169 protein-coding genes, 1 pseudogene and 3 riboswitches are annotated in these 198,204 nt (G+C 35.2%); of the genes and pseudogenes, 66 read left to right on the top strand and 104 right to left on the bottom strand.

Annotation, left to right across the window (positions count from 1 at the left end):
- Positions 1-450 precede the first annotated feature (450 nt).
- From BW926_RS01795 to BW926_RS01700, 21 genes are all read right to left on the bottom strand, one after another.
- Entirely contained in the window at positions 451-1,137 is a 687-nt protein-coding gene (locus BW926_RS01795; protein ID WP_076443678.1) for a hypothetical protein, read from the bottom strand.
- Between the two features lie 8 nt (positions 1,138-1,145).
- A complete protein-coding gene (gene rfbD, locus BW926_RS01790) occupies positions 1,146-2,006 on the bottom strand; it encodes a dTDP-4-dehydrorhamnose reductase (RefSeq protein ID WP_076443677.1) in 861 nt (286 codons plus the stop codon).
- Entirely contained in the window at positions 2,006-2,491 is a 486-nt protein-coding gene (locus BW926_RS01785; RefSeq protein WP_076443676.1) for an acyl-CoA thioesterase, read from the bottom strand. The genes rfbD and BW926_RS01785 overlap by 1 nt, the downstream gene beginning before the upstream one ends.
- A gap of 70 nt (positions 2,492-2,561) precedes the next feature.
- Entirely contained in the window at positions 2,562-3,065 is a 504-nt protein-coding gene (locus BW926_RS01780; RefSeq protein ID WP_076443675.1) for an OmpH/Skp family outer membrane protein, read from the bottom strand.
- A 64-nt stretch (positions 3,066-3,129) separates the two neighbouring features.
- On the bottom strand, positions 3,130-3,675 hold the full coding sequence (locus BW926_RS01775) for an OmpH/Skp family outer membrane protein (protein WP_076443692.1): 546 nt from the start codon (positions 3,673-3,675) through the stop codon (positions 3,130-3,132).
- A gap of 8 nt (positions 3,676-3,683) precedes the next feature.
- Positions 3,684-6,236 (bottom strand): outer membrane protein assembly factor BamA, encoded by a 2,553-nt coding sequence (gene bamA, locus BW926_RS01770; RefSeq protein ID WP_076443674.1) that lies wholly within the window; start codon positions 6,234-6,236, stop codon positions 3,684-3,686.
- Positions 6,237-6,264: 28 nt separating this feature from the next.
- On the bottom strand, positions 6,265-7,014 hold the full coding sequence (locus BW926_RS01765; RefSeq protein ID WP_076443673.1) for an isoprenyl transferase: 750 nt from the start codon (positions 7,012-7,014) through the stop codon (positions 6,265-6,267).
- 1 nt (position 7,015) lies between these two features.
- Complete coding sequence (locus BW926_RS01760; RefSeq protein ID WP_083672232.1) at positions 7,016-7,909, bottom strand: DUF6089 family protein; 894 nt, start codon at positions 7,907-7,909, stop codon at positions 7,016-7,018.
- A 213-nt stretch (positions 7,910-8,122) separates the two neighbouring features.
- Positions 8,123-10,612 (bottom strand): exopolysaccharide transport family protein, encoded by a 2,490-nt coding sequence (locus BW926_RS01755; protein ID WP_076443671.1) that lies wholly within the window; start codon positions 10,610-10,612, stop codon positions 8,123-8,125.
- Between the two features lie 2 nt (positions 10,613-10,614).
- Positions 10,615-11,481, bottom strand: coding sequence for a polysaccharide biosynthesis/export family protein (locus BW926_RS01750; protein WP_076443691.1), 867 nt, complete (start codon positions 11,479-11,481; stop codon positions 10,615-10,617).
- 32 nt (positions 11,482-11,513) lie between these two features.
- On the bottom strand, positions 11,514-12,641 hold the full coding sequence (locus BW926_RS01745; RefSeq protein WP_076443670.1) for a glycosyltransferase family 4 protein: 1,128 nt from the start codon (positions 12,639-12,641) through the stop codon (positions 11,514-11,516).
- 99 nt (positions 12,642-12,740) lie between these two features.
- Positions 12,741-13,742, bottom strand: a complete 1,002-nt coding sequence (locus tag BW926_RS01740) for a glycosyltransferase family 2 protein (RefSeq protein WP_076443669.1) — start codon at positions 13,740-13,742, stop codon at positions 12,741-12,743.
- Positions 13,743-13,746: 4 nt separating this feature from the next.
- The gene (locus BW926_RS01735; RefSeq protein ID WP_076443668.1) at positions 13,747-14,817 is read right to left on the bottom strand and encodes a formimidoylglutamase; all 1,071 of its coding nucleotides are present in this window, start codon (positions 14,815-14,817) and stop codon (positions 13,747-13,749) included.
- Positions 14,818-14,882: 65 nt separating this feature from the next.
- On the bottom strand, positions 14,883-15,053 hold the full coding sequence (locus tag BW926_RS14310; protein WP_179077971.1) for a hypothetical protein: 171 nt from the start codon (positions 15,051-15,053) through the stop codon (positions 14,883-14,885).
- A gap of 37 nt (positions 15,054-15,090) precedes the next feature.
- On the bottom strand, positions 15,091-17,631 hold the full coding sequence (gene topA / locus BW926_RS01730; RefSeq protein ID WP_076443667.1) for a type I DNA topoisomerase: 2,541 nt from the start codon (positions 17,629-17,631) through the stop codon (positions 15,091-15,093).
- Positions 17,632-17,683: 52 nt separating this feature from the next.
- Positions 17,684-18,832 carry a hypothetical protein gene (locus BW926_RS01725; protein WP_076443666.1) on the bottom strand — a complete coding sequence of 383 codons (1,149 nt, stop codon included), beginning with the start codon at positions 18,830-18,832 and terminating at the stop codon, positions 17,684-17,686.
- A gap of 131 nt (positions 18,833-18,963) precedes the next feature.
- Entirely contained in the window at positions 18,964-22,437 is a 3,474-nt protein-coding gene (locus BW926_RS01720) for a T9SS type A sorting domain-containing protein (protein ID WP_083672231.1), read from the bottom strand.
- A gap of 313 nt (positions 22,438-22,750) precedes the next feature.
- The gene (locus BW926_RS01715; protein WP_143756484.1) at positions 22,751-27,454 is read right to left on the bottom strand and encodes a T9SS type A sorting domain-containing protein; all 4,704 of its coding nucleotides are present in this window, start codon (positions 27,452-27,454) and stop codon (positions 22,751-22,753) included.
- Between the two features lie 215 nt (positions 27,455-27,669).
- Entirely contained in the window at positions 27,670-28,719 is a 1,050-nt protein-coding gene (locus BW926_RS01710) for an acyltransferase family protein (protein ID WP_076443665.1), read from the bottom strand.
- Between the two features lie 11 nt (positions 28,720-28,730).
- On the bottom strand, positions 28,731-29,870 hold the full coding sequence (locus tag BW926_RS01705; RefSeq protein WP_076443664.1) for an EpsG family protein: 1,140 nt from the start codon (positions 29,868-29,870) through the stop codon (positions 28,731-28,733).
- Positions 29,871-29,872: 2 nt separating this feature from the next.
- Entirely contained in the window at positions 29,873-30,874 is a 1,002-nt protein-coding gene (locus BW926_RS01700) for a hypothetical protein (protein ID WP_076443663.1), read from the bottom strand.
- A 192-nt stretch (positions 30,875-31,066) separates the two neighbouring features.
- On the opposite strand from BW926_RS01700, the gene BW926_RS01695 reads away from it, so the two are divergent.
- The 21 genes from BW926_RS01695 to BW926_RS01595 all read left to right on the top strand — a co-directional run bounded on the left by BW926_RS01695 (position 31,067) and on the right by BW926_RS01595 (position 50,436).
- The gene (locus tag BW926_RS01695; RefSeq protein ID WP_076443662.1) at positions 31,067-34,717 is read left to right on the top strand and encodes an MMPL family transporter; all 3,651 of its coding nucleotides are present in this window, start codon (positions 31,067-31,069) and stop codon (positions 34,715-34,717) included.
- Positions 34,718-34,759: 42 nt separating this feature from the next.
- On the top strand, positions 34,760-35,674 hold the full coding sequence (locus BW926_RS01690; protein WP_076443661.1) for a hypothetical protein: 915 nt from the start codon (positions 34,760-34,762) through the stop codon (positions 35,672-35,674).
- Position 35,675: 1 nt separating this feature from the next.
- Complete coding sequence (locus BW926_RS01685; RefSeq protein WP_076443660.1) at positions 35,676-36,815, top strand: dialkylresorcinol biosynthesis protein DarB; 1,140 nt, start codon at positions 35,676-35,678, stop codon at positions 36,813-36,815.
- Positions 36,815-37,246 (top strand): hotdog family protein, encoded by a 432-nt coding sequence (locus tag BW926_RS01680; protein ID WP_076443659.1) that lies wholly within the window; start codon positions 36,815-36,817, stop codon positions 37,244-37,246. The genes BW926_RS01685 and BW926_RS01680 overlap by 1 nt, the downstream gene beginning before the upstream one ends.
- Before the next feature lie 66 nt (positions 37,247-37,312).
- A complete protein-coding gene (locus tag BW926_RS01675; protein WP_076443688.1) occupies positions 37,313-37,756 on the top strand; it encodes a hotdog family protein in 444 nt (147 codons plus the stop codon).
- 6 nt (positions 37,757-37,762) lie between these two features.
- Positions 37,763-38,167, top strand: coding sequence for a flexirubin biosynthesis protein DarG (locus BW926_RS01670; RefSeq protein ID WP_076443658.1), 405 nt, complete (start codon positions 37,763-37,765; stop codon positions 38,165-38,167).
- A gap of 71 nt (positions 38,168-38,238) precedes the next feature.
- Positions 38,239-39,234: a BtrH-related acyltransferase DarH gene (locus BW926_RS01665; RefSeq protein WP_076443657.1), complete on the top strand. Its 996-nt coding sequence runs from the start codon at positions 38,239-38,241 to the stop codon at positions 39,232-39,234.
- Positions 39,235-39,990 (top strand): ABC transporter ATP-binding protein, encoded by a 756-nt coding sequence (locus BW926_RS01660; protein ID WP_076443656.1) that lies wholly within the window; start codon positions 39,235-39,237, stop codon positions 39,988-39,990. It abuts the gene before it with no gap.
- Positions 39,977-41,245, top strand: a complete 1,269-nt coding sequence (locus tag BW926_RS01655; RefSeq protein ID WP_076443655.1) for an ABC transporter permease — start codon at positions 39,977-39,979, stop codon at positions 41,243-41,245. Before BW926_RS01660 ends, BW926_RS01655 begins: the two co-directional genes overlap by 14 nt.
- A 211-nt stretch (positions 41,246-41,456) precedes the next feature.
- Positions 41,457-41,885 carry an acyl-CoA thioesterase gene (locus tag BW926_RS01650; RefSeq protein ID WP_076443654.1) on the top strand — a complete coding sequence of 143 codons (429 nt, stop codon included), beginning with the start codon at positions 41,457-41,459 and terminating at the stop codon, positions 41,883-41,885.
- Positions 41,882-43,015 carry a beta-ketoacyl synthase N-terminal-like domain-containing protein gene (locus BW926_RS01645; RefSeq protein WP_076443653.1) on the top strand — a complete coding sequence of 378 codons (1,134 nt, stop codon included), beginning with the start codon at positions 41,882-41,884 and terminating at the stop codon, positions 43,013-43,015. Before BW926_RS01650 ends, BW926_RS01645 begins: the two co-directional genes overlap by 4 nt.
- An 11-nt stretch (positions 43,016-43,026) precedes the next feature.
- Complete coding sequence (locus tag BW926_RS01640; RefSeq protein ID WP_143756483.1) at positions 43,027-43,566, top strand: 3-oxoacyl-ACP synthase; 540 nt, start codon at positions 43,027-43,029, stop codon at positions 43,564-43,566.
- 105 nt (positions 43,567-43,671) lie between these two features.
- On the top strand, positions 43,672-43,929 hold the full coding sequence (locus BW926_RS01635) for a phosphopantetheine-binding protein (RefSeq protein ID WP_076443651.1): 258 nt from the start codon (positions 43,672-43,674) through the stop codon (positions 43,927-43,929).
- Between the two features lie 84 nt (positions 43,930-44,013).
- Positions 44,014-45,213 (top strand): beta-ketoacyl-[acyl-carrier-protein] synthase family protein, encoded by a 1,200-nt coding sequence (locus BW926_RS01630; RefSeq protein WP_076443650.1) that lies wholly within the window; start codon positions 44,014-44,016, stop codon positions 45,211-45,213.
- Positions 45,210-46,271 (top strand): beta-ketoacyl synthase N-terminal-like domain-containing protein, encoded by a 1,062-nt coding sequence (locus tag BW926_RS01625; RefSeq protein ID WP_076443649.1) that lies wholly within the window; start codon positions 45,210-45,212, stop codon positions 46,269-46,271. The genes BW926_RS01630 and BW926_RS01625 overlap by 4 nt, the downstream gene beginning before the upstream one ends.
- A gap of 160 nt (positions 46,272-46,431) precedes the next feature.
- Positions 46,432-47,184 carry a polysaccharide deacetylase family protein gene (locus BW926_RS01620; RefSeq protein WP_076443648.1) on the top strand — a complete coding sequence of 251 codons (753 nt, stop codon included), beginning with the start codon at positions 46,432-46,434 and terminating at the stop codon, positions 47,182-47,184.
- Positions 47,177-47,803: a flexirubin biosynthesis/transport protein LolA2 gene (locus tag BW926_RS01615; protein WP_076443647.1), complete on the top strand. Its 627-nt coding sequence runs from the start codon at positions 47,177-47,179 to the stop codon at positions 47,801-47,803. The genes BW926_RS01620 and BW926_RS01615 overlap by 8 nt, the downstream gene beginning before the upstream one ends.
- 76 nt (positions 47,804-47,879) lie before the next feature.
- Positions 47,880-48,404 carry a flexirubin biosynthesis protein LolB2 gene (locus BW926_RS01610; protein WP_228403374.1) on the top strand — a complete coding sequence of 175 codons (525 nt, stop codon included), beginning with the start codon at positions 47,880-47,882 and terminating at the stop codon, positions 48,402-48,404.
- A gap of 1 nt (position 48,405) precedes the next feature.
- Positions 48,406-48,786, top strand: coding sequence for an ApeI family dehydratase (locus BW926_RS01605; RefSeq protein WP_143756482.1), 381 nt, complete (start codon positions 48,406-48,408; stop codon positions 48,784-48,786).
- A complete protein-coding gene (locus tag BW926_RS01600) occupies positions 48,783-49,259 on the top strand; it encodes a hypothetical protein (protein WP_076443646.1) in 477 nt (158 codons plus the stop codon). Before BW926_RS01605 ends, BW926_RS01600 begins: the two co-directional genes overlap by 4 nt.
- A gap of 4 nt (positions 49,260-49,263) precedes the next feature.
- Positions 49,264-50,436 (top strand): DUF2062 domain-containing protein, encoded by a 1,173-nt coding sequence (locus tag BW926_RS01595; RefSeq protein ID WP_076443645.1) that lies wholly within the window; start codon positions 49,264-49,266, stop codon positions 50,434-50,436.
- A 136-nt stretch (positions 50,437-50,572) separates the two neighbouring features.
- On the opposite strand, the gene BW926_RS01590 is transcribed toward BW926_RS01595, so the two are convergent.
- The 7 genes from BW926_RS01590 to hutH all read right to left on the bottom strand — a co-directional run bounded on the left by BW926_RS01590 (position 50,573) and on the right by hutH (position 59,034).
- Positions 50,573-52,351, bottom strand: coding sequence for a C45 family autoproteolytic acyltransferase/hydolase (locus BW926_RS01590; RefSeq protein ID WP_228403373.1), 1,779 nt, complete (start codon positions 52,349-52,351; stop codon positions 50,573-50,575).
- On the bottom strand, positions 52,341-53,876 hold the full coding sequence (locus tag BW926_RS01585) for a phytoene desaturase family protein (protein WP_076443644.1): 1,536 nt from the start codon (positions 53,874-53,876) through the stop codon (positions 52,341-52,343). Before BW926_RS01585 ends, BW926_RS01590 begins: the two co-directional genes overlap by 11 nt.
- Before the next feature lie 220 nt (positions 53,877-54,096).
- Complete coding sequence (locus BW926_RS01580) at positions 54,097-54,981, bottom strand: LpxL/LpxP family acyltransferase (RefSeq protein ID WP_076443643.1); 885 nt, start codon at positions 54,979-54,981, stop codon at positions 54,097-54,099.
- Positions 54,982-55,099: 118 nt separating this feature from the next.
- A complete protein-coding gene (locus tag BW926_RS01575) occupies positions 55,100-55,354 on the bottom strand; it encodes an acyl carrier protein (protein ID WP_076443684.1) in 255 nt (84 codons plus the stop codon).
- Between the two features lie 4 nt (positions 55,355-55,358).
- Positions 55,359-56,579: a beta-ketoacyl-[acyl-carrier-protein] synthase family protein gene (locus BW926_RS01570; RefSeq protein WP_076443642.1), complete on the bottom strand. Its 1,221-nt coding sequence runs from the start codon at positions 56,577-56,579 to the stop codon at positions 55,359-55,361.
- A 112-nt stretch (positions 56,580-56,691) separates the two neighbouring features.
- Positions 56,692-57,423, bottom strand: a complete 732-nt coding sequence (fabG, locus tag BW926_RS01565) for a flexirubin biosynthesis SDR family reductase FlxB (protein ID WP_076443641.1) — start codon at positions 57,421-57,423, stop codon at positions 56,692-56,694.
- Between the two features lie 93 nt (positions 57,424-57,516).
- On the bottom strand, positions 57,517-59,034 hold the full coding sequence (hutH, locus tag BW926_RS01560) for a flexirubin biosynthesis tyrosine ammonia-lyase FlxA (protein WP_076443640.1): 1,518 nt from the start codon (positions 59,032-59,034) through the stop codon (positions 57,517-57,519).
- A gap of 98 nt (positions 59,035-59,132) precedes the next feature.
- On the opposite strand from hutH, the gene BW926_RS01555 reads away from it, so the two are divergent.
- Positions 59,133-60,380 carry an NAD(P)/FAD-dependent oxidoreductase gene (locus BW926_RS01555; RefSeq protein WP_076443639.1) on the top strand — a complete coding sequence of 416 codons (1,248 nt, stop codon included), beginning with the start codon at positions 59,133-59,135 and terminating at the stop codon, positions 60,378-60,380.
- A gap of 57 nt (positions 60,381-60,437) precedes the next feature.
- On the opposite strand, the gene BW926_RS01550 is transcribed toward BW926_RS01555, so the two are convergent.
- Both BW926_RS01550 and BW926_RS01545 read right to left on the bottom strand, forming a co-directional pair.
- Positions 60,438-61,730: a flexirubin biosynthesis putative acyl-CoA ligase FlxY gene (locus BW926_RS01550; RefSeq protein ID WP_076443638.1), complete on the bottom strand. Its 1,293-nt coding sequence runs from the start codon at positions 61,728-61,730 to the stop codon at positions 60,438-60,440.
- Positions 61,731-61,878: 148 nt separating this feature from the next.
- A complete protein-coding gene (locus tag BW926_RS01545) occupies positions 61,879-63,552 on the bottom strand; it encodes a M23 family metallopeptidase (RefSeq protein ID WP_076443637.1) in 1,674 nt (557 codons plus the stop codon).
- A gap of 408 nt (positions 63,553-63,960) precedes the next feature.
- On the opposite strand from BW926_RS01545, the gene ileS reads away from it, so the two are divergent.
- The 7 genes from ileS (at position 63,961) to trpS (ending at position 70,883) form a co-directional block, all read left to right on the top strand.
- Complete coding sequence (gene ileS, locus BW926_RS01535) at positions 63,961-67,416, top strand: isoleucine--tRNA ligase (RefSeq protein ID WP_076443635.1); 3,456 nt, start codon at positions 63,961-63,963, stop codon at positions 67,414-67,416.
- A 59-nt stretch (positions 67,417-67,475) separates the two neighbouring features.
- Positions 67,476-67,856, top strand: coding sequence for a TraR/DksA family transcriptional regulator (locus BW926_RS01530; protein WP_076443634.1), 381 nt, complete (start codon positions 67,476-67,478; stop codon positions 67,854-67,856).
- A gap of 78 nt (positions 67,857-67,934) precedes the next feature.
- A complete protein-coding gene (locus BW926_RS01525; RefSeq protein WP_228403372.1) occupies positions 67,935-68,249 on the top strand; it encodes a DUF6576 domain-containing protein in 315 nt (104 codons plus the stop codon).
- Positions 68,198-68,389 carry a DUF2683 family protein gene (locus BW926_RS14705; protein WP_076443633.1) on the top strand — a complete coding sequence of 64 codons (192 nt, stop codon included), beginning with the start codon at positions 68,198-68,200 and terminating at the stop codon, positions 68,387-68,389. Before BW926_RS01525 ends, BW926_RS14705 begins: the two co-directional genes overlap by 52 nt.
- Positions 68,389-69,027, top strand: a complete 639-nt coding sequence (locus tag BW926_RS01515; protein ID WP_076443632.1) for a lipoprotein signal peptidase — start codon at positions 68,389-68,391, stop codon at positions 69,025-69,027. Before BW926_RS14705 ends, BW926_RS01515 begins: the two co-directional genes overlap by 1 nt.
- 16 nt (positions 69,028-69,043) lie before the next feature.
- Positions 69,044-69,688, top strand: a complete 645-nt coding sequence (locus tag BW926_RS01510; protein WP_076443631.1) for a SanA/YdcF family protein — start codon at positions 69,044-69,046, stop codon at positions 69,686-69,688.
- 226 nt (positions 69,689-69,914) lie between these two features.
- A complete protein-coding gene (gene trpS / locus BW926_RS01505; RefSeq protein ID WP_076443630.1) occupies positions 69,915-70,883 on the top strand; it encodes a tryptophan--tRNA ligase in 969 nt (322 codons plus the stop codon).
- Here the strand turns inward: trpS and BW926_RS01500 are convergent, their stop codons facing one another.
- From BW926_RS01500 to BW926_RS01460, 8 genes are all read right to left on the bottom strand, one after another.
- Positions 70,884-72,206, bottom strand: coding sequence for a sensor histidine kinase (locus BW926_RS01500; RefSeq protein WP_076443629.1), 1,323 nt, complete (start codon positions 72,204-72,206; stop codon positions 70,884-70,886).
- The gene (locus tag BW926_RS01495) at positions 72,207-72,878 is read right to left on the bottom strand and encodes a response regulator transcription factor (protein WP_076443628.1); all 672 of its coding nucleotides are present in this window, start codon (positions 72,876-72,878) and stop codon (positions 72,207-72,209) included.
- A gap of 77 nt (positions 72,879-72,955) precedes the next feature.
- Positions 72,956-73,165 carry a PepSY-like domain-containing protein gene (locus BW926_RS01490; RefSeq protein ID WP_179077970.1) on the bottom strand — a complete coding sequence of 70 codons (210 nt, stop codon included), beginning with the start codon at positions 73,163-73,165 and terminating at the stop codon, positions 72,956-72,958.
- Positions 73,166-73,653: 488 nt separating this feature from the next.
- On the bottom strand, positions 73,654-74,349 hold the full coding sequence (locus BW926_RS01480; RefSeq protein WP_076443625.1) for a YjjG family noncanonical pyrimidine nucleotidase: 696 nt from the start codon (positions 74,347-74,349) through the stop codon (positions 73,654-73,656).
- A 203-nt stretch (positions 74,350-74,552) separates the two neighbouring features.
- Positions 74,553-75,143: an RNA polymerase sigma factor gene (locus BW926_RS01475; RefSeq protein WP_076443624.1), complete on the bottom strand. Its 591-nt coding sequence runs from the start codon at positions 75,141-75,143 to the stop codon at positions 74,553-74,555.
- A gap of 195 nt (positions 75,144-75,338) precedes the next feature.
- Positions 75,339-75,830, bottom strand: a complete 492-nt coding sequence (locus BW926_RS01470) for a hypothetical protein (protein WP_076443623.1) — start codon at positions 75,828-75,830, stop codon at positions 75,339-75,341.
- A 258-nt stretch (positions 75,831-76,088) separates the two neighbouring features.
- A complete protein-coding gene (metK, locus tag BW926_RS01465) occupies positions 76,089-77,369 on the bottom strand; it encodes a methionine adenosyltransferase (RefSeq protein ID WP_076443622.1) in 1,281 nt (426 codons plus the stop codon).
- A 234-nt stretch (positions 77,370-77,603) separates the two neighbouring features.
- Positions 77,604-78,554 (bottom strand): LysR substrate-binding domain-containing protein, encoded by a 951-nt coding sequence (locus tag BW926_RS01460; RefSeq protein ID WP_076443621.1) that lies wholly within the window; start codon positions 78,552-78,554, stop codon positions 77,604-77,606.
- Positions 78,555-79,114: 560 nt separating this feature from the next.
- Between BW926_RS01460 and BW926_RS01455 the strand changes: the two genes are divergently transcribed.
- The 5 genes from BW926_RS01455 (at position 79,115) to BW926_RS01435 (ending at position 83,380) form a co-directional block, all read left to right on the top strand.
- A complete protein-coding gene (locus BW926_RS01455) occupies positions 79,115-80,602 on the top strand; it encodes a catalase (protein ID WP_076443620.1) in 1,488 nt (495 codons plus the stop codon).
- A 106-nt stretch (positions 80,603-80,708) separates the two neighbouring features.
- Positions 80,709-81,476 (top strand): enoyl-CoA hydratase-related protein, encoded by a 768-nt coding sequence (locus BW926_RS01450; protein ID WP_076443619.1) that lies wholly within the window; start codon positions 80,709-80,711, stop codon positions 81,474-81,476.
- 46 nt (positions 81,477-81,522) lie between these two features.
- Entirely contained in the window at positions 81,523-81,945 is a 423-nt protein-coding gene (locus BW926_RS01445; RefSeq protein ID WP_076443618.1) for a deoxycytidylate deaminase, read from the top strand.
- Positions 81,946-81,953: 8 nt separating this feature from the next.
- Entirely contained in the window at positions 81,954-82,868 is a 915-nt protein-coding gene (gene xerD / locus BW926_RS01440) for a site-specific tyrosine recombinase XerD (RefSeq protein ID WP_076443617.1), read from the top strand.
- The gene (locus BW926_RS01435) at positions 82,865-83,380 is read left to right on the top strand and encodes an NUDIX hydrolase (RefSeq protein ID WP_076443616.1); all 516 of its coding nucleotides are present in this window, start codon (positions 82,865-82,867) and stop codon (positions 83,378-83,380) included. Before xerD ends, BW926_RS01435 begins: the two co-directional genes overlap by 4 nt.
- A 67-nt stretch (positions 83,381-83,447) precedes the next feature.
- Here BW926_RS01435 and BW926_RS01430 read toward each other — a convergent pair whose 3' ends face one another.
- The 8 genes from BW926_RS01430 to BW926_RS01395 form a co-directional block, all read right to left on the bottom strand.
- Positions 83,448-83,906, bottom strand: coding sequence for a heme-binding domain-containing protein (locus BW926_RS01430; protein ID WP_076443615.1), 459 nt, complete (start codon positions 83,904-83,906; stop codon positions 83,448-83,450).
- 8 nt (positions 83,907-83,914) lie between these two features.
- Positions 83,915-85,651: an Ig-like domain-containing domain gene (locus BW926_RS01425; RefSeq protein WP_076443683.1), complete on the bottom strand. Its 1,737-nt coding sequence runs from the start codon at positions 85,649-85,651 to the stop codon at positions 83,915-83,917.
- A gap of 25 nt (positions 85,652-85,676) precedes the next feature.
- Positions 85,677-86,939: a serine hydrolase domain-containing protein gene (locus BW926_RS01420; RefSeq protein ID WP_076443614.1), complete on the bottom strand. Its 1,263-nt coding sequence runs from the start codon at positions 86,937-86,939 to the stop codon at positions 85,677-85,679.
- A 170-nt stretch (positions 86,940-87,109) separates the two neighbouring features.
- Complete coding sequence (locus BW926_RS01415) at positions 87,110-88,039, bottom strand: 2-hydroxyacid dehydrogenase (RefSeq protein WP_076443613.1); 930 nt, start codon at positions 88,037-88,039, stop codon at positions 87,110-87,112.
- Between the two features lie 115 nt (positions 88,040-88,154).
- A complete protein-coding gene (locus BW926_RS01410) occupies positions 88,155-88,697 on the bottom strand; it encodes an acyl-CoA thioesterase (RefSeq protein WP_076443612.1) in 543 nt (180 codons plus the stop codon).
- Complete coding sequence (locus BW926_RS01405) at positions 88,685-89,449, bottom strand: hypothetical protein (protein WP_076443611.1); 765 nt, start codon at positions 89,447-89,449, stop codon at positions 88,685-88,687. Before BW926_RS01405 ends, BW926_RS01410 begins: the two co-directional genes overlap by 13 nt.
- A gap of 182 nt (positions 89,450-89,631) precedes the next feature.
- Positions 89,632-91,737 (bottom strand): TonB-dependent receptor, encoded by a 2,106-nt coding sequence (locus BW926_RS01400; RefSeq protein ID WP_076443610.1) that lies wholly within the window; start codon positions 91,735-91,737, stop codon positions 89,632-89,634.
- Between the two features lie 96 nt (positions 91,738-91,833).
- Positions 91,834-91,922, bottom strand: a riboswitch (TPP riboswitch).
- Between the two features lie 199 nt (positions 91,923-92,121).
- On the bottom strand, positions 92,122-92,886 hold the full coding sequence (locus tag BW926_RS01395; RefSeq protein ID WP_076443609.1) for a WG repeat-containing protein: 765 nt from the start codon (positions 92,884-92,886) through the stop codon (positions 92,122-92,124).
- 153 nt (positions 92,887-93,039) lie between these two features.
- Here BW926_RS01395 and BW926_RS01390 point away from each other — a divergent pair, with 153 nt between their 5' ends.
- The 4 genes from BW926_RS01390 (at position 93,040) to BW926_RS01380 (ending at position 100,881) form a co-directional block, all read left to right on the top strand.
- The gene (locus BW926_RS01390) at positions 93,040-95,310 is read left to right on the top strand and encodes an aconitate hydratase (protein ID WP_076443608.1); all 2,271 of its coding nucleotides are present in this window, start codon (positions 93,040-93,042) and stop codon (positions 95,308-95,310) included.
- A 96-nt stretch (positions 95,311-95,406) separates the two neighbouring features.
- On the top strand, positions 95,407-95,832 hold the full coding sequence (locus tag BW926_RS14490; protein ID WP_228403371.1) for a hypothetical protein: 426 nt from the start codon (positions 95,407-95,409) through the stop codon (positions 95,830-95,832).
- Complete coding sequence (locus tag BW926_RS01385) at positions 95,813-98,596, top strand: Eco57I restriction-modification methylase domain-containing protein (protein WP_228403370.1); 2,784 nt, start codon at positions 95,813-95,815, stop codon at positions 98,594-98,596. Before BW926_RS14490 ends, BW926_RS01385 begins: the two co-directional genes overlap by 20 nt.
- A gap of 65 nt (positions 98,597-98,661) precedes the next feature.
- Positions 98,662-100,881, top strand: coding sequence for an outer membrane beta-barrel protein (locus BW926_RS01380; RefSeq protein ID WP_076443607.1), 2,220 nt, complete (start codon positions 98,662-98,664; stop codon positions 100,879-100,881).
- A gap of 165 nt (positions 100,882-101,046) precedes the next feature.
- Here the strand turns inward: BW926_RS01380 and BW926_RS01375 are convergent, their stop codons facing one another.
- The 12 genes from BW926_RS01375 to BW926_RS01320 all read right to left on the bottom strand — a co-directional run bounded on the left by BW926_RS01375 (position 101,047) and on the right by BW926_RS01320 (position 110,706).
- Complete coding sequence (locus tag BW926_RS01375; protein ID WP_076443606.1) at positions 101,047-101,757, bottom strand: HesA/MoeB/ThiF family protein; 711 nt, start codon at positions 101,755-101,757, stop codon at positions 101,047-101,049.
- Positions 101,758-101,879: 122 nt separating this feature from the next.
- The gene (gene thiH / locus BW926_RS01370) at positions 101,880-102,998 is read right to left on the bottom strand and encodes a 2-iminoacetate synthase ThiH (RefSeq protein ID WP_076443605.1); all 1,119 of its coding nucleotides are present in this window, start codon (positions 102,996-102,998) and stop codon (positions 101,880-101,882) included.
- 11 nt (positions 102,999-103,009) lie between these two features.
- Positions 103,010-103,786 (bottom strand): thiazole synthase, encoded by a 777-nt coding sequence (locus BW926_RS01365; RefSeq protein ID WP_076443604.1) that lies wholly within the window; start codon positions 103,784-103,786, stop codon positions 103,010-103,012.
- Positions 103,783-104,397 carry a thiamine phosphate synthase gene (locus BW926_RS01360; RefSeq protein WP_076443682.1) on the bottom strand — a complete coding sequence of 205 codons (615 nt, stop codon included), beginning with the start codon at positions 104,395-104,397 and terminating at the stop codon, positions 103,783-103,785. The genes BW926_RS01365 and BW926_RS01360 overlap by 4 nt, the downstream gene beginning before the upstream one ends.
- A 97-nt stretch (positions 104,398-104,494) precedes the next feature.
- Entirely contained in the window at positions 104,495-105,238 is a 744-nt protein-coding gene (locus BW926_RS01355) for a hydroxymethylpyrimidine/phosphomethylpyrimidine kinase (RefSeq protein WP_076443603.1), read from the bottom strand.
- Positions 105,214-105,798: a thiamine phosphate synthase gene (locus BW926_RS01350; RefSeq protein ID WP_076443602.1), complete on the bottom strand. Its 585-nt coding sequence runs from the start codon at positions 105,796-105,798 to the stop codon at positions 105,214-105,216. Before BW926_RS01350 ends, BW926_RS01355 begins: the two co-directional genes overlap by 25 nt.
- On the bottom strand, positions 105,795-107,606 hold the full coding sequence (gene thiC / locus BW926_RS01345; protein ID WP_076443601.1) for a phosphomethylpyrimidine synthase ThiC: 1,812 nt from the start codon (positions 107,604-107,606) through the stop codon (positions 105,795-105,797). The genes BW926_RS01350 and thiC overlap by 4 nt, the downstream gene beginning before the upstream one ends.
- A 24-nt stretch (positions 107,607-107,630) precedes the next feature.
- On the bottom strand, positions 107,631-107,837 hold the full coding sequence (thiS, locus tag BW926_RS01340) for a sulfur carrier protein ThiS (protein ID WP_076443600.1): 207 nt from the start codon (positions 107,835-107,837) through the stop codon (positions 107,631-107,633).
- 59 nt (positions 107,838-107,896) lie between these two features.
- Positions 107,897-107,997: riboswitch (TPP riboswitch) on the bottom strand.
- Between the two features lie 110 nt (positions 107,998-108,107).
- Positions 108,108-108,785, bottom strand: a complete 678-nt coding sequence (locus tag BW926_RS01335; protein ID WP_410493236.1) for an RluA family pseudouridine synthase — start codon at positions 108,783-108,785, stop codon at positions 108,108-108,110.
- Between the two features lie 3 nt (positions 108,786-108,788).
- Positions 108,789-109,112, bottom strand: a complete 324-nt coding sequence (locus BW926_RS01330) for a hypothetical protein (RefSeq protein ID WP_076443598.1) — start codon at positions 109,110-109,112, stop codon at positions 108,789-108,791.
- A 3-nt stretch (positions 109,113-109,115) separates the two neighbouring features.
- Complete coding sequence (gene panB / locus BW926_RS01325) at positions 109,116-109,931, bottom strand: 3-methyl-2-oxobutanoate hydroxymethyltransferase (RefSeq protein ID WP_076443597.1); 816 nt, start codon at positions 109,929-109,931, stop codon at positions 109,116-109,118.
- A 61-nt stretch (positions 109,932-109,992) separates the two neighbouring features.
- Positions 109,993-110,706 carry a Crp/Fnr family transcriptional regulator gene (locus BW926_RS01320; protein WP_076443596.1) on the bottom strand — a complete coding sequence of 238 codons (714 nt, stop codon included), beginning with the start codon at positions 110,704-110,706 and terminating at the stop codon, positions 109,993-109,995.
- Between the two features lie 89 nt (positions 110,707-110,795).
- On the opposite strand from BW926_RS01320, the gene BW926_RS01315 reads away from it, so the two are divergent.
- From BW926_RS01315 to BW926_RS01280, 8 genes are all read left to right on the top strand, one after another.
- A complete protein-coding gene (locus BW926_RS01315; protein WP_179077969.1) occupies positions 110,796-113,171 on the top strand; it encodes a heavy metal translocating P-type ATPase in 2,376 nt (791 codons plus the stop codon).
- A gap of 109 nt (positions 113,172-113,280) precedes the next feature.
- Entirely contained in the window at positions 113,281-113,505 is a 225-nt protein-coding gene (gene ccoS, locus BW926_RS01310) for a cbb3-type cytochrome oxidase assembly protein CcoS (RefSeq protein ID WP_076443594.1), read from the top strand.
- Positions 113,506-113,510: 5 nt separating this feature from the next.
- On the top strand, positions 113,511-115,769 hold the full coding sequence (gene ccoN, locus BW926_RS01305; RefSeq protein ID WP_076443593.1) for a cytochrome-c oxidase, cbb3-type subunit I: 2,259 nt from the start codon (positions 113,511-113,513) through the stop codon (positions 115,767-115,769).
- A gap of 19 nt (positions 115,770-115,788) precedes the next feature.
- On the top strand, positions 115,789-115,989 hold the full coding sequence (locus BW926_RS01300; RefSeq protein WP_076443592.1) for a CcoQ/FixQ family Cbb3-type cytochrome c oxidase assembly chaperone: 201 nt from the start codon (positions 115,789-115,791) through the stop codon (positions 115,987-115,989).
- A 9-nt stretch (positions 115,990-115,998) separates the two neighbouring features.
- Positions 115,999-116,880 (top strand): cbb3-type cytochrome c oxidase N-terminal domain-containing protein, encoded by an 882-nt coding sequence (locus BW926_RS01295; RefSeq protein ID WP_076443591.1) that lies wholly within the window; start codon positions 115,999-116,001, stop codon positions 116,878-116,880.
- 99 nt (positions 116,881-116,979) lie between these two features.
- Positions 116,980-118,434 carry a cytochrome c oxidase accessory protein CcoG gene (gene ccoG, locus BW926_RS01290; protein WP_076443590.1) on the top strand — a complete coding sequence of 485 codons (1,455 nt, stop codon included), beginning with the start codon at positions 116,980-116,982 and terminating at the stop codon, positions 118,432-118,434.
- 10 nt (positions 118,435-118,444) lie between these two features.
- Positions 118,445-118,897, top strand: a complete 453-nt coding sequence (locus tag BW926_RS01285) for a FixH family protein (RefSeq protein WP_076443589.1) — start codon at positions 118,445-118,447, stop codon at positions 118,895-118,897.
- Positions 118,888-119,655 (top strand): sulfite exporter TauE/SafE family protein, encoded by a 768-nt coding sequence (locus tag BW926_RS01280; RefSeq protein ID WP_076443588.1) that lies wholly within the window; start codon positions 118,888-118,890, stop codon positions 119,653-119,655. The genes BW926_RS01285 and BW926_RS01280 overlap by 10 nt, the downstream gene beginning before the upstream one ends.
- Before the next feature lie 138 nt (positions 119,656-119,793).
- Here the strand turns inward: BW926_RS01280 and serS are convergent, their stop codons facing one another.
- The 9 genes from serS to BW926_RS01235 all read right to left on the bottom strand — a co-directional run bounded on the left by serS (position 119,794) and on the right by BW926_RS01235 (position 130,498).
- Complete coding sequence (gene serS / locus BW926_RS01275) at positions 119,794-121,062, bottom strand: serine--tRNA ligase (protein WP_076443587.1); 1,269 nt, start codon at positions 121,060-121,062, stop codon at positions 119,794-119,796.
- A gap of 66 nt (positions 121,063-121,128) precedes the next feature.
- Entirely contained in the window at positions 121,129-121,632 is a 504-nt protein-coding gene (locus BW926_RS01270; protein ID WP_076443586.1) for a hypothetical protein, read from the bottom strand.
- A gap of 70 nt (positions 121,633-121,702) precedes the next feature.
- Complete coding sequence (locus BW926_RS01265) at positions 121,703-122,908, bottom strand: MATE family efflux transporter (RefSeq protein WP_228403369.1); 1,206 nt, start codon at positions 122,906-122,908, stop codon at positions 121,703-121,705.
- Between the two features lie 54 nt (positions 122,909-122,962).
- Positions 122,963-124,087, bottom strand: a complete 1,125-nt coding sequence (locus tag BW926_RS01260; RefSeq protein ID WP_076443681.1) for a glycosyltransferase — start codon at positions 124,085-124,087, stop codon at positions 122,963-122,965.
- Between the two features lie 117 nt (positions 124,088-124,204).
- A complete protein-coding gene (locus tag BW926_RS01255; protein ID WP_076443584.1) occupies positions 124,205-124,693 on the bottom strand; it encodes a hypothetical protein in 489 nt (162 codons plus the stop codon).
- A gap of 362 nt (positions 124,694-125,055) precedes the next feature.
- The gene (locus BW926_RS01250) at positions 125,056-125,841 is read right to left on the bottom strand and encodes a (Fe-S)-binding protein (RefSeq protein WP_076443583.1); all 786 of its coding nucleotides are present in this window, start codon (positions 125,839-125,841) and stop codon (positions 125,056-125,058) included.
- 84 nt (positions 125,842-125,925) lie between these two features.
- Positions 125,926-127,266, bottom strand: coding sequence for a 4Fe-4S dicluster domain-containing protein (locus BW926_RS01245; protein WP_076443582.1), 1,341 nt, complete (start codon positions 127,264-127,266; stop codon positions 125,926-125,928).
- A 9-nt stretch (positions 127,267-127,275) separates the two neighbouring features.
- Complete coding sequence (locus BW926_RS01240) at positions 127,276-128,226, bottom strand: MlaD family protein (RefSeq protein ID WP_076443581.1); 951 nt, start codon at positions 128,224-128,226, stop codon at positions 127,276-127,278.
- Positions 128,227-128,350: 124 nt separating this feature from the next.
- Positions 128,351-130,498, bottom strand: coding sequence for a peptidylprolyl isomerase (locus tag BW926_RS01235; RefSeq protein ID WP_076443580.1), 2,148 nt, complete (start codon positions 130,496-130,498; stop codon positions 128,351-128,353).
- A gap of 261 nt (positions 130,499-130,759) precedes the next feature.
- On the opposite strand from BW926_RS01235, the gene lon reads away from it, so the two are divergent.
- From lon to BW926_RS01220, 3 genes are all read left to right on the top strand, one after another.
- On the top strand, positions 130,760-133,165 hold the full coding sequence (lon, locus tag BW926_RS01230) for an endopeptidase La (protein ID WP_076443579.1): 2,406 nt from the start codon (positions 130,760-130,762) through the stop codon (positions 133,163-133,165).
- A gap of 156 nt (positions 133,166-133,321) precedes the next feature.
- Positions 133,322-134,434: an AI-2E family transporter gene (locus BW926_RS01225; protein WP_076443578.1), complete on the top strand. Its 1,113-nt coding sequence runs from the start codon at positions 133,322-133,324 to the stop codon at positions 134,432-134,434.
- A 118-nt stretch (positions 134,435-134,552) separates the two neighbouring features.
- A complete protein-coding gene (locus BW926_RS01220; protein WP_076443577.1) occupies positions 134,553-134,930 on the top strand; it encodes a DoxX family protein in 378 nt (125 codons plus the stop codon).
- 38 nt (positions 134,931-134,968) lie between these two features.
- On the opposite strand, the pseudogene BW926_RS01215 reads toward BW926_RS01220, so the two are convergent.
- Positions 134,969-136,286, bottom strand: a pseudogene (locus tag BW926_RS01215) (acyl-CoA dehydrogenase family protein).
- A 206-nt stretch (positions 136,287-136,492) separates the two neighbouring features.
- Here BW926_RS01215 and BW926_RS01210 point away from each other — a divergent pair.
- Entirely contained in the window at positions 136,493-137,401 is a 909-nt protein-coding gene (locus tag BW926_RS01210; RefSeq protein ID WP_076443576.1) for a DUF4349 domain-containing protein, read from the top strand.
- A 226-nt stretch (positions 137,402-137,627) separates the two neighbouring features.
- Here BW926_RS01210 and BW926_RS01205 read toward each other — a convergent pair whose 3' ends face one another.
- Positions 137,628-139,058 carry a glycoside hydrolase family 125 protein gene (locus BW926_RS01205; RefSeq protein ID WP_076443575.1) on the bottom strand — a complete coding sequence of 477 codons (1,431 nt, stop codon included), beginning with the start codon at positions 139,056-139,058 and terminating at the stop codon, positions 137,628-137,630.
- Between the two features lie 186 nt (positions 139,059-139,244).
- Between BW926_RS01205 and pgi the strand changes: the two genes are divergently transcribed.
- The 8 genes from pgi (at position 139,245) to BW926_RS01165 (ending at position 146,833) form a co-directional block, all read left to right on the top strand.
- Positions 139,245-140,894 (top strand): glucose-6-phosphate isomerase, encoded by a 1,650-nt coding sequence (gene pgi / locus BW926_RS01200; RefSeq protein ID WP_076443574.1) that lies wholly within the window; start codon positions 139,245-139,247, stop codon positions 140,892-140,894.
- Positions 140,887-141,615 (top strand): FkbM family methyltransferase, encoded by a 729-nt coding sequence (locus BW926_RS01195; protein WP_076443573.1) that lies wholly within the window; start codon positions 140,887-140,889, stop codon positions 141,613-141,615. The genes pgi and BW926_RS01195 overlap by 8 nt, the downstream gene beginning before the upstream one ends.
- A gap of 1 nt (position 141,616) precedes the next feature.
- Positions 141,617-142,501 carry a bifunctional 5,10-methylenetetrahydrofolate dehydrogenase/5,10-methenyltetrahydrofolate cyclohydrolase gene (locus BW926_RS01190; RefSeq protein WP_076443572.1) on the top strand — a complete coding sequence of 295 codons (885 nt, stop codon included), beginning with the start codon at positions 141,617-141,619 and terminating at the stop codon, positions 142,499-142,501.
- A gap of 7 nt (positions 142,502-142,508) precedes the next feature.
- On the top strand, positions 142,509-143,138 hold the full coding sequence (locus BW926_RS01185; RefSeq protein WP_076443571.1) for a 7-carboxy-7-deazaguanine synthase QueE: 630 nt from the start codon (positions 142,509-142,511) through the stop codon (positions 143,136-143,138).
- 38 nt (positions 143,139-143,176) lie between these two features.
- Positions 143,177-144,547, top strand: a complete 1,371-nt coding sequence (locus tag BW926_RS01180) for an exopolysaccharide biosynthesis polyprenyl glycosylphosphotransferase (protein ID WP_076443570.1) — start codon at positions 143,177-143,179, stop codon at positions 144,545-144,547.
- A gap of 123 nt (positions 144,548-144,670) precedes the next feature.
- Positions 144,671-145,423, top strand: a complete 753-nt coding sequence (locus BW926_RS01175; RefSeq protein ID WP_076443569.1) for an MlaE family ABC transporter permease — start codon at positions 144,671-144,673, stop codon at positions 145,421-145,423.
- Positions 145,423-146,238 carry an ABC transporter ATP-binding protein gene (locus BW926_RS01170; RefSeq protein WP_076443568.1) on the top strand — a complete coding sequence of 272 codons (816 nt, stop codon included), beginning with the start codon at positions 145,423-145,425 and terminating at the stop codon, positions 146,236-146,238. The genes BW926_RS01175 and BW926_RS01170 overlap by 1 nt, the downstream gene beginning before the upstream one ends.
- Positions 146,222-146,833 (top strand): outer membrane beta-barrel protein, encoded by a 612-nt coding sequence (locus BW926_RS01165; RefSeq protein ID WP_076443567.1) that lies wholly within the window; start codon positions 146,222-146,224, stop codon positions 146,831-146,833. Before BW926_RS01170 ends, BW926_RS01165 begins: the two co-directional genes overlap by 17 nt.
- Before the next feature lie 41 nt (positions 146,834-146,874).
- Here BW926_RS01165 and BW926_RS01160 read toward each other — a convergent pair whose 3' ends face one another.
- Both BW926_RS01160 and BW926_RS01155 read right to left on the bottom strand, forming a co-directional pair.
- Positions 146,875-147,189, bottom strand: coding sequence for a hypothetical protein (locus BW926_RS01160; RefSeq protein WP_076443566.1), 315 nt, complete (start codon positions 147,187-147,189; stop codon positions 146,875-146,877).
- A 92-nt stretch (positions 147,190-147,281) separates the two neighbouring features.
- Complete coding sequence (locus BW926_RS01155) at positions 147,282-148,088, bottom strand: M48 family metallopeptidase (RefSeq protein WP_076443565.1); 807 nt, start codon at positions 148,086-148,088, stop codon at positions 147,282-147,284.
- A 109-nt stretch (positions 148,089-148,197) separates the two neighbouring features.
- Between BW926_RS01155 and BW926_RS01150 the strand changes: the two genes are divergently transcribed.
- A complete protein-coding gene (locus tag BW926_RS01150; protein ID WP_076443564.1) occupies positions 148,198-148,740 on the top strand; it encodes a DUF4251 domain-containing protein in 543 nt (180 codons plus the stop codon).
- Here BW926_RS01150 and meaB read toward each other — a convergent pair.
- Positions 148,737-149,720 carry a methylmalonyl Co-A mutase-associated GTPase MeaB gene (gene meaB / locus BW926_RS01145; RefSeq protein WP_076443563.1) on the bottom strand — a complete coding sequence of 328 codons (984 nt, stop codon included), beginning with the start codon at positions 149,718-149,720 and terminating at the stop codon, positions 148,737-148,739. The genes BW926_RS01150 and meaB overlap by 4 nt on opposite strands.
- 442 nt (positions 149,721-150,162) lie before the next feature.
- Here meaB and BW926_RS01140 point away from each other — a divergent pair, with 442 nt between their 5' ends.
- Together BW926_RS01140 and BW926_RS01135 are read left to right on the top strand one after the other, a co-directional pair.
- Positions 150,163-150,453, top strand: coding sequence for a c-type cytochrome (locus BW926_RS01140; protein WP_076443562.1), 291 nt, complete (start codon positions 150,163-150,165; stop codon positions 150,451-150,453).
- Positions 150,454-150,476: 23 nt separating this feature from the next.
- The gene (locus tag BW926_RS01135) at positions 150,477-150,767 is read left to right on the top strand and encodes a cytochrome C (RefSeq protein ID WP_076443561.1); all 291 of its coding nucleotides are present in this window, start codon (positions 150,477-150,479) and stop codon (positions 150,765-150,767) included.
- 207 nt (positions 150,768-150,974) lie between these two features.
- Here the strand turns inward: BW926_RS01135 and BW926_RS01130 are convergent, their stop codons facing one another.
- From BW926_RS01130 to BW926_RS01070, 14 genes are all read right to left on the bottom strand, one after another.
- Complete coding sequence (locus tag BW926_RS01130; RefSeq protein ID WP_076443560.1) at positions 150,975-151,967, bottom strand: enolase C-terminal domain-like protein; 993 nt, start codon at positions 151,965-151,967, stop codon at positions 150,975-150,977.
- Between the two features lie 64 nt (positions 151,968-152,031).
- Positions 152,032-154,599: a T9SS-dependent M36 family metallopeptidase gene (locus tag BW926_RS01125; RefSeq protein ID WP_076443559.1), complete on the bottom strand. Its 2,568-nt coding sequence runs from the start codon at positions 154,597-154,599 to the stop codon at positions 152,032-152,034.
- A 277-nt stretch (positions 154,600-154,876) separates the two neighbouring features.
- Positions 154,877-155,065 carry a tetratricopeptide repeat protein gene (locus BW926_RS14485; RefSeq protein WP_228403368.1) on the bottom strand — a complete coding sequence of 63 codons (189 nt, stop codon included), beginning with the start codon at positions 155,063-155,065 and terminating at the stop codon, positions 154,877-154,879.
- Positions 155,065-155,196: a hypothetical protein gene (locus BW926_RS14600; protein WP_262484477.1), complete on the bottom strand. Its 132-nt coding sequence runs from the start codon at positions 155,194-155,196 to the stop codon at positions 155,065-155,067. Before BW926_RS14600 ends, BW926_RS14485 begins: the two co-directional genes overlap by 1 nt.
- The gene (gene prfH, locus BW926_RS01115; protein ID WP_076443558.1) at positions 155,183-155,881 is read right to left on the bottom strand and encodes a peptide chain release factor H; all 699 of its coding nucleotides are present in this window, start codon (positions 155,879-155,881) and stop codon (positions 155,183-155,185) included. The genes BW926_RS14600 and prfH overlap by 14 nt, the downstream gene beginning before the upstream one ends.
- Before the next feature lie 52 nt (positions 155,882-155,933).
- Positions 155,934-157,325, bottom strand: a complete 1,392-nt coding sequence (locus BW926_RS01110; protein WP_076443680.1) for an RtcB family protein — start codon at positions 157,323-157,325, stop codon at positions 155,934-155,936.
- Between the two features lie 533 nt (positions 157,326-157,858).
- A complete protein-coding gene (gene scpA, locus BW926_RS01105) occupies positions 157,859-159,979 on the bottom strand; it encodes a methylmalonyl-CoA mutase (RefSeq protein ID WP_076443557.1) in 2,121 nt (706 codons plus the stop codon).
- Between the two features lie 216 nt (positions 159,980-160,195).
- The gene (locus tag BW926_RS01100) at positions 160,196-162,241 is read right to left on the bottom strand and encodes a prolyl oligopeptidase family serine peptidase (RefSeq protein WP_410493237.1); all 2,046 of its coding nucleotides are present in this window, start codon (positions 162,239-162,241) and stop codon (positions 160,196-160,198) included.
- Between the two features lie 458 nt (positions 162,242-162,699).
- Positions 162,700-163,785: a peptide chain release factor 1 gene (prfA, locus tag BW926_RS01095; protein WP_076443555.1), complete on the bottom strand. Its 1,086-nt coding sequence runs from the start codon at positions 163,783-163,785 to the stop codon at positions 162,700-162,702.
- A 395-nt stretch (positions 163,786-164,180) separates the two neighbouring features.
- The gene (locus BW926_RS01090; RefSeq protein ID WP_076443554.1) at positions 164,181-165,473 is read right to left on the bottom strand and encodes an APC family permease; all 1,293 of its coding nucleotides are present in this window, start codon (positions 165,471-165,473) and stop codon (positions 164,181-164,183) included.
- A gap of 4 nt (positions 165,474-165,477) precedes the next feature.
- Complete coding sequence (locus BW926_RS01085; protein ID WP_076443553.1) at positions 165,478-167,862, bottom strand: TonB-dependent receptor plug domain-containing protein; 2,385 nt, start codon at positions 167,860-167,862, stop codon at positions 165,478-165,480.
- 94 nt (positions 167,863-167,956) lie between these two features.
- A riboswitch (SAM riboswitch) is annotated at positions 167,957-168,061 on the bottom strand.
- 148 nt (positions 168,062-168,209) lie between these two features.
- On the bottom strand, positions 168,210-171,050 hold the full coding sequence (locus BW926_RS01080) for an alpha-amylase family glycosyl hydrolase (RefSeq protein ID WP_076443552.1): 2,841 nt from the start codon (positions 171,048-171,050) through the stop codon (positions 168,210-168,212).
- A gap of 299 nt (positions 171,051-171,349) precedes the next feature.
- A complete protein-coding gene (locus tag BW926_RS01075) occupies positions 171,350-171,640 on the bottom strand; it encodes a hypothetical protein (protein ID WP_179077968.1) in 291 nt (96 codons plus the stop codon).
- A gap of 95 nt (positions 171,641-171,735) precedes the next feature.
- Positions 171,736-173,343 (bottom strand): fumarate hydratase, encoded by a 1,608-nt coding sequence (locus BW926_RS01070; protein ID WP_076443551.1) that lies wholly within the window; start codon positions 173,341-173,343, stop codon positions 171,736-171,738.
- A 322-nt stretch (positions 173,344-173,665) separates the two neighbouring features.
- Between BW926_RS01070 and fumC the strand changes: the two genes are divergently transcribed.
- Complete coding sequence (gene fumC, locus BW926_RS01065) at positions 173,666-175,060, top strand: class II fumarate hydratase (RefSeq protein ID WP_076443550.1); 1,395 nt, start codon at positions 173,666-173,668, stop codon at positions 175,058-175,060.
- Between the two features lie 102 nt (positions 175,061-175,162).
- Here the strand turns inward: fumC and BW926_RS01060 are convergent, their stop codons facing one another.
- The 8 genes from BW926_RS01060 to BW926_RS01025 form a co-directional block, all read right to left on the bottom strand.
- A complete protein-coding gene (locus BW926_RS01060) occupies positions 175,163-175,903 on the bottom strand; it encodes an ABC transporter ATP-binding protein (protein ID WP_076443549.1) in 741 nt (246 codons plus the stop codon).
- Position 175,904: 1 nt separating this feature from the next.
- Complete coding sequence (locus BW926_RS01055) at positions 175,905-177,371, bottom strand: DUF5687 family protein (RefSeq protein ID WP_076443548.1); 1,467 nt, start codon at positions 177,369-177,371, stop codon at positions 175,905-175,907.
- Between the two features lie 131 nt (positions 177,372-177,502).
- A complete protein-coding gene (locus BW926_RS01050) occupies positions 177,503-179,152 on the bottom strand; it encodes a DNA repair protein RecN (RefSeq protein ID WP_076443547.1) in 1,650 nt (549 codons plus the stop codon).
- Between the two features lie 65 nt (positions 179,153-179,217).
- Positions 179,218-180,126 (bottom strand): type IX secretion system protein PorD, encoded by a 909-nt coding sequence (locus tag BW926_RS01045; protein WP_076443546.1) that lies wholly within the window; start codon positions 180,124-180,126, stop codon positions 179,218-179,220.
- Between the two features lie 36 nt (positions 180,127-180,162).
- Complete coding sequence (gene coaBC / locus BW926_RS01040; RefSeq protein WP_076443545.1) at positions 180,163-181,365, bottom strand: bifunctional phosphopantothenoylcysteine decarboxylase/phosphopantothenate--cysteine ligase CoaBC; 1,203 nt, start codon at positions 181,363-181,365, stop codon at positions 180,163-180,165.
- Between the two features lie 123 nt (positions 181,366-181,488).
- Entirely contained in the window at positions 181,489-181,812 is a 324-nt protein-coding gene (locus BW926_RS01035) for a DNA-directed RNA polymerase subunit omega (protein ID WP_027378789.1), read from the bottom strand.
- Positions 181,813-181,853: 41 nt separating this feature from the next.
- Positions 181,854-182,849: an outer membrane protein assembly factor BamD gene (locus tag BW926_RS01030; protein WP_076443544.1), complete on the bottom strand. Its 996-nt coding sequence runs from the start codon at positions 182,847-182,849 to the stop codon at positions 181,854-181,856.
- A 103-nt stretch (positions 182,850-182,952) separates the two neighbouring features.
- Positions 182,953-183,582 carry a TetR/AcrR family transcriptional regulator gene (locus BW926_RS01025; RefSeq protein ID WP_076443543.1) on the bottom strand — a complete coding sequence of 210 codons (630 nt, stop codon included), beginning with the start codon at positions 183,580-183,582 and terminating at the stop codon, positions 182,953-182,955.
- A gap of 97 nt (positions 183,583-183,679) precedes the next feature.
- On the opposite strand from BW926_RS01025, the gene BW926_RS01020 reads away from it, so the two are divergent.
- The 4 genes from BW926_RS01020 to BW926_RS01005 all read left to right on the top strand — a co-directional run bounded on the left by BW926_RS01020 (position 183,680) and on the right by BW926_RS01005 (position 186,335).
- On the top strand, positions 183,680-184,306 hold the full coding sequence (locus BW926_RS01020) for a TatD family hydrolase (protein WP_076443542.1): 627 nt from the start codon (positions 183,680-183,682) through the stop codon (positions 184,304-184,306).
- Positions 184,299-185,024 (top strand): tRNA threonylcarbamoyladenosine dehydratase, encoded by a 726-nt coding sequence (locus BW926_RS01015; RefSeq protein ID WP_076443541.1) that lies wholly within the window; start codon positions 184,299-184,301, stop codon positions 185,022-185,024. Before BW926_RS01020 ends, BW926_RS01015 begins: the two co-directional genes overlap by 8 nt.
- A 154-nt stretch (positions 185,025-185,178) precedes the next feature.
- Positions 185,179-185,553 carry a ribonuclease P protein component gene (gene rnpA, locus BW926_RS01010; protein ID WP_076443540.1) on the top strand — a complete coding sequence of 125 codons (375 nt, stop codon included), beginning with the start codon at positions 185,179-185,181 and terminating at the stop codon, positions 185,551-185,553.
- A 173-nt stretch (positions 185,554-185,726) separates the two neighbouring features.
- Positions 185,727-186,335, top strand: coding sequence for a DUF4126 domain-containing protein (locus tag BW926_RS01005; RefSeq protein WP_076443539.1), 609 nt, complete (start codon positions 185,727-185,729; stop codon positions 186,333-186,335).
- Between the two features lie 214 nt (positions 186,336-186,549).
- Here BW926_RS01005 and BW926_RS01000 read toward each other — a convergent pair whose 3' ends face one another.
- The 10 genes from BW926_RS01000 to BW926_RS00955 form a co-directional block, all read right to left on the bottom strand.
- Positions 186,550-188,472 carry a hypothetical protein gene (locus BW926_RS01000; RefSeq protein ID WP_076443538.1) on the bottom strand — a complete coding sequence of 641 codons (1,923 nt, stop codon included), beginning with the start codon at positions 188,470-188,472 and terminating at the stop codon, positions 186,550-186,552.
- Position 188,473: 1 nt separating this feature from the next.
- Positions 188,474-188,995 carry an LptE family protein gene (locus tag BW926_RS00995; protein ID WP_076443537.1) on the bottom strand — a complete coding sequence of 174 codons (522 nt, stop codon included), beginning with the start codon at positions 188,993-188,995 and terminating at the stop codon, positions 188,474-188,476.
- Positions 188,992-189,681, bottom strand: a complete 690-nt coding sequence (locus BW926_RS00990) for a DUF4013 domain-containing protein (RefSeq protein ID WP_076443536.1) — start codon at positions 189,679-189,681, stop codon at positions 188,992-188,994. Before BW926_RS00990 ends, BW926_RS00995 begins: the two co-directional genes overlap by 4 nt.
- Positions 189,682-189,690: 9 nt before the next feature.
- Positions 189,691-190,980, bottom strand: a complete 1,290-nt coding sequence (locus BW926_RS00985) for a sigma-54 interaction domain-containing protein (RefSeq protein ID WP_076443535.1) — start codon at positions 190,978-190,980, stop codon at positions 189,691-189,693.
- 83 nt (positions 190,981-191,063) lie between these two features.
- Positions 191,064-191,495: a hypothetical protein gene (locus BW926_RS00980; RefSeq protein ID WP_076443534.1), complete on the bottom strand. Its 432-nt coding sequence runs from the start codon at positions 191,493-191,495 to the stop codon at positions 191,064-191,066.
- Positions 191,496-191,551: 56 nt separating this feature from the next.
- Positions 191,552-192,994, bottom strand: coding sequence for a tRNA (N6-isopentenyl adenosine(37)-C2)-methylthiotransferase MiaB (miaB, locus tag BW926_RS00975; RefSeq protein WP_076443533.1), 1,443 nt, complete (start codon positions 192,992-192,994; stop codon positions 191,552-191,554).
- Positions 192,995-193,141: 147 nt separating this feature from the next.
- Entirely contained in the window at positions 193,142-193,627 is a 486-nt protein-coding gene (locus BW926_RS00970) for a hypothetical protein (RefSeq protein WP_076443532.1), read from the bottom strand.
- 76 nt (positions 193,628-193,703) lie between these two features.
- On the bottom strand, positions 193,704-194,903 hold the full coding sequence (lysA, locus tag BW926_RS00965; protein ID WP_179077967.1) for a diaminopimelate decarboxylase: 1,200 nt from the start codon (positions 194,901-194,903) through the stop codon (positions 193,704-193,706).
- 240 nt (positions 194,904-195,143) lie between these two features.
- Positions 195,144-196,367, bottom strand: a complete 1,224-nt coding sequence (locus tag BW926_RS00960) for a 3'-5' exonuclease (protein ID WP_076443530.1) — start codon at positions 196,365-196,367, stop codon at positions 195,144-195,146.
- 162 nt (positions 196,368-196,529) lie between these two features.
- Complete coding sequence (locus tag BW926_RS00955; protein WP_076443529.1) at positions 196,530-198,056, bottom strand: helicase HerA-like domain-containing protein; 1,527 nt, start codon at positions 198,054-198,056, stop codon at positions 196,530-196,532.
- Positions 198,057-198,204 lie beyond the last annotated feature (148 nt).

The raw sequence follows: 198,204 nt of genomic DNA, 5'->3' as shown, positions 1-198,204 counted from the left end.
ATATCTTATAAAGTGTTTCTAAATTAATTGGCCTTAAAAGCCGATCCTGCGCTACCTACTTCCTTCCGTTTTCAGTGGGGCAAAGATAGAAACTTATTCACCTATTATCCAAATCAACCTAACATAAATTTTACTTTTTCGCAATATTTGAAGCTAAGCTGCTGGAAACTAGAGAGAATAATTTAACACTTTTTAAACTCATGTTTGATAGATGAAGGATTTGTTAGTGAACTGGTGAGTGAGTTGGGCGATTGAGCGTTGGCGAGTCTGCGACTGGAGGGTGGCAAATTTCTAAATCTTCAAGGTTTGAACGAGGATCGCTTCTAAATGCAGCATGGGTGCTCAGCATAGGTTTGATATGCTTATCGGAATAGCTTTTCTTTAAACTTTGGAATGTTTAGTTTATTGATGAATTTAAATTAAAGCCATGATGTAAATAAAAAACAGAGCTTAGTTGCTCTGTTGTTCTTTTTTATAAATAATGCTTAAAAATTCAGCGTAAGATTTTTCAAGACCTATGATGTCACCGCTTTTTAAATTGAGGCCCCCAACTCCGGTTTCGTCGGATTTGATTTTTGTAGCCGAAATCTGAAAATATTGATTGGAACTGTTTTCTTTGGGCTGGATTTTTATGGTTGATCCCAAAAGTTTTTTTGTTGAGATGGTATAAACTTCACCAGGAACCGTCTTTAATACTAAATATGACCTTGGTGAGATCGTATAATCTTTCTTATTTATTGCAATTTTTTGATCTTTCTCTGAAGATGCAAATAAGTATAGAGCCCCGATTTGATTTAACAATTTTTCTTTTGGTAAAAAATATAAACATAATCTGTAATTTGCCGGATTAAAATTTTGTGGCGAACGATCAATGTTTTCAAAGGGTTTCCATGAAAATGTGTTTGCTCCTATTTCCTTAGCTTTCTTATATATTAATGAAAAAACTCCGGCATCATTTTTAGAAAAACCCTGTACTTCGATTTCTCCTAAATATTCAGCGTCTTTTATTTCTTCATTTATTCTATATAAGTACTTGTCTGAATTTTCATGTGTTTTTTCAACTTTGGTTAAATACACGTTCTGCGCATTAAAAAATTGAATCAAAAAGACGAAAACAGCAATTATAATTTTTTTCATTCTTTATTTTATTGTGTAAGAATTTGTACGCAGTCTTCAAGACTGTTCTCCCAATGTTTAGGTTCAATTTTATAAACTTCTTCTATTTTATCCAAGCACATGGTACTTCTTTTCGGTCTTTTTGCCGGTGTTGGGTATTGCTCGGTTGTTAATTGATTCAGCTTAATTTTTGATTTTGAAAACTCAGCAATTTTTTGTGCAAATTCAAACCAGGTTGTTTCCGGGTAGTTTGAAAAATGGAAAACTCCATATGTTTTTTGTGGAGTTTCGATGATATCCATGATGGCTTCTGCCAGATCATCTGCATTGGTAGGCTGCCCGTACTGATCCCCTACAATTCCTAATTCTTCTTTTTGAGAGAATAGGTTTAACATGGTTTTCACAAAATTTTTATTAAACTCAGAATACAACCATGAGGTTCTGAGAATAATTGTTTTAGGATTAATATCTAGAGCCAGCTCTTCTCCTTTAAGCTTTGATTCTCCGTAAACTCCGATTGGGTTTGTAAAATCATCTTCAGAATAACACAAATTGGTATCCCCATCGAAAACGTAATCTGTAGAAATATGAATCAGGGTTGCTTTATGACTCAGACAAGCCTGGGCAAGATGAGCAACTCCGTAGGCATTAACCGCGAAAGCTTTTGCTTTTTCTGTTTCCGCAAGATCAACCGCTGTATAAGCCGATGCGTTGATGCAGAAATCCGGTTTGTTGTCATAAAAAAAGCTGTTGACCAGGTTTTCATCTGTAATATCCAGCATTTGAGAATCTGTAAAAATGAATTCATAATCCAACTCAAAATCAGGAGCAATTTTTTTTATACAGTTTCCCAGCTGCCCGTTTCCACCTATAACTACTATTTTTTTCATTATGAATTTTTTGCGTTTTGTGATCTTAAAAATTTAACTCTTGACTGAAATTCTTTCTGTTCCAAATCTACATAGAATTTCCCGAAAGTTTCTTTAATGTTTTCAGGGTGTACTTCTGACTTTCTTGTTTTAACGTTAAAGTATATCACGGTAACCCATAAAACAGCGTAGATTGTTTTTTCGTCTAAGCTTTTCATTAAGATTTCAACCTTTGCTGTCCTGTTCTGAACATCTATGGTTTTGCTGCTGATCACCACCGAGGTATTGTATTTTACTTCCTTTAAGTAGGCTATTTCGTTTTGAATTGCAATCCATGTGCAGCCAGTCTGTTTGGTATATTCTTCGTATGTAAATCCGTAAAAAGTTTCTACATGATCTTCTCTGGCATTGAACATATAGTCCAGATATTTTACATTATTCAAATGGCCAATCGGATCACAGTCACTAAACCTTATTTTTACCGTGGTTGATACTTCTTTATTCATTCTGCAAAAATAAAAAAACCACCTCTATGAGAGATGGTAAGTTTTATAAATGTTTGTTAATTTCTAAAAATTATTGAACACCTAGCTCTTTCTTAACAGCCGGAGTAGCATCTGGTCCTCCCTTATATACAAAAGCGGAAGAGTTTGCATCCATGATATAGTCATAACCATTTGCTTTAGCAACTTTAGTTACAGCATCGTTCAGTTTTTTCTCGATTGGCTCGTAAGCAGCATCTTGTTTAGCAACAAAATCTTTTTGAGCTTTATCGTTCATCTGCTGGATTTCTTCCTGCATTTTTGCTAATTCAGCTTCTCTTGCTTTGTTTTCGTCAGCAGTTTTCTTAGAAGCTTCTTCAGAATATTGCTTTAATTTAGTTTGTCCGGCATCAGCTTTCTTTTTGATTTCAGCTTGCTTAGTATCTAAGTACGCTTTAAGATCAGCATCTGCTTTTTTCTTTTCAGGCATTGCGTTAAGAACACCTATCACATCTAAAGTAGCAATTTTTTGAGCTTTTGCCATACCTACCGATACAACCATCATTACTGCTGCAAATAATACACTTAATTTTTTCATAATTGGTAAATAAATAATTTAATTTGTTTTAGATCTTTAAATTTAATAAAAGTTAATTTAAACTTTATTTTTTGTTATTAGTTTTCTCTTTTTTATCATTTCCTTTTAATAATATATCCAATACTTTATCTGAATAATCAAATCTTTTCTGTAGGAAAAGTACATTGTTACTCGTCTTATCAAGAACTGTGCCTAATCCGTTTTTTTCGGCCATCGTTTTGACAGCGTTCCAGATCTGATCCTGAAAAGGGACAATCAAACTTGTTCTTAATTTAGCAATTTCTCCGTTATTACCAAAACGTAAGCTTGTTGTTGTTTTGATATTTTTTTCCAGATCCATTACTTCTTTTTCTCTTAGTTTCAGCTGATCTCCAATTAAAAGTACTTTTTCACTTTCAAAAGCCGATCTTTTACGCTCATACTCTGATTGTAAATTCTGAAGCTCTGACTGCCAGGTATCGATCTGTGCATTTAATCTTGCTTCGGCTTCCTGATATTGAGGCATTTTACTCAATATATATTCTGTATCCACAACTCCCACTTTTTGTGCGTTGCTTAGACCGAAAAGCAAGAATAATACAAATGAGAAAACAATTTTAAAATTTTTCATATTGTGAATTATAATGACTGATTCATTAAGAAGTGTGTCTTCCATCCGGATGGATTTGATGATCCGATAGGCTTATCAAATCCATAAGCGAAATCAAATCCGATCAAACCAAATGCTCCCATATAAACTCTTACCCCAACACCTACTGATCTTTTCAGCTGGAAAGGATTATAGCTTCCCCAAGAATTCCACACGTTACCTCCTTCAGCAAACGTCAATGCATAAATCTTTGCAGTCTGGTTTAATGAAATCGGGTATCTTAATTCTAATGTAAATCTGTTATAAATAGTACCTCCGCCTTTTGGAGTAATATCAGTAATATCACCCCGAGCTGGATCTGCCCCATTAAGAGAAGCATTTTCGTAACCTCTTAACGGAATTAATTCCCTACCGTCATATCTACCTCCATATAAACCTGTACCTCCAACATAGAATCTTTCAAACGGTGGTGCACCTAATTGTTTATTATATCCATCCATAAATCCCATTTCGGCAGAAGATCTTAACACTAACTTTCCAACAATCTCGTTGTACACATCAGCTTTGAACTTCACCTTATAGAATTCCATCCATCTGTATTTATCAACCGGAGCCATTGTAGAATAATCTTTGTTATTAAACAATGAATATGGCAAAGTGAACTTTACAGAGAAATCGATGTTTGAACCTGTAGTAGGGAAAATCGGATCGATACCTGCAGAGTTTCTGCTTAAACCTACATTGAAACTTAAGTTGTTGGCACTTCCGTAAAGTTCTGTTGTTCCTCCAAAATCAAAAGGATAATTTTTAAAATCATACTTCTGATACTGAACTCCTGTGTATAACGAGAAATAATCATCTGGCCATTTCAATAATCTGTTCAGTCCTACTGAAGCTGAGAAAATATTTAATTTCTGGGCATCTCCATAGGCATCAGAATATTTTACCCTTGAATTATTTAAACTTACAGAAAGTGCGGTTGGTCTTGTTCCAAATAACCAAGGCTCAGTAAATGAAACACCATAGTTTTGGAAATATTGCCCTGCCTGTGCCTGAATGGATAATGTTTGGCCATCACCTTGAGGAACCGGCCTAAAGTCTTTAAACTTAAGGAAATTTCTCAATGAGAAATTGTTGAATGTCAACCCTAAAGTCCCGATGAAACTCTTACCCCCATAGCCTGCCTGCAGCTGAACCTGAGAAGAGCCTTTCTCTACCAATTTCCAATTAATATCTACTGTGTTATCCTGCTGATTCGGCTGAATGTCCTGCCCGATCTGTTGAGGATCAAAGAATGACATTCCTGCTAAATCAAAGTATGTTCTTTTAATATCGCTTTTAGCAAAGAGGTTTCCTGGCTTTGTTCTTAAAGCTCTAAGAATTACATGGTCATGGGTGGTGGTATTCCCCTCCCATGTTACTCTGTTCCAAGTTGCTTTTTCACCTTCATTGATACGGATTTCAAGGTTGATCTTGTCTCCATTTACAGATTTTTCAACAGGAGTTACGTTTGAAAAAAGATAACCGTTGTTCATGTAAACCGACTTGATATCAGAATCATCTTCCTTACCACCGTCTTCACCTACTTTTTTGTTGAAACCTACTGCATCATAGATATCCCCTTTTTTATATCCTAAAAGTCTTTGTAAATAATCTGTAGAGTAAACCGTATTCCCAGTAAATGTAACATCACCGATATAGTATTGCTTACCTTCGTTAAGCTTTACATTAATCTCGTAGTTATTTTTTGGGTTTCTCCATACAGAGTCAGAAACGATAGCTGCATCTCTGTACCCTAAAGAGTTATAATAATTCAGAAGATTTTGTTTGTCTTCCTGGTATTTTTCCTCTATAAATTTTGAAGACTTTAAGATCCCACCGATACCGAATCTTTTTTGTTTAGTTTCTTTAAAGGCTTTATTTCTAAGCTTGCTATCGGTAACCGCTTTATTTCCTTCAAATTCGATGTGATCGATTTTTATTCTTTTACCTTTATCAACATTGATCGTCCAGTCTACCAAATTAGGGTCACCTGCATTTACCTTGTCCTGAATAGTAATTTTAGCATCTGCAAATCCTTTTTTGATATAATCTTTAGGAATGTTTGTTTTAAGACTTGAAACTAAGTTTTGCGTAATTTTAGTTCCAGGTTTAAGGTTATTATCTTTTGCTAATTTTTCGCCTTTAGATTTTCCGATACCTTTTCCTGTGAATTTTACTTCGCCGAGATCTTTCAGATCCTGCAGATAAAATCTTAAAACAATAGTTTCGCCTTCAATACTCTGAACGTATACTTCCACCTCAGAGAAAGATTGTGTATCCCAAAGTTTTTTTACGGCATTACTGATTTTTTGCCCTGGAATGTCTACAGCTTCACCTTTTGCTAAACCTGTAAATCTCAAGATCTGAGCCGGTGTATATTTTTTCACCCCATCTACAACGATGTCTTTCAATGTATACGTTCCTGCTTGATTTTCTGCGTGTACAGAATTGCTCACCTTTGTGCTATCCTGTGGAGTTACCTGTCCATAAAAATGTGCAGAAGCAACAAACATAATGATGGGTAATAGTCTAAACTTCATTTTATCGTAGTCTTTCTTTTCTTAAATTTTACTGGATTTTTATTTGTTCGCCGGTCATCCCGAATCTTCTTTCCTTGTTTTGATAATCCACAATGCACTGGAAGAAAATATCTTTGGTAAAATCCGGCCAAAGAACATTTAAAAACTGCAGCTCCGCATAAGCGATTTGCCAAAGGAGGAAATTACTGATTCTGATTTCGCCACTGGTTCTGATTAATAAATCTACGGGCGGAAAATCTTTTGTATACAGATAACTTTCGAATAATTTTTCGTTAATGTCTTCTGTGTCTATCTTTCCCTCTTTTACATCCTGACTAATGTTTTTTACGGCATTCAGTATTTCGTTTTGCGAGCCATAGCTGATCGCCAGTACCAAATTCCCTTTTGTGTTTTCTTTTGTGAGCTCCACCACCTGATGAAGCTGATCTCTTACAAGCGGCGGCAATTTTTCCAGATTTCCAATCACATGCATTCTTAATCCTTTACTGAAAATTTCTTCCGCTTCCAGCAATAAAGTTTCCACGAGTAAATTCATTAAAGTATTTACTTCTTCTGCGGGACGATTCCAGTTTTCCGAAGAAAAGGTATAAAGCGTTAAATATGGAATATGAATTTCATTACATGCATTAATGGCATTTCTTACTGCATTAATGGCATTCTTATGACCGAAAGTTCTTTCTTCGCCACGGGATTTTGCCCATCTTCCATTACCATCCATTATAATAGCCACATGTTGTGGTAAATTCTCAGGATCTATTTTATCTTTTATCAACGACATATTAATCACAATAACATGGAGGTCTTCCGAACGAATATGTCAACCCTAAACTAAAGGTATTCATCCAATCTTTAGACTTAAGATCTCCAATATTTCTTTCGTCTAAAAACTTTGCCTCTCTCTCTTTAGATACTACATAATAGGCATCTGTCTGAAGCAGAGATCCTCCTGTGACAGGACTCAAGATATCTCCGTTATAAGTAGACATCACATCTTTGCTCAGAATTTTGTTGTAATCCAGCTGATCTGTCATTGTGTATCTAAATGTTGCTTCTGCGAAAATCGCCCAATTATAGTTAAATTTATATTTCAAACCTACTCCAAAAGGAATATGCATAGTTGTTTTTGTTCCTGTAGAATACACCGGCGTCGTTGTAAAGTCAAGCTCGTTGGTCGGAGCCTGCGCAACACCATCTGCATCTCTTCTAAAATCATTTACCAAGGTAGCCTTAGGAGCATCAAACATCAAAGCACCCACCCCACCGAAAATATATGGGCTCACCATACTTTTCTGCTCATTATTAACAGGGAAGAAATTATATTCGAAAACCAAACTTGCTTCATATACATTGTTTTTTCCGAACGAATTTCTATTTTTTCTGTATTCTTCCTTAGCAAACTTATCATTAAACTGAATCTGGTTGTATCCAAGATCTAATCTTACGGTCTGATGTGGATTAAAATTAAATCTATATAATAACCCTCCATAAAATGGGATACCCCAGTCCGACGCTTTATTTAAATCCAATGGCTTCTGTAAAATATAATTCGTTCTCCCTATATCACCCACTAGGTTACTCATACCTAGACGAACTCCCAATTCGTTTCTTTGAGCTTTTACACTTATCATAGTCCCTAGAGCGGCAAGGAAGCTAAACAATAATTTTCTATTCATAAAAAGAATATGGATTTATGGTTATTTTAAAATTTAATTTTTGCAAATATAAAACATTTTTATATTAATGATAATCTTAATGTTTAGTTAAAAATAAACAAAAAAACATAATTTGTTATAAAGTAAACGACAAACTCGTGAAAATATTCTTTTTTTAATAGATTCAAAATCGTCTTACAAAACAAACCCCCATTAAATGAGGGCTTAAATGTATTATTTTTTATTGAATATTGCCTGAAATTTATTTCGAATTCTTATTAACAATGGCTCTTTGTAGTTTTTATCTTCATCAAAATAACCATAGCCGTAGCCGTAACCATAGCCATAACCGTAACCATAACCCTGCTTAGTATTGTAGTCATTATAAACAAGTCCAAGGTGATCAATTTCTTTGTTATGATATTTCTCAGTAATCATTTTCAGCATATATTTTTCTGTGTATTCGTGGCGAACTACATAAATATTTGCATCTGAATATTTCATCAATTCGTAAGAATCAGCAACCAAACCTACTGGCGGCGAGTCTATAATGATAAAATCATATCTCTCTTTAAGATCTTCAAGGAATTTTACATTCCTCTCACTCATCAATAGCTCAGATGGGTTTGGAGGAATTGGGCCTGAAGTAGCCACATCAAGATTTGGAATCCTTGTTTTATTGATAATCTGGTCTATACCCACTTCACCGGTAAGATAATTTGAGATACCATATTTGTTATCAATTTTAAAATCTCCGAAGATTTTAGGTTTTCTTAAATCCATTCCTAAAAGGATAGTCTTCTTGTCACTTAATCCAAGTACTGAAGCGAGGTTGATAGAGACATAAGTCTTTCCTTCTCCACCAATGGAAGATGTTACCAAAATAATCTTACTGCTTCCATTTTCCCCGGATAAGAATCTTACATTTGCCCTGATACCCCTGAACGCCTCCGAAACGGAAGATTTTGGCTGATCAAGTACTGTAAGCATATTTTCATTGCTGTTGTTTCCAATAACACCAAGTAACGGAATTCTTGTAGCATTAAGTAATTCCTTAATATTTCTGATTTTATTATCAAGCAATTCCCCAACAAGAATGAACAATAACGGAAGTACAAGTAGCCCTCCGATAATACCGGCTTTTGTAGCTTTTACATTAGGACCTATCGGCGGCTGGCCAACATTCTTTGCAGGGTCAATCACACTGATGTCCGACTGATTGACCGCCATTCTCATCTGTGTATCATTCTGTCTTCCCAATAAACTGTTATAGGTAGCCTCAATCATATTATATCCTCTTTCAGCATCCAGATATTTTCTTTGTTTTTCAGGATAAGAAGAAAGATCTGCATTGGCATTGGAAACTTCATGGTCAATTTTGCCGATTTCTGTATAATAAGTATTGTAATAGTTCCTTAGAGATCCCGAAGAGGTTGTTTTGGCTTCATCAATAAGCCTGTTTATTTCCTTCATGGGCTCTGAATTCGGAGTATAGATCAAAGCCATTTCCCTTCTTTTCATATACAAAGCCTTAAGCTCAGAAACAGAAGCTGTAAACATACCGTCCTGAAACCCTGCTGCATTGGTGCTGATCATTTTATCAAAATTCTGGCTTTCAAGGGACTGCCTGATTTGATTCAGGGACGCTACCTTACTTTCAAGATCAGCCTTTTTGGATTCAAGTTCCTTGATTCTTGTCAAAGATTTTTCATCTCTGTCTTTGATATCATACAGCTTTTCAGTTGTTTTCATATAATTCAGCACATTTGCGCTGGAATCAAGCTTTTTTCTGATGTTAGTAAGGTTTTCGTGAAGATAATTATCTGTATTTTTATCCACCTGAATTTTATCTGCCAGTCTTTTTTTCTGTAACTGGCTTACTGATCTGTTCAGAAAATTTACTGTGCTGTTAAGATTATACCCATTTTTGGTAATAATCATAATCGTGTTGATTTCTTTATCGAACTCTACGCCAATCGTTGAAACAATGTCGCTAACAGATTGATTTACAGTATTTAAACTGACAATAATATTATTTAGCTTAATTTTTACCGGTGTAGGGTTGGTAAGCAGCCTAAATTTCAAATTTGGTGTTTCATACCACTCTCCTACTTTTATAATTTTATTGCCAGGTTTTTCATATGCACTGATCGAATGAAATCCTTCTGATGTATAGCTATACAAGCTTGTAGATTCTCCTTCCTCAGGTAAGACCACCTCATACGTATTCCCGCTTTTAGGAACCAAAGTAATAGGATAATTGACCTGCTGAAGGTGCTTTTTATCAATCTGCAGAAAAACAGGAGAATCATCTTTATCCAAATAAGTTGATTTTATGACTCCTTTCGTAGAATAGTTTACGAAAAGATCTAGTTCTTTTACCAAAAATTCGTTGTGCGTCCTTGAAAGAAGCATTTTCTTTAGATAAACTCCATCCTGATTCCCTCCCTGGCCCCAGATGAAGTTGATAGACTGGCTTGGAGTGAAATAGCTGGACGTATTATTGGAAATACTTAATGACAGGCTGGATGCATATACATTCTGTGCATAATATTTACTATATATCCAAGATAGCATATAGCCTATAAAAAGCATTAGTATAAACCAATACCAATTTTTTAAAATCCTTCTAAAAAAATGCTCAATATCGAATAATGAGAAAGAGCCAAATTTTTCTTTTTGAGAATCATTTTTCTCTACAGTAGCGTCTTTTCCTGGAATCATGATTAAAGATTTTTAAGAAGTAGATAAATTGATAACGCTGTAGTAATCACGGAAACTCCCGTTGTAAGGGTCTGGATAGGATCTTTTCCGAATCCGTTCAAACTTTTCGCTCTTGTATTGAAATAGATTTCATCACCATTTTGAACATAATAATACGGTGAATTCATCACATCTTCACGGGTAAGGTCAATTCTGGCTATCTTGATTCCTTCAGGCAATTTTCTGTGGATAACAATATTCTTTCTGTCGATAGTTCTGTTTAAACCTCCGTTGATTGCTAATGCTTCGGTAATGGTAAGTGTATTTTTATGGGCTACCTTTTCTCCGGTCACCCCTGTAGTTTCCACGTCACCAAGTATATAATAGGTTATACCGTCTGTATTCAGTCTAACTTCAGATTTCCCCTCTTGGAAATTTTCATTTACTTTTTGCTGGATTTCCTGAGAGACTTCCTCTATTGTCCTTCCTTCAGCTTTGATATAACCAATTCCGAAAACATTGATATCCCCTTTAGAGTCAACTTTTAATCCATTAAAATAGAAAACCGCATTTCCTCCAACTCCTGAACCGGAAACGGTTCCACGACCACCTGTAGCTGTAGCATTTGTGGTTGGGGCAACTGAAGATCCAGATGTGTTAAGAGCTGAATAAAACTGTGCAGCATCTCCTTTTGGAGTTGTAACAATATTAAGATTTAGAATATCATTTTTAGTAATTCTATAAACAGGAACATTGTAGGGAACCAGACCTTCTTCGTTAATTACTAGATTTTCATTAGGCTGCATGTATCGCACATCCTTTGTTGTGATACAAGAGGTAATAATTAGAAAGGGTAATAATAGCAGTAATAAATACTTATAATTCTTCATCATATTTTTCAAATTGTTTGCAAAAATAAAGATTAATTGTTTGTCTTTTTATTATTTTTCAAAATATAAATAAAATCTGGTATATAAGCTCCTAAAAAACCGAGAAAAATAATAATTCCCAGTAACAGATTTACGTTTATATGTCTGAAATAATAAGCTACACTCACTACAAAAAGGTAATATACAATGATATAAAAACTTGATCGTCTGTGTGTAAGATTGAGTTTTAATAACTTATGATGTATATGGTTTTTGTCTGCATCAAAGGGTGATTTTTTATTAGCCAGCCTTATGATAATCACATTCAGGGTATCTACAATAGGAAGTATGAGAATAGCAACAGCCACTACCGGGGCTGACTGAAGATGATACTTCGGAACATTCGGAAGTTCCTTGTCAATAAAAATATCAATAAAACATATGGAAGTAAAAGCCAGTAAAAAGCCTAAAAGCATAGAACCGGTATCTCCCATGAAGATTTTATTAGTTCTGTAATTAGACAAATTATAATACAAAAAGGCTAAAACAGCTCCTATTATTATAACAGAAAGAACTACCAAAGGATAATTATACTCACCTAATCTGTAATAGCTTATCCCGAAAAGTGCGCTACAGATCATAGAATATCCTCCAGCAAGCCCGTCAATCCCATCGATAAGATTAAAGGCATTAATAAGAATAATAAAAGTAGTAATACTAAACAATATACTAATGAGATATTCCATTTCATAAATTCCGAAAATGCCAAATAAACTTCTGATCCTGATATCCGAACCTATTACAATTAAAGACGAAACCACGATCTGTGCAACAAGCTTCTTATAAGCTCTCATCACCACAATATCATCCATTACACCTATGTAAAGCAGAATTACCAGGGAAGCGAATAAAAATTTGTATAAATCAAAAAGTTCATAGGCAAAAATAGATGCACTGATCCCTATAGAATAAAAAATAGCAATTCCTCCGAGATTTGGGATCTTTCGGAGATGAGAACTTCTCACGCCGGGCTCATCCATTAGGTTTTTCCTCCTGGAAATCTTAATAATGGTAGGAACTGAGGAAAACGTGATTAGGAATGAAAATAAAAAACCCAATCCTATCTTTACATAAAAAATAGGAACGCCCGATTGAGTTAAGAACAATTCAAAATTCTTCATTTTTTTCTATTCAGCACTTAATGTTTTTCAAAGAAAGCTCTTATCGACATATAAAAACCATTTCATCCTTAGTTTTACAAATAGCACTTACACTTGCGTTTAAACTAATTTCCTTATCAATTTATTCTGACCTGCAAAAAACAACAGATAAAAAATCTTTTTTTTCAGTGGCAAAGATAATAGATAATTTTTATCAAAACGACTATACATTAATATATCTTTAATTTTTATATTGCGTTCGTTCATAAAAGCTTCTAATCTTGCCGACATACTATAAAAGACTTCTTCATCCTTCACAAAAGCCAAATAAGCTAAAAAAGAATAAATTCCCTCAAAAATCTGGAAATTCTTCAGTTCTTTCAATTTTTTTGAATATTGAGAGCTCCTAAAAACGATTTCTACATCTTCCACTGCCTTCAAAATATCAAGCCCCTTTTCTGTGTGGGTTTTGGTGATAGAATCCGTACGCTCAAGATATTGATAATGAAAATTCTGTGTCTGTGCAATAATATCACACTCCAGTAAAAGCTGAGGAATCAATTGAATATCTTCAAAGTGGGCGCCTTTTTTAAATCTTTTTTCATTAAAAAGATCTTTCCTGAACAATTTATTGCATGCAAAATAACTTAAATCAGAAAAAACAGAAAAATTCGAATCAAGATCAATCTTTTCCAGCATATTCGGAATTTGTGTCAATTTTTGAGTGACATTTCCATTTTGATCTACTTTTTGAATGTTACAGATCACCATTTTCGCTTGATATTTTTCCGCTAGATTTGTCATTTCTTCAAACATAGTTGGTGTTACATAATCGTCGCTATCTACAAAGCCTATGTAATCACCTGATGCTATGTCAATTCCAAAATTCCTGGCATCACTCAAACCTCCGTTTTCTTTAATGAAAGGCTTAATTTTCTCGGGAAACTTTTGAGCATATTCTTGAATAATCCGCTCTGATTTGTCTTTGCTTCCATCGTTTACCACCAGAATTTCAATATTCTGATGTGTCTGATTAACCAAAGAATCAAGACATTTAGCCAAATAGTTTTCGACATTATAAACCGGAACAATAATGGAAACTTTTGAGGGGACGTATGTCATTACATTAAATTTTTGTCAGTCGTGCGTTCAGCCAGCCTTTTTTGGCTTCATCAAAATCTTTTCGTGTACAGGGAATACAATTTTCTATATTTTCATCATCGCCGAAATACCAGAGATTGCTGAAAGTATCACGCTTGAAAGCATATTGCCTTTCATCAATCAGTACATAAAATATTTCGTAATGTCTTTCTTTAGGGTGAGATTTTTGGATATTAATTCCTTCGATCAGATACCAGAGCATTTGTGCGAGAAGCTGGTGGTTCAGTTGATTTTCAGAATAAATATTATAATTAAAAAGCCCTACAGATTTCAGGTTTTTACTCAGCCCTATTTCTTTCATATAGGCACAGATTTCTCTTCGATTCAAACCATTCACCTGTGGATTTATTGAAAATGGTTCACTGAAGCTTTCAATGGCATCACAATTTACTGTTACCATATCCGATTCTCGGAAAAATGGCTCAGTTTTTTCAGTAGAATTCATCATTTCTGCCAGACGGACGATATCAAACTCTACTTCTTTAATCAATCTCACTGAATCAGCTTCATTTAAATGCTTTTGATAACCCAAATGATGATAATTTTTAAGGGAGAAATTCTTAGCTCCGAAAATTTTACTTAAAAAAGTATGTTCATTAATTACCTCCCCTTGCTTAAGTGAGATAATATTGCTGATTTGAGTATAACTAATATTTTTTGTATGGAAATTTAATGCGGAGAAAAGTGAAAAAGCAAAATCATTCGAACCCCCGATAATCACGGGAATTGCCCTTTTGTAATGGCAAGCCGACAATACTTCCTGCAAAATATAATGAGAGTCCTGAACTGATTTTCCTGAAACCAAATCACCCAGATCCACAATCGGGGTTTCAAAATCAAGCTGTGATAATTTGTAAAACTCTTTCCTTATTCCTGTAAAATCCTGAACCTCTGCAGCTCCATTCGCACCTCTGTAATCCGAAACGAAAAGAAGAACAATACTGTCTTCCTTTATATCTTTCGTGATTCGGTTTCCGATCTGCCAGCTTTCAGTTTTGAAATTTCTTGGTGAAATGATAAAATCTTCAAAATTCATTGACTACATTATTTCCGCAAACATACAAAAAACCTCACCAACTTAGACTTATGCCATATTTTTTGTTAATAAAAAATATCAAAAACAAACGTTGTAGATGTTTCAAATTCCCCATCCTGAGTACCGCCAAGCAAAAAACTTGGGATTCCTTCATTTTTATCCAATAAAATCATTGAACGTTTCAACCTTCTGAATCTATTTAAATTTTGGGGAAAAGCAGGTTCTATAGTATACATTTAAATAAACTGTCCTACCTTTATAAATATTTATAAATTATTTTTTTTTAGCAACTGTTTTCTTAGCTGTCACTTTCTTCGCCGTAGGTTTCTTTTTCTCAGCAAAGGCTTTAGAATCCTGATCGGTAATCCATTTTTTAACCTCATCAAGAGAAATTTCTTTCAACTCTTCGCTTTCATATTTTGTATCGTTGGCTTTTTTCGGAATTTTAAACATTGTTTTTCCGAATTTGATAAAAGGTCCCCATCTTCCGTTTTCAATGGAGATTTTTTCTTTTTCCCATTGTTGGATATATCTGTTGGCTTCTTTTTCCAGTTTAGCATCAATCAATTCGTTGATATCACTTTGAGAAAGATTTTCAAAATCGTATTTTTTCGGAACGTTTACGAAAATATCTTTATATTTAATGAAAGGCCCAAATCTTCCTGTTCCTTTTGTTACAGGCTCACCTTTGTACGTAGCAATCGGAGCATCGGCAATTTTCTTTTCATTGATGATTTCTTCCGCCCTTTTTTGATCTACTGAAAGCGGATCTTCACCTTTCGGAATACTGATAAACGTTTCTCCCCATTTCACATAAGGACCAAATCTTCCAACCCCAACAGAAACAGGTTGTCCGTCAACTGCATTTAAATCAAAAGGAAGTTTAAATAATTCCAATGCCTCTTCAAAAGTGATGGTTGCAATATTCTGTCCTTTCATTAATGATGCAAAAATTGGTTTTTCTTCATCATCCGTTTCACCAATCTGGATCATAGCCCCGAACCTTCCGATTCTGGCGTGAACATTTTTACCGGTTTTCGGATCAACACCCAGAAGTCTGTCTCCGGTAGCCCTTTCAGCATTTTCTTCTACATCTTCAATTCTTGGATGGAATTTTGAGTAGAAATCCGTCATCATTTGCTTCCATTTTTGGTCACCATTTGCAATTTCGTCGAAGCTTTCTTCAACTCTTGCCGTAAAACCGTAATCTAAGATTTCTTTAAAATTATCAGTTAAGAAGTCACTTACAACCTCGCCAGTATCCGTTGGAACGAATTTATTTTTATCCCCTCCGAATTTCTCATCAAGGACTTCTTTTTTAATTTTATCTTTTACCAGAGACATTTTCATGATCTCACGAGTTTGTGGATCAATCTCTCTTTTATCAACATATTCACGATTCTGGATGGTCTGAATTGTCGGTGCATAAGTTGATGGACGGCCAATTCCCAATTCTTCGAGCTTTCTTACCAAACCTGCTTCTGTATATCTCGCGCTTGGCCTTGTGAATTTTTCTGTTGCTGTGATTTTTTTATAGTCTAAAACTTCACCTACACTTACTTTCGGAAGTAATTTTTCGTTATTTTCCTCATCATCTTCTTCCGTTTTTACGATTCCGTAAGCTTTTAAGAAACCATCAAAAATGATAACCTCTCCTTGCGCTTCAAAATGCTGAGGAAGTTTTGCATTACCGATTTCAATGACTGTCTTCTCAATTTTAGCATTTGCCATCTGAGAAGCCAATGTTCTTCTATAAATTAACTGATATAATCTGTTTAATTGAGCATCTCCGATACTCGTCACTGCAAAATCCGTAGGACGGATCGCTTCGTGAGCTTCTTGTGCAGATGCAGATTTTGTGGTATAATTTCTTGGTGCAGAATATTCTGCTCCGTATTCTGAGGTGATTTGTTTTTTTGCGCCTTCAATAGCTTCCTGAGAAAGGTTTACCGAGTCGGTTCTCATGTAAGTAATGTATCCTTCTTCGTACAATCTTTGTGCAAGACGCATGGTGTTAGTTACATTATATCCTAATCTTGAAGAAGCTTCCTGCTGCAACGTAGACGTTGTAAAAGGAGCAGATGCGGAACGTGTTCCCGGCTTTGTTTCAACATTTAAAACTTTGAACTCAGTTGTTCTCGCTTGTTCTAAGAATTTTTCTGCGTCTTCTTCCTTGTCGAAATCTTTTTTAAGTTTTGCTGAAATTTCCTGTTCAGCTTTATTCAAGAAAATTCCGTCTAGTTTGAAACTTGCTTTTGGTGTAAACTCACGGATTTCTTTTTCTCTTTCAACGATCAGTCTTACTGCAACAGATTGTACTCTTCCTGCAGATAATCCCGGTTTTACTTTTTTCCACAGAACAGGAGACATTTCGAAACCTACGATTCTGTCTAAAACTCTTCTTGCCTGTTGAGCATTCACTAAATTTTGATCTATATCTCTGGGGTTTTCGATAGATTTTAGAATAGCATTTTTAGTAATCTCGTGGAAAACGATTCTTTTTCTATTTTCCGGCTTTAATTTCAATTCTTCTGCTAAGTGCCATGCAATAGCCTCTCCCTCGCGATCTTCATCGGAAGCCAGCCAAACCATATCTGCTTTTTTTACAGCAGCTTTCAGTTCTGTTACTAATTTCTTTTTGTCTGCAGAAACTTCGTAATCCGGACTGAAGGTAGCCAAATCAATCCCCATTCCTTTTTTAGGCAAATCTCGGATATGCCCGAAACTGGATTTCACTTCGAAATCCTTACCTAAATACTTCTGAATAGTTTTTGCTTTTGCCGGTGACTCGACGATTACTAAATTTTTCGACATTCTAAAATTTTTTTGCAAAAGTAAAGTTTTTTTATTAGATAGATTTTTCTTATTACATTTTATTTAATAATTCGAGCGGTGCAATGAATACTCTATACAAGATTCCTTCAAATGTAAAGCCTTTCCCGGACATTTCCACTCTATATATTAAAGAAAAAAATATAATAAATAACGTAATATAAAACTTTTTGCCAATAACTACAGGTTCAAATATGTAAACTGATTTTTCTTTTTTTAACAATAAAGCTAAAAGTACGATGATCAGTATCATATGAATATACATCCATCTTCCCCAATCGATCGCCAGATAAAAAAGTGGTAAAGAAAACAAGAAAGCACCAATTAATAAAATAGATAATAACTTTCTGTCTTTTAGAAATTTTACATAATATGCTATATGAGCAATACTGAAAGCTAGACTTATAAAATATAGAAGATACTCATTAATATGGTTTTTAATATAATCTCTTTCATTGATATTCCAGAAAAAAATCCCGTAAGTAGGATGAACACCTCTTTCTGCCAGAATTTGAAGAGACATTCCTTCGTTAACATTTTTCCCAAATTTTAGAATCAAAAGAGTCGGAATAGCCACTGAGATAAAATATTTAATATATCTTTTAAATTCAAATTTCCCGGTTTTTAGATATAATGCAATAGCAAAATAAGGAACATAAAATAACACAACTTCATGCAAAAAAGTTGTTATACACAGCGCAATACAAAAAATATACTCCTTGTTTCTCGAAAGCCTTTCATTGTCTAAAAGATATACAAACCAAGCAAAGAGAAGAAAAACTATAAATTCTTTCTTTCCGACATAAGTTACTGTATTTAAAAGCCCTATAAAGCCTATTGAAGATAATAGAAGTGATAAGTAAAGAAAATCTGTGATTTTATACCGAATGAGCTTTGTATACAGCCAGAAAAACCCGGAAATAATTACAAACTGAAAAAAATATACAAGGTAATTCAGCCTTAAATGAGTCATATCCTGTAAAAAGAAAAAGAAACTTCCCGAAAGGCCCCTTCTTTTGAAGCCGCCGTCCTGATAATTGATCAGCCAGTCTGCCAAAATATATCCATCGTCTTTCAGATTATATATATAGGTAAATACAAGGGTATAAACAGCGGTAACCGCAATAATAAAATATATAAGAATCTTAATATTAAAGTATTGTACAACCTTTTCTAGCTTCATAGTGTGTTTTATAATTGGAAAAAAGAGAAACAAAACAGTTATTAGTTTGCAATCCTCATTTAGCATGTCAAAAATAATGATTTTAAATGTAACAGCTGCTGTATTTCTCTTTATGAAACAAATCTTTTTAATTATTCTTTAATAATCTTCACCACCTCTTTTGAATCATTGATTCTGAGTAAGTAAGTTCCTGAAATAAGAGACGAAAGATCTGTTGTTCCATCTTCGAATTTCCCAGACTTCACAAGCTGCCCTGACAAGGAATATATCTGATAATAATAACCGTCTTCATTATCCGGTGCCTGGATATGCAGCTCATTTTTCACAGGATTCGGATAGATTGATATTTTCTCTTTAAAAATATTCTGGATCTCTACCGCGTTCAGCACTGGTCCTGGACTTGCTACCGTGAAAGTCGGAATCTGAAGACCAGGAATAGGACCTTCTTCATTTCCGTTGCTGTCATATTTAATTTTTACACAGCGACAGCTCATTCCAAAATAAGGGTCGTTATTATCATGGAAAACGATCATCCTGTTAGCTGTAGCCGCAGCATCAAATAATACATTAATTGCCCTTCCTATATAGTTAGTATTGAGTGCCGCCGTCCAAACTCCCGGATACTGGAAATTGATGAAATTATAAGTTCCGGCAGGGCTTTGATTGGTCATTACACTTCTGATTCCGCGAGAACCCGAATTAGGATAATTACCTATAGTATATTCTGATGCGTTAAAAGTATAACCAATGGTGTAACTGTAGGTAGCGCTTCTCCTTACCCTCAATCCATAATAATCTGAAATGATACTATATGAGGTAGCAACATTTTTATCCTTCTTATACCACGGAGTCAATCCAAAATCCTTATTTGATTCAATTGCTACTCCTGTAAGGTCAGGAATTCTCCAGCCTGCAGGGCAAGGATCAAAAGGAGACTTTCTGCCGCCCCTTCCCCATCTGTCAAGGGCGAGATTAGGTTCATTTGAAAGCCAGTCTGTCCCGTTAGTATAGGCCGGAATCGTGCTGTTATATGGTGCAAAAGTACTAGGGATCAAATATTGTAAAGGATTTTTTACTGTATATGATAATACTTTTGTAATTTTATCAGAAACTTTATCCGCAGCCTGTACATTTGCATTTGCAGCATTTGTATAAGTATTGAAAGGAACAATGTAAGTGCCTGCCATATCATTATATGCAGCTGCAGTGAGCGGTGTATAAGTTATAGTACCACTTGCGGCAACAGACCCAAGATAAATCTGATAGCTTGTCCTATCATCTGCATACTGGAAAACAGGAAGGGGATCTTTTCTTCCCCATTGATAATGCAGTCCGGTGGAAGCTTTAATCTTTGCCAGCTCAGCTACTGTAGGAGTAAGCGGATTTGCCACTACTGGAAATGCATCTATTGCACCAAGATTTCTATCCATAAACTCTGTACGGAAAACATTATCTGCTTTATTGACATAATTAATATAGTTAGGCGCAGATGCTATAGGGGTTTCTGTGGTATAGGTATAAGATCCGACCGCAGTATCCGTAATCCAGATATGCCATGACCAGTAGACAGGATTAGCCACACTTCCGTTATGTAAAGTAATTACTGCATTTCCGTTTTGATTTGGATTAATCGTTACAGAAATTTTTGAGTTTGGAATTTCAGCCAATGAGGAAGGGGATGGATTAATTATGCTAATTCCATTTATTAAATTCTGGTTTGTAGTCCAAAGAACGTTTGCTTTCAAATCATTATAGCTGGAAGGATCTAAAATATTATTATTATTAAGAATCTGATTCTGTACGGAAAATGCTTTACTTACCGGGATATCAATATTAAAAGCTGATGTAGATTTTACCATCTGATAAGTGTTCGGATTTTCAAGCCCTTCACGGAATTCTGTAGGAGGCACAAGATATTCTGTCGGGAAATTATAATCATTCATAATATACAATGGATCCTTTACACATCTACACGCGTTGGCATCAGAAGTATTGCTGGAAGCCAATGGAAAATACCAATATCTGCCCTGAACATTTGGCTGATTGGGATCAGGAATATCCGGCTGCCCCTTGTCCGGAATCATAAAAAGAGCCCTTGCACCCACCGCTGGAGTTGCATCAAAAAATCTGGGCATTGTGGCAGTCCATAAAGCAACATGATGCTGATCTGTATATTGCCCCTGGTGTGCCGAAATAGATATTCCTCCTGTTCCTGGGTACAACCCCATATTCAACCCTCCGACATTTGACATATTAAAGCCTATGTTTGGATAAAGCTTAAACCCAAGCATAAAATTGGGAACGCCGGTATTTGATGATTTTATGATATGATAATTATTAACCTCAAAAGTATTTTTACCCATATTAGTCCTTACTCCATACGGTGAAAAATCGACTCTTATATCATCTATATAACTTGTGGAAGCCAAATTAGCCACTAAAACCGAAGGAAGCCTCCACCCGTTCGGACAAGGATCATAAGGAGATTTGTCTCTGTATGGCTGAGCTGCGTCATCTGTATTGTAATTTGCATTGATTTTTCCCTGGGAATTATCAGACCAGAGATTAAGCTCCGGCAGCTGACTATCGCTCAGACCGGTCATTTTTCCAAACCAGTTGACCATTAGATTGGTATTGTTATTATAATAAGCAATTCCCGAATTGTCATCTTTATTCACATAGATCAGGCTTAAAGGATTCTTCACAGAAAGCCTTATATTATCCTGAACATTAGCCTGAGATAACAAGACAAATTTTCTTAAATTATCAAAATTCACGGCTCCTGTAAAGTTTTTCGCTCCCCTATGCCGTACTCTTCCTATAGATCCTGAAACTTCATAGAAATCATTACCTCTGTAAACCAATGGTGGAATGGGATCTTTCCTACCCCATTGATAAAGTAGCCCTCCGTTCCTGTTCCAGTCATCTGATGTAACTGATCCGCTTACCGATCCAAGATTTCTGTCCATCCAGCCCCAATCGTTGTAAGGAATAGATTCTATAAGTCCGTTTGCTCTTTGTCTTTTCAGGTTGGGAAAGCTTTTGTATTTGGATCCGTTGGCAGGATCATCCGTTACCCAAACATGCCAGGACCAGAAAATTTCCCCATCTATCTTGAAAGCAATTACTGCATTTCCTTCCTTAGCCTTATTAATGGGAACCTTGATCTTTGCATCCTGCCCGGAATCGATAATTTCCAGAGTGTAATCTGCGTCGGATTTTATAAGCCCGTGGACATCTTCCCATAAAACATCGGCCGTAACTTTTCCTGCAGGCACAGGATCTCCTCCTATATACTTGTCCTGCTCCCAGATGACATATGCTTTTTTTACAGGTATGTACAGGCCGTCAGCATCGAGGCTGGGATCAAATATATAGCTATTTGGTGCTTTCGTCCAGTCCGGCAGCAAAACTTTTGAAGACTTTTTGAAAGCATTTTTTTTTACATTTCCGGAATTTTTCACCAATGAATCTGACTTTATGTAAAGACGGTTCATTTTTTCCGAAAGTTTAATTACATTCATTCCTAATGGTGCATTTGCATAAACACCACTCATGGGCAGGCAACATAATGCTGCCCCCCAACATTTAAGTGATTTTTTCATATCCTTGATTTTGTGTTATATTCAAAATGCAATATTTACACCTTTGTTAATTAATATCAATTTATTTTATAAATAATAGTTAAATATTTAAAATATCTAATTAAAAAAATAAAATTACTAAATTATAAGTGATAAAATTTCAATTGCCAACTTGTGAATTTCGAAAATAAAGGATTTTTTAGATTATTTTTATGCCATTATTAAATATTAAATAAATTTTATTATCAGATTATATATAGATAATTTAAATAATACAGTCCAATAAAAAAGGCAGCATTAAAAAATGCTGCCTTCAGTTGTTTATAAATTCTTATTATTCTTTAATAATTTTTACAATAGTTTCAGAATTGTTAATTCTTATCAGATAAGCACCGGTAGTTAAACCTGATAGATCAGTTTGTTCGTTTTCAAACTTTCCTGACTTTACAAGCTGACCAGACATATTGTAAACCTGGTAATAATAGTCTTTTACTTTATCATTTCCTTTGATATACAATACGCTTTTCACCGGATTCGGGAAGAATTCAAGCTTATTTTGTACCACTTTTTCTTCTATTGTTGTTTTTGCTAAAATATTTGTTGCTTTAGCAGTGGAAGTTGTTGTTACCTGTAATCTTGGGATTGGTCCTGCCTCGTACGCTCCATCAGTTTTTACTTTTACGCAACGACAGCTTGCCCCGAAATATGGATCATTATTGTCATGGAAAGCTTGAATGAAGTTTTGAGTAACAAAATTTGGCACATTACTACTATCAAACTTTTTAAACATTAAATTAATTGGTCTTCCATTAAAGTTTGAGCTTAGACCAGCCGTCCAAAATCCTGTATAAAGACTACCATTTTTATCTCCTTCTGATGATGCATAATTAGGAATTGAATTAGTAGAAACACTTCTATAGCCTCTCATTCCCGTAAATATTGCATAGTTACCAATTTTATAGTCATTATTATTAAACATAAAACCCGCAAATCTCTTTTTTCCAACTCTTACCTGAGTACCAAAGTTATCTGTTATGATTCTATAAGCACTTGCGGCTCTATAACCTTTTCTATACCATGGGGAAAGTCCATAATCTTCTACTGCTATGGGATTGTCTTTAGTTGAAGCCAAAACAGCCACTCCCGTTACATCAGGAATTCTCCAACCAGCAGGACAAGGATCAAAAGGCGATTTTTTATCGCCTCTTCCCCAACGATCAGCTGCCAGGTTTGGTTCAGTCGAAAGCCAATCTGAACCAGTTCTTCCGTCACTATATAATGTACTTGGCACCATAAATGCAAGTGGATTTTTTACTGAATATGACAATACTTTTGCAATTTTTTCTGATGGTTTATCTGTTGCTAAAACATTTGCATTAGTAGAATTACTGTATGTATTATATTGTTTTATATAATTAGTATTATAGCTCTCTTCAGTTAATAATGTATAAGATATTGTTCCATTAGCAGCTACAGTTCCAGAATAATATTGGACTGCATTAGATTTGTAAGGATATATCACCACACCATTTTTATCTCGGAAATCTTCATCCGACGCCGGTCTATATGTAGGAATAGGATCTTTTCTGCCCCATTGATAATGAAGTCCACCAGACAATACTATTTTATCAGGAGATCCAGGCAAAGCCGTCTCAGGATTCAAATTATCTCCAGGAATCGTTGGAAAAGCTTCTATTGCTCCTAAATTTCTATCCATTATTTCCGTATCCAAGACCTCGCTTTTCTTTACGAAATTTATATAGTTTGCAGCATTTGCATCCGGTTGGTCAGTAGTATAAGGTGTAGAACCAATTGGTGTATTTGTCACCCAGATATGCCAGCTCCAGTAAACAGGATTAGTGATACTTCCGTTATGTAAAGTAACTACCGCATTCCCACTTTTATTAGCATTTACAGTAATCTTTATCTTTGAAGTACTAATTGCTGATAAAGATCCCGGCTGATCTACAGAGATTGTTTTAATTAAACCAGTATCTGTAGTCCACAATACATTTGTTTTTAAAGCATCAAAACTTGATGTGTTTAAAATTCCCGGATTGTTTAATAATTGACTTTGAACCGAGAACGCTTTACTTATTGGAATCTCAATAACAGATTCCGATGTAGATTTTACTATTGTATAGGTATTAGGATTATTCATCCCTTCCATATACTGTCCTTCCGTAAAGAACTCAGTAGGGAAATTATAATCATTCACTACATATAATGGATCTTTTGCACATCTACATCCATTAGCGCCGGAAGTTTCTCCCATAGATAACGGCTCATAGAAATATCTACCATTAATATTCGGGAAATTCGGATCGGGAACATCAGGCTGCTCTTTATCGGGAACTAAGAATAGGGCTCTTGCAACCATAGATGGAGAAGCATCAAAATGTCTTACCATTGTTGCTGTCCATAATGCAGTGTGATGCTGGTCAGAATATTGACCTAAATGTCTGTTTATTAGCAATTGCCCTGTTCCCGGAAATTTACCCATATTTAAGCCATTGACATTTGAAAGGTCATAACCTAGATTAGTATAAAGCTTGAAGCCTTTCATAAAGCTAGGTGTATTGGCGTCAGTAGGTTTTATTATTTGATATTTATTTGCTTCAAAGTCATTTTTTCCCATGTTTGTTCTTACACCAAATGGAGAGAAGTCGATTCTAATATCATCAATATAATTTGTTGATGCTTCATTCGCAGTTAAAACCGAGGGCACTCTCCAGCCATTAGGGCATGGGTCATAAGAAGATTTATTTTTATAAGGCTGTGCATCGCTATCATTTTTGTAACTATCTCTATAAAATCCTTCAGAGTTATCAGACCATAAATTAAGTTCAGAAAGACGGTTATCTGTAAGTTCCGGTGACTTTCCGAACCAGTTTAACATAAATTTTTTATTAGCGTCGTAATAAGCAAGGTCTAAACTGCTATTTCCAACATAAATAAGACTTAAAGGGTTTTTAATTGAAAATGAGATGTTATTTCTAACATTTGCATTCGCTAATGGAATATACCTTCTAAGGGTATCAATCTTTTTTGAATCAGCAGTAAATTGTGCATTTCTATGCCTTATTCTTCCTATAGAACCAGAAACTTCATAAGAGTCATTTCCTTTCGTTGTTAAAGGAGGTATAGGGTCTTTTCTACCCCATTGATAAAGCAATCCTCCATTTTTAGTCCAGTTACCGGAAGTTAAGGAGCTGCTCATTGCTCCTAAATTTCTGTCCATCCAACCCCAATCGGAATCAGGAATTAGCTCAACGGTTCCATCATTTTTCTGTCTTCTTAGTGCATCAAAACTTTTATACTTTGCCCCGTTTGTTGGATCATCGGTTACCCAAACATGCCAAGACCAATAAACCTCACCACCAATTTTCAATGCAATAACGGCATTACCTTTTTTAGCTTTGTTTACCGGAATTTTAATTTTAGCATTTTCACCTGAGCCTACAACTTCCAAGCTGTAATTATTGCCTGATTTGATAAGCCCATGTGTATCTTCCCATAAGACATCGGCTGTCATTACACCTGTAGGAACACCGTTACCTCCAATATATTTATCGTTTTTCCACATTGCGAAAGCTTTCTTTATGGGAATAAATAAACCATCGTTTGCACCGTTAGGGTCGAAAACATAGCTGTTTGGTGCTTTCGTCCAATCTAATACCTTATTATCCGGTTGAGCTCCTGCTTTTAAAGTATAACAAACATTTGAGCATTCTCCTGTATCCAATGCTGTATTGAAAATGCCCACATAATTAATGAATTTAGCGATCTCACTTTGAATGTCCGGTAAAGATCTTACTGACTGAGAAGTTGTAGTGGCATCATTTCTTAATGCCCCCATACCATATAATGTCATTTCCGGAGTGTTTGAAACAATGAAGTTTTCTGAACCCGGACCTCTTCTTGCTCCTCCCTGATCATTTCCGTACCCAAAAAATGCTGCGCCGTAATTGCTATCCGCCGTTAAGGCGATGAATGTGCCATTGCTTTTGTATACCCTTAAACCTGTAGCCTGACTGGAAACAATAACAATTGGCTCCTGATCATTCATAAATTCAGAAAGTTTTTCATGAATAGAATTATACAGATTGAAGTATCGGCTTTGCAGTTGGCCTGGATTTTTGAAATCATGATAACCAGGGCCATTAGAATCTTCAGGCCATTGACTGAATTTCATCATTAATCCGTTTATCGAAAACTTACCTGCTATCATGTAAACAGGATCATTGTAAGTATATAAATACGGTGTTGGGTGGCCTGCTCCTGCATTATAAATGAATTCAGGAGTAGAACCTAAAACACTTGTAGCTAAACCGGAATTCGTTATTTTGACAGATTTAGCACCATTGGTATCAATAGTAAGAAGACTCGGGTTTGCTGGTGAAAACACTACATCATCTTTTTTGTTGTTCATCAGAACATTTCCCAGTTTGTTCCAGAAATGTGCAGAAGTTACCCTGTCTTTTACACCTGTTACTTTACCTGTTGCATCAGTAAGAAGCGTCCCGTCTTTTTTAGGAGTCAGAAGAATAGTATATTCATTTTCATCCAAATCACAATTTGCTGCTGAATAATCTCCAAATTTGTAGTGATTAATAGATTTTTCCCAAACCACACTACTAAAATTTGACAGATTAGTATTAGAGCTCAGTTCAATTTTTACGTTATAAGAAGATTGTGTAGATGCAGGTAATTCAAAGCTGGCCTTAATGCTCTCATTATACTGATTGTAAGAATAAAGATTCTTGCACCATGCAGTAAGCCATTCACCTTGAGCATTTTGATATTTGATTGATAATTTCACGTGATCACTGGTAAAAGGCTTTGTAAGCTTACCAACAATGACTACCAATCCCTTCTCATTCACGTTTTGCTGAACAGTAAATCCAGCATCAAGATTATAAACATAGGGGGTTACCAGTTTTTTTAGAACTGTTTTTGGTTTTGCATGTTCAGGAAACGGATTCCGAACGGCTGCATGTGTCGAGACGACCATAAGAGTCGTAGCAAAAATCGACAAAAAGGATTTTTTTTCATAAGTTAAGTTAAACGTTTGTGCTTTATATTTATATACAATTATCCACCAAAGAAAATTGGCAGTACAGCAAAAAAATCAAAAATGAATAGGTGTAGTATGTAAAAAATTCAGAGTACTCTGAAAAAGGATTGTAGTTTTCATAATTTGTGTTTTAAAATTTCGAGGTAAAGATATACTTTTTTTGAAAAAAATATAAATTAAATAATTTTTTTTAATCTTTTTTGAAAAAAAGGCTCTAAAAAACGAGCAACAATATATGCAATAAACATTATAAATAAAGAAGAAATTACAGGAAGTAAAAAATAGGGAATGTGAGGAAAATATTTATTAATTTTTATAATCAATGAAACAAGCATATTTTCATGTAATAAGTATAATGGATAACTTATAAAACCTACAAATTTAAAAACCTTTGTAGAAAAAATAACCCCAAATCTTTTCCAGAACAAAGCAAGAAAGAAAATAATACAAAGTACTACCAAATACACCAGCATTATAAAATCCTGAAATTTGTATACGTAAAACAAAGAACAGATAGTAGCTAAAACCATCATCCAAAGATATTTCTTTTCTCGGTTATAAAAATATACATAACTGAGCGCTCCCGCCACAAACCATCCGAAGTGAATAAAGGAACCAATATAAATTTTCATCCATGAAGCTTCCTGAAGAATACTGCTAAAGCACAAAAGCTGTAAAAAAAGAGCAGAAAGATAAATTATAAATATACCTGCTAATGCAATATTTCTTTTAAATAAAAAATAAAAGGCTCCAAAAATGATATAAAATTTTACTTCAACAAATAATGACCAAAATGACAATTCCAAAACAGGAAAATCTGTTTTAAAAATTTTTTCCAAGATACTGTTATTAATAAAAGTGATACCTGGCAAAAGAGATTTCAGCTTCGGGATTCCGAAAGGTCTTTCATAGAAGAAATAAGCTGTAGAATAAATTATTAAACTACATATGAGCATACTCGGAAAAAGACGCACCCATCTGTTTTTTAAAAATTTCCAAAAATTAGTTGTTCTTTCTACAGACATTAAAATAACGAAACCGGAAATAAGAAAAAACAATTGAACCCCTAAACTACCATATTTAAATAAAATACAATCACTGTAAAGTTTTTTATATGGATAATAATCAAACCAAATATAATATCCATGAAAAAGCAGTACAAGTAAAATGGCAAGTCCTCGTAACCCGTCAAGCACTAAAATTCTTTCTTTTTTCTCTTTACTCATGAATAAATTAATTAGGGTAGAACATGGTTTTTATACAAGTCAATCGTAAATCTTCCAGAGGTAATATTTTTAAAACTGGAAAATACCACAAAATTAAATATCACAAAACACAAGATAAAAAGATGAATCATCTTCTTACCATTATTAGAAACCACATACATGGAATTAGGTATGATAATATAACCGAAACCTACAAAAGTACCTGCAAGCCTGGAAGCAAAGATTGGATTATTTCTAAAAATAAAGAACAGACATATCCCCATCACCGCATATACTCTATGATATTCGTAATAAGGATACTTTTCAACCATTTTTGAATCAAAAACAAACAGGAAAAAAGTAAGAATTGCCATCATACCTTCAGGAATACCAAATCCCCCGTTAAGCCTTTCAACACTTTCATCAACATATCCATTAAAGCCTATTGACAAAGTATTATCCGCTGCTATATTATTTAAAAAACTTCCGAATGACCTATAGACCTCAAAAGGGGATAAAAATATTGAAGTGATAATTAATAGAAACATTACTGCTTTGTTTAAAGGAATACGAGCAAGCCAATACATGGGTAAGAAAAGATAACAGACACTATGGATACCCCCCGCAAGATAAATGCATAATAAATAAGACCAAAACCTTCTTTCTTTTATATATCTTATTGCAAAATAAACAATAAAAGAACCCAAATTCTGCCTGATCTGCCCACTCTCTCCTATAAAAAATCCGGGAATAAAAAGCATTGCCATAATAGTAAATGGATAAAAAGTATTCTCCTCAATGTACTTTAGTTTAAAAAAAATGGCAAGCGCTGCAATTACAAGTGTCAGCATAAAAAAGGGAGCATTGAAAATATTAATCAAAACCTTATTGATAAGTACGAATAACCATTCAACCTCCATTGGCTGTGGAGGATCCAGATGAAGAGCAGTAAACAGGAAAGTAATATATTCTTTTGTATCAGAATAAACATATATGCTCCGATAACTTCCATAATCAGGCCCTACACTATCTCTAAGTCCAGCAATTATTATCAGATAAACTCCCAAGCCCCACAGATACCTATTATCAACTTTTTTCCCGTACACCTCCTGAAAGCTAAAAAAAAGCATAACAACCAGGGCAATAATATAATATGGATGTAATAAATGCATTGCTAAATATGATATTTTTTAAACTGATAAGACGCCGTCACAATTCCCGTAAGAATCAAAGGCATAAATAATCTGGTTTCCCAGAATAGCCCCACCAAAGTAATCATTATAATATAAGGAGAAGCAAAAAAAAGATATTTTTTGATCATTATTTTTCCTGTCTCATCACAAAAATGATAACTTAAATAAACACTCAAAAACCCAAACAGCAATCCCATCAGGTTATAAGGACTCGTGAAATTTTTCACCAAATAAATCCCTTCTACAAAAGAAGCCTGCTGATGAATAATTAATCTCAACCCAATATATGGCAGCACAAAAGCAATAATCAGGAAAATAGTTTCTTTTACAAAAGCAAAATTTCTCTCTTTTATATTATTAAAATCAATAAAAACCGTCGCAAAAAAAGCAATATTAAGACAGGCCGTCTCTCTTATAAATGTTGAAATAAAAATAATAACACTAAGACCAATGAGGTCTGAAGGCTTTCTATTTTGAAGATATTTTAAGGTAAAAAACATACCCCATACATAGAAAAACATTGCTATACAATCGCAATTCGTAGGGACATACTGCATAATGACCACAAAAAAAACAGCAATCAGGTGCATCATCCTACTGACATTACCATTTAATAAAAATTCAACCGGCTTTAACTTCAATATTAAATCTAAAACAACCGAAGTAAGGACAAAAAAGAAAACATTAATAAGAAATGTTGTATGATAAAATATTGATCCTTGCTTCAAAAGAAAATTTTTCGCGAAAGGAAGATAATAATCAATAATAAAACCCAGTATCTCTGTCCCGCGTACGCTCAGGTAATTCGGGATTACACGATAGGCATACACCGATGAAAACATAAAATCCGGAGCTTTTTCCCATGACTTGATACCCACCACATAGGAAGTTTCAAATCCGTAATAGGAAATAAAGAACAATAAAAATGGGAAAATTATAACAAATAAAAATCCATTTATTTTTTCATCAATTATTTTAAACATGCTCAATCTAAGCCTTATTACTCAGTAATTTTTTTGTTTTAAAATGTATTTCATCATCGGGAACTTTTGCAAAAGTATATTTTTTTTTCATTTTAGCTAAATATTTTATTGATTTTCAATGAAAACTTATTGTTAAAACTTTTTAAACTAATAATGAAAAATTTAAATTTGCAGACTTGATTTTACAATATCATGCATCGCTTCTTTATATTTTTATATTATCTGATCTCTAAAAACAAGATTTTCTCTGTCTTTTTTGCAGTCGGAATTGCTGTTTTATGCGGATTTTTTGCTTCAAAAATTAATTTTGAAGAAGATATCAATCAGATCATTCCTAAAAATGAAAAATCAGATCTTACGGCAAAAGTCTTGAAGCAGCTTAACTTTTCTGATAAAATCATTGTCATTATTGAAAACAAATCCAAAGAAGAAAATTTTCAATTATCAGAATCTGCCGATACTTTTTTAACCAAAATTGAACCTTTGCAAAAATATATCAGTTCGATACAAGGAAAAGTAAATGATAATGAAATTTCAGAAACTTTTGATTTTGTCAATAAAAACTTGCCCCTATTTTTAAGTGAAAGCGATTACAAAGAAATCGAGAGAAAACTTCAGAAAGACAGCATCGCCAAACAAGTAGAAAATAATTATGTCTCTCTGGTTTCACCTACAAGCCTCGTTACCAAAGAATTCATCAAAAAAGACCCCCTTGGCATCACATTTTTAGGCATAAAAAAACTCAACGCGCTGAATATCAGCAAAGATTTTAAGCTAGAAGATAATTACATTGTGACTAAAGACGGAAAAAATCTTCTTCTTTTTATTGACCCAAAAAACAAAAGCAACGATACTAAAAATAATGAAACATTTGTCAATCAATTAAATGAAATAAAAGACAGTCTTAATAAACAATTCAAAGGAAAAACAGAGATAAGCTATTTCGGCTCACCTGTGATTGCAGTAGCCAATGCCCAACAGATCAAAAAAGACATCCAGAGCACCGTAATGATATCAATTATAATGCTTTTGATACTTTTAATGTACTATTTCAGAAACTTTTTCACTCCTATTATTGTATTTCTACCCACCATTTTTTCGGTTTTACTCGCTTTATTAATTTTATATTGTATTAAAGATAAAATTTCCGCCATTTCACTGAGTGTCGGCGCCATCCTGATCGGAATTACGATTGATTATGCCCTGCATATTTTAACACATTACAAGCATAACAACAATATTGAAGAGCTTTACAAGGAAATCACCCAGCCCATTATCTTAAGCAGTGCAACAACGGCTGTCTCTTTTCTTTGCCTGGTTTTCGTACGTTCAGAAGCTTTGAAAGATCTTGGCCTTTTTGCGGCGATTACAGTGATTTTGTCTTCCGTAACGGCCTTAATCATTGTCCCTCAATTATATAAGCCAAAAAACAAGGAAAATCTCAATACCAATTTTATAGACAAAATCGGTTCGTATGCTTATGAGAAAAACAAACCCTTGATTATCATCTGTTCGGTGATCATTCTTGCCTGTCTGTTCGGTTTCAGGCATGTCGGCTTCAATGAAGACATTAGCGACCTGAATTATATTCCGAAAGAGTTAAAAATCAGCGAGGCCAAACTGCAGAAGCTTTCAGACATCACCTCAAAATCTATTTACACCATTTCTTACGGAAACTCTGAAGAAGAAACTTTGGCAAGAAATTCCAGGCTGGGGAATTTTTTAGAAAAAGAAAAGCAGGAAGGGAAGATTTTGAGCTACAATTCTCTCGGAAATGTTGTTTTATCTAAAAAAGATCAACAGAAAAAGATTAAAGAGTGGAAAAAATTCTGGGACACCAACAAGAAAAACCAAACAATATCCGAATTAATTAAAAACGGTAATCAATTTGGTTTCAATAGTTCAGCTTTTGATCAGCTCAATGAAAATTTAAATAAAAATTATTCTATTTTAAGTTTAAAAGATTACAAGAAAATAAAAGCTTTACAGATTTCAGAATTCTTAAGTCAGGAAAATGGTTTTTATACCGTTTCCAACGTTGTAAAAGTTGATGATAAAAAAAGAGACACTTTCATAAAAGATGTAGAAAAAAATCATGATGTACTCGCCATTGACCGCCAGCAGATGAATGAAAATTTTTTAGGATTATTAAAAAGAGACTTTAATACATTAATTAATTATTCTCTTTTAGCGATTGTTTTAACGATCATTGTTTTCTTCAGGAATTTTGAGCTTACCGTTCTCACGATGTTCCCGATTGTTTTAACGGGAGTCGTTACAGCGGGAATCCTGTACTTTCTTGGTTTGGAACTCAATATTTTCAGTACGGTAGTTTGCACATTGGTTTTTGGTGTCGGTGATGATTTCAGCATTTTCCTTACGCAGGCCATGCAAAAGGAGCATACCACCGGCAAAAACGAGCTACCTACTTATAGAATTTCCATTATACTGGCGGTTTTCACCACCATCCTTTCCATAGGATCATTGATATTCGCAAAGCATCCGGCATTGCATTCATTGGCTCTCGTAGCGCTGATCGGGATGTTTTCCGTGATCATTATCACCTCCACCCTGTATCCGTTCTGGTTCAGATTATTAATTACAAACAGGGCTAAAAAAGGACTTTCACCTATTACTTTCAGATTATTTCTTAACTCAGTTATATCATTTCTGTATTACGGTTTAGGAGGATTGTTATTTTCCGCAGTTGGAAGCATTTTTGTAAAAAATTCTAAAGGCAAAACATTAAATTTAATTAAATTAATCTTAGCTAAATTTTTAACTTCTGTATTATACTCCAATCCATTTGTAAAGAAGAAGGTCATTAAAAACTCGAAAGAAGATTTCAGTACACCTGCCGTAATCATTGCCAACCATACCTCATTTCTTGATACGTTGGCTCTGGCGATGAGCAGTCACAAAATCATTTATCTGGTGAATGACTGGGTGTACAACTCTCCCATTTTCGGAAAGCTGGTGAGGGCTTTAGGTTTCTATCCGGTTTCCCAGGGAATCGAAAACGGCATGGAAAAACTGAAAGAAAAAGTGGAGCAGGGCTACTCTTTGGTCGTTTTTCCGGAAGCAGAGCGTTCTTATACAAATGAGGTAAAGAGATTCCACAAGGGTGCTTTTTATATTGCAGAGGAATTCGGGCTGGATGTTGTTCCGGTATACATCCATGGAAATTCTGAGGTGCTTCCGAAGGGAGATTTTATCATTTATGACGGAGCAATTACTGTAAAAGTCGGAGACAGAATAAAAAAAGATGATCTGACTTTTGGGAAAAATTATTCCGAGAGAACGAAAAAAATCAATGCTTATTTCCGAGAAAAATTTGCAGTATTAAGAAGCGAGCTTGAAGATGAGAATTATTTTAAGAAAAAATTATTTTTAAGCTTTTTATATAAAGATAGTGAAATTGTAAAAGCGGTAAAAGCGGATTTCAACCACAATAAATCCGTTTATTTTGAACTGAACAAACATATTCCGAAAGATGTCAATATCCTGCATGTTGCAGATGATTTCGGACAAAAAGATGTTTTGATGACATTCCAGGAAGCCGGCAGGCGGATTTTCAGCCGGATTAAAAATGACGAAAAAAGAACCGTTGCCCAACAGAATTATATGGTAAAAAGAAGAAAAATTAATTATATAAAGGATCTTTCGGAAATCAATAAAAGCATAGACGTTCTGTTGGTCTCGGATAAAAATTTCAATAGCAGCGAAATAACAAAATTACCTGAAACGATAATTTTTATGAATATTAATCATCCTTCTTTCGATAATGCTAATTATAAATTAAAATTTTGCTCAGAATCGTTAAAAATATTTAAAATCGGATAATAAATTGGAAAAGCATATTTTTGTAAACCATAAAAAGTATTAATGAGAAAAAATATACTGATTATATATTATTCGCAGACTGGCCAGCTGGAAGATATTGTGAAAAACGTTGCCCACCCTTTTGAGGAGAAAAAGGAGGAATATGATGTTACTTATTACAATATCCAGCTGAAGAAAGATTTTCCTTTCCCGTGGTCCAGCGATATTTTCTTCAATACATTCCCTGAATCTTACCTGCAGATTCCCAGTGAAATCCTGCCTCCGCCGGAAGAGGTTTTGAATAAGAAATTTGATTTAATCATTTTTGGTTATCAGGTTTGGTATTTAACGCCTTCTATCCCGATTATATCTTTCCTGAAAAGCGGTTTTGCAGAAAATATCCTAAAAGATATGCCTGTCGTTACCATTTCCGGAACACGAAATATGTGGATGCTTTCGCAGGAAAAACTGAAAGTTTATTTAAAAAATCTGAAAGCAAAACTCGTAGGGAATATTGCTTTGGTAGACCGTCACGATAATTATACAAGCGTCCTGACCATCCTCCGTTGGATGACCACCGGAAAAAAAGAAAAATCGGGATTGCTTCCCGCAGCCGGAGTTTCTGATGAAGAAATTAACGGATCCGGAAAATATGGCAGAATTATTGAAGCACATTTCCGCAATAATGATCTGGATACCTTGCAGACCGACCTGGTAAAAAACAACGCTGTAGAAATCCGGGCATTTTTAGTAAGAGTAGAAAAAGTAGGCAATAAGATATTCACTATATGGTCTAATCTCATCATCAAGAAAAAAGAAAAGCGACCATTGCTTATTAAATTCTTTAAGGTATATTTGATGGCCGCGATCTGGATTATCTCTCCTATCGTATTGGTTTTACACTTATTAACAACACCTATCTTTTGGTTTAAAAGAAAAAAACAAAGACAATATTTACAAGGAATTAATTTAAAATAGGATGAACGACGTATTCATAACAAAAGCATTTACATATTTACCCAATGAGCCGGTTTCTAATGACGAAATGGAAACGTATCTTGGTTATATAAACGGCGCTCCTTCAAAAGCAAAATCTATTATTTTAAGAAATAACAAGATTACTACGAGGTATTATGCGTTAGACAAAGAAGGAAACCCTACACACACCAATGCTCAGATTGCTGCCAATGCAGTAAAAGGTCTGTTTGATGACAAATTCACAAAAGAAGACATGGAACTTCTTTCTGTGGGGACTTCCTCTCCGGATCAGATCCAGCCTTCCCACGCTTCTATGGTGCATGGAGAGCTTGAAATGCATAAATCTATAGCTATCAATACTGCATCCGGTCTTTGTAATTCTGGGATGAATGCTTTAAACTATGGCTTCCTTTCTGTAAAAGCAGGAGTTCACAAAAATGCAGTCTGTGTAGGTTCCGAAAGAATGTCTGCGTGGATGACTGCTGATAAATTCAATCATGAAGCTGAAAATTTAATTCTTTTGGAAGAAAGACCGATCATTGCTTTCAAAAGAGAGTTTTTAAGATGGATGCTTTCTGACGGAGCAGGAGCTTTCTTATTAGAAGGGCAGCCGCGAGAAAATGAAGTTTCATTAAAGATAGAATTCATTGATTTCTATTCTTATGCTCACGAAATTGAAGCCTGCATGTATGCCGGAACCGAAAAGCAGGAAGACGGAAGCCTGAAATCATGGGCAGATTACCCTTCTGATGAGTGGTTGAAGCAATCTATTTTTGCATTAAAACAGGATACTAAAATTTTAGATAAATATATTTTGGTAAAAGGAGCTGAAAGTTTGAAATCATCTTTTGACAAGCACAATCTTGATCCCGCATCTATCGATCACGTTTTGGCGCATATTTCTTCAGGTTATTTTAAAGAAGGTTTAAAAGATGAATTTGCAAAAGTAGGCCTGGATTTCCCATGGAAAAAATGGTTCTATAACCTTTCTGAGGTTGGAAACATCGGGGCAGGTTCTATTTTCATCGCTTTGGAACAATTAATGAATTCCGGGAACTTGAAAAAAGGCGAAAAAGTGCTTCTTTGTGTTCCTGAAAGCGGAAGATTTGCTTATTCTTGTGCTTTATTAACGGTTTGCTAATGAAAAACAAGTTACCAACATCTGATCAGAATTTTGTGGAAAGCTTAATTCCACAAAGATTTCCTTTTGTTATGGTAAACAGCATCACTGAATATTCTGAAAATCATTTAGTTTCAGGATTTGAAATAAAAGAAGAAAATATTTTTGTTCAGGACGGGATTTTTCAGGCTTCAGGTTTGGTAGAACATCAGGCTCAAAGCGTGGCTTTACATACAGGGTACAAGTTCTATCTTCTGGGAAAGGAAGCTCCGACAGGTTATATTGGTGCCATTAAAACCTTTGAGGCAAAAGCTTTACCCAAGTTAGGAGACCAGCTGACCTCTGAAATTTCTATTATCAATGAAATGTTGGGCGTGACGTTGGTAGATGTCATAACGAAGCTTAATGATGAGGTAATTGCAAAATCTCAGATGAAAACTGTAGTAATGTAATTATACATTAATAAACCTCATAGGTTTTTGAAACCTATGAGGTTTGTCAAAATAAAATTGGAATTAATGGAAATCAAGGAAGAAAACATCATCAACATCCACAATTTTCTGCCACATCGCGAGCCGATGCTGATGGCAGATTATATCCTGGAACTTACCAAAGAAAAAGTGATTACTTCCTTTGAAATAAAAGAAGACAACGTTTTTGTTCATAATATTGAATTCGTTGAAGCGGGTTTAATTGAAAATTTAGCCCAAACCTGTTCATCAATTCTCGGACAAAGCTTCTTCGAAAATCCAGAAACAGATACGAAAGTGATTGGTTTCATTACCAATATCAAGAAAATTGAAGTTTTCGCCTTACCGAAAGTTGGTGATACAATCATTTCAAAAGCATCATTGATTTCTCAGTTTGAAAACATCTGCAATATCTTTTGTGAAACTTTTCTTAATGATGAATTATTGATAAGGGCTGAAATTAATTTGTTTATCCAAGAAGTAAAACACTAATAATCAATGAAAAAACAAGACCTACCTCAAGACGAGAGCAATCTGAAATCAGCCAACATGACTGAGGTTTTGTATGTGACTGATGAAAACAACAACTATACAACAGCAAACAGTATTGGTTGGGACGTGAAAAAAGCAGCTTTAGATGAATCTTTAGCCTTAATTAACGAAAGAATTGAAGAAGCAAGACAAAATGTTGCGAATAATATCGCGAGTCCAATTGTTTATTTCATGGAACTGAATAAAATGGATCTTCAGGTTCTTGCAGCATACGTAGGAATGTGGCAGTGGCGAGTAAAAAGACACGCAAAACCAAAAATTTTTAAAACACTAAGCGAATCCGTACTGAAAAAATATGCCGATGCTTTCGGAATTTCAGTGGATGAATTGAAAAACTTCAACGGTAAATAAATCAAACCTCATAGGTTTTAAAAACCTATGAGGTTTAGTAAAGTTATCCGAGATAAAAAGATAAAACTTAAATGAAACTTAATTTTGAACACCATCAAACCGCACATTGCGAAAACGGTGTTGCCTCTAATTTATTATTAAACAAAGGGTTAAAACTCAGCGAACCCATGATTTTCGGAATCGGTTCCGGATTGTTCTTTGTGTATTTACCTTTTTTGAAAGTAAATTTTGCTCCCGGATTCAGTTATCGTCCGATGCCAGGTGCTATTTTCAGCAAGGCGGCAAAAAGACTGGGAATTAAAATTAAAAGAGAAAAATTTTCAAATCCTGCCGATGCACAAAAAGCATTGGAAAGAAATTTGAATCAAAATATACCAACAGGATTACAGGTGGGAGTTTTCAACCTTACATATTTTCCTGAAGAATATAAATTCCATTTCAATGCTCACAATTTAGTGGTTTACGGAAAAGAAAACGGCAGATTTTTAATCAGCGATCCTGTGATGGATTACGTTACTACCCTTTCCGAAGCCGAACTGGAAAAAGTAAGATATGCCAAAGGTGCACTGCCACCAAAGGGTCACATGTACTACCCGACTTACATCCCTGAACAGGTAAATCTTGAAGAAGCCATCAAAAAAGGCATCAAAGATACTTGTAAAAATATGTTGGCTCCCGTTCCGGTCATAGGAGTAAAAGCCATGCGTTGGGTTGCGAAAAGCATACCGAAATGGGCAGCCAAAAAGGGAACTAAAACGACCAATCATTATTTGGGACAATTGATCAGAATGCAGGAAGAAATCGGTACTGGTGGCGGTGGCTTCAGATTTATTTATGGTGCATTTTTGCAAGAAGCAGCAGTTATTCTTAAGAACAATCAATTAAAGGAATTATCGAAAGAAATTACAACAATTGGTGACCTTTGGAGAGATTTTGCAGTAGATATTGCACGAGTTTATAAAAACAGAAATTCAAAAAGCGATATTTATAATCAACTTTCGAAAACCATGCTTCACATTGCAGATCTGGAAGAAGCCTTCTATAAAAAATTGAGAAAAGCGATCTAAATGGAGAACTTTATTGAGATTAAAAATTTATATAAAAAATATAAAAATGCAGAAGAATTTTCTGTAAATGACATCTCGTTGAATATTGAAAAAGATGAAATCTATGGAATTCTGGGGCCAAACGGAGCCGGAAAAACAACTTTGATTTCCATGCTTTCGGGGTTAATAAAACCTACATCAGGAAGCTTTAAGATCGATGGGTTGTCACCACAGAAAGATGGATATAAATTAAGACAGATTATCGGAATTGTTCCTCAGGAATACGCTTTGTATCCAACTTTGACCGCTAAAGAGAATCTAATGTTCTTTGGAAGCCTTTACGGTTTAAGCCATAAAAAATTAAGAAATGCTATTGGTGAATCTTTGGAAATCATGGGTTTATCAAAATTCGCCGATAAAAAAGTAGAACAGTTTTCCGGAGGGATGAAACGCCGTTGCAATCTGATTGCCGGAACTCTTCACAATCCGAAAGTTTTATTTCTGGACGAACCAACCGTTGGTGTTGATGTTCAGTCTAAAAAAGCTATCATCGACCATCTTTTGGATTTAAATAAAAAAGGGACTTGTATCATTTATACATCGCATCACCTTTCGGAAGCGGAGGAATTCTGTACAAAAATTGCCATCATCGATCACGGAAAAATCCATGCAGTTGGAACTCCTGAAGAATTGGTGAACAGAGTAACAAATGCCGAAAACTTAGAAGATGTTTTCATTTCATTAACCGGAAAAGAATTAAGAGATGTTGTTGTATAAATTGTGGAGAAGCTTCATTAAGGAAATCCTTTTGCTGAAAAGAGATATCGGAGGAATCGTCATTATTTTCGTGATGCCACTATTGCTGATTATCACGATTACCTTGATTCAGGATTCTACTTTTAAAAATCTGGAAGGCTCAAAAATTCCGATTATTTTCATTGATAATGACAAGTCAGAAGTTTCGAAAAACATAAAACAGGAGCTCGAAAGCAGCAAAACATTCGAATTGCTGACCAATTTTACTGAAAAATCTGCGCAGGATGCTGTTTTCGGTGGAGATTATCAAATGGCGATTGTTATTCCTAAGAATTTAACGAAAGATATTAATTTAAATATTGATTCTAAAGTTCAGACCATCGTCAGTTCATTTGGTTTGGAAACAGATTCTTCCGCCGTAAAGAAAACGGTTTCAAAAGCGAAAAATATTCATCTGTATTTCGATCCGGCAACCAATATCGGCTTCAAAAACAATGTGATGAACGCCGTTAACAAAATGGTTTTCGAAATCGAAAATAAAAAGATTTACAAAGCTTTCCAGGATCAATTGGGAACAACCGAAAATCTGGAAGAAAATAAAAATTTAATCAGTTTTAAAGAAATCACGCCTAAAAAAGGAGCAATGGAAGTTATTCCGAATTCCGTTCAACACAACGTTCCGGCTTGGGCTTTGTTTGCGATTTTCTTTATTGTTGTGCCATTGTCTATTAATTTAGTTAAAGAAAAAAGTCAGGGAACGAGCGTGAGAGCGAGAATCAGTCCGACTCCCTATTTTATTCATATTTTAGGAAAAACATTTACGTATCTTATCATTTGTGTCATCCAGTTTTTATTGATGGTTGCTGTAGGAATTTACCTTTTCCCATATATGGATTTACCACAATTCGACGTTACAGGGAAGATGTTCCAGCTAATAATTGTAACTTTATTTGCAGGTTTGGCCGCGATAGGATTTGGTGTTTTATTGGGAACTGTTGCCGACACACAGGAACAGTCTGCGCCTTTTGGAGCAACTTCAGTTGTCGTTTTAGCGGCTGTCGGAGGAATCTGGGTTCCGGTATTTTTAATGCCTGAATTTATGCAGACGATCGCCAAATTCTCTCCTATGAATTGGGGATTAAATGCTTATTACGACATCATTTTAAGAAACAGCGGAATAGGCGGAATTGCTAAAGAAATCACTTTCTTATTTTTATTTTATGTAGCCATGGTCGCTATTTCATTATTTTATGAAAGAAAACAAAATGCAGTGTAAATACTGACATTAATTATATAATAAAAGATGTTTTTAATCTTAATTTTCTTAAACTAAATAAACTTTGTTTATTTCTAAATAATTTTAACCATTAAGAAGATTTAAGAATTTAAACAATAAATTAAGAAATCAATATATTGATTTTATATAAGAACATTAAGCTTAAATCACTTAATTTCTTAAATAAAATCTTAATGTTTCAAATAGAAAAATGGCTAAAAGTCAAAATATATTAAGCTGTACAGAGGAAGTCCGCGTAAGGTTCAACGAAACAGACCCATTGGGGATTGTATGGCATGGACATTATATAGTGTATTTTGAAGACGGCAGAGAGGCTTTCGGAAGACAGCATGGTTTAACGTATCTTGATGTCCAAAAAGCAGGTTATGTGACACCCATCGTAAAAAGTACTTGTGAACATTTTCTTCCATTAAAATATGGGGAGACATTTAAAATTGTAACGACTTTCGTAAATTCCACTTCAGCGAAATTGATTTACAGATACGAGCTTTTTAACGAAGACAATAAATTGGTCTGTTCGGGAGAAACCATTCAGGTTTTCCTGGATTCTGACAATAATTTATGTTTGTATAATCCTGAGTTTTTTCAGGCCTGGAAAGATAAAATGGGATTATCATGAGGAAGGAAATTTACATTACAGATTACAGCTGCGTCACACCTTTAGGTTTTGATGTTTCTTCGAACTGGAATGCCCTTTTGGAAGGAAAATCCGGCGTAGCTTTACATAAAATCATAGAAAATCAGGATCCTTTTTATGCTTCGATGGTTGATTCTGAAAAGTTAAATGAAGAATTCAATAAAAACTTCGACAATCAGAATTTTACAAGGCTTGAAAAAATGTTTTTACTAAGCTTAAAACTTTTAGTCGAAAAACATCAGATTTCAGATGAAACCGCTTTTATTTTATCAACCACAAAAGGAAATATCAGTTTATTAAAAAACCAGGAAACTTTACCGGAAGGCATTTTTCTTTCGAGCTTAGCTCAAAAAATAGCTGACTTTTTCGGATTTAAAACAAAACCCATTGTTGTTTCTAATGCCTGTGTTTCCGGAGTAATGGCGATTGCTGTTGCCAAAAATATGATTCAGGCAGGAAAATATAAAGATGCTTTTGTCATTGCCGGAGACGAAATTTCAGAATTTGTGATTTCGGGTTTCAACTCTTTTCAAGCAATAGGAACAGAAATTTGCAAACCCTACGACAAAAACCGTGACGGAATTAACATAGGTGAAGCAACTGCAGCAGTTTATATAACTTCTGAATTCAAACAAAACGAAAAATTTAGTTTTAAAATTTTAGGAGATTCAGCCATCAATGATGCAAATCATATTTCAGGACCTTCAAGAACTGGTGACGGATTGTTTGCAAGCATTAAAAATGCAATGATTGAAGCCAAAATCCCAACAGGAAAAATTGATTTTATTTCTGCCCACGGAACGGCAACCATATACAACGACGAAATGGAAGCCATCGCTTTCAACCGAATGGAATTACAGAATATTCCGTTGAACAGTATGAAAGGCTATTACGGACATTGTTTAGGAGCTTCAGGATTGTTAGAAAGTATCATTTCAATGGAATCTGCTTTGAATAATACTTTAATTCCATCCAAAAACTTTGAAGAAACGGGAACTTCCCAACCTTTGAATATTATTAAAGAAAATCAACCTGCAGAAATCAAGTATATTTTGAAGACAGCTTCAGGTTTTGGCGGATGTAATGCGGCAATCGTTTTGGAAAAATGTTAAAAATGAAAACGATGAAGAAAATAGACATTTGCACCATAGAAAATTCAAAAATCATTCTTAACAACGGCATTATTTTTGAAACCCCAACTGAAAATTTTTCAGATTTTGCTAAAGAAGCTTATAAAAGTTTAGACTTAAATTATCCTAAATTTCATAAAATGGATAATCTCAGCAAACTCGCTTTTCTTGCTTCTGAAATGATTTTAAAAGATGAAGATCACAGCAGAACAGCTCTGGTCTTTGCCAACAGATCATCAAGTTTGGACACTGATTTTAAATATCAGGAAAGCATCAATTCTCAAGAAAATTATTTTCCAAGTCCTGCCGTTTTTGTGTATACTTTGCCTAATATTTGTGTGGGTGAAATCAGTATTAAACATAAAATGCAAACAGAGAATGCTTTTTTTGTTTTGGATGAATTTGATGAACAATTTTTAAACGAGTATTCAGAACATATCTTACAGTCGGGTAAGGCTGATAAAGTATTGTGCGGCTGGGTAGAACTCTATCAGGAAAGTTATAAAGCTTTTGTATATTTGCTTACTTTGTAATTTAACAATATAAAAGTGTACCAGTTTACCAATCTTAAAATAATTTTATAATTATTGTTACATTGTTAAACTTTTACATTGGTACATTATAAATGAAATTTATTTATGGAAAACTTAAAGGAAGAATTAAAGCACAAAATTATCGAAGTTCTTAATTTAGAAGACGTCGCAGTAGAAGAAATCAAAGATACAGATCCGTTATTTGGAGGAGGTCTTGGGTTAGATTCCATCGACGCATTGGAATTGATCGTGCTCTTGGATAAAGAATATGGAATAAAATTAGCCGATCCGAAAAAAGGAAAGGAAATTTTCTCTTCGATCAATACAATGGCAAAATTTATTGAAGAAAACAGAACGAAGTAATTCAATCTAGCAATGTATCAATTTAACAGTTTACCAATATTGTTACACTGTTAAATTGATACATTGCTACATTATAAAATTAAGATGGGTCAAAAAATTGCCATAACAGGAATGGGCATCATTTCCGCCATTGGAAACAATGTGGAGGAAAATTTGAGTTCGCTAAAATCCGGAAAACATGGAATTTCAGACATTAGCTTGTTTGAAACCCGTCATTCCGGATATATCAAAACGGGCGAAATAAAATTGTCTAATGAAGAACTTGTTGAAAAACTTCAATTGAATGAAGATAATAATTCTACAAGAACCTCTTTATTAGGTATGATTGCTGCAAAAGAAGCCGTAGAAAGTGCCGGAATTTCCGACATTAATGAATATAAAACCGGATTAATTTCCTCAACCAGCGTTGGAGGAATGGACGTTACCGAAAAATATTTCTACTCTTACGAGGACTTCCCTGAAAAGCAAAAATATATTGATGCTCACGATACGGGAAATTCATCATTGTTGATTGCAGATTATTTGGGTCTAAAAGGCATGGTTTCAACCATCAGTACAGCATGTTCTTCTGCGGCCAATGCGATTATGATGGGGGCAAAACTGATTAAAAATCGAGTTTTGGATCGTGTGATTGTTGGCGGAACAGATTCCCTTTCAAAATTTACGTTGAATGGTTTCAATACGCTGATGATTTTAACTGATTCTTACAACACCCCTTTTGACAACGACAGAAAAGGTCTGAATTTAGGTGAAGCAGCCGCTTTCATCATTTTGGAATCTGACGAAGTCGTGAAAAAAGAAAACAAAAAAGTGTTGGCCTATCTTTCAGGATATGGAAATGCCAATGATGCACATCATCAAACTGCTTCTTCGGAAAACGGACAAGGTGCTTATTTAGCGATGAAAAAAGCATTGAAAGTTTCAGGTTTGAATAAAGAAAATATCGATTATATCAACGTTCACGGAACAGCAACTCCAAATAACGATTTATCAGAAGGAATTGCGATGATTCGAATTTTTGGAGAAAATAAAGTTCCGGAGTTCAGTTCTACTAAGGCATTTACAGGTCATACTTTAGCGGCGGCGGCGGGAATTGAAGCTGTTTATTCTTTATTAGCGATTCAGAACAATATCATTTTTCCGAATCTGAATTTCAAAACAAAAATGGAAGAATTTGACTTGACACCTGTGACAGAGCTCAAAGAGAAAAATATTAACCACGTTCTTTCCAATTCGTTTGGTTTTGGAGGAAATTGTTCAACCTTAATTTTCTCAAAATCATGAGTGCAGTTTACATCAACAGTGCAGCCTGCATCTCGGTTCAGGACACTTTAAATGAAAAATTTTTCCAAAATCTTAAACCTGAAAATTCATCTCAGGTTTTAAAAGCGATCGAACTCAATTACAAAGAATTCATTCCGCCTGCAGCAAGCAGAAGAATGTCTAAAACAGTAAAAATGAGTTCCGTAGCGTCACAATATGCTTTAAAAGAAGCGGGAATCAAAAATCCCGATGCCATTATTGTCGGAACCGGAATGGGTTGCTCCCAGGATTCCGAAAAGTTCTTAAAAAATGTGATTGATAATAATGAAGAGTTCCTGACTCCGACGTTTTTTATTCAGTCTACACATAATACGGTTGCGGGGCAAATTGCTTTAGGTCTGCAGTGTCACGCGTACAATTTCACCTACGTGAATACATCTTCGTCTTTGGAATTTTCGTTTTTGGATGCAAAACTGCAGATTAATGATGGAGAGGCAGAAAACGTTTTAGTAGGTTCAACAGACGAACAGACAGACCGAACAATGGAGCTGTATAAATTAAACAAAACTATTAAAAAAGAAGAAAATCTTCCTGTTAATTATCTGAACTCAACAACTGATGGTGTCATCTGGGGAGAAGGTGCAAGTTTTTTTGTTTTAGGAAAAGATAAAACAGAAAATTCTTATGCTCAATTGAAAGATATTCAAATCAATAGCAAATTAGATTTGGAAGAAACACAACAATTTATTGAAGAATTTTTAGCTAAAAATAATTTATCTAAAAATGATATTGATGCTGTGATTTTAGGTTTTAGCGGAGATGCAAAATCTGATGTGTATTATACAAAAGCAATGGATTTGTTTGAAAATTCGGCTTTGTTGTATTATAAACATTTAAGCGGAGAATTCAATACAGCAAGTGGTTTTTCGACGTTTATGGCTTGTCATATTTTGAAAAATCAGAAAATTCCGGCAGTGATGATGATTAATTCTGTGAAGAAGAAAGAAGTAAAAAATATTTTGCTTTATAATCATTTGGGAGGAAATGATCATAGTTTGGTTTTGTTGGGAAATGTTTAATTATTTTTGATTCAAAATAATCAGTTTATTTATCATTCCGTAGGAATCTCAGCATAGATTTTTAACGAACTTAGATTCACGCTACACTTCGTTTAGCTCTGAATGACAAAGATACTGTTAAAAAAGCCGGATATTAAAGACTAGATCCAATTATTTAAAGATGAAACATCCATTTATCCTATTTTATCTTTTCTGCAACGTTTTTATTTATGCGTTTCATGGAGGTTTTTTGGTATATTTCTTTTGTTTTCTTGGGTTTATGACGGTTTTAGCTTGGGGGGCTTTCGATATTACGTTAGGATATTTCGTAAACAGCATTACGAATAAAAGAACGAAAATCAAAGAAGTGGCTTTGACTTTCGATGACGGACCCACCGAATTTACACCGAAATTTTTAGATATATTAAAAGAAAACAATATAAAAGCCACCTTTTTTTGTATCGGAAAACAGATTGAAAAATATCCGGAAACCTTTCAAAGAATTATTGCAGAAGGTCATACGATTGGAAATCACACCTTTTCGCATTCGAATACGACGGGCTTTTTATCAGCATCCAAAATGGTTGAAGAGATTGAAAAATGTGATAACATCATATTGAAAATTGGGAATTTAAAGACCAATTTATATCGCCCTCCATTCGGAGTTACGAATCCGAATATTGCCAAAGCCATAAAAAAAACTCACAAAAAAAGCATCGGTTGGAATGTCCGTTCTTTAGACACAATTACTGAAAATGAGAAAAAAATTTACCAGAAAATTACAAAAAGTATAAAAAAAGGGAGTATCATTCTTCTGCATGACACTTCGGAGAAAACGTACAATGTTTTGGTGGATTTATTAGTATTTTTAAAGAATAAAAAATACTCAACTTTTACGGTTGATTCAATGATAAAAAATCAAAAAAATGATTAAAAATATTGCTTTTGGAACATTTCTATTAGTTTCTAATTTCATTTTTGCTCAAAATATGGCAATGTCAGGAGCTGAAGCAAAAGCGTTTGTCACTAAAGTTTCATCGGAAACAAAGGAAATAAAATCTTTGCAGGCTGATTTTACCCAGACCAAAAAAATGGACTTTTTGGATAAAAGTATCATTACTTACGGAAAAATGTCTTTAAAAACTCCGAATATGTTGGCTTGGAAGTATACAAAACCTTATCAGTACAGCATTGTTTTTAAGAATAATAAAATTTTCATCAATGATCAGGGTAAAAAATCTTCGGTTGATGCAAAGAGCAAAACGTTTGAAAAAATCAATAAGTTAATCGTTGGAAGCTCTAACGGACAAATGTTCAACGACCCTGAATTTTCTGTTTCTTATTTTAAAAATGCGTATTTCAACATTGCAAAATTTACTCCGAAATCGGCCCAATTGCTGAAATATATTAAGCAAATTGAATTGAGCTTTCCGAAAGATCAATCAACAGTTTCTCAGGTTAATATGACGGAAGCATCGGGAGATACAACGAATATTGTTTTCAAAAATACAAAGATCAATGCGCCGATTTCTGCTTCAGAGTTTTCTTTATAGTTTGATTTTATTGTCGTTTATTTCGTGTAAAACTTACAAGCTGACTGATGTAAAATCTATTCCTAATTCTGAAAAAATGGTTGAAAATTTATACTTTTCTTCCAAGGAAGATTACGTTTATAAATGTCAAATGGATATTTACAACAATCATGTAAGCGGAATTTTAAGTATAAAAAAAATTAACGAAACAATGCACCGTGTTGCAATGACTTCTGATTTTGGAAATAAATTAATTGATTTTGAAATTTCAGAGAATGATTTTAAACTCAATTATGTTCTTCCGGATTTGGATAAAAAAATTGTTATCAACTTTTTAAAGAATGATTTTCAACAACTTTTAAAGCAAAAATATCCTGTAACAAAAAGTTTTGAAAACGGAAATTCTAAAATTTATCTTTCAAAAATTGATAAAAAATCTTACTATTTATTCTTCAACAAAGAAAATAGTTTATTAAATCAAATCATTTACATGAAAAATAATATGGAGAAAATCGATTTCACTTTTGATGCAAAAAAACATATCTTCGCCGATAGTTTGAATCTTCAACATAAAGATTTCAAAATCAACATAAAACTATTTCAAATAACTGAAACAGAATAATATGCAAACCATTCTTACAGATTTTTATACTTTGGAATCATATGAACAGGCAGAAAACGGAAGTTATATTGCCAATATTTCCCTTAATAAAAATCATAAAATTTTCATGGGGCATTTCCCTGGAAATCCTGTAACTCCGGGAGTTTGTATGATGCAGATCGTGAAAGAACTGACGGAAGAATTTACAGGATCAAAATTATTCTTAAAAACAGCTTCTAATGTAAAATTTATGGCAATCATCAATCCATTTGAAACACCGGATTTGAAACTGCATCTCGATATCACTCAAACGGAAGAAGAAGTGAAAGTAAAAAACACAACTTCTTTTGGCGAGACTATTGCATTAAAAATGTCAGTAAACTATCAAAAGTTGACATTATGAAACTTATTTTTTCATTTTTAGCGGCTTTTATTCTGTTTTTTCAATCGAGTCTTGAGACTCTGAGAGAAAGCTACACAAAGGCAAATTCTTCAAATGCGAATACAGAAGCATTCATCAATGCTGCAGAAAAAACATCGGGTTCTGATGCCGTGATCCAGGGTTATAAAGCTGCAGCGCAAATTATGGAAGCGAAAACTGCAAAGACGAATAGAAAAGCATTGGTGAAATCTGGCGCAACAAGTCTTGAAAGCATTATTAAAAATAATCCCAATAATGCTGAACTAAGAGTGATCAGAATGAGCGTTCAGGAAAATATCCCGAAAATTGTAGCATATAGAGGAAGTCTTAAAGATGATAAAGCATTTCTTTTAAATAATTACAACAAGCAAAATGCTTCACTTAAAAATTATATTAAAAGATTTGCCGCACAGTCTAAAACCATGACCGACGCAGAAAGAGCAACATTAAAATAACCCAATGACCCTGCCAGAAGTGCAAAACGCAATCTCTAAAAAAAAGATCTGTGTTTTAATACCTACTTACAACAATGAAAAAACCCTGAAAAGGGTGATTGATGATGTGTTGGATTACACCAAAAACATCATTGTTGTCAACGACGGCTCTACCGATTCCACAAAGCAAATTTTAAGACAATATACTCAAATTAACGTCATCAGTTTGCTTGAGAACAGAGGAAAAGGAAACGGCTTGAATATAGGCTTCAGAAAGGCAAAAGAATCAGGCTACAACTATGCAATAACCATCGATTCCGACGGGCAGCATTATCCCGATGATATTCCTGTTTTTGTAGAAGCTTTGCTTAATGAAAAGGAAGATGTTTTATTGATTGGAAACCGAAATATGTCTCAGGACGGAATTCCAAAGAAAAGCAGCTTTGGGAACCGTTTTTCTAATTTTTGGTTTTGGTTCGAGACAGGAATTAAGCTTGAAGATACGCAATCCGGCTATCGATTATACCCTTTACACAGAATTCCGAAAAAATATTTCACTCCGAAATTTGAATTTGAAATCGAAATTATCGTACGAACAGCGTGGCGACACGTTCAAGTGAAAAATGTTCCCATAAAAGTACTATATGATCCTGCGGAAAGAGTTTCTCATTTCAGACCTTTTAAAGACTTTACAAGGATCAGTATTCTTAATACAATCTTGGTAATGATCACTTTGCTTTACATTATTCCGCGAAATTTCGTGGATAATTTCAAAAAAAAAAGCATTAGAAAATTCATAAAAGAAGATGTGATGGCAAGTGATGGCACCAATCGTACAAAGGCTTTCTCCATTGCACTAGGTGTATTCATCGGGCTTTCCCCTTTCTGGGGATTTCATACTCTACTGGTGATTTCTCTCGCAGTACTTTTTAAATTGAACAAAGTATTGGCATTTATGGCCTCCAACGTGAGCCTTCCTCCTTTTATTCCCTTTATCATAGCCGCATCTCTATTTCTCGGGACGCCGTTTGTACACACAGACAGCAATATTTTAAATCAGGAATTAAATTTTGAGCTGGTAAAAAATAATCTTCTTCAATATGTAATCGGAAGCGCGATTTTAGCAATCTCACTATCAGCAATTGCAGGAATCACTACATTCCTGTTTCTCAACAAAGTAAATCCAGAAAATAATTGACGGAATCAGGAGCTAATTCCTGCTTTCACTACTCGTTTTTTCGGGTTTAGGCTCGGCGGCGAAGCCGCCGAGCCTAAACCCGAAAAAAGCTCAAACATGTCGCTCAATCAGGGCTAAGCTTTTGTCGTTATACAAATTATCTCAACTTTTTCAACGTTTTCTTCAGATAATTCTCAAGGTTTTTTCGATCCGGAACCGTTGCAATTTCTTTCGTTAAAGCTTTTTCAAATTCAACTTTTGCTTTAGAATAGTCTTTTTTATTAAAATAATATTTTCCAGCCTGATAATAAACAATCCAAAAATCAGGATTTAAGGACTGATAATAATTGATAAAATCCTCTGAAAGTCTAGCTTTTTTATCACCGATAAAATCTTCAATATGAGAACTTAATTTCTTATATTCATCGTAATTTTTCAACTCTTGAGAATCTACAAAAGGATCTTTTGCAATATTCAATTCAGATTTTGAAAATATTCCGTTTTTTAATCTTTTATTAGAAAAAATTTCATTTAGATCATAACAGACAAACTCTCCCAGCTGATAAGGATTTGCCGAAATCCATACCAATTTTTTTCGAGGAGAAAAAATCACCGCATGATGCGCCAACAGCTGATTGATTGCCTTTTCATTACCATAACCAATCTTCTCCCCTTTCAGACCCGATTGATCTCTTAAAATCGAAGCCATTTTTTCAGGGTTTAATTTCTTATTTTCTTTTAAAAGTTCCTGCAATTTTTCGTACCGATACTCAGAATGACTTTCAAGAATATGTTTCTGGTTACGTTTATCGTTTTTATAAACATCCGACTGAAAATGATTGGTACAAAAGATACGGCTTGTATTTTCAACTTTGTATACTCCAAAATTATCCGGGGAAATCTCAATAATCACAGCATTTTTATCATTTGCACTTCCCACCAGAATAGATTCTGAAACGAAAACTTTTCTCTTTTTCGCAATCTCAATCGCTTCATCGATATTTTTAGCGTATTGTAAAATTTCTTTTGTTACCAAAGAAATCGGCGTTTTTGCCGTCAACGGAATTTTAGATTTTCCCGCATTAATTGTCACTGTAATTCCTTCTTTATTCATCCCGGAAACGACACCAATCATTCCCGGCCAACATACAGATAAATAAGGGATTCCGTCTTCAGGTTCTACAAATTCGATAAGCTTATTTTTAGCGAAATCATCACCTACATAAAAGTCAAAATTTCTTCCAATCAGCAAGTCTCCATCTTCCGTATTTTCGTTCCAAACCGCGAGAGAAGTGCAACCAACGACCATCAGATCCTGCATCACATGACCGATGTCATGCGCTCCGTGCAGATACATGCTTCTCAAAAATTTCGGTGCAATAAAATCATATTTATCTGAAGAATATTGAGATAATCCATATAATTCAGCCTGGTAATCTTCACGAACGTTCAGGTACATTTTTCGGTTGTACCATTTCAGAAAACCTCTCAACAGATTTTGTTTAAACTTCGAGGGTACAAAACCTTCCACTTTTGAAAAGAAAATTTCTTCCTGTTTCTGCATCAGATTTTGCGTTAACGCTCCATTGTTATAGCCCAGCTGTAAAGGATTTCCTTTAATATACAATTCCCAGAGCTGCTGCTTATTTTTTGTTAAATAATTTTCATTAAAACTAAAAGTGGAATCGTTTATTCTACTGACTTTCGGAATCTCAAGCGAATATTGTTTTACATCAGGAATATGGTTGACGGATTTTCTAATTCCGCAAGATGCGAGGATCAGAATGAAACAAAAGAAAAATAAAGCATTTATGTTATGCTGTTTGCTATTCTGACGATAGGAAGAATCTCTTTTTATAAGTTTAGATTCTTTATTTCGCTTCGCTTCATTCAGAATGACAAAAGACTGCATATAATCTTTCTTCTTATTTTTCACTTTTATTTTTATTAATCAAATGTGTTAATCTTTCATCAACAACCTCTTTTCCAAGGATTTCCGCGCAAGTATTAAAAGCACCAATGGTACAGCCCAAAATTCCGTGCATATTCACCGATTGCCCTGTCAGAAAGAGGTTTTCTATTTTTGTACGTGGTGAAACCATTGTTTTCAAGGGATTTTCTGAGCTTTTGACATAACCATACATATTCCCGTCGAAACTTCCGATATAATCACGGTATGACAGAGGAGATGACGTGTAGGTTTTCTTGATAGCCTGCCTTAAGTTCGGGATTTTCTTTTCTAAGGCAGTAATCATCTTTTCAGCTTTTTCAAGTTTGAACTTTTCATACAGTTCACCCCGCTCGTGCTCGTCGGCAACCGTATTGAAAGTTGTTTCCCACTCTTTAACTTCTTCAAAATCCATGTAAGAAATTGCCGTCAGGCTTTCAGCAAATCCCGGATACAGCTTTGATTGGGTGGAAGAAAGCATATACGTCTCAGGCCATGAATTTTTACTGTAACGATAAGCATTCCAGACCAGTTCTTCATTTGAATAATGGTAAATATTATAATTAAAATTCGGCAAAATGTGAGGTTTCAATACGAAATAAACACTGAAACATGAAGGAACAGGTTCCCAGCTCATGATTCTGTTTAAAAAGGATTTTTTTAATTTTTCTTCACCAATTAATTTAATTGTTGAACGGATTTCTATATTTGAAATTATTTTTTTTGCGAAATACTCTTTTCCCGTCTTGGTTTTTATACCTGCTAAAGAATTTTCATTAAAAATAAATTCAGAAACTTCTGAATGTTTATGAACCCCCGCTCCATATTCCCGAAGTCTGCGAATCAGCAATTTTGAAATCTGACTTCCTCCTTTTATGCATTTATAAGCACTTTGAATATAGGAATCTACCGTTAAAGCATGAACATAAAATGGAACATTTTTCGAATCTCCGGCGTATAAAAAATTTGAACCCAATAAAACAGATTGTAGTTTTTTATTCGTTGTTAAAGATTCAATAAATCTTTTGGTATTCAGGTAGAGAAGTTCCTCATTGTAATTATATTTTCCAACCAAATTATATCTTGGAAACTGGCTGCAAACCCTTTGAATTTCTTCACAATAATTTTCTAAATTTTCTCTTTCTTCCGGAAAATGTTTCGATAGCTGTTCAACAAAATTTTTGTAACCCTGCGCATGAGGATATTGTGTTTCATCATCCCCGAAAGTGATTTTATCATAGCCGTCTTCGTCCATTTTATGAAGCTCAAGCTCATCCATAATTTCCAGATAAGAAAAATACTGATGAAGGTTCTGCCCTTCCGAAAGACCACCCAAATAATGAACTCCGGTATCAAAAATAAGTTTATCGCGGGAAAATGTCTGCAAATTTCCACCGTATTGATTGTTTTTCTCTAGGACACACACCTTTAAGCCTTCTTTGGCTAAAATTAAAGCCGAAACAAGTCCTCCCAATCCGCTACCGATTACAAGTATGTCAAATTCTTTTTTCAAAGGAAAAAATTAATTACTAAGAAATTTAGAAATAATTTTATTTAACGCAAAGTTCGCAAAGATTTTTTTACTACTAACTGTTTTTAAGTTCGCAAAAGCGTTAATACTCAGCAAAGTAAAATCTAATCAATGAAAATCAAAGCAAAAAAAGGATTAATTCGTAAAAGAATCTTAGTGTTTGAGTTTAAAAATTAGTTTTTTCGAAGTAAAAGTAGGGAATTTAATCAATATCATCCCAAAAATTGAAGTAATTGAACCATTGAAGAGGATATTTTTTAATCATGGACTCTAAATTTTGAGTATAGGAATTCAAAAGTCCCTGCGCATCACGTTTTTTGACGTTTTGAGCAACTCGCGCGTACAAATGATAATGAAGATTTTTTTCTTTCATCACATACACATACACAACCGGAACGCCTAATCTTGAAGCAATCATGAAAGGACCTGCCGGAAATTTTGCTGATTTTCCGAGTAAATCTCCTTCCAAAAATTTAGAACCTTCAAAATAACGGTCACCTGTAAAACAAATTAGTTCGTTTTTTGACAACGCTTCATTGATATCGAAAATATGCGACATATCTTCTTTTACGTAAATGAATTTGATGCTACTCGCTTTAACGGAAACACTTTCAAGATATTCTTTAATCACTGTAATTTCCTGATCTGTTGTCACTAAATTAATTTGACAATCAAAATCAATATCTGCAAAAAAATGTTCTGCAATTTCGAAATTTCCGATATGGGCACTGATTAAAACGCCTCCTTTTTTCTCGACTAAAAGGTTTCGGAGGTTTTCAATCCCGTCGAATTCGTAGGTATACTTTTCGCGTAATCCTACAGAAATTGCAGTTTTATCAATCAAAACCGTTCCGAAAGTGAAATAACTTTTAATTAAAGAAATTTTTGTTTTCCAATAGCCGTAATTCAGTCTTTTCTGGAAATAGTATCTGTAGTATTTGTTGCTATTTTTTTCGAATAAAAAGTAATAGAATGCAACAAAATAAAGCACGAAATATGAATTCCGGATCCCGATATTTCTAATGCACCAGACGAAAATCCTGTAGCCCAGAATTGTGCCTTTAGATTTACCTTTCCACTTGTTCATAGTATTAATTTAACAATGTATCAATCTAACAGTGTAACAATTTATGAGACTTAAAGCATTGGTAAACTGTTTAATTGGTATATGGTTACATTTAACTAAAGTAGGCTTTAGTAGATAGTTATGCGTTTTTTTCAGCGATTTTCTTCTCGATAGTCGAATAGAAGTCATCGAACGTGATTATTTTCTTGAAGTCTGTCTCTCCCAATTTTACACCGAAGTTAGATTCAATCACTACAACCATATCAATATAATCTAAGCTGTCTAAGCCTAAAGTCGTTTTTAAGTTTGCTTCATTGCTGATTTCATCGCCGTCTACCTCAAATTCATTAACCAAAAAGTTGTTGACGATCGCAACAATTTTTTCCCTTTCCATGTTTTTAATCAAATTTTTTAACAATTAATGCGGAATTTGTCCCCCCAAATCCAAAAGAATTTGACAAAAATACGTCAATTTTTTGACTTTTTGTTTTTGCTACTAAATTTATCTTTTTTGCCTCATCGTCAGGGCTTTCCAGATTGATATTCGGAGCGATGAAATCGTTTTGCATCATCAGAATCGAGTAAATAACTTCACTTGCGCCTGCCATCCAACATTCGTGACCGGTCATAGATTTGGTGGAGCTTACCGGCACCTCACCACCGAAAATTTCGTAGATCGCCTTTGCTTCGTTTGCGTCTCCAATTGGTGTGGAAGTCGCATGAGCATTAATATAATCGATATCTTTTGCCGTTAAACCGGACTGTTTCAATGCTCTGTTCATAGCCAAAGCAGGACCGTCAACATTCGGTGTTGAAATATGTCCACCGTTTGAAGAAAACCCGTATCCAACGATTTCAGCAATGATATTGGCACCTCTATTTTGGGCAGATTCTAAACTTTCAACAATTAAAGTTGCCGCTCCACCACTAGGAATCAAGCCGTCTCTTGCAGAATCGAAAGGTCTTGATGCTTTTGTCGGTTCGTCTTCTCTCACAGAAAAAACGCCCAGTCCGTCAAAACTCGCCATCGAATATTTGTTGGTTTCCTGAGCTCCTCCACAAACAATCATATCCTGGAATCCGTTTTTAATCATCATATAAGCCAATCCCAAAGAATGAGAACCGCTTGCACAAGCTGCACTGATGGTTAAATTGATTCCTCTTAATTTAAAAATCGTAGAAAGATTCATCGTCACCGTAGAGTTCATCGATTTGAAAATCGCTCCTGAACCCATTAAAGTAGTATCTTTTTTCTCTCTTGCAATGTCGATTGATTCTACAACTGCCTGAGAAACACTGTCGTTTCCGTATAAAATTCCGACTTCGTTATTATCTAAGAAGTCCTGATCGATATTGGCTTGTTTTAAAGCATCTAAAGTTGCGATATAAGCGTATTCGCTTTCTTCACCCATGCTTACACGCTGTCTGCGGTTTAAAAGATTCTTCAAATCCGGTTTCGGGACAACTCCCGTTAATCCCGATCTGAAACCAAATTCTTTTCTTTCGTCCACCAAAACAATTCCGGATTTTCCTTGAAATAAAGATTCTTTCACCTCTTCCAAAGAAGTTCCGATGCAGGAATAAATTCCCATTCCGGTAATTACAACCCTATTTTCCATGCTTTTTAAATTTAACAATGTATCAGTTTAACAATGTATCAGTTTACCGATGTATCAATTTTACATTAAATCAATATTGGTAAATTTTTACATTGGTAGATTGTTACATTATTTACGAGTAGATTCCTCCGTTAATATTGATTACTTCACCTGTAATGTATGATGACTTTTTAGATGCTAAAAACGCTACCAAATCTGCCACTTCTTCCGCTTCACCAAATCGGTTGGCAGGAATCATTGCTTTTAATTCATCTTCATTAAATTCCTGAGTCATATCTGTTTTGATGAATCCCGGTGCAACTGCATTTACAGTGATATTTCTTTTTGCCACTTCCTGTGCCAACGCTTTTGTAGCTCCCACCAAAGCGCCTTTTGCCGCAGAATAATTGGTTTGCCCTGCAGTTCCCTTCACTCCGGAAACAGAAACCATATTGATAATTCTGCCGTATTTATTACGCAACAATTTTTGAATAAAGAAATTCGTCACGTTGAAAAAACCATTTAAGCTTGTGTTAATCACAGCATTCCAATCCTCACTAGGCATCCACATAAATAATCCGTCTCTTGTGATTCCGGCATTATTTACAATAACCTCAACAATAGATTTTGGGTTGTTTTCCTGCCATTCTGTTAAAACTTTCTGAGTTTCTTCGGCATTTCCTACATCGAATTTCAGAATTTCTCCTGTAGAACCCAATTCTTCCACTTTAGCTAAAGTTTCCTTTGCTGCTGCTTCGTTTGAAGTATAATTAATTAAAATATGATAATTTTTATCTTCAGCCAGTTTTATACAGATTGCTCTTCCAATTCCCCTTGAGCCGCCTGTGATGATTGCACATTTCATTGGTTGTTGTTTTTACCAGATTATGGTTTTATATTTCCATAGGTTTCACCTACGGCTATTATTGTTGAACCCTCCGGGTTCTCCTCGAACCCATTATCTTTTTAAATATTGTTTTACTTTCTCCAAATACGGATACATTACCATGTCATTTGAGAACGTGGGAATGATTTTTCTTATTTCATCGTACAATTCTTTTGTTGACGTTGAAACTTTATCTTTAAACTCAAGATATTCAATGGCCTGAACAATGGTGATGGCTTCGATTGCCAATACTTCGAAGGCATTTTCGATCACCTTTCTGCAGATTACGGCAGCATTGGTTCCCATGCTTACAATATCCTGATTATCATTATTATTTGGAATACTGTGAACATACATCGAATTTGACAACATCTGGCTTTCCGCCGTGGTAGAAGTTGCTGTGAACTGAACACCCTGCATTCCGAAATTGAAACCTAATTTACCTAAATTTACAAAAGGAGGCAAGATTTCGTTGATTTTAGCATTCAAAAGATAATTTAATTGTCTTTCTGCTAACATCGTCAGTTTCGTGACAACAATTTTCAGCTTGTCCATTTCTAGAGAAATATAATCTCCGTGGAAGTTTCCTCCATGGTAAACGTGCTGATCTTCAACGTTTATGATGGGATTATCATTTGCTGAATTGATCTCATTTTCCAGCACTTTTTCAGTGTATTCCAACGTGTCCAAAACAGGTCCTAAAATCTGCGGAACACATCTTAAAGAATAATATTCCTGAACTTTTTCTTTGAAAACTTTTTCTTGTTCTTCAAAGTGAGTATATAAATGATCAGCTCTTTTTCTGATCAATTTGCTGTCAGCCAAATGTTCGCGCATTCTTGCTGCAATTTCCTGCTGACCTTCGTGAAGTTTTGTTCCATTTAAAACCTGAGATAAATGATCGTCGTAAGCCTGAACAATTTCATTGATCGCGCAAGATAATTTAATAGAAACATTTATTAATTGATTCGCTTTGTGCGCATTAACGATTCCAATTCCGGACATGACAGAAGTTCCATTCATTAAAGCTAATCCTTCACGAATTTCAACTCGAATCGGTTCTAAACCTTCAAGTTCGAAAACTTCTTTCGTTAATTTTCTTTCACCTTTATAAAAAACTTCACCTTCACCGATTAAAACCAAAGCCAAGTGCGCCAATTGTACCAAATCTCCACTCGCTCCAACTCCACCGTGTTCGAAAATCAACGGTGTAATATCTCTGTTTATTAATTCTTTAAGTAAATTAACAACTGACTGATGAACACCCGATTTTCCTAAAGACAAAGTATTCATTCTTGCCAGCATACAAGCTTTTACCTCATCTGCAGGAAGTGGATTTCCAATCCCTGAAGAATGGCTTCTGATTAAATTATATTGAAGCTGGTGCGTGTCCTCATCACTGATTTTGAACTGTGCCATCGGTCCAAAACCTGTGTTTACGCCATAGATTACTTTATTTTTCGAAAAATTCTTCAAAAACTGAAAACTTTCATCCACTCTGGCAAGAAGTGTTTCATCCAGTTCTATTTTTTCATTATTAATAATGATTTTTTTAAAGTCGTTCAGTTCTAAAAAGTTATTTATTTTCATTAATTAAAAGTAATAAATAGATAATATTGTAATTATTAATTAATTGTCATTAATTTTGCGGCAAAGATAGAAGTTATTATTAAAATAAAAAATCAAAGATGAGCAAAGAATTTGTTGACGTGCTTGTAATCGGGGCCGGGCCGTCTGGCTGTGTATCTTCTTCATACTTAAATAACAACAATGTCAACGTGAAAGTTGTAGAAAAAACAAAGTTTCCGAGGCTGGTTGTTGGGGAAAGTTTGATTCCACGCGTGATGGATCATTTTGAAGAGGCCGGATTATTTCCTGCACTGGATAAAATGGGCTTTGAAAAAAAACTGGGTGCCCGTTTTTTAAGAGGCAACGAAGTCTGCATTTTTGATTTCAGTAATAAATTTGGTGAAGGCTGGGACTGGACTTGGCAGGTTCCCAGAGCTGATTTTGATAACGTTTTGGCTCAGGAAGTGATTAATAAAGGTATTGATCTTGAATTTGAAACTGAAGTGATCGGTATTGAATTTAACGGAACAGATTCTATCACAACCGTAAAAAACAAAAACGGTGAAACTAAGGAAATTCATGCAAAATTTGTGATCGATTCAAGCGGTTACGGAAGAGTTTTACCGAGACTTTTAGATTTGGAAAAACCTTCGAAATTATCACCACACTCTGCGATTTTCTCTCATGTAAAAGATGTTAATAGAGAAGAAGGAACGGAAGGAACTTTGATTTCTTTTGATATTATTGAAACTGAAGTTTGGCTTTGGGTCATTCCTTTCTCAAATGGAAATACGAGTGTAGGAATTGTCGGCCCAACTGAATATATTGATAAGCTTTCTGAAAACGGAGATACTGCAGAAGCTTTGAGAAAAGCTATTTCTCTCTCTGATTATTATGTTAAGCGTTTTGGAAACGTGGACTTCCTTTTTGAACCGAGACATTTGAAAGATTATTCGTGCTCCGTAAAAAAGTTATTTGGAGATGGTTTTGCATTGACAGGAAATGCTTCGGAATTTCTTGATCCGGTTTTCTCTTCAGGAATGGCATTTGCAACCGAGGGCGGAATGACCGCAGCAAAATTGGCTTTAAGACAGCTTAATGGCGAAAAAGTAGACTGGCAGACCGAATTTGCAGATTATATTTTATATGGTGTTGATGTTTTCACCACCTACGTAAAAGAATGGTACACTGGAAATCTTCAGGAATTATTTTTCCACCAACCGGAAAACCCTGATGTGAAAAGAAAAATCTGTGCAGTTTTGGCAGGCTACGTTTGGAACAAGAAAAATACTTTTGTGAGAATACACGATACTGCGATAAAAAATCTTGCAGAGTTTATTAAAACAGAAAAACAACAACAAGCATAAAAAAACGGTCTGAGATTTTTCAGACCGTTTTTGTTTTATAGTATTTTGAAGGTGTCACTATCTTAAATCTGTAAACGTAATCGACTTTCTGCTGTTTGGATTAAATACGATTTTAGACAAAACATCAAAATCAATTAATTCAATTTTCGGACTTACCCTCAGTTTTGCCCTGAAATGATCTCTGACTTCATTTACAAAGCTTTCAGAATCACTGTCTGTGCTTATTTTAATGATAATTTCGTCCAGCCCGATTTCATTCGACTGAATAACAATCTGATAACACAAAATATTGTTGAAATCATTTAAAATATCGTTCATTGCAGGCGGATACAAAGTTGTTCCCTTGTATTTTATCATCTGCTGTTTTCGTCCGATAACAGGACCTAACCTCATCGTATTTCGTCCGCATTCACAAGGTTTATAATGTGCTTTTACAATATCTCCCGTTTTAAATCTTAATAAAGGAAGTGCTTCTACGCCTAAAGTTGTGATCGTTAATTCTCCGCTTTCGCCTTCTTTTACCACATTTCCGTCATCATCGAGAATTTCAGTAATGATTAATTCAGGATGTTGATGTCCGCCGATTTGAAACTCACATTCTGTAAATGCCGTGCTCATTTCTGTCGAAGCGTAGGTTGAGAATAATTTAATATTCCACTTTTCCTTAATTTTCTGAGATAAAATATTATCCGTAAAATCCTGATTTTTTATGCTTTCCCCAATGCAAACTGCTCCATAAACACTGGAATTCTTATAATCAATCCCGTGTTTCTCAGCATAATCGATCATTTTTAACAAAAATGAAGGAACGGTAATTAAATATTTGGGCTTATATCTAAAAATCGAATCCCATTGCAATTCCGGAATTCCGGGTCCCATTCTTACAACGCTTGCTCCCATTTTTCTCAGGCCTAAAAAATAGGCAAGTCCGGCCATGAATCTTTTATCGATCGTTGTAATCATCTGTACAACATCACCTTTTTGGATTCCTGCACACGCGAAAGAAATCGCTTCATTGTAAGCCAGTCTTTCAAGGTCGTTGTCGGACAATCCGAAAGTTACGGGATCGCCTAAAGTTCCTGATGTCGTGCTGTAATCCACAATTTTATCAGGAGTAATGCAAAAGAAATCATCGTTATTCTGTTGAATATCGTTTTTCGTCGTTGTCGGGATTTTCTGCAAATCTTCCAACGTCTGAATATCCGAAATATTGATATTATTTTCTTTGAATAATTTTTGATAAAAAGGTGATTGAGTTTCAAGATAAGTCAATAATTCCTGAAGTTTTTGCTCCTGAAACTTTTTTATTTCCTGAATGTCCGATTTTTCGATTGATGGATAGAATTCCAATGGTTTTTATTTTTAGAAGACAAATTTATTTAATTAAAATTAAAAGATCGCTTCCTCTGAAATTTTAACCACAGATTGACACAATTTTTCATAGATGATTGTATTTATTTTTTGTGATATTTGTGACATTAGTGTTTAATCGAAATTATCATTGAAAAGTAAAAGTCTGCGTATTTGTATTTCCAGCCGTATTGATAGTTGTCACTTTTAATGTATGAGAACCCGAACCTTTCGGGCATTTTTCATCAAAAACATAGACAAAATCATCTTTTACTCTGGCAAAACGCAGCCATTTTCCATCCAATTCTGCTCGGAAAGATTCGATGTCACCAACCTTTGTTGTTCCTTTTAATCTTAAAGAACCTGAACTCAGAATTGCCCCTTCTTTCCAGCTTGGAGAAACAAATGGTAAATTATTATCCACTAATAATCTTGCCGTTCCGAGCCTGTTGAATTGTCCTTCTGCCCAATCACCATTCCATTTTGCTTTGATGATATTTTTATCGCTTCCGTAGTTGAGTTCTAAAACTGTTTTATCCTTCTCTTCGTTCGATAATTTTCTATTGGGTTTAATTTTTAAACTATAATAATCATGAATCGGAATGTAAGGGCTATTTAAAATTATAGCACCTGAAACTGCTTCTGCATCAGATTTTTCGTACATATTAAAATTCACCGCATCGTAAGCCGCATTTTTGCTTAAATTGATTTCTGCATTTTCTGTTTTAATTGTTTTTGATTCGTTTGGAGAAAGTGTTTTATTGTTTGATGAAATTTTTTCTGATGAATTACTCAACTGAACTTTTGTTATCAATCGACTTGTATTTCCGTTGACATCTTTTAAAATAATTTCAATATTGTGAACTTCATTATCCTGAAGATTAATAATTCCATCCGAACCGGAACTATAATTCGGCAATTTCATTCCCGGCAAATTCGATAAATGTTGAATACTCATTTTATCGCGGATAAATTTTGTATAATCTACACAGCCGTTGATATAACGTGTATCATTGTAATGAATTCTATCAATTTTAAAACTATAAACCAATTTTCCATCCATTAATAATTCGGCATCGTAAATTCCCAAATTAAAACCTTGATTGGCTTTATCCACCGCTTTTATAGCAAAACTTATCTGAGGAGAATCCACTTGAATTACGTTTGAAGTATAAACATTTCCCGCTTTTTTTACAGCAATTCCATTTGCTCCCGGTTCATACGTACTAAACCGACGGTCATACCAATACAATCCACTTATAATCGGAGCAATCCCATCAGGAATATTAAATCCAAACAGCAAAGGATTGATACATTCTTCTGTTTTTGTATCTCTGATTTCAAAATGCAGATGCGGTCCTGCGGAACCTCCCGTATTTCCGCTTAAAGCAATGAGCTGTCCTTTCGTCACAGGAAATTGGTTAGGCGAAAAACTAATATCCTGTTCCCATTTTTCGTCTTTGTATTGTTGGTCTTTTACGTATTTATCAAGTTGATCGAAATATTTATTTAAATGAGCGTAAACTGTTGTATAACCATTTGGATGAGTAACATAAACTGCATTTCCAAAACCATATCTTTCAACTTTTATTCGGCTTACATACCCATCTGCAGCGGAAACGACAGGTAAGTTTTCCTGACTGTTGGTTCGAATATCTAATCCCATGTGGAAATGATTGGAACGAACTGCCCCGAAATTGGCGGCGAGATTGATAGGAATATTTAAAGGATTTCTGAAATAACCTTGTGGATAATTTTGAGCAAATGTTGTAATACTATTGATTAGGTCAATAAAAATAATCAGTCGGAGAAAGATTTTCATACAAATGGTTTTAAGTGCTATTTTAAAATTACGAAAAATTCTTCTATCTCCCACTGATTTCACAGATTTTCACGGATGATTGCGTCAAAAATCTGCGAGATTATTTTAAGTTTTGGTTAAAACCAAATTCAAATCTATCATTTTGAAAGCGGACTTTAGTCCGCTCCTATTGATCCGCCACTTGGCAAAAATCTGTGATATTTGTGAAAACATTAGTGCTATTGTGTTTAAAATTCAATTCAAAAAAGCACATTTTACAATTCACAATCCACAAAAAACCAATCCCACCATTTATATTTCTGAAACAGAACTTTTTAATAGGAAATATCAAAATAAAACATATATTATAAACCGACAAATTTTAGTAAATTTGCCAACTTAATTAATCAACGATATTGATATATTACAATGAGCCAATTTAAAGAATACAAAAACCTCAACCTTATTGACGTAGCAAAGAATGTAGCGGAATTCTGGAAACAGAACAAAACTTTCAATAAGAGTGTTGAGATTCGTGAGGGGCAACCTGAGTTTGTTTTTTACGAAGGTCCGCCTTCAGCAAACGGTATGCCTGGAATTCACCACGTAATGGCCAGAGCATTGAAGGATATTTTCTGTCGTTATCAGACCCAGAACGGGAAGCAGGTTTTCCGTAAAGCGGGTTGGGATACACACGGACTTCCTGTAGAGCTTGGCGTGGAAAAAGAATTAGGAATCACTAAAGAAGATATTGGCAAAAAAATTTCAATTGAAGATTATAACAAAGCTTGTCGTGAAGCGGTAATGCGTTATACAGACGTTTGGAACAACCTTACCGAGAAAATCGGTTATTGGGTTGATCTTGATGATCCGTATATCACGTACAAATCAAAATACATGGAGACCGTTTGGTGGCTGTTGAAACAATTGTACGATAAAGGATTATTGTATAAAGGCTACACGATCCAGCCTTATTCTCCAAAAGCAGGAACCGGACTTTCTTCACACGAAGTAAACCAACCGGGAGCTTACCGTGATGTTTCTGACACAACAGTTGTTTCTCAATTCAAAACATTACCGGAAACACTGCCTTCGTTTTTACAAGGTTTTGGAGACGTACATTTCCTAGCTTGGACGACAACTCCATGGACGTTGCCTTCAAATACAGCTTTGACAGTAGGTCCGAAAATCGATTATGTTTTAGTTAAAACTTTCAATCAATATACTTTTGAGCCAGTTAATGTTGTTTTAGCAAAAAATTTAGTTGGAAAACAGTTTGCTAAAAAATATGCTGAAGGAACAGACGAAGATTTTGCAAATTACACTTCTGAAACGAAAGTTATCCCTTATCAAATCTTAGCAGAATTCAAAGGAGCTGATTTGGTTGGAATTAAATATGAGCAATTATTACAGTACGCTCTTCCTTACCAAAATCCTGAAAATGCGTTCAGAGTAATCTCCGGAGATTTCGTGACTACAGAAGACGGAACCGGTATAGTTCACACCGCGCCGACTTTTGGTGCTGATGATGCGAAAGTAGCTAAAGAAGCTCAACCAGAAGTTCCGCCAATGTTGGTTTTAGATGAAAATGAAAACCCAATTCCATTAGTAGATTTACAGGGAAGATTTTTATCTATCGTAAGCGATGAGATCTATGGTTTTGCGAATGAATATGTAAAAGGTGAATATCTTAGCGAAGACGAAAAAAATACGGAATTAAATATTCAGAAAGAAAATTTAAAGTCAATCATTGCAGATTTGAAGGCTTATCTTTCTGTAGATGAAAGAATTGCTTTAAAATTAAGAAAAGAAAATAAGGCTTTCAAAGTAGAAAAATATGTTCACAGTTATCCACACAGCTGGAGAACAGATGAGCCGTTATTATATTATCCGTTGGATTCCTGGTTTGTAAAAATGACTTCATTGAGAAGCCGTTTGGTAGAACTGAATGAAACAATTAACTGGAAGCCAAAAGCAACAGGAGAAGGACGTTTCGCAAACTGGTTGGAAAACGTAAACGACTGGAACCTTTCTCGTTCAAGATATTGGGGAATTCCGTTGCCGATCTGGAGAACAGACGATTTGAAAGAAGAAAAAATCATAGGTTCCGTAGAAGAATTATACAACGAGATCGAAAAATCTATTGAAGCTGGATTCATGAAAGAGAATCCGTACAAAGGTTTTATCATCGGAAATATGTCTGAACAGAATTATGCTTTGGTTGATTTACACAAAAATATCGTTGACCAAATCATCATTGTTTCAGATTCAGGAAGAGCTATGAAGCGTGAAAGTGACCTGATCGACGTTTGGTTCGATTCTGGTTCAATGCCTTATGCGCAGTTGCATTATCCTTTTGAGAATAAAGAATTAATAGACAATAATAAGGCATTCCCGGCAGATTTCATCGCGGAAGGGGTTGATCAGACTCGTGGTTGGTTTTACACACTTCATGCGATCGGAACGGCGGTTTTTGATTCAGTTGCTTATAAAAATGTAATGAGTAACGGACTTGTTTTGGATAAAAACGGCGTGAAAATGTCAAAATCCAAAGGAAATGGAATTGATCCGTTTGAAACATTGGCGGTTTATGGGCCGGATGCTACTCGTTGGTATATGGTTTCCAATGCTAATCCTTGGGAAAACCTGAAATTTGACATCGAAGGAATTGATGAAACGAGAAGAAAATTCTTCGGAACACTTTACAATACGTATTCGTTCTTTGCTTTGTATGCGAACGTTGACGGATTCAATTATTCTGAAAAAGAAGTTGAGAACAGACCGGAAATCGACCGATGGATCTTGTCTGAACTAAATTTATTAATCAAAGAAGTAAAAGCATTTTACGAGGATTACGAGCCGACAAGAGTTGCAAGAGCAATCAACACTTTTGTGAATGATAATTTGAGTAACTGGTACGTAAGATTGTGCAGAAGACGTTTCTGGAAAGGGGATTATTCGGATGATAAAATCTCGGCTTACCAGACTTTATATACTTGTTTGGAAACTGTTGCTAAATTATCTGCGCCAATCGCTCCGTTCTTTATGGATCAGTTGTATCAGGATTTAAATAAAGTTACAGGAAAAGAAACTGCAGAATCTATTCACTTGACGGATTTCCCTGTTGCTGATGAAAGTTTAATCGATCAGGATTTGGTTGAAAAAACGCATTTAGCGCAGAACATTACAAGTATGGTTTTCTCTTTAAGAAAGAAAGAAAATGTAAAAGTTCGTCAACCTTTACAAAAAGTATTAATTCCTGTCTTAGATTTAAAAGCTGAGGAGCAAATTGCTGCGGTTTCTGAATTGATTAAACAGGAAGTAAACGTAAAAGAAATTCAATTAATCAATGCTGAAGAGGCGGCAGATTTAATTGTAAAACAGATAAAACCGAATTTCAAAGTTCTTGGTCCAAAATTAGGAAAAGACATGAAAGTGGTTGGAGGAGAGATTGCAAATTTTAATGCAGAACAGATTTCAATATTAGAAAAAGAAGGAAAATTAGACGTTCAAGGATACGAAATTACGCTTGATGACGTAGAAATTTCTACAAAAGATATTCCGGGATGGACGGTAACTTCTGATGGAAAAACAACTGTGGCATTAGATTTGACATTAACAGACGAGTTAAAATCTGAAGGTATTGCAAGAGAATTCATCAACAGAGTTCAGAACCTGCGAAAAGACCAAGAATTTGACCTGACAGACAGAATTTCCATCACATTGGAAGAAAATACTCCTTTCTTGAATGATATCAAGAAAAATGAAGAATATATTTCATCTGAAGTCTTGTCAAATAAAATAGAAATTGTATCTTCACTTTCAAATTTTAACGAAATCGAAATAGATGAGGTTAATTTTAAACTAAATATTGAAAAAAATTAACATATAGTTATTGTTTTTCAAATTCCATTTCATAATTTTATTAAAAAAGAGAAAAGAACATGTCAGACGAAAGAGTAAGATACAGTGATACTGATTTACAAGAATTTAAAGCTATCATTAAAGAAAAAATAGAAAAAGCAGAAAACGATTTGAAGTTGATCCGAGAAAGTTTTATCAATGATCAGAATAACGGAACGGATGATACATCTCCTACATTTAAAGCGTTTGAAGAAGGTGCTGAAACATTAAGTAAAGAACAGAATTCTATTTTGGCCGGAAGACAGGAAAAATTCGTACGTGATCTTAAAAACGCTTTAATAAGAATTGAAAATAAAACCTACGGGGTCTGCAGAGTAACCGGTAAATTGATCCCTAAAGAAAGATTGCTGGCCGTACCTCACGCTACATTAAGCATTGAGGCGAAAAATATGCAGAAATAGCATAAGGTTGATTAAAATAATTTTGGGTTTATATGGTATTTCAGGATACTTTATAAACCTAATTTTTAATTTATATCCATGAGCGAATTATTAATTTTAATTATTATTCTCGTCGCAGTTTTAGCATTTTTCAACAGAGGCTGGATCATAAACAGGTTTCTCCATGACAAACAAAGAAACTACACGATTGATGATCAATTCAATTCTGATAAGCGTAACAGGGAAAAAGAAATCGACAGACTTTTAAGTAAAATGGGCAAAAATGGTATCAATGACCTAACTATAAAAGACAGAAAAAGACTTGATGAATTGTCTAAAAATAAAAATCAAATTCAAATTCAATGGAATCAATTATTGTACACACCAGAAATGCAATGGAACTTAGTGCACTGAAGAGTGTTTTAAAAGAAATGAACATTAAATTCGAAAAATTCCATACCAAAAACACCCATCACAATCAAAAAACGATTAAGAAAATCGTTGACACAAAAAATGAAAAAATAGCAAAACCTTCTAAACCAAAAGGATTGTAATGAAAAAGATATTATTTGTAACGCTTCTTATTTTATTAATTGATCAGGCTTCAAAAATTTATATAAAAACACATTTCAATCTGGATGATAGTATTACTGTTTTACCTGGCTTTAAACTGACTTTCGTCGAGAACCCGGGAATGGCTTACGGACTTCATTTTGGTGGCGTTATTGGTAAATATTTCTTGGTTATTGTAAGGGTTATTTTAATTGGAGGAATCATTTATTTGTTTAAAAAATGGTTACAAAAAGGAGAATCTAATTATCTTCTAATTCCGATGGCCATGATTTTTGCTGGAGCAATTGGAAATTTAATTGATGGTATGTTTTATGGGTTAATTTTCGATAGTGGAACAGTATACGATGCTAGTATTGACCGGTGGATCGGCTACGGCGGAATTTCAAAAATCACCTCTTTCGGTGAGGGATATTCTACTTTCATGAGAGGCTGCGTGGTGGATATGCTTCATTTCCCGCTGGTAGACTGGAATGTTCCTGAAAGCTGGCCTTTAATAGGAGGAAAACATATTGAATTTTTCAAATATATTTTTAATGTAGCAGATTCTGCGATTACAGTTGGTGCTATTTTATTATTAATTTTCAGAAAAAAAGCATTCCCGAACGGATTAGAATTTTAGAATATTTTCACGAAGAATGAAAAAAATCATTAAAAATATTTTTAAAATCTTCCTGCTTCTTATGGTTGCAGGAATTATTTTTATTGCCTGGGCCAACTACAGTATCAAGAAAAATAGTGAGGCCTATATCTCTTACAACATCGCCGACATTCCTGAGACGAAAACCGCCCTACTTCTCGGAACAAGCAAAAACCTGAATAGCGGGCTTCCCAACGCTTATTTCTACAACCGGATCCAGGCAGCCATAGATCTGTATAGAAGCGGAAAAATAAAATACATCATCGTAAGCGGTGACAACAGTACAAAAGATTATAACGAGCCAGAGGATATGCTTTTAACCTTAATGAAATACGGAATTCCGCAAGACAGTATCTTTCTGGATCATGCAGGTTTCAGAACTTTGGACTCTGTGGTAAGGGCAAAGGAAGTTTTTGGGCAGATAAGGCTGATCATTATTTCACAGAAGTTCCATAATGAAAGGGCTGTTTTTTTAGCTAAGGAAAACGGAATTGACGCCTTTGGATATAATGCAAAAGATGTAAGCAAATATGCTGGTTTTAAAACCAATGTAAGGGAATATCTGGCGAAAGCGAAAGCATATTATGACCTGCTTTTGGGTGTTGAGCCGAAGCTTGGGGGAGATAAAATTTTGATTCCTTGATTTTTTTATTGATGGTTTTGCAGATAAAATAATTTCAGGTTTCGGCTAAAGCTCCAATTCTTTATATTTATTTTTGAAAGCGGACTAAAGTCCGCTCCTATTGATACCAATTACCAGAGTTTCTTTAAAGTGAAAAATTATAACACGAACATCTGTGTAAACTCGTGAAATCTGCGGAAGAAATCCATAAATTTGCAATTCATTAATTTTAATATAAATTTTAACAATGTCAAGAATTCTTACCGGCATTCAAGCCACCGGAACACCGCACCTGGGTAACCTGCTTGGTGCTATCATTCCTGCAATTGAGCTATCAAAGCAAGGAGAAAACGAGTCTTTTTTATTTATTGCCAATCTGCATGCTTTAACACAAATTAAAGACGCACAGGTGATGAAACAGTATACCTACGAGATCGCTGCGGCTTGGCTTGCTTGTGGGCTGGATACAGAAAAAACATATTTCTACAGACAAAGCGATATTGCTGAGGCCTGTGAACTTTCTTGGCATTTATCATGTTTTTTTCCTTATCAGAGACTTACTTTGGCGCATTCGTTTAAGGATAAGGCAGACAGGCTGCAGGATGTGAATGCAGGCTTATTCACCTACCCAATTTTAATGGCTGCAGATATTTTGCTGTACGATGCTGAAATTGTACCTGTAGGAAAAGATCAGCTTCAGCATCTGGAAATTGCACGTGATGTAGCTTCAAGATTCAACAGCCAGATGGGTGAGGTTTTGGTATTGCCACAAGCTGAGCTTCAGGAAAACACAAAATATGTACCCGGAACAGACGGACACAAAATGTCTAAATCCAGAGGAAATATCATTAACATTTTCTTACCTGAAAAAGAATTAAAAAAACAAGTAATGAGTATAGAAACAGATTCTAAATCATTGGAAGAGCCAAAAGACCCTGACACTGATAAGGTTTTTGCCATCTATCAGCTGATTGCAAACCCTGAGCAAACGGAAAAATTGAGAGCAAAGTACTTAGCCGGTAATTTCGGTTACGGCCATGCAAAAAATGAACTCTTAGATTTAATCCTTACAAGATTTGAAAAAGAAAGGGAAACCTTCAACTATTATATGAATAATCTTGATGAGCTGGAAGCAAAACTTCAGGAAGGAGCAGCAAAAACAAGACTAGTTGCTACACGGACTATCAAAAGAGTGAGAGAAAGCCTAGGATTTTAATCAACTTTTTGAAATATATTTTAAGCCTTTCGGATCGGAAGGCTTTTGTTTTTTTGAGAGAATAAAATTATGCATCTCATTTTCAAACTCATAAGAAATAGCCCAAGCCTGATATTGTTTAATAATTGACATAATAATCGAAAGCCCAAGCCCGGAAGAAGTATGATCAGAACTTTGCTTGTAAAAACGGTTAAAAATTTTCTCGCGGTCCAAAGCTTTTACGGAACCTGAGTTTTGGAAAATCATTCTGTCTTTTTCAATGATAATATTAATATTTCCGTTCTGATGATTATATTTCACAGCATTTTTTAGTAAATTCGACAATAAGACATTGGCCAAATCCGGATTGAAATCTGATATTAAATCTTCTTCTTCCGACACATTTACTTTAATATTTTTAAACTCAATAAAATCTTCGTATTCTTTGAGCAGCGCATTTATCATTTCATTAAAATTCACAGTCTGAACTTTATTAAACTGGCTGTTTTCAATTTTCGAAAGCATCAGCAAAGATTTGTTTACCGCCACCATCCTTCTTAGGTCATTCTTGACTTCTACAAAAGTATTGACGCTTTTCTCTTCCAAATCTTCATTCTGAATCATTAGATCTATCTTATTGATTACAATGGCCAAAGGGGTCTGCAACTCATGTGAGGCATTTTCTATGAACTGCTTCTGCTGATGAAAAACAAGCTCGTTCCGTTCAATCATCTCATCAATTTCTGTGTTTAATTCTTCAAATTCTTTTACCTTGTATTTTTCAGGAGCCGATGGTGAAGAAACGCCAAACTGGTATTTTTTTAGTTTATTTAAAATTAAGTAAAATGGTTTCATTGCTTTATTCAACAAGAATCCGTTTACCACAACAATACTTGCTACTAATAAAATATACAAGACAATAAGAGCGGATGTCAGATCATAGATTAATTCATTCTGCTCAACGGTAGAAGCTCTTATTTTCAGCTTCTGATAATGCCCGAACTGATCTACAAAATCTGTTTCAAGAACCCTGTATGGCTGGTCCTGATCATCATATTCCATGTAATACATTTTGTTGTACAATCGGTTTTTATCTTTATAATCTGAGGCGGAAATTTGTTTTACCTTAAATTCATTAAACCCATATTCATTATTTTTTAATAGTTGAGGATCGAGATAGATTGCCTTTATAATTTGTATTTTCCTGTCTTTTAAACCATCGTCTACGTTATCATGGACTTCATCTAGAATAAAAGCATAAAATAGGGCCGCCCACACTGCAATAATAAGTAGTAAGACAACTATCAAGTATTTTATTGTGTAATATTTTAACGAGCTTTTCATTTAAATCAATTTATAGCCGATGCCGTACACCGCTTGGAAATCAGCTTCTGAACCTAAGCTTTTCAACTTTTTACGGAGGTTTTTAATTTGAGAATAAATAAAATCCAGACTATCTGCCTGATCAATATAATCTCCCCAAATGGCTTCGGCAAGAGTTGTTTTCTGTAATGTTTTCTGAGGATGGATCATAAAATAATACAGCAAATCATATTCTTTACGATTCAAAATCAATTCTTCATTATTAATTAAAACCCTTCTGTTTTCTGGATCAATATTGATATTTTTATAAGAAATTATATGTTCCCCGTCCTGTCTTTTTCTTCTGATCACAGACTTTATCCTTGCCATCAGTTCAGCCAGATGAAAGGGTTTTGCCAAGTAGTCATCTGCACCAATCTCCAATCCTGAAACTTTATCATCAACAGAATCTTTGGCAGAGAGGATAATCACGGGATCTTTTTTGTGCATGGCTTTAATTTCCCTTAGCAGATCAATACCGTTTCCATCGGGAAGCATGATATCTAAAAGAATACAATCATACTCATAAGAGATGATTTTGTCAAGTCCGGAGCTATAATCTTTTGCGTGTTCTACAATAAATTGTTCTCCTTCGAGAAAGCTTTGGACAATATTTTTTAATTCGGGTTCGTCTTCTATAATTAAAATTTTCATCAATTGAGTGTTATAAGTTCATATCAAAGATATAAAAAAATAAAAGCCTCCTCTAAGGAGGAAGCTGTTTGTAAAGGCTAAGAACTTGTTTTTACATGTCGCCCATGGGCATCAAAAATAAGACTTAAACCATTCATCAGGTTGATCTTATATGCATTGTATTTCTTTTCAATAGAACTTACTAAGCTTCCCTGATGATGTGTCGTCAAATATTCTAAAATACTTTTTCTGATAGATTTTGCAGAAAACTTTTTATTATGTCCTTTTATTAAATTCCAGTTTGCCATGTTGATAAATTTTTGTGGGTTAAACATTAAGATTAATCATCAATTTTAAAAAAAACTCTGTTTGCATCGAATTCCAGGTCAATACAGCTGGAAAGCTCCGCTTTATAGTATCTTCTTTCCTTTGCTGTCGAACTTTATTTTTACGTCATATTATATTTCCTAACACCATAAATTTCTCTGTACTCCGTTGCAGAACCTATAGCAATATCTTTAAAATTCGTAAATAGAAATATTTTAAATTGATTTTGGTTAATTGTTCTATTCTGTCCATAGGTAGCTGCCGACAATGTTAATATCATGTTCACTGATACTGTGGTGGTGGTCTTTTTTTCCATAATTTTTATATATGCTTAATTATTATGGAACAAAGTTTAGAATCAATTTGGGAAAGAATTAGGAAAAAAAGGAATTCTGATGTACAAACAAAGCAGCACTATACATAACTATTTGATTACGTATAATATAAAAACCCATAAAAATTAATTATTTTATAAAAAATCTTTGATCTGCAAAAGATGCCTAACTGATTTCAGGCCCGTTTCCTGTTTATTTTCATGTAATGTATCAAAAAAAATAACATCCATTCCATAATTTTGTGCACCGACAACATCTGCGATCCAGTCATCACCGATAAGAATACTTTTTTCTTTATCAGCCTTAGCCAGATTTAATGAATACTCAAAAATTTCAGGATTTGGTTTTCGTACTCCCACCGTATCAGCACTAGTAATGGTTTGAAAATATTTGTCGATACCCGATAAAATGCATTTTCTCTCCGTTACTTCTTGAAATCCGTTGGAAATCACATGTAAAGTATAATTTTTATTCTTTAAATAATCCAGAATGTATTCCGTACCTTCCACAAGCTCATTATGATTTAGGATTTTATCTAAAAAATGTTCTTCAAAATACATGGAAAGCATTTCATCATCCACATTAAAACGTCTGAATGTATCATAAAAACGGTGCTTTCTCAAATATTCCTTATCAATAATTCCATCTCTTATCTTTTCCCAGAGACTTTCATTAATTTTATGATAAACAGAATGAAACACTTCAAAATCTATATTATATTTTAAAGTAATTTCTTCTTTCTCGAAAAGATCTTTTATGGTAAGGTAGGCATTCTTGCGGTGGTCCCAGAGCGTATTGTCCAGATCAAAAAAAATGTGCTGAATTTTCATACAGCACAAAATTAATAATTTTAATTTTTGGAAATCGGATAATTCTTGCTCGTGGTTTTCATAACTTCGAGGTTCTTTGAAAAATTGAGTAAAAATTCAATGGTCTCTTTTTTAGGCTTCAAAGTTTTCACTTTTAAGGAATCATTTTTTCTCATAGGCGATGCATGTCTTTCCTTAAAACGAGAATATCCGGGAATTATTATCTATCGTGTCAAGACAATATTATTTTCGTCCATGATTTTTCTCAGGTTGATCAAAGCATAGCGTACTCTTCCCAACGTGGTATTAATACTCATATCGGTATGATCTGCAATTTCTTTAAAGCTTAAGCCGTCGAAAAATCTTAACTTTATTACTTCCTGCTGGTTTTGGGGAAGATATTGCAGCATCCTCATAAGATCCTCTTGGATCTGATTGGTAACCAATTGGTCTTCAATATTTTCAGAAGGTTCTCTCAGCAGATCAAAAATAGAGTACTCATCTGTTTCGAAAGTAGTTTCCGAAACTTTGATATTTTTAGCTTTTGATCTGAAATGGTCAATAATAAGATTGTGGGCGATTCTTTTTGCCCAAAGAATGAATTTTCCTTCTTCGTTATAGCGTCCTTCTTTCAGCATTACAATGATCTTCATGAATGTATCCTGAAATACATCATTGGCAAGATCTTCATCATTAATTTTGTAAAAAATGAATGTAAACAATTCTCTCTGATGACGATGAATAAGGGCTGATAAGGCCTCTTCGTCTCCTTTTTGGTAAAGGGAAATTAGTAAACTATCCGATTTTGATTTCATAACTTTTTCTCAATATAATATTTGCTGGTAGTCAATTATCCAGATAATTTATCTGGCATCAACTTTAAAAACAAAAAAATTCTTCAGAGTAAAGTCTAATCAATAGGCGGTACATTTTTATATGATGTAAATATAATAAATTTTTAATAATTGTTAACCTATTATTAACTTTTTAAAATAAAAATTAAAAAAAAATCATTTAAACATATCGTGAATGAATACAGTAGGGATATTTAGTGTAAAATTAACATTCAGCCCTTTTAGTTCTTTTCCGTTTATTCCGCTGTTTCCGATCGGGAAAGCATATCCTCCCGTGAGATCAAGGATCCCGAAAAGAGTAACTCCAATTTTTGGTGCCATATATTTACTTGTGCCTTCCGCCCCAACCAGGAAATAGTAGGAATGATAAAAGTCTACATTTTTTTCAAAATTTAACAGAACATCAGCTGAAAGCTTCGGCATAATAGCAAATTTTGAATGGGCAGAACCCATCAGGGCCGAACCTCCCAAACGGTAAATAACATCATCATTTTTCAGGAAAAGCAACTTACCTCCCACTTCCCCCAAGCTCTGATTTTGATAGGTATACCCTACACTAATCATTTTGTGCATCGTATATTGAGCTTTTGCAAAGGTACTCATAAAAAATAGGGAAAGAATTGTAATTGCAAATCTGGCGTTTATCATCTTCAAATTTATTTAAATGTAAAAATAAAAAAAACTGCATTACCGGAAAGATAAGCAGTTATTTATTATTAAGAGCTTGCTTAAATTTATTTAAAACATTAAGACGTAGAGTTACAAAGGTGACCCGAAAAGATAATTCAAGGAATTTGACAAATCAAATTAATTAAGTAATGTACTTTATAAAATACCAAAGATATTTTTCTTAATTATATCCTTAACTTAAATTATTTTAATGTTTTTAAATTAATGTTTAGAATATTAAATCCCGAAAGAAGCTTTAATCTTATCAACTTTGTCAAGTTTCTCCCAGGTAAAAAATTCAAGCCCAGTAAGCGTCAATTCATTTTTCTGACCTTTATTAAACGTTTTATCAGCCACGTAATGGTCTTTACCCATATGTCCATAAGAAGCCGTTTCCTGATAAATAGGATTTCTTAATTTTAAATTTTGCTCAATAGCATAAGGTCTTAAATCGAAAATTTCAGAAACTTTTTTAGCAATTTCTCCATCGTGTAGGTCTACTTTTGAAGTTCCGTATGTGTTGATGTATAAACCACAAGGCTCAGCAACACCGATTGCATAAGAAACCTGTACCAAAACCTCATCTGCAACACCAGCTGCCACTAAATTTTTAGCGATATGTCTGGTTGCGTAAGCAGCACTTCGGTCTACTTTTGAAGGGTCTTTTCCAGAGAAAGCACCACCACCGTGAGCACCTTTTCCCCCATAAGTATCTACGATGATCTTTCTTCCTGTAAGGCCTGTATCACCGTGAGGGCCACCAATCACAAATTTGCCGGTAGGGTTAATATGATATTTTATCTGATCATTGAATAAAGCTTTAATTTCTTGAGTTTGTAAAGCAACAACTCTCGGAATCAAAATATTTTTAATGTCTTCTCTGATTTTATTCAGCATTTCTTCTTCTGTTCCAAAATCATCGTGCTGGGTAGAAACTACAATAGAATCAATTCTGACTGGCTTATGATCATCAGAATACTCTATTGTTACCTGGCTTTTTGCATCTGGACGAAGATATTTGATCTCAGAATTTTCTCTTCTAATTGCTGAAAGCTCTTTAAGAATAGTATGTGCAAGGTCTAATGCAAGCGGCATATAATTCGCGGTTTCATTGGTAGCGTAACCAAACATCATCCCCTGGTCACCGGCCCCTTGTGCGCTTGCCTTAGTCTCAAAAGATTCGTCGTTTACAGCTCTGTCAACACCCTGATTGATATCCGGAGACTGCTCATGAATAGCAGAAATAACTCCGCAAGAATCACCATTAAACATGTATTCCCCTTTTGTATACCCTATTCCGTTGATTACTTCTCTTGCAATCGTCTGCACATCAAGATAAGCATCGGACTTCACTTCTCCCGCCAAAACTACCTGACCTGTTGTAACAAGCGTCTCGCAAGCTACTTTTGAAGATTTATCATAAGCTAAAAAGTGGTCGATTAAAGCATCGGAAATCTGATCGGCGATTTTATCCGGATGGCCTTCTGAAACAGATTCAGACGTAAATAAATAAGACATATTATTCTTTGTTTTTTAGATTAAAATTTTGAAGAAAAATAAGAATAATTGCTCTGAATGACTAAAAAAAGTAAAACTGTTTTAGCATTTTTTTATAGAGGTCGCAATCAGGTCAAATTTTTCCTCGTTCATAAACGTTGGCAAATTTAAGTACAATTTTTTAATACTCAAAATTTTTGTTTATTAATTATAAAATTCTTTAAACTAACTATTTATCAGCTTTGATAATAAAAACTATTGCGGTTTTATACTTACAAACTCTTTAGGATTTTCGTGATAATTCAGTTTTTTCTCTAATGAATTTCTGATAGAATGTGAAAGCTCATCAATAATTTTCTGCTTAAAAGTTGGTTTATAGTATATAATACTGATTTCTCTGTAAGGGAAAGGCTTCTTAAATCTGAACACATTTTCCTTTTGTTTTTCAGAAAGCTGGTTTAATGCCAACTCCGGCAAAATACTGATTCCTCCTACTTTATCCACCATATGAACTAAAGTTTGGATATTAGCCGCCAAGAAGTCTAAATTCTTTGGCTTAAGGGTATTTTCTTTTAAATGACAGATATTTTCAAATTGGTTTCTCAGACAGTTCCCTTCTTCCAGAAGCCATACTTTTTCTGTATTCAATTCTTCCGGAACTACGTAAGAGTTCTTCTTATTAGCTTCAGTATCAGAACTGTAAATCATTAACTCTTCATTAAACAGGAAATCCTGATAAAATTCATCGGCCGTATCATAAGGTGTAGAAATAATCCCTGCATCCAGCTCACCGGCTTTCAAAGATTTGATGATATTATCTGTTGTCATTTCCTTTATATTCATCTGGATTTTTGGGTTATCCTCAAGGAATTTGAAAATCTCAGTTGGAAGTATAAAAGAAGATACAGTAGGAATAATTCCTATATTAATAGTTCCCCCCAGAATATTATTTAACAGATTAGCTTTGTTTTTCAGTTCATTGACAGATTCTATGATCACCTTTGCCTGATCGATGATCTGAAGACCAACATCAGTGGTACGGATTGGGTGTGTTGTTCTGTCAAAAACCTTTACATCCAATTCGTCCTCAAATTTCTGTATCATTGCACTTAGCGTTGGTTGGGTAATAAAACATGCCTGCGCTGCTTTACCGAAATGTTTGTATTTATCTACGGCGATAAGATACTCCAGTTGCTGAATGTTCATTTGATTAATATTATCTATTACAAATATAAAATGTTTTTGCTATTTGTAATATAAAAAGAAATAAAATAATTGCTTGTCCAGACTTTTTAATTACATCTGTACATTTACCATAATTCTGAAAATTAACAATAAATAACTTTTTAGTGATTTATTTATGCTATTCTTAATATCTTAGTTTTAAACTAAAATAACCCGTCGTTCATTTTGAATTTTAATTAAAGTATATTACAACTATAATCTGTTTTATATTTTAAATGAAATCGAAGATTCGACTCAGTTAAATACTTTTGTTTAACTTTATTAAATGGTTTTATTTAAAAAAAACTTGCTTAACCTTGCAATGATAAAAATACAACAAAAGACAAAAGATTGGTTTAAGTTTCTTTAAACTATTTAAACAAAGGCGTTTCACTTTAATTCCAAATACAAAGATTCAAAATGGACAGGTTAGATTTATCTATAAATTATAATATTTAAGTCATCATCTACAAAATTCTACTAAATTTGAGAATTAATACCTTTACCAAATCTAATACAAAAAAATAGTAACATCATACACTATGGATTCTAAGAAATTAACCCTTAGCAATGGCAGTCCTTACTATGAACACCAGGATTCACAAAGCGTTGGCCCCAGAGGTCCGGTTCTGCTTCAGGATTTTATTTTACAGGAAAATCTTGCACATTTTGTGAGAGAAAGGATTCCCGAAAGAGTCGTTCATGCCAAAGGGAGCGGAGCTTATGGAACATTCACTGTAACACACGATATCAGTCAATATACAAAAGCAAAATTATTTTCAAAAATAGGAAATTCATGCAGAATGTTTGCTCGTTTTTCTACCGTAGGCGGTGAAAAAGGCAGCGCCGATACCGCGAGAGATCCAAGAGGCTTTGCTTTAAAATTCTATACTGAAGACGGAAATTGGGATTTAGTAGGAAACAATACACCTGTTTTCTTTATTAAAGATGCTAAAAAATTTCCCGATTTTATCCATACCCAAAAAAGAGTCCCGAAAACCAACTTGAAAAGTGCTACCATGATGTGGGATTTCTGGAGCTTAAATCCTGAATCTTTACACCAGGTAATGATTTTAATGTCAGACAGAGGAACACCATACGGATATCGACATATGCACGGTTTCGGGTCTCATACTTATTCCATGATTAATGATAAAAATGAGAGGGTTTGGGTAAAATTCCATTTTATTACAAAGCAAGGAATTAAAAACTTCTCAAATGAAGAAGCCGTAAAAATGGCCGGTGAAAATCCGGACTTTGCTCAGGAAGACCTTTGTAACGCCATAGAGGCAGGAAACTTCCCAAAATGGACTTTATATATCCAGGTAATGACCGAAGAGCAGGCAAAAGATTTCAGATGGAATCCTTTTGACGTAACGAAAGTTTGGTTCCATGAAGATTTCCCGATGATTGAGGTAGGAGAAATGGAATTGAACGAAGTTCCTGTAAATTACTTCGCACACGTGGAACAGTCTACATTCTCGCCAAGCAACTTAATCAATGGTATTAGTTTTTCACCAGACAAAATGCTTCAGGGGAGATTATTATCTTATCCTGATGCGCACAGATACAGAGTTGGTGTGAATGCTCACCAATTGGAAGTAAACAGATGTCCTTTCGCAGTTAATAACTATCAAAGAGACGGTTTCATGGCAGACTCAAGCCAATATCAAGACAAACCGAATTATCACCCAAACAGTTTTGATAACATTAAAGCAGATTTCAACTACAAAAGCCACGAATATGAGTTGGATAGTGCACATGTTGCAAGCTACAGCAGAAATGAAAATGATGATGATCACTACACTCAGCCAGGATTATTATATTCAAAAGCAATGACACCGGAAGAAAAACAGAGCCTCGTCAGCAATATTGTAGGAAGCATGCAGGAAATCACTGGCCCTAAAAGAGATGAAATTATCAACCGCCAGCTTTGTCATTTTTTCAGAGCAAATATTGACCTTGGCATGAAAGTGGCATCTCAGCTCAACGTTATCATTGATGCTAATATGATGAATCATTCCAAGTAAATTATATTTAATAATAATTTTGATACAAAGGAAAAAAAGTTAATATTTTTCCCTTTTTTTTATAAAAAATTTATAATTTGCACGATATAAGATTTTAATATGAAAAATGAATTACGAAAATATATCATTAAATAAAGAGGATAAAGTAAATATTATCACCATAAACAGACCTGAAAGTTTAAATGCATTAAATGCTCAAACGATTAAGGAACTAAGCTCAGTGATGGAAAAACTTAACGCTGACTCAGCTTGTAGGGTAATCATCCTTACAGGAAGCGGGGAAAAGTCTTTCGTAGCGGGGGCGGATATCAAAGAATTCTGTGATTTTGGACAGGACAAGGCTGAAGAACTTGCCAGAACCGGACAAAACACTTTATTCAACAAAATTGAAAATATGACCAAACCTGTTATTGCAGCCATAAATGGTTTTGCATTAGGTGGCGGTCTTGAGCTGGCTATGGCATGCCACATCAGATATGCATCGGAAAATGCTAAACTAGGGCTTCCAGAAGTAACACTGGGATTAATCCCGGGCTATGGGGGCACCCAAAGGCTTCCGAAGCTTGTAGGAAAAGGTATTGCCAATGAAATGATCTTCTCAGCCAAAATGATTCCTGCTCAAAGGGCAAAAGAAATCGGGTTGGTAAATGAAGTATACCCTATTGGAGAACTATTAACCAAAACAAAAGAATTAGCATACGTTATTGCACAAAATTCACCAATGGCAATTTCCAAAGCAATTCAAGCCGTGAACTTATCAGATACGGATAAAGGTTTTGAAGCCGAAATCAAATATTTCGGCGAAGTTTTTGAACTTGATGATAAGAAAGAAGGAGTTACAGCATTTCTTGAAAAAAGGAAGCCAAACTTCTAAAAATATCACCTTAATACAAATTATTTCGAAACATTAATGCTGCTGTATGAATAAGTTTGATAAAGCTTATCTAAAAATGGCTCAGGAATGGGCAAAACTTTCCTACTGTAAACGAAAGCAGGTGGGAGCTCTTATCGTAAAAGATAGGATGATTATTTCAGATGGCTATAATGGTACCCCATCAGGATTTGAGAATTGCTGTGAGGATGAAGACGGAAAAACACACTGGTATGTACTGCATGCAGAAGCCAATGCTATTTTAAAACTAGCGGCTTCCACACAATCTGCAAAAGGTGCAACCTTATATCTTACACTCTCGCCATGTAAAGAATGCAGCAAGCTGATTCTGCAGGCCGGGATTACAAGACTGGTGTATATCGATGAATACTCAGACGATGACGGAATATCATTTTTAAGGAACCACAACATTGAAATAATGCAAATTTCGGATTACGAACTAAAAAAATAACACAACAAATGACTTGGGATGAAAAAATTAAGGATTTTGAAATTTTTCTTCGATTCGAACGGAATTTTTCAGAAAATACTCTTGATGCCTATATTCGAGATATCAAAAAATTAAAAGAATACGCAGAAGAAGATCTGGATAATGTCGGTCCGGATTCTATTGGATATGAAAATCTGCAGGAGTATATCTTTAACCTTTCCAAACAAAAATTCAGCGAAAGATCTCAAGCGAGATGGATATCTTCCATTAAAGCATTCTTCAAGTACCTTTTGGAGGATGAATGCCGTGAAGATAATCCGGCGGCCCTGCTGGAAGGCCCCAAGTTGGGATTATATTTGCCGGACACGCTCAGCCTTCCTGACATTAACAAGATCATCAGTGCCATTGAGATCAATTCTGACCTTGGAAAGAGGAACCAATGCATCATTGAAGTACTGTACGGATGTGGCCTTCGTGTTTCAGAACTGATTGACCTGAAAATCTCTAATATTAATTTTAAAGAGCAGTATATCAAGGTAAATGGAAAAGGAAATAAAACCCGATTCGTGCCTTTAGCCGATTACACAGCCGATTTACTGGACAACTATATAAAGGAAGTCCGCTCAAAAAATAAAATTAATAAGAAGTATGAGGATACACTTTTCCTCAATAGCAGGGGGACATCAATGTCCAGGGTAATCGTATTTTTAATTATAAAAGAACTGACTGATAAAGCCGGTGTAAGCAAGAAAATATCTCCACACACATTCAGACATTCTTTCGCAACACATTTGCTTCAAAATGGTGCTGATCTTCGTTATATCCAGGAAATGCTCGGTCATTCCAGCATTACGACAACGGAAATTTATACACATTTAAAAACGGAAGAACTTCGTGATGTAATCTTGTCATATCATCCGAGAAATATTAATATTGCTCAATGAAAATATTGAAATATTGCCCAAGCTGCGGAAAAGAATCTCTACACTGGGACGGTGAAAAAAAATGGAACTGCCCGAATTGTAATTTTACATTATACAACAATGTTGCCGGAGCTGTAGCTGTGGTGATAAGGAATAATGACGAAATTTACCTTACAAGAAGAAACAGAGATCCAAAAAAAGGAAAACTCGATCTCGCAGGAGGATTTGTAGATCCGAAAGAAAGTGTAGAAGAAACGTGCAAAAGAGAACTTTTTGAGGAACTGCAGCTTGATGTCGATATTTCAAATTTAAAATATTTAACGAGCCTTCCCAACGTGTATCACTATAAAGAGATAGATTATAATACAATTGATCTTTTTTATGAATATACGGTTTCCAAAAAATTCGAAGTTAATCTTGAATTAACTGAGATTTCAGAAGCCTTCTGGATCCCTTTGAAAGAATTGAATATCGATGATATCGCTTTTGATTCTCAAAAAAGGTTTTTTGAAGAATATTTGAATAATATTTAATTTTTGAATAAATTATATATCTCGCTGGTTTGGCGGATTAAACAGATGATTGTGATTAAAAAAACGATTAATCCGTTTCCGATTTCAGCATTTCTTCAAAATACTTTATCAGCAATACTCGTTCAGCCTCAGAAAGATTAGCTTCTTTATGATAAACAATATATCCCGGCATGGGCATTGTTTTATTCTGAATGGCCTGGATAGACTTATTCATCATGCTTTCCTTTAAATCTTCATTATATGTTTCCCAAACAGAAAAATTCAGATGCTCGCGTCCTGCGTTGACATGGCTTTTTACCGACCACGAAACAGGCGCAATGTAAGCATATTTTGGATAAACCGTTTCATTGGAATGGCAGTCGTAGCAAGCTCCTTTTATTAATCCACTGATTTTTTCAGGGGTTTTTTTTACATCAATAAAATTTACTTTATGGTCAACCGGCGAGTTTACTTTATCGGTCGGGATAAACTGGATGATCGCAAACCCCACTAAGCTCCAAAAAAGTATTTTCTTAAACGTCTTCATTCATTAGATTACTTTATGGGTGTAAGCACAGCATTATTATTTTTCAAATCTGTTTTTTTGCCATCCTGAGATGGGTGGTTATTGGTATTTGTTTTTGGGATACTTAGTTTGGATGTATCCAATTTTCTTGTATCCTTCAAATCCCAGGTTTCATTACTGTCCCAAAGCGGCCTTACCACTACAACCTTATAATAGATATAGGAATCTTCTGCAAAAATATCATTTAAGAAGTCTGCTTCGTCCCAATATTTATTTTCATTATTATCCACAAGGATTCTTACAATATATTCCCCGGGTTTCAGGAGATCAAACTTTACCTCATCTCCTTTTGTATATTTTTGGAATAAAACTTTATTCGAGTTATCTAACAATTGTATCCAATAACTTGACGCAGGCGCATTCTGCAATTTGAAAGTAAGACTACCAAAATTTTCAACTTTATCAACTTCAAAATCAAAACGTTTAGACTGTGTATTCTTAGCATAAAAAGAAGAAACTGTCTCTTTAGGAACCGTGAGCTGATATTTTTTTCCGGAAACAAAATCAGACTTCACCAGAATCTGGTAAGGATTCGTTTCAGAAATTGCTGCAGTGAAAGGAATGGAATTGATAGAGTCTCCTTCTGTTCTCAGCATCCATTTATCCGAATTTATTTTATTGAGGTAATAATTTGAAATTATCTTGAAATCAGCTTTGGGAGGAAGCATAGCTCCACCATTATCACTATTGATATCCATTGCATTTTTCGGATTGTATTTATAAAAAACAGAGACAGTATCCTGCTTATTATCTGCATTATAGCTGAACTTCAAATTTTCAGTTACTTTTTGCCCGATATTATCTTTAACAGCATCAAACCAAATATTTACGGAATCTGATTTTGGTCTGTGTGTAGCTCTGATGTCCTGAAGCTTATCATTAACGGGAAGAACTTTTACATCATTTGGCTTTCCTTCAAAAGTCATTAAAATACCTCCCGATGTTTCTTTCATTTCAACATATTTCAAAGGCTTTTTGGATGGGTATAATTTTAAATTTAATCCCGAAACATACTTTTCAACCGTAACCGGATCTTTGTGAAAACCAACCTTTTCTTTCCCTGCATCGTACATTGAATTTCCATTTTCATCTTCAAAGGCAATAATTTTATATTTTCCCGGAGAAAGGTAATTTAGCTCATAATAGCCATCATCATCTACCTTGGTAATATAATAAGGCTTTTGCTTGTAATTCATGGTATCCCTTACCTGATAGAGCCCTACTACATATTTGTTTTCTCCGGCCGGCTTTACTGCTAAAGCATCATTAATTTCTCCGCTGATGTAAAGATCATCAAGCTTCTCACCGGTAGAAAATGCAAAATTAAAATACCTTAAAATATTGGCTTCGTTATTATCCGCAATAGAATTCCCGAAATTGAAATTATATGTTGTATTCGCTTGCAAAGTATCCTTCCACTGAATCAGGATGAATTTATTTGCAATATTGGACGGGATAATCCTTGTGATATTTTTAATAGGCGGAGAAATAATCAGGTTTTTGCTGACATCTTTCAACGTTACATATTCGTCAAAATCAATACGGAGCTCTTTAATATCTCTGGGAACATTGATCCTTGTAGTATCAATATTTGAGCTTAAAAATTTCGGAGCCAAAGTATCTTTTGCCCCTCCTACAGGCGAACCAACCCTTGCACAAGACTGCAAAAGAAAACCAATGACCAGTAAGAGAAGAAGTCTTTTCATGAATATGTTTAAGCAAAAATAAACATTATTCTCCATAAACTTCACTATGTCCGTTCAAAGTATCCTTCTCATCACTCATGACGCTATGAAGCTTGTCTTTCTGTTGCGGAAAATCTTCAAACAATCCGGATAGAGCCAATGCGGTATAAATCCTGTTTGAATATTTATTCCCAATGGCTACAATTGTCACCTTTGATTTTAATAAATGGGCAAATACAGAGTTAGTTCCGTGCCACCAGCCGTTATGATAGGTTAATTTCTCACCATTGTCAAAAATTTTCATCCTGAAACCAAGCCCATAATTATTCATCCCGAATTTTTCGTTGCTGTATGGCGTGAAAACTTGTTCCATTAATTCAGACTTTAAAAAATCTTTTGAAAACATTGCTTTTGAAAAGTTATATAAATCTCTTGGCGTCGTGTAAACGTTTTTGTCTCCGTAAATAAGATCCAGTCTGTCAAGAGGATACAATCTGTTTCCTCCATAATAAAACGACTGAGAAGCTGTCGGAATATCTTTTTCCTGAAAAATATAAGAATTTTTCATCTTTAAAGGATCAAAAATTATTTCTTTCATAGCTTGCGGAAAAGGTATTTTCGTTACCTTCTCAATCACTAGGGCAAGCATTGCAAAGTTTGTATTGCAGTACATGAAGCCTGTATCGGTATCTCTTGCCAGATCAGGTTTATATTTAATAATCATATTTAAAATATCCTGATTGGTAAGGAAAGTTTTTGAAAGCTCTGCCGGTGCAGGCTGAATTTTTGTGATGAAATACTCATATTTCGGAAGTCCGCTTCTTTGGTCCAATAATGTTTTTACAGTAACATTTGGATAAGGAAATCCTGGAAAAAACTGTGTGAGATGATCTGATAAATTGATCTTTCCGGCCTCCACCAATTTCAGCATAGCCATCGCCGTCAATGTTTTTGAAACTGAAGCTACATGAAGCGAGGTATTTTTATCAATCTTTTTTTGGTTATCTTCACGTGCAACCCCCCTGTAATTTTCATAAAGAATGTCATCTCCTTTGGCTACTAAAATACCACCACTAAGATCGCTTCCTTCCCATACTTTTTTATAATACTGATCAATATACCGAACTAAAGACGACTTATCAGAAAGCTGACTGTCTTCTTTTGTAAATACATCGCCCAGATCAACATTTCCGTAATTGGGAAGAGAAGTTGGGTTTTCAGCAACAGTTTCTTGGTTTTCAGATTTTTTATTACAGGAAAAAAGGAATAAAACAGCAGCTAAAACAAGCAAAAAAATATGTTTCCTCATGAGTCTAAAAATGAGTGGCAATTTAATAAAACTCAAAATAAATAATAAATATTGGGCACGAATTATGAATAATTTAACATAAAACAAAAAAAGCTATACGAAAATAGACTATAAAATTGCGCTTCATATTAAATATAAAAAAAAGATTTTCTCACTTCAATCCATCTTGGCTAACAATATCTAGCTACAATCTTATCAACAATCACCTGCGCTAGTTTTTCCTTACTCTGAATCGTCCAGCCAGCAATGTGTGGAGTAACAATTACTTTTTCGGATTCCAGGAGAAATTTGAGATCATCATTTTCCACTTCTAAATTCTCAAAAGATGATTTCTCGTATTCCAAAACATCCAGGCAAGCACCCTTTACTTTTCCGAATTTTATCGCTTCAACTAAAGCTTTAGTTTCTATATTTTTTCCCCTTGCTGTATTCACGAAATAAAAATCTTTTTTCATATCGGAAATAAAAGGCCCGTCAATGAGATAATAGGATTCTTCGGTCAAAGGTACATGCAAGCTTAGAATATCTGCTTTTTCTTTTAATTCTTCGATAGAAACCTGCGTTGCAAATTCATCGGAAAGATCGGGAAGAATATCATGAAAAATCACGTCACATCCAAAACCGGAAAGCCTTTTGGCCGTAGCTTTTCCCATGTTTCCATAGCCTATCAAACCTACAGTTTTGCCTAATAATTCATCCCCTCTGTTTTCTTCACGAAGCCAGATACCGTTTTTCACTTCCTGAGAAGCGATAAACAGCCTGTTCATTAAAATTAATAACATTCCTACCACATGCTCCGCAACAGAATCTCTGTTTCCTTCCGGGGAATTGATTAATTGAATTCCCAATCTTTCAGCAACAGAAGTATCAATATTTTCCATCCCGGCTCCTACCCTGGCAATAAATTTCAGGTTTTTCCCTTTCTCCAAAAAGTTTTTATCTAAAGGTATTCTGCTTCGGATAATAATTCCGTCATAGTTTCCAATTTTATTGCAGACCTCATTATATGAAGAGGTAAAATCTTCTTCTAAAATGAAATTTTTAGCCAAAAGCTGTTCAGTGATTAGGGGGTGGTTTTTATCTAAAAGGAGAATTTTCATAAATTAATTTTTAATGCAAAGTTCACTAAAATATTATAAAAAAGAAATGCTTTTAAGTTCGCAAAGGCGTTACACTCAGCAAAGTTAAAAGCATCAATCTTATAAATTATTTACTTTATTTCTTATCTTTCTTTGAGTCTTGTGGCTCTTGGAAAAGTTTCTTCAATTCCACAGAATCCAAAGGTTTCATTCTTCCGGAAAGGATCAATGACAATTCTTTTCTTCTGAAAGCTGCAGCAAATCTTTCTTTTTCTACATCTGTCTCCGGAATCATTTCCGGAATAGGAATCGGCCTGTTGAACTCATCCACCGCAACGAAGGTGTAAATACCTTCATTGGTATGAACTTTCTTCTGATTAATCGGATCATCCAACCAAACATCTACATACACTTCCATTGAAGTTGAAAACGCTCTCGAAACTTTCGACTCCAGTACCACTACTCCACCTTCAGGAATCGGATGATTGAACGATACGTGGTTTACAGATGCGGTTACCACCCTTCTTTCACAGTGTCGTGCTGCGGAAATTGATGCGCAGCGATCCATTTTTGCAAGAAGCTCACCTCCGAAAAGGTTTCTTAAAGAATTGGTTTCGTTCGGGAGAACAATATTGGTCATAATAGTCAGGGATTCTGACGCCTTTTTTACTTTTGCCATTTAGTCTTAGTGTTGTTTTGTGTTTTTGGACTTTTGACATCATTTTGTGCTGCCGGTTTTACATTTTCGTTCATCACAGAATCTTTCTTCAAAGAATCTGCAACCGGCGGGGTATAGCTATGAACCTTCACAGTATCTTTTGCAATCCTGTGGGTTTTTGTCTGTATGGAGATATTTTTATCAAATGATTTTTTCCCGAAAAGAAGCTCCTGTTGGGTATAAGCAACATATAATATTCCCAAAACAGGAATAATAATAAGGAAAGCCCAAAGAATTGATTTATTAAATTTATAATCCTTTTCAGCATTTACGGGAACGATCTGTTTCAGATTTTTGTTGTTAATATCTGAAATTTTTATTTCTTCCAGTCCATAAAAGTTGGGGTGATCAGACTGCAGCCTGTTTCCTTTGAAATGGGTGGTTCCGTCTTCAATAAAAATCACTCCCAGCCCCTGGATTTCCAAGGTTTGGTTTGCCTGCAGCTTTTTTTTCCAGAAATCTGTCTGGATCTGCAAGTCTGTTTTTGAAGCATTCAGGGTCATGTGTTTTTGTTCCGCAATGAAAGCAGGCAGATCGTCAGACTCCACCTCATAGTCCGGTGAATAGACAATTGTGCTCGCAGGAGGAAGTATGCTCCCATTTTCGGAATTGATAATGGCCTTGGAATTTTCCAGAGAAAACACTCCAAATGCAGGAACCGTCACAGTTCCAAACTGTTTCAAATATTCTAAAATATAAGCTGAAATATTCATTTGGCAGCAAATTTATGACTTTTTCGTGACTTTCAATGAGATTTATTTTTAAGTTGAGATTAAGATTGAGAAAGTAGTATGGTGCTTTAATTTCAAAATCAGGGATAAAAAAAGACTACCGGAGCAGCCTTAAAAATCTAACTTTTACTTTTTACTATAATTTATTAATATAGTTTGATTGGTTATTGAATTTTCCAGCTGATCCCAAACATAAAGTTGGTTCCTGCCTGAGTAAAATAATAAGGTTCTCCATCGTAGACCGCACCGTTATTCACATATTTTTGGTTAAAAATATTATTCACCAGTAATTTCAGAGCGATATCGTTATTTTTTATTTTGAACTGATATTGTGCATTAAAATCAGTCAAAAGATAATCTTTCAGTTGAAGATTTTCGTTTTCCGAATTATCCAGGTATTGTTTTCCTACATATTGATTCATTAACGCAAACTGGAAGTTTTTTGTCGGATTAAATTTCACCTCTAAATTAGCAATTACATTTGGAGAAAAAGAAATCTGTGTATTACCTAAATCTTTAGTTGAATCTTTATTTTCGACTTTAAAATCTAGGTTTCTGTTGTTGCTTAAGCTTACATTCCCTGTCAGTTCCCACTGTTTTGAAAGCTTTGCCAGAGCGCCTAATTCAATTCCGCTTCTGTAGCTTTTCCCGGAATTCGTCCTGATAAAAGCTCCTACATTATTTAACTCACCATTCAAAACCAGCTGGTTGACATAGTACATATAGTACAAATTCGCTGTAAAAGACACAATCCCGAATTGTTTTTCAATTCCGCCTTCAAAATCGTGAAGTTTTTCCGCTTTTACATCATTATTGGCTAATAAATCATCCCTGTTAGGCTCACGGTGCGCGTGTGCATAGGTAAGGTATATTTTTCCGTTCGCAATTTTGTAATTAATGCCAAGCTTCGGATTGAAAAACAGCCAGTTTTTATCAAGATTTGCTCCTTCATCATCTCCGGAAGTAATGATTTTGGTATCGTAATCAATATTTCTCAATTGAAGATCTCCAAAGAATTCAAATGCATTTACCCGCACCAAAGCTTTTGCAAAGCCGGCCACTTCATTCTTCACGGAACGGTTTCTGTAATATTCATACTCATTAATTTGCGGTAGGAAAACTCCGGTTATATTACCAAAATGCCTTCCGTAATACTGGTTTCCTACAATTCCAAAGTTTAAATCAATATAGGTAAATTTTCCATACAAAGTAGAAACGATGCCATAGAAATCATTATTCAGCCATTTTTTTCTGATAAAATCTGAATATTTTTCTCCATTAAAATTGGGCAAATTATACCTTGTAAAAGGATCTCGCTGCTTATAATTTTCGTAATATCCTTTTCCTTTTGTGTAGTGCAAAGTGGTTTCCAGGTTCCACTTTTCGTTAAGCTTCTGCTCCCAAAGCAACTGATAATGATTTTGTCTATAATTATCTGTTTCGTTATCATAAAAGCCGATAATATTTTCCCAATTGGCATCATAAATTGCTCCTGAATAATTGAATTTCGGGTCCGTTTCCCATGTCTTTCTGTCAATTCCGTTCCAAGCTTGGTATGTTTTTTCTTTTCCGCCGAAAGCCATTAGACGAATCCTCGTTTTTCTTTCTTCATATAAAGCCGTGAAATTGTAAGAATTTAGCTTAGAAAAAGCCCTGTCAATATACCCGTCAGAATTAATGTGGGTGTATCTTCCCATCACAGAAAGGCGGTTTCGCCAAAACTTTCCGGAACCGATTTCCGCAGAATATTTATATGTATTGAAAGAACCGTAGCTGTCGTCTGTTTTAAAATAAAACTTCTTCTCCGGATCTTTGGAAAGTATATTGATACTCGCTCCAAAAGCAGCAGCCCCATTATTTGAAGTCCCTATACCTCTTTGAATTAAGATTTGCGATGCAGAACTCGTTAAATCAGGCACATTTACAAAAAAAGTTCCCTGACTTTCAGAATCGTTGTACGGGACGCCGTTCATCATAACATTAATCCCATTTCCGGCAACTCCACGAATTCTCAAGCCCGTGTATCCCACACCATTTCCGGCATCTGAAGTAGAAATTATGGAAGTTTGATTTTTTAGTAAAGTAGGTAAATCCTGTCCAAGATTTTTGCTGTCTAAATCTTTCTGAACATTGATGATTTCTTTAGCAACAGGAAGTCTTTTGGTAAAATTAACTGCTTCTATCTCCCGTGTTTTCAGGGAATCTGTATTTTGCGCCTGCAAAAAAGCAACAGAGCTAATGGTAAGCCCTAAAAAAAATAATCCTTTCATTCTTAAATCTTTAAAATTTAATGAATAAAAGGGGTGATTAAATAATGTAGTAATTTAACAGTCTAGCAATCAACCTGTACATTGTTAGATTGTTCCATTGGTACATTTTAATTTCCCTAAACGGCATTACCCGTTCCAGGTTCATTGGGTATAATCTCAGCTTGTGACAGCACCCCTTTATTTCAGCAGCAAAATTACGGAAAATTTACGAAATTTCTTGAATTTGTATTTGAGGTTTATGTTTAAAGTTTTCTATTTCAATAGTTCGATACCTCGGCAGGCTCGGCATGACAGTGCTACAAATTAAGTCTAAAAATAAAAAGTAGAATTAGGATTGTCATGCTGAGCCTGTCGAAGCATCTCTAAGGCCTATTGCCTACAACATTAATACGTTTTATTCCTAGAATCCACATAATAATATACCTTCCCGTCTTTGGAAACATCGAACATTTTACCAAGTTTCCAGCTGAAGTTTCTTTTAATATCAGCATATTCGAAAGGAATGATAACGTTATTATTTATATCAACCACTCCGAAAGTATCGTTCTTAGATGCAATAATCATAGGGTTTGCCACATCATCGCCTTCCAGAATATACAGATAATCGTATTGAGGATAGATCTTAAAATCTCTGTAATCCTGCGCATTATGGAATTTTGATTTTTCAATAATTCCAAAGAAACCGTTCATTGTATAGGCTTGGAATAATTGCTGCACATATTCTTTGGGTGCACATTGCGCAAGGTCTGCTTTTTTGAACTGATACACTCTTTTTCCTTTTTTGTCTATTCTATAAGAAATTTCATCTTTTTCTACAGTGGCATAAGCTGCCGTACCGAATTTTCTTACTTTTTCGTTGGGTGAATTCAGCAAATTACAATCTTCATAGAAAAAAACAGCAATATGGTATTCCGGCTTGATGATAAATTTCCCCGTCTGATTAACAAACCCGAAATTTCCGTTTTCCTTTTTTGGAATTAAAAGAGGAAGGTCCTCATGAATGACAGGAAGCTCTGCATTTGCTTTTACAGGAGCCTCTTTTATGCTTGTTTTTGAAATCTTTTTAATAGGCAGCTTCTTCACAGATTTGGTCTGAGAAAAAACAAAAATCGAAATAAAAATGACTAAAAATTGAATAAAATTTTTCATAATCACCTTTTGCCTGCAAAAATACGACCAAAAATAGAAATTATAAAATCCATATTTATAAAGAATCTAAATAATTTAACTCCATAAAATAGTAAAAATTCGTAATTTTGGGAACATTTTAATTATTTGATAATTTTAAAACATTTTTGAGATATGACATTTGATATCAATATGATCAAAAAAGTGTACGAGCGTTACCCGGAAAGAATTGCTGCGGCAAGACAAATCGTGGGAAAACCTCTTACATTATCAGAAAAAATATTATACACTCACCTTTGGGAGGGTAATGCTACACAAGCTTATGAAAGAGGAAATTCTTATGTAGATTTTGCTCCGGACAGGGTAGCAATGCAGGATGCAACTGCACAGATGGCACTTTTACAATTCATGCAGGCAGGAAAAAGCAAAGTTGCAGTTCCTTCGACAGCCCATGCGGATCACCTGATCCAGGCAAAGGTAGGTGCAGATAAAGATTTACAGGAAGGTATCAATAAAAACTCTGAGGTATTCAATTTTTTAAGCTCTGTTTGTGATAAATACGGAATCGGCTTCTGGAAGCCGGGAGCAGGTATCATTCACCAAGTGGTATTAGAAAATTATGCTTTCCCTGGAGGGATGATGATCGGTACAGATTCTCACACGGTAAATGCAGGTGGGCTTGGGATGGTAGCTATCGGTGTAGGTGGTGCTGATGCTGTAGATGTAATGGCAGGAATGGCTTGGGAACTTAAAATGCCTAAACTGATCGGTGTAAAATTAACCGGTAAAATGAGCGGATGGACTTCTGCAAAAGATGTTATCTTAAAAGTAGCAGGAATCCTTACCGTAAAAGGAGGAACAGGATGTATCGTAGAATATTTCGGGGAAGGAGCAGAATCTCTTTCAGCTACAGGTAAAGGAACCATCTGTAACATGGGTGCTGAAATCGGGGCTACTACTTCTACTTTCGGGTATGACGATTCAATGAGAAGATATCTGGCTGCTACAGGAAGACAGGATGTTGTAGATGCAGCTGATAAAATTGCTGAGCACTTAACTGGTGATGCTGAAGTATACGCAAACCCAGAACAATATTTCGACCAATTAATCGAAATCAACCTTTCAGAACTTACTCCTCACTTAAACGGGCCTTTCACTCCGGATTTGGCAACTCCTGTTTCTGAATTCAGAGCTAAAGCAGAAGCTAACGGATGGCCACTAGAAGTTGAGTGGGCATTAATCGGCTCTTGTACCAACTCTTCTTACGAAGATTTATCAAGAGCTGCTTCTATCGTGGAAGATGCAGTTGCTAAGGGTGTGAAGCCTAAAGCAATCCTTGGAATCAACCCAGGTTCTGAGCAGGTAAAATATACTGCTGAAAGAGACGGATTCTTAAATTCTTTCAGAAAATTTGAAAATGCAAGAATCTTTACCAACGCTTGTGGACCTTGTATCGGACAATGGGACAGAGAAGGCGCTGAGAAAGGAGAGAAAAACTCAATTATTCACTCTTTCAACAGAAACTTCGCAAAAAGAGCTGACGGTAACCCAAATACTCACGCATTTGTAGCTTCTCCTGAAATGGTAGCTGCTGTTGCGATCTCAGGAAGATTAGACTTTAACCCTATTACAGATACTTTAACTGCTGAAAACGGCGAGCAGGTAAAACTAGACGAGCCAAAAGGTTCAGAATTACCATCAAAAGGTTTCGCAGTAGAAGATGCCGGATATCAGGCTCCATCTGCAGACGGATCAAACGTTGTGGTAAATGTAAGCCCTACTTCAGACAGGCTTCAGCTGTTAGAAGAGTTCCCAGCTTGGGACGGTAAAAACATCCAGGGAGCTAAAGTATTAATCAAAGCTTTCGGAAAATGTACAACTGACCACATTTCTATGGCTGGGCCATGGTTGAAATACAGAGGTCACCTTGATAATATTTCAAACAACATGTTGATCGGAGCAGTAAACGCTTACAACATGGAAACAAACAAAGTTAAAAACCAATTAGACGGTTCTTACGGCGAAGTGCCTGCTGTACAGAGAGCTTATAAAGCTGCAGGAATTCCTTCCATCGTTGTAGGAGACCAAAACTACGGTGAAGGTTCTTCCAGAGAACACGCTGCAATGGAACCAAGACACCTTGGCGTAAAAGCAGTATTGGTAAAATCATTCGCGAGAATTCACGAAACAAACCTTAAAAAACAAGGTATGCTTGGATTGACCTTCGCTAATGAAGCTGATTATGATAAAATCCAGGAAAATGATACCGTAAACTTCCTAGATCTTGACCAGTTTGCTCCAGGAAAACAATTGAGTTTGGAATTCGTTCACGCAGACGGAACTAAAGATATCATCATGGCAAACCACACTTATAACGATCAGCAGATTGATTGGTTTAAAGCTGGTTCTGCTTTGAACTTAATTAAACAGCAAGAAAAGAATTAATTGTTAGATTTTAATTAATCATAATTAAAGGCAGCTTCGATTGGAGCTGCTTTTTTATTTAAAAATTATTTATCTTTACAATATATACTCAAATATATGCCTCTCTTCCAGAAAACGATAATCAGTAAATATTTAAAGACTCAAAACACGAAAGAAATTCAGCAGAAATGGGAAATCTTTTGTAATCACTTTCACAATTCCACCATTCAGGAAAATATCAGAAACTCTAAAGAAGAGCAATATCAGGGTGAATTTTTGATCGATCTTTTTGTAAATATTCTAGGCTATACAAAAAACCCGGCCGCAAACTTTAATCTTACCACTGAATATAAAAATATTAAGGACAGCAAAAAAGCAGACGGGGCAATTATAATCAACAATAAAGTGGCTGGGGTTATCGAGCTTAAAGGTACTAATACAACAGATTTAACAAAAATAGAAGATCAGGCATTTGGTTATAAAAACAATCAAAAAGATTGCAAATATATCATTACTTCAAATTTTGATCAGATTTTATATTGATAATGCTATCGAATATTTAGAATTTAATCTCTTTGAGCTTACACAAGAAGATTTTAACGTTCTTTATCTCTGTCTCGCCTTTCAAAATATTTCGGCAGACATTCCCGGAAAGATAAAAGATGAATCTTTAAGTCAGGAAGATGTTATTACCAAAAAGCTTTACAAGGATTATTCTCTATTCAAGCGTGAGCTTTTTCAGAATTTACTTCTGCTCAATCCTGAATTTGACCAGCTTGAGTTATTTAAAAAGTCTCAAAAGCTGCTCGATCGTTTTCTATTCCTGTTTTTTGGTGAAGATAGTGGATTGCTTCCACCAAACTCGGTAAGAATGATTCTTGAGCAGTGGGATAAACTGAGAGATCTTGATGAGTACGTTCCGCTGTATGATAGGTTTAGAAAATATTTTACTTATCTAAATACAGGCTTTAAAGGAAAGCAATTTGATGTTTTCGCTTATAATGGAGGGCTTTTTAAACCAGATGAGATCTTAGATACAATACAAATAGATGACCAGCTTCTTTATACTCACACGTTGCGTTTAGCAGAATATGATTTTGAAAGTGAAGTAGATGTAAATATCCTAGGCCATATTTTCGAAAACTCGCTTAATGAGATTGATGAAATTAAAGCTCAGATTGCCGGTGAATCCATTGATAAGTCTAAGACCAAACGTAAGAAAGACGGTGTTTTTTACACCCCAAAATATATTACAAAATACATTGTTGAAAACACTGTCGGGAAACTTTGCACAGAAAAGAAAGCAGAAATAGGAATTATTGACGAAGACTACTTTACAGACAAAAAGCGTCAGGTAAGAACTAAAGAAATGCTCCTGCAAAAGCTCAAAACATACAGAGCATGGCTTTTGCAGATCACCATCATCGATCCTGCCTGTGGAAGTGGTGCTTTTCTGAATGAAGCCCTCAATTTTCTCATCAATGAACACAAATATCTTGACGAGCTGGAAACTAAACTCCTTGGCGGTGGTTTTGTATTCCCGAATATTGAAAATAGTATCCTTGAAAATAATCTTTTTGGCGTAGACCTCAACGAAGAATCTGTAGAAATCGCTAAACTTTCTCTTTGGCTGCGCACCGCACAACCCCAAAGAAAATTAAACGACCTCAACAATAATATCAAATGTGGAAACTCATTAATTGACGATCCTGAAATTGCCGGAAACAAAGCTTTCAATTGGGAAAAAGAGTTTCCTCAGGTTTTTGAAAAGGGTGGGTTTGATGTGGTGATTGGGAATCCGCCGTATGTTAAGGAGGCTACAAATAAACTTGCTTTTTATGGTTTACACAATCATGCTTGTTACCAAGGTAAGATGGATTTGTGGTATTTCTTTGGTTGGTTAGGATTAGAAATTGCAAAAAAAAACGATGGCATAATTAGTTACATAGCACCAAATAATTGGATAACAAATGATGGAGCATCTAATTTTAGAAAAAAAGTTTTAGAGGAGTCTCAAATAATTGATTTTATTGATTTTGGAGATTATAAAGTTTTTGCAGATGCAGGAATACAGACTATGATTTATGTGATGAGAAAATTGAATGCAAATAAAGCTTACAGATTTTCTTTTTCAAAAATTAATGATAAAAATTTAACTCCAACAGATATATCAAATTTTCTTAATAAAGAAATTTCAGGTAAATATAAGACATATAAAACAATTTTTAATTTAGATAAATTTAAAGAAAATATATTTTCATTTACTGATAATGATTCTGAAAAGATTTTAGAAAAGATTTTGAAAAAAGGAAATTTTTATCTTAACTCCACAGAAATTTTTTCGGGAATTGATATTGGACAAGATTTTATAAATGCTAAAAGTCAATTAATATTGGGTAATAATTTCAAGATCGGTGATGGTGTTTTTAATCTTTCTTTGTCAGAATATGAATCCTATAATTTCATAGAAAGTGAAAAAAGTCTTTTAAAGCCTTTTTATACAACAAAAGAAATTAACAGATATTTTAATAATATTAAAAATAATTTTTGGGTTATATATACTTCATCAAAATTCAAAAACCCTAATGAAATAATTCCATATCCAAATTTAAAATTACACTTAGATAAATTTCAGCAAATTATAACTTCTGACAACAGACCGTATGGACTTCATAGGACAAGAAATGAAGATATATTTTTAGGTGAAAAAATCCTTTCAATTAGAAAATGTGTTAAACCCTCATTTAGTTATGTAGATTTTGATTCATATGTAAATAGAACGTTTAACATTATCAAAAGTAATCGGATAAATTTAAAATTTTTAACTGTTATACTAAATTCTAAACTTATAACTTTTTGGTTATTAAAAAAAGGGAAATTACAAGGAGATATGTTCCAAGTTGATATTAACCCATTAATGTCAATCCCAATAGTTAAATCAAAAATTAATCAACAACCCTTCATCTCCAAAGCCGACCAAATGCTTTCCCTGAACAAAGAGTTACAAGAAATCAATGCAAAATTCCAGAGAACGTTGCTACGGGAATTCTCTATTGAAAAACTCAGCAAAAAAATGGAAAACTGGTACAAACTTCCATTTTCTAATTTCCTTGATGAAATAAAAAAGCAAAAAATAGAGCTTACCCTATCCCAAAAAGCCGAATGGGAAGATTATTTCCTGTCGGAACAGCAAAAGGCCACCACCCTGCAAACTGAAATTCAAAAAACTGATACAGAAATTGATAAAATGGTGTATGAATTATATGGTTTAACAGATGAAGAAATCAAGATTGTGGAAAATTCATAAAAAACAACCTTTGTAACAAAACCACTTTTTCTGCGTCTAACTAGTTTACGAAGTAGAAAAACATTATGAAAAAAACTATTATTACGTCACTTTTCCTGGGAACCATATTTACCTACGCTCAGGAGAAGACTAATAATCAAACCAAAGAAAAACAAATCGAAGCGGTCACGATTACTAAAACTAAAAAAGCCGTTGAACAAAAGGCCGACCGTACCATTTTCGATTTTTCGGAACAACCTCAGCTTAATAACGGAAATGTTTTAGAAGGTATCAAAAAACTTCCGGGCCTTGTATCCACAGACATCGCGGGAATGATGTACCAGGGAAAAGTTTTGGATGTTTATTTAAACGGAAGACCTCTAAATATCACCTCAAACGAACTGAACTCTTTCCTTGAAGGAATGCCCGCTAATTCCGTAGACAGGATTGAAGTGATCACCCAGCCCGGCGCAGAATTTCCTGCAACATCAGGAGGAGCAATCATGAATATTATTACGAATAAAAATGCGAATAAATATTTAACAGCAACGTATTCAGGGAATTATTCTTTCACGAATTATGATAAATTCAGAAGCCGTACAAGTAATTCATTAAACTTAAATGCAAGAAATAAATTATTCGGGTGGCAGCTGAACATTGGTCAAAACTATCGTGAAAGTATGCTAACGACCAATCAGAACGATTTATTAAGAAGTAATACAGACCGATATGGAAGAGGGTATTTTGCAAAATCTGGATTGACTTTCGATCTTGGGGACGATCGTTTGCTATTAAACTACGATATTTATCATAACAACAATGATAATTATACATTGAGTGATGGTTTTGCAGATTTACCCTATAAAAATATTAAAGACAGTATCAGAGAAGGAAAATATGGAGCTTTTGATGCAGCTCATACTTTGAACACAAGGCAAGAAGCCGTTATTACCTACCAAAAGCGTTTTGCGGATAAAGCTCAAAAATTAGACTTTCAATTTGGGTATACAAAATCAAATAGCAAATTTGATCAAGACAATATTTATAGAGATGTTACTTATTTAAACCCTGAAGAAATACAATCGAGATTTTATGGTGGAAATATTCTCAATAATAATTCTGATATGAGAATTGCCAACTTCAAAGTAGACTATTCCCAGCCTTTGAAAATTCTTGATGGAGGAAAAGTAAGCCTAGGCGGATTATACGAAAATCAGAATTTTGAGACAGAAAGCAAAGGCTTAACCAATCTGGAATACAAAAGACAGACGACGGCAACTTATCTGGAATTTCAGGCTAAATTGAAAAAGTTTGATTTTATTTTGGGTACCCGTGCCGAAAACTATGATATTTCGGGAGTTACAAGAGTTTTGAATAGTACAAATTCTGTTGTTCAGAAAGATTTGATTCCTTTTAATAAGTTTAAATTATTTCCGAATGCAAGTGTTCAGTATAACTTAATGAATCAGATTTATATTGCTGCTAATTACAATAAAAAGATCAGCTTACCGAGTATTTCTGCCTTAAATCCAAACAATACAACTTTCCAGGGACCTAATACACAAGTAACAGGTAACCCAAATCTACAACCGACGATTTTTGATAATTATGAATTGAAAATTTCCGCATTTGACTATGCCTTCATCGGGTACAGTGTGAGCTCAGCGAAGAACCAGGTAGCCCAGATCATCAGAAAAGACGGTAAAAATCTGTATAATGAGCAGATCAATATTTCGGATATGAGAATTCATAACTTTAATGTAGGGTTACCTATTCCATTTATGATTTTCAGCAAATCCATCAGTGAGATTATGAAATTTAATTTTAATCCTGATAAAATCAATTTCATGTATATTTATGCAGGTTATCAGAAGCATGACATTGACAACTTAAATAATAAAGGTTTCTGGATTTTCAATATCATGACTCAGATCATCTTACCAAAAGAGATTAAATTAACCGCAAATTACAGCTATCTAACTCCAAAAGCAGGATATTTCTACTTCACGGCAGAAAAGCCTTTCAATAATTCTCTGGATATTACTTTAACCAAGAAATTTATGAATAACCGCCTTACAGTATCTGTTTTCGCGAATGATATTTTAAACGGACAGATAATGCAGGTGCGCTCGAATCCGCCTTCAGGAGAGTCTGTATATCTGAGAAATAAATATGACACGAGAAACTTCGGACTATCAATTAATTATAAAATTCCTACTAAAAATAAGTTAGCAAAAGAAGATCCCAATATCCTGAATCAGACAAAAAAAGAGGAAAATAGCGGTGTAATGCAACAGGGACAATAAATTATTTAAACACCAATTGCACTAATATTTTTGACTTAAAAGTAATATTTTATCAATAGGAACGGGCTTTAGCCCGTTTTTTACGATCCATTTCGAATTGGCTTTAGCCAAAATTTAAAAACCCTTGTCATTCGTGAAAAAAATTCGTACAATTGGTGTTTAAAATTAGAAATCAATCTTCTGAAATCGCCATTGCAAAGTATCAATCAACGTCAATTGATTCAGTTGCAAAGGCAAATCTGTGATGATTTTTAAAGCTAAATTTGCCATCATGCTTCCGACAATTCCAGGCAAAGCACCCAAAACTCCGAGACTGTCGCAATCCGGAAGATTTTCATCAAAAGGCGGTTCAGGGAAAATATCCCTTAGATTCTTACTTCCATTATAATTGAAAATAGCGACTTGCCCTGAAAACCCAAGAATACTTCCGTAAACCAAAGGCTTCTTTAATTTTACACAAATATCATTAACTAAATATCTCGTTTTAAAATTATCAGAACCATCAACGATAATATCAAAGTCGGAAATTATTTTTTCCGCGTTTGATTCGTTAATCTTTTCTTCAATTCCAACGAATTTGACTTGATGATTGAGGTTCTTAACAAATAATTCAGCACTTTTCACTTTGTAAATACCAACCGATTTTTCATTATGGATAACTTGTCGGTTTAAATTATGTAATTCAACCTCATCAAAATCTGCAACACCTAAAGTTCCAACTCCAGCCGCAGCTAAATATTGAATAACAGGACTTCCCAAACCTCCTGCTCCAATCACCAAAACTTTGGAATTCAATATTTTTCTTTGACCCTCCAAACCGATTTCTTCGATAAAAATCTGTCGACTATAGCGGGCAAAAATATCTTCGTTTTTCATTATTGATTTTTAACGCAAAGGCGCAAGGTTAATTTTTAAAATTGTTTTGCCTATTTTCATTCGCAAGGGCATTTTATCCAGCAAATGACAGAATCATTTAGTTTAATTCAAACTTTTTACATTTAAATTCCGCTGTAAACAGCATCCCAATCTTTCATGACTGGATCGTAACCTGCTTTTTTAATGATATTTTTAATCTCTTCCATGCTTCTTTCATCGCTGGTTTCAAACTGTTCCAACGATTCTTTGTCCACAGCATAACCTCCGGGATTGGTTTTTGAAGCCGCACTCATTGCTGTGGCACCCAATGAGATAATATTATTCCTAAACTTTTCGTTTTCTCGCGTCGAAATAGAAATTTCTAAATCTTCATTCCAGATTCGATAAGCACAGATTAATTGTAATAAATCTTTGTCAGACATAATAAAATTTGGTTCAATAATTCCTTCTGCCGGCCGAAGCCTAGGAAATGAAACCGAATATTTGCTTTTCCAATATTGTTTTTGGAGATAATCAATATGAAGAGCATTGAAAAAACTGTCCACACGCCAATCTTCCAAACCAAGCAAAACACCCAATCCCATTTTATGAATTCCGGCTTTCCCAATTCTGTCAGGCGTTTCGAGGCGAAAATTAAAATTAGATTTCTTTCCTTTCGGATGATATTCCTTGTAAACCTCCTGATGATAAGTTTCCTGATATACCAAAACCGCATTCACTCCTGCATCATGAAGCTGTTGATATTCTTCTTCCGACAAAGGCTGAACTTCAATTGAAATATTCGCAAAATGGGGCTTTAACAAACGAACGGCATTCAAAAAATAATCAATTCCGACGGTTTTATTGGCTTCTCCACTCACCAGCAACACATGATTAACACCCATTGATTTTAAAACAGAGGCTTCAATCAATAATTCCGTATTCGAAAGCGTTTTCCTTTTAATAGAATTATCTAAACTAAAACCGCAATATGTACAAATATTCTGACATTCATTACTTAAATACAGCGGTGCATACAACTGAATCGTTTTTCCAAAACGTTTTTGAGTAAGCTGTTGTGTCATTTTCGCCATTAATTCCAACTTTTCCGCAGCAACAGGAGAGAGAAAATTAAGGAAATCTTCTATTGTTTTATTCTTTTTTTGAAGACTGTTTTCCACATCAGACAATGTCACTTTTTCAAGTCTCGCTTTCACCTCATCCCATTGATATTTTTCAAAAAAATCTTTAAAACTCTGCATAAAATTTAGTTTTAATCAAACAAAAAGGAAGTTAGCGGACTTGATGCTTCCGCATGATTAGAGATTGCTCCCAAGCCGGCTTCAAAAGCTCTTCTTCCCGCGATAACCCCTTCTTTAAAAGCCAATGCCATATTAACCGGATTTTGTGCAACTGCAATTGCTGTATTTACCAAAACCGCATCTGCTCCCATTTCCATAGCTTTCGAAGCATCAGAAGGAGCTCCAATTCCTGCATCAACGACAACCGGAACATTACTTTGAGCAATGATTATCTCTAAAAAGTCCAATGTTCTTAGCCCTTTATTTGTCCCAATCGGTGCTCCCAAGGGCATCACAACAGCTGTTCCCGCTTCTTCCAAGCGTTTGCATAAAACCGGATCTGCGTGAATATAAGGCATTACGATAAATCCTAGTTTTGCCAATTCTTCTGTTGCATACAATGTTTCAATCGGATCAGGTAACAAATATTTCGGATCGGGATGGATTTCTAATTTCACCCAATTCGTTTCCAATGCTTCTCTTGCCAGTTGTGCTGCCAAAACGGCTTCTTTCGCTGTCCTAGCCCCTGAAGTATTGGGTAAAAGATGAGATTTTGTTGGCTTTAAAGCGTTTAAAATATCATCTTCCGAAGAATTGGCATCAATTCTTTTTAATGCCATCGTCACCAGTTCACTTTCTGAGGCGATGATGGAATCGGTCATTTCTGAAAGGTTTCCGAATTTTCCTGTTCCTAAAAACAATCGCGATTCGAAAGTTCTGTCTGCTATAAGCAAAGGTTGATTTTTCATTGCATTGCTGTTTTAAATTTTTTGATAATAGAAGGCTGATTGGTGATTTGTCTGGAAACCGCTGCTCCGTAAATCCCAATTGACCGTAGTAATTCGATGTCACTCAGAACTACTCCGCCGATCGCAAAGATTTTTGGAATTTCTAAAGATTTCTCTTTTAAATCCCAAATGATTTTCTCATATTCTTCGAAATCTAAAATCGGGCTCAATTGTTCTTTAGTCGAAGTAAATCGTAATGGTCCCAAACCTATATAATCACACGGTTCATTCATTCTTTGAAGAACATCTGAAATCGTATTCGCTGTTCCTCCAATAATTTTATTTTCTCCTAAAACATGTCGGGCAATTTCAATCGAAATATCTTTTAAGCCCAAATGAACACCGTCTGCATCGAGATCTTTTGCTATATGAACATGATCGTTGATAATACAAATTGTTTGATTATCCGAACATAATTTCTTTGAAATTTCACAAAGTTTGATGAAATCATTTTCGGGAGCATTTTTCCAACGAACCTGAATCCATTTGATTCCGTTATCAAGAGCTTTTTTGATGTTTAGCTCCTGATCTTCTATGGTGAAGCCTTGAGATATGTATTGTAATTTTTCCATTTCATTTTTTAATTTGAACACAAAGGACACAATGTTTTTATTTTATGCTGTTTTTAAGTTTCACAAAGCCGTTTCACTTAACGAAGATTACAAAGTTTTAATGGTGAAATCCTAATAAATTTGGATTACTTGTTAAAAATTTTTCAATGTATGATTTTCCTTTTCGACAGGCATTTTCCAAATTCTCTCCTTTGGCTAAATGACTTGCAATGGCGGAAGAAAGTACACAACCTGAGCCGTGTTTCGGATAAAAAACAGAAGTTGTGTTGTTCGGTTCAATGAATATTTCTTTTCCTTTTTGAATTAAAATATCTGTTCCTAATCTCTCTTTCCTGTGACCTCCTTTAATTAAAACCGGACAAGGATTTTCATAATTTTCAAAAACATGATTTTCTTTCAAAACCTTATATTCATTGTAATTTGGAGTAATTAAATCAATCTGGTCTAAAGCATTTTTTAAGTCTGAAATTGTGTTTAGATCAAAAAAAGAAAACTCAGAAGTACTTTTCAAGACAGGATCCCAAACGATTTTAGTTTCGGAATTATTATTTTTAATTGTTTTAATAATCTTATTTAAAAATTCTGCATCCTTAACTACTCCAATTTTCACCGTTTCGACATGATAATTTTTCATTAAAACATCAATTGCTGATAAAATTGTTTCTAAAGACTGCCATTCCAGACTTAGACATTGTGATTCCGTCTGAATCGTCATTGCCGTACAAACGCCCAACCCCTGAACTTTTAACTGTTCAAATGTTTTGATGTCCGCCAGTAAACCAGCACCTCCACTTGGATCGAAACCTGCTACACTAATTACAAAGGGACGTTCTGTCTGCATGTTTTGAAAACATTTAAAGGTTCATCATTCTCCCAGATCGCACCTAATAAAGCCACACCATCTACTTCACTGTCAAAAACTTCCTGAATATTATTTTCATTAATTCCTCCCAAAGCGATCAGTTTTACTTTTGAATTATTTCGTCTTTTGATATCATTTAAAATATTCGAATTTTCACCGTATCCTTTTTTAGAAATACTTTGGAAAACCGGACTGATAAAAGCATATTCCCAACTTTCATTCAATTCATTAAAACTTTCAATACCATGAACCGATGTCGAAATTATACTATCTGTAAAGCTTTTAAACAAACCATTTTGCCTGTCAATTTCTCTGAAATGAAATCTTAAAATATTAAAATCTTTCGCCAAATCATAATGACTGTGCAAAACCAATTGATGATGAAATTTAGAATCTATACTCTGAATAAAATCCATCATTTTTTCTGAATCAATGAAAGGTTTTCTGACATGAAGCAAATTTAATCCTTCATGAAATAATTCATTGATAATCTCAACTTCATTCTGAACAAATTCTTCGGGAGTAATTACGATGATCATATATAAATTTCTTTCCCTTTTTCGATGAACTCCTGAGATTTGTCAAGCATTCCTTTTTCTGCAGATTCACGAATTTCCTGCGTGATTTTCATCGAACAGAATTTTGGACCACACATTGAACAGAAATGCGCAATTTTTGCTCCGTCTGCCGGAAGTGTTTCATCATGATAAGATCGCGCTGTTTCAGGATCTAATGAAAGGTTAAATTGATCTTCCCAACGGAATTCAAATCTTGCCTTACTTAAAGCATTATCTCTGTACTGCGCTCCGGGATGACCTTTCGCCAAATCTGCAGCATGAGCAGCCAGTTTATAAGTAATCACTCCAACTTTTACATCATCTCTGTTCGGAAGTCCTAAATGTTCTTTTGGCGTCACATAACAAAGCATGGCACAACCAAACCACCCGATCATCGCCGCTCCGATTCCCGAAGTAATATGATCGTAACCCGGAGCAATATCTGTCGTCAAAGGTCCTAAAGTGTAAAACGGAGCTTCATCACATACTTCCAATTGCTTCTCCATGTTTTCTTTAATCATGTGCATCGGAACGTGACCGGGACCTTCGATCATCACCTGAACATTATGTTTCCATGCAATTTTTGTCAGTTCACCTAAGGTTTCTAATTCTGCAAATTGTGCTTCATCATTGGCATCAGCAATCGAACCAGGACGAAGACCGTCACCTAAAGAAAAGGCAACATCATATTTTTTCATGATTTCGCAGATTTCCTCAAAATGCGTGTACAAAAAGTTTTCTTTATGGTGAAACAGACACCATTTTGCCATGATAGAGCCACCTCTGGAAACAATTCCTGTCACACGTTTTGCCGTTAAATGAATATATCTCAACAAAACTCCGGCGTGAATCGTGAAATAGGAAACGCCTTGCTCTGCCTGTTCGATCAATGTATCTTTAAAAATTTCCCATGTTAAATCTTCTGCAACACCTTTTACTTTTTCCAATGCCTGATAAATCGGCACAGTACCAATCGGAACCGGACTGTTTCTAATGATCCACTCTCTGGTTTCATGGATATTTTTTCCTGTAGACAAATCCATAATCGTATCGGCGCCCCATCTGCAAGCCCAAACCGCTTTTTCAACTTCTTCTTCAATACTCGATGAAACGGCACTGTTTCCGATGTTAGCATTAATTTTAACCAGGAAATTTCGCCCGATAATCATCGGTTCGCTTTCTGGATGATTGATATTGTTGGGAATTATGGCTCTTCCGGCCGCAATTTCGTCTCTTACAAATTCAGGTGTGATTTTATTTTTAGGAGTTTTGGCTCCGAAACTGTTTCCCTGATGTTGAAAAGCCATATCTTTTGAAACAGAATCCAACTGCTCAATTCTTTGGTTTTCTCTGATGGCGATATATTCCATTTCAGGTGTGATGATTCCCTGTTTTGCGTAATATAATTGGGTAACTTGCTGTCCTTCTTTAGCCACTTTTGGTTTGTGATTGTAAGAAAAACGCAATTCATCAAGTTTTGAATCGGCCAATCGGGCTTTTCCATATTCAGAAGTAATTCCCTCAAGAATTTCTACATCATTTCTGTCTAAAATCCATTGTTCGCGGATTCTCGGAAGCCCTTTTTCGATATTTATTTCAGAATTTTCATCGGTGTAAGCTCCTGATGTATCGTAAACTGTAACTGGCGGATTATGTTCTAATGTTCCGTTGGATAATTTTGTCGGACTTAGTTGTATTTCGCGCATCGCTACATTGATCGGATGAATTTTTCCTTCAACATAGATTTTTTTTGAGTTCGGAAACGGCGAACGGGTGATGTTATGAGCCATATAATTTTTGTTTTTTATAGAAAATTAGCCGCCTTGAGTAGCAGTGATGATTAAAATTGAATCTTTGTCGTTGAGAAATGTTTCCGCCCAGAATGACTGCGGAATAATGCGATTGTTGAGTGCTACAGCGATTCCTTTTTTCTTTTCAGGTAATTCCATAGCAATGAGCGCTTCCAGATTTTCGGGAAGTACTTCAAAATTTCTTGTCGTGTGATTGATTGTGAGCTCCATTCCTTACATTTTTAAAATGCACCCTAGGAATGGCTGTTATTGTACAATAGAATGTACAGCAAAAGTCATCTACTTTTCCCTACGCTAGTATGATCTAGAAATCAGGTTCAAAGGGTAAAATCTCAGCCCGTTTGTTTAACAGACACCCCTAAAGTGTGGGACGAAGTTAGACAATTTTTTAGAATGGGCAAAATTTTTGAGAGGAGATGGAAGCGGGTAATGGTGAGGTTGGAAATTTTTTTCAAACCTTGAAGGTTTAAATGAAGAAGATTATTCTTCACAGGCCTTCCAAACCGCATCGTTCTGCGGAACTGGAGCCGTAATTTTAATTTTTTCTTTGGTAACTGGATGAATAAATTCCAGTTTTCTGGCATGAAGATTAATTCCACCGTCAGGATTAGAACGAGGTGAACCATACTTTAAATCACCTTTAATCGGAACTCCCGTTTTTGATAATTGTGCTCTGATCTGATGATGTCTTCCTGTTTCAAGATCGATTTCCAATAGAAGATAATTATCTAATGTCTTAATGACATTGTAGGTAAGGATCGCTTCTTTTGCACTGTCCGTTGCTTTTGGGAAAACAATGGCTTTGTTATTTTTCTCGTTTTTCTTTAAATAATGAACCAGTCTTTGCGTTTTAGGAATCATTTCCTTAGCCACGACAGCCCAATATGTTTTTTTAACTTCACGGTTTTTAACCATTTGTGTTAAACGGGACAATGCTTTGGAAGTTTTAGCATAAATCACCAAACCCGAAGTAGGTCTGTCAATACGATGAACCAAACCCAGAAAAACATTTCCGGGTTTAGCATCGCGTTTTTTTATGAAATCTTTGATTAATTCTAATAATGAATCATCACCGGTTTTGTCGCCCTGTACAAGCTGACCGACTTTTTTATTGATGACTAAAAGATGGTTATCTTCATAAATAATCTGCTCCTCCATGATTTACTGTCGATAAGTAGGCCTGTTTACAAAAGATAAAATAATCCCAGCCAAAAGACCAATGGTTTTAAGAGATGAAAGTTTTGAGTCTTGCGGTAAAAAAGCTCCAATTACACAGATTGCAGCTGCAGCATACATAGCATACACAAAATTTTTGTTCGTAAGCAAAGGTGCCTGCAAGAAAAAACTCACACCAATAAGAACATAGAAAACTTTTCTTGAAAGTAAATCGTTTATTTCCTGTGAGAAGAGATTAAACCATCCCGCCGCAAGACAAAGCAATGCAACAACAGATAAAATTCCTTGTATAGACTGTTGGTTTCTCATCAATTAGTAGCTTTCGTTCTCATTAGGGAAATCCTGTCCTTTCACATCTTTCACGTATTGAGCAACTGCTTCAGTGATTTCTGTATACAAATCAAGATATCTTCTTAAAAATTTTGGGCTGAAACCTTTGTTCATTCCTACCATATCGTGGTACACCAAAACCTGTCCATCGCAATGAAGGCCAGCCCCTATCCCGATAGTTGGGATAGAAATAGATTCCGTTACTTTTTTAGCCAAATCTGCAGGAATTTTTTCCAAAACAACAGAAAAACATCCCAATTCTTCTAAAAGCTGTGCATCGGTAATTAATTTTTCAGCTTCTGCTTCTTCCTTTGCTCTTACTTTATATGTCCCGAATTTATAAATGGATTGTGGGGTTAATCCCAAATGTCCCATAACGGGAATTCCGGCATTGATAATTTTCTTAATAGATTTTGAAATCTCTTTTCCTCCTTCAATTTTCACAGCATGAGCACCTCCTTCTTTCATCATTCTTACCGCAGATTCCAATGCTTTTTCAGGGTTACTCTGATATGTTCCGAAAGGTAGATCAGCAACTACCAAAGCTCTATCAGTTCCTCTGACGACACTTTGAGAATGGTAAATCATCTGATCCAAAGTAATTGGCAAGGTCGTTTCAAAACCAGCCATCACATTTGCTGCAGAATCCCCGATCAGCACGGCATCAATTCCTCCGGCATCTACCATTTTCGCAGTAGTATAATCGTATGCAGTAAGCATTGTTATTTTTTCCTTGTCGAATTTCATTTTACGCAAGGTTTCAGTCGTAACTTTTTTAATTTCAGAGTGAACAGACATAATAGTATCTATTTTAAAAGTTAAAAAGTCGGCTTTCGCCGACTCAAGTTTTGTATGATTTTTATAAAACTACGTGTCCTAGTTTCATTAATTTATCGTGGTTGAGGATTTTGATGTTTCTTCCGTCTACTTCGATGAGATTGTCTCCTTTAAATTCAGAAATCAAACGGATTGCACTTTCTGTAGCCGTTCCGATAATGTTTGCAATTTCTTCTCTTGTTAAAGAAATTTTGATAAACCCCTCAGGATCAACGCCTAATTTCTGTTCCAATAGCAATAAAATTTCGGCTAATCTTTCTCTCACTGTTTTCTGAGCCAGAAAAGTAATCGTGTTGGAAGATTCTCCCAATTCGTAAGAAATCTTCTGAAGCATTACAAATGACAGCTGAGAATCTACTTCCAATAAGTACATGAAAACATCTGCCGGTAAAAATGTAGCTTCAATATCTGTCATAGCCTCGGCCTTTGCTTGGAAATTTTCCCCGCAAAGTAAAGAACGATAGCCGATGATGTCCCCCTCTTTGATAAATCTTAAAATCTGATCTTTTCCGAAAGCACCTGATTTTGAAAGCTTTGCAGCCCCCCTTTCCAGAACAAACACTCCTTTTGGTGTTTCTCCGTCCTCGAAAATCGTATCATGCTTCTGAAAGCTCAGTTTCTTTTTCGCATTGATGTATTTCTCAAAATCTGCACTAGAAAGTCTTTCCTTAAATGATTTATCATTAAAAACTCTGGCGAACCTCTCTTCAATTGCAATCTGTTGTTCCTGCGACATTTTATATGACATTTATCACAAAAATAGAACTTTTTAACTCGATAAACAAAAAAATTTGTTATAATTTTGTAGTTCAATAATTTATGAAGGTGAGCGAGAATTGTTTTCATTGTGGTCAAGGTATCGAAAAGGAAAGAATTTTGTTTGATGAAAAGACTTTCTGCTGCAACGGCTGCAAGTCTGTTTACGAAATTCTGAATATCAATAATTTAACTAATTTTTACGAATTAAATAAAAGAGCGGGAATCCGGCCAGACGAAAGTTCTTCACAGTTTGAATATCTTGATACCCAGGAGATTTTCGAAAAGGTAACGGATTTCTCTGAAGGAAACACCAGTTTAGTTACTTTTAAAATTCCTGTAATCCACTGTTCTTCATGTATTTGGCTATTAGAAAGTCTTCACACTTTAAATAAAAATATTAAATATTCCCAGGTTAATTTCACAAGAAAAACTCTGCAGATCTCATTCAATCATAATGATTTAACATTAAGCGAGTTAGCTAATTTTTTAACCAATCTAGGATATAAGCCTGTCATCAGCCTTGAGACTGCGGATAAGAATGTTGAAAATTTAGACAAATCCTTGCTTGTAAAATTTGCGATTGCCGCTTTTGCCTTTGGTAACGGGATGTTTCTGGCTTTTCCAGAATATGTGGGTGGTGAAGATTATTGGATGGAGCATTACAAAGGACTTTTCAGGGCATTGATGTGTCTTTTAGCGATTCCGGTGGTGGTTTATTCTGCATCAGATTATTATAAATCAGCTTGGTATGGCTTAAAGAATAAAATTGTTAATATCGATGTTCCTATCGTCCTAGGAATTATTGTTTTGTTTGGGCGAAGCTTGTATGAAGTTGCAACTAATTATGGACCAGGCTATTTCGACACATTGTGTGGTCTTCTGTTTTTTATGCTTTTAGGGAAAATTTTTCAGAAGAGAACATATAATGCACTTTCTTACGACCGGGATTATAAATCTTTTTACCCAATTGCTGTAACGAAAGTTGATTTTGATGGAAAGCAGGATAATATTTTACTTTCTGAAGTTAAAATCGGAGACAGAATTTTGGTTAGAAATCAGGAAATTATTCCTGTTGATGCGATTTTGATTAATGGTGAAGGAAATATCGACAACAGCTTTATTACCGGAGAAAGTGCGACAATCAGCAAACAGCCGGGAGATAAAATTTTCGCAGGAGGTAAACAAATAGGCTCTTCTCTGGAACTTGAAGTGATTAAAAATGTTGATCAAAGTTATCTCACACAGCTTTGGAATAAGGAAGCATTTAAAAAGCATGAAACGGGGCTTGACACACTGACCAATAACATCAGTAAATATTTCACTTTCATTATTTTAGGCATTGCTCTAATTTCCGGAATTTATTGGGCAACCGTAGATCTGGAGAAAATGTTTCAAGTTGTTTCTGCGATTTTAATTATTGCCTGCCCTTGTGCGCTTGCCCTGTCTGCACCGTTCACATTCGGACACATTATGAGAATTTTAGGCCGGAATAAGTTTTATGTAAAAGATACCTTGACGATTGAAAAGATTGCAAAACTGGACACCATTGTTTTTGATAAAACGGGAACAATTACCTACAGAAAAAAATCAAATATTAAATTCGAAGGAACTGAAATTAAAGAATTTGATTTACTGAATATTAAAACTTTATTAAAGAATTCTAATCACCCGCTTTCCAAATCTTTGTATGAGTTTATTGACATTAAAGACGAATATTTCCCTGTAGAAAATTTTCAGGAGATCTCAGGAAAAGGATATGAGGCAAGTGTAAGGGGAAATATTTATAAAATAGGTTCTGCAAGCTATAACGGCCAGCAATCTAAAAACCTTGAGACAGCCGCTTATATCAGCAAAAACGATCAATATTTAGGTAAATTTATCTTTAAAAATGAGTATCGGGAAAATCTTAAAAATCTATTTAAAAAACTAACAAATTATAAAGTTTTTATTCTGAGCGGCGACAATTCTTCGGAAGAAAACCAATTAAAAGAGCTGATCCCGGCTTACAAGGGAATGTCTTTTAATCAAAGCCCGGAGGATAAATTGAATTACATCAAAAATCTTCAGGATCAGAATATGAAAGTTGCCATGCTAGGTGACGGGCTGAACGATGCCGGAGCCTTAAAACAAAGTAATGTAGGAATAGCCATTGCAGATGATTCCAACAGTTTTACCCCTTCTTCGGATGTCATTATGAACGGTGAAAAAGTGGTGAGTTTAGACAAATACCTGAATGTCTGCAAAGGTTCGATCACGATTGTGAAAATAACATTTATAATCAGTTTTCTTTACAATGCTGTCGGCTTAAGTTACGCAGTTACAGGATATATGCATCCTCTTTTTGCAGCACTTATCATGCCGGCAAGCTCTATCACGGTGGTTTCTTTTACAACACTTTCGACTTGGATCCTTGGAAGAAAATATTTTAAAAAAGAGGCTTAACAAGCGTTATTTAGACTGATTTTAAATTAGCCAAAACCCGTATTTCGTGATGAAAGTCATTATTTTTCACTAAATTTGAACCCCGAAAATAGGTTAATTTTGTTGTCTGATGGATATTCTATATTTAATGATCCTTTGCAGTGTTTCTTTGGCTGCAGTTTTCCTGGTCGTTTTTATAGTCAATGCTAGGAAAGGACAGTTTGAAGATGATGAATCTCCTGCTGTAAGAATTCTCTTCGACTCTGATGAAATCAAGGAAAAAGAAGACAATGGAAACAAAGAAGGCAATGATGAAAAAGGAGGAAATAATAAAATTGAAGAAAAAAGTGAATAGTTGATATGGAAACACAAAAGTTTAGTTATGACAACAGTATTGTCCGGGCATTTCTTTATGCGACCGTAGTTTTCGGGATCATAGGGTTTTTGTTTGGGCTTACAGCTGCATTAATGCTTTTCTACCCTGAGCTTCCGGAATTCTTTTTTGGAACAGATGACACAACCATAAAGAGTATTGGTGGTGGCATTCAGGGCTTAATAAATACACATGGGGCATTTGGATTCGGAAGGATCAGAATGCTGCACACAACCACTGTGATTTTTGCATTCGTAATGAATGTTGTTTATGTAGGAGTTTATTACTCATTACAGAGATTATTAAAAACAAGAATGTACAGTGATACGTTGTCATGGATCCACTTCTGGACATGGCAGATCATGATCATTGTAACTTATATCACATTCTTTATGGGGATCAACACCTCTAAAGAATATGCAGAGCATGAATGGCCTATCGATATTTTAATCGCATTCTCATGGATCATTTTCGGGGCAAATATGTTCTTAACTATTGCAAAAAGAAGAGTAAGACACCTTTATGTAGCAATCTGGTTCTATATCGGTACTTGGATCGCAGTAGCAATGCTACACATCTTTAATAACTTGGAAGTTCCATTATCTTTCACAGGTTGGAAATCTTATTCAGCTTATGCAGGGGTAAAAGATGCCATTGTACAATGGTGGTACGGTCACAATGCGGTTGCTTTCGTATTAACAACTCCGGTTCTTGGTTTGATGTATTATTTCTTACCTAAAGCTGCAGACAGACCTGTATTCTCATATAAATTATCTATTATTCACTTCTGGTCATTAATCTTCGTATATATCTGGGCTGGTCCTCACCACCTTCAGTATACAGCTTTACCGGCTTGGGCTCAGGCGGTAGGAACAGGTTTCTCTATCATGCTTATTGCACCATCTTGGGGAGGTATGCTAAACGGACTTCTCACATTGAGAGGAGCTTGGGATAAAGTAAGAGAAAATCCTATTTTGAAATTCTTCGTTGTAGCTGTTACGTGTTATGGTATGGCAACTTTCGAAGGACCGCTTTTGGCAACAAAAAATATTAATAAAATTGGTCACTTTACAGACTGGGTTATTGGCCACGTACACTTAGGTGCACTTGGATGGAATGGTTTCATGGCATTCGGTGTTATCTATTATTTGATCCCAATCTTGTGGAGAACTAAATTATATTCTACAAAATTAGCTAACTGGCATTTCTGGTTAGGAACGTTAGGTATCATTTTCTATGCGGTACCAATGTATATTTCAGGTTTCACTCAAGGGTTAATGTGGAAACAATTTAATCCGGACGGAACTTTAGTTTGGAAAAACTGGTTGGATACAGTTACAGCTATTATTCCTTACTTTAAAATGAGATTCGTAGGAGGTTTATTCTATCTTTCAGGAGCATTATTAATGGTTGTAAACCTTATTGCTACCGTAAGAAAAGGATCATTCCAGAAAGATGTCCCTGCAGAAGCTCCGGCATTGGCAAATGTTAGCCCTAAACGTAAAGAAGGAGAAGGAACTCACCTTTGGTTGGAAAGAACTCCTGTATTATTAGGTATTTTATCTTTATTAACGATCTCAATCGGTAGTATGGTGGAAATTATCCCTACTCTATCTTTGAAGAAAAGTGTACCTACCATTTCAGCAGTAAAACCATATTCTCCACTGGAATTAGAAGGTAGAGATATCTATATCAGAGAAGGATGTAATGCTTGTCACTCGCAGATGGTAAGGCCATTCAGAGATGAGATTACAAGATTCAACGGGAAAAACGGACAGTATTCTAAAGCCGGGGAATTTGTTTATGACAGACCATTCCTTTGGGGATCTAAAAGAACAGGACCGGATTTGCAAAGAGAAGGTGGTAAAAACCCAAGTTCTTGGCACTATAAGCACATGTACAACCCAAGATCTACATCTGCAGGTTCTATCATGCCTCGTTACCCTTGGTTAGCATACACAGACTTAGACAGATCTAAAATGGTTGATAAAATGAAGCTAATGAAGAGTGCATTTGATGTGCCTTACACAAAAGCAGAAATCGATTCTGCAAATTCATGGGCAGATGGGCAGGCTACTAAAATTGTAAGAGATATCTTCTCAGAAGCATCAGACTTAAAAGATGCTTATGCTAAAAGACCTAAAGGAGAATTGGAGAAAAAAGAAGTCGTAGCTCTAATCTCTTACCTTCAAAGATTAGGAACAGATATCAAAACAACTGAAATAAAAACAGCAAGTAATAACTAAATATTAAAAGTATCATACCATGATACCTCAGAACTTTAAAGACATATTATCCAATACAGAAAATGCTGGTTTCTACCAGACCTTGGCTCTGATTTTCTTTTTGCTGTTCTTCATCGCTTTAGTAATTTATGTTTTTAGCAGGCCTAAAAAATATTACAAAGAAGAAGAAGCAGCACCTCTGCAGGATGATGAAAATAATGATTTTAATTTAAAAAATTAACTACTTATTATGAAACAAAGAACACCGGTTGTTGTAAACATTTTAATAATAATTGGACTTTTAATAGTTTTTTATTATCTGTTTGTACAAAGTTATGCTTTCTTAGGATCACCATATTTCTGGGGAACTGTAGTAATCGCTGGTATTTTAGCATACATCCACAGTGCGATCGGGGACTTGATTGAGAATAACAAATTCAAAAAATTGTCTCCAGAAGAGAAAGCAGCTTATTTAGCTGAGAAAAAAGTTCCTTATCTAAAAAGATTATACAATGCAGCATTCAAAAAGCAATCTGCAGCTGAAGAAAAGGATATTCTTATCGACCATGGTTTCGACGGAATTATGGAGCTTGATAATGCTTTACCAAAATGGTGGGTAGGTTTATTCTATTTTGGGACTGCTTTTTGTATTGTATATATCTGCGCATTCTCTTTCACAAATTTCGCTCACCCGTTAAGCGAGTATGAGCAAGAATATAAGGAGCAATTAGCAAGCATTGAAGAATATCAAAAATCTCAGCCTCCTGTAACAATTGAAACTGCTAAATATTCAGCAGATAACATCGCAGAAGGTAAAGAATTATTCAAAACAAACTGTGCTTCTTGCCACAAAGAAAATGGTAGTGGGGGTATCGGACCAAACCTTACTGATAACTATTGGATTAACCAGCCAGAAAAAACGTTATTCAAAAACGTATTCCATATGGACTGGAATGGTTCGCCTAACAACCCTGCAATGAGACCATTCGGTAAAAACGGAGAAGTTTCTGGTGCTGAAATCGAAAAAATTGCAGCGTATGTTTACCACATCAACCAAGAACAACCTCCTGTAACACCCGCTCAAGGTGGAGCAGCTCCTCAGGGAACTGAAGCTCATTGGGAAAAAGAATAATTTTAAATAAAAAATTAAAACATATGAAAAAACATAATTTGTTATTAGATTAAAAAATAGTAACGAATTATGTTTTTCTTTTTTTAAAACATTACTAAAATGTCAGACATAGAAGAAATAGAAGTACGCGGCGGACAGGGACAGGTTCTGGACCCTGAGACTTACAGAGATTCTATAGGGACAATGGAGCAATCCGGAAAGAGAAAATGGGTATTTCCGAGAAAGCCGAAAGGAAAGTATACCAATTATAGAAGCATTGTAGCCTATATTTTATTAATCATTTATTTTGTAGTGCCATTCATGAAAATAAATGGCAATCCATTCTTTTTATTCAACGTTATCGATAGAGAGTTTTTCATTTTTGGACAGCCATTCTATCCACAAGACTTTTTTATCCTTACTTTAGGAGCTATTGCATCATTAATATTTATCATCATTTTTACGATTGCATTCGGAAGAATTTTCTGCGGATGGATTTGTCCTCAGACAATTTTTATGGAATCTATCTTCCGTAAAATTGAATATTTAATAGAAGGTGACAGAAACAAGCAAATGAAGCTGGACAGACAAGAGTGGAACAGTGAAAAAATCTGGAAAAGAAGTCTGAAATGGTCAATTTACATTGTAATTTCTTTAGTTATCACTCACTTTATGCTCATGTATATTGTTGGATACAAAGAAATTTTCAGGATTATATCAGAAGGACCTTTTGCTCACCCTTCGAATTTCATCATTATGGTTCTTTTTACTGCTGCATTTTATTTTGTATTTGCGTGGTTCAGAGAGCAGGTTTGTACGCTGGTTTGTCCATATGGAAGATTGCAGGGAGTTTTGATCGATAAAGATACCATCAATGTTTTCTATGATTTTAAAAGAGGGGAAAACAGAGCAAAATGGAGAAAAGGCGAAGACAGAAAAGCAGCCGGAAAAGGAGATTGTATCGATTGTCACCAATGCGTTGTGGTTTGTCCTACCGGAATTGATATTAGAGACGGACAACAATTAGAATGTATCAACTGTACAGCTTGTATTGATGCCTGCGATGAAGTAATGGAAAAAGTAGGTCTACCAAAAGGACTGATTCGTTATGCTTCTGAAAACGAAATTGAGAAAGAAACAGATTTCAAATTTACAGGAAGAATGAAAGGCTTTGCCGTTGTTCTTGCATTATTGATTGGATTTCTTGGATTCTTGCTTTACAATCGAGGAGAAATGGAAGCCAAATTCATCAAACCTGCAGGAAGCACATTCTTTGTACATGACGGAAAAATTACCAATACCTACAATTACACTTTCTTAAACAAAACCAATGAAAAGAAAATCGTAACCATTAAGGTAGTAGACCCAAAACACGGTGAAGTCATCTACTCCGGATCAAGCAAAATTACTGTAGAAAGAGATAAGATCACGAAAGGAACCATCAATATCAACTTCCCTGAAAATGAGATGAATCTTTCTAAACAGAATATCACCATCGGTGTTTATGATATGAAGGGGAAACTCGTAGACTCTTACCAGACCTATTTTGAAGGACCATTTAAACTACAATTTTAATTTTTTAAAAATGAAAAACTTTAGTTGGGGACACGGTGTTGTCATCGCATTATTTGCATTTATAGCTTTTATTTTATCCATGTTGTTTCTTTTCCCGAACGGGCAGAAAAACTCCGAAATGGTAACAGATAATTACTATGAAGAAGAATTGAAATACCAGGATGTAATTGACGCCAAAAAAAGAGCCGACCAATTGCAGGAAAAACCGGTTTACAGCCAGGATAAAAACGGAATTAAAATAACATTCCCGAAAGACTACGACAATTCTAATACCTCGGTAAAATTTGTTTTAAACAGAACTGACGACGAGAATCTGGATATACATAAATCTGTACAGCTTGATTCCACTAAATCTTTTTTAATCCCCGCTCAGGTAATGAAAATGGGAAACTATACATTAAGATTAAGCTGGACCAAGGGCAAAACAGACTATAGAATGGATTATGACGTGATATGGAAATAACACTTATTATATCGGCAATCGCTCTCGGTTTCGGTTCCGGATTCCACTGTATAGGAATGTGCGGACCTATTGCTCTGTCGATGGGATTAACTAAACAACAGGCTACCAATTATTACCTTCAAAATCTCACATACCAATTCGGAAGAATTTTAACATATTCTCTTTTGGGTGCCATTTTGGGAATTATTGGAAAGGGCTTTGAGATGGCAGGTTTTCAAAGATATTTGACAATAGGTGTTGGAATTTTGTTGATCGTAATGGCTGTTTTTTCTTTTGGAGGTAAAGATTTTGCTTCAAAAATTCCATTTTTTTCTAAGTTTTTATTTAAAGTAAAATTAAATTTAGGAAAACTGCTTCAAAGAGCAGATTACCGCTCAAGATTCACGACAGGATTATTAAATGGATTTTTGCCGTGCGGAATGGTCTATATGGCTCTTACAGCCAGTCTTGCAAGCGGAGGAATTTGGCAGGGAGCTTTGTATATGGCTTTATTTGGATTAGGAACATTTCCTTTCATGTTTGCGGTGGTTTTAGCCGGAAATTTAATGAGTCAGGCATTCAGAATAAAAGTTTTAAAGGTGATCCCTGTTGTCATGATCATTTTAGGAGGATTATTTATTGTCAGAGGCCTGGAATTGGGAATTCCTTACATTTCTCCACCAGCCGAAGCGATGACGATTTCCAAAGACAATCAGGGGGATTGCCATTTACCCAGTGACCACAGCACACATGATCATAGGAAGGTTAATTGTCATTAATTAAATCTGATTTTACATGCACAAACCTAACAGGTTTTAAAAACCTGCTAGGTTTCTTTTTAAATGACAGAAAATAATAATTTGCAAACAAAAAACTCCGAAATTTTCGGAGTTTTCTTTATTTTTAAGTATGATAATCTAATTAATAACATCAAATCTCGCATATTCAGCGATTTTTTTCGGAAGCTTTATTCCATTTACAGTTTGATTATTTTCAAGCAAAGCAGCCATAATTCTAGGCAGCGCCATTGCAGAACCGTTCAGTGTATGAACCAATTGAGACTTTCCATCTGCCTTATAACGGCATTTCAACCTGTTAGCCTGAAAAGTTTCAAAATTAGAAACTGAACTTACCTCCAGCCACATTTCCTGAGCCGCACTCCAAACTTCAAAATCGTAAGTCATGGCAGAAGCAAAGCCTGTATCACCGCCGCAAAGCCTTAATATTCTGAAAGGTAATTCAAGATCCATTAAGATTTCCTTGATATGTTCTACCATTTCTTCCAATACTGCATAAGAATTTTCTGGTTTTTCAATTCTTACGATTTCTACTTTTTCAAACTGGTGAAGACGGTTCAAACCTCTTACATGGGCCCCGTAGCTTCCAGCTTCCCTTCTGTAGCACTGAGAGAATGCTGTATTTTTGATCGGCAAATCTTTTTCGTTGAAAAGAACATCGCGGTATAAATTCGTCACCGGAACCTCTGCGGTCGGAATTAAATACAAATCATCTTCCTCAATATAATACATCTGCCCTTCCTTATCAGGCAATTGCCCTGTCCCGTAACCGGAAGCCTCATTGATAACATGAGGTGGATTTACTTCCAAATATCCTTTTTCAACATTTTTATCCAAGAAATATTGAACCAGAGCTCGCTGCAGTCTTGCTCCTTTTCCCAGATAAACAGGGAAACCTGCACCGGCAATTTTCACTCCAAGTTCAAAATCAATAATATTATATTTTTTGGCAAGCTCCCAGTGAGGGATTGCACCTTCGCCGAGACCTTTTACATCATGAGACTGATAAATAATTTCATTATCGTCTGCAGAAGCACCATACTTCACCAGTTCATTTGGGATGTTGGGAATTTGATATAGAATATTCATCAAATCAAGCTCCACATTATCCAGTTCCTGCTCCAATTCTTTGCTGGACGATTTATATTGCGCTGTTTTAGATTTTGATAATTCTGCTTCTTCTTTTTTTCCTTCTTTCATTAAAATCCCTATTTCCTTGGAGATTCTGTTGATTTCGGAAAGCTGGGAATCCAATTCAAACTGAATTTTTTTTCTTTTTTCGTCAGTAGCAATAGCCTCATCTACCAATTCAAGATTCTTGAATTGTCTTTTCTTAAGACCTTCTAAAACGCGCTCTTTATTGTCGCGCAAAAAATTGACTTGTAACATTTTATTGAGATGTTAATTATTAGAATGTTGAGCTTAAAAAATCAACAGTTTTGCAAATTTAAAAAATTATTTTACGATAGTAACTACGTTTGAGGAACCCGGAGTTTTTGTAAACCTCAAAGTATCATTATAATAAACTTTCGAGACTTCAAAAACTGTGGGTGTCATCCGGTATTCTATTTTCAAGGTATCATTAATGGTATCCAGAATCGTGTTATTCAGCCTTTTAATCATTGCTAAAGCAATTATGGACTCATATCTTTTATTATTCAGATCCAGCGTATCCACTCCAATCCTTTTCGCACCCGCGATATATTCTATAAAAAGTGTAGAATCCGCAGTAGCCTTTAAGAAACTGTTCACAGGGGCATTATCTGAATTACCGTTGACATCATTCATGCTATATATAAAATAAGTCATATTTTTTTTTATATGAAATAAATCCCTTCCGGCACTATTTTTCATGTATATATTCAAGATCTGATCAATTTCCTGAAGATCATCATCGCCGTTTCTACAGCCTAGAAATGTGCAAAAAAATACCAGAAAGCCAAAAACAATATTCCTCATTCTTACAAAGATAAAAACTTATTTTAATTTTTGAATGATAAATTATTTAAACTCAAAATGTACACAGAAATTATCTTTTGATAACTTTCCTCAGTAGCAAATTAAATTCTTTTTTTGAAAGAAAAAAATCCTGAAAATGAAAGTCTGTTATTTGATAAAATCTCCAAAATAACAAAGCAGATGAAAGACAATAGGAAATGGAAGCAATTACACAAGCCCCTCTTATACCCCATTTCGGAATAATGAAAAACGAAGAGATTATAGTAAAAATCAAGCTGATAATTGCCTTTATATTTAAAATCCTTAACTTATTAATGCCCGCAAAATAATACCCGATAATGTTGCTTATCGCAATTGCTAAAATTCCGGGTGAAAGAAGTAAAACAATTTCTTTAGTCTGATTAAAATCTTTCCCAAAAATCATAGAATACACTTCTGCAGGAATTAGCAGCATGACCATAATAAACAATAAAGTAATCAGAAAGCTAATCCTTAAAGAAACTTTGGTCTTTTCAATGGCTTCATTTGAATTTTTGTTGTTTACAACATCCGCATAGAGTACTATAGAAAGGCTTCGGCTGACCGTCCAGATCGCCTCAGAAAAAGCAATCCCGACAGAAAAAACCCCAACACTTACAATACCTTTAAAATATTCGAGGAAATAAAAAGATACCCTATTATTAAGAAATTGTAAAAAAGCGCTCAATTGTGTCTTCCAACCATAATCGAATAATTTACCACAAATTGCTTTAGAAAAAGAAATATTTTTAAAATCACAATACTTTAAAACCTGAAAAATACTTATCAAAAACAAAACAGTAAAACAACTTATCTGTGCAATAAAATAAGATTCAACGGAAGTAATTTTAATGATATAGACAATTATTATGATAAAAATAATATGAATTATCTGTTGCAAAACAGTGTATAAATTAAACATTTTGATATTCTGCTGCCCGACAAACAAATTGATATTTGCGGCCAAAAGAGAAGACAATACAGAAAGTGCAATCAGGTAATTAGAATACTTCAGAGCATGATTAAAACTAAAAGTAATTGAAATTAAAACTCCAATAATAATTGACCATAAATACGCAAACAGTAAAATTTCCTCTGTTTTGTATTTCGAAGCGAAATAAGTCATGCTGCTCCCCACAAAAATATTAGCGAAAAAACTGATGATCGTAAGGTTGGCAATCACTATTGAGATAGCACCTTTTCCTGCACTTCCCCACATATTTGTGGAATAAATGACCAATCCGAAATTTAATATCAATATTAAAAACCGCGAAAAAAATGTTTTTAAAATAGTATTTTGCTTCATCTTACGTTATGGATTTTTGATGAAGTTTAAAAATGAACTTTTGATCACATTCCAGTTGAAATGCTTTTCGTATTCTCTTCGTGCATTTTGTGCATGTTTAGCATATAATTCAGGATTATTGATATATTGTAAAATATTATCTGCAATAGCTTCATAATTCTCAGGATCAACCAAAAAACCAAACTTTGAAACATCCATATGCTGCCTTGTTGCTTTAAGATTTGTATAGATTACAGGTTTTCCCGAAGCCGAGTAATAAAATATTTTAATAGGCAAGCAGTGATGATTTTCATAATTCATCGTTCGTAAATCAAAACAAATATCAGCATCAGCATATGATTTTGTAAAGCCTTCAAAGGATGCATTATTTCTTATTTCAATATTTTCAAACTTATACTTTTCAAGTAACCCAGAAAAATATTTTTTGTCTTTTTCTTTTTTGGAGCCACCAATCAATAATATTACAATATTCAAATCAGGCTTCTTTTTTCTTAAATTATCAATTACAGCAAAAAAATTCCCGACTCCTTTTTCTTCTGAAAATTGGCCTGTATAGCAAAGATTAATCTTATCAGGAACAAGTGTATTTATCTGCTTATGAACATAAATATCATCCGGATAATAAGGCAAAATAATTGACTTTTTAAACGGAAAAAAATAAGCTAAAGGAAATTTTTTCGTTTCTTCTCCAAAAATATAATGGCTGCTTATCCAGCCCGCAAATAACTGAATTAAAAAAAATTTCACCACATGAAAAACCTTTAAAGGAAATGAAAAGCTTTCAACCATCCTCATGGATGGATACCATTCGGTAATATCATAAATAATACTGATTTTTTTCTTTTTCTTAAACTTCCTGGCAGCTATAACGGCTAAAGGCTCAGAACAAATAATATACTCGGGCTGAAAGGAATCGCAAACTCTTTCGAAAACTCTCGTTTTCTCTTCCGTGCTCTTATCCAAAACCGAATAAGATTCTATTTCGATACCATCAATAAAGCCCCGAAATTCTGACGATAAACTGCAAATTTTCACCTGATCTCCCTGATCTTTGAGCGCTTTTGCCTGATGATAAAAAATCCTATCATCATCATATCGGTGAGCGGTGGTTAAAAAAAGAATTTTCGCCATTCTGGTTTTTAGAATAATTTTCACTAAATCCCATTTATTTAAGGATTTTTCATAAATATACTTTAAGCAAAAAAAGCGGAATAGTTCCACTTTCTTTTTTATTAATTATATGTAATCTTATTTAATCCCGGCAGCCCAGCTTCTTTCAAATGGCAGAAGAAAATTTCCTATAAATTCCATATACGTATTTTTTGAAAAGTCAAACACCTGGATGTCTTTAGAAATTTCGCCACTTTTAATTTTTGACTTAAAATCAAAAAGTTTTAACGTTTTTACCTCTCCATTTTCTACATAGCTCGCCTTCATCCGGTCGAAAAGCCCCAGCTGATACTGCTCGTCAATCTCTTTCATCGCCTTTCCTAACGCGTCAATGCTGCATCCCGAAGCCATTTCTTTTTCTTCATCTACGCAGATAACAATAAACTGGTTTTTTTCAATTTTAAAAGATGAGGAAAGTGGTTTCCCATGCGCCGCCCAAGTCGCCAAAAAATCAAACAATTTTTCTGTAATTGCTTTTGCCTCTTTAGTTTCTAAAGGCCTTGACGCTGGATATATGATCACCCTATAATCGTTTGTTTCTACTATGCTTGATTCTTCAATCTTCATTTCTGATAATTTAAAGTATAAAATTAAGCAATTTTCCTGAGTTTAAAGCCATTATATTTTTTGCTTAATGAATACAAAAACATAATTAAGAGCAGAATAATAAATCCGAAAAAGAATCTCAAACCAGCTGAGTGGGGGAAAAATAAAAATTTAATATAAATATTTACAAAAATACAAGCTGAAAAAATACGAATCCACCAGTCTTTAGAATAGAAAAATATCAACTCTAAAAGCCCAAAAGATATAAAACTTACCCTTTTAAATTTCAATACTTTAATTAAAATAATATCCAAATATTCATTCAGCCCAAAATTCGCCGGTTGTTGTGAAATAATCGGTCTTCGGTAGATAATACAATATCATTACAAATCATCCGCCTCTGTAAGAAGCTCAACAATATCTTTTACAGCAACTTCTCCATTTTTGTTAAAATGCTTTACTCCGTCTGTCATCATGGTATTACAGAACGGGCAACCTGTAGCAATTACCTTAGGTTCCAAAGACAGCGCTTCTTCCGTTCTTTCAATATTGATATCTTTTTTACCTTTTTCCGGCTCTTTAAACATCTGCGCACCACCCGCTCCACAACAAAGCCCGTTGGTTTTGCAGCGCTTCATTTCTACAAGCTCTGCATCAAGTTTTTCCAGCAAAACTCTTGGCGCTTCATATTCATTATTGGCTCTTCCAAGATAGCACGGATCATGGAAAGTGATTTTTTTCCCTCTGAAAGCACCGCCTTCGATTTTCAACCTGCCTTCTTCCATAAGAGTTTTAAGGAATTGCGTATGATGAACAACCTCATAATGACCGCCCAAGCTGGGATATTCATTTTTAAGGGTATTGAAACAATGCGGGCAAGCCGTTACGATTTTTTTCACTTCATAAGCGTTCAGAATTTCGATATTTGTCAACGCCATCATTTGAAAAATAAATTCATTTCCCGCCCGTTTTGCAGGATCGCCCGTACAGCTTTCTTCCTGGCCTAAAACAGCAAATTTAACGCCTATTTTATTTAATATTTTGCAAAATGCTTTCGTAATTTTTTTAGCACGGTCATCAAAACTTCCCGAGCAGCCTACCCAGAATAAAACTTCAGGTGATTTTCCTTCGGCAGCATATTCTGCCATTGTTTTTATATTGAAATCCATTGTTGTCAATTTGAAAATGTGAGAATTCGAGAATCTGAAAACGCCTATAAAGTCAATTTTCAAATTTTCAAATTGTTTAATTATCTAATTTTCTGTTGCCCAGTTCAGACGGTCTGCCTGATTATACTGCCAAGGCGCAGCATTATTTTCTACATTGGTCATCATAAGATTTAACTCCTGTGGTGCCGCAGACTGCTCCATCACAAGGAATCTTCTCATTTCAAAAATAATAGAAAGCGGATCAAGCAATATCGGGCAAGCCTCCGTACATGCATTACATGTCGTACAAGCCCAAAGCTCTTCTTTTGTAATATAATCATTCAAAAGTTTCTTTCCGTCATCAACAAAGCTTCCATTTTTATCAATATTTTTACCAACTTCTTCCAGACGGTCTCTGGTTTTCATTAAAATTAATCTTGGAGAAAGCTTTTTGCCTGTAATATTTGCAGGACAAACGGCTGTACAACGCCCGCATTCCGTACAGGAATATGCGTTCAGCAGCTGCACCTGGTTCAAATCAAAAACATCTTCTGCACCAAATTTAGACGAAACTTCGGTTTCCTCTTCTGCCGGAGCAGCGTAAGGGTCTGCGTTAGGATCCATCATTAATTTAATTTCTTTGGTAACAGATTCCAGATTATTGAATTTTCCTTTTTTCTCCAGATTAGCGTACCAAGTACTAGGGAAAGCGAGGATAATATGTAAATGTTTTGAATAATAAAGATAATTCATAAAGAATAAAATCCCTACAAAATGAAACCACCATGCAGCTCTTTCGATAAGGAAAAGAAATCCGTTATCAAAGCTGAAAACTTCAAGAAACGGAATAAAAGATCTTTCGGTTATCGGAAAAGATCCTAAATGATGAAACCCTTCAAAACCTCTCATCTGAAGAATATAGTCTGAGGAATTCATGGTGAAGAAAGCCATCATTAGAGCAAACTCGATGATAAGAATCCAATTGGCATCCTGTTTTGGCCATCCAAAAAGCTCCTTCATTGTTAATCTTTTCACACCGTAAAAATTTCTACGGATAAAGAATGTTACAACTCCGATTACTACTAAAAAAGCCAGAATTTCTAAAGTTGCAGTAAAGACACTGTAAAAACCATTCCCTACAATTGTCGCTAAAAACCGATGTGTCCCGAAAATACCGTCAACAACGATCTCAAGAAGCTCAATATTAATAATGATAAAGCCAACATAGACAAAAAGGTGAAGGATTCCAGCAATAGGGCGTTTCCCCATTTTGCTTTGCCCCATTGCCACATTTACCATGGTAGCCCAGCGTTCGCCTTTCCTGTTGTTTCGGTTGATTTCTCGTCCTAACCTTATGTTTCTGTATATCTTTCGCAGACTTTTTGCAAAGAGCCCCAAACCTGCAACTAATAAAATCAGAAAAATTATATTATCAATATATTGCATTGCTATGTATTAGTCTTTATTATTCTTGCCAAATACCGAGAAATTAATGTATCTCTTTGGATTTGCTTTCATGTCTTCGATTAATGAATTCAGGTTGGTAGATGCAGAATTTAAATTGTTATACAACTGCTCATCTTTCATCAGTTTTCCTAAACTTCCCTGTCCGTTGTTGATCCCACCAATTACATCATTAAGTCTTCCTACTGTTGCATCTAAATTGGAAATGGCAGCATTCAATTTTTTAGTATCAATGCTTTCTGCGAGGTTTCCGTATTTATCTAAAGTAACTTTACCAGTCTGCATTGTAACACTTGCATCATCCAATACTTTCTGAAGCTTCGGATCATTGTGGCCAACCAAAGTATTAACACTTCCTGCTGTTGTTTGTAATGCCGCTACAGTTTTATTAAGATTTGAAAGCAAAGCCCTTATTTCTGCCCTATTTTGATCATCAACGATTTGGTTTGCATTAGACATTAAGGAATCTACACGATATAACACCGTCTGTAATTGATCTTTCACCGGACCTACCTGAGAAGAAAGGCTTCCCAAAGTTCCCAATTTAAAAGCACCTTGTAATGTATCACCATCTTTTGCTGTTGCTCCTCCGTAAGCAAGATTTACCCTCATCTCTTTTCCGGACATCAATCCCGGCTCAAAAATCTCCAGTGTTGAATTTTTTGAAAACTCAAAATTATTATCAATCGTGATTTTTACAACGAAATTGATTTTCCCGTCTTTTGCCGTATGAGGAATGATCTTATCGACCTGCCCCACCTTCAAACCATTAATAGAAACGGGTGAAGATTGTGCCAATCCTTCTACATTGTCGTACTTTGCGTAAAATATATTATCGGTAGTAAATAGGCTTCTGCCCTTCATAAATTGAAATAAGATCACGAAACCAACTATGGCTATAAGTGCGATCACACCAGCTTTTAATTCTTTACTGAACTTCACTTGCTAAATTTTTTCTAATGAGCAAATATACTACATTTAAAATTAATGTTTTTCTGTATTGCTCTGCGCTAAATACAAAAAAGCGGCAAAAAATTTGCCGCTTTTTATCTCATTAATTAATTTCTTATTGTTGCTGAGAACCTAATTTATTCCAAATCTCGATTCTGTAGTCATCAATATCAGCATTATCCTGCAAACTCTTTAGCCAGGCCTGACCAAACATCCCTGCATTTCTCTGATTAATTGATTCTGTAAACTGCTTAAGATCTCCAGGCTGTTTGTTTACCGTCTCGTTCTTTTTAATTAAAACATAAACTCCTGTTCCCCCTTCAACCGGTTTAGAAAGCTGTCCTTTCTTCACCCCGAATGCCGCCCCTGCAACTTTTGGCTCCATAGAACCTGCTACAGATGGGTTTAACAGATTAACCTGCGCAGACTGTTTTGTGGTTCCGAACTGTTTTGCAATCTGATCTAAGCTTCCTGCCTTTCCAATTTTTTCGGAAATCTGTTTTGCAGCTAATTTATTTTTAACCACAACTTCAATCTGATCTCTTACAGATTCAGGATCCGCAGTTCCTTTTTCCTGCTTACCATTTAGATAAACTACAATTTTATCTCCTGTTCCGTCTACAGTAAAGAATTCAGTATCTCCTTTTTCTCTCTTTTTATCGAAAGCCCAAGCCAGGATTTCTGCATCTTTATCTGTTCCTAACCCCTGAAGCTGACCGTCAAATCTTTTTGCCTGCTTAGGATTTGAGAACTTATAGTTTCCTTTCTTAGCAATATTAACGAAATCGTTGAAAGATTTTCCTTGAACTTGTTGGATGAATCTTCTTGCTTTCTTATCAGTTTCAGCTTCTGTGGCATCAGAAGGCTTAACAGCTTTTACTAAGTTTGCCACTTTGTAAGCCATTGCTCCAGGTTTCTTATCTTCAATATTGATGATATGATAACCGAACTGAGTTTCTACAACACCTGTTGCACCTTTAGGATTGTTCGCCAAATACTTTAAGAATTCAGGAACGAAAGGCGTTTCAGGAGTTGTCCATCCAAGACTACCCCCTTGTGCAGCAGAGTTTGGATCGTTAGATAATTTAAGGAATTCTGTGAATTTACCAGGATTAGCTTTTACAATAGCTCCGATGGAATCTGCCAATTTCTTAGCCTGTTCTTTAGATCTTGTAACACCTTCTCCTGCAGGGCTTCCTTTGAAAGCAATAAGAATATGTCTAGACAATGTAGAATCTGAAGTCTTTTTGTTCAAAAGTTTAGAAACTACATAGAAGTTTTGCTCTTTGTATGGCCCGAACATCTGTCCTATAGCAGCAGAAGGAATCTGTGTCTGGATAGTCTGCGGCAATTGATTTGGCTTCAAATACTGAGGGCTGAAAGGCATATCAGAGTTTGCCATTACAAACATAGAGTCGTTTTTGGTATTCTGGAAATTTTCTGTACCTCCACTAGCATCAGTACCTCCTGAAAACAGTTTAGTAATTTCTTTCTGAGCCATCGCATCATCTGCTGCGCTTGGCTGAGAAGGAAAATAAACGATCCCTAAGTTTCTGCTCTCATCAGCTTTAAACATTATAGGATGTTGTTTGATATAATTTGCTAAATCTTCAGTAGTAACTTTGATATTATTTTTTTGAAGGTAAGAAGCGTAATCAATTTTCACAAAGTCGATATCAGCCAGCTGATCTCTCTGTTTCATTAATTCTTCCGCCTCTTTTTTACCTGTGGTAATACCTTGAGAAATATTAGCAAAAACCTGTCTCGCCATCAATCTGTACTCGATTGTTTTTCTGGTTTTCAACCATTGGTTGTACCCTTCCGGCGACGCAGCCTTCATATCTTCGATTTGTTTTTTAAGCTCCTGAGTTTTGAAATTACCTTTCTCATCAAAGAACTGCTTCTGCTGAGCAAACATCTGATCATACTGGATTTGGTTCCAGAAATAATCTTCCGTCATTTCAAAGCCCAGCTTTTCGAATTGCTGCTTGATCAGTTTCGATTGTACGAGCAATTGCCAAGCCTGTTCTTCAAGACCTGACTTTGGCTGACCCTGCTGATCCGCCTGCTGCTGCAACACGAAAAGCTGATCATTAAACTCTTCACGGGTAATTTTCTCACCATTTACTTTTCCTAAAACATCAGGATTTTTACCAAAAACCTTATCAATACTATCGGGGTTTACAAGGAACGCCAAAAGCGCCAATGCAATTACTCCCATCAAAAGCCAAGGTCTACTCCTAATTTGTCCTAAAATTGCCATTATATAAATTATAGTTTTTTATCAGTTTGCGAAAATACACATTTTTAAGAAATTACGGAAGTATAAGCTCTTTATTTTAAGTTTAAAAATTTAATTTTTATAAAAAAGGAAATTTTGACCATATTTTTTAGTAAAAAACGAATGGCATACCTCTTGTGCAATTTAAACTAACATGACATACTTTTCCTTAATTTAAAGCATATTTTGGAATTTCACATTAACGAATTAAAACAAGAGTGACAATTTGTCATTCGATGTACTATGACAGAATTTGAAGACATAAGTTTAGAAGAAATGATAAGTGACGGATTTGATATTGTAGCTGAAGAGATCAATCTGGCGGATCTGGCGGAGACAGAAAAAAATTCTGAACAAAAGATATTCCCTATCCTTCCCGTAAGAAACATGGTAATGTTCCCGAACGTTGTCATTCCTATTACAGCAGGGAGAAAAACATCCATACAACTTCTTGAAGAAGCTCAGATCAATGGTGATTTTATTGGAATCGTAAGCCAGAAGAACTCGGATTTGGAACAGCCTTCCGAAAGTGATCTTTACCAAATCGGCACATTGGCGAAAATCATTAAAATCATAAAGCTACCTGAAGGAAATATTACGGTTATTACAAAAGGCTTTCATAGGTTTAAGATCAAAAAAATCGTTGAAAAAATACCTTATTTTAAAGCAGAAATTTCCAAATTGAAAGATGTAAAGCCCAAGAATAAGGAAGAATATGAAGCTCTATTGGAAAATATTAAGGATCTTGCCTTAAAAATAATCGAGCTGGATCCGAATATTCCGAATGCAGCGAATTTTGCAATAAAAAACATCAATAATAATGATGATTTATTAAATTTCATCTGCACGAATGCTAATTTCCCCTCCACTGAAAAGCAAAAACTGCTTGAAGAGAAAAACTTAATGGAAAGAGCCAATAAATGTTATGAAATGATGCATGAAGATTTCAGAAAATTGGAATTGAGAAACCAGATTCATCAGAAAACATCAAAGGATCTTGACAAGCAGCAGAGAGAATATTTTCTGAATCAACAGATAAGAACCATTCAGGAAGAACTGGGCGGCGGACCGGAAAACGACGTTGAAGATCTAATCCGAAAAGCAAGGAAGAAAAAATGGAGCGCTGAAATAGAAGAACATTTCCAAAAGGAAGTCAGCAGATTACAACGCCAGAACCCCAACTCTCCGGATTATAATGTTCAGAGAAACTATCTGGATTTCTTTACTGATCTTCCTTGGGAAACATACACTAAGGATGTTTTTGACATTACAAGAGCTGAGAAAATATTAGATAAAGCCCATTTCGGATTAGAAGATATCAAAAAAAGAATTTTGGAGCACATGGCGGTTTTAAAATTGAAAAATAACATGAAATCTCCTATTCTTCTTTTGGCAGGACCTCCGGGAGTGGGTAAAACTTCGTTGGGTAAATCCATCGCTGATGCGCTTGGAAGAAAATATGTTAGACTTTCCTTAGGTGGCCTTCATGATGAAAGTGAGATCCGTGGCCACAGAAAAACCTATATTGGAGCAATGGCAGGGAGAATCCTTCAATCGATTAAAAAATCGGGGACTTCCAATCCTGTGATTGTTTTGGATGAAATTGATAAAATCGGACAGGGGTTACACGGTGACCCCGGTTCAGCACTTTTAGAAGTACTTGATCCTGAACAAAATAAATCTTTTTACGACAATTTCCTCGAAATGGGATACGATTTGTCCAAAGTAATGTTTATTGCAACCGCAAACTCGCTTTCAACTATACAGACTCCTTTACTGGACAGAACAGAAATCATCCAGATTGCAGGATACACTATGGAGGAAAAAATTGAGATCGCCAAAAGACATTTAATCAAAAAACAGCAGGAAGAAACCGGTTTAGATTCAAAATCATTCAAACTTGGGAATTCCGAACTGAAACATATTATAGAAGCACACACCTCGGAGAGTGGTGTAAGATCTTTGGAGAAAAGAATTGCTTCGATTGCTCGTTGGGTCGCGTTGCAAACGGCTTTGGCAAAAGAATATGATACAAAAATATCTCTTGAAAAAGTAGATGAAATTCTGGGTGTACCAAGACCTAAAAGCTTATATGAATTAACTGACGTCCCGGGAGTTGTAACGGGGCTTGCCTGGACAAGCGTCGGCGGAGATATTTTGTTTATAGAAAGTATTTTAAGCAATGGTAAAGGAGCTTTATCCATGACGGGTAACTTGGGAACAGTAATGAAGGAATCTGCCACAATCGCGCTAGAATATATCAAAGCAAAATACGATGAACTTGGAGTTTCTCAGGATGACATAGAAAAGAAAAACATCCACGTTCACGTTCCGGAAGGAGCAACCCCGAAAGACGGGCCTTCTGCAGGAATTGCAATGCTCACCTCAATGGTTTCTTCCTATAAAAATAAAAAAGTAAAACCTCATCTCGCCATGACCGGGGAAATTACCCTTAGGGGAAAAGTACTTCCTGTAGGTGGAATTAAGGAAAAATTGCTGGCTGCAACCAGAGCAGGAATTAAAGAGGTGATTCTTTGCGAAGCCAACAGAAAAGACGTTGAAGAAATCAAAAAAGATTATCTGAAAAACCTCAATGTTCACTATGTTAACCGCATGGAAGAAGTAATTGATATTGCTATAGAAAAATAATTCATAGCATATTAATTTTTTCAATATAAATAAAGCCTGTCTAAGAATTTTGAGACGTGTTTTTAATTTTTATATTCATAAAAATAGTTAACTTCCAAAATATCCCCTTTAGTTTGAAGGGTTTTCCTTATTTTTATACAGCAGATTTTTGAAATTATGAATTTTATTCGATTACCTTTTTTGGTCAGACTCACACTTGTTGTCATTTCGGTTATTGGGATCGGTTATCTTCTGGCATTAGGTGAAAGTATTCTGGCTCCTTTTTTCTTGGCATTCCTTATGGCGATGCTTTTTTTGCCGGCGGCTTCTTTTATGGAAAAAAAGTTAAGATTTTCACGGTCTTTGTCTACTATGACTTCTGTTTTGATCATGCTGATGATTTTAACGGGGCTGGTGTATTTTTTCGGATCTCAATTATCTGATTTCAGTAAGGATATTCCGCATCTGAGGGTACAGTTTACAAATGTTTTCAATGATTTTCAGGAATGGGTTTCAAAAACGTTTCATGTAAAAATTGATGAACAATTGGATTACCTGGATAAGGGCTTGAACAAGCTTCTTTCATCATCTGGAGTTATTTTGGGATTCACATTTGGAATTTTTTCAACAGGACTTGGCTTTTTTGTTTTCTTTATTTTGTTTTTCATTTTTATCTTAAATTACAGAAGGATTTTAAATAATTTCATTGTAGAGGTTTTTAATGAAAAGCATAAACTCAGTGTTCAGGAAGTGGTAAATGAGGTGAGAATTATGACCAAAAAATATATTTCCGGGCTGTGTTTGCAAGTGGTTATTGTCTCTATTTTAGCTTCAATTTTATTAACAATTTTAGGCGTAAAGTATGCTATTCTTTTGGGAGTTTTAACAGGTTTATTAAATGTTATTCCATACTTGGGAATCTGTATTGGGCTTTTAATTTCGTGCTTCATTGCGTTTGCAACTACCCCCCCATCCACATGCATTTATGTAATCATCGGCTATATTGGTGTTCATATCGTGGACGGAAATATCGTTTTACCTTTTGTGGTAGGTTCAAAAGTAAAGATCAATGCGCTATTTTCTTTTCTTGGAATTATCATAGGTGAACATCTTTGGGGAATTGCGGGAATGTTTCTTTGTATCCCTGCCATTGCGATTTTAAAAATTATTTTTGAAAGAGTAGAAGGTTTACAGCCTTGGGGAAAACTTTTGGGTGAAGAAGAAAAGCCACACAAAAAGAAAAAGAAATACAAAATTTCGAAAAATATTACACTGGAAGAAATGGATTGATTTATGAACAACAGATAATACGCAATAAGTGACGAATAATTTTCAAATATTCAAAATTTTATTTGATTTTCATTCAACGAATTGTAATTTTATTTAAATTTGATTAAAATCGTCAATCATGAAAATCGTAAAATTTATCCTGTCTTTACTTTTCGGGCTAATGTTTATCAATGCCGGATTAGATAAGTTCTTCCATTACAATCCGATGCCAAAATTAACCGATGACCAAATGAAGGTATATGCTGCATTCGGCGAAATTGGCTGGTTGATGCCATTAGTTGGTGCAGCAGAAATTATTGGCGGGTTGCTGTTTATTTTTCCAAAAACCAGAGCTTTAGGAGCGATTATTATTCTCCCAGTAATGGTGGGAATATTATTACATAACCTTTGCAGAGATCAATCTCAAACTGGAATTATTATTTCAGTTGTTCTTTTCCTAATTAATCTTTGGATGATCATAGATAACAAAGAAAAATACAAAACCTTAGTAAGCTGATAAAAAGCAAATTCACAATTGATCATTGACTTTCAACATCATACAAATGCGCTGAATCCCGTGATCGATCTTCCAACAATCAGTGAATTGATTTCTTTTGTTCCTTCATAAGAATAAATGGCTTCTGCGTCAGCGACAAATCTTGCCACGTCATATTCAAGCAAAATTCCGTTTCCGCCCATCACTTCACGCGCTCTGGAAACGATATCTCTTGTTCTTAATGTACAGAAAACTTTCGCTAAAGAAGCGTGTTCGTCTTTTAAAATACCTTCGTCCTGCATTTCGGAAAGCCTGAAAACCATTGTTTGCATCGCCGTTAAATTCGACAACATTTCCACCAAATGCCCTTGAATCATTTGAAAAGAAGCAATCGGTTTTCCAAACTGTTCTCTTTTTCTGGTATAATCTAATGCACTTTCATAAGCTCCTCGCGCACAACCTGTTGCCATCCAAGCCACTCCGGCTCTGGTCATTCTTAGAACTTTTGCCGTATCTTTAAATGAATTTGCATTTTGTAATCTGTTTTCTTCTGTTACCAAACAGTCTTTTAACGTAATCAAACCGTTTTGAACAATTCTCAACGCCATTTTTCCTTTAATTTTTTCAACAGAATAACCCGGATTATCCTTTTCAACAATAAAACCCTTTACTTCACCATCATCTAAATCTCTAGCCCAAATAATAACTAAATCGGCAAAGGTTGCATTTCCTATCCATTTTTTCTGCCCATTCAAAATCCAGCCTTCCGGCGTTTTTTTGCAGGTCACCGTTAAACCTCCCGCTGCTCCGGAACCCACTTCAGGTTCCGTTAAACCAAAAGCTCCGATTTTTTCAAACTTCTGCATTATAAATCGAACCCATCGACAAACCGGATTGTACTCCAAAAAAAGTTGCAATCGAAGCATCAACTCGAGCCATTTCCATTGCTAAAACTCCTTCCATTAAAAAGGGCATTCCGGGACATCCATAACCTTCATAAGTAACACCGCAAATATCCAGTTTTTGAAATTTTGGAATTAATTCAACAGGAAATTCGTCACGCAACCAATAATGATTCACCAACGGTTTCACCTCTTTTTCCATGAAAGCCCTTACTTTTAATTGAATTTCCCTTTGTTCAGGGCTTAAAGTGTGATAAATATCGTAGAAATCACCGTCAATGGGCGGAAGCTCTTTTTTCTTTTTATTTGGATCGAACATTTTCATTAAACCTCCAAGCTGTTTGTCATCGAGTTTGGAGAAGTTTTGCATCAGTTTTGGAAGGTCAACTTTTTGAGAAATGGCACTCAACTGATCAAAATCTATTGATCTAAATAAATCTATCGCGTTTCTGATTTTGGAAAAAGTATTTGACATAGTAAATGTTGTGTGTTTGATTTGTAAAAGTTAAGCAAAAATTAATCCGAAAACAAACGCCTTTCATTGATTTTATTTTACAAAACATTGATTTTAAAATAATTAAAACAGAATTTCTCTTTACAAAGTTTTTACCTGCGATTTTCAAACTTTACAAATGATTCCGACTGAACTTTGGGATAAGCAAAACATTAAAAATCAATACAATGAAAACTACTTACATCAGGTTATCCATCGCAACGGCACTTTTATTAGGAATTTATTCATGTAAAAAAGGAGAAGTTTCTGCAACAGAACTTGATGCATATGCTACAGCTGATTCTGCAGCAGTTGTAACTTCGGACAGCATTTCTTCTGTTGCAACCATGAAGGTAAAAGACAAGCAGTTCATCAAAACCGCAGATGTAAATATGGAAGTGAAAGACGTTTATGAAGCAACGATTTCCATTGAAAAATCGGTTCAGGAATTGGGAGGATTCGTTACCCAAAGCAATCTGCAAAGTAATATAGTTTCCGAAGATACTTACAACACTTCGAACGAAGACGCTGTTTTAGTGAAAAAATATCAGACCGAAAACAGAATGCAATTGAGAGTTCCGACCGAAAAATTAGGAGAGTTACTTACTTTAATTAATGATAAAAAACTATTCTTAAATTCAAGATCCATCAATGCAGAAGACGTTACAGCCAACATCAAATATTCGGCTTTGGAAGCTCAGAGAAATAAAAAAACGACCGACAATATTGCCCAAATGAAAGTCAATAAAGATAAAGTGGCGATGGGTGATGACAATATGAAAGAAGGAAACAGCCAACAATTCCAAAGCATGAACATGACAGATCAGTTAAAATACAGCACGATTGATATTTTCATTAAAGAACCGAAGCTTCGTACCGCTGAAATCGCCGTCATCAACACAAAAAATATCGATGACAAATATAAATTTGCTTTCGTTTACAGCGCAAAATCCGCTTTTGTGGAAGGATATTATTTAATTCAAAAAATTATTGTGGGATTAATTACTGTTTGGCCATTGATACTAATCGGAACCGTAATCGTCTATTTCTTAAGAAAAAGAAAGCCCTCAAAAAAAGAATCAACAACAGAAATATAAGCAATTCTAACCTTTGGTTATCTATATATTTACATGTCTTTTAATTTAAACATTAAGATTATTTTAGTTGTTAAGATGCATTAAGGAAACATCAAAGATGTTTTGAAGCACAACGCTTATTATTTGGCTTCGCCAAATTCTTAACATCCTTTAAAGCTAAAATTATCTCAATTCCTTAATGTTTAAAACAAAGAAACCTCCAGATTTTTTCCAGAGGTTTTTATGCTTAAAATTTTTGTTTTAAAATTTCAGGCTTTGTTTTGTGAAGATAAAGAATCAGTTCTCCAAAAAGTGTATTTGCCCAAGCAAACCAAGATCTTGTGAAATCTTTTGGATTGTTTACATCAAAAGATTCATGAATAAACCCGGTTCCGGCGTGAGTAGCTTTTAACATTTTTAAGCAGGAAATAATTTCTTCGTCATTATCCGTTGTCAAAGCCTGCATAATTAAGCCAAGAGGCCAGATTTTATGTTCGCCAATGTGAGGCCCGCCGATTCCTTTCGCAAATTTTCCTTCGCTAAACCACGGATTTGCTTTGCTTAAAGAAAATTTCCTTGTATTTTTATAAACTTCATCGTTTTTTGAGGCATATCCCAAATACGGAATTGACAATAAATTCGGAACATTCGCATCATCCATAAACAAAGCATTTCCGAAGCCATCAATTTCCAGAGCATAAATTTTGCCGGCTTCCAGATGATTTAAAATAGCATATTTCTGAATCGCTTCATCCACTTCTTTTGCTAAACTTTTAAATTGATTGGCAGAATTTTCATCCTTTAAAATAGTAGAAAAAATTTCCGCAGTTTCTCTTAAAGAAACAACTGCAAACATATTGGAAGAAATCAAAAATGGGTAAAAAGTCGCGTCATCAGAAGGTCTGAACATGGAATGAATCAATCCTACTTTTTTCGTAGGATTCCCGAAACCTCCTGCAAATTGTGTATCCAAAGGGTTTCCGTTGGCACGCTGGAATCTGTAAGGCCCTTTTGACTCTTTTCTTTGCTGTTCTTTAAAAGTATTTAAAATCAAGAGCATTGCCTTTTTCCAGTCTGCATCAAAAACTGAAGAATCGCCGGTCGTTTTCCAATAATTGTAACACAAACGCATCACGTAGCATAAAGAATCAACTTCCCATTTCCGTTCATGAATACCCGGTTTCATTTGAGTTAAATCATCTTTCCATTCGCTTATTTTACTGGAATCATCAAAGAAAGCATTGGCATATGGATCAAGAAGAACACATTCAACCTGCTTATTGATAACGCCTTTTAAAAGGTTTTTCAACTTTTCATCTTTGTTGGCGAGGCTTAAATAAGGATAAACCTGCGCAGAAGAATCTCTAAGCCACATCGCATCGATATCTCCTGTAATTACATAAGTGTAAGGCTTATTATTTTTCTGATACAATTTTACCGTTGTATCCAAAGTATTGGGAAAACAGTTTTCAAACATCCAGCCCAGCTCAGGGTCAGTAATGTTATTTTTTATTTGCTTAATAGTATTTTCAACAGCTTCAGAAGTGAATTTTCTTTTAGAAATATCTGGCCTTTTAGAAATAAAATCATCCGTATAAAAGATTTTTGCAGATGCAGGCACGGCCAAAAAGCCTAATCCCAGTGACGATTTTTTAATAAAACTTCTTCTATCAAGCATAATTTTCAGAATATATTTTAAAAATAAACATTTAAATCTAATTACATTAAACCTTGATATTGATTTTTAATTCTCAATTAATAGGTTTGAACTAAATTGCGTAAATTTGCAAATCAATAATTTTGCTTAATGATTTAATAAAATAAATTCTAAATCCTGGGCCACAAAACCTTAATTTCTAAAAATATGCTGTCAAAAATAAATCCCACTCAAACCAATAGCTGGAAAGCACTTGACGAACATTTTGCAGACAACGATTTTGATTTAAGAAGCTTTTTTGCTTACAATCCGAACCGTTTCAATGAATTTTCATTAAAAAGAGATAATTTTCTTTTCGATTATTCTAAAAATTTAATTGATTCAAGAACAAAAGAGCTTTTATTAAATCTTGCAGAAGAAACTCAATTGAAAGACGCCATTTCTAAAATGTTTTCGGGAGATAAGATCAATGAAACAGAAGGGAGAGCAGTTCTGCATACCGCTTTGAGAGATTTTTCTGATAAAGAAATTTTGGTAGACGGTGAAAACATCAAACCTCAGATCAGAAGAGTTTTAGATCATATGAAATCTTTCTCAGAAAGCATTATTTCAGGAGATCACAAAGGTTTTACCGGAAAAGAAATTACAGATGTGGTAAATATCGGGATCGGAGGTTCAGATTTGGGACCTGTGATGGTCGTTTCAGCTTTGAAGCATTTTAAAACAAGGTTAAACGTTCATTTTGTTTCCAATGTGGACGGAAATCATATCGCAGAAGTTGTTAAAAATTTAAATCCTGAAACAACTTTGTTCATCATTGCTTCTAAGACTTTTACGACTCAAGAGACAATGACGAATGCAAACTCAGCAAAAGATTGGTTCTTACAGGCTGGGAAACAAAAAGATGTAGCAAAACATTTTGTAGCCTTATCCACTAACATTCAATCCGTTAAAGACTTCGGAATTGCAGAAGAAAACATCTTCGAATTCTGGGATTGGGTTGGCGGAAGATATTCACTTTGGAGCGCAATCGGTTTAAGCATAGTTCTTGCAGTGGGTTATGAAAATTATGAGCAATTATTAAGAGGTGCTTACGATACGGATAGACATTTCCAGACAGCGGAATTTTCTGAAAACATCCCTGTTTTGATGGGCTTGTTAGGAATCTGGTATCGTAATTTTTATGCAGCAACGACTTACGCAATTCTTCCTTATTCACAATATTTAGACAGATTTCCGGCATATTTCCAACAGGGAGATATGGAAAGTAACGGAAAATGTGTTGACAGAAACGGCGAATTTGTAGAATATGAAACAGGACCGATCATTTGGGGAGAACCCGGAACAAACGGGCAACATGCTTTCTATCAGCTGATTCACCAGGGAACAGAATTAATTCCTGCGGATTTTATCGCGTATGCAAAAAGTCCGAATAAAGTTTCTGATCATCAGGATAAATTACTGGCTAACTTTTTTGCTCAGACTGAGGCACTTGCATTTGGAAAGACGGAAGAAGAAGTTGAAGCAGAATTGAAAGCTGCAGGAAAGTCTGATGAAGAGATTGAATTCCTATTAAATTACAAAGTCTTCCACGGAAATACACCAACTAACTCAATATTATTCAACGAATTAACTCCTTTTTCATTAGGACAGTTAATTGCTTTGTATGAGCATAAAATTTTCGTTCAAGGTGTGATCTGGAACATTTTCAGCTTCGATCAGTTTGGAGTGGAATTAGGAAAAGTTTTAGCCAATAAAATCCTTCCGGAACTTGAAAATAATGAAGCCGTTAGCTCTCATGATTCTTCGACGAATGGGTTAATTAATTATTATAAAAATTATAAAAAGAATGCTTAATACAATAAACAAATTAAAAAGGAAAATTAAATTTTTTCAATTATCTTTAAGCTCAACAACAAAACATCTTAAAAAGGATATCACTATTCCTAAAAGATGGTTGGGAAATGATTATGGCGGATTTTATGTTGCAACAGAATTTTTAGATAAAAACTCTATTGTTTATTCTTTCGGTATCGGGGAAGACATTTCTTTTGATGAAGAGATCATTAAAGATAATAATTGTCTAGTTTTTGGCTTTGATCCTACTCCCAAATCAATTAATTGGATAAAATCCAGGCAGGTACATGAAAATTTTAGATTTTACAGTTCCGGAATTGGAAATAAAACTGCAATAGACTATTTTTATCTTCCTAAAAATCCAAATTATGTCTCAGGAAGTCTTGTTCAGCAAAATAATGTTGATTCGGACATAAAGATTGAAGTCCAGCTGCAATCACTTCAAGATATTGCGCATATGCTGAAACATAAAAAAATTGATGTTTTAAAGATGGATATTGAAGGTTTTGAATATAATGTTATTGAAAGTATATTAAATTCAGATGTCGAAATTGGGCAGATTCTCGTAGAAGTACACGAACGTTTTTTTGAAAATGGACAACAGAGAACAATCGATATGCTGGAAAAATTAAGAAAACATGATTTTCTGATTTTTGGTATTTCTGAGACATTTGAAGAAATATCTTTAATTAATAAAAATCTAATAAATAATAAAAAGTAAGATGGCAGAAATTCTTGACGGATTAAAAGTATCCAAAGAAATAAAACAGGAAATTAAGGCCGAAGTTGAAAAAATCATTGCTTCAAAAAGAAGAGCCCCTCATTTAGTCGCTATTCTTGTTGGTAACAACGGAGCAAGCAAGGCTTATGTAAATGCTAAAGTAAAAGATTGTGAAGAAGTTGGTTTCCAGTCGAGCTTAGCGAAATTTCCAAGCACGGTTTCTGAATCTGAATTATTGGAAAAAATTGAAGAGCTTAATAAAGATAAATCAGTAGATGGTTTTATCGTTCAGTTGCCTTTGCCGGATCAGATCGATCAGGAAAAGATCATCAACGCAATCGATCCAAGAAAAGATGTTGACGGTTTCCATCCGGAAAACTTCGGTAAAATGGCATTAGAGATGGATACATTTTTACCTGCAACTCCGTTCGGAATTTTAACATTATTGGAAAGATATAATATTGAAACAAAAGGTAAAGACTGTGTGATCATCGGAAGAAGTAAAATCGTAGGAAGACCAATGAGCATCCTGATGGGGAGAAAAGATTTCCCAGGAAACTCAACGGTTACGTTGACACACTCTTACACAAAAGACATCGAAGAGTATACTAAAAAAGCAGACATCGTAATTACGGCTTTAGGTGATCCTCATTTCCTGAAAGGAGACATGATCAAAGAAGGTGCAGTGATTGTAGACGTAGGTATTACTAGAGTAGACAATGATTCTCCGAAAGGTTATTATTTGGCAGGGGACGTAGATTTTGATAGCTGTGCTGCAAAAGCAAGCTGGATCACGCCTGTTCCGGGAGGAGTCGGGCCTATGACAAGAGCAATGCTGATGAAAAACACCATCATCGCTTATAAAACTTCGGTCTATAACGACTAATTTTAAAATGAAAATAGAAGAAGATATTTTATTAAAAGAAGGTAAAATGCTCCCTGTGATGGAGCATTTTTACACTCTTCAGGGAGAAGGAGCACACACGGGAAAAGCAGCCTATTTCATTAGATTGGGTGGTTGCGATGTCGGGTGTCACTGGTGTGATGTAAAGGAAAGCTGGGACCCGAATTTACATCCGCTTATGAATGCAGAAGAAATTGCAGAAACTGCGGCAAAACATTGTAAAACCATTGTTTTAACAGGCGGTGAACCTCTAATGTGGAATCTTGATATTTTAACATCCAAGTTAAAAGAATTGGGATGCAACATTCATATTGAAACTTCAGGAGCATATCCTATGAGTGGACATATCGACTGGATCACTCTCTCACCAAAGAAAACAGGACTTCCAAAAGACGAAATTTATGCTAAGGCTCATGAGCTTAAAGTCATTGTTTTCAATAACAACGATTTTAAATTTGCTCAGGAACAGGCAGCTAAAGTTTCGGAAAACTGCAAGTTATATCTTCAGAGTGAATGGAGCAAAAGAGATGAAATGTACCTTAAAATTACAGACTTCATTTTGGAAAATCCGGAATGGAGAGCATCAGTTCAAACCCACAAATATCTGAATATCCCGTAAAAAAATATCTTAGCATTTTTATCCGTAATTGCCCATAGATGCAGAAAATTCGATACTCTAGATACCTGAAATCAATCATTATTTTGCTTGACCTTTTGGTTATTGCATCTATTTTCATATTCTTTTTCTTAAGCAGAAATCAGGACTTAAAATACAATCAGGAAACATGGTATCAGAATATTTTCTCTTTGGTGTTATTGTTTTTGTTCTGGATGCTTCTCAGTGGCAGGACAAGGATCTATAATATACCGAGAAACCTCACCTATACAATATTTTTGGAACGTCTTCTCCTTCATTTTTTGCTGTTTATTCTCGGAGTGTTATTAATTGGGAAGGTCAGTTATAATGTATTTTTCAATTCGGATATTTATTGGCTTTCATTTTATTTGTTTTTCCTTATTTTCCTTGCTAAATCATTGATTTATTTTGGTATTAAATATTTCCGGAGCTTAGGGATCAACAATAGAAATATTATGTTCCTTAATGAAAATAGTTCTACGGAAGTTTTAAAGAATATTTTAACAGACAGAAAAGATTACGGATATAAAATTTTTGAATATAAAAATCTGAAAATAAATTCACAAGAGTTAATTGAATTTTGGAAAACCAACGGGATCCATACCTTGTTTATTCCTATAGAAAACTCTTATAGCGAAGACACGGAAAAAGAGATTTTCAGGCTCGCCGAAGCCAACAAGGTTCATATCTCACTGATTCCCAGCATCACACAAAGTGATTTTTTTCTTTATGACATGGGATACATTCAGACACAGCCCGTTCTCAATCAGGCAAGATATCCCTTGGATTATTATTCAAACTTTTTATTGAAAAGAATATTTGATATCACTTTTTCAGCCTTTGTACTAGTTGGAATTTGTTCGTGGCTATTTCCGATTATTGCAATTTTAATAAAATGTACATCAAAAGGGCCTGTTTTTTTCATACAGAAAAGATATGGTTTTCATGAAAAGGTTTTTCATTGCATAAAATTCAGGACGATGATAGTAAATGACGAATCTTCTACCAAAACAACTTCAGAAAATGATACAAGAATTACCAAAATAGGAAAATTTTTAAGAAAAACCAGTCTGGATGAAATGCCACAGTTTTGGAATGTAATAAAAGGTGAAATGTCAATTGTAGGTCCCAGACCACATATGCTGGCAGTAGACAATTATTATAAACCAAAAATCGGACGGTACAGTTTAAGAAGTATGGTAACCCCTGGAATTACGGGCCTTGCACAGGTAAATGGTCTCCGTGGCGATGCAGGTGATGTAGAAGTAGAGATGAACAAACGAGTTTTGGCTGATGCTTTCTATGTAAGAAACTGGAGTTTTGTATTGGATTCGGTTATTATTTTAAAAACCATTTTCCTGGTTATTGGTGGTGATAAAAATGCAAAATAAGGACAAAACTATGGCTTAGATCAAAAACAAATTTGCTATAAAAATTAAAATTTTAATATTTATCCATACATCGTCTGAGCCTTAGTCTTAACCTAATTAAATAAAAAAGTCTAATTTAGCAGAATGTTAAAAAAGTTTTTTACAGCAGTCGGAGAATACATCATCCTTCTAGGTAAATCTATTCAGAAACCTCAGAAAATGAAAGTGTTCTGGAAACTGTTCATGAGAGAAATTAATGATTTGGGAGTCAACTCATTTGGGTTGGTTATCTTCACTTCTATATTTGTAGGAGCAGTTGTTGCCATCCAGATGTTCAATAACTTCGATGCTTCTGACTTCCCGATTCCGCCTTCGTTTGTAGGATATGCTACAAAAGCGGTATTGGTTCTGGAATTTTCACCCACTATTATTAGTTTAATTCTAGCAGGAAAAGTAGGGTCTTATATTGCCTCAAGTATTGGAACAATGAGAGTATCTGAGCAAATTGATGCATTGGATATTATGGGAGTAAATTCGCCTAACTTTCTTATTTTACCTAAAATAATCGCCTGTGTAATTTTCAATCCTCTATTAATTGCCATTAGTATTGTATTTGGTATTGGGGGAGGTTATGTTGCAGGAGTTTTAACTGGCAACTGGACAACGAACGACTATATCACTGGTATTCAAATGTATATGCCAAATCTTTTCATCTATTATGCATTTACGAAAACGATTGTTTTTGCTTTTATTATTGCAACAGTACCATCATATTTCGGTTACAATGTAAAAGGGGGTTCACTTGAAGTAGGTAGAGCAAGTACTCAGGCTGTGGTTTGGACGATGGTATTCATTATCCTTTCCGAATTGCTATTAACCCAATTAATATTAAGCTAATGATTGAGGTAAAAAATTTAAAGAAAAGTTTTGACGAAGTTGAAGTACTTAAAGGCATTTCAACCACTTTCGATAAAGGAAAAGTAAATTTGATCATTGGGCAGAGCGGCTCTGGAAAAACGGTTTTCCTTAAAAGCTTACTAAATGTTTATCAGCCCACTTCAGGAGAAATCCTTTTTGACGGAAGAGATATCAATGTAATGACACGTGAAGAAAAGCAGCATCTTCGCTCGGAAATTGGAACTGTTTTCCAAGGGAGTGCTCTATTTGACTCATTAACCGTGGAAGAAAATATAATGTTTCCCCTGGATATGTTTACAAACCTTACATACAGAGAAAAGAAAAAACGTGTTTTTGATGTTATCGGCAGGGTCCATCTGGATAAAGCCAACAAAAAGTTTCCTTCCGAAATTTCCGGGGGAATGCAGAAGCGTGTAGCCATTGCAAGAGCTATTGTAAACAATCCTAAATATCTTTTCTGTGACGAGCCCAACTCCGGACTAGACCCATATACATCCAACGTTATTGATGACCTTCTACTGGAAATCACAAAAGAATATAATACTACTACAATCATCAATACGCATGATATGAATTCCGTAATGACGATTGGCGAGAAAATTGTTTACTTAAGATTAGGAATTAAAGAATGGGAAGGTAATAAAGACATTCTGATTACGGCAGGCAATAAAAATTTAATTGATTTCGTTTATTCATCAGAACTATTCAAAGAACTAAGAGAATATTTGCTTGAAAATAATAAGACTATTGATAATACAATTACAAAAATAGACGATAATGAAAAAGATTCTTAGTATAGCGTTAATAGGTTTTTCCCTATTTGCTTCAGCTCAGATTTCACTGGCAGGTAAAGCCAATTTAATTTTCCCGACGGGCTCACCCTCTTGGAAAAACTTCAAGGGAACAGTAAACCAGGCAATTGAAGGAAAAGGAAAAAATAATGTCGGCTTCAATATAGGGCTTTCATTAAAGGCAAATCTTCCTGCAGCATTTTTTATAATGCCGGAATTATATTACACAAATTTTAAAAATGAATTCACGGCAGAAAATACTACTTTCGATATTAAAAGCAGCCGTATTGATTTGCCGATTCTTGTAGGACACAAGGTTTTAGGAGATATGCTTGGCGTTTTTTTAGGACCGGTGGCCAGTTATAATCTGAGTAAAAAAGATACTTTCAACGATTTTCAGGAAAACGCAAGAGACAACTTTATGGTGGGTTATCAGCTCGGGGCGCAGCTGGAAATCAAAAAATTTCTAGTGAATGCAAGGTATGAAGGTGCATTCAGTAAAGATTCAAGAAATTTTATCAACAAAGTTTCAGGAGAAGAAATCAGATACGACAACAGGCCGAATCTGTTTATGGTAGGTGTCGGATACAAGTTCTAACTTTAATGAAAAACTAACGTTATATAAAAATCCTCAGATCATTAGATTTGAGGATTTTGATTTTGTTGAGATTGAATCTCGGCTTTACGTCTTGCTATCTCTGCAGCCTGCTTTTCAAGCTCTTCTTTATCTTTCTGCAATTGCTTGAATTCTTTTCTTTTCTGCTCAGCCTTTATTGCACTTCCTTTACTTAGATAGCCTACCATTCCACCAATAATTAAACCAATTCCGATACCTCCCATTATTCCCATAATATGTGGCATTCTGATCTGCTCAACGGTAAAATCCGTCGTCAAATAAAAAAGTAAAGCGGAAACAGCCAAAAGTATAAGCCCTGTAAGTGATAAACTTTTCATAATATTGTGTTTAAATGGTTAAAATTAAAAAGCCTTACCAAATTAGCGAAAATTCAATAAGGCTCTACTCAAGATTAAAAATTCATTATTAATTATATTTTTCCTCCTGCTGCCTTGTAGTATTCAAGGGCTTTAGGGAGATTTTTATTAATGTCTGATATTCTGGTTTCAGGATTCGGGTGGGTTGATAAAAACTCCGGTTGTCTTTCTCCATTAGATGCAGCTTCCATTCTATTCCAGAAAGGAATTGCTTCCCTTGGGTCATATCCTGCCATTCCCATTAAATATAATCCCATCTCATCCGCCTCAGATTCTTGATTTCTGCCATATTTTAGCAAAGCAACCTGTGAACCGATGGGATAAACCTTTTGGAAAATACCTGCCCATTGGGCATTGGAAATTGTCCCTCCCAAAATCTGCCCTCCGTATTGAGCGATCATTGCCTGGGAAATTCTTTCATTTCCATGTCCAGCCAATGCGTGAGAAACCTCGTGTCCCATAACTACAGCTAGCCCATTATCATTTTTTGTAATCGGTAAAATCCCTGTATAAACAGCTACTTTTCCTCCAGGCATACACCACGCGTTCAGTTCATTGCTTTGTAAAAGGTGAAATTCCCAATTATAATTTGCAAGATCTCCAGCACGACCTATCTGCTGGTAATATCTTTCAGCCGCAGACTCTATCCTCGATCCTACACTCATCACCCTTTTTGCATCTGCTGTTCCTGTGATTACTTTAGATTTTGTCAATGTCGTTTTATATTCCTGTGCAGACATTGTCATGATTTCCGAATTGTTTGCAAGCTGCAGAGAAGACCTACCTGTGATAGGGTTTGTCGTACAAGCAGCGACTAATAGGGCAACCGCTCCTATTCCTAAAAAGTGTTTTATTTTCATAGTTCGAGTGTATAAGTTCAACCTTAACAATTTTTGTTCCAAAATCTTTATAGAAGGAAATATATTTGCATATAATTTGCTATTAAATTTAATAATAATTTTTAGTATCATGAAAAAGTATATTTCAATTATATTCCTTATTGGATTTTTATTTCTTTTCCAAAACTATACTGCCCAGAATATAGATTCCCAAACGGTAACCAACCTTGTGAACTCTCAGGATTTCTCATTTCATGCACAAAGAGCAACTCCTACAAATTATGATGTCATCAATGTGATGAATTCATTGCCGAATTCTACCTCTACAAGGATTCTGGACCTTTCGGGAAGCAATTATTCTATTGATATAAGAAAAGATAAATTGGAAGTTACTTTGCCATATTTTGGAAGAGTTTTTAACCCTACGTATGGAAATACTGCCCAGAACAGTTACAGATTTACGTCAAAAGATTTTACAGTAAATACAACTCAGGGTAAAAAAGGAAAATCTATTGTAAAGATTAAAGTAAACGACCAGAGCACAGTGGATGAAATTATCATTGAAATATTCAAAAATGGAAAAGCATTTACGTCCATTAGAAGTAATGACAGACAGCCAATTTCTTATGACGGATATATTTCTAAAAATGAAGAACAAAAAGAAAAGCCTTAATCTTTAGTAAGAAGTTTCTCTACAAATAATTTTGCTTCGGTACTGGGATTGGAAATCATTGCCGAAGCGTTTTTTTTGTGCTGAATATAAGCTTCTTCCAAAGAATTACTTTTCTTCATCATTGATAAAATATATTCCTGAACCCAGTATTCAAAACGTTTTTCTGCCTGATAGGTTCTTATTTCCTGAAATCTGCCGATTTTCTTTTTAAGATGGATAAAATCATTAATTTTCTCAAAAACTTCGTTCAAACCTTCATTATTTAAAGCGGAGCCCAGTAAAACAGGAACTTTCCAGTTTTTTTCTTTGGGAGGGATAAAATCTAAGGCTCTTTTTAATTCTAATTTGGTGTTTTTTGCTTTTTGTAGGTTGTCTTTATCTACCTTATTAATGAAAATCACGTCCACCATTTCCATGATTCCGCGCTTGATGCCCTGGAGCTCATCGCCACCGCCAATTATTTTTAAAAATAAAAAGACATCAGTAATATCCGCCACCAAAACTTCGGATTGTCCTACTCCAACGGTTTCAATGAGAATATAATCGTAACCTGCTGCTTCACAGATCATCATTGTTTCGAAAGTGGTATTGGCAACGCCTCCCAAAAACCCGGAGCTTGGGGAAGGCCGGATAAAAGCATTTTTTTCTTTGGCAAGCTCTTCCATTCTGGTTTTATCACCCAAAATACTACCTTTATTGATTGCCGAACTGGGATCGATCGCTAAAACAGCGACTTTTTTGCCATTCGCAATGGCCAATCTTCCGAAATTTTCTATAAAAGTTGATTTTCCCGCACCCGGAACTCCCGTTACGCCCACTCGGATTGAATTTCCTGTAAAAGGCATGATTTGTTTTAATAATTCCTCGGCTTGAAGTCTGTGTTCGGATTTTTTACTTTCGACTAATGTAATAGCTTTTGCGATCAGGCGTTTGTTTCCTGATCTTATTCCTTCTATTAGCTCTTCTGTAGAAAATTTCATTGATTCAAAAATAGACATTTAAAAGTCAATGGTCAAGAGGGAATGCGTTTCATTTGTCAATTTTTTTTGATGAAAATACATTTATTTCCTCAAAATTTGTCATTCTGAAAGAATCTAGGCTTAGTATTGGAAAAAAATGGAAAGATTCAAGTTTAGATCCTTTCAGGATGACAAACTTTATGACTACTTCGGAATTTTTAATGAAAGACTGTCACCCTAGCCCCGATTGCCGCGGCATCCTTTTTGGGTAAGGGAAAAGCAATGGAAAAAAAGATATAGCAGAAAGCGGGATTAAGCTCCTAAAAAATAATAAAATCCAGAATTGAGAATTCACCATTAACTTTAATTCATCCTTCTAATTTGTATTTCTTCTAAATTAAGCTCTATTTCAGCAATGGAAAAGGGAATTTCCTACATTTGTTTGAATCAAATAGTTTAAAACATGAAAAAAATAATCGCTGTAGTATCATTTACTGCCGTTTTGCTAGCATCTTGTACTCCGAAAGCAACAACAGCAGCAACACCAACCGTTTCTAAATCTACAGCAGAGCAGATCACACAAGGAAAAACAATCTTCGAAAATTCATGCGGAAGATGTCACAAATTACCGGATCCGACGTCTCACAATTCGGTTCAGTGGGTAGGAATCATGAATTCGATGGCTCCAAAAGCGAAACTTACGGATGAGCAGCATCAGTGGGTGTACGATTATATCGTGTCTGTGAAGAAATAATTCACTTCAAACAAGATATTATTATGAAAAAATTGATTTTGGGTATGATTCTAGGTTCTGTCACAATATTAGTTTCGTGCGGACCGAAAAGTGTAGCCGTGACCGGGCCAAAATACACCTCATCTGAACAATTGGCTCAGGGAAAAACCATTTTCGAAAATTCGTGTAACAGATGCCATAAATTACCAGACCCTGCAAAACACGATAATAAAGGATGGATAAATACTCTTAGCAGAATGGCTCCAAAAGCCAAGTTGAGCGACGATCAACATCAAATGGTTTATGATTATCTAATATCTGTAAATAAAAAATAGGCTTCTTTTGAAGTCTATTTTTGTTTTGATTTCTTATTTTGCTTATTTATTTTAACGCAAAGATTTTTTGCCTTTTAGGTCGTTGATTTTTCGTTCGCAAGGGCTGAACTACGTTCGTAAACCTTCAGTTTATGCTCAGCAATAAATAACTTTCCTAAAAAAATCACAAGCAAAGCGGATTGACAATTCACAATTCACTACTTAAATTCATTTTAATATTATTCCTAAACCTGGTTTTTCGGAAAGAATAATCTTGCCGTTTTCTACAAAATTCCCTGAGGCATAATCGTTGGAAATAAGATTTGCTCCATCAAGATCGACGTAATCAACGAGACTTGTTAAGACGCAACCTGCGGAAATTCCGACGGTGGATTCTGTCATGCAGCCAACCATGATTTTGTAATTTAATTCCCTTGCTTTTTTTATCATTTCTAAAGCTGGAGTTAATCCGCCACATTTCATTAATTTGATATTGATGCTTTTGTAATAAGGAATTAATTCTTCCAATGAATCGATGTTCTGGCTATCCTCATCTGCCATCCAATTGGCAAAACCTTCTTTTTTTAAAACATGGTAATTACCAATAGGTCTTGGCTGTTCGAGATATGAGAATTTTTGAACCTCAACATTATTTTGAAGCCAAATACAATCTTCATTGGTAAAACTTGCGTTGGAATCTAAAGCGATATTTTGATTTAATTGTAATAATTTTTCGACATCATTTTTATTTAAACCTTTACATTTTACCTTGAATTTATTCCATTTGCTTTTGTTGATTCTTTCGATTTGATGATCGCTGTTTCCGACTGAAATAGTGATCGAGCTTTCAACTAAATTATTTGTTGGAAGCTGATTTAATTCAATAAAATTTTTGTTTTCTAGTTTTCCGAAAAGATCCCAATAAGCACAGTCCAATGCGGAAAGTAAAAACGGATGAAGATTTAAATTCAATAAAAATTTAAAAAAATCTTTTGGATGAATGATTTTCTGAGCTTCAATTTGAGCCTGAATATCTTTTAATTTTAAAACAAAATTTTGAAGATTGATTTGATAATAATCGATCGCGACACATTCTCCATAACCTTTCCAATTTTGATATGATAATTCTACGAGTAATGCTTCTCTTTTATCGTAATTCCCGTAAGCAATTGAAAATGTTTCTTTTAACTGAAGTCGTTTTAATTCAAACCTTAATTCCATTATTAAATTTACGAAAAAAAGGAAACCAAAATTGGCTTCCTTTTTATTTTTAGTTGATGCTGATTTATTTTATAATTAATTTTTCTGTCTGTATTTTTTCTCCTTGCTTTATATGAACCATATAAACACCTTTCTGCAGACCTTTTGTAGAAATTGCCTTTTTTGAAGTATTTTCTCTGGTATCAGTCAAAACGAGCTTACCCGACATATCGAATAATTTTATATTAACCTCTTCTTTAGACTTGTCTATATTTCCCACAAAGAATTCATCATAAGTAGGATTTGGGAAAACTACATATTTTGTATTTGATACTGCTGTTTCTTCAGTTGCTAAAACATTACATTCTGTTGGAATCGTAAAATCTTCTACCTGATCCGTGATTACTGTTTTAGAACCTGCCGAAGCATTTGCCCCTAAACCTCTCTTAGCAAAAGCCTTCCAGATCATACATTTGTCTTCTCCTGCATTTCCTACCAAATCTGCCTGAAGAATAGCATCTCTTCCATCAATAAATGTAGGGCTGCAGGCTTGTAGTTTCAAACCATTCATAACCATTTGCAAAATTCTTGCATTTCCGGAATTTGGGTTAGCTAATACATCATTATTATATCCATATTTTTCAACATATTTCCATGTGAGATCCCAAAGCATTGTTGCCCAAACAAATCCTATTGAATGAGAATCGGTCATAGAGTTTGTACTTCCGTATGTATAATTATTTACAGAAAAATCAGGAGAGTATTTTGCCGGTCTGATTCCCACTCCTGTTATCGCCTGACTGGCAGAATATGTAGCCATACCTCGTGCCAAAGATGATGTGCTTCCCGGTAAAGATGTAAGCATTAATGCAAAAAAATCTGACCAGCCTTCTCCCATTTGTTCAACAGAATTGGATGCTGAAAGGCAACTGTAACCTTGACCTGTCAGTCTGTTTGAAATACCGTGCCCATATTCATGAACAACAACTCCATTATCTAAACTGGAATGTCTGAAACCACTAAAATCTGTACTTAAAGTAGTATTAATAATAGTTCCCGCGGTAATTTGGCTTACAAGATATTCACCTTCTGTTTTACCAATCATAATCGTAGGAATTGTAATCGTGGCGTCTGTTCCACCCAACGTAATCGGAGTATCACTAGATGGGTGATATTGTATAACTCCTATCGCGCCTGCATTTTGCAGGTTTTTAGTTTTTACACTAAAATTACATCCGGCCGCATTTACAAGCCCAATCTTTCCCGTCATACTGCCTGCTGCTACCGTTGTACAAGCATTCGCAGGAGTTGCTATTGCCAAATTTCCTGTTACAGATTGTCCTTCAAACAATATTGGACCAAAGGTCGCGTTTGTCGCCATCACTTTTGGTCTGCTTGCGATATTTGATGGAGAATTGTAGGTATATCTTGAAATAGGATCTGCAGCCGTCTGCGCTCTGTCCCATAAATACATTTGCATTCTTGGAGCCAAAATATAGGTTGTTCCAGAGATTTCCGTTTCATATCCCGGACTGAAATTGGCGTTATTCAAACCACTTCCGTCAAAAGCTTCCGCATTTACGGCATCTCCTCCTATTCCTCCATTTCCAAAATTATTCGTTTGAAAATTTCTGGAGACTTCTGTAAACCCGAATTTATAAAAAGTATCATGAATTTTATTATTCAAATAAAACAAATTTGTAATAGCCGCATCTTTATGTGTGAAAGGATTGATATATCTACCTTCTGCATAGGGAAAGTCGAAATTGAGACCGGCTCCTCCGTTTGGCGAGTAACCCGGAGTATTTGTATTTCCCTGATCAGAATAAGCATAAACATTATTACCTCTTGTATTTGTATAGTTATTTATTCCGTCTGAATGCCATCCTTCCGGAGATGCTGTGATATCCCATGGATTATTTAAAACAGAACGTCCTCCAAAAGTAGGAGCTTCCGTTGGAAGGGCAAAAATATTATAAGATGCAGGAGAAGGTGTAAGTAAAAGAGAAGCGTTTAATCCCGAACTATTTTGAAGATTTTTTTTATTTTGAAATTCTGTATTTTCTGAATCAGTATTCTGAGAATCATGATTAAAATTACACTGAACAGTCAAATTGTCTTTGGAAAGAATTTCCCCCGAATTGGCATCAGCAATTACATGCCAAACATCAGAAGAATTTTTATCCGAGACAAAAAGTTCTTTTGATAATACATAAACATTATTTTTCTCAAAATACACATTAGGTAAATAATCAACCTTAGCGATGGCTTGTAAACCCAGATTTTGTTTCAGTGTTTCTTCGGAAAACTTATCTTTTGCAACTCCTTGATTGGCAATAGAAATTTCTCTTTTAAAATCATTCTTTTCGGAAATAATTTTATTATCTTTAATCAGTACTTTTCCCAAGGCGTTATACACACGAAGCCCATCATATGTCTGTTGAACATTTACAATATTCACGCCCAAACTTTTCGAAATATCTTCATTAAGAATGATAAATCCTAATTTACTATTAAAATTATTTTTCTGAGTAAGTTGTGCATTTTTCTGGTAATAATCCTGTATAATAGTTTTAGAGCTTTGTGCATTTACAGTTCCAAACGCAAATATTGTCGCTATCGAAAGCGGCACCAAAAATAATTTATGTTTCATTTTATATACTTTTGAAACAAATCTATATCTTTTTTTGCCATATTAACAACAAAAAAATATTATGTTAAACGAAAAAGAGCTATTTCGCTCCTTTTTTTTCTTCACAATTTTCTTTTTATGTATTTTTTCTTTTATAAATTTCTCTCTTTGCTTTTAAAAAAAAAACCACAATATGAGAATAACTGAATTTTTTTTTTTTATTTTTTTAAAGCACTCTTAATAATTAATCTTCTTTTTTTTCCAATAAAAAGTCATGCAGTACAAAATTTCGGCTTTATCAACAACCTTTAATTTTCAAAGCAAGAGCAATTATTTTTTCTGCTTCTTTATAATCTTCATTGCTTAGCAGACAATTGATATAATATTTTGGAATCGTAATATTATTAATATTGCTCTGCATTGCTTCATCAAAATAAGTCTTAGCTGTTTCATAATCTTTTAGAATTTCCGAATAAATTCTTCCCATCAGAGACAAAGACTTTCTGCATCTTCCGGATCGTAGGACAAAGCATAACTTAATGCTTCCAAACATTTCGGAAGACTGTATGGATAGTTATCCAAAGCCTCGAAGTAATATTTATTTTTAGTTAAGGTCATTTTTGTAGTTTTTTAATTCGTTTTTGAGTTGATTTCTCTGTTTTTTGAAAGATTTTTCTTGATAATTCTTTTTAAAATCTGTTCCCGAAAAAGTACGAATCGGATTTCCACGCTGAACATTTAGATGGTTGTTCCATGTTTCCTGCATTCTTTTTTGCAGCTGAATAATATTCTGTTCCAATACTTTTTCCTTTAATCTCGTAATCGATAGTTTCTTATTTTCCAATTGCGAACGAGAATCCTGTACGAAAACACTTTGCCCTGTCGGAATGTGCGTTGCACGAACGGCAGTATTCACTTTGTTCACATTTTGTCCGCCACTTCCCTGACTTCTTGTCGTCTGAAACTGAATATCTCTTTCATTAAAATTGATTTTCTCCAAGCCTTCCAGTTCGAAAATTCCGATAAACCAATTGCTTCTTTTATGCAGTTTTCGGAAAGTACTTTTTCCTGTCCAGCAAATGCTTCCTAACCAGTTTTTTAAAAAGTCATTTACATTTTTTGATTTTAAAAGAAGCGTTACGGATTTCAATGTCAGGTTTTCGTCACCATTTTCACGGTGGATTATTTCGTAGTCTATTTTATTATCTTTTGCTTCCTCAAGAAATACCTTCAGTACTTTGGCGACTACCCATTGGCATTCCAGAGGACCTCTTCCTGAGGTTATTTGAATTAATTTTTCCATTTTCTTTAAATATAACCTAACGGGTTTTGAAAACCTTTAGGTTTGTAATTATTTACTTATCCATTCTCACAATTCTCGGTTGAAAAGTTCCAAGAATATCTACTAACTCACTTTGTGCATTCATAACTTCATGGATGTCTTTGTAAGCCATTGGTGCTTCTTCCGTATTTCCGCCCATCAACGTGACATTCTTCAGTTTTAATTCTTTTTTAATATCATTTTGAGTGAAAAGACTTCTGCATTCTCCTCTCGAATGCGCTCTTCCTGCGCCATGAGAAGCCGAATTCAACGAATCCGGGTTTCCTTTTCCTCGAACAATGAAACCTTTTGCCGTCATCGATCCGGGAATCACTCCCAATTCATTTTCATTGGCCGGAGTTGCTCCTTTTCGGTGAACAATCACTTCTTTCCCGTTGTGAATTTCTTTCCATGCAAAGTTGTGATGGTTTTCGATTCTGGCTTTTACCCTTCCTCCGACTGCTTTCACCAATCTTCTGTGAATATCGTCATGACAAGCCGAAGCGTAATCTCCTGCCAAATTCATCGCTATCCAATATTCCAAGCCAAGATGTGTACTCAAATTCAGCCAGGCAAATTGTTGTGCTTCTCTTGGCAGCGGACATTGCTCTATAGCTACTCTTGAATAATATTGAGCGATTTCTGCTCCCAATCCACGAGAACCACTGTGTGAAAGGATTCCGAGGTATTTTCCTTTTGGAAGTCCGATTTGTTCATCTTCTTCTATAATTTCAACTTCTCCGAATTCTACAAAATGATTTCCACCACCGGAACTTCCCATTTGTTTGATGGCTTTTCCTTTTAATCTTCTCAAAATCGGAATCATATCAAATGTATCTCTGTCGAAAATCTCGTGATCGACGTGAGATTTGTGTGTTTCATACATTCCGAATTTTGTGTGTTCGGCAAGAGCTTTTTCATATTTATCTCTCGCTCCATCAAGATATGAAATAGGAGTATCCAAAATACTAAGCGACATTCTGCAACCTATATCCATGCCGACTCCGTAAGGAATTACTGCATTTTCTACAGCCAAAACTCCACCGATCGGAAGTCCGTAACCGCTGTGTGCATCGGGCATTAATGCTCCCTGCATTGAAATTGGAAGTTTCAATGCTGTGTACAATTGGTTTTTTGCTTCATCAGAAATATTATTTCCGAAAATCTGAAAAGACGCTCTGTTCGTATTGAGCATTCTTTTTTCTGTTCTCTTTGATGAAAGCAAAGCTTCCGCAATTTGTCCGAAGGTTAAATCTTTTTCAAATTGTTGCGGATTTTGCAAAATTTCCTTTAAAAGAGATTTCACATGATGAATATTTTTTGTTGCAAAATTTTTTTTCATGACTTCCAAAGCGATGTTGACACTCTGATTGTTTGGATAGCCTATTTTTAATATATCTTTTTCTTTAAGTTTTAAATTTCCCATTGTTGTCAGATTATAAGTTAATACATGCATAATGATAGACCTTTCTGCATCATTTATTTTTCCAACTAAATTTTTAGTTGATTTTTATTCAAACCTCATAGGTTTTTGAAACCCATGAGGTTTATGATTAACGGTTACCTTTTCCTAGCCCCGATTGCAACGACATCCTTTTTTGTTGCGGCCGCAGCGAAGCGGAGGCCGTAACAAAAAAGATATAGTGGAAAGCGGGAAATAGCTTCTAGAAACTATTTGAAAAAGCTCCAAAATTTTATAAAAAAGATTTCCGGGGAAACTGATATGAGTTTGAAATATTGCGCGATAAAAAACCCGAAATCTTAGCGACTTCGGGTTTTGATATTTCGTTATACTATTATTCTAAGAGTGTACCAAACCATGAAGCCTCGCCTTTCCAAAAGGCAATCCTACTGTTGAATGTAGATTGAATTTGAACATTGCTTCGTTGTTTTTTTAAGTGGTTAAACTTTATTTTCTGGCACAAAGATATAAATTTTTCTGAAATCCAAAATAAAATTTTAGCTTTTCAAAAATTTCTCCAAAATATCCACGGCACATTTTGGAAGATTCGTTCCGGGGCCGAAAATGAAATCTGCCCCGTTTGCATACAAAAATTCATAATCCTGCTGAGGAATTACTCCACCAACAACGATAGTAATATCGTCTGCACCAAGTTTTTTCAATTCTTCAACAACTTGGGGAACCAATGTTTTGTGACCTGCTGCCAATGACGAAACCCCCAAAATATGGATATCATTTTCAACGGCCTGTTTCGCAACTTCTTCCGGAGTCTGGAATAATGGCGCAACATCGACATCAAATCCCATATCTGCAAAGGCTGTTGCTACTACTTTCGCTCCTCTATCGTGTCCGTCCTGTCCCATTTTGGCAACCATTAATCTTGGGCGACGACCTTCTTCTTCCTCAAATTTCTGAGTCAGCTTCAGGGCTTTTTCAAAATATTCATTTTTTCCTGCATTCATGGCATATACACCGGAAATTGTTTTAATATTTGCTTTGTATCTTCCAAAGCTTTCTTCCATAGCATCACTCATTTCACCAAGGGTAACTCTTCTGCGGGCCGCTTCGATGCACAATGCCAGAAGGTTTCCTTTACCTGTTTTTGCAGACAGCCTGATTCCATCCAAAATTTCGCTTACTGCTGCGTTGTTTCTTTCTGCTTTTATTTTATTTAATCTTTCGATCTGCTTTCTGCGAACTTCCGTATTATCGATATCCAAGATCTCAATTTCTTCCTGTTTTAATTCAGATTTAAATGAGTTTACTCCGATTATAAACTCTTCACCACTATCGATCTTTGCCTGCTTTCTGGCTGCAGCTTCTTCAATTCTCATCTTTGGAATTCCGGCTTCGATGGCTTTTGTCATACCACCTTCTTGCTCCACCTCATCAATATATTTCATAGCTTCCTCAATCATTTGCTGAGTCAGAGATTCAATCAAATTACTTCCACCCATTGGGTCTACAACATCGCAAATTCCACTTTCTTGTTGAAGAATAATCTGAGTATTTCTTGCAATTTTTGCTGAATAATCCGTCGGAAGCGCAATCGCTTCATCCAACGCATTCGTGTGAAGAGACTGAGTTCCGCCCAAAGCTGAAGATAAAGCTTCTATTGTCGTTCTGGTAATATTATTAAATGGTTCTTGCTCCGTTAAAGACCAGCCAGAAGTTTGTGAATGGGTTCTTAATGCCAAAGATTTTGGATTTTGAGGATTGAATTGCTTTAATAATTCAGCCCAAATATATCTTGCTGCACGCATTTTTGCAATTTCCATGAAGTGATTCATCCCGATTGCCCAGAAAAAAGATAATCTTGGTGCGAAATCATCTACATTCATGCCTGCTTTTATTCCGGTCCTTACGTATTCTAAGCCATCAGCCAATGTGTAGGCCATTTCCAGAACGGGTGTAGCTCCGGCTTCCTGCATATGGTAACCCGAGATTGAAATAGAATTGAATTTCGGAATATTTTGAGAAGTATACTCAAAAATATCAGCAATGATTTTCATGGAAGGCGCAGGTGGATAAATGTAAGTATTTCTCACCATGAATTCCTTCAAAATATCATTCTGAATCGTTCCTGAAAGCAAATCCTGAGAAACGCCCTGTTCTTCTGCAGCAACAATATAGAAAGACAAAATAGGTAAAACCGCACCATTCATTGTCATGGAAACCGAAATCTGATCTAATGGAATTTCATTAAATAAAATTTTCATGTCCTCCACAGAATCAATTGCTACTCCGGCTTTTCCAACGTCTCCGACTACTCTTGCATGATCGGAATCATATCCCCTGTGTGTTGCCAAATCAAAGGCTACGGAAAGTCCTTTTTGTCCGGCAGCTAAATTTCTTCTGTAGAAGGCATTCGACTCTTCTGCTGTGGAAAAGCCTGCATACTGACGGATCGTCCAGGGTTTTTGAACATACATGGTGGAATAAGGTCCTCTTAAATAAGGCTCTATTCCCGGAGAAGTCTGTGTCAGCTCCTGATTTTTAACATCTTCGGCTTTGTAAGACGATTTTAACTGTAATCCATCTTTTTCAAATGGATAGATTTCTGTGTGCTTTTCGGTTATATTAAATTGAGGAGTTTTGTTCTGAACTTCCCGTCTCATACTTTCAGATTTATTGATGGCTAAAATTACACATTTTTGAAATAATAATTTTGTATGGATTTTATACCCATAGATTCTGCATATTTTCACAGATGATTGTGGAACTTGTATGTTTTTATTTAATAAGTTTTGGCTAAAGCCAATTGATTGTTTTAACTAAAAAAACGGGCTAAAGCCCGTTTCTATTGATGTGCATTTGTTTAGAATTGCTGAAAATTACTTTCCTAGAGCTTTGATTCCCATTTCGTAAAGCGCAAAAGAAAGGAGATCTGCATTTTCACTGATCACTTGTTCTGTAGATCTTCCCGCTCCGTGACCAGCATTTTTTTCGATTCTTAACAATACAGGATTATTGCAAGCTTGTTTTTCCTGCAATTCGGCCCCGAATTTGAAAGAATGCGCCGGAACTACCCTGTCGTCATGGTCACTTGTAATGATCATTGTGGAAGGGTAGCATTTTCCTGCCTTCACATTATGAACTGGGGAATAGGATTTTAAATATTGGAACATTTCTTTACTTTCTTCTGCTGTTCCGTAATCGTAGGCCCAGCCGGCTCCTGCCGTAAATTTGTTATACCTCAGCATATCCAGCACCCCAACTCCCGGAAAAGCAACTTTTGCAAGATCAGGACGCATCGTCATTGTAGCACCTACCAGCAATCCACCGTTTGACCTTCCGGAAAGAGCCATATAGTCTTTTGAAGTATAGCCTTTACTTTGTAAAAACTCTCCTGCAGCGATGAAATCTTCAAAAACATTTTTCTTTTTCTGTTTTGTCCCTGCATCATACCATTTTTTGCCATATTCGCCGCCTCCACGAATGTTGGGGACAGCATAAATGCCTCCATTTTCCATCCAGATGGCATTCACGACAGAAAAAGCAGGCTGAAGGCTAATATTAAACCCTCCATAAGAATATAAAATGGTCGGATTTTTACCGTTCAGCTTGGTTCCTTTTTTATAGTTGATCATCATTGGGATCCTTGTCCCGTCTTTAGAATTATAAAACACCTGCTCTGAAACATAATCTTCAGGATTAAACTTCACTTTCGGCTTTTGATAAATCTCTGACTTTCCCGAATCTGCATTAAACTTATAGGTGGTTCCGGGAGTGATGTAATTGGTGAAAGAAAAATACAATTCCTTTTCCTCTTCCTTGCCTCCAAAACCTGAAACATTGCCTTTTCCGGGAAGGATGATTTCACGGATGATTTTTCCGGTTTTATCGTATTGCTTTACCCTGTCAATCGCGTCAATCATATAGGTAGCAAAGAAGTATCCGCCACCGGTGGTGATTCCCAATACGTTTTCAGTCTCAGGAATCACATCCTTCCAGGTTTCCGGGGCAGGATTGCTTATGGTGGTTTTTACTAAACGTCCATTTGGAGCATTTTTATCGGTATAAATAAAAATATCGTCACCCTGTGTATCTACAATATTAGCATTGATTTCAAACCCTTGATTGATCTGAACAAAATCACCGCCTTTTTTCAAGTCTTTAATATATAATTCATTCCCGTTGGTAGCATTGGCAGCAGAAATAATCAAATATCTCTGGTCTTCTGAAACGCCTGCTCCCAGATATCTTCTCGGGTTTTTTTCTCCGCCAAAAATCAATTTATCTTCTGATTGTTTTGTGCCTAATTTATGAAAATAAACCTTGTGCTTATCGGTCATTCCGGAGAGCACTGTTCCTTCTTTCGGTTTGTCATAGCTTGAATAGTAGAAACCTTCATCACTCTGCCAGGCAATTCCGCTGAATTTTACATCATTCAGAGTATTATCAATCTGTTTTTTGGTAACAGCATCGATGATGATGATTTTATTCCAGTCGCTGCCGCCTTCTGAGATTGAATATGCGGCAAGATTTCCTTTTTTATTGAAAGACAACTGAGAAAGCGAGGTGGTTCCTTTTTCTGAAAACTTATTAGGATCTAGAAAAACTTCTGTTTCTTTGGTCTTATTGTTTGTCCTGTACAGTACAGATTGCGCCTGCAACCCATCGTTTTTGTAATAATAGGTATAATCCCCTTCCTTAAAAGGTGCAGAAATTTTTTCATAATTCCAGATATCGGTCAGCTGTTTTTTGATCTGATCTCTGAAAGGAATTCTTGAAAGATAGCTCTGGGTTTTTGCGACTTCTTCATCCACCCACTTTCTGGTAGCCTCCGAGTCATTTTCCAGATCTCTGTACGGATCCGGAACGGTAGTCCCGAAATATGCATCTGCCTGACTTCCTTTTTTTGCCTTTGGATAAATCATTTTCTGAGAATAAAAAGTTGCCGAGAACAATACTCCGGCCGTTAATAAGATTGGTCTTATTTTCATATCAAATTTGATTTTACCAAAAATAAGGAATCTGTTTTAAATAAAAAAAGCCGTATAAAGAACAGCTTTAGATTTAGTTGATATTTTTAAAATAGCATTAAGATTTTTCATGAGCATATATTTCATGTAATTTACTTTATCCTTTTTTAAAAATATATAGAATTTGTTTCCTGCGGAAATCGCAGATTCACGGAATCAATGATAAACTCTGTAGATCTTTACTATTGCCTTAAATGACAATAACCATAGCCCCCTTTTGTGTTGCGAAATGAAACAAAAGATATAGTGAAAGGCGGGAAATTGCTCTTAAAAAGTTTAAACAAGTTTATTATTTTTTGCTAAAAATAAAGCCTCCGGAAAACCAAAGACTTTTATATTTAATTTAATGTTGTTTATAAACTTTCTTCCTCGCCCTTCATTTTTTCGGCGTTTTCTGCCATGATTACAGCATCAATCATTTCAGAAATATCACCATTCATGTAGGCATCAAGATTATACATAGATTTGTTGATCCTGTGATCGGTAACTCTTCCCTGAGGATAATTGTAAGTTTTGATCTTCGCAGAACGGTCACCAGTAGAAACCATCGTTTTTCTCTGAGCCGCAATATCACCCTGAACTTCCTGGAGCTTAATATCGTACAGCTTTGCACGAAGCATTTCCATGGCCAGCTCACGGTTGGCCAACTGTGAACGTGCCTGCTGGCAGACAACTACCAATCCTGAAGGTTTGTGAGTCAGCTGAACTTTAGTTTCAACCTTGTTTACGTTCTGCCCACCGGCTCCACCTGAACGCGAGGTCTGCATTTCAATATCTGCCGGATTGATTTCTACGTCAACCTCCTCAGCTTCAGGAAGAACAGCCACTGTAATCGCCGAAGTATGAACTCTTCCCTGAGATTCGGTTTCAGGAACACGCTGCACGCGATGAACTCCGGATTCGAACTTCATGATACCGTAAACACCTTCTCCTTCCACCTTCATGATTAGTTCTTTGTAGCCTTTTGCAGCTTCATTAGAATCTGTAATCTCGTGTCTCCAGCCTTTCGTTTTGAAATACATGGAATACATTCTGTAAATATCTTCTACGAAAATCGCTGCTTCATCACCACCGGTTCCGGCACGAAGTTCCACGATAATGTTTTTATCATCCGCAGGATCTTTAGGAATTAATAATACTTTCAGCTCCTCTTCCAGTCCCGGAATTTTTTCCAATGCTTCGTTTTTTTCAATTTTTGCCAATTCCACAAAATCTTTGTCTGATCCGTCAGCAATGATTTCATCGGATTCTTCAATCGTATCTAAGGCTCCTTTATATTGATCATAGACTTTTACAATTTTTCCCAAATCGCTATATTCTTTGTTCAAAGAAGAATATTTTTTTTGGTCTGAAATAACATCAGGCTGTATAATAAGGTCTGCCACCTCATTATATCTCTGTTTTATAGCTTCTAATTTTGGAATTAATGATTTAGACATTATGAAAATTTTGTGGGTGCAAAGATACGGATTATTAATTCATTTTTAAAACTTATAGTTTGTCATTCTGAATGAAGCGAAAGCGTAGTGAAGAATCTCTTCTTTTATTTATGATGTCCTTTTGTCTTGAAACAAAAGAACGAAAAATTGCCTCCGTAAAATCGGCGAATGTTATTTCAAGACTTGGAATCTGAATGCTAAAAATTAAAATTTAATCCTAAAGTTCCCAAAACTCGCGCAAACTCAACATTTCTCCTCTGGTTCAAAATTGGTTTCGCGCTTCAAACAATGGGAATTTCTTAACAGGTTAATATTTAATTTTCTTAACGCTTCAGCTTCCCATGTCGATTTTAGGAATGTTAAACATGACATTTAAATCTTCGTAATCTACAAAATCAGTGAGATAACTTTTTATCAATTAAATACAAAACAATCCCCACAGCCACAATCCCTAACCCGATAATACTTTCTTTAGGATTATGAATCAGCGTGAAATACAAAATATACACGCTGAACAGCAGAAAAACTGTCGGAAAAACATAGAACAAATTAGATTTAAAAATTTTCCGGTGTTCTTTTTTAATGAAATAAGCCGTAGAAATCGCCAGACTTGCAAATAGCTGTAAAATGAATGAAGTATACACGAAAATCTCCTTAAAGCTTCCCGTCAGAATGATTAATGCCGCAATTACTGCATGAGCAAAAACAGCCCGTACCGGAATTCCCTTTTGATTAGCCACAGATAAAGATCTCCAAAGCCTGTTTTCTTTTGCAAAAGCCTGGGTAAGCCTTGATCCCACCCACAAATATCCGCTGATTGTTGCCACCAATTGTAATGCAATGAAAATATTCACCACCTTTCCAAATGTATGTCCCAGCATATTATTGGCGGCCTCACCCATAACATCTTCCTTTCCGGCTAATTGACCAACTGATGCATGTTTAAGCATAATAAAATTGACCAAAAGATAGCAAACTGTTACAAAAACGGTCCCGACAATCAATGATTTTGGAAGATTTTTTTGAACGTCTTTAATTTCTCCAGCAATGTATGAAGCAGAATTCCAGCCTGTATATGAATACGTTACAAAAACCAGGGACGTTGCAAATGCCGGAAGCATAATCTCATTCTGCCATGAATTGTCAAATTGTAAGCTATTTTTAATAGTTTCAGATTCTGACAGACCTACCCCGAGGATAATTAAAATGATAATAAAAGCGATCTTAATAAAAGTAAAAAAGTTATGAAAACGGCTCGAAGCTTTTAAACTAAATGATAGAAATAATGCAACGAGAAAAATCACTCCAATAGCAAAGCCGTTTCCAAAAGAAAAATCAAAAGCGGAAAGATATTTCGACATAGCCAGTGCCGCTAATGCAACAGGCGAAGAAAACCCAATAATCAGGGAAATCCAGCTTACCAAGTATCCTAAAATCGGATGATAAGTCTCTTTAAGGTAAATAAAATCTCCTCCGTTTCCTTTGAAATGCACTCCCAATTCTGCATAGCAAAATGCCCCGAATAGCGCAAGAATTCCGCCTATTATCCAAAGAAGAAATATGCTGTACGTATTCGTAATATCTGTAAGCTGGAAACCCAAAGTCGTAAAAATCCCCGTCCCGATCATATTCGAAACGACAATGGCAACGGCGGTTTTCCAGCCGATATGGTGTGAAGAATTTTCCATTTAATTAAAATGTAAAATTAAGCCTTCCAAAGAAATAATTGCCCAAAGTTCCCATCTGGACAGGAGCATATTTGAAAACTCCAAAATAAGAATTTTCGTAAATCTGCAGATCCGGGAAAACATCAAAAACATTGTTGGCTCCTACAGTAAGGTTAATATTTTTCGTGAAATTATAGCCGACACTTACGTCTGTCACTACTTTTGGAGTAAATTCCTGAACACCGCCGAAAGGATATCCGTCTCTGATTACTTTCCCGAAATAAGTATTTCGAACCAGAAAATTAAGCTTACCAATACCATAGTTTAAGCCCAAAGTAGCTTTTGTTTTTGGCGATAAAGTTTCTATAATGTTGATCTGATCTGGCCCGAAAAATTCGTTTTGCGGAGTTTGCAGATTGGCAGGAAAATGAAAATCTGTGATTTTTGTTTCAGTGTAATTTCCTGCAAGATTGATGTTTAAATTTCCGCCTCCTAATTTCCAGTCGTAAGAAACGACCAAATCTACGCCTTTTGTTTCTGTATCGATGGCGTTGGCGAAAAATCTTCCGCTTTCAACGCCGTATGCTGCCAGTCTGGAATCTGTAATATTACTTGTAATGACAATTCTGTCTTTTACTTTAATTAAATACCCATCCAAAGTAATGAAAAGACCTCTTGCCGGTTTTAAAGTAAATCCGACACTTCCATTCACAGAAGTTTCCTGTTTTAATTTATCAAAATTTAAAATTCTTGCCGCCTCACTGTCATTGTTAAAAATTCCTTTTGTGACAATTGAATTTCCAGATGTTGAAATATCTGCATAAGAATTATTAAAATACTGCTGTTGAAGCGAAGGAGCCCTAAAGCCTGTCCCTACCGCAGCGCGAATCGCATAATTTTTCACAAATTCATATCTTACAGCTAATTTTCCATTTAAAGTGCTACCGAAATCTGAATAATTTTCAAACCTTCCGGCAAGGTCGATATTTAATTTTTTATCTAAATCATAAGAAACATCTGCATAAACGGCTGTTGAATTTCTTGATTTTCTTAAAGCATTATCCGGTGAAAAACCAATGAAAGACTGTGATCCTCCAGCCCCAACTACCGGAACAGAAGAACCGGGAACAGCTATATTTCCGTTAATATCATATCTGGCATATGAAGCTTCGTCACCGGCTTTGATGTCATACTGCTCAAACCTGAATTCTCCACCAAAAGCAATATTAAAGTTGCTGATATTTTTTGAAACATCAAGATTTATAGTGTTTTGAAGAAAACTGTGTGCTCCCGCATAGAAGCTTGTTGGAGATTTTGCTCCTAATGAAGCATTTACCGTATTGCTCACATCATAATTGAAAGTGTTGCTCCCGAAAGTATTGCTTAGATCAAAAAACCAGTTATTTACATTATATTTTGCTCCAAGAGCGTAAGAAATATCATATACTTTTGATCCCAAAACCGGCTGAAAACCGTTGGGAAAAATGGAATATACATTGTTTGAAGTTTCGCTCGGAAGCCTTCTGAAACCAAAGCCTTCTCCTTCTTTTATGCTGAAACCTCCGAAAGAATAGAGTTTAAAATTTTCATTAAAAGGATATTCTGAATTAAAAAATAATTGAGCTTGTCTGATCTGCGCATCTCCAATCTGAAAGTTAAAAGCATCCCTTGTTAAACCTTTTTCCACAAGAATCTGGTCATCTGTTTTAATAGGATCCCCAAATATATCAAGATCATGATTCTGTGTTCTTGTTGTTTTTCCTTTATGACTCAGCTGTAATGAAAGATTGATGTAGCCGTCTTTTTTTCCTAAAGAAGCTCCGTAATTAGCCGCTGCCTGATAGGTTTCTCCATCATTTCTTCCGGAAATTCCGTAATTAAGGCTGGCTGAACCTCCGATATTTTTTTTAAGAATAATATTGATCACTCCTGCGATGGCATCAGAGCCGTATTGCGCTGCCGCTCCATCCCTTAGAACCTCGATACGGTCTATAGCTATCACCGGGATTGTCCCCAAATCTGTTCCTACAGAACCATTTCCGATTGTATTTTGATAATTGACCAATGATGTTGTGTGTCTTCTTTTACCATTCACCAAAACCAAGACCTGATCTGGTCCCATTCCTCTTAATGAAACAGGGTCAATATGTTCTGTCCCATCTGAGGCGGACTGTTTTACAGAGTTGAATGAAGGAATAACATAATTCAACAAGTCCTGAACGGTAATCTGTGGTGAAGCCTGCTGAATTTTCTCGATATTGATGACATCTACCGGAACCGGGGTTTCTAATTTAGTCCGTTTTGTATTGCGGTTTCCTACGATGACAACATCCTCAATCTGTTGTTCTTTTTCCTGAGCTGATACAAAAACCGCTCCAAGCAATAGTATAGAAATGCTTAGTTTCTTCATCTTTTGTTTTTTGCAAAATTAATAATAAATCCGAATGGATAAAATCCATCAATGCAAGACTTCAAGAAAAATGGAATAACAGCATGACTATCTACTTTTATCTTCCCCCAAATGGGTTGGAATTAGCACCTTTGCACAGAGAATGTGTTGGTTGCTAAGGTTTCTCAGGGCCAAATCCCTCCACCTTTCTTGATAAATCTACTGCAAAAGTAGACTATTATTTTTTATCTGGCAAAATTTTAGAATTTGAAATGAAGAAGAGAGGCTTGTTACCTCTCTTTTTCGCTTTATTGATACCCCTATGGAAGGGGAATTTGTGGCTGTTAAATGTATGTTATATTCTTTTTTTATTGAATAATCATTTTTTGAATGGCAATTCCTGATTCAGATTTTAGGTGAACCAGATAGGTTCCTGGTGGATAATTTGCTTTTAAATCATAGGTTCCGTCTTCATTTTTTAACCTGAATGAATCCATTTTTTTGCCGCTCATATCGTAAATTTCGATGGAAGCGTTTTTGGCTTTATGATAAATTAATTTCGTTGAGCCATTTTTTACTGGGTTATCTGCAATCTGAAGAGATAATTTGCTGGCAGCATTTTCATCAATTGCCGATAAGCTTCCCACATAATTCCCAAAAATTCTGAATTCGCCCGGCTGAAGCGTAATGGGAGCTGTAGTAGACGTTATATTAGACACAGAATTATCCATTAAATTCTGCCATTCTCCTACATAAGGAAAATACGGAACAACATTTTGAGATGCTGTAGTATAATTGGCTAATACGACAATGTTTTTCACACCGTTAGTTAAAGTATTATCATAGACGTAAATCCTTGTAATCAATCCATTAGGATCATTTTCCAGATTGTTTGACTCTACGCTGTATGTTCTTGATTTGAAAACAGGATAAGAATTTCTGATACTTATAATTTTTGCCCAGGTATCATAAACTGCCTTTCTGTTGGCATTTGTATCATATCCTAAAGTGAAGGCAATAGGCTTTTCATCTGTTCTGCATCCGCTGTTGATGGATCCGTCCGCACATCGGTTGATACTGAATTCATATCCTAATTCCCCAAATTGCCAGATCATTTTTGGGCCAGGAATAGTGAAGAATGTAGCTCCGAAAGTTTTCATACGGTCTAAAGCTGTATTCAGATTTTTCACATCATAGCTTCCGTTAACCGCTCCGTAAGCAAGATTTTTAAACATTAATCTTTCTTCATCATGGCTTTCTCCATAACTCATTGCACGCATTTCTGAAAAACCATGAAGCGAGTGATTCATTCTATCGAAATTACTGTTTTCTTTATAGCCCATTGTGTTTTGGTTATAAGCATCATTCTGTTTATTCCAAAGCATTACACCTTTACCTTCTGCAACTCTGTAATTTGCCCATTGTTGTTCTTCCTGATCGGTTCCCAGATGTTCAAAAATCATATAAGAATTAGGATCAATCGCCCATTGTCTGTCGGCATAGTATTTCATAATGTCTACCCTGTCTTGCTGATAAGCGTTAGTGCAGGTTTCATCACTTTCGGAGCAACTCTGGGTAAAGCCTTTTGTAAGATCCCAACGGAAACCATCAATTTTATATTCCGTTAGCCATTGCTGCAGGCATCTTTCAACGTAATATTTAGTTGAAGGGCTTGTATGGTTGAAATCATTGAATACATTATAGGAATGTTTCGGAACCTGATTAAAATAGGGATTGTTGGCAGCAATGTCACCATAGCCGTCACCATCAGGATCTATATTCCAAAGCCTTGCCAGTGGTGAACGGCCTGTAGCATGGTTAAAGGCAATGTCCAAAATCACCGCAATCCCGTTCTGATGGCAAAGATCAACAAATTCTTTGAATTTTTCCGGTGTACCGTACGCTTTATCTAAGGCATAGTGAAACGATGTATTGTACCCCCAGGAAAGATTCCCTTCAAATTCCATAATCGGAAGAAGCTCAATAGCATTGATATTTAAGCCCTTTAAATAATTAATTTTATTAATTAATGACTGCCAGTTTTTCTCCTGTGTGAAATCTCTTAGCAGTACTTCATATACCACAAGATTTTCTTTCGTCGGCCTTGCGAAATTGGTCACCTGCCAATTGTAGGGAGTCTGGCCTGTTTTAAATGTTGAAACTTCAAAGCCCTGTCCTGCCGGAAATGAAGGCAAGTTAGGATAAGTGGAAGGTGAAATCCACTGGTCATCATAAGAAGATAAAATCTGTGGAGAATAAGGATCTGCTACTTTTCTCAGGTCGTTTGTTCTGTATTGGAAAGTGTATAATTGCTGTGGTGTCAAACCGCTCAGTTCTATCCAGTATAAATCCGGGTTTGTGGTATCCCTTTTCATTAAATAAGCATCATTCACCGTCCAGTTATTGAAACTTCCAATGACATGAACGAAATTTTTAGCTGGAGCATACAAAGCCAGGCCTACTTTTGTATTATCAGTTGGATGATAATTGATTCCCTGTCTGATCCAGCCAGGAATAGCTTCAGAAATTACATTTCTAGGAACCTGCAGCATGAAAGTTGCATTTTTTGTATTTGAATTGGCATCCGTTGCTATCAACTCCATATTCTCATCTTCCGTCACCGTATAATTATAAGAATAAGATTGTGAAGGTATTGAAGTAGAGTTCACAACCGTTCCATTGGCCTTTAACTGAAAAGTAGCATTTACATTCGTTGACGCAGTAATATTGATTGAATTTCCTGCTGGAACAGATGTCAAACTGTTTGCCGCAGGATTGGTCATATTTAAATTTAAAACTCCAACATTAACAAAAATATCCGGTGAAGTTTGATGAGCTCCTGTTTTATCTTTTAATAAAAATCCAAATCTACCGATCCCCGTTCTTCCATAAAAAGTAGTTGGGGTAAACGATAAAGAATATGTATCTGTCGTAGAATTGTAATCTAGTTTATTCAATTCATTGGAATTGTTCCAGCCCCCGTTGGTAGGACAATCTTGGCTGTTCTGGTAATTTGTGTCCAATGACCATGACCAGATATAAATTGCATTATTCACTACTCCCCACCCAGTTTCATCAATTTGATTTCCGGGTATCGTCAGAGTAATCGCATCTGTTTCATTAAAAGGATTTGGAGTAACGGTATAGCTGATTTGACCAAAAACCACGGCCATAACAAACAGCATAATACCGGAATAAAATTTCTTCATAAAGTTTCTTTTTTAGTTAGTATGATACGAATGTAAATTATTTTCTGGAATTATTTATATTTAATTGAAAAAATGATTTTTTTTAACACCTTGACAAACTATGCATTGACTAGATTTTTTTTAATTTTTAATTATATTAAACCTGATTTCGAATGAGTTTGTCAATTTGGCCTAATTTTAACGGTTTTTACAAACACATTACAACAAAAAAACCACTTAAAAAATAAGTGGTTTAATATATGTTGTTTTGCTTTGATATTGCTTTCTCAGAATTCAGGTGAGAAAACAATGACAATCAATTAATGATGTCCGTGTCCGTGATCATCGTGTAAGAAAGGCCCGTTACCTTTAGGCTCGTTGAAGATTACTTCTACGCCTTCCTGCTCATAAATATTCTTTCTTCTGATATCTTCAGGATCAAAAGGTTTAACTTTTCCGAAATATTCTTTTAATCCTTCTGTCAACCACATTGGAATTACTAATCCGAAGAACATAAAGATACACCAGAAACCTACTAGGAACATAGTAAAGAAAAATATTGTCCAAAGGAACTGGTAAAACGGCCAAAATGCTGATAAAATAGTTATCATTTTTCTTAAAGATTTTAGGCAAAAGTAGGACTTTTTTGTTTTTTAAACAAATAGTAAATGTCCTATTTTGAAATTTGTTTTGATTTTAAATTAATTTAATGTGCAAGATCTGCAAAGAAATCATTCCCTTTATCATCCGTAATGATAAATGCCGGAAAATCTTTTACTTCGATTTTTCTTACCGCTTCCATTCCTAATTCAGGGAAATCCACTACCTCAACAGACAAAATGTTGTCTTTTGCTAAAATCGCAGCCGGCCCGCCAATAGAACCTAAATAGAAGCCTCCGTATTTATTGCAGGCATTAGTCACGTCTTTTGTTCTGTTTCCTTTTGCAAGCATAATCATGCTTCCGCCGTGGCTTTGGAATTCGTCTACATAAACATCCATTCTTCCCGCCGTTGTGGGTCCGAAACTTCCTGAAGCCATTCCTTCCGGCGTCTTTGCAGGTCCTGCGTAATAGATCGGGTGATTTTTGAAATATTCAGGCATAGATTGTCCGGCATCCAATAATTCTTTGATCTTTGCGTGAGCGATATCTCTTGCTACGATTAATGTTCCGTTTAATTTTAATCTTGTTTTAATTGGATATTTTGAAAGTTCTGCTAAAATTTCAGGCATTGGCTGATTCAAATTAATTTCAACTGCTTCTTCCAAATGTGGAGGAGTATCCGGTAAAAATCTTTTAGGATTCTGTTCCAATTGCTCTAAGAAAATACCTTCTTGGGTAATTTTTCCTTTGATATTTCTGTCTGCCGAACAAGAAACTCCCATTCCCACAGGGCATGAAGCCGCGTGACGAGGAAGTCTGATTACTCGAACATCATGTGTTAAATATTTCCCGCCAAACTGAGCCCCAATCTCACTTTCCTGACAGATTTTCTGAACTTTTGCTTCCCATTCCAAATCTCTGAAAGCCTGTCCGGCTTCATTTCCTTCTGTCGGAAGATTGTCGTAATATTTTGCAGAAGCCTTTTTCACAGCCGCTAAATTCGCTTCAGCAGAGGTTCCACCTATTACTAAAGCCAAGTGATAAGGTGGGCAAGCAGCCGTTCCCAAATCTGAAATTCTTTCTTTTACGAAAGCTTCCAAAGATTTTTCGTTGAGTAAAGATTTTGTCTTTTGGTAAAGAAAAGTTTTATTTGCTGATCCTCCTCCTTTTGTTAAGAATAAAAATTCATAATAATCTCCTTTTTTAGCATAAATATCAATTTGCGCCGGAAGATTTGAGCCAGAATTTTTCTCTTCAAACATCGTTAAAGGTACCACCTGAGAATATCTTAAATTTCTTTTTTGATAGGTGTTGTAAATTCCTTTGCTTAAATACTCGCCATCATCAACGCCTGTATAAACGTTTTCTCCTTTTTTACCCATTACAATCGCCGTCCCGGTATCCTGACAAGAAGGCAAAGCTCCTTCTACAGCAACAGCAGCATTTTGTAGTAAATTATAGGCAACGAATCTATCGTTATCTGTAGCTTCAGGATCATCGATAATTCTTCTAAGACTCTCTAAATGTGAAGAACGAAGCATAAAAGAAACATCTGCCATGGCTTCTTCAGCAAGAAGTTCAAGACCTTTCGGATCTACAGTTAAAATTTCTCTGTCTCCCAGTTTTTCAACTTTCACATAATCTGAGGTAAGCTTCTTATATACCGTATCATCTTTCTGAATCGGATACGGATCCTGATATCTAAATTCCATTTCAATTTTTTATTCCTGCAAAAATACGGCTTACACAAAAAAACATGAGTAAAATCAGCGACTTAGATTGATATTTATAATGATTATAAATTGCGAGAGTTTTTATTTCTCATTAACTTTATAGGAACATATTTTTAACCACAAAAGGCACAAAAGTTTTTAGCACTTTAGTTATTTTAAGCTTAATAAATACTGCTTTAGAAGAACACATTAGTTTTTGAAAATCTTTGATTTTCAATTTTGTGGACTTTTGAAATTCTTTTAAAAATTAAATAAATCTTTTGTGCCTTTTGTGGTTAAATCAAAACAAATTTCAATCACAATGAATTACAGAATAGAAAAAGACACCATGGGTGAAGTGCAGGTTCCTGCGGACAAGTTTTGGGGCGCACAGACAGAACGTTCAAGAAACAATTTCAAAATCGGCCCGGAAGGCTCTATGCCACACGAGATTATTGAAGCTTTTGCTTATTTGAAAAAAGCAGCTGCGTTTACCAATACAGATTTAGGCGTTCTTTCAACAGAAAAAAGAGATTTAATTGCAAATGTTTGCGATGAAATCCTGGAAGGAAAACTCAACGATCAATTTCCTTTGGTTATCTGGCAAACCGGCTCTGGAACACAATCAAACATGAACGTAAATGAAGTTATTTCCAATAAAGCTCATGTCAACAACGGTGGAAATTTGGGTGAGAAATCTGAAATTCACGCCAATGATGACGTGAATAAATCCCAATCTTCTAACGACACTTATCCAACAGCAATGCACATTGCCGCCTACAAAAAGGTCGTTGAAACGACAATTCCTGCGGTTGAAAAATTAAGAGATACTTTATCACAAAAATCAGAAGCATTTAAAGATATTGTTAAAATCGGGAGAACCCATTTGATGGATGCTACTCCACTGACTTTGGGACAGGAATTTTCAGGCTATGTCGCTCAACTGAACTTCGGAATCAAAGCACTGAAGAATACTTTACCTCATCTTTCTGAGCTTGCTTTAGGAGGAACAGCGGTTGGCACAGGCTTGAACACCCCTCAAGGTTACGATATAAAAGTGGCAGAATACATTGCCAAATTCACGAATCTTCCTTTTGTAACCGCAGAAAATAAATTTGAAGCATTAGCTGCTCATGATGCCATCGTAGAATCCCACGGAGCTTTAAAACAACTGGCTGTTTCTCTATATAAAATTGCGCAGGATATAAGATTGCTGGCTTCGGGACCACGTTCAGGCATCGGGGAAATCCATATTCCTGAGAATGAACCGGGTTCTTCTATCATGCCAGGAAAAGTAAATCCTACGCAAAATGAAGCGATGACGATGGTTTGCGCTCAGGTTTTGGGAAATGATACCACAATTTCCTTTGCCGGAACTCAGGGAAATTATGAACTGAATGTTTTCAAACCTGTGATGGCTTACAATTTCCTGCAATCTGCACAGTTGATTGCAGATGCATGTATTTCATTTAATGATCATTGCGCGGTTGGAATTGAACCGAATCATGAAAGAATTAAAGAACTGGTTGATAAGTCTTTAATGCTGGTAACGGCTCTAAATACACATATCGGGTATGAAAATGCCGCAAAAATTGCCAAAACCGCCCACAAAAACGGAACAACACTAAAAGAAGAAGCTGTAAACCTTGGCCTTTTAACTCCGGAGCAATTTGATGAATGGGTAAAGCCGGAAGATATGGTGGAAAGTTTAAAATAAATGAATTAAATATTGATTATAAAGAACCTCAGAAATACTGGAGTTTTTTATTTGTAATCAAACCTTCAAGGTTTTAAAAACCTTGAAGGTTTAGTAAGCGTATTATTTTAATTCATTAATATCAACATTTTCCACAGGTTTAGAGACCTGATTAGCAAAATATTGCTCAAGATCTCTCAATGTTTCCGGATTCGTCTTGATATCTTTTACCAGCTGGCCTTTATTAACCACTGCAATTCTGTTGCAGACCTCTGTGGTATGCGAAAGATCATGACTTGAAATGAGGAAAGTAACACCATCCTGCTTTGATAATTCCTTAATTAAATTCTTCAGTTTGATCTGCGTGGAAGGATCAAGATTGGCAAAAGGCTCATCTAAAATGATGATTTCCGGGTTACCTATAATGGCTCCCACAATGCCTACTTTTTTCTGATTCCCTTTTGAAAGATCACGGACATATTTTCCGGAATTTAAAATCTCTCCATTGAAAAGATCATGAAATTGTTTCAGAAATTCATCTACTGAAGCCTTGTTCTGCCCTCTTAATTCCCCGATGAAATAAAAATATTCCTCCGGCGTGAGGTACCCGATCAGGAAAGAATCATCTACAAAGGCTGAAACTTTATTTTTCCAAGCTTCAGATTCATTTACCTTAATTCCGTCGATGCTTACAAAGCCTGTAGTAGCTTGGATCAGGTCTAGCATTAGGCTGAACAGTGTCGTTTTTCCTGCTCCGTTGTTTCCGACCAGTCCGAAAGTTTCTCCATTCGGGATTTCAAGATGCTCTATATTTAAAACGGTTGCATTGCCGTATGTTTTCTTTAAATTATTAATAGTAATCATATTAATCTTTGTTTTTGAATGCTTCTAATGTGCCGTATTTTTCTACCTTATAATGTCTTACAATAATATTGAAGATTTTTTCCTTGAACAAAAAGCCAATCAGCCCAATTACGGCAATGCTGACAACACCGGCCGTAATCCCCAAGTATTTCTGAACAAGACCAAAAACCACCATCGGCAAAATCATTTTCGGAATTAATAGCAGCAAAGCTTTCATATTGAAACTATTCTTCTGCCCGAATCTTTTTTCTTTAGAATTAAGATCAATCTGCGTTTTGTTAAAAGCTCCTGACCAAAGCGTGAACTGAGAATTAACTCCAATATTATAAATTCCTGCAGCAAAAAAGGTAAGATACATTTCCCATCCGAAATAGACATAGCAAACGGCTAAAATCATTGAAGCTCCTGTCACTATATTCATCAGCCACCATTTTGCCTTAAGGTATTCTTTGTAAGGTACATTCAATGTCATCATCAAAGGATAATAGGAGCTGTCAAAGGCCGGAACCCGCTGCCCGAATAAAAACTGGAAACCTCCCGTTACAAACAATCCCATAAACATCATCATTGCCGGAGTTTTGTAAATTGATGAAGAAAAAATAAGCAGCCCGTAAAAAAGAAACAGGAGACTTCCCCATAAAATACCTTTAGTGATCTTGTTTCTTCTCAACATTTTTATGTCATTATTAATGAAAGTTCCAATTGCTCCATATTTATTCAGGAAAGCAATATTTTCAGTTTTCCCGACAGTTTTTTTCGTTTCAAGCCCCTGATCAAGGTAGAAAACTTTACGGATATGATTAAAACATATCTTCCATAACCCGATAAATGATACTATTGAGATAACAGCAAAATAGGGCCTTTCAAAAAAGCTGAAGAAAAATCTTTCAGAATAGGACAACATCGGAATGATGTTATAATAGGTCAGTCCGGCAACCGCGGCAAAAATACATGCAACAACGATAGCAACAGCCTCCTTATTATTAAAAAGAATATTGATAAAATTATTAAGGTAAAACAACAGAGAAACCCCGATCAGCCAACCTAAAATACCGGAAATACTGTACCCATTAAACAACGCGATTCCGCAAAATGTGAAGAAAAATAATGAATTCAGCCAGCTGAGAGCAGAAAGAAAAGTCTTACTCAGCATATAATTCACTAATGTTTTTTTAGGAATATTCAGCGTAAGGAAGGGTTTGATGTTCTGTGTAGGCAATTCCTGCCAGATATATTTAAGGATCAGATCGACGGCCCAGGCAGCAATTAAAAATCTGGAAACAATTTTAACAGGGTTTTCCTGCATTTTTTCTTCGATGAGATAAAAAACTCCAAATGCAGCTAAAACCAGACATGTCATAAAATAAAGTATCCCGATAAAACGGAGAATTTTCATCGCAAGATTAACACCCAAAGAAGACCCGCGGAAAAAGCTTTTGATTTCTAGTCTCAGGAATTTAAAAAACATAGTTATCTTTTTTACATTAGTAAATATAACCCTAAAAATGTTACAGAATTTTCCTTATACTTAAAAAATTTAAACAAATAATGTCAAATAATATACTGTTTTTCTAAAAATGTTCATTTTTTGTGAAAAATTCACCCTATAAGCTCACGCGCCTGGGCCAGAGCCGCTTCTGTAATCTTGCTTCCTGAAAGCAACTGAGCGATTTCGTTCAGCTTTTCCTCGTCATTTAAAGGAACAATTGTCGATTGTGTTCTTCCAGAGACATCCTGCTTCACCACCTTATAATTGTTATTCCCTTTTGCAGCCACCTGTGCCAGGTGAGAAATTACAATAAGCTGCATATCAGCGGACATTTCGCGCATCAGATTTCCGATTTCCTCGGCTACTTTCCCTGAAACGCCAGTATCAATCTCATCTAAAATCAAAGTCGGAAGCTCGTCACTTTCGGCAATGATTTTCTTTACGGCCAACATTACCCTTGATCTTTCACCTCCGGAAATAGCGGTCTGAATCGGTTTTAAGGGAAAGCCTGAATTCGCCTGGAACAGAAGCTGGATATTTTCCCTCCCGAACTGATTAAAATCTGAAGAATTTAGAAGTTCGATATCAACTTTAGCTTTTTCAAGGCCTAATTTTTTAAGCAATTCTTCTACTTTTTTAATAAAAACAGGAACACTTTTTTTTCTGTTCTTCGAAAGTTTTTCAGAGAGAGCCTGAAGTATTTTTTCTTTTCCTGAAATATTTTCTTCAATTTCTTTAATCTGGGATTCCAGTTCCGAAGCACCTTTCTGATCGCCGGCCAGCTGATCTCTGATCTCTTTTAATTCTGAAATATCAGAAGCATTATGTTTTAAGAACAGAGAATTGATTTTATTGTTAACCTCAGCAAGTAATGCCAAGTTTTCTGGATTTATTTCAATTTTTTCCGACTCATTTTCAAGCTCGGAAATGATATCTTTTAATTCCACAAAAGATGTTTCCAGCCTTTCATCAAGCTCTGCAAAGCCCGCTGAAACTTCCGCAATTTTCGATAATTTATTTTTAGCTTCATTAAAGAAAGATAAAATCCCGACTTCTTCCTGATGAAATCTTGATAATACCTGAGCCAGGTTTTCAGAAATCATTTCGGCATTTTCTTGTATGGAAAGCTGGTTTTGAAGTTCTTCGTAATCTACATCATCAAGTCTCAGCTCTTCCAGCTCACTTAAAAGAAAATCTTTATAGTCACTTTCTTTTCTGGATTCAGAAAGCTGTTCCTGAATCTTTTTAAGCTGTATTTTTAAGCTTTGAAAATCTGAAAATTCATCTTGGTATTCTTCGATAAGCTTTTTATTTTCGGAAAGCCCGTCAATTATTTTGAACTGATATTCGGAAGTAAACAAGTTGGACGTTTCAAACTGTGAATGAATATCTATAAGCCTGGAAGACAGCTCCTTCAAAACATCCAGCGTCACCGGAACGTCATTAATGAATGCACGTGATCTCCCAGAAGGCAAAATTTCTCTGCGGATGATCGTCTGATGTTCATAATCGAGATCATTTTCGATGAAGAACTTTTTGAATTGGTTATTTAAGGCAAATTCTGTCTCTACAATGCTTTTTTCTTCTACTTTTGAGATGGATTTTACATCCGCCCTTTCGCCCAGGATGAGCCTTAAAGCTCCTAAAATGATAGATTTTCCGGCACCGGTTTCTCCAGTGATGACTTGTAAGCCATTATGCAGCGATACTTCAAGTGTATCAATCAGGGCAAAGTTTTTAATGTAAATTCTCGAAAGCATTGATAATAGCAGATTATTTTAGCTATTGCAAATATAGAACTTTAGATTTCAGAATTCAAGTTAAGTTACTGTTTCCATTTGCTCCACTTTCCTTCTATGAATTTTGGTGCCAGAATCGTCATTTCATTTTTAAGATCACCTAAAACAATCCCTCCGTTGTTCCCGGAATTAAAGATATTAAAGATCTCATCCGACTTTGTATCCATGAAAAGATTAAAATAATATGCCTGCTGGAAAGAGTTTTCATATTGTCTCAGCTGCATTAGGGCATCAAAAATCACTTTTTTTGCCGCAGTCTGATCTTGATTGAACAAATTGTCTAAACCTGCTCTATGATAAGAATAACTTGTCGCACGAAGCTGGCTCCAGTTCGGGCTCATAATTTCTTTAATTAAAATAGAACGGCTTCTCGGCTCGTTGATCTGTTTCCAACCATCGTAAGTGTTCTGAGATTCTCCGTTCTGAGCAATTTGCTGGGCTTTTTGGAACCACTCAGTTCCTCCCATCGACTGGAAGCTGTCTGCATCAACACCTAAAATAAGATATACATAAAAGCTGATTACATCGATCAGGTTTTTTCCTGAGAATTGTCTTTCATTAAAGATAAGGTTCTCGTTTTCAATATAATCAAAAGAAAATCTCTGGTCCTGAAGGTTAATCAGAGGAGATTCGTAAGTAGTGTTGTAAACCGGGCGGACTGCCTGTACAACAATGCTGCCCCTGAACCTGTTCCCGTCTCTTTCGCTGACAACAATAGCAAAATTTGATTTTATTTTTTCAAAGTTCTGGAGTTTTTTTCCTGTCCAGCTGGTATTATTGATAAAATCCCTTAAACTTTTCTCCAGGGCTTTATACGCAGACTGATTACTTCCCCCCAACTGCTGGGAATTTACCTGAACCGTAGCCAATATTTCCTGAGAAAAGCTTAGATTACACAAAATCAGCAGTAAAAATATGCTTAAAAATTTTTTCATTATCTAATAAAAATTGAGAACGGAAATTTATTAAAATTATTTTAAAAGTTGAGCCTCAACGAAGTCTAAAATATCTTTTGCCACGTCATCTTTGGATTTCAGATCAAATTCTTTCTTTTCCGTTTTGGTGAATATCTTTATTTTGTTGGTATCATTTTTAAAACCTGCACCTTCATCACGGAGAGAATTCAGTACGATCATATCCAGATTTTTTTTGGCTAATTTCCCTTTTGCATTTTCTTCTTCATTTTGTGTTTCCAAAGCAAATCCTACCAAAAACTGATGGGTTTTCTTCTCACCCATTGTTTTCAGGATATCCGGATTTTTGATCAGCTCAATCATCAGGTTTTCATCATCTTTTTTGATTTTTTCTTTTGCCACATCCTTAGGAGAGTAGTCTGCAACAGCGGCACTGGCAATTCCAATGTCAATTTTATCGTAAAACTCAAAGACTTTGGCGAGCATTTCTTTTGCAGAAGTTACTTTATGCAGATCAACATTTCTATCATTTATGGTTTGGGAGCTCGGCCCGGAAATTAAAATTACTTTCGCCCCTCTTTTAGAAGCCTCTTCTGCCAGGGAAAACCCCATTTTCCCCGAAGAATGATTCCCTATAAATCTTACCGGATCGATTGCCTCATAAGTAGGTCCTGCCGTAATTAAAACGGTTTTCCCTTTCAATGTTTTTTGAACATTTGAATCAAAAAAATCTTCAACCGCTTTAGAAATGGTTTCCGGTTCCGCCATTCTTCCCTGCCCGGTCAATCCACTGGCCAATTCTCCATTTTCGGCAGGAATAACAATATGACCGTAGCTTTCTGCCAACACTAAATTTTTGTTTGTAGAAGGGTGTGCATACATATCCAAATCCATTGCCGGAGCTATAAACACGGGACATTTTGCTGACATATAGGTTGCAATTACAAGATTATCACACATTCCATGGACCATTTTGGCCAAAGTATTGGCTGTACAAGGAGCAACAATCATTACATCTGCCCATAAAGCTATTTCTACATGACTGTTCCAGGTTCCGTTATCACTGTAAAAATCTGTGTAAACGGGTTTTTTGGATAAAGTGGAAATACTCAGCTTAGTTACAAAATGTTCTGCATCAGGAGTCATAATTATCTGAACTTCTGCACCTTTCTTCACAAAATCCCTAATTAGAAAATGTGTTTTATAAGCTGCAATCCCGCCAGAAATCGCGATGAGAATTTTTTTCCCAGAAAGACTCATTTAGTTTTAATTTTTTTAAGAATACTAAATTACTTATTTTTTCTCACAAACCCATTTAAACAACAAAGGTCATAAAGAAAAGATTTCCTTTATGACCTTTATATATAAAAAACATATTGAATTTTATTTTCTTTCTTCAGTTTTTCTGAAGTAGATGTCTTCATTTAACCATTCTTCAATTGCAATAGAAGTTGGTTTTGGAAGCTTTTCGTAATGTTTAGAGATCTCGATCTGCTCTCTGTTTTCGAAAACTTCTTCTAATGTAGAATTATGAACAGCAAACTCATCAAGCTTATTGTGTAATTCTGTACGAATTTCTGCATTGATCTGCTCTGCTCTTTTTCCCATGATAACAATCGCTTCGTAGATTGAACCTACTTTGTCTTCAATCTTATCCTTATCGTAAGTAATCGTGTTTACTTCTGCTTTTGTATCTTTTACACTCATTTTGAGAATATTAATTTTATTTAAGTTCGCAAATTTACGAATTATCTTTGAATTTTGAAAGTCGCTGCCGGTGGAGGTGTATTAATTGCTGCACTATCCCTCTGGATCTGCATTGCTTTCTTCTCAGCGTCTACTTGGTCCTTCATTTGCTGATCTTTTTTTACCTTTGAAGCGTTTTGTGCTTCGATCTTTTTTTGTCTTTCTGTTAAAGCAGCAAGTCTTGCTTCTGTATTTTTCTTAACAATTACGAAATCCTTCTTTTCTTTTTCAAGCTTTTGCCTAAGATCCAGGGCCGTTTTTGTAACATCCGTATTGGGCATTTCTTTTTCAATCTGTCTTGTGAAGGCCAATGCACTTTCAATACGCTCATCTTTAAGGTCGTAAACAGACTTTGTAGCAAGCTCGTAACGTGATTTTACAATATAGTCGTAGATTTTAGGACGAAGCTTTGTACTTGGGAAATCTTCCAGTACATTTTCCAATGCTACATTTGCAGCTTTATAATCACCCATGCTAAAGTACTGCCTTGCGTTTTCATAAGCTTTAAACTCCAGCTTATAAGACAATTCTTCGATAAGAGTATTGATATTTTTTGACCTTTCTGAATTAGGATAATTATTTAAAAAGTCTTGTAGTTCATTAATAGCCAACTCTGTACTAGACTGATCCAGATTATAATCCATCGACCCTTCATAGTAGCATAATGCCGACATGTATGCTGCCTCTTCCTTTCTGTTGTCCTGAGGAAAACTTATCGCGAAGTTTTTAAACTGGTGGCCTGCCAATTTATAGTTTTTATCATAATAGTTGGCATACGCAGAATTGAAAACTACGTTCGGAGCATCATCCGTTCCTGCAACCAGATTTGGGAGCCTGTCATAAAGTGCCAAAGCATTCTTCCACTTCTTTTTAGCGAAGTTTTCATTAGCCACTTTCAAGATGAAATTCTTATCAGCACTTTTCATTGCTTTTTCCTGCTGACTCACGCATGATGCCACTACAGCTACAGCAAAAAGACCTAAAATATATTTTTTCATATAAAAAATTCAACAGTTTTCGGATTATACAGCCGATTTACTAATTTGCAAAAATATAACTTTTTTGTCAATAGATTTTTTTTTATGATTATTTAACGTAATTTTAGTCTGCAGCGTATCCCAAAATGGCAAAAACACTCATTAAGAGATTCATCCTCACCTTTTTTTCTGCTTCTTTAACGTACGTTTCTTCATTTTTATTCGGAACATACAATTCATAAAAATTCCTGTTCCGGATCACGAATAAGGTAGAGCCTATAATTGTCGTAAGAACATCCTCAGGCTTTGGAGTAAATGTAAAAATACCTGAAGCAACCCCTTTTTTGATCACCTCGTCCAGCTTTTTGACAAACAACTGATAAAAATCCAACAGCTCATCTTTTAAATTTTCTGTGTGACGCAGCTCTTGTGTAACAAAACCATGAAAATAATTATATTTAAACAACTGTCCTACAATATATTTAATAATTTCTTTCATCTGCATTTCCGGTTTGCCGTCTTTTATGGTATCTGAAAATTCTGAAAATTTTTCTCTGGTTTTCAATACCCTGTACTGATAGAGATAAGACATCATTTTTTCTTTGGAACCAAAATAATAAGAGATCATTGCGACATTGATATTGGCTTTGGAACAGATATCTCTCACCGAAGTGCCTTCATAACCTTTCTTTGCAATTAGCTCTTCAGCAATATCTAAAATATGTATTTGTTTTTCTGTAAATTTTTTCTTCATAAATTGTCGTTTGAGTAAAGTTAAGAAATTTTTAACATATTTATAAACGTTTGTTTAAGAAATCTGCGTTAATTATAAATTAATAGTATTTTTGAAAATGGAATTTTTTGATTTTCATCATCATAAAAAAAATATTACGAACGGAATCTACAACCTCGACATAGAAACCGCTCCGACAGATTTCACATACTCCATCGGGATCCATCCGAAAGATATTAACGTGGATGATCTTGAGAGTCAATTCGATTGGTTCCATTCAAATATGAATGAAAATTGTTTTGCGATTGGTGAGTGCGGCCTTGATTCTTTAGTGCAAACTGATCAAAGCATTCAAGAAAAAGTTTTTTTAAAGCAAATAAAATTCGCTAATGATGTAAAAAAACCGATTATTATTCATTGTGTAAGGAAATTTTATGAAGTGATTTCATTTAAAAAATATGCCGAACGACCCCTGATTATTCATGGATTTAATAAAAAACAAAATATTGCAGAAGACCTGCTTAAAAATAATTTTTATCTGAGTTTTGGAAAAGCGGTTTTGTATAATTTATCTTTGCAGAATATTTTGAAAATTACTCCTTTAAACAGAATATTTTTAGAATCGGATAATGACGATTTCGATATTAAAACCTTATATCAAAAAGTTTCGGAAATAAAGGGAATTTCTTTGGAAAATTTAAATAAACAAATTTCAGAAAATTTAGAAACAATTAAAAATGGATAAATACTGGTTGGAAAGAACGGAGCTTCTAATCAAGGAAGAAGGCTTAGAAAAGTTGAATAAAGCGACAGTTCTTGTTGTAGGTTTGGGTGGAGTAGGTTCTTTTGCAGCCGAATTTATTGCGAGAGCCGGAGTTGGAAATATGACGATCGTGGATGGCGACACCGTTGATATCACCAACATTAACAGGCAATTACCTGCTTTACACTCAACCATTGGAAGGCATAAAGTAGAAGTTGTAGCGGAAAGGCTTTTAGATATTAATCCAAAAATTAATTTAACCAAAATTAATGAATTTCTGAACCCCGAAAGAATGGATGAAATCCTTGATAAAGGGAATTTTGATTATATCCTGGACTGTATTGATAGTGTAACACCAAAACTTAAATTATTAATTGCAGCAAGAAGAAGAAAAATAAAAGTGGTAAGCTCAATGGGGGCCGGTGGAAAAACAGATCCAAGTATGGTAAAAGTAAGAGATATCAGTAAAACCCATAACTGTTTTCTGGCAAAACAGGTAAGAAAAAGATTAAAGAAAGAGAAAATCAATAAAGGGATCCGCTGTGTTTTTTCCAATGAAATTCAAAAGGAAGAAAGCCTGAAAATGACCGATGGGAGTAATTTTAAGAAATCTTTTTACGGAACGATCAGCTTTATTCCTGCTATTTTCGGGTTGTATGCTGCTGCAGAAGTTATTAATCATTTGGTAAAAAAAGATTAAGTTTTCAAAAACATTATAAGATGCTTCGACAGGCTCAGGGTGACATGGCGACAAATTAACTGCTCATAAGCCCGTTAGTATTAGAAATGTCATGCTAAGCCTGTAGAAGCATTTCGAACAAATAAAAATTAACTCTTATATTTACAGTCAGTAAATGACAAACTTCAAATATCCCAGAGCCGAAAAATTCAAAAAAAATACCGAAATCTCTTTACTTTTTGAAAAAGGTAAATGGAGAAAGAATGGGAATTTGAGAATTATCATCCTTAAAGACAAGCCTGCAGCTCCCATTGAAAGCACAAAGTTTGCAGCTTCAGTTTCTAAAAAATATTTTAAAAGAGCTGTTCACAGAAATCGTATAAAAAGGCTTTTGAGGGAATGTTATCGTTTAAATAAAGATCTTTTCAAAGAAGCTTTTGGTAATAAAACAATAGCTATGCTTTTCTGGGCTTCCCCGGAAATGCCGGAAAAATTTCAGGATGTGGAAACGCAGTTTATTAAGCTTTGCCAGGCTCAGAAGAAGTCTTGATTTTTATCATATGTCCTGTGAAAAATATGGGAATAATGTTGCCCGCGGATTTTACTGATTACACAGAGTTTATTTAACTGAACTTACATAAATTTGCTCAGATCATTGAAAAGGTTTTACACTTTGAAGATTTATTTTTTTGTAACTTTAAACAAACTAATCTGAAAATTAATATGTTAGACAACGTTCCTTATTTACCCTATATAGTGAGTACCTTTATCGGTATTGGCCTTGCTGCGGCCAGCGGATTCCGGGTTTTTCTTCCGATGTTTGCGGTGAGTTTAGCATCCTACCTTCATTGGATTCCCATGAATGAAAGCTTTGAATGGCTTGCTGGGCTTCCCACGCTTATCACTACCGGAATAGCAACCGCTGTTGAGATTTTAGCATATTATATCCCTTTTATTGATCATTTATTAGATACCATTTCAGTTCCAATGGCTACTGTAGCGGGTTCTGTATTATTTGCGAGCCAGTTTGCAGACTTGGGAACATTCCCCCAATGGGCATTGGCACTGATTGCAGGAGGTGGAACAGCGGCAACCATAAGCTCGGGATTTGCTGGAATTCGAGCAGTTTCTACTGCAACCACAGGCGGTTTGGGAAATTCTGTGGTCGGAACCACGGAAACAGCAGGAGCAGGAATTATGTCTGTCTTAGCAATGACAACACCAATTATAGCCGGAATCTTTGCTCTCGTTTTAGTGATACTCGTGATTTTAGTAGGACAAAAAGCCTTGCGGAAATTCAAACGTAATAAAGATGTAATTGACCATACTTAAAACTTCATAAAGGAATTTTTCGCCTATTTAACAGCAATTTGTCATGTTTTTGTTAAATATTTTGAACGACTATCCTAAAGCTCCGATTAAAGGAAATAAAACCAATATAAGATAGGCTTTGTTTTTCAGTGAAATCATAATTGCCAAAATGTATAAACGGCGATTGCAATAGCCGCAAAAATTATTTGAAACGGGGTAATTACAAATATATTCATTATCCTTTACTTCTATAGTCTTTTATTTCTTGAATTTTACCTTCGTAATATTCTTTTTTTTCCGGTGTTTTTTTGATAAGAGCCTCAAATGCTTTAATGGCTTTTATGTACAGTTTCTGCTCAAAATACAAATTGGCTAAAGTCTCAGTCATCAGGTGTGAAATATCATCATTCTTCTCTTTAACAACAAAATTAACTTCATCTTTTAACTGGCTGATCTTCGGATTATTTTCAATAAAAGCTTCAATGGCTTTGACCTTAATCTCGGCTTTTTCCTTTTCCACTTCTGCAGTCCTCTCGATTTTCAGCCAGCTCTGCCAAGTATTGATAAATCCGGGAACATTACTATCAATGGTGTTTGATCTGGGAGCTTCAGAAGCTGGTTTTCCCGTTTTTTCTTCCAGTCTTTCTTCTTCTTTAGCTTCTTTTTCAGGTTGTGAAAGCGTCCATCCGGAGCCGAAGAAAGAAACATTCATTACGGCCACATCATTCTTTTCAGCCTCCGTTTTCGGGACTTCTTTATGTACTTGAAGACTTTCTTTATTATCTTCAATTTCCTCAGACTTATCTTCCTTTAGTTCGGGAATTGCTTCTACTGCGGGTAGAATTTCTTTTTCTTTTACAATTTCTGCTTTGGGTGTTTCCGGTTGAGGAGTTTCAATTTTCGGAGCTTCGGTTTCAATTTTGCGCTGAGGATTTTCCACAGGTTTATTAATCAGGGAATCCGGAAGATTCGTTTCAAAAGACATAGGTTTCCAAGAAGATTTCACTTCCGTCTTTTGTGTAATTGATGGCTCTGCTTCATTATTTTTATCTTGTAAATCCTTACTTTCAGGCAGAACATTTTGGAGCTTTTCCTTTTTTTCTTCTTTTCTAATTTCTGGTTCGGCAGGCTTTACTTCAAAGCTTTGAGTTTCAGCAAAACTGATGTCGTGGCCTGTGTTTTCCGGCTCTTCTCTTTTTTTGATCTTCTGAGAAGCCGCTTTTTCTTTCATTTTTTTCTCTACCTCTTCTATCAGGCGGCGCATTTCCTCTTCATTTTTATTAAAGCCCGACTGAGGAATTTCTGCTTTTACATTCTCAGAATTATTGGCCTGAATTTTTACATCCGGCATGAAGGACTCCATTCTGTGGAAACTTAATTCTTCATCGTCGCGAACTGATTTTTCTCCTTCTTCTGAAGAAATTTCATCTTCATTAATTATTTTTTCAGAGGTAAATTCTGTGTTTTTTTCCTCTTTTCTTATTTCATTAACAGTTTCTTTTTCAGACTCTGAATTGATATTTTTTTCTTCAATAATAGTTTCTAGCGTGAATTGCGAAGTTTGTTCAACATTTTCCGGTTCCTGCTTTTTCTCTATTTTTTGAGTCACAATAGATCCGGATTCTAATGTAGATTCAAGATCAATTGTTTCTACATCATTATCATTTAAGAAGCTTTCTTCTCCTTCAAACAAAATCCTGTTGCGCTCTCCATCTACATAAACATGTTTAGCCTCTTCTTTAAGCTGAATTTCATTAGTTTTCAGCTCTTCTATCCTTTCAGGTCGTGCTTCACCTGCCGGCTCTTCTACCCTTTTTATCGGGAAATTGGTAAGCTTCGCTTTTTGTAAGAGTTTTAGCGGGTTTTCTGCAGGAATTGTTTTTTCCTTTATAGTTTCAGACAGTATCTTCGATATTGGCTTTTGCTGAATTTTACCATTAATCAGTTGATAAAGTATCTTTTTATCCGTAGTATAAGCCGCTGTTGTAGAAAGTACTTTCTGGTAATTTTCTTTGTCATGAAGGTGAACTCCGTACAAGTACAGAGCCCTGATGTTTTGAATATAGGGAAAAGAATTAATTTCCTCTTTCAGAAGATCGAGATCCTCTGATTGAATGTTTTTCGGGGCCTTTAATAATTCTAAAACTCTATGATTCATCTTACCAATTCGCTACAATATCGTTAAATATTTTATTTATAATCCTGTCTGTTGCAATCTTTACCTGAGAGCTTTCTATCTCAGACTGTGAAAGATTACTGTTGAAAACCGCCTCATCAGAATACGTTCTGTCAAAACTTACATCAGGGTGAAGCTTATTTTCATAATGTACCTTCACGGTGATGGTCAGCTTATTTTGTGACTCCTGAATCGTTCCTCCGGAATTGGTAGGAACTGTATTGGAGCTGATTGTGGTCGGCGTGATCGAATAATCCGTAATTTCCCCTTCGATGAGGATATCAGGGTTCTCTTTGGTCCCTTTTAAAGTAGTTCTCTGTAAAAACCGGTTCTGAATATCGGTAGAAAACTGCTGAGATAAAGTAGGATTTACCAAAGCGGCATTGTTTGGAAACTCGTTGATCTGCACGGTTTTCTCATCCGTAAGAGATGACCCCGTGAAAGAATAACACTGATGAAACAATGAAAGAATAATAAATCCAAAAACAATTTTTATCTTACTCATAAACCCACTTTTTGATTCTGTGTTTCCAAAACGTCTTTAAAGCTAACATATTTAATGCAGATACCCAACGGAATTGTGAAAAATAATCCAAACCCGCAGGCCAAAATCCCCAATTCTGCAATGATCCCCACCACAATAGTGAAAAGAAGTATCATTAAAAAGTTCTTCTTAGCAATTCCCCATGAAAGCGAAAAAGCCTGTCTCACACTCTGTATCCTGTAAATGGAAATAAGAGGCTGTACAAAGTAAAATGACACACTGAATGCAACTAAAAACAAAATATAAAGAATAATCCAGATTCCCATACCTCCCATTAAAATTGCAGGATCCAAATGATCACCTTCTTTTGTTGCAACGATAAGCGGGATTAATGAAATCTGTACAGGAATCATCAATACTAATATTACAGCAATCAATAAGATGAAGAATTTAAAATACACCCAAAAGTCAGTAAAATCAAAAATATCTCCGGCTTCTAATTTTTGACCTTCGTCTACTTTTTTACAGATCCTGAAAAAATTTCCCAGAGCCAGAATTCCGCAGAAAGGGATGATGCTCATTACTATGGCCAGCAATGTCGCGAGAATAAAGCCTCCCATATCTTTTTTAAATAATTCGAATCCTTCAGAAATATATTTTCCGATGTTGAAATTGTAACCTTTGCTTGTTATTAAATCAAAATTCATCCTTAATTTTTATTCTTCTAAGTTATATTGTTTTATTTTTCTGTATAATGTTCTTTGCGAAATTCCCAGCTCGTCCGCGGCTTTGTTCCTGCGGCCCTTATGTTTCTCCAATGCCCTGATAATCAAATCTTTTTCATTATTCTGAAGAGACAAAGATTCTGGTCTGTTTTCTTCAATTTCAATATCTTCAATATCTTCATAGCTGTTTTCAGGACTTGAAATAATGGTTGGATTCTGAATGACAGGTGTATCATTTTTATTTTCAAAATACAATAAAGAATTTGGTGCCATATTCTGCTGTGTTTCAGGAGTATAAATCCTGTTTATTAGGTTTTTCTCATGGCTGCTAAGATCAGAAGCTCCGCGGTTCTTTATCAGCTCTGAAGTTAACGATTTTAAATCATTGATATCATTTCGCATATCAAAGAGAATTTTGTACATGATTTCCCTTTCGCTGCTGAAATCGGACTGCTTCTGGCTGTTCGGCTGGTTAACCACCATTGGCAAATGGGCATCCATTGGGATATATTCAGCTAATTTTTCTACCATAACGTGTCGGTTTCTCTCTACCACCGTCATCTGCTCTACCAGATTTCTCAATTGGCGGACATTACCGGGAAACGTATAATTTTCAATGTAATGAACAGCACTTGGTTCTAATTCCAATTCCGGCATTCTGTATTTTTCAGCAAAATCTATAGCAAACTTTCTGAATAACAAATGAATATCTCCCTTTCTTTCTCGTAAAGGGGGCATATCAATCTGAACCGTATTCAGACGGTAATACAAATCTTCACGGAACCTCCCGTCCTGAATGGCTTTCATCATATTGACATTGGTAGCGGCCACAATTCTCACATTGGTCTTCTGAACCTGAGAAGAACCTACCTTCATGAATTCACCGCTTTCTAAAACCCTCAAAAGACGAACCTGCGTCTGTAAAGGTAATTCTCCAACCTCATCAAGGAAAATCGTTCCACCGTCAGCTACTTCGAAATATCCTTTTCGCGTGGCCGTAGCCCCTGTAAACGCACCTTTTTCGTGGCCGAAAAGTTCAGAATCGATAGTTCCCTCCGGGATTGCCCCGCAGTTAACCACAATATAAGGCTGATGTTTTCTTTTGGATTCTGAATGGATGATTTTTGGGATAAATTCTTTCCCTACACCACTTTCCCCAATCACTAAAACTGAAATATCTGTAGGTGCTACCTGGATTGCTTTTTCCAACGCACGATTTAAAGCCGGAAAATTTCCGATAATTCCGAAACGGTTTTTTATATTTTGAAGCTCGTTGCTCATAAGTAAATAGATTATTGATTTAAGTTTACATCTGCATTTATATGCTGCAGAATCATTAATTAGTTTAAATTTTTTTTAGTTTTTTAACCAATTACATCCAAATAATCTTTGTTTCTAACCTTTGAAACTTTAGTTTTAAAATATAAAATAGGTGCAAAGACACTCTCTTCGCTGTTTTTTTCGAAATTCATTAGAAGCTGCTGATGCTTTTGTTTTTGTGAAAAAACGGCTCCTTCTTTATTTTTAAATAAATTAAATTCGGGTTTTCCAGGAAATATTTTTCCAATAATATCACCTGCGTTCTGTCTGCTGTGAATTGCCAAATGGCATTTTGAATCTTTCTTTATGCAAAATTCCGGTGAAGTGCTGCAATCATAGTTCAAGATTCGGCTGTACAGCTCGTACAACTGCTTACAATCCTCATTATCAACAGATTCATTACTGATCTGCGCCGAAATATTGCTGCAGATTATTACCAACAATACACTTAGGCAATATTTATGAAATTTTTCCATTGTCTGAGTTTATTTTACTATTGATAATAATTATTAAATATAGGCTAAAAGCCAAATTAGTTATTGTGTACTGTTTCCCCCAAAAGTGTGCCTTGGGTGTTATCGAATACAAAAACATCCACAATGTCACCAATTTTTTGTCCTTCAAGCTTATCAAAAACACATACAGCATTTTGAGAGTTTCTTCCCTTCCACTGGTTTTCGTTCTTTTTGGAGGTTCCTTCAATTAAGATCTGATGAACTCTTCCTACATAAGATTTCATACGTTTTCTAGACAATTCGCCTTGTAAAGCAATAACTTCCGCTAAACGTCTTTGTTTAATATCTACCGGAATATTGTCTTCCATTTTCTTATGCGCCGGAGTTCCCGGTCTTTCTGAATAGGCGAACATATAGCCATAATCATACTCCACTTCTCTCATCAGGCTTAAGGTATCCTGGTGATCTTCTTCGGTTTCGTTGCAGAAACCAACGATCATATCCTGAGAAAATGCCACTTCAGGAACTATTTCTTTAGCTTTTTTAATTAAATCTAAATATTCTTCACGGGTATGCTGCCTGTTCATCGCTGTAAGCATATTGTTGCTTCCACTTTGAACCGGTAAATGAACATATTTACAAATATTCTCATGCTTTGCCATCATTCTGAACACATCAAGGCTCATATCCTGAGGATTGGAAGTTGAAAATCTGATTCTCATTTCAGGCACAGCTTTAGCCACTAAATCAAGCAATTGAGCAAAATTAACAGCAGTAGCTTTTTGCATTTCAGATGCTTTGGCAAAATCTTTTTTCGGGCCGCCTCCGTACCATAGGTAAGAATCTACATTTTGTCCTAATAAGGTAATTTCCTTGTATCCGTTGTTCCAAAGATCTTTGCACTCTTCCAGGATAGAATGCGGGTCACGGCTTCTTTCCCTTCCTCTTGTAAATGGCACAACGCAGAATGTGCACATATTATCGCAACCCCTTGTAATGGTTACATAGGCTGTAACACCGTTTCCGCCCAATCGGACAGGGTTGATATCCGCATACGTTTCTTCTTTTGAAAGAATTACATTGATGGCATCTCTTCCGTCTTCGGTTTCCTTTAAAAGATTAGGTAAATCTCTATAAGCATCTGGTCCAACCACAAGATCAACCAATTGTTCTTCTTCTAAGAATTTGGTTTTCAGTCTTTCAGCCATACAGCCTAAAACTCCAACCGTCATGTTTGGTTTTCCTTTTTTCAGGTTTTTGAACTGGGAAAGGCGCATTCTCACGGTCTGCTCAGCTTTTTCACGGATTGAGCATGTATTTAAAAGGATAAGATCTGCTTCTTCAGCTTTAAGAGTGGTATTATATCCCTGCTCATTAAGAATTGATGCAACGATTTCAGAATCAGAGAAATTCATCTGACAGCCATAGCTTTCCAAGAATAATTTCTTAGAGTTTCCCGCTTTTTCTGCAATCGCAAAAGCTTCTCCCTGTTTTGTTTCGTCTATATATTTTTCCTGCACGGTAGTATCTGTTTAAGGTTCAATATTTAAAGTTCAAGGATTCTACTTGCTATTTAAATTCTGAACTTCTTGAATTTGCAAAGATACAAAATATTGTGCCAGAATGGCAGGCCAGTTTTTTTTAATTAATTCAAGATAATAAATATTTTAAACATCCGTCGCAATCGCAGACAGATTCATTTTAATTTTAATCTGTGAAGTTATCGGCTGCCCATTACAGCTTGCGGGAATCCAGTTTTTCTTGATTCTTCTTACGACATATTTCATATCATCAAAGAAAATCTGGCTGTTTTCAACTTTTGGGGAGCCTTCGATATTAGTGACTTTTCCTGTCTGATCAATGGTCATTGTAAATGTAAAATCACCATTCAGGACATAAAATTCTGTATTCAGATAGTCATACATATATTTCCTCAGCATTTCTTTATATGCAGGAATACCTCCTTCAAAATTCGCAGCCTTAAAATCGTTGCAATTCTTTACTGCAACCTGCAAAAGCGGCTCCTTGATATCTATTTTAAGAATATTTTTGTTGTTTTCTGTAATAAAATTATCATCCCTTTCTTCTACATCGAATTGCGCAAACACCAAATTTGAAACAAAAAGCCCTAAAAATAACGCCAGTGTTTTCATGATTTTATTTTTAAATTAATTAAAATTACAACAAAAGAAACCTCGCCTTACAGCGAAGTTTCTTTTAATTATTTTTTTACAATACCTCAATCTGATTTCTTAAAAGATCCTCAAATTCATCTCTTTTTCTGATCAAATGAGCTTTTCCGTCCAGATACAGAACTTCAGCCGGCTTTAATCTCGAATTAAAGTTGGAACTCATCTCAAAACCATAAGCCCCTGCATTCTGGAATGCCAGAATATCACCTTCTCTTACCTCATTCAGCTTTCTGTCCCACGCAAAAGTGTCTGTTTCACAAATATTTCCGACTACCGTATATATTCTTTCAGCACCTTTAGGGTTGGATAAATTTTCAATGACATGATAAGAATCATAGAACATCGGGCGGATCAGGTGGTTAAACCCAGAGTTTACCCCTACGAAAACAGTTGCTGTTGTTTGTTTAATCACATTGGCTTTAACTAATAAATACCCGCTCTTCCCTACCAGGAATTTTCCCGGCTCAAACCACAATTCAAACTTTTTGCCTGTAGATTTTGAGAATTCTGAAATTACTTTTTCTACTTTTTTACCCAAAGTTTTCACATCCGTCTCTTCTTCAGTGTCCTGATAAGGAATTTTGAAGCCGCTTCCCATATCCAGATATTTCAGGTTCGGGAAATGCTCAGAAAGCTCAAGCATAATATCTAAAGCCTGCAGGAAAACATCAGCGTCTTTGATCTCGCTTCCTGTATGCATGTGAAGCCCTTCTACGTTAAGGTTAGTAGATTTCATCACTCTTTCGATGTGGCGCACCTGGTGGATGGAAATACCGAACTTACTGTCGATATGGCCGGTCGAAATTTTATAATTACCTCCGGCAAAAATATGAGGGTTAATCCTTACCAGAATCGGGTACGTATTGCCGTATTTATTTCCAAACTGCTCGAGGATCGAGATATTATCAATATTAATATGCACTCCAAACGTCATTGCTTCCTCAATCTCTGCAAGATCTACACAATTGGGTGTGAATAATATTTTTTCTTTCGGGAATCCTGCTTTCAGGCCAAGTTTTACTTCATTAATAGAAACGCAATCCAAAGAAGCACCCAGGTTCCTGACATACTTAAGAATATTGATGTTTGTCAATGCCTTCGCTGCATAAAAGAACTTTGTATGTTTTAAAAAAGAAGATGTAAGTTTTTCATATTGATTTTTAATCGAATCTGCATCATAAGCATACACCGGTGTACCAAACTCATTGGCAATCTTTAATAATTCTTTTGAATTCATAATTAAGTAAAAAACTTATCGTTAAAAGGAAATGCAAAGGTAGTAAGAAATTGTTTTAATTTAAAATCAAACAGACGGAATATTATGCTTAAATTCTTTATCTTAAAAGAACAATGTGCTTTTAAAGTGGTTTTAAAAGTGTTTTATCCTGCGAATTTTAATATTTGCAAATTACATAAAACATCTTTTTTACCTCTGAAGTTCTAATGACAGTAATTATTTAGGAAATAACTTTATTAATTATTTCGGTAACGGAAGCGTCTCAAAATCACCACGAAGCAAGGCCAGCTGCAATTCATTATTCAAATCTGCAGACTGATAAAACAGATCGATTTTGAGCTTTGAAAGCTTGCTTAAGGTCTGAATTTGAGTAAACAGTTCATAAAAGCCATAAGAAACGACTTTGCCGTTTTCAATGATTAAGAATAATTTTTCACCTAATTTCCGGCCTTGTCCCAGCCACAGCTCGTTGCGTTTCCTGAATTCAATTTTTTGCATAAAGACATCAATGTCATTATACACCGCAATATTACCTATAAACTGAACGGCTTTTGAGCCTTGCGTAAAAGATCGGAATTTAAGGAGGGGTTTTTCCGTTTTATTTAGCTTGTTTTTCTCAACAATATATTTACTGTTCCTGTAGTAGAGCCCGAAAGAAAGGATTTCTCTCTTTCTGATTCCTTTGGAATTTAAAATTAATTTAGCAATAACATCAGTGCCCGTAAGCTCATAATTAATCTGCTCAGTCTCTTTTTGAATAGTTTCCCACTTTTTGGACTTGGAATTAAAAATTTTTTTTGAAAATTTGTTAATGTCCTGCACATGATCAGAAAAAATGATTTTCCCTCCTTCATTCTGGAAATATATAAAGCCTTTTTCGTTAGGAAGGTCTTGCGTTAGCTCTTTGATCTTGTTGATATAAGTCTTCGAATTGGTTTCCTCATGCTGCTTTTGGATGATCTCGTTTTCGGTATCTTTAGAGATTAGAAGTTTGAATAATTCCAAAGTCGCACGAGCGTCTCCTTCCGCACGGTGATGATTGGTTAAAGGAATCCCTAGTGACTTCACCAATTTTCCTAACGAATAGCTTACCTCATCCGGAATCAGTTTTTTCGCTAAAGGAATGGTATCTAACGTATTGATTTTAAAGTCATAACCAAGCCTTTGAAAAGACTGGCGAAGCATTCGATAATCAAAATCAATATTATGACCTACTAAAGTTGTATTTTCTGTAATTTCTACAATTCTTCGGGCTATTTCATGAAATTTCGGAGCAGTTTTGACCATTTTTGGTGTAATGCTGGTCAATTTCTGCACAAAAGGTGTAATGTCACTTTCAGGATTTACCAATGAGATAAACTGGTCTGTAATCTTCTGCCCATCATATCTGTAAATGGCAATATCTATAATGCATTCTTTTCTGTAACCTGCACCATTACTTTCTATATCAATTATTGAATACATTTAAATTTATACAACTTTCTTTTCATTATTTTTTAATCAGCCAGAATTTGCTCACCAAATAAAGGCAATTCTGCTAAAATAGCAAAAATTATATCACAAAACTAAAGCCCGTGGAAATACGGCCAAACAAATAAAGAAAAATTTATAATTAAACACCATCTTCTACCTCTTCCTTCCACCAAGCCCGAGCATTCCCAAAATCGCTTTTGCCCCTTCACGCATCAAAGTGTTAGCGAAAGTTCTTCCTGCGCTGCTTTTTAACACCTGCTCCAGCATACCCGGCTCTTCTTTTACAGGGCGACTTTTTTGAGACGGATCCGAATTTTCAACCGCCTGTTCCATTCTTTTTACTAAAATCTCGTAAGCAGATTCATTATCGATAAGCTTCTCGTATTTAGCCACTAAAGCAGATTTGCTGGTAAGCTCCGTGATTTCTGAATCATCCAAAACATCCATTCTTGATTCCGGAGAGATTAAATAGGTGTGAACCAACGGCGTAGGAATTCCTTTTTCGTCCAGAGCTGTTACAAAAGCCTCCCCGATACCAAGGTTCTGAATTAAAGTAGAAGCATCATAAAATTCTGTTGTGGGATAATTTTCTACCGCCTTAGAAATTTCCTTTTTATCTTTCGCCGTAAAGCCTCTTAAGGCATGTTGGATTTTTAACCCTAATTGAGAAAGCACCGATTCTGGCACATCTCCCGGAATCTGGGTAATAAAATAAATTCCGACTCCTTTGGAACGGATAAGCTTTACCATCGTTTCAATCTGGGAAACCAGAGCTTTTGAAGATTCATCAAAAATCAAATGAGCCTCATCAATGAACAATACAAGTTTCGGTTTTCCGCTGTCCCCTTCTTCCGGGAAAGTCATGTAGATTTCTGCAAAAAGAGAAAGCATAAAAGTTGAAAACAATTGTGGTTTACTCTGAATATCTGCTACTCTTAGAATATTTACAACTCCTTTTCCGTCCCTTGTCTGAAGCAAATCGTGAACATCAAAGCTTAATTCTCCGAAAAAGCTGGAAGCTCCCTGCTGCTCAAGAGCGACAATTGATCGTAAAATAGCCCCCAGAGAAGCAGAAGCAATTGAACCGTAATTGGAAGCAAGCTCAACTTTTCCCTGCGGGTTTTCTGTGACATACTGAAGGACTTTTTTGAGATCGTTTAAATCAATTAAAGGAAGCCCTTTATCATCACAATATTTGAAAACAATTGACATGATACTTTGTTGGGTTTCATTCAATTGCAATATTTTACTTAATAAAACTGGACCGAATTCTGTAATAGTAGCTCTTAGTTTCACTCCCCTTTCGCCGGAGATGGTCATCAGCTCCACCGGAAACGCCTGCGGATTGTAAGGCAATTGTGTTTTTGCATATCTTTCCTGAATGGCCGGGTTTTCCTTTCCTGCCTCTGCTATCCCGGAAAAATCTCCTTTGATATCCAAAACCAATGATGGAATCCCCTGGTGAGAAAGCTGCTCTGCAAAAACCTGCAATGTTTTGGTTTTCCCTGTTCCTGTAGCTCCGGCAATAAGCCCATGGCGGTTAATCGTTTTCAAAGGAATCGTAACGTTAACTTCCGGAATTACTTCCCCGTTGAGCATTCCTTTTCCTAATATAATATGATCTCCTTTGGGAGTATATCTCGCATTTAATTCCTCAATGAATTGTGTTTTGTCTGCCATTTGATTTTTTTTAATTTATAAATATAAAAGTTTTTGAAAAATATTTATCATTAGAAGTTGTTTAAACTTATTTAGACAAAAAAGTTCCAAGAAAATTAGCAATTTTGGATTGCAATTTAAAAAACTAATAATCTGGAACTCATCAGTA

Source organism: Chryseobacterium sp. RU37D, from assembly GCF_900156075.1.
In the GTDB taxonomy this organism is placed as follows: domain Bacteria; phylum Bacteroidota; class Bacteroidia; order Flavobacteriales; family Weeksellaceae; genus Chryseobacterium.
This window is presented reverse-complemented; position numbering and strand designations above follow the sequence as displayed.

Bases quoted from the DNA above. Each gene is read 5' to 3' on its own strand.
- BW926_RS01795 (WP_076443678.1), bottom strand. From the start codon at position 1,137: ATGAAAAAAATTATAATTGCTGTTTTCGTCTTTTTGATTCAATTTTTT.
- rfbD (WP_076443677.1), bottom strand. From the start codon at position 2,006: ATGAAAAAAATAGTAGTTATAGGTGGAAACGGGCAGCTGGGAAACTGT.
- BW926_RS01785 (WP_076443676.1), bottom strand. From the start codon at position 2,491: ATGAATAAAGAAGTATCAACCACGGTAAAAATAAGGTTTAGTGACTGT.
- BW926_RS01780 (WP_076443675.1), bottom strand. From the start codon at position 3,065: ATGAAAAAATTAAGTGTATTATTTGCAGCAGTAATGATGGTTGTATCG.
- BW926_RS01775 (WP_076443692.1), bottom strand. From the start codon at position 3,675: ATGAAAAATTTTAAAATTGTTTTCTCATTTGTATTATTCTTGCTTTTC.
- bamA (WP_076443674.1), bottom strand. From the start codon at position 6,236: ATGAAGTTTAGACTATTACCCATCATTATGTTTGTTGCTTCTGCACAT.
- BW926_RS01765 (WP_076443673.1), bottom strand. From the start codon at position 7,014: ATGTCGTTGATAAAAGATAAAATAGATCCTGAGAATTTACCACAACAT.
- BW926_RS01760 (WP_083672232.1), bottom strand. From the start codon at position 7,909: ATGAATAGAAAATTATTGTTTAGCTTCCTTGCCGCTCTAGGGACTATG.
- BW926_RS01755 (WP_076443671.1), bottom strand. From the start codon at position 10,612: ATGATTCCAGGAAAAGACGCTACTGTAGAGAAAAATGATTCTCAAAAA.
- BW926_RS01750 (WP_076443691.1), bottom strand. From the start codon at position 11,481: ATGAAGAATTATAAGTATTTATTACTGCTATTATTACCCTTTCTAATT.
- BW926_RS01745 (WP_076443670.1), bottom strand. From the start codon at position 12,641: ATGAAGAATTTTGAATTGTTCTTAACTCAATCGGGCGTTCCTATTTTT.
- BW926_RS01740 (WP_076443669.1), bottom strand. From the start codon at position 13,742: ATGACATACGTCCCCTCAAAAGTTTCCATTATTGTTCCGGTTTATAAT.
- BW926_RS01735 (WP_076443668.1), bottom strand. From the start codon at position 14,817: ATGAATTTTGAAGATTTTATCATTTCACCAAGAAATTTCAAAACTGAA.
- BW926_RS14310 (WP_179077971.1), bottom strand. From the start codon at position 15,053: ATGTATACTATAGAACCTGCTTTTCCCCAAAATTTAAATAGATTCAGA.
- topA (WP_076443667.1), bottom strand. From the start codon at position 17,631: ATGTCGAAAAATTTAGTAATCGTCGAGTCACCGGCAAAAGCAAAAACT.
- BW926_RS01725 (WP_076443666.1), bottom strand. From the start codon at position 18,832: ATGAAGCTAGAAAAGGTTGTACAATACTTTAATATTAAGATTCTTATA.
- BW926_RS01720 (WP_083672231.1), bottom strand. From the start codon at position 22,437: ATGAAAAAATCACTTAAATGTTGGGGGGCAGCATTATGTTGCCTGCCC.
- BW926_RS01710 (WP_076443665.1), bottom strand. From the start codon at position 28,719: ATGAGTAAAGAGAAAAAAGAAAGAATTTTAGTGCTTGACGGGTTACGA.
- BW926_RS01705 (WP_076443664.1), bottom strand. From the start codon at position 29,870: ATGCATTTATTACATCCATATTATATTATTGCCCTGGTTGTTATGCTT.
- BW926_RS01700 (WP_076443663.1), bottom strand. From the start codon at position 30,874: ATGTTTAAAATAATTGATGAAAAAATAAATGGATTTTTATTTGTTATA.
- BW926_RS01695 (WP_076443662.1), top strand. From the start codon at position 31,067: ATGCATCGCTTCTTTATATTTTTATATTATCTGATCTCTAAAAACAAG.
- BW926_RS01690 (WP_076443661.1), top strand. From the start codon at position 34,760: ATGAGAAAAAATATACTGATTATATATTATTCGCAGACTGGCCAGCTG.
- BW926_RS01685 (WP_076443660.1), top strand. From the start codon at position 35,676: ATGAACGACGTATTCATAACAAAAGCATTTACATATTTACCCAATGAG.
- BW926_RS01680 (WP_076443659.1), top strand. From the start codon at position 36,815: ATGAAAAACAAGTTACCAACATCTGATCAGAATTTTGTGGAAAGCTTA.
- BW926_RS01675 (WP_076443688.1), top strand. From the start codon at position 37,313: ATGGAAATCAAGGAAGAAAACATCATCAACATCCACAATTTTCTGCCA.
- BW926_RS01670 (WP_076443658.1), top strand. From the start codon at position 37,763: ATGAAAAAACAAGACCTACCTCAAGACGAGAGCAATCTGAAATCAGCC.
- BW926_RS01665 (WP_076443657.1), top strand. From the start codon at position 38,239: ATGAAACTTAATTTTGAACACCATCAAACCGCACATTGCGAAAACGGT.
- BW926_RS01660 (WP_076443656.1), top strand. From the start codon at position 39,235: ATGGAGAACTTTATTGAGATTAAAAATTTATATAAAAAATATAAAAAT.
- BW926_RS01655 (WP_076443655.1), top strand. From the start codon at position 39,977: ATGTTGTTGTATAAATTGTGGAGAAGCTTCATTAAGGAAATCCTTTTG.
- BW926_RS01650 (WP_076443654.1), top strand. From the start codon at position 41,457: ATGGCTAAAAGTCAAAATATATTAAGCTGTACAGAGGAAGTCCGCGTA.
- BW926_RS01645 (WP_076443653.1), top strand. From the start codon at position 41,882: ATGAGGAAGGAAATTTACATTACAGATTACAGCTGCGTCACACCTTTA.
- BW926_RS01640 (WP_143756483.1), top strand. From the start codon at position 43,027: ATGAAGAAAATAGACATTTGCACCATAGAAAATTCAAAAATCATTCTT.
- BW926_RS01635 (WP_076443651.1), top strand. From the start codon at position 43,672: ATGGAAAACTTAAAGGAAGAATTAAAGCACAAAATTATCGAAGTTCTT.
- BW926_RS01630 (WP_076443650.1), top strand. From the start codon at position 44,014: ATGGGTCAAAAAATTGCCATAACAGGAATGGGCATCATTTCCGCCATT.
- BW926_RS01625 (WP_076443649.1), top strand. From the start codon at position 45,210: ATGAGTGCAGTTTACATCAACAGTGCAGCCTGCATCTCGGTTCAGGAC.
- BW926_RS01620 (WP_076443648.1), top strand. From the start codon at position 46,432: ATGAAACATCCATTTATCCTATTTTATCTTTTCTGCAACGTTTTTATT.
- BW926_RS01615 (WP_076443647.1), top strand. From the start codon at position 47,177: ATGATTAAAAATATTGCTTTTGGAACATTTCTATTAGTTTCTAATTTC.
- BW926_RS01610 (WP_228403374.1), top strand. From the start codon at position 47,880: ATGGTTGAAAATTTATACTTTTCTTCCAAGGAAGATTACGTTTATAAA.
- BW926_RS01605 (WP_143756482.1), top strand. From the start codon at position 48,406: ATGCAAACCATTCTTACAGATTTTTATACTTTGGAATCATATGAACAG.
- BW926_RS01600 (WP_076443646.1), top strand. From the start codon at position 48,783: ATGAAACTTATTTTTTCATTTTTAGCGGCTTTTATTCTGTTTTTTCAA.
- BW926_RS01595 (WP_076443645.1), top strand. From the start codon at position 49,264: ATGACCCTGCCAGAAGTGCAAAACGCAATCTCTAAAAAAAAGATCTGT.
- BW926_RS01580 (WP_076443643.1), bottom strand. From the start codon at position 54,981: ATGAACAAGTGGAAAGGTAAATCTAAAGGCACAATTCTGGGCTACAGG.
- BW926_RS01575 (WP_076443684.1), bottom strand. From the start codon at position 55,354: ATGGAAAGGGAAAAAATTGTTGCGATCGTCAACAACTTTTTGGTTAAT.
- BW926_RS01570 (WP_076443642.1), bottom strand. From the start codon at position 56,579: ATGGAAAATAGGGTTGTAATTACCGGAATGGGAATTTATTCCTGCATC.
- fabG (WP_076443641.1), bottom strand. From the start codon at position 57,423: ATGAAATGTGCAATCATCACAGGCGGCTCAAGGGGAATTGGAAGAGCA.
- hutH (WP_076443640.1), bottom strand. From the start codon at position 59,034: ATGAAAATAAATAACTTTTTAGAACTGAACGACTTTAAAAAAATCATT.
- BW926_RS01555 (WP_076443639.1), top strand. From the start codon at position 59,133: ATGAGCAAAGAATTTGTTGACGTGCTTGTAATCGGGGCCGGGCCGTCT.
- BW926_RS01545 (WP_076443637.1), bottom strand. From the start codon at position 63,552: ATGAAAATCTTTCTCCGACTGATTATTTTTATTGACCTAATCAATAGT.
- ileS (WP_076443635.1), top strand. From the start codon at position 63,961: ATGAGCCAATTTAAAGAATACAAAAACCTCAACCTTATTGACGTAGCA.
- BW926_RS01530 (WP_076443634.1), top strand. From the start codon at position 67,476: ATGTCAGACGAAAGAGTAAGATACAGTGATACTGATTTACAAGAATTT.
- BW926_RS01525 (WP_228403372.1), top strand. From the start codon at position 67,935: ATGAGCGAATTATTAATTTTAATTATTATTCTCGTCGCAGTTTTAGCA.
- BW926_RS14705 (WP_076443633.1), top strand. From the start codon at position 68,198: ATGGAATCAATTATTGTACACACCAGAAATGCAATGGAACTTAGTGCA.
- BW926_RS01515 (WP_076443632.1), top strand. From the start codon at position 68,389: ATGAAAAAGATATTATTTGTAACGCTTCTTATTTTATTAATTGATCAG.
- BW926_RS01510 (WP_076443631.1), top strand. From the start codon at position 69,044: ATGAAAAAAATCATTAAAAATATTTTTAAAATCTTCCTGCTTCTTATG.
- trpS (WP_076443630.1), top strand. From the start codon at position 69,915: ATGTCAAGAATTCTTACCGGCATTCAAGCCACCGGAACACCGCACCTG.
- BW926_RS01500 (WP_076443629.1), bottom strand. From the start codon at position 72,206: ATGAAAAGCTCGTTAAAATATTACACAATAAAATACTTGATAGTTGTC.
- BW926_RS01495 (WP_076443628.1), bottom strand. From the start codon at position 72,878: ATGAAAATTTTAATTATAGAAGACGAACCCGAATTAAAAAATATTGTC.
- BW926_RS01490 (WP_179077970.1), bottom strand. From the start codon at position 73,165: ATGGCAAACTGGAATTTAATAAAAGGACATAATAAAAAGTTTTCTGCA.
- BW926_RS01480 (WP_076443625.1), bottom strand. From the start codon at position 74,349: ATGAAAATTCAGCACATTTTTTTTGATCTGGACAATACGCTCTGGGAC.
- BW926_RS01475 (WP_076443624.1), bottom strand. From the start codon at position 75,143: ATGAAATCAAAATCGGATAGTTTACTAATTTCCCTTTACCAAAAAGGA.
- BW926_RS01470 (WP_076443623.1), bottom strand. From the start codon at position 75,830: ATGATAAACGCCAGATTTGCAATTACAATTCTTTCCCTATTTTTTATG.
- metK (WP_076443622.1), bottom strand. From the start codon at position 77,369: ATGTCTTATTTATTTACGTCTGAATCTGTTTCAGAAGGCCATCCGGAT.
- BW926_RS01460 (WP_076443621.1), bottom strand. From the start codon at position 78,554: ATGAACATTCAGCAACTGGAGTATCTTATCGCCGTAGATAAATACAAA.
- BW926_RS01455 (WP_076443620.1), top strand. From the start codon at position 79,115: ATGGATTCTAAGAAATTAACCCTTAGCAATGGCAGTCCTTACTATGAA.
- BW926_RS01450 (WP_076443619.1), top strand. From the start codon at position 80,709: ATGAATTACGAAAATATATCATTAAATAAAGAGGATAAAGTAAATATT.
- BW926_RS01445 (WP_076443618.1), top strand. From the start codon at position 81,523: ATGAATAAGTTTGATAAAGCTTATCTAAAAATGGCTCAGGAATGGGCA.
- xerD (WP_076443617.1), top strand. From the start codon at position 81,954: ATGACTTGGGATGAAAAAATTAAGGATTTTGAAATTTTTCTTCGATTC.
- BW926_RS01435 (WP_076443616.1), top strand. From the start codon at position 82,865: ATGAAAATATTGAAATATTGCCCAAGCTGCGGAAAAGAATCTCTACAC.
- BW926_RS01430 (WP_076443615.1), bottom strand. From the start codon at position 83,906: ATGAAGACGTTTAAGAAAATACTTTTTTGGAGCTTAGTGGGGTTTGCG.
- BW926_RS01425 (WP_076443683.1), bottom strand. From the start codon at position 85,651: ATGAAAAGACTTCTTCTCTTACTGGTCATTGGTTTTCTTTTGCAGTCT.
- BW926_RS01420 (WP_076443614.1), bottom strand. From the start codon at position 86,939: ATGAGGAAACATATTTTTTTGCTTGTTTTAGCTGCTGTTTTATTCCTT.
- BW926_RS01415 (WP_076443613.1), bottom strand. From the start codon at position 88,039: ATGAAAATTCTCCTTTTAGATAAAAACCACCCCCTAATCACTGAACAG.
- BW926_RS01410 (WP_076443612.1), bottom strand. From the start codon at position 88,697: ATGGCAAAAGTAAAAAAGGCGTCAGAATCCCTGACTATTATGACCAAT.
- BW926_RS01405 (WP_076443611.1), bottom strand. From the start codon at position 89,449: ATGAATATTTCAGCTTATATTTTAGAATATTTGAAACAGTTTGGAACT.
- BW926_RS01400 (WP_076443610.1), bottom strand. From the start codon at position 91,737: ATGAAAGGATTATTTTTTTTAGGGCTTACCATTAGCTCTGTTGCTTTT.
- BW926_RS01395 (WP_076443609.1), bottom strand. From the start codon at position 92,886: ATGAAAAATTTTATTCAATTTTTAGTCATTTTTATTTCGATTTTTGTT.
- BW926_RS01390 (WP_076443608.1), top strand. From the start codon at position 93,040: ATGACATTTGATATCAATATGATCAAAAAAGTGTACGAGCGTTACCCG.
- BW926_RS14490 (WP_228403371.1), top strand. From the start codon at position 95,407: ATGCCTCTCTTCCAGAAAACGATAATCAGTAAATATTTAAAGACTCAA.
- BW926_RS01380 (WP_076443607.1), top strand. From the start codon at position 98,662: ATGAAAAAAACTATTATTACGTCACTTTTCCTGGGAACCATATTTACC.
- BW926_RS01375 (WP_076443606.1), bottom strand. From the start codon at position 101,757: ATGAAAAACGAAGATATTTTTGCCCGCTATAGTCGACAGATTTTTATC.
- thiH (WP_076443605.1), bottom strand. From the start codon at position 102,998: ATGCAGAGTTTTAAAGATTTTTTTGAAAAATATCAATGGGATGAGGTG.
- BW926_RS01365 (WP_076443604.1), bottom strand. From the start codon at position 103,786: ATGAAAAATCAACCTTTGCTTATAGCAGACAGAACTTTCGAATCGCGA.
- BW926_RS01360 (WP_076443682.1), bottom strand. From the start codon at position 104,397: ATGGAAAAATTACAATACATATCTCAAGGCTTCACCATAGAAGATCAG.
- BW926_RS01355 (WP_076443603.1), bottom strand. From the start codon at position 105,238: ATGCAGACAGAACGTCCCTTTGTAATTAGTGTAGCAGGTTTCGATCCA.
- BW926_RS01350 (WP_076443602.1), bottom strand. From the start codon at position 105,798: ATGATCATCGTAATTACTCCCGAAGAATTTGTTCAGAATGAAGTTGAG.
- thiC (WP_076443601.1), bottom strand. From the start codon at position 107,606: ATGGCTCATAACATCACCCGTTCGCCGTTTCCGAACTCAAAAAAAATC.
- thiS (WP_076443600.1), bottom strand. From the start codon at position 107,837: ATGGAGCTCACAATCAATCACACGACAAGAAATTTTGAAGTACTTCCC.
- BW926_RS01335 (WP_410493236.1), bottom strand. From the start codon at position 108,785: ATGGAGGAGCAGATTATTTATGAAGATAACCATCTTTTAGTCATCAAT.
- BW926_RS01330 (WP_076443598.1), bottom strand. From the start codon at position 109,112: ATGAGAAACCAACAGTCTATACAAGGAATTTTATCTGTTGTTGCATTG.
- panB (WP_076443597.1), bottom strand. From the start codon at position 109,931: ATGTCTGTTCACTCTGAAATTAAAAAAGTTACGACTGAAACCTTGCGT.
- BW926_RS01320 (WP_076443596.1), bottom strand. From the start codon at position 110,706: ATGTCGCAGGAACAACAGATTGCAATTGAAGAGAGGTTCGCCAGAGTT.
- ccoS (WP_076443594.1), top strand. From the start codon at position 113,281: ATGGATATTCTATATTTAATGATCCTTTGCAGTGTTTCTTTGGCTGCA.
- ccoN (WP_076443593.1), top strand. From the start codon at position 113,511: ATGGAAACACAAAAGTTTAGTTATGACAACAGTATTGTCCGGGCATTT.
- BW926_RS01300 (WP_076443592.1), top strand. From the start codon at position 115,789: ATGATACCTCAGAACTTTAAAGACATATTATCCAATACAGAAAATGCT.
- BW926_RS01295 (WP_076443591.1), top strand. From the start codon at position 115,999: ATGAAACAAAGAACACCGGTTGTTGTAAACATTTTAATAATAATTGGA.
- ccoG (WP_076443590.1), top strand. From the start codon at position 116,980: ATGTCAGACATAGAAGAAATAGAAGTACGCGGCGGACAGGGACAGGTT.
- BW926_RS01285 (WP_076443589.1), top strand. From the start codon at position 118,445: ATGAAAAACTTTAGTTGGGGACACGGTGTTGTCATCGCATTATTTGCA.
- BW926_RS01280 (WP_076443588.1), top strand. From the start codon at position 118,888: ATGGAAATAACACTTATTATATCGGCAATCGCTCTCGGTTTCGGTTCC.
- serS (WP_076443587.1), bottom strand. From the start codon at position 121,062: ATGTTACAAGTCAATTTTTTGCGCGACAATAAAGAGCGCGTTTTAGAA.
- BW926_RS01270 (WP_076443586.1), bottom strand. From the start codon at position 121,632: ATGAGGAATATTGTTTTTGGCTTTCTGGTATTTTTTTGCACATTTCTA.
- BW926_RS01260 (WP_076443681.1), bottom strand. From the start codon at position 124,087: ATGGCGAAAATTCTTTTTTTAACCACCGCTCACCGATATGATGATGAT.
- BW926_RS01255 (WP_076443584.1), bottom strand. From the start codon at position 124,693: ATGAAGATTGAAGAATCAAGCATAGTAGAAACAAACGATTATAGGGTG.
- BW926_RS01250 (WP_076443583.1), bottom strand. From the start codon at position 125,841: ATGGATTTCAATATAAAAACAATGGCAGAATATGCTGCCGAAGGAAAA.
- BW926_RS01245 (WP_076443582.1), bottom strand. From the start codon at position 127,266: ATGCAATATATTGATAATATAATTTTTCTGATTTTATTAGTTGCAGGT.
- BW926_RS01235 (WP_076443580.1), bottom strand. From the start codon at position 130,498: ATGGCAATTTTAGGACAAATTAGGAGTAGACCTTGGCTTTTGATGGGA.
- lon (WP_076443579.1), top strand. From the start codon at position 130,760: ATGACAGAATTTGAAGACATAAGTTTAGAAGAAATGATAAGTGACGGA.
- BW926_RS01225 (WP_076443578.1), top strand. From the start codon at position 133,322: ATGAATTTTATTCGATTACCTTTTTTGGTCAGACTCACACTTGTTGTC.
- BW926_RS01220 (WP_076443577.1), top strand. From the start codon at position 134,553: ATGAAAATCGTAAAATTTATCCTGTCTTTACTTTTCGGGCTAATGTTT.
- BW926_RS01210 (WP_076443576.1), top strand. From the start codon at position 136,493: ATGAAAACTACTTACATCAGGTTATCCATCGCAACGGCACTTTTATTA.
- BW926_RS01205 (WP_076443575.1), bottom strand. From the start codon at position 139,058: ATGCTTGATAGAAGAAGTTTTATTAAAAAATCGTCACTGGGATTAGGC.
- pgi (WP_076443574.1), top strand. From the start codon at position 139,245: ATGCTGTCAAAAATAAATCCCACTCAAACCAATAGCTGGAAAGCACTT.
- BW926_RS01195 (WP_076443573.1), top strand. From the start codon at position 140,887: ATGCTTAATACAATAAACAAATTAAAAAGGAAAATTAAATTTTTTCAA.
- BW926_RS01190 (WP_076443572.1), top strand. From the start codon at position 141,617: ATGGCAGAAATTCTTGACGGATTAAAAGTATCCAAAGAAATAAAACAG.
- BW926_RS01185 (WP_076443571.1), top strand. From the start codon at position 142,509: ATGAAAATAGAAGAAGATATTTTATTAAAAGAAGGTAAAATGCTCCCT.
- BW926_RS01180 (WP_076443570.1), top strand. From the start codon at position 143,177: ATGCAGAAAATTCGATACTCTAGATACCTGAAATCAATCATTATTTTG.
- BW926_RS01175 (WP_076443569.1), top strand. From the start codon at position 144,671: ATGTTAAAAAAGTTTTTTACAGCAGTCGGAGAATACATCATCCTTCTA.
- BW926_RS01170 (WP_076443568.1), top strand. From the start codon at position 145,423: ATGATTGAGGTAAAAAATTTAAAGAAAAGTTTTGACGAAGTTGAAGTA.
- BW926_RS01165 (WP_076443567.1), top strand. From the start codon at position 146,222: ATGAAAAAGATTCTTAGTATAGCGTTAATAGGTTTTTCCCTATTTGCT.
- BW926_RS01160 (WP_076443566.1), bottom strand. From the start codon at position 147,189: ATGAAAAGTTTATCACTTACAGGGCTTATACTTTTGGCTGTTTCCGCT.
- BW926_RS01155 (WP_076443565.1), bottom strand. From the start codon at position 148,088: ATGAAAATAAAACACTTTTTAGGAATAGGAGCGGTTGCCCTATTAGTC.
- BW926_RS01150 (WP_076443564.1), top strand. From the start codon at position 148,198: ATGAAAAAGTATATTTCAATTATATTCCTTATTGGATTTTTATTTCTT.
- meaB (WP_076443563.1), bottom strand. From the start codon at position 149,720: ATGAAATTTTCTACAGAAGAGCTAATAGAAGGAATAAGATCAGGAAAC.
- BW926_RS01140 (WP_076443562.1), top strand. From the start codon at position 150,163: ATGAAAAAAATAATCGCTGTAGTATCATTTACTGCCGTTTTGCTAGCA.
- BW926_RS01135 (WP_076443561.1), top strand. From the start codon at position 150,477: ATGAAAAAATTGATTTTGGGTATGATTCTAGGTTCTGTCACAATATTA.
- BW926_RS01130 (WP_076443560.1), bottom strand. From the start codon at position 151,967: ATGGAATTAAGGTTTGAATTAAAACGACTTCAGTTAAAAGAAACATTT.
- BW926_RS01125 (WP_076443559.1), bottom strand. From the start codon at position 154,599: ATGAAACATAAATTATTTTTGGTGCCGCTTTCGATAGCGACAATATTT.
- BW926_RS14485 (WP_228403368.1), bottom strand. From the start codon at position 155,065: ATGGGAAGAATTTATTCGGAAATTCTAAAAGATTATGAAACAGCTAAG.
- BW926_RS14600 (WP_262484477.1), bottom strand. From the start codon at position 155,196: ATGACCTTAACTAAAAATAAATATTACTTCGAGGCTTTGGATAACTAT.
- prfH (WP_076443558.1), bottom strand. From the start codon at position 155,881: ATGGAAAAATTAATTCAAATAACCTCAGGAAGAGGTCCTCTGGAATGC.
- BW926_RS01110 (WP_076443680.1), bottom strand. From the start codon at position 157,325: ATGGGAAATTTAAAACTTAAAGAAAAAGATATATTAAAAATAGGCTAT.
- scpA (WP_076443557.1), bottom strand. From the start codon at position 159,979: ATGAGACGGGAAGTTCAGAACAAAACTCCTCAATTTAATATAACCGAA.
- BW926_RS01100 (WP_410493237.1), bottom strand. From the start codon at position 162,241: ATGATTTATCCAAAGGCAAAAAAAGGAAGTCAGGCAGATGCATATTTC.
- prfA (WP_076443555.1), bottom strand. From the start codon at position 163,785: ATGTCTAAATCATTAATTCCAAAATTAGAAGCTATAAAACAGAGATAT.
- BW926_RS01090 (WP_076443554.1), bottom strand. From the start codon at position 165,473: ATGGAAAATTCTTCACACCATATCGGCTGGAAAACCGCCGTTGCCATT.
- BW926_RS01085 (WP_076443553.1), bottom strand. From the start codon at position 167,862: ATGAAGAAACTAAGCATTTCTATACTATTGCTTGGAGCGGTTTTTGTA.
- BW926_RS01080 (WP_076443552.1), bottom strand. From the start codon at position 171,050: ATGAAGAAATTTTATTCCGGTATTATGCTGTTTGTTATGGCCGTGGTT.
- BW926_RS01075 (WP_179077968.1), bottom strand. From the start codon at position 171,640: ATGATAACTATTTTATCAGCATTTTGGCCGTTTTACCAGTTCCTTTGG.
- BW926_RS01070 (WP_076443551.1), bottom strand. From the start codon at position 173,343: ATGGAATTTAGATATCAGGATCCGTATCCGATTCAGAAAGATGATACG.
- fumC (WP_076443550.1), top strand. From the start codon at position 173,666: ATGAATTACAGAATAGAAAAAGACACCATGGGTGAAGTGCAGGTTCCT.
- BW926_RS01060 (WP_076443549.1), bottom strand. From the start codon at position 175,903: ATGATTACTATTAATAATTTAAAGAAAACATACGGCAATGCAACCGTT.
- BW926_RS01055 (WP_076443548.1), bottom strand. From the start codon at position 177,371: ATGTTTTTTAAATTCCTGAGACTAGAAATCAAAAGCTTTTTCCGCGGG.
- BW926_RS01050 (WP_076443547.1), bottom strand. From the start codon at position 179,152: ATGCTTTCGAGAATTTACATTAAAAACTTTGCCCTGATTGATACACTT.
- BW926_RS01045 (WP_076443546.1), bottom strand. From the start codon at position 180,126: ATGAAAAAATTTTTAAGCATATTTTTACTGCTGATTTTGTGTAATCTA.
- coaBC (WP_076443545.1), bottom strand. From the start codon at position 181,365: ATGAGTCTTTCTGGGAAAAAAATTCTCATCGCGATTTCTGGCGGGATT.
- BW926_RS01035 (WP_027378789.1), bottom strand. From the start codon at position 181,812: ATGAGTGTAAAAGATACAAAAGCAGAAGTAAACACGATTACTTACGAT.
- BW926_RS01030 (WP_076443544.1), bottom strand. From the start codon at position 182,849: ATGAAAAAATATATTTTAGGTCTTTTTGCTGTAGCTGTAGTGGCATCA.
- BW926_RS01025 (WP_076443543.1), bottom strand. From the start codon at position 183,582: ATGAAGAAAAAATTTACAGAAAAACAAATACATATTTTAGATATTGCT.
- BW926_RS01020 (WP_076443542.1), top strand. From the start codon at position 183,680: ATGGAATTTTTTGATTTTCATCATCATAAAAAAAATATTACGAACGGA.
- BW926_RS01015 (WP_076443541.1), top strand. From the start codon at position 184,299: ATGGATAAATACTGGTTGGAAAGAACGGAGCTTCTAATCAAGGAAGAA.
- rnpA (WP_076443540.1), top strand. From the start codon at position 185,179: ATGACAAACTTCAAATATCCCAGAGCCGAAAAATTCAAAAAAAATACC.
- BW926_RS01005 (WP_076443539.1), top strand. From the start codon at position 185,727: ATGTTAGACAACGTTCCTTATTTACCCTATATAGTGAGTACCTTTATC.
- BW926_RS01000 (WP_076443538.1), bottom strand. From the start codon at position 188,472: ATGAATCATAGAGTTTTAGAATTATTAAAGGCCCCGAAAAACATTCAA.
- BW926_RS00995 (WP_076443537.1), bottom strand. From the start codon at position 188,995: ATGAGTAAGATAAAAATTGTTTTTGGATTTATTATTCTTTCATTGTTT.
- BW926_RS00990 (WP_076443536.1), bottom strand. From the start codon at position 189,681: ATGAATTTTGATTTAATAACAAGCAAAGGTTACAATTTCAACATCGGA.
- BW926_RS00985 (WP_076443535.1), bottom strand. From the start codon at position 190,980: ATGAGCAACGAGCTTCAAAATATAAAAAACCGTTTCGGAATTATCGGA.
- BW926_RS00980 (WP_076443534.1), bottom strand. From the start codon at position 191,495: ATGGAAAAATTTCATAAATATTGCCTAAGTGTATTGTTGGTAATAATC.
- BW926_RS00970 (WP_076443532.1), bottom strand. From the start codon at position 193,627: ATGAAAACACTGGCGTTATTTTTAGGGCTTTTTGTTTCAAATTTGGTG.
- lysA (WP_179077967.1), bottom strand. From the start codon at position 194,903: ATGAATTCAAAAGAATTATTAAAGATTGCCAATGAGTTTGGTACACCG.
- BW926_RS00960 (WP_076443530.1), bottom strand. From the start codon at position 196,367: ATGTATTCAATAATTGATATAGAAAGTAATGGTGCAGGTTACAGAAAA.
- BW926_RS00955 (WP_076443529.1), bottom strand. From the start codon at position 198,056: ATGGCAGACAAAACACAATTCATTGAGGAATTAAATGCGAGATATACT.